We start from the raw sequence: 230,686 nt of genomic DNA, 5'->3' as shown, positions 1-230,686 counted from the left end.
TGGAAATTTATATTTTTTTGCATCGCCACAAACCAGCCATGCGATGAGCGAGGCCTTGGATAGGTTCCTGGCCACTTGCCGAATTTAGATAGCAAGGCTATTAAATAGGAATGCTACAAGATAAGGCTCTGCGCCTTCCTCCCAATTTTGGCTTGCACCTGTTCCGCGCCTCCCATCTTTGGCGGCGGGCAGCGAACAAGGTGCTGGCGGACAGCGGATTTTCCACCTCGGCCATCGCGCCGCTGATGCTGCTGGCCGAACTCGGCGACGGGTTGCGGCAGCGCGAACTGGCTGAGGAGATGGGAGTCGAAGGTCCGTCGCTCGTCCGTCTGCTCGATGGGCTGGAAGCGGCCGGATTGCTGGAGCGGCGCGAGGATGCCTGCGACCGACGGGCAAAGACTCTGCACATGACCGATGCCGGCCGGCACCTGTTGGTGCAGGTGAACGAGGCGCTGAACGATGTCCGCCAGCGGCTGATGGCAGAGGCGACGGAGGCCGACGTGGAGGCCTGTTATCGCGTGCTTTCCATCATCGAAGCCAACGCCAAGCGTGAACAGACCTGACCGCATCCGTGTTTCCCCGGTGGATGCGCCGCGACCGGCACCTGCCGCGCAGCATCTCCGGCATCGGTGCGGTGATTGAGGAATCAAGACCTTGACATTTCTTCCTTCCTTCCGGGCATTGGCCCGGATCGCCGTGACCCTGCTGATGACCGTGGCGGCGGTCGGCGGTGGGCTGTGGCTCTGGGATTATTACATGAACGAGCCCTGGACCCGTGACGGCCGTGTCCGCGCCGACATCGTCCAGGTTTCCTCCGATGTCGCCGGTCTGGTGACCGACGTGCGGGTGACCGACAACCAGCTGGTCCACAAGGGCGATGTGCTGTTCATCGTCGATCCCGGCCGGTACCGGCTGGCCGTTGAGCAGGCGCAGGCGAACCTCGACAGTGCCAAGGCCGAACTGGCCTATCGCACCGCCGAGGCGCGCCGGTACGAGCAGCTGGGCACCAACGTCGTCTCCACCGCCCAGAAGCAGGAGGTGGCGTCGGCGATGTCCAAGGCCGCCGCCACCGCCAAGCAGACCGAGGCGGCGCTCGACCTCGCCCGCTTCAACCTGGACCGGACGGAGGTCAAGGCGACGGTTGATGGCTATGTCACCAACCTTCAGTTGAAAACCGGCAACTATGTCGCCGCCGGGCAGGCGGTGGTGGCGCTGATCGACAGCCATTCCTTCTATGTCATGGGCTATTTCGAGGAAACCAAGCTTCCGCGCATCCGTGTCGGTGCTCCGGTGTCCGTCCGGATCATGGGGGCCGGTGCCGATCTGCGCGGCCGGGTCGACAGCATCACCCGTGCCATCGTCGACCGTGACCGGGCGGAGGGCACCGGGCTGGTCGCCAATGTCAACCCGACCTTCAACTGGGTGCGGCTGGCCCAACGCATCCCCGTGCGCATTGCACTGGACGATGTGCCGGATGGCCTGCAACTGGTCGCCGGCCGCACCGCGACGGTGTCGGTGATCGGCACCCTCGGCAACGCTCCCACCGGCTCGCCGAAGGTCGCCCAGCTGCCGGCCGGGCAGTGAGCGCGCCGCCATGCCCAAAGCGCCGTCTCTGGCCCCTTCCCTCGACGAGCTGGTTTTCTCGCTGAAGTCGTTCGCTGCCTCAATGCTGGCGCTCTACATCGCGTTCGGCATGGGGTTGCCGCGGCCCTTCTGGGCGATGCTGACCGCCTATGTGGTGTCGAGCCCCCTGTCGGGCACCGTACGGTCGAAGGCGGTGTACCGTGTCGCCGGAACCGTCGCCGGCAGCATCGCCGCCATCGTCCTGACGGTGGAACTGGTCAATGCGCCGGAGTTGCTGTCACTGGCGGTTGGCCTGTGGGTCGGCGGCTGCCTGTTCATTTCGCTGCTGGACCGCACGCCCCGCAGCTATGCCTTTATGTTGGCCGGCTACACCGCCGGCCTGATTGTCTTCCCAGGCGTCGCCAACCCGGAGACGATCTTCGACACCGGATTAGCCCGGGTGGAGGAGATCATCCTCGGCATTGTCTGCGCCACTGTCATCCACAGTGTGATCCTGCCGCGCGGTATGGGCCCGGTCCTGCTTGGAAAGCTCGACGCATCGCTGCGCGATGCCGAGCGCTGGACGCTGGATGCGCTGGAGCAGGTGACCACCGACACGCGCCTGCGCGACCGCCACAAGATGGCGACCGACCTGACCGAACTGCGGGTGATGACCACCCACCTGCCCTACGACACCTCCGACCTGCGCTGGATGACCCGGCCGATGCGGGCGTTGCAGGACCGCATGGTCTATCTGCTGCCGGTGCTGACCGCCGTCCATGACCGTCTGGGCGCCTTGCGCCGCCCGGACGGCGCGGTGCCGCCGGACGTGGCGCCTGTGGTGTCGGCCGTGCGGGACTGGATCGCCGCCGGCGCCAAGGCTGATCCGGCGGATGCCGCCCGGCTGATCGGCCGGCTCGACCGCCTGGAAGCGACTGAATCCGCGCAGGCGACGGAGGGCTGGGAAGCGGCGACGCGCTTCAGCTTCATCCGCCGCCTGCGGTCGCTGGTGGAAATCCACCGCGACTGCCGGGAGTTGCGGGCGCATATCGCCAGCGGTGACCACGCCCTGCCCGACCATCTCGACCCGCTGGCCCGCAAGCGCTCGCGCGGTGTCTTCCACCTCGATCATGGCATGGCCGCCTGGTCGGCGGCGGCGGCCCTGCTAGGCATCACCGTCATCTGCGCCTTCTGGATTCTGACCGGCTGGTCGTCCGGCTCGGCGGCGGCGATGATGGTGGCTGTCTTCACCTGCTTCTTCGCCTCCTTCGACGATCCGGTGCCGGGCATCCGGCTGTTCCTGGTCTATACGTTGGCCTCGCTGCCGCTGTCGGCCTTCTATCTGCTGGTGGTTCTACCGTCCTTCGACAGTTTTCCGATGCTGGTGCTGTGTCTGGCGCCGACGCTGGTGACGCTGGGCATCTTCGTCGCGCGGCCGGCGACGATGGGCAAGGCGATGGCGCTGATCTTCGGCGTCGGTGGTTCGCTCAGCCTGCTCGACACCGGCAATGGCGATTTTGCTTCCTTCCTGAACAGCAGCACCGGGCAGATCGTCGGCATCGTCACCGCCATGCTGGTCACCCGCATGTGCCGGTCGGTCGGTGCGGCCTGGAGCGCGCGGCGCATGCTGCACATCGGCTGGCGCGAAATCGCCGCCCTGGCGAGGACCCGCGGAGTACCGGCGAACGACGGTTTCGAAAGCCGCATGCTGGACCGCGTCGGGCTGCTGTCGGCCCGGCTGGCGCAGGCTGGCGGGTCGGTGGATGTCGACGCCATCGACGCGGTGCGGGACCTGCGGGTCGGGCTGAACATCGTGGAGCTTCAGCGGGCGCGGCCAGTGCTGGGCCGTGCCGGCGGGGCAGCGCTGGAGCGGCTTCTCCGCGGCGTCGCCGACCATTTCCGTGCCCTGTCGGCCAAGCGGCCGGATCCGGCGCCGGCCGGACTGCTGGACAGCATGGACAATCTTCTGTCGGCTATCGGCGCCGCCCCGCCCTGCCCCGAGCGCGACCGCGCCCTGGTGGCGCTGGCCTCGCTGCGGCGCAGCCTGTTCCCGGATGCGGCACTGGAGACGCAGCACCCGGTTCATCAGATAATTCATCCGAAAAGGGCACGCGCATGATCGGGGAAATCGATGTCTACGGCCTGTTCCTGCCGCCGCTGCTGATCCTGGCCGTGCTCGCCTGGGCGGTATCGGCTCTGCTGCGCCGGGGGCTGCGCGCCGTCGGTGCCTATGGCTGGGTCTGGCATGCGCCATTGTTCGACTTCGCGCTCTATGTGCTGGTGCTGAGCGGCCTTGCCGGCCTATGGTCCATCTGGTCCGCCTGATCTCTCCTTCCACCTGAAATCCCTCACACCACGGCGCCGCGCGGCATGATAGTCTGCCCGCCATGACCGCCCCGCTGTCTCAGCCATTTTCCATGCCCGGCATGACACCCGATGCCGATGCCGAGAGCGCCTGGATCGAGGTGATCCGGAAGATGGACGAGACCTATGCCAATCTCGTCACGCAGCAGGTGGAACTGGAGCGCAAGAATGCCGAGCTGGAGGAGGCGCAGGCCTTCATCGCCAGCGTTCTCGGTTCCATGACTGACGTTCTGATCGCCTGCGACCGCGATGGCCGGATCGAGCAGACCAACCGGGCGGCCGAACGGGCTCTGGGTTGGTCAGGCCGCGAGCTGGCCGGACGGTCGTTGCGCGATTTCCTCGATCCCGCCTTCCACCCGGCCTTCGCCCGGCTGTGCAGCGCCGCCCTCCAGCGCGAGGAGGTCAGCGACGTGGAGCTGTCCCTGCGCGGCCCCACCGGCCCTTTCCCGGTCGCGGTCAACAGCACGGTGCGCTACGACCAGCGCGGCCACGCCATCGGGCTGGTCCTGGTCGGCCGGCCGGTGGGAGAGCTTCGCCGTGCCTACCGCGACCTCGCTGCCGCCCATGAGGGATTGAAGCAGACCCAGCAGCAGTTGGTCCACTCTGAGAAGATGGCCTCGCTCGGCCGTCTGGTCGCCGGCGTCGCGCATGAGCTGAACAACCCGATCTCCTTCGTCTATGGCAATGCCCACGCCATGCGCCGATATGTCGACCGCATGACCACTTATCTGGACCGAGTGCATGAGGGGACCGCCGCGCCGGAACTGGCGGCCCTGCGCAAGGAACTGCGCATCGACCGCGCCCGCGCCGACGCAGCGGCGACGCTGGACGGCATGCTGGAGGGGACCGAGCGGGTGCGCGACATCGTGGCGGAACTTCGCCGCTTCTCGTCGGAACAGAAGCACGCCTCGGAACGCTTTGATTTGACGGCGCTTCTCCGCTCGGCCGTCACCTGGGTCGCCAAGGCGCAGATGCCGGACCTGACCGTGGTCTTCGACCTGCCGGACACGCTGGACATCGCCGGCCATCCCGGCCATCTGCATCAGGTCGCCATGAACCTCGTTCAGAACGCCATCGACGCCATGGCCGGCGCCACGGCCAAACGGCTGGAGCTGCATGGGAGGGAGCAGGATGGAAAGGTCTTCGTCACCATCCGCGACACCGGCCACGGCATTCCCGACGCGATCGTGGCCCGTGTCTTCGATCCCTTCTTCACCACCAAGCCGGTCGGCAAGGGCACGGGTCTCGGTCTGTCGATCAGCTACCAGCTGGTGCGCGACCATGGCGGTTCGCTGGTGGCGGCCAACCACCCCGAGGGCGGCGCACAATTCACCCTGACCCTGCCGGCCGCCGGACAGCGCGAAGGAGCCACACGATGAGAGCGCGCTCCCTGTCGGTGCTGTGGCTGCAATCAGGCGGCTGCGGCGGCTGCACCATGTCGCTGCTCTGCGCCGAATCCCCCGACCTGATGACGCTGCTGGAGACCGCCGGCATCCGCCTGCTCTGGCACCCCAGCCTGTCGGAGGAAACGGGAGCGGAGGCTGTGGAGCTGTTCGAGCGCATCCTGTCGGGAGCGGAACCGCTGGACGTGCTGTGCGTGGAAGGATCCCTGCTGCGCGGACCGAACGGCACCGGGCGCTTCCATGTGTTGGCGGGAACCGGACGGGCGACCATCGACTGGGCGCGCGATCTGGCCGCCGTCGCCGACACCGTTATGGCGGTCGGCACCTGTGCGGCCTTCGGCGGTATCACCGCAGGAGGCGAGAACATTGCCGACGCCTGTGGTCTTCAATTTGAAGGCACCCGGCGTGGCGGCGCCTTGGGCACGGAATTCCGTGCACGCGGCGGCCTGCCGGTCATCAATGTCGCCGGTTGCCCGACCCATCCCAATTGGGTAACCGAAACGTTGATGCTGCTGGCAGAGGATGCACTGTCCGCCGAAGACTTGGATGTCTACCAGCGTCCGCGTTTCTACGCCGACCATCTGGTCCACCATGGCTGTCCGCGCAACGAGTATTACGAGTACAAGGCCAGTGCGGAAAAGCCGTCGGATCTCGGCTGCCTGATGGAGCATATGGGGTGTCTCGGCACCCAGGCGCATGCGGACTGCAACACCCGCCTGTGGAACGGAGAGGGGTCCTGCACCCGCGGCGGCTATGCCTGCATCAACTGCACCGCTCCGGGATTCGAGGAGCCTGGACACCCGTTCCAGCAGACGCCGAAATTCGCCGGCATCCCCATCGGCCTGCCCACCGACATGCCGAAGGCGTGGTTCGTCGCCCTGGCCTCTCTCGCCAAGGCGGCGACGCCGGAGAGGGTGCGCCGCAATGCCGCCGCCGACCGCATCGTCGTCGCCCCCACCGTCCGCCCCAACCGGAAAGGCTGACCCGGTGAGCGAGGAGCCCAAACGCCGCCTGATCGTCGGCCCATTCAACCGCGTGGAAGGCGACCTTGAGGTCCGGCTTGAGATATCCGGCACAAGTGTCTCTGCTGCCTACGTAAACTCGCCGCTGTTCCGTGGGTTCGAGCGCATTCTGGAGGGCCGCGACCCAATGGACGCGCTGGTGGTGGCACCGCGCATCTGTGGCATATGCTCCGTCTCGCAGAGCCATGCGGCGGCGCTGGCTCTTGCCGGCGTCATGGGGCTGGAGGTGCCGCACAATGGGCTGCTTGCCAGCAACCTGATGGCGGCGACCGAGAATGTCGCCGACCATCTGACCCATTTCCATCTGTTCTTCATGCCCGACTTCGCCCGGCCCGCCTATGAAGGACGGCCCTGGTTCGAGCGGGCGGAGACAAGGTTCAAGGCGGCCCAGGGCAATGCCGTGTGCAGAGCCACTGAGACCAGGGCAGAGCTTTTCCATGTTCTGGGCATCCTGGGCGGCAAGTGGCCACACACGCTGACGCTCCAGCCCGGCGGCGTCACCCGGGCGGTGGATGTGCGCGACCGGGTGCGCCTGCTCGCCACAATCCGCAGCTTCCGCCGTTTCCTAGAAGAGAGCCTGTTCGGCGCGCCGCTGGAGCGGGTGCTGGCGCTCGCCGCGCTGGAGGATCTGGAGCGTTGGCGCGTTTCAGGTCCTACCGGCGACTTCCGCCTGTTCCTGGAGATCGCCGAGGATCTGGACCTCGCGCATCTCGGCCGCGCCTATGGCCGCTTCCTCAGCCACGGTGCCTATGCCGGCCTGGAGGGCGGACATCTCTACCGGCGCGGTGCATTCGCCGAAGGGCAGGACGCGCCTTTCGACCCGACACAGGTGGCGGAACATCACCGTTTCAGTCGCATGGCCGGGCAGGACCGCCCGCATCCGCCATTCGCCGGATCAACCGTACCGGATGGGATGGACGAGACGGGCTACAGCTGGTGCAAGGCGCCCCGGCTGGCCGGTCTGCCTTATGAGACCGGAGCCATTGCCCGGCAACTGGTGGACGGCCATCCGCTGATCCGGGCGCTGGTGGCCCGGGATGGCGGATCGGTGCACAGCCGTGTGGTGGCCCGCCTTTTGGAATTGGCCCGCACCACCGACGCAATGGAAGGCTGGCTGCGTGCCATCGACCCGGCCGCTCCCTGGTGCGTGGCGGCGGGGATGCCGGACAACGCCCAGGCGGTCGGATTGACGGAAGCGGCGCGGGGAGCGCTGGGACACTGGCTGCGGGTGGAGCGGGGACGGATCGCCGGTTACCAGATCATAGCCCCAACGACCTGGAATTTCTCACCACGCGATATCGACGGGGTGCCAGGCCCCGTGGAGCAGGCTCTGGTCGGCGCACCGGTTCGGGAGGGAGAGCGCACACCGCTGTCGGTGCAGCACATCGTGCGTTCTTTCGATCCATGTATGGTCTGCACTGTTCACTAAGCGAGATTTATCAATTACCTACAGAAAAAACGAGAAGTATTGTCTGAGAAAAATTCTCAGGACGCGATGAACGCTGCGTACGACATAACGCCGACAAACATCAGCAGGGAAACCATGCGTGCCATTTGAACCTCCGGTGGGCGGGGGATTGTTCCGCCCTGTTGGAGGAGATCTAATCCTGTGGAGGGTCGGGATAAACGCACGGATCCTGATTTCACCGTTCGATGCACGCGAACAATCGCTGTTGTGCCCCGAGCGGCAACCTTTCAGCCAAGCTGGCAACCAAGTTGCCACTTGCCACGTATGCTGCAATGTTGATGTCCACAATCGCTGCCACATCGAGCGATAGGTGCAGAAACTTACAGTCCAATCAATGACATGACCGAACCGCAGATCCTGGCATGGAGCTTGTATGAACAATGGTTCAGCGGCGGGACGCCGCAGCATGGGACAAAAAGCCGGGGCACGGGAATGGAGTTGGCGGAGAACCAAGGCGGTAATGAAGCGGCGCGAATCCTGGTGTTGGGCATTGGAAACATCCTGTGGGCCGACGAGGGCTTCGGCGTCCGCACGGTGGAACGTCTGGCCGCCGATTGGCGCTTTCCCGACACCGTCACCCTGATGGATGGCGGGACCCAAGGCCTGTATCTGCTGCCTCATCTGGAAAGCGCCGACGCGCTGATCGTCGTCGATGCCATCGACTATGGCCTGCCGCCCGGCACCCGCCGGGTCTTCCATGGTGACGACGTTCCAGCCTTCCTGGGCGCCAAGAAGATGAGCCTCCACCAGACGGGTTTTCAGGAAGTATTGGCGAGCGCCATGTTCATCGGCCGCTGCCCGCAAAAGCTGATCCTGGTCGGCGTCCAGCCTGAATGCCTGGAGGATTACGGCGGCGGCTTGACCGACACCGTTGCCGCCCAGGTCTCTCCGACCATCGAGGTCATCCTTACCCTTCTGCGCGACGAGTTCGGCATCGAGGGCACGCGACGTGATGCCGCCTCCGACATCGCCGCCCCTGCCATCGCCCGCGACGCTTATGAGGGCGGACGGCCGAGCGCCCAAGATGCATGTCGCATCGGCGATGCCCGCATTCTGGCGGTCTTGTCGGCCCCCGAGACTTGAGCGGAGCGCCCGACCATGTGCATTGGCATTCCCCTGCGCGTGACTGCGGTCGATGGCGTGGCCGGCCGGGCGGATGGCGGAACGGTCATCGATCTGTCGCTTGTCCCGGAGGCGGCACCCGGCGATTGGGTGCTCGGCTTCCTGGGAACTGCACGCCGTCTGCTGGCCCCGGACGAGGCCGCACAAATCCTCGACGCGCTGGCAGCGATGGCCGCGGCGCTGGATGGGGAACGGCTCGACGGCGCCTTCGCCGACTTGACCGGCCGCGAACCGACCCTTCCCCCCCACCTGGAGGCGGCCCGCGCCGCTGGCCTGACGGAGGCCTGACGCCACCATGACCGACCTCGCCCCCCAACCGACCAAGCCTCGGTTGTCCCTGCCGCCGCTGGTCGATCTGCTGACCGACAGTCATGGCTACCCGCGACTGGATCATGCCGACGACCGGCCGTGGCTGGACGATCCGGCGAAAAACTGGGTGGTCTTCCTGCCCGGCCATGGCAAGGGCAATGCGGAGACCGCCGACATCGCCGTCATCCTGCCGGAACTGGTTCGCGCGCTGCATCCGCGCCTGACCCCGGCGGTGGCCGGCGAGGCAGCGGAGCGGGCGATCCTGGCGCTGACCGGGATGATGAGCCTGCCGGCCCTGGTCTTCCTGCGCGGCGACCGGTTGCTGGGCAGCATCCCGCGCGTGCGCGACTGGGACGATTATCTGCAACGGATCGGCGAGATTTTGGAAGGCGGTGCGGCATGAGTTCCCTGTTCGGCATGACCCACCCGCCGGTCGGCTTCGGCCCCGGCAGCCAGCCCGATGCGAGCGAGGAAGGGCTGGAGTATCTGCCGATGCCCTCGGGCATGCGCGTTTACGAACCGCACCTGCCGGAGGTCGTGGACGCCGCCCGCGCCGCCGCCGCCCAGGCTGTGCTGACCCGTATCCACGAAGCACTGACCCGCTGGTCGGCCGGCGAGGAAATCCGCATTCCGGTCGACAGTCTCGACGCTCCCGTCCTGGCCCTGGTCGACGAGGCGCTGGGCGAAGGGGAGGTGGCGGTCAAGGTGGAACGGGCCGGCGATCGGCTGGAGATTCAGGAGGCATCTCTGGCTGGCGTCTGGCGCGTGCGGGCCTTCGGCGATGGCGGCACACGTGAAAGTCTGCTGGTCGGAGCCTTCCCCCGGGTGGCGCTGAACCGCGCCTTCACCGCCGCAGCAGCGGTCGTGACCGGCCCGGCGCCAGCGGGTTTGATGAACGGTCAGCCGATCCTGACGGAACTGCTGGACCGCAGCACCGCCTGGCGCCGCGGGGACGCATCCCACGCGGTTAATTTCAGCCTGCTGCCCCATACGCCCGAGGATCTGGCCTTCATCGAGCAGCGGTTGGGTGTAGGCGCCACCACCATCCTGTCGCGCGGCTATGGCAATTGCCGCGTCACCGCCACCGCGACGCCGAATGTCTGGTGGGTGCGCTACTACAATTCGGTCGACACGCTGATCCTCGATACGGTGGAGATCGTCGACGTGCCGGCGGTGGTTTGTGCCGCGGTGGAGGACATCGCCGACAGCGCCGAACGGCTGGCCGAGATCCTCGACGCCCTGGCAACCGATCTGGAGCGGGTGCGATGAGCGCCGCCTCCCGCTTCGAGGGCTCCTATCTCGGCGACGCCACGCGGATCGGTGCGGCAACGCGGATGGAGTGCAAGATCTGCTGGCATGTCTACGACCCGGCGGAAGGCTGCGAGCACTGGCAGGTGCCACCCGGCACCGGCTTTGCCGCCCTGCCCGGCCATTGGCGCTGCCCGGTTTGCGACGGTGCCCGCGACCAGTTCATGGCGCTGGATGGCGACTCGGCAGTTGCCGAAACGCCCGTCCCGCCCGCTGTCGTCGTGGCGCCGGTGACAGGCCCCACCCTGCCGACCGAGGCCATTGCACGACTGGAGGCGGCCTTTCGCGAAATCCACACCGCGCAAATGCGCGGCATGCCGATCGTGAACGACGCTCTGGCGGTGAAGGCGGTCGGCTTCCGCCGCCATGGCGAGCGGTGGCTTGGGGCCCTGGTGACGCCCTGGTTCCTGAACCTCGTCCTGCTGCCCGGCGAAGGCGACGAGTGGTCGGACCTCGTGCCGGGCACGAAGGAGCTGATCGAGTTTCCGTCCGGTTGGTACGAATTCGTCCATGCCAATCGCAAGGGGGTCGGCGCCTACAAGGCCTGCTCGCTGTTCTCCCCGATGTTCGAGTTCTCCTCGATGCTCCAGGCGACGGAAACCGCTTCGGCGGCTCTGGTCTCCCTGTTCGATCCCGCCATTCGCGAAGACGGCGCCCAGACCGCCGAGATCCGACGCCGGCGTGAGGAGGAACTGGCGCCTCCGCCCGATCCCGATCCGGTCCCGGCCGAGCCGCTACGCCCGTCGCGCCGCGCGTTGCTGGGCATGGGGACCGGAGACGCTGCGGATGCATGAGATGGCGCTATGCGAAAGCCTGCTTCAGGCGATGGAGGAGGCCGCGCGGGTCAATGGCTTCAACCGCGTCAGCAGGGTCCGGCTGGAGATCGGCCGTTTCGCCGGGGTGGAGGTGGAGGCGCTGCGTTTCGGCTTCGACGTGGTGACGCGCAGTTCGCTTGCCGATGGGGCGGAGTTGGTGGTGCTGGAGGTGCCGGGCCGTGGCTGGTGCTTCGACTGCAACGACACGGTGGATCTGGACGACCGGCTGTCACCCTGCCCACACTGTGGCGGCAGCCGGCTGCACCCGAACGGCGGCACCGAGATGACGATCAAGGATCTTGAGGTCGAGTGAGTGTTGTCGAATGAGTTTGGCCGCATGAGAAAGGACCCTGTGCGATGACCGACCCCGCCCGCCCCGGCATCCTGGTGGTGGACGACGAGCCGCGCTCCGTCGAGGTCATCGCCCGCCTGCTGGACGAGGAGTTCGAGGTATTCACCGCCCTTTCGGCGGAGGAGGCCCTGCGCCTGCTGGAAAGCGAATGGATCCAGGTCGTCTTCTCCGACCAGCGGATGCCGGAGGTCAGCGGCGTCGCGTTCCTGACCCAGGTGCGCCAACGCTGGCCCGACGTGGTGCGCATCGTCATAACCGGCTACATCGACCCCGAGGACATCATCGGCGCCATCAACACCGCCGGCATCCACCAGTTCATCACCAAGCCCTGGCATCCCGACCATCTGCTGCTGACCGCCCGCAACGCGGCGAAGCTGTACCAGTTGCAGCGAGAGCATGACCGGCTGACCAGCGAGCTGAAGCTGCTGCCGCCGCTGGCCGAAACCCGCTTGGCAACCAAGCGGGAGCGGGTGCGGCAGTCCTACCGCTTCGACGGGCTGGTGCGTGCCGAAGGCAGCCCGGTGGACGAGGTCTGCCGTCAGGCGGAGCGGGTCGCCGGCTTCAACGTCCCGGTTCTGGTGCTGGGCGAGACCGGCACTGGCAAGGAACTGCTGGCCCGCGCCATCCATTACGGCAGCCCGCGCTCCGACCAGCCCTTCTACTGCGAGAATTGCGGCGCCATCCCGGACGAGCTGCTGGAAAGCGAACTGTTCGGCCATAAGAAGGGCGCCTTCACCGGCGCCCACAGCAACCGCATCGGCCTGCTGGAGCAGGCCGACGGCGGCACGATCTTCCTCGACGAGATCGGCGACATCAGCCCGGCCTTCCAGGTGCGGCTGCTGCGTTTCCTGCAAGAGGGCGAAATCCGGCCGGTCGGATCGAACGAGACGCGGCGGGTCGATGTCCGCGTCGTCGCCGCCACCCACCGCGACCTGACCGCCGAGGTGAAGGCCGGCCGCTTCCGCGAGGATCTCTATTACCGACTCAGCACCATGACGCTGACCATGCCGCCCCTGCGCGACCGGCCGGACGACATCCCGGTGCTGGCCCGACACATCCTGGAGCGGCTGTCTGCCGCCCATGGCAAGCCCGTTGCCGGTTTCGCCCCGGACACGCTGACCTGCCTGGAGGCCTATGGCTGGCCCGGCAACGTGCGCGAAATGCAGAACGAGATCATGCGCATGCTGGTGCTGTGCGAGGGCGAAACGCTGGGTGCCGACCTGCTGTCCGACCATGTGCTGCGCGGCGCGGCGTTGAACACCCGCCCCGTCTCGCCGGAGGACGGACCGCTGCCACCGCTCGACCTGATCGGCCAGGGCGGGCCGCTGAAGTCGCGGATCGAGCGGGTGGAGGCAGGCATCCTGATGGAAACGCTGGTCCGCTGCCGCTGGAACAAGAGCAAGGCCGCCGACGAGCTGGGCCTGTCCCGCATGGGCCTGCGCGCCAAGCTGGAGCGCTACGGCATCGAGCGCGGGCCGGCACAGCGGCATTGAACACTTTTATCTCCCTCTCCCGCACGTAATCCCCTCTCCGCAGAGTGGAGAGGAAGAAATCACCGAACCACAAGAACCGCGAGGAGCCGTTCGATATGTCGAAACTCACCCGTCTTGCCGCCGTCTCCGCGGCCATCGCGCTTGCCGCCACCCCTGCCCTCGCCCACCCGGGCCATCTCGCCGGAGCCGGCTTCATCGACGGCGTCGCCCATCCGCTGGGCGGGCTCGACCACCTGATCGCCATGGTCACCGTCGGCGTCTATGGCGCCACCATCGGCGGACGCGCCGTACTGGCGGTGCCGGGAGCGTTCCTGGCCGCCATGCTGGCCGGCGGGCTGTTCGCGCTGACCGGCGTCGAACTGCCGCTGGTGGAACCGGCCATCTACGCCTCCACCGTCGTGCTGGCCCTGCTGTGCATCATGCCGATGTCGCGCAACGGCCTGATCGGCGTGCTGTTCGCCGGCGGCTTCGGCCTGTTCCATGGCTTCGCCCATGGGGCGGAGATGCCAGCCGACGCCGCGGCGCTGGGCTATGCCGCCGGCTTCCTCGCCAGCACCGCCGGGCTGCATGCCGTCGGCGTGGCGCTCGGTTACGCGATCCATCGCCTGATCGGCCGGCCGAAAGAGGATCGCCGGACCGCCTGACGGGACCGGCAACTCTCCTTACACCCCAGCCGTCCTTTCGGCCGGGGACTTGCCAGCCTCAGCGGCAATCAGGTTTCAGAATCGTTGCTTTGCCAAATGTTCGTACTACGGCACGGTTGTTGCCTATGACCCGCGGAGAAGCGCACCGGCCCCTCGCACGCCGGTGCCGCCCGACGGGAGAAAACAAACCGATGGCAACGCTGGAAACCTTCTACGAGGTGATGCGGCGGCAGGGGATCACACGCCGTTCGTTCCTGAAATACTGTTCGCTGACCGCCGCAGCCCTTGGGCTGGGGCCGGAGCTGGTCCCGCAGATCGTCCACGCCATGGAAACCAAGCCGCGCACCCCGGTGCTGTGGCTGCACGGGCTGGAATGCACCTGCTGTTCCGAATCCTTCATCCGCTCGGCGCACCCGCTGGTGAAGGACGTGGTGCTGTCGATGATCTCGCTGGACTATGACGACACGCTGATGGCGTCGGCCGGCCACCATGCCGAGGCGATCCTCGACGAGGTGATGGAGAAGTACAAGGGCAACTACATCCTGGCGGTGGAAGGCAATCCGCCGCTGAACCAGGAGGGCATGTCCTGCATCATCGGCGGCAAGCCCTTCACCGACCAGCTGCGCAAGGTCGCCAAGGACGCCAAGGCGATCATCTCCTGGGGCTCCTGCGCGTCCTTCGGCTGCGTCCAGGCGGCGCGTCCGAACCCGACCCGCGCCACCCCGGTGCATGAGGTCATCACCGACAAGCCGATCATCAAGGTTCCCGGCTGCCCGCCGATCGCCGAGGTGATGACCGGCGTCATCACCTACATGCTGACCTTCGACCGCATCCCGGAGCTGGACCGCCAGGGCCGGCCGAAGATGTTCTACAGCCAGCGCATCCACGACAAATGCTATCGCCGGCCGCATTTCGACGCCGGCCAGTTCGTCGAATCCTTCGACGACGAAGGCGCGCGCAAGGGCTACTGCCTCTACAAGGTCGGCTGCAAGGGGCCGACCACCTACAACGCCTGTTCCACCGTCCGCTGGAACGAGGGCACCAGCTTCCCCATCCAGTCCGGCCACGGCTGCATCGGCTGCTCGGAGGACGGCTTCTGGGACAAAGGGTCCTGGTATGCCCGCCAGTCCGACATCCTCCAGTTCGGGATCGAGGCCAACGCCGACCAGATCGGCACCACCGCCGCCATCGGCGTCGGCAGCATCATCGCCGCCCACGCGGCGGTTAGCGCCCTGAAGCGCGCGCAGCACAAGGGAGACGTCTGACCATGGGCATCGTCCAGACCCCGAACGGGTTCTCGCTCGACAATGGCGGCAAGCGCATCGTCGTCGATCCGGTCACCCGCATCGAAGGGCACATGCGCTGCGAGGTGAATGTCGACAGCAACAACGTCATCCGCAACGCGGTGTCGACCGGCACGATGTGGCGCGGCCTCGAAGTGATCCTGAAGGGCCGCGACCCGCGCGACGCCTGGGCCTTCGTCGAGCGCATCTGCGGCGTCTGCACCGGCTGCCATGCGCTGACCTCTGTCCGCGCGGTGGAGGATGCGCTGCAGATCCGCATCCCGAAGAACGCTCACCTGATCCGCGAGATCATGGCGAAGACGCTGCAGGTCCATGACCACATCGTCCATTTCTATCACCTGCACGCGCTGGACTGGGTCAATCCGGTCAACGCCCTGAAGGCCGATCCGCAGGCGACCTCCGCCCTCCAGCAGGCGGTGTCGCCGCGCCATGCCAAGTCCAGCCCCGGCTATTTCCGCGATGTCCAGACCCGCCTGAAGAAGTTCGTGGAGAGCGGCCAGCTCGGCATCTTCAAGAACGGCTATTGGAACAACCCGGCCTACAAGCTGTCGCCGGAAGCCGACCTGATGGCGGTGACCCATTACCTGGAGGCGCTCGACCTCCAGAAGGACATCGTCAAGATCCACACCATCCTCGGCGGCAAGAACCCGCACCCGAACTACATGGTCGGCGGCGTTCCCTGCGCCATCAACATGGAGGGAACCGGGGCGTCGGGCGCGCCGCTGAACATGGAGCGGCTGAACTTCATCCGCGCCCGCATCCAGGAAGCGACGGCCTTCGTCGAGAATGTCTATCTGCCTGACGTGCTCGCCATCGCGAGCTTCTACAAGGACTGGCTCTATGGCGGCGGGCTGTCGGCAACCAACGTCATGGATTACGGCGATTACGAGAAGGTGCCGTACGACCATTCGACCTGCCAGCTGCCGGGCGGCGTCATCCTGAACGGCAACTGGAACGAGGTCCATCCCATCGACCCGCGCGACCCGGCGCAGGTGCAGGAGTTCGTCGCCCACAGCTGGTATCACTACGAGGACGAGAGCAAGGGCCTGCACCCGTGGGACGGCGTGACCCAGGCCAAGTTCGAGCTGGGCGCCAACACCAAGGGTACCCGCACCGACATCAAGGAGCTGGACGAGGCCGCCAAATATTCCTGGATCAAGGCCCCGCGCTGGCGCGGCCATGCGGTGGAGGTCGGCCCCCTGCCCCGCTACATCCTGGCCTACGCCCAGGGCGTCGGTTACGTGAAAGACCAGATCACCGAATCCCTTGGCATCTTCAACAAGCTGGCTGGCACGAACTTCACGGCGCAGCAGGCGCTGCCCACCACCATCGGCCGCACGCTGGCCCGCGCGCTGGAATGCCAGTACTGCTGCACCATGATGATGGATGATTGGAACGCCCTGATCGCCAACATCAAGGCTGGCGACACCGCCACGGCAAACGTCGAGAAGTGGGACCCGAAGACCTGGCCGAAGGAGGCCAAGGGTGTGGGCACCGTCGCGGCGCCGCGCGGCGGGCTCGGCCACTGGATCAAGATCAAGGACGGCAAGATCGACAATTACCAGTGCGTCGTGCCGACGACCTGGAACGGCAGCCCGCGCGATCCCAAGGGCAACATAGGCGCCTTCGAGGCTTCGCTGCTGAACACGCCGATGGCCCGTCCGGACGAGCCGGTGGAGATCCTGCGCACCCTGCACAGCTTCGACCCGTGCCTCGCCTGCTCCACCCACGTCATGGCGCCCGACGGCGCCGAACTGGCCCGCGTCACCGTGCGCTGACCGGCAACCGAGGAGGATTACGTCATGGCTCCTCTCGACAACGCGAAGCCGGTCGCGACACCGGAGGAAGACGGGACGGCCGCTCCGGCGGCCGGCCGCTTCCTGAAAGCGATCTATGTGTACGAGGTGCCGGTTCGGGTCTGGCACTGGGTCAACGCGCTGGCGATCACGGTGCTGTCGGTCACCGGCTACCTGATCGCCAATCCGCTGCCGACAATGCCGGGCGAGGCCAGCGCCAATTTCCTGATGGGCTACATCCGCTTCGTCCATTTCGCGGCGGCCTACATCTTCGCTATCGGCTTCATCGGTCGGTTCTACTGGGCCTTCGCCGGCAACCACCATGCCCGGCAACTGTTCCGCTTCCCCTTCTGGAACGGCCATTGGTGGAAGGAACTGTTCACCGAAGCGCGCTGGTACCTGTTCCTGGAGCGCAAACCCAAGCTGTATGTCGGCCACAACCCGCTGGCACAGTTCGCCATGTTCTGGGTGATCGCGGTCGGCAGCGTCTTCATGATCATCACCGGCTTCGCGCTCTACAGCGAAGGGGCAGGACAGGACAGCTGGCAGGACAAGCTGTTCGGCTGGGTCATCCCGCTGTTCGGCCAGAGCATGGATGTCCACACCTGGCATCATATGGGCATGTGGGCGATCCTGCTGTTCGTGATCGTCCACATCTATGCCGCGGTGCGCGAAGACATCATGTCCCGCCAATCGATCATCTCCACCATGATCAGCGGCGTGCGCACCTTCAAGGATGCCGAAGCGCCGGCCGATGATATCTGACAAGAATTTTTAGCGCTGAAAATCTTATACTTTTTTGAACCTGGCACACTCTGGAGAACACGGACCATCGCTGCTCTCCAGGGTTATTTCTGTTTTAAAAATATGTTGCTTTTATACTAGGTTACTATTTGAATGAGGGAATAATATATGGATAAATCCCATTTTCTGAATTCAGTAACTCTGCTTCTCACGATCCTATTTCGTAATCATTATATTAGATTTCTCTTTTGGAAGATCTGATTTCAAAAAGATTGAATTCGTGCATTCAACAGGAAAATTGTTATTCATACATTCAATTTCCTCAATGAGGGAAATTTTAATAACAACTTATCGTATTAGAAGAGGAGTGGCGGGATGAGTATACTGAAAATGCTGTCCGCGACCGTAATGGTCGGTGTCGGCCTCACGCTTTGCGCCCTGAACCCAGCGAATGCACAACAACCGGCTGCATGCTCTGCAAACGCAGCCAACTCGACTACAAATGTTTATTCCTATCCCTATAACTCACAAGCCCCAGGGAATGTCATGACCTGTGGTCAAACTGTAAGTTATGGAGGTCAACAGAATAATCTATTCAACTACATGGGAATTCAGTACGCGACACAAGCCCGGTGGCAACCATCAACGATGAATCAGTTGCCACTTCAGGGTGGGGCTGTTTCTCAAGTTACTGCTGGAAATATCTGCCCACAAGGTGACTTTGGTTCAGGGCAGAGCGAAGACTGTCTGTTTCTCAATATCTGGACACCAAAAATCAATCCGACGAGCTCCGACAAACTTCTTCCCGTCATGGTCTTTATCCATGGTGGAGCGTTTGTCGTTGGAGCTGGATCCGATCCTCTTTATAATGGTGCAGCACTGGCTGCAACCGGCAATATGGTCGTTGTCACGCTCAACTACCGACTTGGCGCGCTCGGGTTCCTGACCAGCTGGGATCTTCTGGCAAACAAGCCTGTTATTGCCGGGAATTTTGGCATTCAGGATCAACAGAACGCCTTGAAGTGGGTACAGAAATACATCAGCAGCTTCGGCGGCGATCCGACCAATGTTACGCTGTCAGGCGAAAGCGCCGGCGCGATGTCAGCCGGTCTCCATACATTCTCGATTCCAAGCAGCACGGATTATTTCAACCAAACGATCATGGAGAGCAATCCCCTCGGAATCACCTATCTGAGCCCGGAGGGGGCCTATAATGACCATGGAAGCGTTTTCCTCGGCAACCTCTGCAATGTCTGGATGGATCGTGTCATTGCCGCTGGTGCCACAAATCCGCAGTGCCTTCTGGAACTGAAAGACCCGAGCAAATGGAAAGCGGATGGACCGTCCAACATAACGAGTGTCCAAACCGTTGACATCATGAATGCTCAAGGCAAGAACAATTCCAACTGCGGAATTACCAATCTTCCGGCATGCGCTGCGGCACTCTCCAAAATTAACCTGACCTGGAGCCCGGTCGTCGATGGAGCTACCATTCTCGGTCAACCGATCAGTGGCTATCAGAATGGCTCCAAGGACAAGACCATCCTGATGGGAACAAACAAGAATGAAGGGAACCTGTTCGTTGGAATCACCACGTCCAAAGTGCCGTTGCTTGGCGCTGCGTTGAGCGGCAGCGACGCGAACACAGTTTATGGATTGTTTCTCGATGCAATGTTTGGGCTGAACAACAAAATTTCCTCCAAGTCATCGTACAATCCATCGAACTACAGCGAAATCACAGGCCAGATCCCCAATTCAAACCCGCAAAAGAATTTTTCTATCAGCCCGCAAGAGCAAGCGCTCTCTCAAGTGGTGACTGACTATGTGTTCAACTGCCCGAACTACCAGTTGCTGAGCAACATTTCAAAATCAACCAAGTCGGCCTACACCTACCAATTCGTGCAGGCTCCTTTCTTCGATGCCTATGTTCCGAATGATAACTACTTCTGCATGCCGGCAGCCGGCGCCGTCTGCCATGGCAATGAGTTGCCCTATGTGTTCAATACCCTTAACGTCATGAAAGGAACGCCCAACACCGGCGACCCCGCCCTTGCAACGTTCATGAATTCAGTCTGGGCTGGATTCGTGAATTCCTCGATCCCGGCCAAGTTCTCTCCCTACAGCACAACGGCCAGCGCACCGGTCGTCCAACTCGCCAATACGAGTTCCTCGCCGGTGAATGCCGCAAATCTCAATGTTACCAACGTCGCCGCGGGCGCGAACTGCAGCCTCTTCTAGAAGGCGATCTTTTGATTCTGAATTGTCGGAATCAAAAGCCGCTCATGTGAAATCGCTCGATCGTTATATCGGTCATGCGGGGATCAGTGATCCCCGCATGACTTCATCGGCAAAGCTGGTTGGGAAAGACGTTCCGCAGCCACCCATGCCTGACCAAGGCTGAGCCCGCCATCGTTGGCAGGCGCCAGCCGCGGTAACAAAGGCTCTATGCCGACAGCGCAGAATCGGCCGACGAGTTCCTCCGCCAAGATCGCGTTCATCAGGCATCCGCCGGAAAGCACCACCCGGTCCAGGCCATGGGCACTCAACACCGGCAGCGTCCAGTCCACCAGTGCCGCCGCCAGCGTTCCGTGGAACAACTCCGCTCCCTCGCCCGGATCGGCAACGCTTAGCAGGCGCTCGAGCAGCGGCGTCAGGTCCAGTTCGCCCCCGTCAACGCCCCCGTCAACGCCCCTGGCAATCCGCCAGGCGCCCTCCGCCACGCGCGGCCTGCGGACCAGCGATTCGAGCATCATCGGCGCCTCACCCTCGAATCCCGCCACCGCACGGACGCCCAACAGGCCGCAGGCGGCGTCGAACCAGCGACCACAGGAACTGGTCTGCGGTGCGTTGATGCCGCGCTCGATCATCCGCCGCACACCTTCGGCCGGGCCATGGGCGGCGAAGCGGGACGCGATCTCATCGGCGCGTCCCATACGGATCAAGGCTGCGGCGGCCATCCGCCAGGGCTGCCGGGCGGCAACGTCGCCGCCGGGCTGGGCGAGCGGCGCAAGGCTGCCCAAGCGTTCGGACCGGCGACCGTCAACCAGCAGCATCTCCCCCCCCCAGGAACCGCCATCCTCACCCAGGCCAAAGCCATCGAGGGCGAGACCCAACGCCGGCCCCTCGATCCGGTGTTCGGCCATCACGGCGGCGACATGGGCATGATGGTGCTGGACGGCAATGGTGGGCAGCCCGGTGCCTTCGGCGAAGCGGGTGGACTGGAAATCCGGATGCCTGTCGTGGGCGACCGCCACCGGCTCCACCCCCAGGATATGCAGCAGATGGGCGACGGTCTCCTCCAGGAAGCCCAGTGTCGCCGCATTGTCGAGGTCGCCGATGTGTTGGGACAGAAAGGCCTCGTCGCCACGGGTGACGCAGATCGTGCTCTTCAGATGGCCGCCGACCGCCAGGATCGGCGGCACCGGACGGACCAGCCGGATCGGCTCCGGCACATGGCCGCGGCCACGGCGCAGGAAAGCCGGCGCGCCGGCCAGCTTGCGCACCACGCCGTCGTCGGCGCGGATGACGATATCGCGGTCATGGTCGACGATCAGGTCGGCGATGCCGTCGAGCCTCTCCCGCGCTTCCCCGTTGCCGATGGCCAGCGGCTCGCCGCCGGGGTTGGCGGAGGTCATCACCAGGGTCATATCCTGGGCCTCGCACAGCCAGCCGGTGCCGGAGGGCCGGCCGGCAGCCTCGTGGAACAGCAGGTAATGCAGCGGCGTGTAGGGCAGCATGACACCCAGCCACGCCAGTCCGGGGGCGATGTCCGGCGCCAGAGCGGGGGCATCCTCCCGCCGTCGCAGCAGGACGATGGGACGCGCCACCCCTTCCAGAAGCGCACGCTCGTCCGTGTCCATCCGGACATGGCGGGCGGCCGATTCCGCGTTGGCGACCATCAGGGCGAAGGGCTTGCCGTTGCGCTGCTTGACCCGCCGCAGCCGCTCCACCGTATCCGCACGCGTCGCATCGCAGGCCAGGTGGAAGCCGCCCAGCCCCTTGATGGCAACGATGCTGCCGGCGCGGAGTGCAGCCAGGATATCCTCCGGCGGGTGCGACAGGCGCGGGCCGCAGACCGGGCAGGCGGTCGGCTGCGCGTGAAAACGGCGGTCGGCGGGGTCCCCATACTCGACCGAGCACTCCGGGCAGAGCGGGAAGCCGGCCATTGCCGTCTGCGGCCGGTCATAGGGAAGCCGACGCGTGATGGTGTAGCGCGGGCCGCAATGAGTGCAGTTCAGGAAGGCGTAGCGATAGCGGCGATCGGCCGGGTCGAACAGTTCGGCAAGGCAGGCCGGACAGACTGCGGCGTCGGGTCCGATGCCGGTGGCGATGGCGCCCGACGCCTCGCTGTGACGGATCACGAAGCGATCCTCGCCGACGATCGGCACGATTGCGTCCCACTCGACACCATCAATGCGGGCCAGCGGCGGCGCCTCCACCGTCAGCGCGGCGCGGAAGGCGTCGGTGGCGGTGCCCTGCACCTCGATCAGCACGCCCTTGGGATCGTTCAGCACCCAGCCGGTCAGGCCGAAACGCCGGGCGAGCGCATGGACATGCGGGCGAAATCCCACACCCTGCACCCGTCCGCGCACCCGGATCCGCAGCCGTTCAAAGCTCTCTGACATGGTGTCCTTACGTTATCTTCGGCTGCGTCGCCCTATCCCCGTATCATACTGCTCTCTCGTGGAAGGGCGAGACCGAAGGCATTTCGCAACGATCCGCCAACCCGCCGGTTGACAGAAGGACATGCGGAACCGGAACGGAGACGCCGCCATGAGCACAAGCCAGCACGAAAAGACCGACAAGCCTACCGATGCCGACCTGAAGAACAACCCGCAGATCGGCGGATCGAAGGGCGCCCGTGCCGCCGGCATGACGCCGGACGAGCTGGATCTGGCCCAGGGCGAGACCACCTTCGAGGGCGACGTGGAAAACCAGACCAACGACAAGGGCGGGGTCGACAAGCCCTTCCGCGACGGGCCGCCGTTGCGGCCCCGGCAGGCCTGATCGGGCGGCAGCTTGGACCTGGCAGCTTGGGACAAGGGCGGCGCTCGAAATGGCGCCGCCCTTGTTCGTCGGCACTCCCGGATTTTCGGAAGACGATAGCCTTCTGAATGAGGTGGGCTTGGCGCAATCAGTCCGCAGTCTACCTGTTGGCTGAGGAAGCGGGATGGTCGCCGGCCCCTCTGGCTCCAAGACCGACGGCAGCATGCAGGAGGCAGGATGTCACTCGATCCGCGGCTGTTGGCGGTGGCCACCGCACTACCGCCCCACCGCTTCGAACAGGACGAGACGCTGACCGTCGCAAGAGCGGTGTTCGCCCATCGCCTGCGCGACTTCGACCGGCTGGCGCCGGTGTTCGGCAACACCGGCATCCGCACCCGCCACGCAGCCTGCCCGCTGTCCTGGTATCTGGCGCCCCATGGCTGGGCGGAACGCGCCGCCGTGTTCGAGCGGGTGGCTTTGGACTTGCTGGAAGAAGCGGCGGGCAAGGCGCTGGCCACCGCCGGTCTACGCCCCACCGATGTCGACGCCATCGTCTGCGCCACCACCACCGGCATCGCCACGCCGAGCCTGGAAGCATTGCTGCTGGACCGCATGGGGTTCCGGCCGGATACAGTGAGACTGCCGGTCTTTGGGCTGGGCTGTGCCGGCGGGACGCTGGGGCTGGCGCGGGCAGGCATGATGGCACGCGCCATGCCCGGCCGCACGGTGCTGTTCCTGGTGGTGGAACTGTGCACCCTGTCGCACCGGCCTGAGGAGGCCTCCCCCACCAATGTGGTGGCAAGCGCACTGTTCGCCGACGGTGCCGCCGCCGCCCTGCTTCGCGCGCCCGTGAAGGATGACGGCACCCTCGGCCCGCACATCGTCGACAGCGCAGAGCATACCTGGCCCGGGACCCGACGGATCATGGGCTGGCGGATCGAAGACGAAGGGTTCGGCGTCGTCTTCAGCCAGGACATTCCCCGCCTGATCCGCGAAAGGCTGGCACCGGTGGTGGACGGTTTCCTGACCAGCCGGGGCATGACGCGGGCCAACCTTGACGGCGTGATCTGCCACACCGGCGGCGCCAAGGTGCTGCAAGCACTGACGGAGGTGCTGGCGCCGGCCACCAGGGGCATGGACGAGTCCTGGGCGGTGCTGCGCGACTGCGGCAACATGTCCGCCGCCAGCGTGATGTTCGTGCTGGACCGCCGGATGCGGAGCGGCGCGACCGGACGGCATCTCATGCTGGCGCTCGGCCCCGGCTTCACCGCCGGCCTCACCGTACTGGACCTATGACCATGGAGGCATTCGGCTGGCCGCAGATGATCCTGGCCGCGGTGGCGGTTCAGCGTCTGCTGGAATTGGCGATCGCCCGCAGAAACACCGCCCGCCTGCTGGCCGCTGGCGGGCGGGAAGTGGGTGCCGGGCACTATCCGCTGTTCGTGGTGTTGCATATGGCATGGCTGCTCGCTCTGTTCGTAACGGTGCCGCCCGGTGCACCGGTGAACGGCTGGCTGCTGGCGCTGTTCCTGCTCCTCCAGGCTGGGAGGGTCTGGGTGATAGCGACACTCGGCCGCTTCTGGACAACGCGGATCATCACCCTGGATAGCGCGCCTCTGGTTCACCGCGGCCCATTCCGCTGGGTCCGGCATCCGAACTATCTGGTGGTGGCGGGGGAGCTTGCCGTACTGCCGCTGGTTTTCGGTGAGGTGTGGATCGCCGTCGCGGCTTCCTTGCTCAACATCCCGCTGACCCTGCACCGCATCCGGGTGGAAGAGCAGGCCTTGCGCGGGCGCGACGGAACCGGAAGCGGCGCCGGGGGTTGGACGGAATGGAGCAGCCGGCGCAGTCCACCGGCGGCCTGATGGCATTCCCTTGAAGCAGGACCCCCGCCATGCAACCGACCAACGGTGTTCCAAACTCTCCTGTCATCTGCATCACCGGCGCCTCCGCCGGGGTCGGACGCGCAACGGCGCTGGCCTTCGCCGCCTACCGCAAGGCTTCCATTGGCCTGATCGCCCGCTCGGCCGATACCCTGGAGGAGGTGAAGAAGGAGGTCGAACGGCTGGGCGGACGGGCGCTGGTTCTGCCGTTGGACGTCGCCGATCCCGACGCGCTAGAGGCAGCCGCAGGCCAAGTCGAGGACGCCTTTGGTCCCATGGATGTATGGATCAACGTGGCGATGGTCACCGTATTCGGACCCGTTCATGCCGTGACGCCGGACGAACTGAAGCGGGTGACCGACGTGACCTATCTCGGCTCCGCCTACGGCATCCAGACGGCGTTGCGGCGGATGCGGATGCGCGACCGCGGCACGATCCTTCAGGTGGGATCGGCTCTCGCCTACCGGTCGATCCCGCTGCAATCGGCCTATTGCGGGGCCAAACATGCCATCACCGGCTTCATCGACAGCCTGCACTCCGAACTGATCCACGACGACAGCCGCGTCAGGCTGACCACCGTTCATCTGCCGGCGGTCAACACGCCGCAATTCGATTGGGCGCGCAGCCATATGCCCCGCCGGGCCCGCCCAATGGGCACCATTTTCCAGCCGGAAGACATCGCCCACGCCATCCTGCACGCCGCCGAAAATCCCCGCCGCGAATATTGGCTGGGCGGATCGGCGATGCAGGCGATCCTCGGGACCCTCCTGGCGCCGGGTTTCGCCGACCGCTACCTCGCCAAAACAGCGGTCGAGGGCCAGATGACCGATGAACTCGAGATCCCCAACAGGCCCGACAACCTGTACCAACCCGTCAGCGGCCTGCACCGCACCCGCGGGCGCTTCGGGTTGCCGCACAACAGCCTGCGTCTGACGGCACCCAGCAGTGCCGCACGCGGCATCGCGATGGCCGCCGGCCTGCTCCTGGCTGGTGGGGTTGGCTTCATGGTGAGCCGGATGACACACCGGTGAATATCACAGTGTAGCAGTCAGGATTTCCCCTTGCAGGCCCTGTCAGGGCGACTACATAGAGTGCCATACGTCAACAACAGAAAGGAGGTGATCTCGTGTCTCATTGTCCGTCTCACTCGTCGTCGAGCGCCAAGGCCGGGGTCTCTTTCTTTGCGGAAGGGATTTTGGTCCGCTAAGGACTGCGCCGTGGTGTCGACGACACACGGATTGACAATGGAAGGGCTGCCGGCAATGGTAGCCCTTCTTTGTTTTTTTGAAATGAAAGCCCCCTCTCCCTCGCGGGAAAGGGGCCTTTCTTTAAGCCAGTTGCAGTCTCAGTGCTGCATTTCGCCCATCTGCTTGCGGCTGTCGCCGGTCTTGTCCTGGATAATGCTGTCGTCTGGCTTGCCTTCGACTTCCAGGATGCCGATCAAGCCCTTGGTGGCTCGGCTCAGCGCGTGATCGACCAGGGCGTATTTGCCGGGATAATCGACCTTGAATTCCACCATCGTGGCGCCGCCGGGTGCGACGGTAACGGTCTGGACCCCCTTGGTCGGCTCGGTCTCCAGTCCACCCAGATTGTAGACCTTATCGAAGATCTCGCCGATGACATGGAAGGAGGAGGTCAGGTTCGGACCACCGACGCCAAAGAACAGGCGAACGGTTTCGCCCACCTTGGCCTTCAGCGGCTTGTCCTTGGTCAGGGCGCCGACCGTACCGTTGAACACCAGATAGCTCGGACGCTCGTTGACGAGGCCGTCATAGTCATCCTCGGCATTCGCCTGGTTCTTCGCTTTGGTGGCGTAGATTTCCTGCTGCATCACGTAGAATTCATGATCGACCGGCGGCAGACCGGCTTCCGGCTCCACCACGATCAGGCCATACATGCCCTTTGAGATGTGATGGGCGACCATCGGCGTGGCGCAGTGATAAACGTAGACGCCGGGCGTCAGCGCCTTGAAGCTGAAGGCCTTGGTCTGACCCGGTTCAACCTGGGTGATCTGGCCGCCGCCGAGGAAGCCGGTCGCGGCATGGAAGTCGACGGAGTGGTTCATCGTCGATTCCGGCGCGTTTGAGATCGAAACATCCACCGTGTCGCCGACACGCACCCGCACCATCGGACCCGGAACCGTGTTGTTGAAGGTCCAGTAGGTGTAGGTGGTGCCGTCCTCCAGCTTGGATTCGACTTCCGTCGTCATCAGCGCGACCTTGTGGGTCTTGGGCGCCCGTTTGCCGGCCTTCTCGGGGGCCGGGACGGCGGCCGGATCCTGGACGACGCTGACCGTCGGCTGCTTGACCTTCGGATCGGCATAGAGCGTGTCAGCGGCAGAGGCGGCACCGATACCGGACAGGATCATCAAAGCGGCGGCGCTGACAGTGACGAGAGAGAGCTTGGTCTTCATGGCGTCGTCTCGGCTGAATGTTTCTTGTGAGGGAATATTCCTCCCTTGTCCGAGACCTCTTCTTGACCGTCGTCAAGTGGAACTTGTAAACGCTATTTTGTCGCAGCTCCTCTTTATTTCCTTACAAAACGTAATGACTTCCAAGATTACGATTTCGGACGAAATGCGACACAAATTTCTGCATCGGTTTCGATCCGGCCGGCACCGATCAGGTCCAGGCAATAGGGAACCGCGGGGAATACCGCCATCAGGCAATCGTGGATCGCGGACGGTTTTCCCGGCAGATTGATGATCAGGCTGCGGCCGCGGATCCCTGCGGTCTGGCGCGACAGGATGGCGGTCGGCACCACCCGCAGACTGACCGATCGCATCAGCTCGCCGAAGCCCGGCATCATCTTGTCACAGACCCGCTCTGTCGCTTCCGGCGTCACGTCGCGCGGTGCCGGACCGGTGCCACCGGTGGTCACCACCAGACCGCAGCCGGCGACGTCGCACAACTCGATAAGGGTATCGGCGATCAGGTCCAGCTCGTCGGGAATCACCCGCGCTTCCGCAACCCAGGGGGAGGCGACGATGCGGCACAGCTCATCCCGGATCGCCGGGCCGCCCTTGTCCTCGTAGACGCCGCGGCTGGCGCGGTCGGAGACGGTGACGATACCGATTTTTACAGGGCTGATCTTAACCGGTTCGCTCATTCGGAATGGTCCTCTTTTGCTCAGGCGGCACAGGCGACCTGCCGGTAGAGCGCCGGCAACGCCTTGGTCAGGTGGGAGACCTGCGGGAATATGGCATAGGCGCCACGGCCGAACAGATAGGGGATGTAGTCGCGGGCCTGCGCATCGACTGTTATGGCGAAGACCGCGAGCCCATCGCGCCGCGCCTCGCGGATCGCCTGCCGGGTGTCCTCGATGCCGTAGCGGCCTTCGTAATGGTCGACGTCGTTCGGCTTGCCGTCGGTCAGCAGAACCAGCAGCCGGTGGCGATTCGGCCGTTCGGCAAGCTCGGCGGTCACGTGGCGGATCGCCGCACCCATGCGGGTGTAATAGCCGGGTTTCAGCGCACCGATCCGGCGGGTCACGGCGGCGCCGAGCGGTTCTTCGAACCCCTTCAGCGTCTGCACCCGCACCCAGTCGCGCCGGCGCGAGGTGAAGGAATAGAGCGCATGGTCGTCGCCGCAGGCGGTCAGGCCGTGGGTCAGCGCCAGCAGCGCCTCCTTCTCCACATCCAGCACGCGGCGGCCCTCGATCCAGCCGTCGGTGGAGAGCGATCCGTCGACCAGCACCGCCACCGCCAGATCGCGGGCCGCACTGCGCACTTGCTGGTGCACGCGGTCGCTGCCGCAGCCGCCGGCCTGAAGATCGGCCCGGCTGCGCACCAGGGCGGCCAAATCCAGCTCGTCGCCATCGGGCTGTCCGGTGAATAGCATGCGGCGCGGACGCAAGGCCTCGAACTGGCGGCGGACCTGACGGATGCGGCGCTGGGCCGCGGCGTCGGGCTGCCAGGAGTCACCGTCGGCCGGTGCTGTTTCGGCGATCACCCGGCAATGGTTGGGAAGATGGGCCTGCCGGCCGTGATCCCATTCCGGATAGCTCAGGGTCGCCACCAGCGGCGTGTCGTCGACCACCGGCGCACCGAGATCGAGGTCGAGCTTCAGCGTGGTCGATGCCTTGCGCTGATGCGCGCCGACCGCGATCTCGTCCAGGTCGTCGGCGGCCTTGCGGGCATTCTCCGCGTCATCGTCATCGACGGCACGCGGGATGTTCAGCGCCTCGGCAAGGCTTAGCATCTTCTCGAAGCGGTTGAGGATCAGCGGGTCGTTGCGCTGGATCTGGTCGGTCTGCCGTCGGGTCGCCGCACGGCGGCGCTGATCGCCCTCGGCCGCCCGCCCTCCCTCGCCGGGGCTGTCAGCCGCGGCGGTGGCATCCCGACCGGCGCCGGGCGACACCAGCCCCCACAGCGGCACCGGCAGCAGCCGGGCATAACCGTAAGGGGCGGTGAAATCCGACAGCGGGATGGTGGGGGCCAGCATACGGGCGACCCCGCCCAGCGCACGGTCGGCGCCGAGCAGCGCCATGGCGGCGTGCTCGACATCGGCCTCCACCGGAGGCAAGCGACGGATGGGGCGGCTGGCGGCGACGGCGCGGGCCAGCTCCTCATGCATGCGGGTCAGGCCGGGCCAGCAGGTCAGCACCCGCGTCGTGGTCGCGGCGGCACTGCGGAGCGCCTGCACATCGGCCTGTAACGGGTCGGTGGGAACCTGCTCTGCCTCGGCATGGGCGAAGAAGGCGGCCAGCCATTCATAAAGCTTTTCGTTCAGGGCTGGATCGGGGAACAGGTCGATCGTGGTCGGCAGTTGCAGCACATTGCCGTCCAGCGCGGCCCGCTCCACCCGCTCCTCCCCCAACCCGATACGGCCGAGCAGCGACAGCCGGTGTCCCGAAACCGCAGCGGTTCCGGCGGCAAGCCGCACCCCGTGGTCACCACCCAGCGCCCGGAAGAACACCGCCAGCCGCGGGCGCATCGTCTCCAGCATCACCGCGGCTTCCGGATGGTGTGGATAGCTCGATCGTCCGCCGATCAGGCGGTGCCACAAACGACCGACGGTCTCTTCCGGCTCGAAGAACTCCAGCATGACGATAGCCCCCGCCCTTTTCCGATCAGCCCAACGTGACCTCGGCGATGCGCAACAGGGCGGCGCGGATGTCAGGATCGTCGGTTAGCGGTTCGATCAGAGCCGCGCGGATGGCGCGTTCCGGCTTCATGCCGGAGCGGATCAGCGTGGCGCAGTAGATCAGCAGGCGGGTCGACACGCCCTCCTCCAGATCCTGGCCCTTCAGGGCGCGGAGCGCGTTGGCGAGGCGGACCAGTGGGACGACGCGGTTCTCGGCCAGGCCGCTTTCGGTCGCGACGATGGGGATCTCGCGCTCGGGCGCCGGAAAATCGAACTCGACCGCCAGGAATCGCTGGCGGGTGCTGGGCTTCAGCGCCTTCAGCACATTCTGGTAACCGGGGTTGTAGGACACCACCAGCATGAAGCCCGGCGGCGCTTCCAGTGTCTCGCCGGTGCGGTCCAGCGGCAGGATGCGACGGTCGTCGGTCAGCGGGTGCAGCACGACGGTGACATCCTTCCGCGCCTCCACCACCTCGTCGAGATAGCAGATGGCCCCTTCGCGCACGGCGCGGGTCAGCGGCCCATCCGCCCAGACGGTGTCGCCACCCTTGAGCAGATAGCGGCCGGTCAGGTCGGCAGCGGTCAGGTCGTCGTGGCAGGACACGGTGTAGAGCGGCCGTCCGAGCTTCGCCGCCATATGGGCGACGAAGCGGGTCTTCCCGCAGCCGGTCGGCCCCTTCAGCAGAAGCGGCAGACGGTGGGTGTAGGCGTGCTCGAACAGCGCGCACTCGTCGCCCGTCGGCTGATAGAAGGGCAGATCGGTGCTGTTCGCGGCATCGACGGTCTCAGGCACGGCTGCGAGGGTGGCGCTGCGGATCATCGCGAAACTCCTGAAAAACAGACGGCCCCCGCCGCGGATACGGACGGGGGCCGGAGATTTGACGCTTACTCGGCTGCCTGGAGGCCGCTGGTGACGGCTGCCGGACGCTCTTCACGGGCCGGGCCGAACACGGCGTAGAGGTAGACGACGACGCCGATCCCGACGGCGACACCACCACCCAGACGCAGCCAGTAGAACATGGCGATCTGTTCCTGGACCTCCATGTAGCCCAGCCCCATCACGCGCTGCAGGTGGGTCTGCACGATGCCGGCGGCGGTCAGGGCGAAGGTCATGAAGGCCATGCCGCCGCTCATCATCCAGAAGCTCCAGATGTTGAGGGTCTGGTTGTACGGCGCCCGACCGCGCAGGTAGGGCATGGCGTAGGTGATGATGGCGAGGTTGATCATCGCATAGGCGCCGTAGAAGGCGAGATGCCCGTGCGCCGCCGTCACCTGGGTGCCGTGGGTATAGTAGTTGATCGGAGCCAGCGTGTGCAGGAAGCCCCACAGCCCGGCGCCGAAGAAGGCGAACACCGCGCAGCCCAGCGACCACAGCATCGCCGCCTTGTTCGGATGACGGCGGCCGCTCTTCCACACCATCATGAAGGCGAAGACGACCATGGTGAAGAAGGGCGCGACTTCCAGCGTGGAGAACAGCGAGCCGATCCACTGCCAGTAGCCGGGCGTGCCGATCCAGTAATAATGGTGGCCGGTGCCGAGGATGCCGCTGAACAGGGCGAGGCCGACCATGGCGTACAGCCACTTCTCCACCACTTCGCGATCGACGCCGGTCATCTTGATCATCAGGAAGGCGAGGATGGAGGCCAGGACCAGTTCCCACACGCCCTCGACCCACAGATGGACGACGTACCACCAGTACATCTTGTCCAGAGACAGGTTCGCCGGGTTGTAGAAGGAGAACAGGAAGAAGACCGCGATGCCCCACATACCCACCAGCAGGATGTTGGTGATGACCGTGCGGCGACCCTTCAGCACCGTCAGCGTGATGTTGTAGAGGAACATCAGCGCAACGACGACGATCGCGGCCTTGATCCACAGGGGCTGTTCCAGGAACTCGCGCCCTTCATGGATGCGGAAGACATAGCCGACGACCGCGGCCAGCGCGCCGAAGACGAACAGGCCGAGCTGGATCAGCGCCAGTTTGGGACTGTGCAGTTCCGTCTCCGCCTCCTCGGGCACCAGGTAATAGGCGGCGCCGAAGAAGCCGATCAGCAGCCAGACGATCAGGGCGTTGGTGTGGATCATCCGGATGATGTTGAAGGGCAGCAGCTCCGACAACGTGTTGGGCAGGACATAGACGGTGCCGGCCAGGAGACCCACCAGGATCTGCACACCGAACAGCCCCATGGCCGCCGCGAAGTAATAGAGGGCGACTTTTTGCGATTCGTACTTCATGACGGAAATCTCCTCAGCCCGACAGCTTGGGCGGCCAGTTCTGGGTGTTGATCCGGCTTGTCCATTCCAGGAACGCGGCAAGGTCTTCGACCTCGCTGTCGGTCAGATGGAACTGCGGCATCTGGCGCCGGCCTTCGATTCCGGACGGCTGTGCCGCCATCCAGCTCTTGAGCGCCATCACGGCGCCTTCGGGGTCTTTGTCGCCGCCATAGCGCAGCCAGACATTGCCCAGCTCGGGGCGAAATAGGCGCCCTCGCCCAGCAGCGTGTGGCAGTTGATGCAGGAGTTCTTCTCCCACACATGCTTGCCGCGCGCGACCGCCTCGGTCAGCGTCTTCTTATCGGTGCTGGTGTTGACGACGTAATTGTGGCTGAGCGCGGTCAACGCGACGAAGGTCGCGAAGAAGAACAGCGATCCGCCGTAGAAGATGTTTCGCGCGGCCGCCTTGGTGAAGCGTTCGGTCATCGCTCGGGATCCCTGGAAATCTCGATCTGTCGGTCGAGAGGGGGGTCGGTTTGGAAGGCGTTGGTTGTGCGAAGCCGGGAGCGGGAAGCCGGGCGTCGCAGCGTCATCCGCCACGGGTCGGGCGAATAATTGACCGTGGCGGAAGGGCATTCCTTGACCGAGGTCAAGCCGATCACCGGATCGCCGGCTTATCATTCGCATACGTGATGACAAGCTTTGGACATTTGAAAATGGCCGACGTTGAGATGACGGGCCTTGAGATGGCCGGTCCGGAAACCGCGGGTCCGATCGATCGGGGAGGCGGCCTTGCCGCCCTGCCCGGCAACCTGATGATGTGGATCCTGATCTTTAGCGAACTGGCGGTGTTCGGCGTCGCCTTCATCGGCTTCGCCATCGCCCGCGTGCTGGATCCGGTGACATTTGCCACGGGTCAGGCCCATCTGAACGGCACGGCGGGGGCGCTGAACACCATGGTGCTGGTGACCAGCGGTTATCTGGCCGCCCGTGGGGTGGCGGCCGGCCGGCGTGGCGCGATGGCGCCGGCACGTCGCGCGATGGTCACGGCGGCGGCGGTCGGCTCGGTTTTCCTGGCGGTGAAGGCTATGGAATACTCGGCGACGCTGGGCGCCGGCCTGACCATCGACACCGACGCCTTCTTCACCCTCTATTTCCTGCTGACCGGCTTCCACGCCCTGCATGTCGTGCTGGGCATCGTCATCCTGCTGCTGGTCAGCCGCTCCGGCCCGGAGACGATGGTCGAGAATCTGGAGACGGGCGCGGCCTTCTGGCACATGGTCGATCTGGTCTGGGTGATCCTCTACCCGCTCGTCTATCTGATCCGCTGAGGAGACCGGCCATGAGCGCTCTCAAGAAAATTGACCGGCTGACGCTGTCCTGGCTGATCCTGATGGGCCTGACCGCCGTCACTCTGCTGTTCGCCCGCCATGGCGATGCGGGCGGCAGCATCGGCATTGCCGGGGCGGCGCTGCTGCTGGCGCTGGCGGTGACGAAGGGGCGGGAAATCCTGCTGCATTACTTGGAATTGAACCATGCCGGTCCGGGCTGGCGGTTTCTGATGACCGGCTGGCTGGTATTGCTGTGCTGCGCGATCCTGCTGGTCACCGCCGCTGGTGCCCTGGGCTGGGCTGGACCGCACTAACCCATCATCGAGGATGAATTGGCCATGACCGAAGCCAAACTCGGCCTGATCCTGACCAGCATCGCCGTCATCACGGTGGCGGTGGCGCTTTACCGCCAGCGCGCCTTGGGGCGCAACGGGCTCGTGACTGTGGCTGCCGCCACATTGCTTGTATTATGCTCAATGTTTTTCACTCAATAGATGCTAATCTTATCAAAATCAGTAGCGAAATGTGCATAAATGTTACGCAGAACGATTTTTTATGCCGATTTCCTGGTTTCAAAATGATGATTTTGATTGATTTTTATAAGAGATTTACTCGCGTATAAAGATTTGTCTGAAATGTAATAAACTATGGAGTGTTTTTCATGGTCATAACACCCGTTATTTCCGTTGCGCTTCCCTCGACCGGTGTTCCTACACAGCCAAACCAGCTGCCGAATTTGGAGGTTTATACCACCCAAGGATTCAATTTGAAGAATGGCGGCTTCGCCAGCAACGTAGCATTCGTTCAGACATTCTCTAAAGACACAACAGTTCATTACACTATTGACGGAAAAACCGGAGTATATTACGTTCCAGATCAAATTTCATATGATCCTTCTCATAATGGGACTTACAAATCTGTTTCATCCTCCATCATACAATCACAGCAGGACTATAGCAATTATATATCAGATTCAGTTTCATTTGGAGCGTCTTATGATTTTGCATCCGTGCATGGTGGTGTTTCTACGGTTTTTTCACAAGGAATCTCTATCTCCAGTAGCCAGACTTATGGTTTGAATTTCGGCGGCTCCATCGTGTTCTCAATAGCACGCAATCTTCCGTCGAAACTTCCAGATAATTATCTGACTTCGGACTTTTCCACCGCCCTGAATGGCTTGACGCCATCCAGCAGCCAGAGCGACTTCGCAGCCTTTTTTGACACTTACGGCACTCATTATCTGAAATCGGGATGCTTCGGCGGCTCTTATGTCATGCTCAGTTCCATCGCCACCTCTTCCATCAGCTCGATGACGCAGTCGCAGGTGTCCGCGGATCTGACGGCGGGCTTCAATGCTGTGCTGGCCAGCGGTTCCCTGACGGTATCCGCCCTCGAAAAGTCTGGCAGCTCGGTCTCGTCCTTCTCCAGTTCCAGCAGCTTCAACTTCTTCACCATGGGCGGTCAGTCGTCCACCGATCTCGATGATTTCACCAGTTCCATCTCCTCCGATCCGGTTCTGCTTATGAACCCTTCGGTTTCGCCGCAGGCGGTGGTCAGCCCGATGACCGACCTGATGACGCCTGCCGCCTCTGAGGAGATGATCCAGGCCTATCAGCAGGCGCTGACCCTGTATCTGAACCCTGAAATGTCCGTCATCGGACCAATCTCCGCGGTCAATCCGTCAACGGTCATTTGCGCGGCTTCCGACGGCTTCCTGTCGGGCTGGACCTACGAGCAGAACAACGGTGACAATGCGCTGTTCACGCTTGTCACGGACAGCAACCTGAACCCGACGGCAGTTCGGGGCATGGGGTCGATGAACCAGAACAGCAGCAGTGGCATTATTGTACCTTCAGGCAATGCAATCGTTCCGGTGCGTAAAGGCGATTATTACAACGTCCTCCTCGATGCAGCAGCGGGTAGTCCAGTTTTCGACAGCTACTTCACCGCATTTAACTTTCCGCCGACAGTTTCCCTCGGCGCGTGGTCCACTCCAACGACCTACACCACCGCCAATACCTTGACGGGAACCGCCCAAACCGACCTGTTCGTATGCGTCACCATCCAGCAGCAGAATGATGGTGACCGTGGCTATGTCATCGGTTCCATCAACGGAACGGCCATCGCGGCCGCCTCCATGCACTCCTACACGGGCAACGACATCCACATTCCGCAATCCAGTTTCCTGTTGCCGGTACCGTCGGGCTCCTCCTACTCCATCGCCTACACGGTAACGGCGGACAATCCGCTCATGACCATCTATACGATCCCGCTACAGTCGGAAATTGGCAGCGTCCTTCAGGCGCCGGTGGCATTGTCTCCGAACGTCACCTATACCGCGCCGACCGACGGGTTCGTGGTGGCATCTTTGGACGCAACGACGAGCGGTTCACGCGGTACGCTGAGTGGGTTCGCTGGTCAGTTCCCCAATCTGCAAACGACCGTTATGGTTGGCAACACCTCGGTCCACCTCTATAGCAACATCGATTGCTACGTTCCCTACAATGCGATCACCTTCCCTGTGACCCGCGGTGCACAGTACAATTCTGCTTTCAACAATAGTGTCGACTCGACGACCTGTACCGTTTATTGGATTGGCCTGTCGGTCTGACCCGCAGGCACCCTGTCGGTGGGGCCCCCACCGACAGGGCTTTGAGCGATTGATGCGGTGGAACCGTCAACTTAAGGCAGGGGCCGCAACAAGACTGACACCAGTGCGGACTCCGGATCGGCCAGATCATCGATCACATCGAAGTGATGGCGCCCCTCGGCCAGCCGAAGCCCGGTCGCCGCCCCCAGCCCGAGCCAGATGTTGGCGAGCAGCTCGGTCTGACGGACAAATTCCGGCCGTTCGTCGGCACCAACCCAGCAGGTGACGCCGATGCCGGGTTGCGGGCGCAACAGGGCCGGGCTTTCGGCAACGGCTTCCGCTTCATCCAGACCCAGCTTCACGTTCATGCCGGTGTTCAGCAGAGGGCGCAGGTCGTGCAGGCCGCTGATCGAGACGACATGCTCCACCCGCGCCCGAACCTCCTCCGGCAATGGCGCGTCCGCGCAGACGAGTCGACTGACCAGATGACCGCCGGCGGAATGGCCGGTCAAGCGCAGCGGCCCTGCCTCCGCCTTCGCGATGGCGTTCACCGCCCGTGCCATCTGCAGGGTGATGCCGGCGATACGAGTGTCCGGGCACAGCGTGTAGCTGGGCATGGCGACCGCCCAGCCACGCGCGAGCGGCCCAGCGGCGAGATGCGACCAGCGCCCCTTGTCGAAGGCCATCCAATAGCCGCCATGGACGAACACCACGGTGCCCTTGGAACTCCCCTCCGGCCGGAACAGGTCGTAGCGTTCCCGCTCCCCCTCGCCATAGGGCAGGTCCAGTTCCGCCCGCCCGGCAGCGGCAAGCACCGCCCGGAAGGCGGCGGCCTGCTCCGCCCAACGGGCGGGATAGGCGTCGCCGCCGGGGATGTGGGCGCCATTGCTGTAGGCGTCGTCCCAATCCGTGATTTTGCGCAAGTCCGTCAAAGCACCGTCCTCACCCGCCAGAGTTCCGGGAAAAGCTCCACCGCCAGCATGTTGCGCAGGTAGGAAACGCCGCCGGTGCCGCCGGTGCCACGCTTGAAACCAATCACCCGCTCCACCGTCGTCACATGGTTGAAGCGCCAGCGGCGGAAGTAATCCTCGAAATCCACCAGCTTCTCGGCAAGCTCGTAGAGCGGCCAGTGCGTTTCAGGGGATTGGTAGATCACCCGCCACGCCTCGGTGACGCCGTCGTGGGGTTGATGGGTCTGCGAGACGTCGCGGTCCAGCACCTCCGCCGGAACGGGAATGCCGTTGCGGGCGAGCAGGCGCAACGCCTCGTCATACAGGCTGGGACGCAACAGTTCCTGTTCCAGCAGGGCATGGATTTCCGGACGGTGCGCGTGGGGCTTCAGCATCGCCGGGTTGCGGTTGCCCAGCAGGAACTCGATCTCGCGGTACTGGTAGGACTGGAAGCCGGAGGACTGGCCCAGATCGTCGCGGAACCGGGTATATTCGCTGGGCGTCATCGTGCGCAGCACGTCCCAAGCCGAGTTCAACTGCTCGAAGATGCGGGCGACGCGGGTGAGCATCTTGAAGGCGGGCGACAGCCGGTCGTCGCTGATCGCCTCGCGTGCGGCGCGGATCTCGTAGACGGCCAGACGCATCCACAGCTCCGATGTCTGGTGCTGGATGATGAACAGCATCTCGTCATGGGCGGTGGAGCGCGGGATCTGCGCCCCCAGGATACGGTCCAACTGCAGATAGTCGCCATAGGACATCCGTCCGTCGAAGGCCATCTGCGCGCCCTCGGTCGCCGGATCGTAGGGCTTCTTCATATCCTGGCCGCTCATGTGACGATCGCCTTCTTATGATATTCGGGCCGATCCCAGAGGCCGCCATCCATCACCTGTTTCAGGATGGCGACGGCACCGCGTACCTCCGCCTCGCCGATGTAGAGCGGGGTGAAGCCGAAGCGCAGGACGTCCGGCGCGCGGAAATCACCGATCACGCCACGGTCGATCAGCGCCTGCATGACGGCATAGCCCTGGGGATGGCGGAACGACACCTGGCTGCCGCGCCGGGCTCCATCGCGTGGGGATGCGAGTTCCAGCATCGGGCATTGCGCCTCGACCAATCCGATGAACAGGTCGCACAGCGCGATGGAGGTGCGGCGGACGTCGGCCATGTCGACCTCGTCCCATACGTCGAGCGCCGCCTCCAGTGCGGCCAGCGCGATCACCGGCGGGGTGCCGACGCGCATCCGCTCCACCCCGGCACCGGGGCGATAGGAGGGGTCGAAGGCGAAGGGCGCAGCATGCCCCATCCAGCCGGACAGGGCCGGCAGCGCCGTCTCCGCATGCCGCGGGGCGACATAGATGAAGGCCGGCGCCCCCGGCCCGCCATTCAGGTATTTGTAGGTGCAGCCGACCGCGAAATCGGCACCGGCGCCGGCCAGATCGACCGGCAGCGCCCCGGCGGAATGGGCGAGATCCCACACCGTCACCACACCGGCGGCATGGGCCTTGGCCGTCAGCGCCGCCATGTCGTGCAGGCGCCCGGTCCGGTAATCGACCTGGGTCAGCATCAGCACGGCGACATCCTCGCCGATGGCCGCCTCCACCTCGTCCGGCGCTACCACCTTCAGGACATGGCCGCGGCCCAGCGTCTCGATCAGCCCTTCGGCCATATAGAGGTCGGTGGGGAAATTGCCGCTGTCGGAAAGAATCACGCGGCGCCCCGGCCGCATCGCCAGGGCGGCGGCCAGCGCCTGATAGACCTTGATCGACAGGGTGTCGCCGACGACGACGCTGCCCGCCTCTGCGCCGATCAGCCGGGCGATGCGGTCGCCGAGTTTGCGCGGCTGCACCATCCAGCCGGCGCTGTTCCAGCCGCGGATCAACTGCCCGCCCCATTCGTCGGCCAGGGTGCGGGCAACCCGCTCCTCCACCCCGATGGGGAGCGGCCCCAGCGAATTGCCGTCAAGGTATATCACCCCGTCGGGAATGCGGAAGCGGAGTCGGGTCTTGTGAAAATCGGTCTTCTGAAAGTTGGTCTTGGGAGACTCTGTCATCGGTCTGCCTGCTCCTTCAGGCCGGATGGCGGCGGGACGTGAGGACACGGAGCCGCTGTTTGCCGATTGAAAAACATCCGGCAAACGAGAGGGGAAATGGTGGAAACCGAAGGCGTCGGAGACCGGCCGACGACCATTGGTTGGTACAACCACCTGACTTTCTGGAGTATCCGCGCGGTGGCGGGCTGTCCAGCAAAAAATGCACCCCGCCAATCAGGGTCCGGTTCAGGCGGATGCCGCCGCATCCACCGCGCCGATCAGGATGTTGCGCAGCAGCATGCCGCTTCCCGACAGGATCCGCCCGCCGCTGCCATAGAGCTGGACCGTGCGCTTGTACAGGTCGGGCTGGGCAAAGGGTATGATGACGAAGCCGTCGTCGCCCGCGCCCGCCCTGCTCTCGCCCAGGCTGCGGATGGCGATGTCGCTGGCGATGCCGACCGCCCGTTCGCCCCGCACGTAATCGCAGATGATCGCGAAGGAGTTGGAGGTGAAGGTGCTGGCCTGCATCGTCCGTTCATCCACCCGCAACAGGGCGACGACGCGGGCGATGGTGTTGTGGGTGGGCAGCGCCAGCTTCACGCCGCGAAGGTCGTCGATGGTGACGCTGGGCAGTGCCGCCAACGGGTGGTCGCGCCGGACGAAGACGCAGGTGTAGGTCGACCAGCTTTTCTCGATCCGCAAATCGGCTTCCGGCAAAAGCGTGAAGACCAGCCCCAGATCGACCTCACCCTGGCGAAGCTGTTTCACGATCGCGTCGGACGGAGCGACGGTCAGATCGACGGCGGCGTCGGGATGCTCGGCCTGGAAGGCTCGGACCGCGCGCGAGGCGATCAGGGCGACGCCGTCGGATACGGCGATCCGCACCGCCCCCTTGCGCAAGCCCACGCCCTCGCGCACCTCCACCGCCACCCGCTCGGCCTCAAGCGCGCTACGTCGGGCGTAGTCGGCCAGCAGTTCTCCCGACGCGGTCAGCACCATGCCACGCGGATGCCGGTCGAACAGCGGGGCGCCCAGATGGTCCTCCAGCTTGGCGATCTGGCGGCTGACGGCGGACACGGTGACATGCAGGCGCTGCGACGCTTCGCTGAGGGAACCGGTTCGGGCGACCTCCAGGAAATATCGCAAGGCGGTGCTGAGCATGGCGCGGTCCCCGGCTTTCCTGAAAGTCAAAGCGCGCTTGAGAATATTGAAATTGTCATCGAAACGGAAAGTCGCCGATGATCGCGACGTTCAGAAAACGCGCTGCGCCGAAGGTCGCAACGTCGCCCGAGACCGGCGGGCGGCGGCGGGACCGTGTTGGCGCGGCTCGATACTCCCCTTATTCGGAGATTGTCAATGGAGCGCATTGCGGCCGAAAGCCAGTCGGCCGGGACGGCCCGGATCGAGGATGACGGCCGCCGCGCCGTGGTGGCGGACGCAGCCGGTTCTCTCACGTCCGGCGGCTTCGTCGCCGACCTCGACCGCCGGCTCGCCCACCGGACCGACAGCACGGCAGGGGATGTCGCCGTTCTGAACGCCTATCTGGCGGACGAGATCGCCCCGACCCTGCACGCGATGGGCTTCACCACGGAGATCTGCCGGGCGGCGGCGGACGGGCGCAACCTGTTCCTGATTGCCGAGCGGCACGAGGATTCCGGACTGCCAACCGTGCTGATGTACGGCCATGGCGACGTGGTCGCCGGCATGGACGATCGCTGGTCCGACGGGCTGTCGCCCTGGCAGGCCACACTGCGCGGCGACCGGCTGTATGGCCGGGGCAGCGCCGACAACAAGGGCCAGCACAGCATCAATCTGGCTGCCTTAGCCGCAGTGCTGAAGGCCCGGCGGGGCCGCGTCGGCTTCAACCTGAAACTGCTGCTGGAGATGGGCGAGGAGATCGGCTCGCCGGAACTCCAGGCGATCTGCCGCAGCCGGCGCGACCGGCTCAAGGCCGACGTGATGATCAGCTCCGACGGACCGCGCATCGCCGCCGACCGGCCGACGCTGTTCCTCGGCGCCCGCGGCGGGCTGAACATCCGCCTGACACTGGACCTGCGGCCGGGTGGGCATCATTCCGGCAATTGGGGCGGCCTGCTGGTCAATCCGGCGACCCGCCTGTCCGCCGCCATCGCCTGTCTGGTCGACGGCCGGGGCCGCATTCTGGTCGACGGGCTGCGTCCGCCGCCGCTGTCCGACGCGGTGCGCCGGGCGCTGTCCGACATTCCGGTGGTGTCGGGTGCGGACGAGCCGGAGATCGACGCCGATTGGGGCGAACCCGGCCTGTCACCGGCCGAGCGCGTCTATGGCTGGAACGCGCTGGAGGTGCTGGCGATGTCGGCCGGCAACACCAGGCATCCGGTGAACGCCATCCCCGGCAAGGCGGAGGCGGTGCTGCAACTGCGCTTCGTCGTCGGCACCGACGCCGCCGGCGCCGGGGAGGCGGTGAAAGCCCATCTGGCGGCGAACGGCTTCGGTGATGTGCAGGTTTCCGCCGCCGTGATGTCGAACGCCACCCGCCTCGACCTCGACGACGACTGGGTGCGCTGGGCGGTCGGCTCGATGGAGCGGACCACGGGAAAGCCGGTGGCGCTTCTGCCCAATTTCGGCGGGTCGCTGCCCAACGAATTTTTCGTCGAGGATCTGGGCCTGCCCACCCTGTGGGTGCCCCATTCCTATCCCGGCTGCAACCAACACGCCCCCGACGAGCATCTGCTGATCCCGGTCGCCGACGAGGCTCTGCGGATCATGGCCGGCCTGTTCTGGGATTTAGGGGAACGGGCGGCGCGCTGACTTCGAGGACCACCAGCAGCAAGCGGCCGCGGTGACGAGCGAACCCGACAAAGGGATGGCCGGACCGCTGCCGCCCGAACTGACGACGACTTCTGGGAGACTTCACGAATGACGACAGGGACGGCAACCGGGACATCCGCCCAGGCGCTGGGCGCTGCGGGGGCGAAGGCTCCGGCGAAGGAATTCAACCTGACCCGCATGCTGATCGCAACCTCGATCGGCAATGCACTGGAATGGTATGACATCGCGGTCTACGGCTTCTTCGCCCTCTACATCACCAAGGCCTTCTTTCCCGCCGCCAACGAGACGGTCGGGCTGCTGCTGGCCTTCGGCACCTTCGCCATCTCCTACCTCGCCCGTCCGCTGGGGGCGCTGGTACTCGGCAACTACGCCGACCGGGTCGGGCGCAAGGCGGCGATGCTGGCCTGCATCCTGCTGATGGTGCTGGGCACCGCCATGATCACTTTCATGCCGGGCTATGCCAGCATCGGCATCCTTGCCCCCATCGGCATTCTGGTCGCCCGTCTGATCCAGGGCTTTTCCGCCGGCGGCGAGTTCGGCAGCGCCACCGCCTTCCTGGTGGAGCATGCCCCGACCGCCGTGGCTACATCGCCAGCTGGCAGTTCGCCAGCCAGGGGATCAGCAGCGCGTTGGCCGCGCTGTTCGGCGTGCTGCTGACCGCCTGGATGCCGGCCGACCAGTTGCAGGACTGGGGATGGCGCCTGCCCTTCGCCTTCGGCCTGCTGGTCGGCCCGGTCGGCCTCTATATCCGCCGCCACCTGGACGAGCCGGAACCCACCGAGGAGAACCACCCGCAGGACGGCGAGCGGGCGGCGGTGGCGACCGTCTTCGCCTCGCAGAAGCTCCGGCTGGTCGTCGCCATCGGCTGCCTGATCATCTCCACCGCGGTGAATTACCTCCTGGTCTACATGCCCACATATGCGGTCAAGCAGCTGGGCCTGACGCCCACCGTCGGCTATGCCAGCACCTTCGCCGGCGCCATCATCCTGACGGTGCTGACGCCCTATGTCGGCCACATGTCCGACCGGCTGGGCCGCACCCGCGCCATGCTGATCGCCACCGTGCTGATGTTCGCATCCTTCTTCCCCTGCTTCCTCCTGCTGAACGCCACCCCGACGGCGACGATCATCATCGCGGTGGTGATGTGGCTGGCGACGCTGAAGTCGGTCTATTTCGGCGCCCTGCCCGCCCTGATGTCGGACCTGTTCCCGCGCGCCACCCGCGCCACCGGCCTGTCCTTCAGCTACAATCTGGGCGTCACGCTGTTCGGCGGCCTCGGTCCCTTCGCGATGACCTGGCTGACCGACGCCACCGGCAGCAAGCTGTCGCCCAGCTATTACCTGATGGTGCTGGCGACGCTCAGCTTCGTCTCCCTGATCGCCGCCCGCCGCCGCTTCGGCATCAGCTGACGACCGCCCCCCATTGCGGCAGCCCGCCGGTGCCGACCCTTGCCTTCACGGCAATGCGCCGTTGAGAAGTTCGGCATTGTCGGCGAGGCCGTGACAGGGGAGGATCGCACCGGCCGGACCACCCGGCCGGGATTACTGTCCCCATCGCCACCCCCAAGGACCGGACGAACCGCCATGTTCAACGCGCTTTCCCGCCAGCCCGACGACGCCCTGCTCGCCCTGATCGGGCTGTACAGGCAGGATCCGCGGCCGGGCAAGGTCGATCTCGGCGTCGGGGTCTACCGGGACGAAGAGGGGCGCACCCCGGTCTTCCGCGCGGTCAAGGCGGCGGAACGCCTGCTGCTCGACGGGCAGGACAGCAAGGCCTATCTGGGGCTGGAAGGCGATGCCGGCTATCTGGAGCGGTTGTGGTCGCTGGTCGGCGGTGCGGCCGGAACCAAGGTCACGGCGGCCGGCGTGCAGACCCCCGGCGGCTCGGGCGCCCTGCGTTTGGCCGCCGACCTCGTGCTGCGCGGCGGCTCGAAGCGGGTGCTGGTCGGCCAGCCGACCTGGCCCAACCATGTCGGCATCTTCGCCGCCGCCGGGCTGGAGGTTGTGACCCATCCCTTCTTCGACACCGCCGGCCAAACCGTGCTGTTCGACCGCATGATCGCAGCCTTCGACGCGGCACAACCCGGTGACGTCGCCCTGCTGCACGCCAGTTGCCACAACCCGACCGGCGCGCCGCTGTCGCTCGCCCAGTGGAAGGAGTTGGCGGCGGTGCTGGAGACGCGCGGCGTGCTGCCGCTGGTCGACCTCGCCTATCAGGGTTTCGGGCGTGGGCTGGACGAGGATGCGGAGGGGCTGCGCCACCTGATCGGCGCAGTGCCGGAAACGCTGGTCGCCGTGTCGTCGTCCAAGTCCTTCGGCCTCTATCGCGAGCGCACCGGCGCCATCTTCGCTATCGCCGCCGCACCGGCCTCCGCCGAGCTTGCCAAGTCCAACCTGATGGGGCTGGCCCGCACCAGCTATTCGATGCCGCCCGACCATGGCGCCGCCGTGGTCCGCACCATCCTGGGTGACGCCGCCCTGACCGCCGACTGGACGGCGGAACTGGACGGCATGCGCGCCCGCATCACCGGCATCCGCCGCAAGCTGGCCGCTGGGCTGGCCGGCGCCTTTCCCGCCCTGACGGCGGTGGCGGAGCAGGAGGGCATGTTCTCCCTGCTGCCGCTGACCGAGGCGGAGGTGCTGCGTCTGCGCGCCGAGCATGCCATCTACATGCCGACCTCCGGCCGCATCAACATCGCCGGCCTGAAGACGGCCGAGGTGGATGATGTGGTGGCGAAGTTCGCCGCGCTTCGCTGAACCCTTTGGTTCGAGCAGGGGACAGACGACGATGGCAGCGACCCTCCAGGCTCCGCCCGCCGCGGTGGAGCGTCACCAGTTGTATGAAGACGCGCTCGCCATGCTCATGGGCACGCTGTTCATCGCGCTGGGCATGCTGATCTATTCCAAGACGATGCTGCTGACCGGCAGCACCGCCGGGCTGGCGCTGCTGCTGAGCTACGTCACCAAGGTTCAGTTCGGCCTCATCTTCTTCGCGATCAACCTGCCCTTCTATTGGCTGGCCTGGAAGCGGCTGGGCTGGAAGTTCACGGCGCGAACCTTCATCGCGGTGGCACTGGTGACGCTGTTCTCACGCATGACCGACCAGTGGGTGGGCTTCACCCACCTGGACCCGGTCTATGCGACGGTGGTGGGTAGCGGCCTGTGCGGCACCGGCCTCCTGATGCTGTTCCGCCACCGCACCGGGCTTGGCGGCGTCAACATCCTGGCGATCTACCTTCAGGAGCGGTACGGCATCCGTGCCGGCTATTTCCAGCTGGGGGTCGATCTCGCCATCCTGGCCGGCGCCTTCTTCATTCTGGCGCCGGACCGGCTGCTGCTGTCCGTGCTGGGAGCGGCCATCGTCAATCTGACGCTGGCGATCAACCACAAGCCGGGCCGCTATCTCGGCATGAGTTAAGGCGAAGCGGCCGCGGGCGTTGCGTCACCGCCCGCAGCAGGCCTTGTGTTTTTTTCCCGAACCGCAGGGGCAGGGATCGTTGCGGCCGACCTTCACCACGCGGCGTGGCGGGTCCTTGGGGTTCAGGACGCTGTCGACATAGAGCCAGCGGTCGTCCAACCGCCGGAAGCGCGACCGCTCGTGCAGCGGCCAGTCCTCGCCGTCGCGCTGGAAGGTCAGGAAGAACTCGACCATCCCCTCGTCACCGTTCTCCTCCGCCTTCATCACGATCAGCGGCCCCCATTCGCATTCCTGCGCCACCCGCTCCACATCGGCGCGGCTGAAGGTGGCGCGAGTTTCCGGCACGCAGCTCCGCTCGATATGATCGACGTCATGGCGGACGAAGGCGGTGTAGCGCGACCGCATCAGCGCTTCCGGTGACGGGGCGGGTTGCCCCGCCAGGATCGGGCCGCAGCACTGGTCGAAATCGCGGCCGGAACCGCAGGGGCAGGCGGACATGACGAAACGCTTCCTTCCTTGGACTCGGACCTTGGCATCGGGGCTTAGGCACCGGCTATCGCCAGCGGCAAAGTGCCCGTCAGAACTTAACGCCGTCTCAACGTTTGGCACAGGATCCTGCGACGCAGTCCGGCTCCGGCGTACCGCGCCGGGGTCGACGCTTGGCATGGGCATCCTTCAGATTGGCTGGCCTTGCAAGGGAAAATCGGTGCAGGAAAAATCGGCGAGAGGACCGGCGATGAACGGACAAGTCGGCAAGACGATGGCGGCAAGGGCCGAGCGGCGGCGTCTCAGCCTGCTCTTCAGGACATCGTCCGACCGCCATTCCGATGTGGCGACGATGCGGCTGCCCACCGCCGGTACGGTTCTGCGGCGTCTGGTGGGCGCCGCCCTGTTCCTGGCGCTGGCTGTCGGCGGCATCGCCTTCCTCGTCGAGGTCGAGATCGCCGACGGCCGGGTGATGGAGCTGGCGCGGGAGGAATCGGCCGCCTTTCTGGCGGAAGCACGCTCCTCGCTCTCCGCCGGTGCCGCCGACATCGATCTGGAGGCGTCGCTGCGGGGCTTCATGTCCAGCCGCGGCGAAATGCGCCCGAACCATGGCGATGGACGCTTCATCGTCGCCGAGCTTTACGCCCCGGATCAGCGGAAAACCGCGGAGTATGTCGCACCGGGCGCCGAATGGGCGGAAAAGCGGTTGTCCTCCAGCCGGCATGGCTTTCCCGGCAACGATGACGCCATCTACGACCGCTTCACGCTGGATGGGCACATCTTCATCCAGACGATGGAGCCGTTGCTCGATTCCGATGGCCGGCTGCTCGGCTATTTCGAGAGCGTCTTCCAGCTTTCGTCCCGCCGGTCAAACGAGATTCTGCGCGACACGGTCACCGTCGTCGGCGTCTCCTCCCTGTCGGTGTTGGGAACCTCGCTGATCCTGCTGCCGATCTTCGGAGCCTACAACCGGGGCATCCTGCGTCTGTCACGCGGCCTGCTCGACGCCAACATCGGCATGCTGACCGCACTGGGCAGCGCCATCGCCAAGCGCGACAGCGACACCAACGCCCACAATTATCGGGTGACGGTCCTGGCCATCCGTCTGGCCGAAGCGCTGGGGCTTGAAGATGCCGCGATCCGGCAATTGGTGAAGGGCGCCTTCCTGCATGATGTCGGGAAGATTGCCATTCCCGACAGCATCCTGCTGAAGCCCGGCAAGCTCGACGCCGAAGAATTCGCGGTGATGAAGACCCACGTCGTCCACGGACTGGACATCGTCGGCTCGTCCGACTGGCTGACCGACGCGGCCGACGTGGTCGGCGGCCATCACGAGAAGTTCGACGGGTCCGGCTATCCGCGCGGGCTGAAGGGCGACGCGATCCCGATCGCCGCCCGCATCTTCGCCGTCGCCGATGTCTTCGACGCGCTCACCTCCCGCCGCCCCTACAAGGAGCCGATGTCCTTCGCAGCCACCATGGAGATCCTGGCCGAGGGGGCGGGCAAGCACTTCGACCCGGTGGTGCTCGCCCGCTTCACCGGCATCGCCGCCGGTCTGCATGACCGGCTGACCAGACTTGGCGACGACGGCGTGCGCGACGAGCTTCGCGGACTGGTGATGCGCTATTTCAAGCTTGCGTGAACAGGATCACGCGGCAACGCCGCGCAGGAACAGGTCCACCGCCTTGTCGACGAAGGCGTGGCGTTCCTTTTCGCTTGGCGCGGGGCAGAGGCCGAGAACCAGCTGGCAATAGGCACCGCCCTGCATGGCGGACAGGAACTGCCGGGCGACGAAGGCCGGATCATCGGTGGCGATCACCCCACGCTCGTTCAGCCGGGTGAACAGGGCGACGAAATTGGCAATCCCCTGTTCAGGTCCCGCCTGGAAATAGAGCTGGGCGGCGAGCGGCATCCGGGTCGCCTCCCCGACCACCGCCTGATGGACGCGGATCGCCGCATCCGACCACAGCAGGTCGGTGAATCGGCGGCCGACCTGGACCAGGACATCACGCAACGGCATCCCGTCGAACATCTCCGGCGCAAAGTGCATGCCGCGCCGCTCACACTCGGCGGAGATCACCGCGGTGTACAGCTCCTCCTTGGACGGAAAGCGGGTATAGAGCGTCGTCTTGGACACCCGGGCCTGCTGTGCGACCTGATCCATCGATGCGGCGGCATAGCCGAGTTCCAGAAACACCTCCCGCGCTGCGGCGACGATCTGTTCCGCCTTCGCATCAGGGGACACGGATGGCTGAGACGCTTTTTGCTCCGATGACTGCACTGAACTGTACCGTTCACTCTTGACGTTGGCCGGGTGCCGGAGTAGGACGGTAACAGTACGATACAGTCCAGTCCAGTGGGGAGACGTGGTATGGCCCAACTCCGCGAAAGACGGTTTGCGTCCTCCGCAATGGCATCCAACATCATGGCGGCAGCCGCCATGCTGACGGTGGCGGGCCTGCTTGCCGGCTGCAACGAAACACACTCCGCCTCCACCCCCGCGGAAGGTGAGGTGCGGCCGGTCCGCGTCGCCACCGTCACGCTGGAACCGCTGGTCGACAGCGTCCGCTACCCGGCGGTGATCCGCCCGCGGGTGGAGGCCGATGTCGGCTTCCGCGTCGGCGGCAAGGTGACAGCGCGACTGGTGGAGGTCGGCAGCCGTGTCGAGCCCGGCATGCCGCTGGCCCGCCTCGATCCCACCGATCTTCAGTTGCAGATCCGGGCCTCCCGGGCACAGCTCGCCTCCGCCCAAGCCGACGCTTCCAACGCTCGCAGCGATTTCCAGCGCTACGCCAGCCTGCGTCAAGGCGAATGGACCACCCGCCAGGAATACGACCGCCGCAAGACGACGCTGGACAAGGCCGAGTCCAAGGTGCGCGAGGTGGAGGCGCAACTGCGCGTCCTCGACAACTCCGCCCAATATGCCACGCTGGTGGCGGATGAGGCCGGAATCGTCACCGCCACGCTGATCGAGCCGGGCCAAGTGGTCGCGGCCGGCCAGACCGCCCTGCGCATCGCCCGGCTGGGCAGCCTGGAGGCGGTGGCCAACATCCCCGAACAGAGCGTCGCCGCCCTGCCCCGCCAGACGCTGGCGGTGGAGCTGTGGTCCCATCCGGGCCGGAGCATCGCCGGCAGCCTGCGCGAGCTTTCGCCCAGCGCCGACGCCAACACCCGAACCTTCCAGGCGAAGATCACGCTGACCGATCCACCGCCCACCGTGCAACTCGGGATGACCGCCACCGTGGTCGCCGCTGCCGACCATGGCACGCCGGTCGCCCGCCTGCCCCTCAGTGCGCTGGCGCAACGGGAGCAGAAGCCGGCGGTGTGGGTGCTGTCCGCGCCGGACGACCGGCTGGAGCTGCGGCCCGTCACCGTCGCCGCCTATGCCGGGGACCTCGCCCTGATCGGCGGCGGGCTGGCGAACGGCGAGCGCGTCGTCACCGCCGGCGTCCACAAGCTCGACGCCGGCCAGAAGGTTCGCGTCTGGACGGAGCCGGCGCGATGAACCACTCACGCATGAACCTGTCGGCCTGGGCGCTGGCCCACCGGACGCTGGTGCTGTTCATGATGCTCGCCAGCGTTCTGGCGGGGGCGTTGGCTTATAAGAATTTGGGCCGGGCGGAGGATCCGTCCTTCACCTTCAAGGTGATGGTGGTGCGCACCCAATGGCCGGGCGCCACCGCGCGCGAGGTCGAACAGTTCGTCACCGACCGCATCGAGAAGAAGCTGGAGGAGGTGCCTTACTACGACGTCTCCCGCAGCTATTCCAAGCCCGGCGAGTCGGTGATCTTCGTCCAGCTTAAGGACTACACCCCGCCGAAAATGGTGCCGGACCTGTGGTATCAGGTGCGCAAGAAGATCGGCGACATCGGATACACCCTGCCGGACGGCGTGGTCGGCCCCTTTTTCAATGACGAGTTCGGCGACGTCTATTCCGGCATCTATGCCTTCATGGGCGAGGATTTCACCCCCGCCCAGTTGAAGAAGGTGGCCGAACAGGCGCGTGCCCGCCTGCTGAAATTGCCCGGTGTCGAGAAGATCGACCTGATCGCCCCGCAGGAGGAGCGAGTCTATGTCGAAATCTCCAGCCAACGGCTGGCCAGCTTCGGCCTGCCGGTGGATTCGGTGATCCAGGCGCTCCAGCGCGAGAATGCCATCGCCGCGTCCGGCGACGTCGATACCGGGTCGCAGCGGGTCTATGTCCGCCTCGACCTGGGCCTCGACACCGCTGCGGCGGTGCGCGCCATCCCGGTGGAGAGCGGCGGCCGGCTGCTGACCGTCGGCGACGTCGCGGAGGTCAAGCGCGGCTATGTCGAACCGCGCCGCTTTACCCTGCGCTACAAGGGCCGCGACGCCATCGGCCTGGGCGTCGTCATGGCGAAGGGTGGCAACGTCCTGAAGCTGGGCGAGCAACTCGACGCCGCGATGGAGAAGGTCCGCGCCGAACTGCCGGTCGGGCTGGAGGTGGCGCAGGTGGCCGACCAGCCGAAGGTGGTCGAACATTCGGTCGGCGAATTCATGGAATCGCTGGCCGAGGCGCTGGGCATCGTCATCCTGGTCAGCCTCGTCAGCCTGGGCTGGCGTACCGGCATCGTCGTGGCGCTGGCGGTTCCGCTGGTGCTGGCGATGACCCTGGTGGCGATGCAAATCCTGCACATCGACTTGCAGCGCATCTCGCTGGGCGCCCTCATCATCGCGCTCGGCCTGCTGGTGGACGACGCCATCATCGCGGTGGAGATGATGGTGGTGAAGATGGAACAGGGCTGGGACCGGCTGAAAGCGGGAGCCTTCGCCTATACCTCCACCGCCTTTCCGATGCTGAGCGGCACCATCGTCACCGCCGCCGGCTTCGTGCCGGTCGGTTTCGCGGCGTCGGCGGCCGGCGAATACACCAATTCGATCTTCTGGGTGGTGGCGTTGTCGCTGCTGCTGTCCTGGGTCGTGGCGGTGATCTTCACCCCCTATCTCGGCTGGCTGCTGCTGCCCAAGCCCAAGCATGTGGTGCCGGACGGACATGAACTGGACATCTACGACACCCGCACCTACCGCGTCCTACGCGGCATGATCGAGGCCTGCGTGCGGGCGCGCTGGGTCACCATTGGCGTCACGGTTGCTGCCTTCGCCGCCGCACTGGTCGGGTTCGGCCATGTCCAGCAGCAGTTCTTCCCATCGGCCAGCAGGCCGGAGCTGCTGATCGACATCCGGCTCGCCGAAGGCTCCTCATTCGAGGCGACGGCCGCCGAGGTGAAGCGGATGGAAGCCGTTCTGGCCAAGGACCCGGACGTCGATTACTGGGTCGCCTACACCGGCGGCGGATCGCCACGTTTCTACCTGCCGCTGGACCAGCAGTTGGAGACCGCCAACTTCGCCCAGTTCATGGTGATGACCAAGGGGCTGGAAGAGCGCGAGCATTTCATGCAACGGCTGGAGCCGACGCTGGAAGCCGACTTCCCTGCTGCCCGCGTCCGCATCAGCCGGCTGGAGAACGGCCCGCCGGTCGGCTATCCGGTGCAGTTCCGCGTCACAGGCGAGGACCCTGCGACCATCCGCAAGATCGCCTATCAGGTGCGCGACACCATGCGCGCCCACCCCAACACCGCCAATGTCCATCTCGACTGGGACGAGCTGTCGAAACGCGTCCGGCTGGAGGTGGACACCGCCAAGGCCCGTGCGCTCGGCGTGTCGAAGCAGGATCTGTCCAACGCCCTGCAACTGCTGCTGAACGGCATGTCCGTCACCCAGTACCGCGAGGGCACGGAGTTGATCGGCGTCCTGCTGCGCACCACGCCGGAAGAGCGGATGGACCTGTCGCGTTTGGGTGAGCTGAACGTCCGCACCAGCCGCGGCACGACCGTGCCGCTGAGCCAGGTCGCCGCCGTGCGCTATGAACTGGAGGAGCCGGTGCTGTGGCGCCGGGCACGCGAGACGACGATGACAGTCAAGGGCGACGTGACCGGCGGCTTGCAGGCGCCGGTGGTCAGCACCCAGCTAAACGCGCAGTTCAACACCCTGCGCGCCACCCTGCCCGACGGCTATGCCATCACCATGGGCGGCGCCATCGAGGAGAGCGCCAAGGGTCAGGACTCGATCAACGCCATGATGCCGGTGATGCTGCTGATCATGGTCACCACGCTGATGCTGCAATTGCAGAGCTTCTCGCGCGTGTTCATGGTCCTGCTGACCGCACCCTTGGGGCTGATCGGCGTCACCGCCTCGCTTCTGCTGTTCAACCTGCCCTTCGGTTTCGTCGCCATGCTGGGCGTCATCGCGCTGGCGGGCATCATCATGCGCAACTCGGTCATCCTGGTCGATCAGATCGAGCAGGACATCCGCAGCGGCCGGTCGCGCTGGGACAGCATCGTCGAGGCGACGGTCCGTCGTGCCCGCCCCATCGCGCTGACCGCCGCCGCTGCGATCCTTGCCATGATCCCGCTGACGCAAAGCGTCTTCTGGGGCCCGATGGCAGTCGCCATCATGGGTGGCCTGGCGGGGGCGACCGTGCTGACGATCTTCTTCCTGCCGGCGCTCTACGCCGCGTGGTTCCGTGTTCCCCGGCCTGAAAAAGAGGAGGTCGAGGACGATGGAATGAACGGCGCGCTGCCGAAACCGGCGCTGGGGGATTGATGACCTGCTCTCTCGCTCGAGCTTGACCACGGTCAAGGGGCGCACGCACGACCCGTGACAGGGTGACGCCACAATCGATCTCCCGATTGCATCATCACTGCTGATGATCCTCTTTCGTACTGTGCCTTTGCGCCCGGCGGCCTCAGCCCCCGGGCGCATTTTTTTGGCCTCAGTCGGCCCGCCGGCCCGCCGTCGCCAGAGTCATCCGGCCAAAGCCCGAACCTTCCCGCAGAAGGCGTCGGCCGCCCACCTCGATCCGGCGATAGGCCGGGCCCGCCATCAGCAGGCAGGCCGTCACCATCGCCACCAGCAGGGCCAGCGACCAGCCGCCCGGCAGAGCCTTGCGGTCGTAGATGCCGAGCCCCAGACCGAGCAGCCGCGTGGTGGCATATTCGACGAAGCCGTGGATCAGGTAGAGCGAATAGGACACGTCGCCCAGCCACACCAAAGGCCGGACATTCAACACATCCGCCGCCTGGCCACGGTTGGCGACCGCCGCCAGGATCAGCAGGGCGAACAGCGCAACGGCCAGCATGTCCGGCCCGCCGCTATGCAGAAGCAGCAGGATCGCCAGCACGACCGCGGCCATCGTCAGGTCACTGGACAGCACCGACGCGGCAAGCCCGCTGCGATAGGCGCTGTAGAGCAGCGTCCCCAGCAGGAATTCCGGCAGGCAGCGCAGCAGGGTCTGCGGGCCATCCCACTGATTCAGATTGTCCTGCGTCGCCCAGGCCAGCGCACAGAGCGTCGCAAGCGCGCCGACCGCCAGCAGGGACTGCGTCCGCCCGCTCGACCGCCAGACCCACGGCAACGCGAAGGGGAAGACCAGATAAGCCATGAATTCCAGGCTGATCGACCAGGCCGGATAGTTCCAGCTCAGCATGCTGGCATACAGGCCCTGGAGCATGAACAGGTTGGCGACCAGCGCCCACACTGACTCAGCACCCTTCAGCGGAATCGCGGGGAAGCTGCCGGTGGCGGCATATTCTACCGCACGGACGGCCAGCGCCGTCGCCACGAACAGCAGCAGGACCGCCAGATGCAGCGGATAAAGCCGGGCGATGCGCGCCCGCAGGAAAGCCCAGTATTTGTCGCCGACCGAGTCCGTGAAGGTGCCGTGATAGACGTGCGTCAGCACGAAGCCGCTGAGCATGAAGAACAGATCGACGGCCAGATAGCCCTTCTGCACCAGATACGTGTAACTGTCTGGGTGCAAATTAGGGAAGTACTGGAAGCTGTAATGGTACAGCACCACCCACAAGGCCGCGATGCCGCGCAACGGGGTCAGGGAGTGGAGGTGGCGGGGATTGGTCTGCGTGGTCATGGCGCAGGCTCCGACCACTCAGACCGCTGTCACCCACCCTGGTGATGGCAACCGGCCGCGCGCAGCCATCGGCCGCCCCGCCCTGAAGCCCGCACCCGTGTTCCAGCCAAGCCCCATCGAAACCACGTCACCCTCCAGCCGTTGCGCCGCGCGACACCCGTCCGGCTGCGGACGGAAAGGCGGCTCCATCGCGGGTTAACGGAGGAGGTGACGATTGGTTTCGCCACGAGGCTGTTACAGAATGGGGACCATCAAAGGAAGAAGACCAGCGTGGTCAGCCCGAGCAACGGCACGAGGATGCCGCAGGACCAAGCCATATAGCCGAAGAAGCTGGGCATGGTGACGCCGCGTTCCTCCGCGATCGCCTTGACCATGAAGTTGGGGGCATTGCCGATATAGCTGTTGGCCCCCATGAACACCGCACCTGCGGAGATCGCGGTCAGCGTCAGTGACAGATCGGTCATCAGCACCTTCGCGTCGCCGCCGGCGGTGTTGAAGAAGATCAGATAGGTCGGCGCGTTGTCGAGGAAGCTGGACAGGATGCCGGCCGCCCAGAAATAGGCGGCGGGGTTCGGCTTCCCGCCCTCGTTCACCGCGGAGATGATGGCGCCCAGCGCGCCGTCGGTGCCGGCCCGCAGGATGGCGATGGCCGGGATGATGGTCAGGAAGATGGCGGCGAACAGCTTCGCCACCTCCAGGATCGGACCCCAGCTGAAACCGTTCAGGCGGCGGCTCTGTTTGCTGGTCAGCGCCAGCGACAGGCCAGTGATGCCCAGCAGCAGCAGGTTCGAGACGATGGTCTCCAGCGGCACCGTCACATGGTACAGCGTGACGCCGGTGCCGGGATGCCAGACGCCGCTCAGCAGCACCGCGCCGACGATGGCGATCAGCAGCAGCAGGTTGACGCTGCCCTCGATCCGGATCGGCTCGCGTTCATGCACGCCCTCGATCAGCGGATGCTTGCCGGGATCGCGGGTGTGCAGGACGAGGTCCAGCACGAAATAGATCACCAGCAGCAGGCTGGACAGGAAGGCCATCGGCGCCAGCAGATGGACGGTCGGCCAGAAGAAATCGACGCCCTTCAGGAAACCCAGGAACAGTGGCGGGTCGCCCAACGGGGTCAGCGATCCGCCGACATTCGACACCAGGAAGATGAAGAAGACGACCGTGTGGACCTTGTGGCGCCGGTGCTCGTTCGCCCGCAGCAACGGGCGGATCAGCAGCATCGAGGCGCCGGTGGTGCCCATCAGGCTGGCCAGCACCGTGCCCAATGCCAGCCCGACCGTGTTGGCCAGCGGCGTCCCCACCAGCGACCCGACCAGCCGCACGCCGCCTGCCACCGTGAACAGCGCGGTCAGCAGCACGATGAAGGGAATATATTCAAGAAGAACCGTGTGCAGCAGTTCATAGGTCGCGAGATCGACACCGAAGGTGGCGGCGAAGGGGACCAGAAAGGCCAAGGCCCAGGCTGCCGAGATCTTGCCGAAATGGTGATGCCAGACCATCGGCGCCAGCAACGGGAACAGAGCGATCGACAGCAGGATCCCCGCGAAGGGCACCACCCACGCGGCGCCCAGCAGCCGCCCGTCCAGATGCGGCACGCCACCATGGGCCACCTCCGCCGCCACCTCCGCCGCTTGTACCCCTTGCGTTCCCAGCAGCACACCGCCGAAGGCGAGCACCGCCCAAAGAACAGTCGGGAGGATGGACGAGCGGCGATGGTGGGCGAGGAATGTGATCATCGGTCCGGAATGTAGGCTGACGAAAGGAACGGGAGTATGCGGACTGACGCAGCGTAAGCCAAGCCGGAAGGGGCATCGGCGACACGAACTTTCGTAGGCGGGGGTAGGCGGCGAGCTAAGGACAAGCCCGCAACACCACAGCCCGGTCGGTCATGCCCGTCCAACCGGACAGTGGCCGACACTCTGCCCCAACACACAGCCGGTGTTCACCGGTGAAGCCGGACGCCGCCAGCGTTACCTTGTCCTGCGGCGGCAGGACCGGCCTCCAGGCCAGCCACCCATCGGCGCTCAGCCGGGCATCGGGGCCGGGCTCCATTCCCGCACCGGTGCCACGGATGCCCGCCTCCACCAGACGCAGCTGGCCCGCATCGACCGTCCAACTCTCCCGCCACTCCGTTTTCTCGATGGAGTGGGTCCAGGACAGGGTGAACTCCTCCCCGGGCAGCGACGCCAGCAGCGCGCCGCCGAGGGCGAACAGGCAGAGACCGCCCACCTCAGGCCGCAGCGGCGGTCGGCACGCTCCGGCGCCGGTGCTGCCACAGCACAAAGAGGACGGTCATGACGAAGGCGGCCTCGTCGGTCAGGGGCAGCGCGACGATGAACAGGAAGGAGGCCGCCGCGGCATAGAGCCGGGCGACCAGCGACAGCGGCGTCCAGAAGAAGCCGATGGTCGCCGCCCCCCACAGGGCGATGGCGACGCAGGCCTTTATGAACACATAGGCCACCGCCAGCCAGCTCCCGGATTGCAGCACCAGCGCCGGGTCGTAGACCGCCATGAAGGGCACGACATAGCCCGCCATCGCCACCCGCGTCGCGATCCAGCCGATCTCCATGTGGTCAGCCTTGCAGATCGACGAGGCCGCCAGCGCCGCCAGGGCGACCGGCGGGGTCAGGTCGGCCATTATGCCGAAATAGAAGACGAACATGTGGCTGACGATCAGCGGCACGCCCATGGTCAGCAGGGCCGGGGCGGCGATCGAGGCGGTGATGATGTAGTTGGCCGTCGTCGGCAGGCCGGTGCCCAGCACGATGCAGGCGATCATGGTCAGCACCAGCGCCGCCAGCAGATTGCCGCCCGACCAGTCGACGATGGTGGAGGCGAAGCTCGACGCCAGCCCGGTCAGCGTCATCATGCCGATCAGCACGCCGACCAGAGCGCAGGCGACGCCGACACCGACCGCGTTCTTGGCGCCGTCGGCAATGCTGTTGACCACCAGCGCCAGCGTCTGCCGCCCGCCCTTGAACAGCAGGCAGGGGATGATCAGCAGGGTGACCATGGTGAAGGCGAGATGCTCGGTCCGGAACCCCAGCTTCCACAGGCCCGCCGCGACCAGCCCGACCGCGACCCAGAAGCCGACGCGCAGCGCCATCGGCCCGATGGTGCCGACGATGGTGGTACCAAGGATCAGGGCCGCGGTCGCCGCGATGCCGATGACGCCGGCGAACAGCGGCGTGAAGCCGGAGAACAGCAGGTAGATCAGAGCCGCCAGCGGCAGGATCAGGTACCAGCCCTCCACCACCGCGCGGAGCGCGCTCGGGCACTGGTCCCTGGGCAGGCCGACGAGGTTCCGCATGCCCGCTTCGAGATGGACCATCCAGAAGGCGCTGCCGAAATAGAGGATCGCCGGGATTGCGGCGGCGATGGCGACCTCGCTGTAGGGCACGCCGATGGTCTCCGCCATGATGAAGGCGGCTGCCCCCATCACCGGCGGCATCAACTGCCCGCCCATGCTGGCGGTGGCCTCGACCGCGCCGGCGAAGGCCGGCCGATAACCGAAGCGCATCATCAACGGGATGGTGAACTGCCCGGTGGTCAGCACGTTGGCGACACCCGACCCGTTGATGGTGCCCATCAGGCCGGACGAGATCACCGCCACCTTGGCCGGCCCGCCCTTGGCATGGCCGACGAGGCCGAGCGACACGTCGTTGAACAGCTTGATCATGCCGGCGCGCTCAAGGAAGGCACCGAACAGGATGAACAGGAAGATATAGCTGGCCGACACGAAGGTCGGCGTGCCGTAAAGCCCCTCCGTAGACAGGTACAGATTGTCGATCACCTGATCGAGATCGTAGCCGCGGTGGGCAAGCCCGAAGGGCAGATGGCGGCCGAACAGGGCATAGGGGATGAAGACGCCGCACATGATCGGCAGCGCCAGCCCCATGATGCGCCGCGCCGCCTCGAACACCAGCGCCACGGCGACGGTGCCGACGATGAGGTCGGTGGTGTTGGGATCGCCGGCCCGCTGGATCAGCTCAACCTCGAACACGTAATGGTAGAGGCCGACGCCGAAGGCGGTCAGGCCCAGCAGCCAGTCGTACCAGGGAACCCGCCTGCGCTCCGCCGTCTGGCGGAAGCCGAACAGGGTGAAGGTCATCAGCAGCAGGAAGCCGACATGGACCGCCCGCACCACCATGGTGGAGACCGGGTTGAAGGCGGCGGTCCAGATCTGGAAGGCGGAGAAGGCGACGGCGATGGCGAAGACCGCCCGCCCGTCGAACCCCTCAAATGCGGCGACCGTCGCCGGATTTTCCCGGTCGATCGCCTGACGGATCTCGGAGTCCGCCTGATTTTTCTGTGCGCTCACCACGGATTCTCCGCCCGTCCGTTTCTTACATCAGGCCCTTTTCCTTGAAGTACTTGATGGCGCCCGGATGCAGCGGCACCGGCGACTGGGTGGCGGTCTGGTCCAGCTTGATCTGCTTGGCGGCGACATGGGCCGCGGCCAGCGCGTCGAGATTCTCGAACAGCGTCTTCGTCATCGCATAGGCGGCGTCGTCCGACACGCCGGAATGGCTGACCAGCAGGTTGCGGACGGCGGCGGTCGGAACGGCCTCGGTCTGGCCGGGATAGGTGCCGGCGGGGATCGTTTCGGTGATATAGGCGGGATCGCCCACCTTCTGCACCACCTCGGCCGGAATGCTGACGACGGTTATCTCCTGCGACGAGGACAGATCCTTGATCGCCGCCACGCCAAGGCCGGCGGAGATCAGCGTCGCGTCAAGCTGGCGGTTTTTGATCAGGTCGACCGATTCGCCGAAGGGCAGATACTCGGTCTTGGCGAAATCCTTGTAGGTCAGGCCGGCGGCGCCGAAGATCGCCCGCGCGTTCAGCTCTGTCCCCGACTTCGGCGCGCCGACCGACACCCGCTTGCCCTTCAGGTCGGCCAGCGTCTTGATCCCCGAGTCCTTGGCGGCGACGACCTGGATGTAGTTGGGGTAGATGGCGGCGATGGTGCGCAGCTTGTCCAGCTTCTGCTTGAAGCCGACCTCCTCGTTGCCCTTCCAGGCGTCGCTCAACGAATCGCCCAGCGTAAATCCGATTTCGCCCCGGCCGGCTTGGAGAAGATTCAGATTCTCCACTGACGCCTTGGTCGCCTGCGCCGTCACCTTCGCCCCCGGCAGCGCCTTGCCGTACACGTTCGACAGCGCCACCCCCAGCGGGTAATAGACGCCGCTGGTGCCGCCGGTCAGGACGGTTATGAAGGTCTCGGCCTTGGCCGGGAGTGCGGCAAGGCCAAGGCCGATGCCAAGGCCCGCGGCCGTGCACAGGGCCAGGACGCGACGCGTCACGGATGGGCGATTCATAGTGGCTCTCCCCATTCTCATTGCTGCACCCGGATCGTTGCCGGGCGGATTTATTTGTAGGCCCACAGAGCGTAGGCAGCCCCAACCCACTGTAACGCGCCACAAAATTGCGCGCCAGTACGTACAATCCGACATAACGATGGTTGCGATGTCATTCTTTCGGCCAAACCATGCACAGGCTTCTTGACCTCGACGGGGAGACACCCCCTATCCTTGTGGCGCAAGATCGCCGACCGAAGCGGACACCACCATGCCCCCGGCCAACGGCGCGTCAACCGACAGTGATCAGTCCCAACTGCACGCCATACGACTGCAAGCCAGACTTCAGCCAGCGGGAGGAAAACCGATGTCCTGTACCGTTTCGATGACCGTCAACGGCAAGACGGTCTCGCGCGAGGTGGAGGAGCGTACGCTGCTCGTCACCTTCCTGCGCGAGCATCTGGGCCTGACGGGCACCCATGTCGGCTGCGACACCAGCCAATGCGGCGCCTGCGTCGTCCATGTCGACGGCCGGTCGGTGAAGTCCTGCACCACGCTGGCTGTCCAGGCCAACGGGGCGGCGGTGACCACGATCGAAGGGCTGGCGGCGGCCGACGGCACGCTGCACCCGATGCAGGCCGCCTTCCGCGAACATCACGGCCTGCAATGCGGCTTCTGCACGCCGGGCATGGTTATGAGCGCGGTCGATCTGGTCCGCGAGACCCCGAACCCGACCGAGGCCGAAATCCGCGAGGGGCTGGAAGGCAACATCTGCCGCTGCACCGGCTATCACAACATCGTCCGGGCGGTGAAGGCGGGAGCCGAGGCGATGGCGGGGACGCAGGCAACGCCGGTGGCCGCCGAATAAGGGCGAAACGCCCAGAACAGAAAAGATTGCAGATAAGGCATTTCCGCATCTTCAGCGTTCCTGTGGGAGGAAACACGAGATGGCGAACCCCAATGGCATCGGCGCCTCGGTGCGCCGGCGCGAAGACCAGCGTTTTCTGACCGGCCGTGGCAACTACACCGACGATTTCAAGCGCCCGAACATGACCCATGCGGTCCATGTGCGCTCCCCCTACGCCCATGCCCGCATCCTGGGCATCGACTTCGCCGACGCATTGGCGATGCCGGGCGTCGTCGCGGTGCTGACCGGCGCCGACATGGAGGCCGACAAGGTCGGCAGCCTGCCCTGCGGCTGGCAGATCCACTCCAAGGACGGATCGCCGATGAAGGAGCCGCCTCACTATCCACTGGCGCGCGACCGCGTGCGCTATGTCGGCGACGCGGTGGCGGTGGTGATCGCCGAAACCCGCGAGCAGGCGCGCGACGCCGCCGAGATGGTGGTGGTCGATTACGAGGAACTGCCGGCGGTGGGCTCCTCGACCCGCGCGATTGCCGGCGGGGCCCCGCTGGTCCATGACGATGCGCCGGACAATGTCTGCTATGACTGGCATCTGGGCGACAAGGCGGCGGTGGACGCGGCCTTCGCCACTGCCGCCCATGTCGCCAAGATCGATCTGGTCAACCAGCGTCTGGTCCCGAACGCGATGGAACCGCGGGCGGCGATGGGCGAATACGACCAGTCCAGCGGCGAATACACGCTGACCACCACCAGCCAGAACCCACATGTCACCCGCCTGCTGATGGGCGCCTTCGTGCTGGGCATTCCCGAACACAAGCTGCGGGTGGTGGCGCCCGATGTCGGCGGCGGTTTCGGATCGAAGATCTTCCATTACGGGGAGGAGGCGGTCGTCACCTGGGCGGCGCGCAAAGTCGGTCGGCCGGTGAAATGGACTGCCGACCGCTCGGAGAGCTTCCTGACCGACGCCCATGGCCGCGACCATGTCAGCCATGCCGAGCTGGCGATGGACGCGGACGGCAACTTCCTGGCGCTGCGCGTCTCGACACTGGCCAATCTCGGCGCCTATCTGTCGACCTTCGCGCCATCGATCCCGACCTATCTCTACGCCACCCTGCTGGCCGGCCAGTACAAGACTCCGGCGATCTATGCCGAGGTGAAAGCGGTCTTCACCAACACCGCCCCCGTCGACGCCTATCGCGGCGCCGGTCGGCCCGAGGCCTGCTATCTGATCGAACGGATCGTCGATGTGGCTGCCGGCGTGATGGGCATGGACAAGACCGAGATCCGCCGCCGCAACTTCGTGCCGAAAGAGGCGATGCCCTACCAGACGCCGGTGGCGCTGCAATACGACACCGGCGACTTCGCCAAGAATCTCGACATCGCCCTGCCGCTGGTCGACTATCCCGGCTTCCAGCAGCGCCGGGCCGAATCGAAGGCGCGCGGCAAGCTGCGCGGCATCGGATTCGCGACCTACATCGAGGCATGCGGCATCGCCCCCAGCAATGTCGCCGGTGCGCTCGGCGCTCGCGCGGGACTTTATGAATGCGCGGAAGTCCGTTTCCATCCAACGGGTTCGGTGACGGTCTTCACCGGGGCTCACAGCCACGGCCAGGGCCATGAGACCACCTTCGCCCAGATCGTGGCCGACCGCTTCGGCATCCCGATCGAAAATGTCGAGATCGTCCACGGCGACACCAACAAGATCCCCTTCGGCATGGGCACCTACGGCTCGCGCTCGCTCGCGGTCGGCGGTTCGGCCCTGGTGAAGGCGATGGATAAAGTGGAGCGCAAGGCGAAGAAGATCGCCGCCCACATGCTGGAGGCCGCCGAGACCGACATTGAAGTGAAGGACGGACGTTTCACCGTCGCCGGCACCGACAAGAGCCTGGGCATCGGCGACATCGCCCTGCAAGCCTATGTCCCGCACAACTTCCCGCTCGACGAGCTGGAGCCGGGGCTGGACGAGCAGGCCTTCTACGATCCGAAGAACTTCACCTATCCCAACGGCTGCCATGTCTGCGAGGTGGAGATCGACCCCGACACCGGTGTCACCACGATCGTCAGCTTCGCCGCGGTGGACGATTTCGGCAACGTCATCAACCCGCTGATCGTCGAGGGGCAGGTGCATGGCGGCCTCGTCCAGGGCATCGGGCAGGCGCTGTACGAGAACTGTGTCTATGACGAGGAGTCGGGGCAGCTCGTCACCGGCTCCTACATGGACTATTGCATGCCGCGGGCGGACGATGTCCCATCCTTCACCGTGCGCTATCACGAGGACCAGCCCTGCACCCACAACCCGCTGGGCGTGAAGGGCTGCGGCGAGGCCGGAACCATCGGCGCCGCCGCAGCCGTGATGAACGCGGTGGTCGATGCGCTGTCCGACTATGGCGTCACCCACATGGACATGCCGGCGACGCCGGAGAAGGTCTGGCGGACGATCCGCGACGCTGCTCCCGCCATGGCAGCGGAATAAGACGGCCGAAGAAGAAGGAGGCTAGAGAATGTACGCGTTCACGTACCAACGGCCGACATCGCTTGCCGACGCGGCAACCGCCATCCAGGCGGAAGACGCCAAGCTGCTGGGCGGCGGCCAGACCCTGCTGCCGACGCTGAAGCAGCGGCTCGCCCGGCCGACCGACCTGATCGACCTCGGCGCCATTCCGGAGCTGAAGGGCATCCGCGAGGCTGATGGCGGGCTGGAGATCGGCGCCTTCACCCGCCATGCGGAGGTCGCGCATTCCGACCTCGTCAAACGGGTGATCCCGGCGCTGGCCGGCCTTGCCGAGGGCATCGGCGACCGGCAGGTCCGCAACATGGGCACGATGGGCGGTTCCATCGCCAACGCCGACCCGTCGGCCGACTATCCGTCGGCGGTGGTGGCGCTGAAATCGGTGGTAACCACCGACCGCCGGACCATCGCCGGGGACGATTTCTTCACCGGCATGTTCGAAACCGCGCTGGAGCTTGGCGAGATCGTCAAGTCGGTGCGCTTCTCCCGTCCCGATAAGGCGGCCTACGCCAAGTTCCGCAACCCGGCCAGCCGCTACGCCATCGTCGGCGTCTTCGTCGCCAAGTTCGGCGCCGAAGTGCGGGTGGCGGTGACCGGTGCCGCCGGCTCGGTCTTCCGCGCCGAGGCGTTCGAGACCGCGCTCGCCGCCGACTTCCGGGCGGACGCCCTGAACGGCCTGTCGGTAGAGGCCGACGGCCTGAACGCCGACATCCACGCCAGCGCCGACTACCGCGCCCACCTCGTCACCGTGATGGCCAAGCGCGCGGTGGAAGCGGCGGGTTGATTGGTCAGAAAGATCCCCTCTCCCCCCTGGGGAGAGGGTTAGGGTGAGGGGGGATGCATTGTGTGGTTCTCCCTGGCAATGCACAGTCCCTCACCCGGCGCCTTCGGCGCCACCCTCTCCCCGAGGGAGAGGGTCAGCACCCCTCACCCGGTCGGCTTCGCCGCCCGACCTCTCCCCAGGGGGGAGAGGCGGATTTGCCGGTTGGCTCCTAAAGGCTCTCGATGACCTCGTCCCTCCCAGCCTCCGTCGACGACACGCTGGCGCTTCTCACCCGCGGCTCCTACGTCGCGGACCGCTCGCTGGCGACATCACTGTTCCTGGCGTTGAAGCTGAAGCGCCCGCTGTTCCTGGAAGGCGAGGCCGGCGTCGGCAAGACGGAGATCGCCAAGGTCCTGTCGGCAACACTCGGCCGCAAGCTGTTGCGGCTGCAATGCTATGAGGGTTTGGACGCCTCGTCCGCCGTCTATGAGTGGAACTACGCCCGCCAGATGATGGAAATCCGGCTGGCCGAGGCGTCGGGCGGGCAGGATCGCGAGTCTCTGGCCTCCGACCTGTTCTCCGAACGCTTCCTGGTCAAGCGCCCGCTGCTCCAGGCACTGGAACCGGACCTGGCCGGCCCGCCGGTGCTGCTGATCGACGAGCTGGACCGTACCGACGAGCCGTTCGAGGCCTATCTGCTGGAAATCCTGTCCGACTATCAGGTCTCGATCCCCGAATTCGGCACCGTCCATGCGCCGGAGCCGCCCATCGTCATCCTCACCTCCAACCGCACGCGCGAGATTCACGACGCATTGAAAAGGCGCTGCTTCTACCATTGGGTCGATTACCCCAGCGCCGCGCGGGAACGCGAGATCGTCACGGTCAAGGCGCCACAGGCCGATGCCCGGCTGGCGGCCCAGGTGGTGGGATTCGTCCAGACCCTGCGCGGCATGGATCTCTACAAGGCCCCGGGCGTGGCTGAAACACTCGACTGGGCCCAGGCCCTGGTGGAGTTGAACCAGCTGGAACTGGCCCCCTCCGTCATCAACGACACGTTGGGCACGCTGCTGAAGTACCAGGACGACATCGCCCGCATCCAGGGCAGCGAGGCGGCGCGCATCCTGACCCAGGTCAAGACCGAGCTGGCCGCCACCACCGCGCGGTGAGGCCGCGATGACGGACGACGCGCCGGCCGGGCGCCTCACCCTCAACCTGATGCATTTCGCCCGCGCGCTGCGTGCCGCCGGCCTGCCGGTCGGGCCGGGCAAGGTCTTGCAGGCGGTGGAGGCGGTGGAGGCGGTCGGGCTGTCCAACCGCACCGACTTCTATTGGGCGCTCCATGCCATCTTCGTGAACCGCCACGACCAGAGCGAGCTGTTCGATCAGGCCTTCCACGTCTTCTGGCGCAATCCCGACATCCTGAAGAAGATGATGTCGCTGATGCTGCCTAAGGTGCGGACGGAGGCGCCGCCCGACCAGCCGGAAATGGCACAGCGCCTTGCCGAAGCCCTGCACGGCAGCGGCGCCGAACGGGAGGAGCCGGAAAAGACCGAGATCGAGGTCGACGCCTCCTTCACCGTGTCCGCCGCCGAACGGCTTCAGGACAAGGATTTCGAGAAGATGACGGGGGAGGAGATGGCGCAGGCCAAGCGCCTGCTGGCCCGTCTCGCCCTGCCGCTGGCGGAGGTGACCACGCGGCGCCATCGGCCCGACCCGGCGGGTCCGCGCGTCGATCCGCAGGCCACCCTGCGCCGGATGCTGCGCAGCGGCGGCGATTTGTCCGACCTCGCCCGCAAGTGCCGCCGTACCCGGCCGCCGCCGCTGGTGGTGCTGTGCGACATCTCCGGCTCGATGACCCGCTATTCGCGGATGCTGCTGCATTTCATGCATGCGGTGACCAACGACCGTGACCGTGTCCACAGCTTCGTCTTCGGCACGCGGCTGACCAACATCACGCGGCACCTGCGGCAAAAGGACGTCGATGTGGCGCTGGACGCCGTGTCGGGGGCGGTCGCCGACTGGTCTGGGGGTACAAGGATCGGTACCGCACTCCACGCATTCAACCGGACCTGGGCGCGCCGGGTGCTGGGCCAGGGGGCCGTGGTGCTGCTCATTACCGACGGGCTTGACAGGGATGCAGGGGAAGGGCTTGCGGCAGAGGCCGAACGGTTGCACAAAAGCTGCAGGCGGCTCGTCTGGCTGAATCCTTTGTTGCGCTGGGAAGGCTTCGCGCCGAAATCCTCGGGCATCCGGGCGCTGCTGCCGCATGTGGACGATTTTCTTGCGGCCCACAGCCTGAACAGCCTCGCGGATCTGGCCGATGCCCTGTCGGCCGATGGTCCGCGTCGTAGCCCGGGCTTGCGTCGCTGGTTGAAGGAGGCGGCGGGATGAACGACACCCTGATGGCGGACAACATCGTGGAGCAGGCGGCCGCATGGCGGTCCGCCGGCCGCAGGGTGGCCCTGGCGACCGTTGTGGCGACCTGGGGCTCGTCGCCGCGGCCGGTCGGTAGCCAGATGGCGGTCGATGACCGTGGCTCCATGGCCGGCTCCGTGTCCGGCGGCTGCATCGAAGGCGCCGTGGCGCATGAGGCCACCAAGACGATGGAGGACGGCGAACCGCGCCTGCTGTCCTTCGGCATCACCAATGAAATGGCCTGGGAAGTCGGGCTGGCCTGTGGCGGACAGGTGCAGGTCTATGTCGAGGCCGTGGAATGAAACGCGAAATTCTCGATCGGCTGCTTGCGGCGAAGGCCGCCGCGATCCCGGCCGCCCTGGTGACCGATCTGAACAGCGGTCTCCAGACACTTGTTTTCGAAGACGCCGTCCATGGCGGTTTCGGGCTTGAGCAGGATTTGCTGGACGAGGTCCGCCGGCGCATCCGCCAGGACCGTTCCGGCCTGCTGGTCGACCCACAGGACGAGGACGGCTTCCGCCTGTTCGTGCATGTCCACAACCCGGCGATGCGGCTGCTGATCGTCGGCGCCGTGCACATCGCCCAGGCGCTGGCCCCGGTCGCGGCGCTCACCGGCTACGACGTGACGGTGATCGACCCGCGCGGCGCCTTCGCCACCGAGGCGCGCTTCCCCGGCGTGAAGCTGAACCACCTCTGGCCCGACGAGGCGCTGGCTGAACTGAAGCCCGATGTCCGCACCGCCGTGGTCACGCTGACCCACGATCCGAAGCTGGACGACCCGGCGCTGATCGCCGCCCTGCGCTCCCCCGCCTTCTATGTCGGCGCGCTGGGCAGCAAGCGCACCCACGCACTGCGCCTGGACCGCCTGCGCGACGAAGGGCTGAGCGAGGTCGAGGTGAAGCGCATCCGCGGCCCGGTCGGCCTGTCGATCGGTGCCGTCACCCCGGCGGAGATCGCGATTGCGATCATGGGCCAGATCACCTGCGTACGGCGGGGCGAGAACCATCCCTGCTGAGGGTTGAGGATCAGGATGGGGGAGCCAGCCAGTCGATCTCCCCCACCCCACACCTTCCGCCCATTGCCCGGCTCCGGCCCGGTTGCCATATCCGTGGGCATACACCGTCCGTGCCCATCCGGAGCCCCCATGTTCTTCGGCCCGCTTCCCCTGTCCGATGCCGAGGGCGCAATCCTCGCTCATTCCCTGCGCCTGGGTTCAATCGCCTTCAAGAAGGGCCGCCGGCTGTCGGCCGATGACATCAAAGCCCTGCGCGATGCAGGCATCGCCGAAGTGATCGCCGCCAAGCTGTCTGACAGTGACATCGCCGAGGACGCCGCCGCCACCCGCATCGCCGCCGCCGTGGCAGGTCGGGCCGTCCAGGTGGCCGCCGCCTTCACCGGGCGCGTCAACCTGTTCGCCGAAGCCCATGGCCTGCTGCGCCTCGCGCCCTCCCGCATCGACGCCATCAACGAGATCGACGAGAGCGTCACCATCGCCACCCTGCCCGACTTCGCTCCGATCGAACCCGGTCAGATGCTGGCCACGGTTAAGATCATCCCCTTCGCCGCCCCCGCCGCCGCGGTGGAGCAGGCGGAGCGGATCGCCACCGACGGACCACCGCCGCTGGCCGTCCTGCCCTATCGTCCGCTGTCGGTGGCACTGATCCAGACAAGCCTTCCCGGAGTGAAGGACAGCGTAATCGACAAGACCGTCGCCGTGACGCGGGAGCGGGTCAAGGCGCTCGGCGGAACCCTCATCCACGAGTCGCGCTGCGCCCATGCCGTGGCGGCACTTGCGGCAGAGATCGCCGGGGTGCCGTCAGCCGACCTGCTGCTGATCGCCGGCGCGTCGGCCATCACCGACCGCCGCGACGTGCTGCCCGCCGCAATCGAGCGGGCCGGCGGGGTGGTGGAGCATTTCGGCATGCCGGTCGATCCTGGCAACCTGCTGCTGCTGGCGAGGCGTAACGGCAAGCCAGTGCTGGGGCTGCCGGGCTGTGCGCGTTCACCCAAGCTGAACGGCTTCGACTGGGTGTTGCAGCGCATCGCCGCCGGGATTCCGCCAAGTCGGGCCGAGGTGATGCGGATGGGTGTCGGCGGGCTGCTGGCCGAAATCCCGACCCGCCCGCTTCCACGCGCCGGTGTAGCGACGGAAGCGCCACGGGCGCCGCGTGTCACCGCCCTGGTGCTGGCCGCCGGCCGGTCCAGTCGCATGGGCTCGACCAACAAGCTGCTGGCGGAGGTCAACGGCACGCCACTGGTCGCTCGCGCGGTCGATGCCGCGCTCGCCTCGCAAGCCGCCAATGTCATCGTCGTCACCGGCCATCAGGGGGAAAGCGTGGCCCGGGCTCTGGCCAACCGCCCGGTGACCTTCGTCCACAACCCCGCCTTCGCCGACGGGCTCAGCAGTTCGCTGCGCGCCGGACTGGCGGCAGTGCCGAGCGAGTCGGATGCGGTGGTGGTGTGCCTGGGCGACATGCCGCGGGTGGCGTCCGCGGTGATCGACCGGCTGATCGCCGCCTACAGCCCGCTGGAAGGCCGCGCCATCTGCATCCCGACCACCCATGGCAAGCAGGGCAATCCGGTGCTGTGGGACCGCGCCTTCTTCACCGAGATGGCGGCGCTGAGCGGCGACGCTGGTGCCAAGCGGCTGATCGGCCAGCATGCCGACCGGCTGTGCGAGGTGCCGGTGGACGACGCCGGCATCCTCTACGACGTCGACACCCCCGACCTGCTGGCCCGCTTCACCGAAACTGTCAGCGCGCCAGATCCAGCCAGCGCCGGGTCATCGCGCGGGTGAAGCGCTCCGCCACCGGCAGGTGGGTGGCGATCGAATCCTCCAGACCGTGCAGCATCCCGGCATTGCTCTGCCGTGCCTCCTCCCGGATGCGCGACGCCCAGCCGCGCAGGATGTCGCCGGTGGCCTCGGGGTGGAACTGGAAGGCGTAGGTGGCGCGGCCGAGACGGAATGCCTGACGGTCGCAGGCTTCGCTATAGGCCAGCGGCACGGCGCCTTCGGGAAATTCGAAAGTGTCGTAATGCCATTGGGCGAGGGTCAGCTCCGGACCGAAGCCGCTCAGCAACGGGTCATCCTGCGCACCGCCGGTCAGGCTGACGCGATGGATGCCCAGTTCCGGCGTGGTGTGGCGGTAGACCCTGGCGCCATAGGCGCGGGCCGCCAGCTGCGCGCCCAGGCAGATGCCCATCACCGGCCGGTCGGCGTCGGTGAAGTCGCGGATCGTCTCCATCACCCGCCCGAAATGCGGCCCCTTCTCGTCGTCCCAGGCGTCCTGCGGACCGCCCAGCACCACCAGACCGGCAAAGCCGTCCTTGTCGGGGATCGCCTCCCCCTCGTTGGCGGCGATGGTGTGGAGGGTGGCGCCATTTTCAGTCAGCGCATCGCCCACCAGACCGATGGGAGCGGTACGGCTGTTCTGAACGACCAGAATGCGCATGGGTCTGCTCGGCTCGCGTCGTTGGCACGGTTGTCATCAAGTTGTGAGACCGTTGCGGGCAGAGTTCAAGGCACAGGCTTTGCCGACCGCATGCCCCGCTATGCAAAGCCGCTATGCGCGGCGGCGGAAAGCTGGTCTAGACTGTAGGCCGTTTCCTGCCGGAGGTCCCTTCCGCATGCTGTCCCGCCGCCAACTCATTGCCGCACCGTTGTTCGCCGCCATCGTCGGCTTGGCTTTTCCCGCCTGGGCACAGACCGGCACGCTGACCTTCCTGCACGTCAACGACGTGTACGAGATCACGCCGGTGAAGGGACAGGGCGGGTTCGGGCCACTGATGACCCTGCTGAAGCGGGAACGCGCCGCCGCCCCCGATGCGATCACCACGGTCGGCGGCGATTTCCTGTCGCCGTCGCTGCTGTCCGGCACGACGCGGGGCGAACAGATGATCACGCTGTTCAACGCCATCGGCGTCGATGCGGTGACCTTCGGCAATCATGAATTCGACTTTGGCCCCGACCTGCTGAAGCAGCGCATGGCCGAATCGAAGTTTCCCTGGATCGGCACCAATGTACGGTCGGCTGACGGCTCCGCCTTCGCCAACACGGTGCCGAGTTGGACCAGGACGATCGACGGCATCACCGTCGGCTTCCTCGGCCTGATCACCCCCGACACCGCACGCCTGTCGAGCGCCGGGCCGAGCCTCAGCTTCCCACCCGTGCTGGAGACTGCTGCTGCAGCGGTGAAGGAGTTGCGGGCGAAGGGGGCGTCGGTCGTTGTGGCGCTGACCCACCTGACCATCGAGGACGACCGCGAACTGGCGTCCAAGGTCAAGGGCATCGACCTGATTCTGGGCGGCCACGACCATGACCCGATCAGCTTCTACGAGGGTTCCACCCTGATCCTGAAGGCCGGGCACGACGCGCAGTATCTCGGCGTCGTAAAGCTGGCGGTCGAGACGAAAGATGCGGGCAAGGGCCTGACCACAACCACCGTCCCGACCGAATGGCGTTTCGTCACCACCGCCGGCGTGCCCGCCGACCCGGAGGTCGAAATGGTGGTTGAAGGTTACACCAAGCGCCTGGACGGCGATCTTGCCGCGGTGATCGGCACCACGACGACCGAACTCGACAGCCGCAAGGACGTGGTGCGCAGCCGCGAGGCCAGCATGGGCAACCTGATCGCCGATGCCCTGCGCGAAACGCTGAAGGCCGACGTCGCAATCACCAACGGCGGCGGCATCCGCGCCGATGCGCTGCATCCCTCCGGCTCCACCCTGACCCGCAGGGACATCTTCGCCGAACTGCCCTTCGGCAATGTCGGCGTGCTGGTGGAAATGTCAGGACAGGATCTGATCTCCACCCTCGAACATGGCGTCAGCAAGGTGGAGGAGAAGGCCGGCCGCTTCCCGCAGGTCTCGGGCCTGACCATGACCTACGACCCGAAGGCGCCGGCAGGACGGCGGGTAACCTCGATCCTGGTCAGCGGCAAGCCGGTCGACCCGCAGGCGACCTACCGCGTCGCCACCAACGATTACATGCTGAAGGGCGGCGACGGCTATGCCGCCTTCCCGCGTTCCAAAGTCATCGTCGATGCATCGGGAGCGGTGTTGCTGGCGACCATCGTGATGAACTACGTCGAGGCCAAGAAAACGGTGGCCCCGGCGGTGGGCGGCAGGATCGTGGCAAAATAACGCAGCGGCCGGGACATTATCGTGCCCTGGACCGTCACTCCGTTGCGCGGGGCGGGCTTTTCCCTTTAGGGTAGCCTGTCCGCCCTACATCCGCGCCGAAGGCCGCCGCATGTCCGACACCCTGACCGCCCGTTCCAACGACTTCGCCCAGACCTTCAACACCGCCCATGGCGAAGCCGGGCTGGGCCGGGTGTCGATCGCCCACATCCTGCAACGCATCCAGACCGACCCGAATTTCCTGTTCAGCGAGGACTTCCGCCAGGGTGCCGGGCAATGCCCGTTCCATGCCGGCAAGACCGAGGGCGCAGCAGCGGGCGCGGCACCGATCCCCCAGGACGATGCCGACAAGGTGGCAGTCAACAGCCTGCTCGCCCTGCTGTTCAACCGGCTGCGCGACCACATCGCCGGCAATCTGCCCTTCGATGCGGACGGAAGGCCGATGCTGCCGATCCGACCGCGCTCGCCGCACGGGTTGGACCCGGCGGATCGTGACGCCATGGCGGCAGCGGCGCCCGACGTCTTCTGCTCCGTCCTGCGCGACGCGACCTGCCATCTGCTGGATGGGTTGATCACCGGATGGGCCGTCGATTTGGTGAAGGAGGAGGAATATTTCCGCTCCCAGGGTTCCGGGGCCATCTCGCTGGAGGCGGCGGCAACCTTCGTCCTGCGCACGGTGCTGGAGCATTCGCCGCTGTACCAGCGGGCCGGCTATGACATGCTGTCGATCACCAAGACCGGCAGCCACACCGCCATCCACATCTGCTGGGCGATGGTGGAGGCCGCACCGCTGCTGGTACCGGGACGGGACGCCGCCTTCTATGACGACCTTGTCCACCGCAGCCTGAAACAGATCGTGCCGCTGTCGATGGCCAGCCTGGGCATGCTGGTCCATTACATGGAGGAAAGCGGGATAGAGCCGCCCGACGGGCTGGCCGTGCACCGCCTGCCCAAGGACCAGACGGCTTTCGTTCTGGACGCCAACGGGCTGATCCGGCTGAACGCCGATCCCATCGTCACCTTCGCCAAGCCGGGGGAGCGCTATTACACCGGCTGCCCTGCCTTCTACACCACCAACCTGATCAAGCTGTATCTCGACATCGTCGCCGGGCTGGCACTCGACTATTCCGTCTACGACCGCCTGCAGGAGGGCTGAGCCCGATGGCCCGCACCAACGACTTCGCCCTGACCTATGCCGGTGCGCATGAGAAGGCCGGGATGACCCGGATCAACCTCGCGCCCATCCTCCATCGCATCGCCGAGGAGCCGGACTATCTCCTCAGCGAGGAGTTGCTGTCGCTGGCCGGCCACTGCCCAGCCCATGCCGACACCCGCAAGGAGGATTACGAGAAGGTCGCGATCAACACCCTGCTGGGATTCCTCTATGTCGATCTGCGGGAGCACATCATCGCCCGCATGCCGCTGGACGAGGCCGGGCATCTGCTGCTGTCGACCCCGCCGGAGTCGCCACACGGGTTGGACTTCAACGATCCCGACGGACTGGCCGCCGCCGATCCCGACCGCATGGTCGGCTTCCTGCGCGATTCCGTCTGCCATCTGCTGGACGCCATCATCAAGGATTGGGCGATCAAGGTAATGGTGGAGGAGGATCGCTGCCGGACGGAGGGGACGATCACCGACATGGCCGCCGCCGGCTATGTGCTGGGCCGCGAGTTGCAGAAGTCGGTGCTGCATGGCCCGTCCGGCTACGACATGCTGTCGATCACAAAGACCGGCAGTCACACCGCGCTGCATGTCTGCTGGAATCTGGTGGAAGCGGCGCCGCTTCTGCGGCCGGGGCTGGAGGCCGCGGCCTATGACGACCTCGCCCGCCGCAGCCTGAAGCAGGTTCTGCCGCTGGCGATGGGCAGCCTGGGCATGCTGTGCCAGTTCATGGCGGCGGGAAAGATCGAGGCCGACGACCATCAGGCCATCCACCCGCTGCGCAGCGACCAGTCGGCCTTCCTCTATGATCCGGACAAGGATCTGATCGTCCTCAACACCGACCTGATCGAACCGACCGCGATGGCGGGAGAACACCATTATACCGGCTGCCCGGCCTTCTACGCCAACGGCCTGATCAACCTTTACATGGAAATCGTGCTGACGCTGGCCGCCCAGTACGGCATGTATGTGCGGCTGCAGGACAGGGTGGCCTGAGCCGTTTGGCGTAATGGGGTTCTTGACGGATCGCCGACCATGCCTATGTTGGCGTTCCGTCAGAGTCGGAAGGTTTGAGTTGGCGAAGAAAAGCACCCTGCGGGCGGTCACCACCACCGCGCTGGCCGATGCGATCAAGCGCAACCGCAGCCGCATGGCAACGCCGTGGCAGCGGGCACTCGGCCATATTGAAAGCGTGTTCATCGACCACGCCTGTTTCCGGCTTATCTACTCCAACACCTACCGCATCTCCCCCAATATGTACCGGGCTAGCCAGCCCTCGCCGTCGCACATCGCGGCGGCGGCGCGCAATGGGGTGAAGACGATCCTGAACCTGCGCGGCTCCCGCGACTGCGCCTCCTACATCCTGGAGGGGGAGGCCTGCCGCGCCCAGGGGCTGGAACTGGTCGATTTCCCTGTGAACTCCCGCGACATGCCGAAGAAGGAAACCCTTCTGAAGGCGCGCGAGCTGTTCAAGACCATGACTTATCCGGCGCTGATGCACTGCAAGTCGGGAGCGGACCGCGCGGGCTTCATGTCGACGCTGTATCTGTTCGCGCATGAAGGCCAGCCGCTCGACCAGGCGATGAAGCAGCTGTCCTGGAAGTATGGCCACTTCAAGCAGGCGAAGACAGGCATTCTCGATTATTTCTTCGAGCTGTACGCCGCCTACAACCAGAAACGCCCGATCGCCTTCTGGGATTGGGTCGAGCGTGTCTATGACCCGGTCGAGGCCAAGGCGAGCTTCCGATCGCGCGAATGGGCGGACGCCGTGGTCGACCGGGTGCTGGGCCGCGAATAACGACGCGACCCGCTTCCGTCAGCGGGCGACATACCAGTCGGCGCGATGGTTGAAGGCGACGAAGGCGTTCAGCACAGCCGCTCCCAGGATCGACGCCAGCAGCGCCGGCCAGTCCAGCACGAAGGCGGCGGCCGAGAACACCGCCAGATCGAACAGCGACTGCAACCAGCCCGCCCGAAAGCCGGTCTTCTCTTGCAGGTAATAGGCGAGGATGCCGACACCGCCTCCGCTCGCACCGTGACGGAACAGCCCGATCACCCCGATCCCGACACAAAAGCCGGCAAGCACTGCCGCGACAAAGGGGTTGATGACGCTGAAGCTCATCATCGACGGCAGCAGGCCGGACAGCACGGCGATGCCGGTCACCGCGATCAGCGATTTGACCGTAAAGCCGACGCCGATGCGAGCCAGCGCAAGAAAATAGAAGGGTAGATTGACCAGGAAGAACAGCGTTCCAAAATCGACTCCTGTCGCGTAAGAAATCACAAAGGCCAGCCCTGCAGCCTGCCCGGTGACCAGCCCGGCGGCATGAAGAATGGCAATTCCGAACGAGGTCATGACGACGCCAAACAACTGCCCTTGCAAATTATCAAAGACACTATGCGCAGCGCGTGGGCGCTCATAAGTCGTCGATGCAGGGGATGACGAAATAGTCGAGGCGGAATTGTTCGTCATGCCAGCTACCCCTCGGTGTCGCCTGTGTGTTTACACGCGACGACCAATATAGGTCATTTCTGCTGACCTATCCATACTTCGCTTCGTCGAAGAGGTGAGCTATGCGTTTTGCAGGGGCATGGGTGAGGAGGCGGTCCTTTGGTGCCAACCGCCATCCCCTTACCCAATCCTTTCCCACAGACCGGAGGCGACAAAGGAGTTCACAGAACAATCGACGGATGGGAAATCACGCCGCCAAAGTCCGCGCCAGCGTGTCGCCATCGACGTTGCGGCCGGACAGCACCGCCACCGTCCGCCCGGTCCGCCCCAGCCGCCCCCCAAGCACCGCGGCGACTCCTGCCGCCCCAGCCCCTTCCGCCACCACGCCAAAGGAGCGGTGAAGCGCCCTCATCGCGGCGGCGATCTCGCCCTCCTCCACCTCGACCACGCGGTCTACCAGGGTGTCAACAATCGCCTGCGGCAGTTTACCCAGCGCATGGACGTTGATCCCATCGGCCAGCGTCGGGCCACCCCGCCGGGCCAGCCGCACGCCGATCACCCTCACCCAGGGCTTCTGCGCCTTCACAGCGGCTGCCACCCCGGCCAGCAGGCCGCCGCCGCCGACCGGCACCACCACCGTGTCGACATCCGGGCGGTCGGCCAGGATCTCCAGCCCAACGGTGCCCTGACCGGCGATCACATCGGGATCGTCATAGGGGTGGAGGAAGGTCAGCCGCCGCTCCGCCGCCAGTTCCAGAGCCTTGCCCTTCGCTTCGCCGACGGTAGCACCGTGAAGCATCACCTCGGCACCCAATTCCGCGGTGCGCTCCACCTTGCAACGGGGGGCCGTCTTCGGCATCACGATGGTGGCCTTCACCCCCAGCCGGGCGGCATGCAGCGCCACCCCCTGGGCATGGTTGCCGGCCGACATCGCCACCACGCCGCCGGCCCGCTCCGGCGCCGTCAGCCGCAGCAGACGGTTCAACGCCCCACGCTCCTTGAAGGCGCCGGTGGCCTGGAACACCTCCGCCTTCAGCCACAATTCGCTTCCCAGCGTCGGCGCATGCAGCAGCGGCGTGCGGACGATCTGGCCGGACAGCCGCCGGGCGGCATCGGTCACCGCCGTCAGCGGCAGCCATGCCGGCAGACGGTGTTCAAGATCGGGGCTGTGGACGGAGGCGCATACGGAAAGAGTGCGCGCGGAATCGGCATGCGCGGTGAACATCGCGAAAATCCTCGGCGAACGAATTCTTTGGGTAGGACGGGCGTACCCCGGACCGCCTCAGCGGACCGGGTGAATAATTCGCGCCGAGCCACACATTCGCTCGCCGAAGCCGACGTCAACAGACGACGCCGCAGCAGCGGTCGGAGAATTGGACTTGCCATGAACCGGATTGAGGGTCCCGGAAACCACATGGTGCAGCAACACGCCACACACTCCACACGACCATTGAACACGAAAACGGCAACTCTCCGACGCTTCAGAGCGCCGGGCCGGTAATTCGCATTCGCATGGTGTCGGTGGTCTTCATAATGTTGTGCTTACCCGTTGCCGAGGCGGCGGTCAAGCCGTCATCGTTCAAAATGTCGCAGGCCGGTACGGTTCCTCACGTCACCTCGACCCGGTTCCGCCCGAGCGCCTTTGCCCGGTAGAGCGCCTGATCGGCCCGCCCGAGCACGCTTTCCACCGTATCGCCCAGCGGTCGCACCTCGGTCAGGCCGAAGCTTCCGGTCAACTGGAAGCACCGGCCGTCAGGCAGTTCGATCGCCAGCGCGGCCAAGCCGCTGCGCAGCCGCTCGGCGATCGTCACACCGTCGGCGCGCGAGCTGTCCGGCAGGAGAATGGCGAATTCCTCACCGCCAATCCGACCGATCTGGTCGGTGGCGCGCATATGGCTGCGGATTTCCTCGACCACCCTGCGAATCGCAACGTCGCCGGCGCCGTGCCCCATCTCGTCATTGATGCGCTTGAAATGATCGATGTCGAGCATGACGAGGCAGCCTGTACCGCCGGTCTGGCGGCTGTCCGCGACAGCCTCCTGCCCGGTCAGCAGCCGTTCCAGCAGGTCGAGGATATGGCGGCGGTTGTGAGCGCCGCTCAGCGGATCGGTGGTGGCGAGACGGTGCAGTTCACGCTCCATCCGCCGGCGCTCGGTGATGTCTGTAGCGATACCGATCACCCCGGCGGCGGCACCTTCAGGCGAGGACAGCGGGCGCTTCACCACCAGCAATTCACGCGGATCCCCGTCCGGTCCCGAAACACTGGTCTCGAAGGAAATGGCGTCAGTTCCCGCCGGCATCGGATCCGAATCATCCTGGGTCCGCGCGGACCACTCGATCCTATCGGCGGCGTTCGGAAACAGCTCCCGGAAGGCGCGGTTGCACAGGGCATAGCGACCGGCGAAGTCCCGGTACCAGACCGGGCTCGGCATAAGCTCCACCAGATTCTCGATGAAGCGTCGCTGCTCGTCGGCGAGCGCGGTCTGCCGCTCCAGTTCCGCGGTGCGTTCGGCGACGCGGCGTTCGAGCGACTGGTTCAGCGTCTCGATGGTGACCAGATCGCACCAGCCGCGCACGGCGCTGACCAGACTGGTGAACAGTTTCTGGGCGGTCAGCTCCGCCTTGCTTTTGTAGTCGTTGATGTCATAGGCAACGATGGCGTCACGCTCCGGCGCCTGCCCCGGCTGGCCGGTGCGCAGGATGATGCGAATGTGCCGATTGCCCAGATCGCGCCGGATGTGATGGACCAGACGCAAGCCCGCATCCTGGGTCTCCATCACGACATCGAGCAGCACCACGGGCAGGTCGGTCCGCCCAGCCAGGATCGTCCGCGCCTCCGCCGCGGAATAGGCGCTGACGATAGCAAAGCGGCGGCCTTGGAATTCGAAATCGTTCAGCAGCACGCGCGTCATCGCGTGGACCTGCTCGTCATCGTCGACAACCAGAACCGGCCAGGGAATGGCGGCCGCCGACGTCCGGTCCGGCACCGGTCCGGCCTCGTCATCCTGGAACATCAGATCGTCGGGCGACATGTCACCTGCCGGGATTTGCCCAGTTGAAGGTTGCATAAGCCTGTACTCACCGGGCCTCGATGTCGACACCTGAAAAATCCTGATTGAAAATGTTGTTCGTGTAGTTCTTCACCTCGCTACGGTGGGCGACGACGATGATGGAGTGCGCAATCGGGAACCAGGGGGTTTCCCGATGGAAGATCCGCTGGGCCTCCCGGTAATGGGCGGTCCGGCGGGCGACATCGCTGGTCACCTTGGCCTTGGTGATCTGCTCCTCGAAATCGGGATTGCACCATCTCGCGATGTTGGCACCACCGGGGCGGACCGCGCCACAGTTCAGCAGGAAATAGAGAAAATTATCCGGATCGCCATTGTCGCCGGTCCAGCCATAGAGGACCATGTCCTGATCGCCCTGCGTCACCTGGCGGCGATAATTGCCCCAGCTTTCGGTCTTCAGGGTGAGTTTGATCCCGACGCGTTCCAGATTCTCGCGGATCATCTCGGCGGCGCGCTTGCCGCTGGGCAGGTAGGGGCGCGTCACCGGCGTGTACCACAGGTCAAGGCTGAAGCCTTCGGGATAGCCTGCCTCGACCAGCAGGCGGCGGGCTTCGGCCGGGTCGAACGGATAATCCTCGATGCTGTCGTCGTAGGACCACATCCCGGGCGGTATCGGATTCTTGGCCGGCAGTCCGCCATTCTGATAGACAGCGTCGACCAGGGTGCGCTTGTCGATCGCCAGTGTGATCGCCCGCCTCACCCGCACATCGTCCAGCGGCGGCTTGCGGGTGTTGAACGCCATATAGGCAACGTTGCGCCCGTCCTGCTGCTCCAGCACCAGATTCGGGTCTTTCTCGATGTTCCCCAGTTCGGCCGGGTTGGGGAAGATCATCACATGGCATTCGCCCGACCGCAGCTTGTTCAGGCGCACCGCGATGTTCGGCGTGATCGAGTAGATCAGGTTGTCCAGCGGTTGGCGCCCCCGCCAATAGCCATCGAAAGCCTTGTAACGGATTGCCGCGTCCTTCTGGTAGGACACGAGCCGGAACGGCCCCGTTCCGATCGGCATCTCGTCGATCAAATTCTTCCGGCCGGCCTTCATAAGGACATCGGCATATTCGGCGGATTGGATCGACAGGAACGGCATCGCCAGATCGGCCAGGAAGGGGGCCTCCGGGTGATCCAGAGTGATGCGGACGGTGTGGTCGTCGAGCTTCACCACCGACTTCAACAGGGTTGGCAGCCCCATATCCCTGAAGTAGTCATAAGTCGCCGCCCCGACATTATGATAGGGGTGGTCGGGATTCCATTGACGCTCGAAGGTAAACAGAACGTCATCGGCATTGAGCGGTCTGCTCGGGGTGAACAGATCGTTGGAATGGAAGTTCACATTCCGACGCAGATGGAAATCATAGACGAGACCATCGGCCGAGATCGTGTAGGATTCCGCCAGGCCGCTGTTCATGATCTGCCCATCCGGCCCCATTTCGACCAGATTGTTGAACAGCGGAGTGACCGCATTCACGGTGGTGCCGGATGTAGAGATCTGCGCGTTGAAGCTCTGCGGATTTCCCTCGGTGCAGTAGACGAGGGATTTCTCCGCCAACGCCGTGCCGGACATCGCGGCAAGCCCGACAAGAACGATCGCCCCCTTTGCAAGAGTCCCCGTCAACGTCTTCAGCGGCAAAGGCATTCACTGCTCCAGCGGCGATGGCACTGCGGCGACCAATGTCATGTTATCAGTGGCAAATCGTCGTGGAAAGCGAATGGTGAACCGCACGCCATCATCAGGACGGCTGTCCACCGTGATCTTTCCACCAAGACGGTTAACCACGAGATTATAAACAATATGAAGGCCGAGTCCGGTGCTGCCAGCACCGCGCCGGGTCGTAAAGAATGGATCGAACACCCGCCCGAGATCAGCGGGTCCGATCCCACGGCCATCGTCGCTGTAGACCAGCGTCACCATGTCGGCAGCGTCCTCGGTGGCGGAAATCAGCAGCTGCCCCCGCTGTCCTTCCCGATAGGCATGGGTGATGGAGTTCATCACCAGATTGGTGAGAATCTGCGCGAGAACACCGGGATAGCCGTCGATTTCAACAGCTTCCGGGCATTCGACCCGCAGAGTGTGCCCTGCCCGCCGCCAGGACGGGCTGAGGCTCGTCGCCAGATCCTCCAGATAGGGCTTCAGCAGGAAAAGCCGCTCCTCGCCGCTGGTCTGGTCGGCGGCGACCTGCTTGAAGCTCTGCACCAGTTCACAGGCCTGCTGCAGGTTCAGCACCAGCAGCCGGGCGATTTCATCCGCCGTATCCTGGAACTCGGCGAAGTCGCTGCGGCGCAGGTTGCCCCCGCTCGCCTGCCGGGCCAAGTCGGTCAAGCGGTCCTGCAAATGGGTGGCGCCCATCAGGGCATTGCCCAATGGCGTGTTGATCTCATGCGCCACGCCGGCAACCAGACCACCCAGCGAAGCCATCTTCTCCGCCTGGATCAGGTCGGCCTGGGTGCGCCGCAAGTCTTCGAGGGCACGGTCGGCACGGTCCTTCGCCTGTCGGGCCGCCTGTTCGCGCAGGCCGATCTCGCGGATGAAGAAGGCGGCGGCACGCGCCATCGCCCCGAACTCATCCTGGCGCCGCGTGCCGTCGATGGGTCCGGCCAATGGGTCCTCCGCCAGACTGGTCATCTGCCGTTGCAGGCGCAGCACCGGCCGGCTGATCGACCGCGCCACCACCGCCGCGGCGCCGCCGGCCAGCAGCAGGCCGATGGTCGCACCGACGAGCAGAATGCGGGTCAGCAGCTCGCCGATGCGCGCGGCTTCCTCCCGGAAGGTCTCGTCCAGTTGCCGGGCGGTCTCGACCAGGGCGCCGGCGTCGCGATCCATGGCGATCAGCAGCTGGTTCAGCCTGCGCAGCCCGTCGGACGTGCGGCGCAGGCTGTCACGCCAGTTGCGGATGGCCGACAGCACTTCATCCTGCAACAGCGGCGACATGGGGAGGCTGCGCACCGTCTCAAGCAGAGTGCCGGCATCGGCCACGATGCGGTCGGCCTCCTCAGCGTCGCGCACCGCCACCGCGTCGGCGGCCCTCCGGCCCAGACGCAGTGCCACGACGGCGACGTTCTGTGTCTCCTGCTCGGTGTCGTTGGCCTGGATGGCGTAGGCGATCAGCTGCACCACCTCGTCCTGGATCGCCGTGTATCCGGTGGCCTTCACCATCAGGATGCGGGCGGTCAGCGCCTCGATCGCCGAAGCCGCCTGCGCGCCGGCACGCTGCGCCGCTTCGAGCGCCCGCTGAGCCGCGGCGGCGCGTGCCTGGACTTGGTAAAGCGCCTCCAGCGGCGGTTGCAGGGACGGGAGCAGCGAGGACAGGAAGGTGACGTCCGGCTGGCGATCCAGCGTTCCGGTCAGCACCAGCGCCCGCACCACCGGCAGCGTATGGACGACATGTTCCGCCAGCATCCGCTCGCCCAGGGCGCCGGGGGAGGTCCGGCCTTGGGGTTCTTCGGCTCCCGGCCCCGCGGCAGCCTGCACAGCCTCTTCGAATCGGCTCAGCGCCGCATCGCGTTCGGCCTGGGCGGTACGCAGTTCCCCGACGGCGACCTGCAGATCAGCGACCGTGGCCGCATAGCGGGCGGCGGCCTGCTTCGCCGGATAACGGTCGACCAGCGGATCGGTCCGCCCCAGCGCCGCCTGCAACCGGTCAGCGGTTGCCGTCAGCCTGTCGATGGCGATGCGGAAATCGGCCTGGGTCAGAGGGCGACCATTGCCGAACAGGCCCATTCCGAATCCAAGCGCGGCGACATGCTGGGCCTCCGCACGCTGCAAATCCAGCATCGCCTCGCGGAGTTCGTGGGCGCCGTCGACCACGTCGCGGCTGTCGCGCAGCCGCTGGTCCGCCTCGGTCAGCGATCCCAGCGAGTCGACGTTGGCGGCATGCTGGCGTTCGCGGGCGCGATCGGTCAGCGCCATCAGGGTGGCGGAGTGGAGCCCCATGTCGGCCACGGCGGCATCGTTGGCGGCCGTCACCTGGATGAAGCTGCGCATCTGGTCGACATAGCGCGCCAGCACGACAGTCGCCCGCTCCACTTCCGCCCGGTGGGTGTCGGCGGATCCGGCCTTGTCCAGCTGACGCAGCTCGGCCGCCGCCGAGTCCGACATCTTCTCGAACCGTTCAGCGCGGCTGGCCCGGTCGGCCGGCGCCACCTGAAGATAATCGATGCGGGCAGCGGTCGCCGCCAGCACGTCGCGATAGACCGAACCGGCGAGCACCGCCGATTCGTACACCCGCTCGCTGCGGCCCAGCAGCAGCCCGCCCGCCACCGCGATCACCGCCGCGACCACGACCGGTACGCCCCCGACAACAGCGATGCGCGAGCGAATCCTCATGCGCGTTCCGCCACGCCGTCACATGCGCCGGCGGCCCGGAAAGAGTGCCGGGTGACGGGCAGGCATTGGGAAGAGGTTGAAGGGCGATCCGCCACGAACGCTCCGCACTCAGAACCTCATCGGCCTTAGCAGAGCAATGAACGGCGGCAAAGGGATAAAGCTTCCGGAAAAAAGGGGATAGGTCGGATGGGGCGAATGGTCGCCCCAAACGATCCCTTCTGTCGACATTTCACGACTTTGCCGCGATTCCGAGCTTGGCTTGCACGGCGGGTAGCCCATCCTTGCCATCAATGGTGGTGACCCCCGACAGCCAGCCTTTCAGCACGTCCGGGTTCTTCTTCAGCCAGGCCTTGGCGGCCGCATCCGGCTTCTTGTTGCCGTTCATGATGTCGTCCATCACGGCATTTTCCATCGCCAGCGTGAAGGACAGGTTGGACAGCAGCTTGCCCACGTTGGGGCATTCGGCGGCATAGCCCTTGCGGACATTGGTGGCGACGGTGGCGCCGCCCAGGTTGGGGCCGAACCAGTCGTCGCCGCCTTCCAGATAGGTCAGCTCGAAGCTCTTGTTCATCGGGTGCGGTTCCCAACCCAGGAAGACCACCCAGCCCTTGTTGCGGGTCGCCCGCTTGACCTCGGCCAGCATGCCGGCCTCGCTGGATTCCACCAGCTTGAAGTCCTTGAGGCCGAAGGCGTCGGCCTTCAGCATCTTGTCGATGATCAGGTTGCCGTCGTTGCCGGCCTCGATGCCGTAGATCTTGCCGCCCAGCTTGTCCTTGAACTTGGCGATGTCGGCGAAGGTCTTCAGCCCGGCGTCGGCGGCGTATTTCGGCACGGCGAGCGTGTATTTGGCGCCCTCCAGATTGACACGCGTCACCTCGACGGAGCCGTCCTCCAGCACCGGCTTGATGAAGGGCTCCATCGTCGGCATCCAGTTGCCGAGGAAGACATCCAGCGACTTGGTCTTCAGGCCGGTGTAGACCAGGGGCACCGACGACATCGTGGTGGTCGGCTTGTAGCCGAGCGCGTCCAGCGTGACGGAGGCGAGCGCCGTCGTCGCCGCGATGTCGGTCCAGCCGACATCGCCGAAGCGCACCGTCTTGCAGGCGGCCGGCTCGGCGGCCAGCGCCCCGCCGGCACCTAGCGCCAGGACCACGGCGATGCCCGCGCCGGCAATCCCATTGGCCAGAGCCTTCCATCCGTTCATATCCTCAACTCCTCTTTCTTGTCGTTCCAGTTGGTCGTTCGGGTCCGCGTTGTGGCGGATTACCGTTTTCATCATCGACGGGGCGGCGAAAATGGCGCATTTGTTGCGAAGCAAGCCAAGGTTCCGGTTGGAAGCGCCTTGGCGGAAAAGGACAGGAGACCGCCCGCCCCATGCCCAAAGTCGGAATGGAACCGATCCGCCGCCGCCAGTTGATCGACGCCACCATCACCTCGATGGGCGAGCACGGGCTGGTCGACACCACGGTCCAGACGATCAGCCGCGGGGCCGGTGTCTCGCCGGGCATCATCCACCACTATTTCGGCGGCAAGGACGAACTGCTGGCCGCGACTATGCGCAGCATGCTGCAACAACTGCGCGACGACGCGACCCAGCGACTGGCGACCGCCGACTCGCCGCGTGCCCGGCTGGAGGCAATCGTCGACTGCAACTTCGCTCCTGGCCAGTTCGAGCCGCGGGTGGTCGCCGCCTGGCTGGGCTTCTGGGCCCAGGCACCGCACAATCCGGCGCTGTCGCGGCTGCAACGGATCAATGCCCGCCGGCTGCACTCCAATCTGCTGCATGCCCTGCGCCCGCTGCTGCCGCCGGAGCGGGCGGAACGGGTGGCAGTCGGGTTGGCGGCGATGATCGACGGGCTGTGGCTGCGCTTCGCCCTGACCGGCGCCATCGACGGCAGCGCCGCCCGGGCCGTGGCGCTGGGCTATCTCGATTCCGAACTGAACGCCTGACCTCACCGCCGCCACCAGCGCCGCTTTGCCGTTCCAGCGGTGCGGCGGCCATTCCTCTGGCCCACCCCCCGGCCTATGCCCCGTCCCATGCCCCGGCCGAAGCTCTGGGTGATGCGGTCGAGAACGACGGCCAGCAGGACGACGGCCAGCCCGCTCTGCACGCCGAGTCCGATGTCCAGCCGCTGGATACCCTGCAGCACCACGTTGCCGAGCCCCCCGGCGCCGATCATCGAAGCGACGACAATCATCGACAGCGCCATCATCATGGTCTGGTTCACCCCGGCCATGATCGACGGCAGGGCGTTGGGAAGCTGAATCTTGAACAGCAACTGGTGGTCGCGGCAGCCGAAGGCACGACCGGCCTCCACCAGTTCGGCAGGCACCTGCCGGATGCCCAGCGCCGTCAGGCGTACCGCCGGCGGCATGGCGAAGACCACGGTGGCGATGATGCCCGGAACCCGGCCCAGCCCGAAGAACAGCACCGCCGGGATCAGATAGACGAAGGCCGGCATCGTCTGCATCAGGTCGAGCAGCGTCTTGCCCACCCCATCGGCGATCTTGCTGCGTGCCATCCAGATGCCGAGCGGCACCCCGCCGATCAGGCTGAGCACGGTGGAGGCAAGGACGAGACCGAGGGTGGAGACCGTCGGCTCCCACAGCCCCATCACATAGATCCCGCCCAGCGACAGCAGGGTGAACAGCGCGAAGCCGCGCCCGACCCGCCACAGCGCGACCGCCGACAGCAGCAGCGCCAGCAGCCAGGGCGGCACCCCCAGCAGCAGCCCGTCCAGCGCCTCGCCAAGCCCATCGACCGTCGCGGCGATCAGGGTCAGCGCCGGCTGCCCATGATCGAGGATGGTCGTCACCAGCCATTCGGACCCGCGGGCGATGCCGCCGCCGATGGTCTCGTTCAGCCACTCGATGTCAAGCGGGCCGATGTCGAGCAGCGTGATGTCAGCCATGCCGCACCTCGCGCCCGGCGCTCTTGCCACGGTCGAGGGCCGCCAGCAGCACCGCACGGGAAATCACGCCGAGAAAGCGGCCGTCGGCGTCCACCACCGGCAGCGGACAGGGAGCCGCGGCGACCCGGCCGAGAAGCGCATGGATCGGCGTGTCGGCCGCCACCGGCTCCAGCCCGAACAGAGCCGAGGTGCCATCGCCGGCCAGAACACCGCGGAAATGGCCCGCCGCATCGGTGCGGTAACGATAGCGTCCCGGTTCGCCCGGATCTCCCTCATCCGGTGGCCGGGCGAGATCACGGGCGCGCAGCACGCGCGAAGCATCGACGCCGCGGAAGAAGGCACGGACGTAGTCGTCGGCCGGCGCCCGCAGGATTTCCGCCGGGGTGCCGATCTGGGCAATGCGGCCGTCCTCCATCACCGCGATGCGGTCTGCGATCCGCATAGCCTCCTCCGCGTCGTGGGAGATGAAGACGATGGTGCGGGCATCCTCGCGCTGGAGCCGGAGAAGCTCGTCCTGCATGTCGCTGCGGATCAGCGGGTCGAGTGCGGAAAATGCCTCGTCCATCAGCATGATCGTCGGATTCTTGGCCAGCGCGCGGGCCAGCCCGACGCGCTGCTGCATGCCACCCGACAACTCGTCCGGGAAGCGGTCGGCATAGTCCGACAACCCGACCCGCTCCAGCGCCGCCAGCGCCGCCTTGCGCCGGTCCGCCCGCTTCACCCCGGCGACCTCCAGCCCGAAGGCGGCATTCTCCAGCGCGGTGCGGTTCGGCAGCAGGGCAAAGGACTGGAAGACCATGCTCATGTCCCGCCTCAGCACCTCGACAAGGTCGCCGTACGGCAGAGCGGTCAGGTCGCGGCCATCCAGCCGGATTTCACCCTCCGACGGTTCGATCAGGCGGTTCAGCAACCGGATGATGGTCGATTTGCCCGATCCAGACAGACCCATGATGACGAAGATCTCACCGGCCCGGATGTCGAAGCTGGCCTCGGCCACGCCGACATTGACGTTCAGCCGTTGCAGCACCTCCGCCTTGGTGGCCCCGCGGCGCAGCATCTCAAGCGCCGGACGGGGGTCGTCGGCGAAGACCTTGCGCAGGCCACGCACCGCCAGACGCACCTGTCCAGTCGCCGTCGAAGACGAAGCGGTGGGCGTGGGCAGGATCATCGTCATGGGCAAGGCTTCCGGAACGCAACAGACCAGGGTGAAGGCAATCGGGCCGTAGATTGCCCCGAGACGAGGGGCGCGGTCGATAGCTGCGTTCAGGAAACCTGCATTTTGATGGTGCCATCGCGCAATTGGTCGCGCCCGAATGCGGATTTTATTTTGATTGATCGTTCAATGAAAAACCTGAAGCTGGATTTCACTTCAGTCTCCCGCCCCGCGACGGCGAGAACTTATTCCCCCTTGCACTCCGCTCGAAGACCATGTCGGACGCGGCGCCGGGCTGCTCCGGCACCGCATCGGCCACCATCATGACGAGTTGGGTCAGCGGCCGGTGAAATTCGGCCTGCGCTTGGCGATGAAAGCGCCGACGCCCTCGATGAAATCGCTGGTGGTGGCGGTGGCGAGAAAGCGGTCGCGCTCGGCGTCCAACTGCTCGTCCAGCGTCCGTTCGAAGGACTGCCGCATCAGATGGCGGATGCCGGCATAGGCGGCGGTCGGTCCGCTGGCGAGCCGCTCTGCCAGTTTCGCCGTCTCCTCCGCCAGGCATGCCGCCGGCACCACCCGGTTGACCAGACCGATCCGCAGGGCCTCCGCCGCGTCGACCACGTCCGACAGCATCGCCAGTTCCATGGCGCGGCGAAGACCGACCAGCCGAGGCAGGTGGAAGCTGCCCGACCCGTCCGGCGTGGCGCCGATGCGGGCATAGGCCATGGTGAATTTGGCATCGTCGGCGGCGATGCAGAGGTCGGCGGCGCTGGCGAGGCTCATCCCCGCCCCCGCCACCGGTCCGTGGACGGACGCGAGAACCGGCACGTCCAGCCGATCGAGAACACGCAACGCCCCATGCAGATGGACGATGATGGCGCCGGCCACGGCCGGGGCAGCGCCGGGATCGTCGTTGAAACGGCCGACATCGCCGCCGGCCATGAAGCCGCGGCCATTGCCGGCGATCACCAGCACCCGTGTCGGCCCTTTTCCGCCTTCTTCGGCCACGCTACGGCAGGCCTCCAGAAAAGCTGCGGCGGTCGCCTCGTCCAGCGCGTTCAGCACACCGGGGCGGTTCAGCCGGATCCAGGATACGGCCCCCTCGCGGACGAGCAGGACCGGTGAGGCGGTGTCGGACATCATGGCATCTCCCAGAACTTTCCCCGTCAGACGGTATGTTGCCGATCGGCATGGGCTGTCAATGGTTCGGTTGACCTAATGGTCAACCACATCCCTGGAGCCACCTGCGGTGACGGACCAAATCCATGGCTTGGCTGTTGGAACCGGGGATAGGACTTAGGTTCCTGCCTGCGAACGGACATTTGGGAGAACCGCCATGCATCGTCGGATCCAGACCAGCTCGCCGGCCCAGAAGCGCTGACGGAAGGCGGAGGACGGCATGCCACCGGTTGTTCGTTCGGTCGCCTCGCTTCTGCTGGGTGTCGCCTGTCTGATGCTGGCGAATGGCGCCCTGTCGACGCTGATCGGGCTTCGGCTGTCGGCGACCGCCTCCGGCGCCACGGCGGTCGGGATGATCACCGCGGCCTTTTATGCCGGACTGACCCTGGGGTCGCTCTATGCGCATCGGATCATCACCCGCGTCGGCCATATCCGGGCCTTCGCCGCCTTCGCCTCGGTCGTGTCGGTCGCGGCGCTGTCGCACGCACTGTTCGTGGATGCACCGCTCTGGGCCATGCTGCGCCTGATCCAGGGATTCTGCATGGCCGGGCTCTACATGTGCATCGAAAGCTGGCTGAACGGCACCGCCACCAACGAAAGCCGCGGGCAGCTTCTGTCGGCCTATATGGTGACGTTGTACGGCGCGTCGGGCGTCGGGCAGCAACTGCTGCGACTGGATGACGAGGCCGGCTTGCGGCTGTTCATGATCGTGTCGATCCTGCTGACGCTGGCCCTGGTTCCGGTGGCGCTGACGCGGACCATTCCGCCGCAACTGCCGAACGTCTCGTCCTTCGGCATCCGGCGGCTTTACCAAAGCTCACCGCTGGGGGTGGCTGGAGTGTTCATCAGCGGGGCGATCACCGGGTCGATCTACGGGCTTGCCCCGGTGTTCGGTGCCGCATCCAGCTTTGGGATATCGGGGACGGCACTGTTCATGTCGGTGCTGATCCTGGGCGGCATGGCGCTGCAATGGCCGCTCGGCCGGCTGTCGGACCGCTTCGACCGGCGCAGTGTCATCATCGCCCTGTCGGCCGCCCTGTCGTTGACCAGTCTGGTCATGATCGCCGCCGCCGGGCAGGATCGATCGTCGGCGCTGTTTCTGGTGGCACCTCTGTTCGGCGGGCTGGCCTTCACGCTCTATCCGGTCTGCCTCGCCCACACAAACGATTACGTCCGACGGGACGACATGGTATCGGCCAGCGGTGGCCTGATCCTGGCCAATTCGGTCGGCGCCATCATCGGCCCGCCGGTGGCGTCTGCGCTGATGACCATGACCGGACCGGCCGGCCTGTTCAGCTTCGTGGCGGGTGGCGCGCTGTCCGCCACCGTCTACGGCCTGTGGCGAACCCGGATGCGCCCGCCGTTGCCTGCCGAGGCGCAGGCCGCCTTCCGCCCCCTGCCGCAGACCACCCCCACCGTCTCTCCCCTCGATCCGATGAGTGCCCTGAAGGCACGCTGAGGTGCGCCAATCGCACACGAACGATTTTCGCAATGTTCCGTCAAGGAGTTCAGGGTAAGCTGCCGCACGGTGGAATGCTGATTGGTGGTTGCATGCCGTTTTCGCGCGAGCCCCTGGTTCCGGGGCCGTCGGACCAGGACCGACCAGAGAGCCCGGACGCCGGCCGGCTCGGGGCCTTGGTCGATGCCGTGGCGCAGCATCGCGACCGCACGGCATTCGCCGCGCTGTTCCGCCATTTCGCTCCGAAAATCCTGCAATATTGCCAGAAGCTCGGCGCCGACCGTAGCACGGCTGAGGAACTGGTCCAGGACGTGATGCTGACGGTCTGGCTGAAGGCCGGCAGCTTCGATCCGGCCCAGTCCGCCGTCGGCACCTGGGTGTTCACCATCGCCCGCAACCGGCGCATCGACCGGCTGCGCAAGGAAACGCGCCCGGCCCCCGATCCTGACGATCCGGCGATGATCCCGGCCTCCCGCGCCACTCCGGAGGAGTCGGCCCAACTGGTCCAAAGCAGCCGCCAGCTTCAGGATGCGATCGGCAGCCTCGCGGCAAACCAATCCGAAGTGCTGCGTCGTTCGTATTTCCTGGAACAGACCCACGAGGAGATTGCCCAGGACACTGCGGTGCCTTTGGGAACGGTGAAGACCCGGCTGCGGCTGGCGCTTCAGCATTTGAAAAGCAGCATGAGGGACAAGGCGTGACGTTGCCGCTCCACCATCCGGACGACCAGCTTCTGATCGGCTATGCCAGCGGGCAGGAGCGGGCAGGCAAGTCTCTGCTGGTGGCGACCCACCTCGCCTATTGTCCGGATTGCCGCCAGCGCGTCGCCTCCTATGAGGCGCTATGCGGGGAGTGGTTCGGGGACCTGCCCTGCGCCGACCATGGAGCGTTGGAGGCTCTGCTTGACGGCATGGACAGCCTGCTGGCCGCCGGTCCCCCGCCGGCGGGAAGCGACGTCCTCAAGCAGCCCAATGCCGGATCGATCTGCGGACGGCTGGTGCCGGAACCTCTGCGCGGCTGGCTGCCGGAGGCGATCGACACCCCGACCGATGACGGGAACTGGCGGGAGATTGCAAAAGGCGTCTGGCTGTCGGGGTGGGAGCGCACCCTGTCCGGTACGACGATCCGCCTGCTGCGCATGGCCTCGGGCGCCCCGGTCCCGGCACACCGCCACACCGCCGACGAATTGCTGCTGGTTCTCCAGGGCGCCTTCCATGACGAATATGGCCGCTACGCGGTGGGCGACGTGGCCCAGTATGTCGCCGGCACCGACCACCATGCTTTCGGCGCAAGCGAGGAAGATTGCATCTGCCTCTTCCTGCTGGACGGTGACCTGATCTTCCTCGGCGAGGACGGCGAACCACTTTAGCCGACGAGATCCTGATACTCAGGGTGGCGCTTGATGTAGGACTCGATGAAGCTGCACAGCGGCAACACCTTGAGTTCCCTGGCCCGGATGTCGTCCAGGGTTCCCTTCGCCAGTTCCGACGCCACTCCCTGACCGGTCAGGGCGCCCGGCACCTCGGTGTGGGTGAGGGCGATCTTGCCGTCCCGCATATCGTAGGTCACCAGCGCGGTCGAGCCGGCAACGGTCAGTTCGTACCGGCCAAGTTCCTCGTTGTTCCGCACCTTGTCGTGCAAGCTCATGATGTCTTTCGCCTTCGGTGATTGCAGAGACGTCAGCCGACCATCAGGGATTCCGCCCCGTCGATCCAGACCGGCGTGCCGGTTATGTGTTTGGCCCGGTCCGACGCCAGGAACAGCGCAAGCTCCGCCACGTCGAAGCTGTCGCCGGACTTGCCGCCGGTCAGGGGCACCTTACCCTGCGGATACTCGATCGGGACCTTCACCGATTCAATATTCCGCATCCTGGTGTTGTCCGGAATATCCGTCTCGATGATGCCGGGGCAGATGGCGTTGACGCGGATACGGCTGGGCGCCAGTTCCAGCGCCAGCATCTTGACCATCGCGAGCTGGGCCGCCTTGGTGCAGGAATAGGCGGTGGCGCCGGTGTTGCTGAACACCCGGGTGCCGTTGATCGAGGCCGTAACGATCACCGAGCCGCCGCCCGCCTTCTTCAGGTGCGGAACCGCGTGGTGCAGCGTCAGATAGGTGCCGCGCAGGTTGGTGTTGATGGTACGGTCCCACTCATCCGGCGTCAGATCGTCGATCGGCGCCCAGACGCCGTTGATGCCCGCATTGGCGAAGACGATGTCGAGTCGCCCGAACTCTCCCACCAATCGCCCCACAGCGTGATGCATCGCCGCTTCGTCGCCAACATCCGCGGTCAGCGCCAGCGCCTTCCCGCCGGCGGCCTTGATCTCGTCGGCGGTCTTGGCAATCTCGTCGGCGGTGTGGCTGAGCACGCCGACACTTGCGCCGGCCTGGGCGAAGCGCACCGCCGACGCCTTGCCGATCCCAGATCCCGCACCGGTGACCAGCGCCACCTTCCCCGTCAAATCCATAACTGAGCTCCGACCACTGACCTTCGACGCGAGTGCCAACCTTCGCCTGCACCGATCAGTTCCCTGAATCGGGCAAATCGTCTTTAATTCCGCTTAATGGAACTATATTCCGAAAACTTGATTCGTTGGGATGGTCTGCTAGACTGACGGTCCATGGGCCACCGTCTGCAATCGGATGAGCCCGGATTCTTGGCTTTCCGGAGAGTGCCGATGCCGTCGCCGGCCCAGACTGAAGCGGTTCCGTCCAATCCTGTCCAGTATGCACGCCAGGGGTGCATCGGCGTCATCACCGTCGATTATCCGCCGGTGAATGCGGTCGGCCATGGCGTGCGCGGCGGACTGGTTACGGCGCTCGATGCCGGACTGGCCGATGACGGGGCTGAGGTGCTGCTGATCGTCTGCGCCGGCCGCACCTTCATGGCCGGGGCCGACATCCGGGAATTCGGCAAGCCCTCCGCCCCGCCGACCCTACCGGAGGTGGTGGCGCGCCTTGACGCCGCGACCAAGCCGGTGGTCGCCGCCATCCACGGCACCGCATTGGGCGGCGGTCTGGAGGTGGCGCTGGCCTGTCATGTCCGCGTCGCGTTGAAATCGGCCAAGCTCGGCCTGCCGGAGGTGAAGCTTGGCCTGCTGCCGGGTGCCGGAGGTACGCAACGGCTGCCGCGTCTGATCGGTGCCGCCACGGCGCTGGACATGATCCTGTCGGGCGATCCGGTCGGTGCGGAAGAGGCGCTGGCGCTCGGCCTCGTCGATGCGGTGGACGAAGGCACCTCTCCATTGGAAGCCGGGTTGCGCGCCGCGGAGCATCTGCTGGCCCACGGCAGCCGTCCGCAGCCGGTCAGCGCCCGCACCGATCGCATCGCAGAAACCGATCCCGCCCTCTTCACGGCGAAGCGGGCGGAACTTGCCAAGCGCCAGCCGCGCCTGTTCTCCCCCCACCGCATCGTCGACGCTGTCGAGACCGCCGTTACCCTTCCCTTCGCCGAAGGCACGGCGCGCGAGCGGGAACTGTTCCTGGCCTGCATGGCCTCGCCCCAGCGTGCCGGCCTGATCCACGCCTTCTTCGCCGAGCGCGAGGTGGCCAAGGTTCCCGGCCTGCCGGCCGGCACGCCGATGCGCGACATCCGCAAGGTGGGCGTGATCGGCGCCGGCACCATGGGCGGCGGCATCGCCATGTGCTTCGCCAATGCCGGCATTCCGGTCGTGCTGGTCGACAGCGCGCCGGAGGGGATGGACCGCGGCATCGCCGCCATCCGGCGCAATTACGAGGCCACCGCCCGCAAGGGGCGGCTGACCGCGGCACAGGTGGAGGAGCGGATGGCGCTGATCCATCCGACCCTGTCCTACAGCGAACTGACCGACGCCGATCTGGTGGTGGAGGCGGCCTTCGAGAGCATGGAGGTCAAGCGGACCATCTTCCGGATGCTGGATGAGACCTGCAAGCCAGGCGCGATTCTCGCCACCAACACTTCAACGCTGGATGTCAACGCCATAGCCGCGGCGACCGGCCGGCCGCAGGACGTGCTGGGCATGCATTTCTTCAGCCCGGCCAACGTCATGCGCCTGCTGGAGGTGGTGCGCGGCGCCAAGACGTCCGACACGGTGCTGGCGACGGTGATGGGACTGGCGCGCAGGATCGGCAAGGTCGGCGTGGCGGTCGGTGTCTGCTACGGCTTCGTCGGCAACCGCATCCTGCACCAGCGCGGCCGGGAATCGATGGCCCTGGTCGAGGAGGGCGCCAGCCCGGAGCAGGTCGACCGCGTGCTAACCGGGTTCGGCTTCCCGCTCGGCCATTTCTCGATGACCGACCTTGCCGGCATCGACGTCGGCTGGCGCATCCGCGAGGAGCGGCGCAAGGCCGGCGATCCGGAGGCGCAGGCGCCCAACTGGCTCGACACCCTCGCGGAGCGCGGCCGCTATGGCCAGAAGACCTCCGCCGGCATCTACCGCTACGAACCCGGCAGCCGCACCCCGATCCCCGATCCTGAGGTGGCGGCGGTGATCGAGGACGACCGCCGCCGCCGCGGCATCACGCCGCGCCCGGTCAGCGACGAGGAGGTCCGCGAGCGCTGCCTCTACGTCATGGTCAACGAAGCGGCCAAGATCCTGGAGGAGGGTATTGCCGCCCGGCCGGTGGACATCGACGCCATCTGGCTGCACGGCTATGGCTTCCCGTCCTGGCGCGGCGGCCTGCTGTTCTGGGCCAACCAGGAGGGTTTGGGGAAAATCGCCGACGCGGTTCAGCGTTACCATCGCGACATCGGCGGCCCGCAATGGCGCCCGTCGGCTTTGCTTCTGCAATGCGCGGCGGAGGGGCGGCCGATCGGATGCTGAATCCGGAATGCGGATTACAGAATGGAAACTAGTTTCCGTTACTGATTGTTAGGAATCTTCCCTATACTCTGTGGACAGGGATGCTCCTTCATCCTCCGCCCGCTTCCCGGTCGGCGGGATCGACGGAGCCGACCTGCACGAGGAACCCGGGCTTCACCGAAGGGGAAGAGCATGAAGGACATCGCCGTCGCAGCCACCGACTGGGGTCTCCACGCCGTCGCCTGCAGCGGCCTTCGTGACACTCCTCCTTCCGCTTGGCTCGGGACGTTGCGCAACGCGCTGTCCGGTGCCGGCAGCGGCCTGTTCCTGGATCTGCGGGAGGTCGGCAATTCCCCCCTGCCGCCGTCCCATCTGGGAGCCCTGGCATCGGTCGTCGCCAAGGCCGGCTTCAGTGCCGTTCTGGTGTCGGACCTCCGGCTCGGTCATGCGTTGTGCGATGCGGTTCGTCGCGACGATGCCAACGGGGAAACGGCGTCCGGCCTGCGTGTCCTGTCCGCAGACGGACGCGACCGGGTCGCGATCGCCGCCGCCTACCAATGGCTGCTGAACGGACGGGAGCCCGCGGGCGCCATTCTGGTGTCCGACCGCCGCCCGTCGGTTGTCATCTTCCCCACGAGCCCGGCGCAGAGGCGGCCGACCTCCCCCGGTTCCGCCGACCTGCGCCACGCCTCATGATCGCCGTGCCGTAATCGCTTTCTTTCCGCAGTCGTCGTCGTCTCAACTGCCTATTCGCCCCGGCCGGACCCCGTCCAGCCGGGGCTTTTTATGTCCATCCGAATTTTTCCGAAAAATCTGCGCCAGCTTTCGCCGGCCGTTCCGTGAGTAACCACAGAACGAACGGGGCGGCGCCAGCCCGCCGCTCCTCCCGAAAAGCCATCGGCCTGAGCCGCCGCGAAATCCCAGCCGGATTCCGCGAACGGGCCGCGATTGGGTGGAGAAGGCGATGCTGGTCGATTCTGTCACGTCCACGGCGTCAACGACCTCGACGAAATCCACATCTTCGTCGAGCACGTCGTCGACCACGTCTACGAGCGATACCTACCAAACCTTCCTGACCTTGCTGACGAAGCAGTTGGAGAACCAGGATCCGACCAATCCGGTGGACACCACCAGCTTCACCACCCAGCTCGTCCAGATGTCGGCGCTGGAACAGCAAATGGCGACCAACGACAAGCTCGACACGCTGAACAGCTCGGTGACGGACCTCGCCAGTACGGTCACATCTTCGCTCGGCACCACCAGCAGCGCCGTCAGTTACTACGGCAAGACGGTCGAAGCCGAAGGCTCCACCACGCCGTTGCAGGACGGCGAGGCGACCTGGGAGTACGACCTCGATTCCGCGGCGTCCTCGGTCAAGCTGACCATCACCGATTCCAGCGGGAATACCGTCTACAGCGACGTCAGTTCCTCCACCGCCGCCGGCACGCACGAGGTGACCTGGGACGGCGTCGGCACCGACGGCAAGAGCTACAGCAGCGGCACCTACACCCTGACGGTGACCGCGCTCGACTCCAGCGGCAACGCCATCGACACCACCACCCGCTTCAAGGGCACCGTGACCGCGGTCGACAGTTCCAGCGGCACATCGGTGCTGAATGTCGGCGGTGTCAGCCTGTCGGCGAGCGACGTGCTGTCGGTGTCCTGACCCCCTCCCCGGATTCTTCAAAGACAGGTGCCGCCATGAGCCTCACCAGCGCAATGTACAGCGCCACGTCCGGGCTGACCGCCCAGAGCAAGGCGCTCGCCAGCATCTCCAGCAACATCGCGAATTCCAGTACCACCGGCTTCAAGGGCACGCAGACCGACTTCACCTCCTACATCAACAAGACCACCACGGTGGACGAGCAGGTGGGCGGCGTCATCGCGTCGAACACCCGCAACGTCAGCGCCCAGGGCGAGATCCAGTCCTCCACGACCACCACCAACATGGCGGTGAACGGCGAAGGATTCTTCGTGGTGTCGAACAAGACGGCGGACGGCGGCACCTACTTCACCCGCAACGGCTCCTTCTCCGCCGACTCCAACGGCTACCTGACCAACTCCGAGGGCTATTACCTCTATGGCTGGGCGGTGGGCAGCGACGGAAACATCACGGCCAGCAACAAGACCTCCACCGACAGTCTGGAGGCGATCAATCTGACCAGCATCAAGGGCACGCCGAAGGCGACGTCGACCGAGGACATCGAGGCGAACCTGCCCTCCGACGCCGCGACGGGCGACAGCTTCACCACCGACATCGAGCTGTTCGACGCCCTGGGCAACAGCCATTCGGTGACGATGACGTGGGAGAAGACCGCCGACAACACCTGGTCGCTCAACGCCTCGAACCCGACCAGTTCGGCCGACAGCACGACGACCACCGGCACGATCTCCGGCTTCCCGATCTCGATCACCTTCAACAGCGACGGATCGCTGGCCAGCGCCACCCAGACCGACAGCAGCGGCACCACCACCAGCGTTGATCCGTCCGCCATCAGCATCTCGGTCGCCGGCTGGACCACCGGCGCCTCCGACAGCACGATCTCGCTGAATCTCGGCAGCGCCAACAGCACCACCGGGCTGACGCAATACGCGTCCGGCGAAAGCACCGCCGCCATCGGCGACTGGACGGCGACCGGCAACGGCTATGAGCCCGGCACCCTGACCGGCACCACCATCGACAGCAATGGCGTCGTGCGCGCCAAGTTCGACAATGGCGAGACGCGGGCGATCTACCAGATCCCGATCGCGACCTTCGCCAATGCCGACGGGCTGGAAAGCGAGAGTGGCACCACCTTCACCCAGACTTACGAGTCCGGCAGCTACCAGCTGCGCACGGCCGGCGACGGCAAGGCCGGCGAGATCGAGGCAAGCTCGCTGGAAAGCTCGACCGTGGAGCTGACCGACGAGTTCAGCCGCATGATCGTCGCCCAGCAGGCCTATTCCGCCGCATCCAAGGTGATGACGACGGCGCAGGACATGATCGATACGCTGATCTCGATGAAGCGGTGACCCAATGACCACCGCGATGACCGCCGAGCCAAACGAGGGGTTCGCCCGCGCCGAAGCCCTGCTGCTGGAACACCGGCGGCTTATGGTGCAGGCACGGGTCCTGCTGGCGAGGACCGCGAGCCGGACGGAACGGCTGGCGATGGCCGACGAGTTGATCTCGCTGATCGACGGGCTGGACATGGAGAAGCGCGCGCTGGGGGTGAGGATCCACCGCGGACGCGCCGCCAATGTCGCGGTCAGCGCCTATGGCCGGGCGATGGCGACGCGGCGGTGATCTGCCGGATGGGACGGCGGCAAACAAAGCCGGCGCCACCGCAAAAAAAACCGCCAGCTTTCCCGCGAACCGCCGTGGAACCAGACATCCAACCCCCGGAGCCAAATCCATGGCGCTCAAGCAAACCCTGCTCAAGCCGGCCCCGCCGAAGCCCGTCCTGACCAAGGCGGAGCCCGCCACCCAGATGGCACAGCCGGCCTCCGCCAGCATCTTCCTCCGCGTCGATGCGGTGGACGTGCTGGAGACCTTCGTCGCCGAGCTGGACCGCGCCGCCGCCCGCGCCGAGGCCGCGGTGCGCGAGGGGCGGCCGCGTGACGCGCTGCTGGCGGCGGGCGACATGCAGACTTTGCTGCGGACCTGGAAGGACCGGCTGGCCGATGCGCTGGCGCAGACACGCAGCAAGCGCGTCGCCCCCGCCGTGCGCGGCGCCGCCAAGGCCGCCGCCGATCAGGTGCTGCCGACGCTGGCCGCCCGCATGCGGGAGATCGAGACGCAGATCAGGGTCCATCGGGCCCGCCAGAACGCCATCGGCGCCGCGCTGCGCGCCGCGTCGACCGCCCCGGCCGGCGTCTATGGCGTGGCCTATGGCCCGGGCGCCCGCTATGGCGCGCGGGTGGCGATGCGAACCACCGGCCATGCCGTCGGCTTGACGGTCTGACAGCCTGACTGCCGGCAGCAGAGGGAGGAAACTGCCATGTCGCTTCGCGTCGCCAGTTCGATCGCCTCGTCGGCGCTGCGCACGTCCGAGGTCGGGATCGCCGTCGCCTCCTCCAACGTCGCGAACGCCGACACCGAGGGCTACACCCGCAAGACGGCGTCCAACGTCACCCGCAGCACCGGCGTCAATGTCGCCAGCGTCGACATCACCGCCGCCACCAGCAACGTGGATCGCTATCTGCTGAAGACGCTGGTCTCGGCCCAGTCGGACCTCGGCTACGCCGACACCCGCAACAGCTATCTCGACCAGATGCAGTCGGCCTTCGGCAGCGTCAGCGACGACGATACCAGCGGCACCGACATCGGGTCGATGATCGACGCGCTGGCCGACACGCTCGGCACGCTCGCCACCTCTCCCGAAAGCGAGAGCGCCAAGGCCGCCACCGTGCAGGATCTGTCTGACTTGGCGGAGACCCTGCGCACCACGTCCTCCTCCGTGCAGTCGCTGCGCGCCCAGGCCGACGACGAGATCGCCACCACCGTCGACAGCATCAACGAATCGCTGAACACCATCGACTCCCTGAACGACCAGATCGTGAAGGGCAAGGCGCTGGGCCAGAACGTCACCGACCTGGAAGACCAGCGCAACACCGCGCTGAAAAGCCTCGCGACGAACATCGACGTCACCTATCAGGTCGACGACAGCGGGCTGATGCGCGTCTCCACCGCATCGGGCAAGGCGCTGGTCGATACCAAGGTTCACGAGCTGTCCTACACGCCGGCCGCCTCGGTCAGCGCCAGCACGGTCTACAGCGCCAGCGGCAGCAGCGGCTTCAACGGCATCATGCTGAACGGGGTCGACATCACCGGCTCGTCGCTCGGCGGAACGCTGGGCGCGCTGGTGCAGCTGCGCGATACCGACCTGCCGGCGCAGCAGGCCGGCCTCGACGAACTGGCGACCACCCTGATGGACACGCTGAACAGCATCCAGAACCAGGGTACCTCCTACCCGGCCCCGCAAAGCCTGACCGGCACCGAGACCGTCTCGGCGACCGATGCGCTGAAGGTGACCAGCGGCACGCTGCGCGTCGCCGTCACCGACAGCTCCGGCACGGCGGCGGAAGTGCTCGACATCGACCTGTCGACCAAATCGACCCTTCAGGACGTCGTCGACGCCATCAACACGATGAGCAACGCCACGGCCTCGATCTCCTCGGATGGCAAGCTGGTGATCTCCGCCAACAGCGCCAGCAACGGCATCGCGCTGGGCGGGGACGCCAATGACGGAACCACGGGTTCCTTCTCCGACGCCTACGGGATGAACGACCTGCTGACCGGCACCGGGGCGTCCGACATAAAGGTGGCGACCCGGATCACCGACGACAGCAGCCTGCTCGCCACCGGCGCCCTGTCCTCCACCAGCGGGCTGACCGCCGGCGACACGGTGCTGACCAGCGGCGAGGGCTCGGTGGCGAAGGCGCTGTCGGCCGCCTTTTCCGACAGCCAGAGCTTTGACGCCGCCGGGTCCTTGAGTGCCCGCAAGACGACCTTCTCCGGCTATGCCGGCGCGGTGATCCAGGGTGCCGCGACGCTCGCCGACAAGGCATCCACCGCCTACGACAGCCAGAACACCTACACCAGCAGCCTCGAATCAACCTTCTCGTCCCAGAGCGGCGTGAATGTCGACGAGGAGACCGCCGCGATCTCCACCCTGCAATCCGCCTACGAGGCCGCAGCCGCGGTCATGAAGACGTTGCAGGAGATGTTCAGCACGGCGCTCGACATGGTCCAGTAGAGGAGACCGCGATGGAACGGGTCGCGACCTACAACCATCAGAACACGCTCGTCCAGTACATGATGAAGGCCGAGGCCAAGGTGGCCGCGGAACAGATCCGCTCGTCGTCCGGACTGAACTCCACCGACTACAAGGGCATCGCGTCGGACAGCGGCCGGCTGGTCAATCTGGAAAGCCATTACCGCCGGCTGGAACAGTACATCGACGAGGGGGAGGTCGTGAACGGCCGCATCCAGTCGATGTACGACGCCGTCGGCAGCATGTCCGATCTGACCTCCCGGCTCAGCGCACTCATCACTGGCCTGCAGGGCGACAACGCGGCCGGCGTCGAAGGCGTCGTGGCCGAAGCCGCCCAGTTGATGCAGGAATTCGGCGGGCTGCTGAACACGCAGCAGGACGGCCGCTATCTCTTCGCCGGCGGACGCACCGACCAGCCGGCGGTCGACCTCGACAGCTACACCACCGCGACCTATCCGTCGAGTTCCGACACCAGCTATTACCAGGGCGATTCCACCATCGCCCATTTCCAGGCGTCGGACGATTTCGTCGTGTCCTACGGCACCACCGCCGACCAGCCGGCTTACGAGAAGGCTCTGCGCGCCTTCAGCCTGATCGCCAACATGTCGACCGATCCGGTCGACGACGATCTGCTGGCCGAAGCGACGCAACTCGCCTCCGACGCTACTGACGGACTGTCGATCGTGCAGGCCAAGCTGGGTGCCTCCAGCTCGTCGCTGGAGAACACCATCGACCGCCATGTGGACGAGCAGCTGGTTCTGCAAACCCAGGTGGACGACATCCGCAGCGTCGATCTGGCGGAATCGACCACCAAGCTGTCCCAGCTCCAGGCCTCCCTGGAGGCCACCATGAGCCTGATGAAGATCCTCGAAGAGAACAACCTGTCCAAATACCTGTGACCGGAGGGGCGCAAAAAAGCGCTAACCCGATCGAAAAACTGCGCCAGCTTTCGCCCCATCCCCCGTGAGTCCCAGTGAGGGTCGCCGAAACGGCCCGGTTCGATCAGGAGACCACATCATGCCCGTCATCTCGACCAACACGGCTTCCAATTCGGCCCTTCGTTACCTGAACATCAACTCGACCAACCAGTCGGACTCGGTCTCGAAGATCGCCAGCGGTTCGCGCATCACCAAGGCGTCGGACGACGCCGCCGGCCTCGCCGTCGGCACCTCGCTGCAGTCCGACATCACGGTGCTGAACCAGGCGGCCACCAACGCCTCGCACGGATCGTCGATCCTGCAGACTGCCGACGGCGGCATGTCAAGCATTTCCGACATCGTGCAGCGCATGCGGTCGCTCGCCACGCAGTCGCTGTCCGGATCGGTCACCGACAACGAGCGCTCCTACCTCGATGCCGAGTTCCAGCAGTTGCAGGACGAAATCGACGGCATCGCCTCCGGCACCCGCTTCAACGACGAATCGCTGCTGGATGGCTCGACCAACTGGTCGACCGGGGTCAATTTCCGCGTCGGCACCACGTCGAACGACAACATCACCGTGACCATCGCCGGCGTCACCTCGACGGGGCTTGGCATCAACACGCTGGATGTCGGCACCTCGGCCACCGCCGCCGCCGCGCTGACCGCGCTCGACACCGCGGTGACCACCCTGTCGGACGCCCGCGCCGACGTCGGCGCGCTGATCTCGCGCTTTGAATTCCGCAGCGACATGATCGACACCACCATCGAGAACACCGAGGCCGCCCAGTCCGCCATCATGGACGTCGACGTGGCCGAGGAGCAATCGAAGCTCTCGTCCGAAAAGGTCCTGACCCAGGCCGCCATCGCTGTGCTCTCCCAAGCGAACTCGATGCCGGAGAATCTACTCTCCCTTCTCCGCTGACGGTTCGCAAGGCCGCCGGGCAAGGGTGCCGCGTCCCACACAGCCTCACACACTCGTGGGGCGCGCGTCTCCCGGCGGCCGTTTCCTTCCTTCGTCAGCGCCGCGTAAACCCGCATCGCCGTGCCATCCGCCGCCCAGTCCGCGGCCGGAACCGGGAGAGCCTTGCCATGACCACCGTCAGCTCCACCTCCACCAGCACAGCAGCGAGCACCGGCTATTCGGCGCTGTCCTCCAGCAGTTCGGGAACCGGCATCGACTATTCCGCGCTGATCGAGGCGAAGGTCAACGCAAGGCTCAGCAAGGCCGACCGCATCGATACCAAGATCACCGCGAACGAAGCCAAGATCACCGCCTACACCGACCTTCAGGACAAGCTCCAGGCGGTCAACGACGCCCTCGACGGTCTGCGCAACCGCAGCACCTCGACCGGCGGGTCGTCCAACCTTTTCAGCCAGCGGACCGCCTATGTCGGCGACGACGACGTGTTCAGCGCCACGGTGGATGATGATACGGAGGTCGGCACCTATTCGGTGGTGGTTCAACAGCTGGCGACAAAGCACAAGATCGCTGCCGACAGCACCAGCAGCAAGACCGACGCGCTGGGCTACTCTGGCAGCTTCACGCTCCAGGCGGCCGACGGCAGCGCCGTCACCATCTCGATGGAAAGCGACGACAGCCTGACCGACCTGCGTGACGCGATCAACGCCAACAAATCGACCAGCGGCGTCACCGCCAGCATCGTGCAGGTCAGCGACAGCAGCTATCAGCTGATCCTGACCTCCAACAATACGGGCGAGGCGATTTCGCTGACCGATGGCGGCGACGGCGTCCTGTCCTCGCTTGGCCTGACCGACAGCGACGGCGCGATCAAGAACGAGATGGTCGCCGTGCAGGACGCGATCATCGAGGTGGATGGCGTCACCATCACCCGCAGTTCCAACACCATCGACGACGCCATCGAAGGCGTGACGCTGAACCTCTACAGCGCCAGCCCGGACACGGCGGTTTCGATGGAGGTGTCGACCGACCTGTCCTCGATCAAATCGGCGATCACCAGCTTCGTCGACGCCTACAACGAATACCGCGACTTCGTGGTGACGCAACAGGCCACGACCAGCGACGGCACCGCATCCAGCGACGCGACTCTGTTTTCGGACAGCCTGCTGCGGCAGATCGTGCGGTCGGTCAACAGCGCTCTCAACACCTCGATCACCACCGATGACGGCACCGTGCTGTCGATGGCATCGCTGGGCATCACCTTCAACAGTTCCAACGAACTGGAAGTTGATGAGGACACGCTGAACAGCATCCTCAGCACCGACATCGACTCGGTCAAGCAACTGCTTGGCCTGAACATGACCTCGTCGTCCAGCCAGATGTCATTGTTGCGCTACACCAGCAGCGCCTCGGCCCTGTCCTTCAGCCTGGACATCGTGCGCGGCGATGACGGGACGCTGACCTCGGCCTCAGTCGATGGCGACAGCAGCCTGTTCACGGTCAGCGGCAACCGCATCATCGGCGCCAGCGGCACGGCCTATGAAGGCATCGTACTGGTCTATACCGGCAACAGCGGCAGCGTGGACATCGATTTCTCGCAGGGGCTGGCCGACAAGCTGTTCGGCGTCATCGACGATGCGTCGGCGGATTACGACAGCGACCTCGCCACCGCGATCGACGACCTGGAGACGCGGGATACCGAGCTGGAGAGCAAATCCAGCGACATCAAGACCAAGGCAGAGACCTACCGCACCACCCTGACCGCCTATTACGCCAGGCTGGAGGCCGCGGCGGAATCGGCGGCCCTGCTGCTGAAGCAGCTGACCTACACCGACAGCAGCAGCAGCGACAGCTGATACCGGTCACGGCCCATCCCACGGCCCATCCCACGGCCCATCCAATGATGAGGATACGGCGCCATGCGCAATTCCGCCTATTCGAAAGCCCTGAATGCCTACGCCGTCGCCAACAGCGCGGTGCCGCCGCTGATGGCGGTGGTGCGGCTGTACGAGCGGGCGATGACCCATCTGTATGCCGCCCGCGATGCCGCCGCGGAACACCGGTTCGAAGCGCACCACAATGCAATCCGAAATGCGATCATGGTGTTCGCGGGCCTTGATTCCATTCTGGTTTTCGACAAAAATGAGGATGTCGCCCTGACGCTTCGCCGGTTCTACCACCGGCTGATCGCGCAGGCCGGCGCCGCCGCAAGCCGGAGGGATCCGGTGGCGGCCTGTGACTCGCTCATCCGCCAGACGTCCTTCATGCTGAAGACCTGGCAGGCCATCGCCGCAGAACGCAGCGGGCCGTCCACTGTCGTCGGTGCCACGGCCAAAGGGCCGCATGCATCCGTCGTCGGGAGAACGATGGATCATGCAAATGGCGGACTCTCGGGCGGACTCTCGGCTTGATCTTCCGCGGGAAGATTCCTGCGTCGGACGCTCCATGTCCGGGGATCTGATCCGGGGGCGTGCCTCCGGCGTCATCACTCCGGCGGACGAGGACAGCGACGAGACGCTGATGGCGCAAATCCGCTCCGGCAGCCAGACGGCCTACCGGCGGCTGGTCCATCGCCATCTGAAACGCACCTACGCGCTGGCCCGCCGCCTGACCGGCAACGAGGCGGAGGCCGAGGATGTCGTGCAGGACGCCTTCCTCCAGGTCTGGCAGCGGCGCACCCAGTGGAGCGACGACGGCGGCGCCCGCTTCACCACGTGGCTCTATCGCGTGGTGCTGAACCGCTGCATCGACCACAAGCGCCGGCCGGTCGGCCAGGATCTGGAAGCGGTGGACGAGCCGTCGGACAATGCGCCCGACGCGGTCAGCACCATCCATCGCCGGCAGGTCGCCGCGCGTCTGTCCGATGCCCAGACCAAGCTGACGCCGCAGCAGCGCGCCGCGGTGACGCTGTTTTATTACGAAAATTTAAGCAATTCCGACATCGCCAGCGTTATGCAAATCAGCGTCGGTGCGGTAGAGTCCCTATTGAAGCGTGCGCGCCAGCAGCTCAGACTATTGTTGCGCGCAAGTGCGCAGGCGGCCAGGGATTCATTCGATGACGGATGAGGAGTTTCGCGATCGGCTCGATCGCTACGGAGGCGACCTCGCCCTCTGGCCATCCGATGTGGCCAGGGATGCGCGGCGCCTTCTTCTGCGCTCGGTCAAGGCGCAGGCAATGCTGGACGAGATGGTGTCGATGGAGTTGGCGCTTTGCCAGCCGGAAGACCGTCCAGCGCCTGATCTTGCCGACCGCATCTTCGCCGCGGCTTTCCGCCTGCCGCCGTCCGATCGCGGCTTTGACGAAGATGGTGATCAGCCACCCCGGCTGATGTGAACGCAGCTGACGCAACGGTTTCCCCGCCGCGTCAGCGCCGCGCCACCCGCAGCAGCTCTACGGCAATGCGCTCCAGCGCTTGCTCCAGACCCTGGCCGACCAGCGGCTGGAAGAGGCGCATCGACGGGTACCAGGGCCGGCCGGCGGTGCCGAGCTGCGTCCAATCCCGGTGGCCGAAGCGCCAGACCGGCACGCCCAGCGCGCCAGCCAGTTCCGCCACCGAATTAGCCGGCGCGATGACGAGGTCGAGGGCGGAGACCAGCGCCGCTGTCTCCTCGAAATCGTCGCGCAGGTCCAGCCCGGTCCAGCCATAGATTGGCTGTCCGAATTGCCGTTCCGCCGCCAGGATTTCGCGCTGGCACTCGTCATATTGCAAATTAACGAAGGTGACGCCGGGCACGGCGAAGACAGGACCCCAGGCGTCCAGCGGCAGATAGGCGTTGCGGCGGTCGGCGGTCATCAGTTGGCTGCGCCAGCTGATGCCGACGCGCAGGTCGTCGCCGGCACTGTCCAGCCGTTCCCGCCAGTCGGCGATGCGGCTGCCGTCGGCGAACAGCCAGCAGGACCGCGTCGGAAAGGCCGACAGCCGTTCCCGCAACAGACGCGGAACCGACCCGGCCGGAATGTGAAAGTCGCAATCGACCGTCTCGGCGTCCATCAGACCGCAGGACGGCTGTTCGGCACGCACGGTCGCCTTGGGGAAGGAACGGGCGAACAGCGACACCAGCCGGCGCTCGCATTCGATCACCACCTGCCCGGCCATCTTGATCAGGTCCGGATAGCATGAGGCGAACAGGAACTCGTCTCCCACCCCCTGCTCGCGCCAGATGAACAGGCGTTTGCCGTCCAGCGGCTCGCCCTTCCATTCGGGAATTGTGAAACGCCGTTCCGGACGGACCCGCCCGGCCTTGAAACGGAAGGCATAGTCGGCCCAGCCGGCGGTCAGCGCCCCGCGCTCCAACGACAGCAAGCCGCGATTGAAACGGGCCAGCGCATGGCTCGGCGCGGCGGCGACGGCACGCTCGAACCAGCGGCCGGCATTGGTGCGGCCCTGCCGCTGCTCCGCCAGCCCCAAAGAGCAGAGCGGGTCGGCCAGGGACGGCGCCAGCGCCAGCGCTCTACGGCAGGCGACATCGGCCTCGACGGGGTTCTGGGCGCCGTTCAGCGCATAGGCCAGCACGGCATGCAACGGCGCATGACCGGGCATCAGGCGGATGGCGCGGCGCACCTGCACGATCGCTGGCGCGAAGGCCTCGCGGTCGGACAGGTCGCCACCGAGATTGCCCAGCGCATCGGCGAAGGCCGGGTTCAGCGCCAGCGCGCGTTTCCAGCAGGCCTCCGCCTCCTCACGCCGTGCCTGGGCCTTGCAGGCATTGCCGAGATTGTTCCAGGCCTCAGCCTGACGCGGGTCGCGGGCGATGGCACGGCGCTGCCAGCGCTCCGCGAGGCCATAGTCCCCAAGCGCGGATTCCGCCAACCCGAGATTGACGAGCGCCGGCACATGGCCGGGGTCGAGCGCCAACGCGCTGCGAAACCGCTCGCGCGCCTCCGCATGACGGCCGAGGGCATGCAGCAGCAGGCCCAGGTTGTTGCGGGTTTCGGCATGACCGGGCTGACGGCGCAGGGCCTCGATATAAGCGCCTTCCGCCTCGGCCAGTCGGCCAGCCCCCTGGAGCGCGGCCCCCAGATTGGCCCAGACCGATGCGTTGTCTGCGCCCAGCCCGATGGCCTCGCGATAGACGATGGCAGCCTCGGCCACCGCGCCCCAGCGGCGCAGCGCATTGGCCAGCGCGATGCGGGTTCCACCATCCTGTGGCCGCAGCTTGACCGCCAGCCGGTAGCAGCCGATCGCCGCAGCAGCCTGCCGCAGTTCCTCCAGCGCATGCCCCATGCCGAGCCGCGGTTCGGCAGCCCCCGGCACCAGACGCGCCGCGGCCCGGTAGCAGCGCAGCGCCACCACCGGGCGCGCCTGCCGGCCGGCGATGGAGCCCAGGAGACACAGCACGTCGGCATCGTCGGGATTGATCGCAAGAGCACGGCGGGCGCTGGCAAGCGCCACGGTCACCTGCCCCTCCTCCATCAAAGCCTGCCCCAGCGCCAGATGATAGGAGCCGACCAGCGCGTTGGACCTTGCGGCGGTGTCGAACAGCCGGGTCGCGTCGGTCCGCCGCCCGCTTTCATAGGCGATATGGCCCAGCAGGTGGGCGGCATCGCCATGCGTCGGGTCGATCCGCAGGATCTCGCGATAGAACCGCTCCGCCCGCTCCGTCTGTCCGGCATTGTGATGCTGGACCGCAAGACGCAGAAGTCCTTCGGTACGCCGTGTCGCGTTCCCGTCCATGGTCGTGGCCGTTCCGTCAAATGAACTGGTCGGCGGCATCCGGGGGCATCCGGAACCGCGTCTGTTCCTTGTTACGGCGCCGTCATGGAACTCCTGCGCGTGCCTGCCACTTTTCCGCTGCCACCCCAGCTTTCAGGAAGTCAGACAGGACTCAGGCGAACGAGGTGTGGGAAGAGACCCAAAGAACCCGCGCATCATCATCGCCGGCCGAGACACAGGCATGCCCCATCGTGCTGTCGAAGTAGCAGGAATCGCCCCTGGACAGGGTGAAGGGGGTATAGAAATCGGTGTGGACCGTCACCTCGCCTTCCAGCACATAGATGAACTCCTCGCCGTCATGCCGGGGAAGCTCGTTGAATTCCTGAGTGCTGCGCGCCTTGATCGTCGCCACAAGCGGGACGAAGCGCTTGTTCGGCAGGTCTGCGTTCACCGCTTCGTACCGATATTGGTCGGTCTCATACACCACGCCGCTGCCGGCCTTGGTGATGCTGCGGCGCCCAAGCGGTGTCGGCTTCGGAACCTGTCCGAACAATTCCCCCACCTCCACACCCAGGCCGGACGCCAGGGCGGCGATCTTTTCGTAAGTGGGCGAGAGTTGCCCGTTCTCGATCTTCGACAGGGTCGATACCGAAACGCCGGACCGCTCGCTCAACTGCTGAAGGGTGAGCCGCGCCGCTGTCCGAAGGCGTTTCATCGTCGACGCAAGCATGCTCTTTCCCCGATTTGAAACCGCCTGAACCAGCCGGCCGACACATTATGGCCGAGGATTTTCTTATACGAAAATTTTGTAGCGTATAATCCAATCCAGCGATAGCGTGATGCGAACCACGCCCCTTGGGAAGGAGAGCATCGCCTTGACCACAGCCGCCCTGTCCATGCTGTCTCCTGCGCAAACCGCCGAACTGCTGCCCTTCGCCCCGCTGTGCGACGCCGTCGCCGACGCGGCCCGTGATTACGCCACCGGGCGCATCCACAGCCCGGAACGGCAGGTCCTGCCGCTTGCGCAGAAGGGCGTCCTGCTGTCCATGCCGGCGACCGCCACGGACATCGGCATTCACAAGCTGGTCAATGTCTGCCCGGCCAACGGGGCTCTCGGACTGCCGACCATCCATGGCGTGGTCGCGGCCTATGATGGTGCCACAGGTGCGCCTCTGGTGATCCTGGACGGGCCGACGGTCACTGGCCGACGCACCGCCGCGGTGTCGATGCTGGCGATCCGCAAGCTCGCCCGCCGCCCGCCGCAGCGGGTCGCCCTGATCGGCACCGGCACGCAGGCCGCCTATCATGTCGAGGCGTTGGCGGTGCTCCATCCCGGGATCCGGGTCGACGTGCATGGCCGGTCCGATGCGTCCGCCCAGTCCTTCTGCCGCAACTCCGCTATCGTCGGCATCGACCTGCGTCCGGCGTCCGGGGCAGTCGATCCGGCGGCGGACGTGGTGATCACCCTGACCACCAGCCTCGTACCCGTCTATGACGAGGCGCCGCGGTCCGACCGTCTGCTGATCGGCGTCGGCGCCTTCAAGCCGGAGATGGCCGAATATGGCCCCGCCTCCATCCATGGCAGCGACGTCTTCATCGACGATCCGGCCGGAGCGCGGCATGAGGCCGGTGACCTGATCCAGGCCGGCTTCGACTGGGCGACCGGGCGGTCGCTGGCCGACGCGCTTGACGGCAACGGCATGACCGACCGGCCCCGCCTGTTCAAGAGCGTCGGCTGCGCGGCCTGGGACCTCGCCGCGGCCCGGTGCGCGCTGACAAGTCGCACTCCGGCGTGAGACGCTGGTTCTATTTCTCGCCGATGAAGGCGCAGTGGGGAAAGGTCTGGAAGTCGTAGCGGTGGATGCGCAGGTCCGGTCGATGGCGGCCGAACCAGTCCAGCACGGCCAGATGGGCGGTCTGGTCGAGCATCCATCGCGGGCGCCCATCCAGCAGGAAGTGGCCGATATAGGCTGCCAGCGTCTCAAGATAATGGCCGGCGAGCGGCGTGTCGTTGTAATAGACGAAGCAGACGGTGATCTCGCGGAACGGTCCACGCCGGCGCCGGTCATGCAGGACGCCAAGATCGAAGCCGGCCATGTCACCGGCCAGCATCCGCAGGTCGCTGCGGGTGGTGGCGTCCAGATCGACCAGGATCAGCGGCCGTACGAGATGCCGGTGCCATTGCTGGACGCGGATGAACCGCGCGCAGGCGTAATAGGTGACGCGCTGCGGCTGGGACCATCCGGTCATGTCCGGCTGCTCGGCCGACAGGCCGATCGACAGCGGATAGAGCCGCCGCCATTCCCCCAGCATGCCCAGAAGCGACGGCGTCGGCGCCACCACATTCAGCACGATGGACGCCCCCGGACTTGACTGGCAGATGGAGCGGAGAAGGTCCGGCGCGAAACGGCGGACATACTGCTCGTCGCCGCTCACCATGATGACGGGATCGCTTCCCTCCGGCAGATCCGCCAGGATGGTCATCTCCGGCAGCCTGGCGATGACGCTGTCCAGCGACGGCAGCGTCTCGAAGAACGCATCGTCGGCCCGCAGCATCGACCAGGACCCGAGTTCGCCGGCGCCGTCCAGCTCCGTATCGGTGAAGCGGGAGGCGAATCTCATCTGCAGCTTCGACGCGAGAGTCAGGCGCCCGCGGCGATAGACCAGATAGCCCACCAGCGATGCCGCCAGGGCATCCTTGGGATCGCTGCGCAGGCGCCGCCAAGCCGCCCGCGCCGCCCATGAAAGCCGCCGATCATCAAGCGCGCCCAGCTGGAACAGGTCGAGCGCCAGCGCAAGCCACAGGCGCAGACTGCCCGGCTCGTCGAGATGGATCGTCTGGACCCGACGCAGATGATCGAACGCCTTCACCGCCAGATCGAGGTCGAGCGTCATGGCCTTTCCCGGCGTCCAGTCCAGCAGGCCGCTGCGGTACTGAAGCAGCCGGGCGAGGGCGTCGTGCCCGCGCACCGACTGCGGATCGAGCGCCACGGCGCGGCGGGCGGCGTCCTCCAGCCGGCCTGCTTCCTTCCGGCGCAGGACCTCCAGATTGTTCCGCGCCTGCTTGTGGTCGGGTACCGTCGCCAGGATGCGCTGGTACCAGATGGCCGCCTCCAACGGCGATCCGGCACCGGCCGGCGGCGGGGCGGCCAGGAGGTTGGCAAGATTGTAGGCCCCCGCCCCATGCGACGGCGCCAGCGCCAGCGCCCGCCGGCAGGCCCGTTCGGCCTCATCCAGCCGGCCGGCGCCGCGCAGCAGGCTGGCATAATTGGCCCACTGGTCCGGACTGTCCGTCTGTGCCTCCACCACCCGGCGGAAATGGCCGGCGGCCTCGGCCGGGCGTCGGGTTTGCATCAGCAGAAGGCTCAGCATCTGCAGCGCCTGGAGATGTCCGCGAGCGTCGGCGGGAGTGTCCGCAAGATAGGCGCGGTATCCCTCCTCCGCCTGCGGCAGGTCACCCTGTTGATGACTGCGGATGATCTGAGCGAGATCCATACCCATCGTCAAACCGTTGTCTCCGCCGTCAATTGCGCGAAGCCTGACACGGCCCGCACCCTCCGGTCCATCATCCAGCGGCACCAAACGGCAATCCGCCGCGCCGGACCTGCCGTATTCCCCCCTCTCACTTGCGCGGGCGCAGGAAGAACAGCATGGCAAGGCCGGACAGCAGGATCGACAGCATCACCCACCAGAAGGCATGAGGCGAGACATGGTCCTCGATGCCGCCGACACCCGGTACGCCCACGACATTCATGCCGAAGATGCCTGAGATCAGCGTCATCGGTGCGAAGATGACGGTCACCACCGCCAGCACATGCAGGCTGTGGTTCTGTTGGTCGGCGACGCGAGCCAGAAGCTCGTCCTGAAGAACCTTGGCGCGGTCCTGCAATGCCTCGATGTCGTAGAGCACTCCGGCGAATTTCTCGACCGAATGGCCGAGGCGGGCGCGGTCGTCGTCGTCGATCCAGGGCACCCCGCTGGTCGCGAGCCGTGCCAGGGCCGCCCGCTGCGGCGAGACATGGCGGCGCAGCCTGACGATCAGCTGACGCAGCTGGCCCAGCCTCTGCCGGGCGAGCTGGTAGCGCTCGGCCAGCACGGTATCCTCCACCTTGTCCAGGTCGGCTTCGGCACGCGTCACCACCTCGCCCAGCGTGTCGGCCAGCATATCGATCAACTCCGCCATCAGGGCGGCGGTGCTGCCGTAGCAGCCCTGGTCGTGCAGGGACTTGCGCAACCGGTCGATAGCCTTCAGCGGATGGCGCCGGCAGCTGACGATGCGGCGTTCGTCCATGAACAGGCGCAGGGTGCCGATGTCCGCCGGCTCGAACTTGAAATCGTAATGCATATCGCTCAACACGGCGAGGAAACCGTCGTCGAACGGCTCCAGCCGCGTCCGATCGTCGTTGGCGTCCAGCAGGATCTCGCGCGCAAACTCGTCGAGCCCGCTCTTGCGGTCCAGCCAGTCGCGCGCCCGGGCGGAAGCGAGGTTGAAATGCAGCCACAATACACCGCCGGTGCGCTGTTCCGCCGCGTCGATCTCCTCGAAGAACACCGGTGTCGGCGGCGCGTCGGGAGTTAGGAAATAGCCGCAGATCAGGTCGGTTCCGGTGTCGAGCTTGATTGGGCCTGCCATACCCGGCGAACCTTCCGTTGCCTGTTCTCCGGCGGGATGCCGGCCAGCGGCCAGGATACGCCGGCGGATGTACGGTGCAACCTCGTCCTCGGGATTCTGGGCAATTGCAACAAGACCGTCTTCAAACCGTCATCACCCTGTCGCGCGTTTTGCGGCATCAACGCGCGGGCGACAACCAATCGAACGCCGATAGTCTTACAGGGGCAGACCGTGAGGACCGAGACCGCCGCCGGCGCCCACGACATGGACGCCCATGATTTTGCCCGCCGCATCTCCGACCCTGTCGGCCAAAGCCGTTTTGATTCTCAGCATCCGGTCATCCGCCAATCGACCGAGGCGGACGTGCCGGCGATGCTGGAGATTTACGGCTACCACATCCAGCGCGGCCTCGGCCCCTTCGACATCGAGCCGCTGCACCCGGAAGAGCTGAAGCGCCGCCGCAAGGCGATGCTGAAGCGCCGGCTGCCGCATCTCGTCGCCGATCTCGACGGCGCCATTGCCGGCTACGCCTATGCGGCACCGTTCCGCAAGCGCCCGGCCTACCGCTACACGGTCGAACACTCGATCTACGTCCACAAGGATTTCCAGGGCCGCGGGATCGGCCGCCGGTTGCTGTTTGAACTGGTCGATGCCTGCACCGCCGCCGGCTGCCGGCAGATGGTCGCCGTGGTCGACAGCGCCAACACCCCGTCGCTGCGCCTGCACGAGTCCTGCGGCTTCAATCAGGCCGGCGTACTGCGCTCGGTCGGCTTCAAGTTCGGGCGCTGGACCGACAGCGTCTTCCTCCAGCGCGCGCTCGGCCCCGCCGACGACGAACTTCCCGACGACCATCGCGGCGGCATCGTTCTCGCCGGCGACTGACTGTTTTCCATCCCCCCGGAGCTCCCCCATGGATTTCTTTCGACGCTTCTCCTTCCTCGTCTGCGCACCGGCTTTCGACGCCGACGAGCTGGAGGGCGTGCGCGTGCAGCAGATCGTCGCCGAGGTCGAACGGATCGGCTTCGAGGTGGTGCGGACGCGCCGGGTGGAGGATGCCGAACTGGCGATCCGCACCGACGCCGCCATCGGCTGCATGATCGTCGATTGGGGCAAGCGCGGGCTGGAGGGCAAGCCGGCCTCGCTTATCGCGCTGGCGCGCAAGCGCGGGCTGGAGATGCCGATCATCCTGCTGGTACGCCGCCAGCGGCTGGAGAACATCCCGGTCGACGTGCTGAACCAGGTCGACGGCTACGTTTTCCTGGCCGAGGAAACGCCCGAGTTCATCGCCAAGAACCTCGTCTCCCGCCTCAAACAGTATGCCGAGACGCTGAAGACGCCCTTCTTCGGCGAGCTGGTCGATTATGCCGAGGAAGGCAACCAGCTGTGGACCTGCCCCGGCCACAATGGCGGCATCTTCTACAGCCGCAGCCCGATCGGCCGCATCTTCGTCGAGCATCTGGGCGAGGCGGTGTTCCGCGACGACATCGACAATTCGGTGCTGGAGATGGGCGACCTGCTGGTCCATGAGGGGCCGGCCCTGAAGGCCCAGAAGGAGGCGGCGAAGATCTTCGGCGCCGAGCGCACCTATTTCGTGCTGAACGGCACCTCGGCCTCCAACAAGATCGTGCTGTCGGCGCTGGTGGCGGAGGACGACCTCGTCCTGTTCGACCGCAACAACCACAAGGCTGCCCATCACGGCAGCCTGTTCCTTGGCGGCGGCATCCCTATCTTTCTGGAAACCGACCGCAACCCATATGGCCTGATCGGCCCGATCGACCATGAGGCGCTGGACGAGGAGCGCATCCGCGAGAAAATCCGCAACAACCCGCTGGTCAGGGATCCGAACGCCTGGAAGCGCGAGCGGCCCTTCCGTGCCGCGGTGATCCAGCAATGCAGCTACGACGGCACCATCTACAGCGCCGAGACCATCCTGGCCAAGATCGGCCATCTCTGCGACTATATCCTGTTCGACGAGGCTTGGGCCGGCTTCCTGAAGTTCCACCCGCTGTTCAAGGGCCGCTTCGCCATGGGGCTGGACGGCCTGCATGACGGCCATCCCGGCATCATCGCCACCCAATCGACCCACAAGCAACTCGCCAGCTTCTCCCAGGCCTCGCAGATCCACGTGAAGGACAGCCACATCAAGGGCCAGCGCCGCCGGGTCGAGCATCGCCGCTTCAACGAGACCTTCCTGCTGCACGCCTCGACCTCACCCTTCTACCCGCTGTTCGCCTCGCTCGACGTTGGCGCGCAAATGATGAAGGGCAAGTCCGGAGAGGTGCTGTGGGATGACACCATCCGGCTGGGCATTGAGCTGCGCAAGAAGCTGCGCGCCATCCGCCGCGAATTCGAGGAGCGCGAAAGCGACCCGGCGCGCCGCTGGTTCTTCGACCCCTTCGTGCCCGACCGGGTCGAGGTCGGCGGCACCACGATGGCGTGGGAGGACGTGCCGACCGACGCGCTGGCCTCCGACGTGCGGCATTGGGAATTCGCGCCGGGTGCCGACTGGCACGGCTTCCGCCATGTGGCGTCAGGCTATGCGATGACCGACCCCAACAAGCTGACCCTGCTCACCCCCGGCTTCGACCGCCACACCGGGGCCTATGAGGACCACGGCATCCCGGCGCCGGTGGTGGCGCAGTATCTGCGCGAGAACCGCATCGTTCCCGAAAAGAACGATCTGAACTCGATCCTCTTCCTGCTGACGCCTGGCGTGGAATCGAGCAAGGCCGGTACGCTGCTCAGCGCACTGGTGGCGTTCAAGCGGCTGCACGACGACAATGCGCTGCTGGAGGACGTGATCCCGGAATTCGTCGCCCGCCGCCCGGCCCGCTACACCGGCCGCCGGCTGCGCGACCTGTGCGCGGAGATGCACGCCTATTACCGGGAGCGCGGCACCAACGACCTGCAACGCCGCATGTTCCGGCCGGACCATCTGCCGACCATGGTGATGCCGCCGCGCGAAGCGACGCGGCATCTGGTGCGCAACGACGTGGACTATCTGCCGATCGACCGCATCGCCGGGCGGATCGCCACCACTCTGTGGGTCGTCTATCCGCCGGGTATCGCCACCATCGTCCCCGGCGAACGGCTGGACGAACGGGCCCGACCGATGATCGAGTATCTCCAGGTCTTCCAGGAAGGCGCCAACCGTTTCCCCGGCTTCGACAACGAGATCCAGGGCCTCTATCGCGAGACGGAGCCCGACGGATCGGTGCGCTTCTACACCTACGTCGTGCGGGAACCGGGTACGGACTGAACCGCGCCACAGTCCGCCTCAATGGGGCCGGCCGCCTGACATGGCGGCCGGCTGCTTTGCCTATGCAGTTTGCTTCAAAGCGGAGGATCCGCATCTGGTTGGATAATGACTCCAGCAACGCAACAAAATGGCTTGCGCGGCAAACAATCGGCTGTTGATATATTAGCTGGGACGGCCAGCTGAGAAACGGCATGCCTCCCAGGCGCCCCGAACAACCGGGGTGCCCAACAATCGGGAGGAACGCCAATGTTGACCCGCACTCGTCGCGCGGCGTTGGGGCTCGCCGTGCTGATGTCCTTGCCGTTCGCCGGTCTGTTCGCCGATCCATCGACGGCCCAGGCCCAGACCAAGCTGAAATGGGCGCATGTCTACGAGACGTCGGAGCCCTTCCACACACAGTCGGTCTGGGCGGCGCAGGAGATCGCGAAACGGACCGGCGGCCGGTATCAGATCGACGTGTTCCCCGCCTCGCAGCTCGGCAAGGAGGCGGACATCAACCAGGGCCTGACACTCGGCACCGTCGACATGATCATCTCGGGCTCCAGCTTCGCGGCGCGCAGCTATCCGCCGATCGGCGTCACCTACTATCCCTACATTTTCCGCGATCCGCAGCATCTGCTGGCCTATGCGAAGAGCGACGTCTTCAAAAATCTCGCCAAGGGGTACGAGGAGAAGACCGGCAACCACATCGTCGCCCTGACCTATTACGGCATGCGCCACACCACCTCCAACAAGCCGATCCAGACCTGCACGGACATGAAGGGGTTGAAAATCCGCGTGCCCGATGCGCCGGCCTATCTGGCGATGCCCAAGGCCTGCGGCGCCAACCCGACGCCGATCGCCTTCGCCGAGGTCTATCTCGCCCTGCAAAACGGCACGGTGGATGCCCAGGAGAACCCGCTGACCACAATCGAAGCCAAGAAGTTCTTCGAGGTTCAGAAGCAGATCGTCCTTACCGGCCACATCATTGACAGCCTGAACACCATCATTTCCAAGAGCCTGTGGGCCAAGCTGTCACCGGAGGACCGCCAGATTTTCACCGAGGTGACGCAGGAGGCGGCGGCCCGCTCCACAACGGAGATCCAGGCGAAAGAGAAGGAGTTGGTCGAGTTCTTCCGGCTGAAGGGCCTGACCGTCACCGAGGTCGACAAGGCGGTCTTCAAGGATGCGGTGATGAAGGCGGTGACACCTGAAAGTGCCGGCTACCGCAAGTCGGATTGGGAGGCGATCCAGGCGCTTCAGTGACCGCGCCTCCTGCCATCCCACACCCCAGAGGGGCCCCATGACGAGCTACGCAAAGCAGCCGGTTCCGCATGGGGCCGGCCTCCAACAGTCGCCCGCCGAAGAGCACCACAGTCAAATCACGCCGGAGGAGCTCGCCCATTCCTTCGTCGACAATTCTCCCCCAGCGGACCTGTCCCACTACGCCATCGAGGACTGGGCCACCGTCGCCCTGTTCTGGCTGATGGCGGGAGCGGTCTTCCTGCAATTCTTCACCCGCTACGTAATGAACGACTCGCTGAACTGGACGGAGGAGATCGCCTCCTATTGTCTGGTGGCGCTGGTTTTCGTCGGGTCGGCGATGTGCGTGCGGCTGTCGCGCCATATCCAGGTGGACATCCTCTACCGCTTCCTGCCGGACGGGCCGGCGCGGTTGCTTTCCACCCTGGTGGACGTGATCCGCACCGCCTTCTTCATCTATCTGGTCCAACTGATGTGGCGGCTGATCGAGGTGGTCGGCGACGAGCCTATGGTCACCATCCAGCTGTCCAAAGGCATCCTCTACTATGCAGTGCTCGCCGGCTGCGTCCTGATGGCGGTGCGGTCACTTCAGGTGACGATCGTGAACTGGCGCCGCGGCTATTCGGTGCTGGAGAAGCCGGAAGCCTTCGACGGAACGGGAGTGTAAGCGGATGTGGATCCTGATCGGTTCCTTCCTCGGCCTGATGCTCCTGGGATTGCCGGTGGCGGTCGCCATGGCGGCGGCTTCCCTGGTCTACATCCTGGTCAGTGGCTCGGTGCCCGACCTTGTGCTCGCCCAGCGGATGATTGCGGGCGCCGAGAGTTTCCCGCTGCTGGCCGTTCCCTTCTTCATCCTCGCCGGCAATCTGATGAACATCGCCGGGGTGACGGGCCGCATCTACAACTTCGCCATCGCGCTGGTCGGCTGGATGCGCGGCGGCCTGGGGCAGGTGAACATCATCGGATCGGTGATCTTCTCGGGCATGTCCGGCACCGCCATCGCCGATGCCGCCGGTCTCGGCACCATCGAGATCAAGGCGATGAAGGACCATGGCTATTCGACGGAATTCTCGGTCGGCGTGACGGCGGCCTCCGCCACGCTGGGACCGATCATTCCACCGTCGCTGCCCTTCGTGATCTACGGGATGATGGCGAACGTCTCGATCGGTGCGCTGTTCCTGGCGGGCGTCATCCCCGGCGTGCTGATGACGGTCTTCATGATGGCCACCGTCGCCGTCCATGCCCGGCGCAACCAGTGGGGCGCCGACATGGTCTTCGACTGGCGCCGGCTGGGCGCCGCGTCGGTCGAGATCGTCGTGGTGCTGTGCTTCCCACTGGCGGTGTGGTTGATGACGCTGGCAGGCGTCTCGGTCAACTGGGCGATCGCCATTGCCCTCCTGGTGCTGCTGGCGGCGGACTGGCACTTCGACTTCTCCGCCGTCATGGCGCTGATGACCCCGGTGATCCTGATCGGCGGCATGACGCTGGGCTGGTTCACCCCGACCGAGGCGGCGGTCGCGGCGGTGCTGTGGTCGCTGTTCCTCGGGCTTGTCCGCTACCGCTCGATGACGCTGCGGTCGCTGGCCAAGGCGACACTCGACACCGTGGAGACCACGGCCTCGGTGCTGTTCATCGTCACCGCGGCATCGATCTTCGCCTGGCTGCTGACCGCCAGCCAGGCGGCGCAGATCATGTCGGACACCATCCTCGGCTTCACCGACAACAAATGGGTCTTCCTGCTGCTGGCGAATTTGCTGATCCTGTTCGTCGGCTGCTTCATCGACACCATCGCCGCGATCACCATCCTGGTGCCGATCCTGCTGCCGATCGTCCTGAAGCTGGGGATAGATCCGCTGCATTTCGGTCTGGTCATGGTGTTGAACCTGATGATCGGGCTTCTGCACCCACCGTTGGGCATGGTGCTGTTCGTGCTGGCGCGCGTGGCGAAGCTGTCGGTGGAGCGAACCACCATGGCGATCCTGCCCTGGCTGGTTCCCCTCTTCGCCGCCCTGATCGCCATCACCTATGTGCCGGAGATCACGCTCTGGCTGCCGAGGGCGATGGGGCTCGGCAGATAGAAGGGCTTCCCCCGACGCTGCCGAACGAACCGGCGGCGTTGCACCACAGGGGTAAGGGTTTGCGGGTTTCGTTCAAAAAACCCGCGCCCATTCGTCGACACGGCCGCAACGGCTTCCGGCACCCTACCTGGACTTTTCCGCCCACGACGCATTCGGTGGGCCAGGCAGGCGAAGGGAAAATGGGTGGCCATGGCGGCAGTTTGTCGGCAGACAGCGACAGTGGCGGCAGCCGCTTCACCTCCATTCTGCCCGTCGCAGCGGACGGAATGGTCACCTCAGCCTGACCCGGACGGGACCGGACCGCCCCGGCATTCGCTTGCCGGGCTGGACCGACGGTCGCATGGGATCCGACAGGTTTCTGTCAGGAGCGCCGGCTTAGCATGCTTGCGAAAGCGACGCCATCGCTCGCGAAGGAGGTTGGATCATGGCAAGTTCTGATTTGATGCTCGGTACTGTGGATCTCTTCGAAAGGGCCGTAGAAGTCTGGGGAACACCGGAACGCGCCCGGGAATGGCTGCAATGCCAGGAAAAGGAACTCGACGCCAAGCCGGCTGAACTGGCCAGAACCGCCGAAGGATTTGTCCAGGTCCTGCATTGCCTGCGCCGGATCGAGTGTGACGAGCGCGTTTGACCCTCGGGCACCGATGGTTTCGATATGGTCGCTTCGCCAGCCATCGGTGTGATCGCTTCGCCGACCATGGTCGGACCGGTAACGGCTGATGACAGGCTGACGACAGCACTCCGCGCTATATTGGCGTTGTTGTCAGCAGTGGGCGATGGAAGCCGGTTGCCTTCGCATCGCCCATAGAGCGCCGCCTGTGCGGCCGGAGGCGAGCGGTCATGCGTATCCTGGTGGTGGAAGATACCGAAGATCTCGCCGACGCAATCATCCAGCGGATGCGGAAACATGGCTACGCCATCGACTGGGCCGCCGACGGCTATCAGGCGGAGGAACTGCTGGCGACCGAGCGTTACCAACTGATCATTCTCGACCTGATGCTGCCCGGACCGGATGGCCAGACGCTGCTGCGCCGATTGCGGCGGAAGGGCGACGACACGCCGGTGCTGGTGGTCACGGCCCGCTCCCGCGTCGACACCAAGGTGGACGCGCTCGATCTCGGCGCTGACGATTACGTCGTCAAGCCATTCGATTTTCGCGAACTGGAGGCACGCTGCCGTGCCTTGCTGCGCCGCCATCACGGAATCGCGACCTCCGAGCAGGTCTTCGGCAATCTCAGCTTCGACACCTCCACCAAGAAGGTCGTCATTGCCGGCCAACCGGTGGATCTGAGTGCACGCGAATTCCGCCTTCTGGAGCTTTTCCTGTCGAGCCTGAACAAGGTGATGGCCAAGGACACGCTGATCGACCGGCTCTGCAGTCTGGACCAGCCGGTCGCGCCGAATGCCATCGAGCTTTATGTCTCCCGACTGCGCAGGAAGCTGGAAGGGGCGTCCGTCGTGATCCGCACGGTGCATGGGCAGGGCTACGTCGCGGAACAGAAAGATGGCGACTGACCGGCCCACGCCCGACGGAACGACCGCCGGCTCCCTGCAAAGGCGGCTGATGGTCCGGCTGGTCATCGTGCTTGCGCTGGTGGCCGCCGGGCTGTTCCTGCTGATCCGCATGGACGCCAAGCGCGCCGCCGATGGCGCCTTCGACCAGCTGCTGCTGGCTTCGGCACTCTCGATCGTCGACGCGGTGCGGGTCGAGGACAATGCTCTGCTTGTCGACCTGCCCTATTCATCGCTCAGCATTCTCGCTATGGCGCAGCGTGACCGCGCCTTCTACAAGGTGCTGGATGCGGAGGGGAACGTCATCATCGGATACGGTGACCTGCCGGGGCCGCCCAGACGCGATGACAACGCCGACTTCTTCGACGCCGTCTATCACGACGAGCCGGTGCGTATCGTGGCACTCGGCCACCTCATCGTGCAGGCCCGCCGGGCCAACTGGGTGACCATCGTCGTCGCCCAGACCCGGGAGGAACGTGACCGGCTGGCCCGCGGCTTCTTCATCAACTCGTTTCTGCCGATGATGCTGATGATGCTGGTCAGCATCGGACTGGTGTGGTTCGGCGTCCGTCAGGCGCTGGCGCCTCTGGGCTTCCTGGAACGGCTGATCCGGGCGCGGCGGCCAAGCGACTTCAGCCCTATCGAGGTGCCGGCGCCGGCGGAGGTCCGCCAACTGCTGGGCGCCATCAATACCCTGATGGCCCGCCTGCACGGCAATCTGGAATCGACCAAGACCTTTCTCGCCGATATGGCGCATCAGATCCGCACGCCGCTCGCGGCACTGCGCTCCCAATCGGAACTGGCGTCGGAAGAGAACGACCCGGAGCGGCTGCACCGCATCGTCGCCCGCATCCATCGCAACGCCGTCGAGGCGAGCGAACTGACCACCCAGCTGCTCAGCCACGCCATGGTCGTCCATCGCAGCGAGGCCCTGCATCCCGAATTCGTCGATCTGACCCTGCTGGTACGGCGGGTGGTCCAGCGCGCCGCCGCCATTGCCGAGGACACGACGCTGCGCATCGAGCAGGATGGAACCGACCATGTCGGCGTCTGCGGCGACTCCGTCATCCTGCGCGAAGCACTGGTGAACCTCGTCGACAATGCGATCAAATATGGCGGCGGTGCCGGCGCCGTGGAGGTCCGGCTGTGCGCCGCCACCGCGGAACATGGGCCGCTGGTGGAGGTTGCCGACCGCGGCCCCGGTGTCCCGGACGCCGAGAAGCCGACGGTGCTCAGCCGCTTCGGCCGGGGCAGTTCGGCGGCCGGAACGGTCGGCAGCGGCCTTGGCCTCGCCATCGTCGCCGCCGTCGCCGACGGACACGGCGCGGCCTTCTCCCTGCTCGACCGTCCCGGCGGCGGCCTGATCGCCCGCATCGCCTTCCCGCGCGACCATCAGTGTGAAACCTGCCAATTGCCTCCATCGGACGACGGGTCGGAGAACCGGCACCGGGCCGCACCGGAACGGCTCTGGCTGCCGCTGGCCCTCCTCGCACTGTCGACGATCCTGCTCTGGCCGGGGGAGAGTGCGGCCAAACGCATCAGCTATCCCGCGCAGGGTACGCAGGCAGCCGTCCTCGCCATCGCCTCGACCACCGATCAGGCGGCGATGGAGGGGCTGATCCTCGATTTCCAGGCCCACCACCCCGGCATCCGTGTCGAATACGACGAGGTGACCTCGGTTGAGCTGTATGACAGCGTCGTCCACCCGAAAGACCGGTTGCCCGACCTCATCATCAGCTCTTCGGCCGACCTCCAGGTCAAGCTGGTCAATGACGGCTACACGCAGCGGCATCTCTCGGAGGCGACGGCGGATCTGCCGCGCTGGGCGAATTGGCGCGACGAGGCCTTCAGCTTCGCCCAGGAACCTGCGGTTATCGTCTACAACCGCGATCTTGTGCCACCATCCGACGTGCCGCGCACGCGCGACGATCTGATCCACCTGATCCGCGACAGGGAAGCCGTCTATGACGGCCGCGTCGCCACCTATGACATCGTCCAGAGCGGCATCGGCTATCTGCTCGCCTCCCAGGATTCGGTGCTGAACAGCCAGTTCTGGCAACTGGTCGACGCCCTGGCCGACCGGCACGTCCACCAGTTCTGCTGCACCGGGGAGATGCTCGACGCCATCGCCCGCGGCGACCAGCTGATCGGCTACAATCTGCTGGGATCCTACGCGCGGGCGCGGCAACTCGCCGGTGCCCCCATCGGGATCGTGCTGCCCAGCGACTATACGCTGGTCACCGCCCGGGTGGCCTCCATTCCGAGGGGAGCCGCCGCCGCCGGACTGGCCGGGCTGTTCATCGACTATCTGCTGTCGCAGGAGGGGCAGACGCAGATTGCCCGAAGCACCCCCTTCTATGCGATCTCGCCGGCGGTCGACGGCCCCTTCTCGGTGGCGCATCTGCTGGCGGAACTCAATGGTCCGCTTCAGCACACCACCTTGGGACCCGGCCTGCTCGTTTTCCTCGACGAGACCAAGCGCGCCCGCTTCCTGCGCCAGTGGCAAATGATTACCAACCGCTACTGACAGGCTTCCGACAGTTATCGCTCCTATAAAGCCAAGACTTCGTCACCAGTCGCGAAGAAGGCGATGAAAGCCTTCCGTGCCGGGCAGACCGCGTCTTCATCATGTGGTCGCCGACGGTCATTCCGCGATACGACCATCAGTGAGGAAACCCATGTCTGGCGATCTCAAGGAACGTGCGCTCGATTATCATCGGTGCGGCAAACCGGGCAAGCTAGCGATCGTGCCGACCAAGCCGATGATGACCCAGCGCGATCTGGCGCTGGCCTATTCCCCCGGCGTGGCCTTCGCCTGCCACGACATCGTCGCCGATCCGGCCCGCGCGGCCGAGGTGACCGCGCGCGGCAATCTGGTGGCGGTGATCTCCAATGGCACCGCCGTGCTCGGCCTCGGCGACATCGGACCGCTGGCCTCCAAGCCGGTGATGGAGGGCAAGGCGGTCCTGTTCAAGAAGTTCGCCGACATCGACGTCTTCGACATCGAGGTGGATGAAAAGGACGTCGACGCACTGGTCGAGACCATCGCCCGGCTGGAGCCGACCTTCGGCGCCATCAACCTGGAGGATATCGGGGCGCCGGCCTGCTTCGAGGTCGAACGGCGCCTGCGGGAGCGGATGAAGATCCCGGTCTTCCACGACGACCAGCACGGCACCGCCATCGTCGTCGCGGCGGCGGTCCACAACGGGCTGAGGGTGGTCGGCAAGCGGATCGAGGATCTGCGCGTGGTGTCCACCGGCGGCGGCGCGGCGGGCATCGCCTGCCTCGACCTGCTGGTCGGCATGGGACTGAAGCGCAGCAACATCGTCCTGGTCGACCGCGACGGCGTCGTCTACCGCGGCCGCAATGTCGGCATGAACCTGCACAAGGACCGCTACGCCACCGACAGCGCCGTCCGCAGCCTGGCGGAGGCGACGGTCGGCGCCGACCTGTTCCTCGGCCTGTCGGGACCGGGCGTCCTGAGCGGGGAGATGGTCAAGACGATGGCGCGGAAGCCGCTGATCCTGGCGCTGGCCAACCCCGATCCCGAGATCACGCCGGAGGAGGCGCGCGCCGCCCGCCCCGATGCGATCATCGCCACCGGCCGGTCCGACTACCCCAATCAGGTCAACAACGTCCTCTGCTTCCCCTTCATCTTCCGGGGTGCGCTCGACGTCGGGGCCACGACGATCAACGAGGCGATGAAGATCGCCTGCGTCCGCGCCATCGCCGACATGGCGCGGGTCGAGGCGTCCGACGTTGTCGCCGCCGCCTACACCGGCGAGCGCCTGCGCTTCGGCCCCGACTATATCCTGCCCAAGCCCTTCGATCCCCGCCTGATCGTCGAAGTGGCGTCCGCCGTGGCCAAGGCAGCGATGGACAGCGGCGTGGCCACCCGCCCGCTGGCCGACCTGCGCGCCTACCGGGAACGGCTCGGCCAATATGTCTTCCGCTCCGGCCTCGTCATGAAGCCGGTGTTCCACAAGGCCGCCCAGGCGCCGAAGCGCGTGGTCTATGCGGAGGGCGAGGACGACCGGGTGCTGCGCGCCGCCCAGGTGGCGGTGGACGAGGCCATCGCCCGACCGATCCTGCTCGGCCGGCCAGAAGTGGTGGCCCGGCGGATCGAGGCGCTCGGCCTCCGGCTCGTGCCCGGCCGCGACGTCGAGGTGATCGAGCCGGTGCGCGATCCACATTGCGCCGAATATGCCGACGTCTACCGGCAGATCATGGGACGGCGCGGCGTGTCGCCTGCCTTCGCCGCCACGGTGGCGCGGACGGACAGCACGGCCTTCGCCAGCCTGATGGTCCGACAGGGGGCTGCCGATGCGATGGTCTGCGGCACCGCCGGTCTCTATGCCGAGCATCACCGCCGCATCCGCGACGTGCTCGGCCGCCGCGGCGACTCGCCGGTGTCGGCGGCGATGAACCTGCTGATCCTCGCCAAGGGCACCTATTTCCTGTGCGACACCCATGTCAACCCGGACCCGAGCGCGGCGGAGATCGCCGAGATCGCCATCCTGGCGGCGGAGAAGGTGCGGCATTTCGGCATCGAGCCGAAGGTGGCGCTGCTGTCGCACTCCAATTTCGGAAGCTCCGACTCCCCCTCCGCGGTCAAGATGCGCACCGCCTGCGCCCTGCTGAACCAGCGCGCGCCGGAGCTTGAGGCCGACGGCGAAATGCATGCCGAAGCCGCCCTGTCCCAGGCGGTGCGCGAGGCGATGCTGCCCAACAGCCGGCTGCGCGGAGAGGCGAACCTTCTGGTCATGCCGACGCTGGACGCCGCCAACATCGCCTTCGAGATGCTGAAGGTGCTGGGCGAAGGCTTGTCGGTCGGCCCGATCCTGCTGGGCGTCAGCGCGCCGGCGCACATCGTCACCCCGGCCGTCACCACCCGCGGCCTGGTCAACATCACCGCGCTGGCCGTGGTGGACGCCCAGATCGACGGAACCCCCGTCCCGCTGCGGCAGGCGGCGGAATAGCCGGCGGAGCGTGGAGACGGCTGGGTCGGGCCCGTCGTCTCCGTGCCGTCCATCCGGCGACACCGTCGAAAGACGCAGGGCTGCCACCACCCGGCATGCGGCGCGAAGGCGCTGATCCTGACAGCGCTTTGACAGAAGTCCGCCCCTACACTCCTCAAGAACGCGGCGCCCGCGCGTGGCCAAGCCCCCGGCCTTCCCACACCCCGCCAGCGCCTCTCATCGGAAGCTCCAAAGGGGAGCATGGATCCGTGACCGACGAATTCGATTTCTATGCCGTCGACCCGGCCGTTCATCCCAAGGAACGGCAGGAGATCCGGTCCCTTCTGGGGCGCTGCGCCCTCGATTACGAGGAGCAGATCCAGATCTTCGTGGTCTGCCGCAGCGCCGGGCGGCTGGTGGCCTGCGCCGGGCTGGAAAGCAACATCGTCAAATGCTGTGCGATCGAGCCCGAACTGCGCGGCGGCTCGCTCAGCCTGACGCTGCTCAGCGAGGTGGTCCATCTCGCCTATGAACGCGGCCATTCGCACCTGTTCCTCTACACCCGGCCGGAGAACGTGTCCTTCTTCCAGGGCTGCGGCTTCTACCCGCTGGCCGAGGTGCCGGACTACGTCACGCTGATGGAGAACACGCCGGTCGGCATCCGCTCATACTGCGACCGGCTGCGCGCCTTGCGCCGGCCGGGGGCGACGATCGGCGGCGTCGTCATCAATGCCAACCCCTTCACGCTGGGCCACCGCTATCTCGTCTCGCTCGCGGCCGAGCGCTGCGACTGGCTCCACCTGTTCGTGGTCAGCGAGGACGCCTCCTTCGTGTCCTACCGCGACCGCTACGCGCTGGTGGAGGCGGGCGTCCGGGGCATTCCCCGGCTGACCCTGCATCACGGCTCCCAGTACATGGTCTCGCGCGCCACCTTTCCGAACTACTTCTTCAAGGAGAAAGGTGTGGTCGGCGACTGCTGCACCGCCATCGACCTGCTGCTGTTCCGCAACTTCATCGCGCCGGCGCTGGGCATCACCCATCGCTTCGTCGGCACCGAGCCCTTCTGCGGAACCACGCGCAAATACAATGCCGACATGAAGTATTGGCTGCAGACGGCGCGGTCCGCAGCACCGGCCGTCACCGTCATCGAGGAGACGCGCACCCAGTCGGACGGCACGCCGATTTCGGCGTCCGAAGTGCGCCGCCTGCTGCGCAACCATGATTTCGAGCGCATCCGCGCTCTGGTGCCCGCCGCGACCTATGACCTGCTGCGGGACAAATACGTGCCCAAAATCCTGCCGTTCGCCCCCGACCCGATCGGGTCCGGCGTCGCGCCCGACGCGCTCGCGTGCCGGGCGCTGGCGGTCGGCGTCTGAACCGGTCCGGCGGCCGGGCCACCGGACCATTTGGCCGGACCATCTGGAGTGAGACCGATGAAGATCGTGAAAGAGGCCCTGGCGGGGACGCTCGAATCGAGCGACCTGCTGGTGAAGGTATCGCCCGCATCGGGCGCCGAGTTGGAAATCGTCATCAGCAGCGAGGTGATGCAGCAGTTCGGCGCCCAGATCGACCATGTCGTGCGGGACACGCTGAACAGGCTGGAGGTCACCGCCGGCCTGATCGTGGTGGAGGACAAGGGGGCGCTCGACTGCGCCATCCGCGCCCGCGTCCAGACCGCGGTGATGCGCGGGGCCGAGGTCCAACAGATCAACTGGAGCGCCCTGTCATGAAACTGCGCCGCAGCATGCTGTTCCTGCCCGGTGCCAACGCCGCCATGCTGAGCACGGCGTTCGTCTACAAGCCGGACTCGATCATGTTCGACCTGGAGGACGCCGTGTCGCTGCGCGAGAAGGACTCCGCGCGCCTCCTGGTCTTCCAGGCGCTCCAGCTCCCGGTCTACCGCGAGATCGAGACGGTGGTGCGCATCAACCCCCTCAACACCCCCTTCGGCCACGCCGATCTGGAGGCCGCGGTGCGCGGCGGCGTCGATGTGGTACGCCTGCCCAAGACCGACTGCGCCGAGGACGTCGAGCTGCTGGAACGCGAGGTCGAGCGGATCGAGCGCGCCTGCGGCCGCGAGGTCGGCTCGACCAAGCTGATGGCGGCCATCGAAAGCGCCAGCGGGGTCATCAACGCGGTGAGCATCGCCAAGGCGTCGCCCCGCCTGATCGGCATCGCGCTGGCCGGCTTCGACTATGTCATGGATATGCAGACCGAGCGCGGCGACGGCACCGAGCTGTTCTATGCCCGCTGCGCCGTGCTGCACGCCGCCCGCGCCGCCGGGATCGACGCCTTCGACGTGGTGTGGTCCGACCTCAACGACGAGGCCGGCTTCCTGAAGGAGGTCGACCTGATCCGCCGGCTGGGCTTCAACGGTAAGTCGCTGATCAACCCGCGCCAGATCGAGTTGCTGCACAACGCCTATGCCCCGACCGAGGAAGAGGTCGAATACGCCGGGCGCGTCGTCGCCGCGGCGCTGGAAGGCGAACGCAAGGGCCTGGGCGTCGTTTCGCTCAACGGAAAAATGATCGACGGACCCGTCATCGACCACGCGCGCCGTGTGCTGCAGCGGGCCGAAGCCTCGGGCACCCGCAAATAGAGTGGAGATTCCTGTCGTGAACGACCTCATCGAAAACGGGCCAGCCGCCCAGCCTCTGGCCGACCAGCCCCTGCTGGATCGCCAGGGCCGCCCTTTGCCGCTGTTCAGTGGCTTCGCGCAACAGACGCCCTACCTGAAGGATCCGGTGGCCAAGCGGTCGCGCAAGATCTGCGAGACGCTGGAGGAGGCGATCCGCCGCTCCGGCCTCAAGGACGGCATGACCATCTCCTTCCACCATGCGTTCCGGGAAGGCGATAAAACGATCAATACCGTGGTCGACCTGCTGGCACGCATGGGCTTCAAGGATCTGACCCTGGCACCGTCGTCGCTGCTGAACTGCAACGCGCCGCTGATCGAGCACATCCGCAACGGCGTCATCAGCCGCATCTACACCTCGGGCATGCGCGGCAAGCTGGCCGAGGCGATCAGCCGCGGGCTGATGAAGCACCCGATCAACATCCATTCCCACGGCGGGCGGGTGAAGCTGATCCAGGACGGCGAGCTGACGATCGACGTCGCCTTCCTCGGCGTGTCGACGTCCGACGGCTTCGGCAACGCCAACGGCATCAGCGGCCGCTCGCGCTGCGGCGCGCTCGGCTATGCCAAGGTGGATGCCGAGAATGCCGGCACGGTGATCCTGCTGACCGAGGAGATCGTGCCCTTCCCCAACGCCCCGGCCAGCATCTCGCAGGATCAGGTCGATTTCGTCGTCAAGGTCGACCAGATCGGCGATCCGTCGAAGATCAGCGTCGGCGCGGCGCGCATCACCAGCAACCCGCGCGAACTGCTGATCGCCCGCCTCGCCGCCGAGGTGATGGTCCATTCCGGCTATTTCGTGCAGGGCTTCTCGCTGCAAACCGGATCGGGCGCATCGTCGACGGCGGCGACCCGCTTCCTCGAAGACCACATGCGCAAGGCGGGTATCACCGCCAGCTTCGCGCTGGGCGGCATCACCGGCGGCATCGTCGACCTGCACCGGAAGGGGCTGATCGAGCGGATCGTCGACACCCAGAGCTTCGATGGCGACGCCGCGGAATCGCTGCGAAGCTCTCCCGGCCACATCGAGGTGTCGACCAACGAATACGCCAACCCCGGCTCCAAGGGCACCTATTGCGACCAGCTCGATCTGGTGATCCTCAGCGCGCTGGAGATCGATCTCGACTACAACGTCAACGTCATCACCGGGTCCGACGGCGTGATGCGGGGGGCGTCGGGCGGGCATTCCGACGTGGCGGCCGCCGCCAACCTGTCGATCGTTGTCGCGCCACTGATCCGCAGCCGCATCCCCACGGTGGTGCGCCGCGTCACCACGGTGGTGACGCCGGGCGAATGCGTCGGCGTGCTGGTCACCGACCACGGTATCGCCGTCAACCCCAACCGCCCGGAAATCGCCGAGCGCCTGAAGGCGGCCGGCCTGCCGCTAATGACGATCGAAGAGCTTCAGCAGCGGGCGGAATCGATCACCAGCGAGCCGCGGCCGATCGAGTTCCTCGACCGGGTGGTGGGCATCATCCGCTACCGCGACGGCAGCGTGATCGACGTCGTGCGTCAGGTGAAGGACTGACGGCGATGACGGTGACGAGCAGGGGGGCGAACAGGACGGCGAACGGGGTTCCGCCCCTTCCCACCGGTGCTCCGGTGGCGCTCGGCGACATGCTGGAGGCGCGGGACCAGCGGGTAGAGCGGCAGCGCGCCGCGCTCGACCGCTTCGGCATCCCGGTCCTGTCGGTCACTCTGGTCATGCCGGGACCGGTCAAGGACACGCCACTGTCACGCTTCGTCCTGGAAACAGCACTCTCCGAGCTGGACGCGCTGTTCCATACCAAGGGCTGGGCCGTTCCGTTCCACCAGCCGCACTGGGCCGCGACCGGGGCGGAAGCGCTCCATGCCGTCGCCGCCGACGCCCGCGCACTGAAGCAGGCGGTGGCAGCCTTGGAGGACGCGCATCCGCTTGGCCGGTTGTGGGACATAGACGTCATCGACCCGCAGGACGGCATCCTGTCGCGCGGGTCTCTGGGTGTGGCGCCGCGGCGCTGTCTGGTCTGTGGCGAGCCGGCGCACGCCTGTGCGCGGTCGCGCCGCCACCCGCTGGACGAGGTGCTGGCGGTGATCGAGGAGAAGGTGCATGCATTCCGCGCTCGCTGACGCCGCATTTCCCGAAGCCGCCGCGGCAGGTCCGCTCCCCTGGCCGTTCGGGTGGAACAGGACCGTCGACACCCCCCCTCTGCTGGGTGACAGGCTCGCCCGTCTGGCGCACCAGTCGCTGCTGCGCGAGGTCATGCTGACCCCCAAACCGGGTCTGGTGGACCGGCGCAACAGCGGCTCGCACCGCGACATGGATCTGTCGACCTTCCGCGCCAGCGCCCGGGCGATCGCTCCCTGGTTCGCCAGGCTCTTCATGATCGGCCTTGCCGACTGCGACCTGCCGGCCGGTCTGTTCCTGCCACGCATCCGTCCCGATGGGCTGGCCTGCGAGCGAGCGATGCTACAGGCCACCGGCGGGGTCAACACCCACAAGGGCAGCATCTTCGCCTTCGGGCTGCTGTGCGCTGCCGCCGGGCGGCTTGCCGGGCGGGGTGCTTCCGTCGGTCCCGGCCCCCTGTGCGCCGAGGTCGCCGCGATCTGCGCCGGTGTGGTCGATGAATTGCGGCGGGGTGGCGAGGCGACCACGGCGGGCGAGCATCTGTTCCGACGCTACGGCCTGACCGGCGCACGCGGCGAAGCGGCCTCTGGCTTCGCCACCGTGCGGGCATACGCCCTGCCGATGTTCGAGCGGCTGCGAACCGCCGGCGCCGGCGCCGACATCGCGCTGCATGGCGCCCTGTTGGAGTTGCTGGCTTTCAACCCCGACACCAATGTGGTGGCGCGTGGCGGGCTTGGGGGGCTTGCCTTCCTTCAGGGGGAGGCGATGCGCCTGCGTCGTGCCGGCGGCGTCGGGGCGCCGGGATTCCTGCGGCGCATGGCGGCGCTCGACGATGCGGTGATCCGCCGCAACCTCAGCCCCGGCGGCAGCGCCGACCTGCTGGCGGTCACCTGGTTCCTGTCCCACCTGACCGGGGCATGCGGCCCGATGGCCGACGGACGGATGGCCTGAGGCGCCTGCCGAACGGCAGACGTCGGACGGCAAAAAGACTGCGGTGAGCCATGGGATCAGAACACATGCACGAGGTTGAGGCGGCCCTGTCGGAGGCGTCGGCGCGCTACAGCTTCGTGCTGGTGCCCGGACTCTATGACAGCGGCCCTGAGCACTGGCAGACCCATTGGCAGGCCCGCCATTGCTTTTGGCAGCGCATCGCGCAGCGCGACTGGAACGTCCCCGACATCGAACGCTGGATCGGAGCGATCCGCCGCCTTCTCGGCACAAGGTCGCGGCCGGCCATCCTGGTCGGGCACAGCTTCGGTGCGCTCGCCTCCTGCTGCCTAGCCGCCGACCGCAGCCACGCCATCGCCGGTCTGATGATCGTCGCCCCGGCGGAACCATCCCGTTTCGAGGCGGAGGACCGCGTGCCCGACGCGCCGCTGGGCGTTCCCGCCGTGGTCGTGGCCAGCCACAATGATCCGGTCATGCGCTTCCCGCGTGCGGTTCACTGGGCGGATTCCTGGCGGGCGGAACTGGTCGATCTCGGCGAGGCCGGACACATCAACGCCGAGGCCGGATTCGGCCCCTGGCCTTATGGACTGCGGATTCTGCGGGCGCTGGTGGCACGCGTCGACGCCGGCGCCGGCTGACGGGAATTTGATTTTTCAACCACGATGCGCTGACAGGCTTCTGACAGTTCCGATCGATAAATATCAGTCAAGGCCAACGGTGGTGAGCGCATCAGACCCGTGACAGGCCCGCTCCGCAGAAGAGGGTCTGAAACGACAAGCAAAGGACACTGGAACGGCCCGGCCGGCGAACATCATGGCTTGAAAAGCCGCTGTCTGGACGGGTCCTATTTTTTACCGGGTTTTCGCAGCGCTACGAAGAACAGCCGGTTCCTGCACCGGCTCTTTCCGGTCCGCTGCCGATCGCGCCCACCCACCCCACCCACAACAGCGCCGGGCGCGCCGGAACGGGTCATCTGCCCCGCCGGCGCGACCTTGAGCGCAGTCAACCGCAAAGTCTGGAGGATCCCATGCCCAGTGAAGTCTCTATGACCTCCGTTCCGCTCGATGCACCGCTCGGCGCGTCGGCGTCCGGCAACCGCACCGATTGGCGCGCACTGTGGTGGAAGCTGCTCGACATCCGCATCGGGATCATCCCCATTCCGGTCTTCGTCGTCCTGCTCGCGGTGTTCGCCGGTTCTGTCGCGACCGGATCGCTGACGCATGAGATCAACATGATGATCGCCGTGCTGGCGGTCTGCGGCTTCACCTGCGGCGAGTTGGGCAAGCGGCTTCCCGTGTTCCGCCACATCGGCGCGGCGGCGATCTTCGCCACCTTCATCCCGTCGGCCTTGGCCTATTACCATGTGCTTCCGGCGCAGATGCTGAAGTCGGTGGTGGAATTCACCAAGTTCACGAACTTCCTTTACCTGTTCATCGCCTGCATCATCGTCGGCAGCGTGCTGAGCATGAACCGCGATGCGTTGGTGAAGGGCTTCTTCAAGATTTTCGTCCCGCTGGCGAGCGGCGCCATCGCGGCGGGCTGCGTCGGCACGCTGGTCGGCACCCTGCTCGGCCTCGACGCCAAGCACACCTTCTTCTACATCGTCGCACCGATCATGTCGGGCGGTGTGGGCGAAGGCGCCATCCCGCTGTCGATGGGCTATGCCGAGATCCTGAACGGCAATCAGGGCGAGATTTTCGCCCAGGTGCTGCCGATGGTCATGCTGGGCAGCCTGATGGCGATCCTGATGTCCGGCCTGCTGAACTTCATCGGCAAGCGCATGCCGCACCTGACCGGCAACGGCCAGCTCCAGCCCGGCAACGCCGGCCAGTTCGCCGAGACGAAAAAGCACAGCGGCCCGATCGATGCCAACACCGTCGCCGCGGCCGGCCTGTTCGCTGTCACCCTCTACCTGATGGGCGTCATGGCACAGAAGCTGGTTGGCCTGCCGGCCCCGGTGGCGATGCTGTTCATCGCGGTGCTGATCAAGGTTCTGCAACTGGCATCGCCCTCGCTCGAAGCCGGTGCCGGTGTCGTCTACAAGTTCTTCCAGGTCGCCGTCACCTATCCGCTGCTGTTCGCCATGGGCGTGGCCGTGACGCCGTGGGACAAGCTGGTGTCGGCCTTCAACGTCCAGAATCTGATCATCATCTTCTGCACGGTGGCTACCCACATGACGGTCGGCTTCTTCGTCGGCCGGATGGTCAAGATGTATCCGATCGAAACCGCCATCATCAATTCCTGCAATTGCGGCCAGGGCGGCACGGGCGATGTGGCCATCCTCACCGCGGCCAACCGGATGCAGCTGATGCCTTTTGCCCAAGTGGCAACCCGCATCGGCGGCGCGATCACCGTCACCCTGTCGCTGATCGCGATGGCCAAGCTCATCTGAACCAGAAACTTCTGCAAGACGCCTTTCCGCTTCCCAGCGGAAAGGCGTTTCGTGTTTCAGGGCTTGAGGCAGTTTGCCAACGAGACTGCCATTGCCACCTTTTGCCTGTCCGTTCCATCATATTTTCTCTATATACAAGAATTTTAATAAACTATAAAATTTTTAAGAGCATTCCGTGAGAATTCTTATTGCGCATTGGGGTCGGGAAAATTTTTCTCTCTCTTAAAGAAAGGGCAAGATTGTGCCGTATCTTAACAATGATGGATACGTTGAATATTTCGATTACTGGACGCGCTGCCCTCGCTGCGCCCTGACCGGACCAATAAACCCCGATTGTCCGAAATGCTCCGGCACCGGGCGGGACTATCGAATCTTTTCCGAGAAGGAGGAATTTGAAGGAACGAACGTGATGGACTGCGCCTCGCTCGTCGAGGCCGTCGTCGCGTTTCTGTACCAGCGCAAACACGACGGGGGCATTGCCGAATGGTACCGACTGGCTTTGAACAACGGGTATGAGCCTTCGGACGCCGCCGCCGAGCAGATGCGGCCGGAAAGCACGCTGCACGCCTGGTTCAGATTTGTATTCGTCGATGTTCTTGACCGGGGGATGGTCGGCGTCGATGCGCTGGACGGTCACGAAGAGCTCAAGCCGCTGTCCGGGTCGCCGGAAGAGGCGATCGCGGCAATGAAGTACAACACCGCGCTCGCTCCCAAAGCGAAAGGAGCGCGCGTGTGTCTGCGCCGGGTTTATCTGCCGCCGGACTCGGAGGACACCGATCCGCAGGATCACGTTCTCGACAACGAGTTCGAGCCGTCCGCAGTCATCGGGGAGGTGGAATGGCGGGACCGTATCCTGGTGAGGCTACGGATCACCGATCCCGGCCCGGCAGCAGTTTCCTACGGAGGATTGGACCCAGCTTCTGGGGCGCCCCTCAAAGTTGGCGATATGATCACCGACTATCATTTCCGTTGGCTTGATTGCGCCGCCCTTGAGACGATTCCGGCGGTGCAGAAACCGACGGAGCCGGGCTGGACCGGAAGGATCGCTCCTCCCGACATCCTGGACGACGATGCGGCACTCGACCGGCTGTTCGCGCGCATCGAACAGTTGACCGCCCGTCACGGCGTTGCCGACGGGAAGGGCTATCCAATCTGCGAGAATTGCTTCCACCATGTGGAGACCGAACAATTCAGCCCGGTGTTCGGTTGCGCACAGCATAAGATCGCCGTCCTGGCGTCGCAAACCTGCGATCATTTCAGAACCAGCCCCGGAGGAGTTCCCATCGGCGCCCATCGGGTGCATTTTCCAGATGTGGCGGCCATGCTTGACCAAATCGACGGGACGCGCAGGAGTGACCTTGCCATGCTGGGTAAGCGTTTCAAAACCAGCGCCGGAGATTCGGCGAGCGAGGAGCGTTATTGGGACCTGGCGGAAAAGGAACTCGAACTCGACGAGTTGGCGGATGCAGTGCTCCAGCGTTTGGCGCCCGGCACGGTTTCGTCACGGTTGCTGGACATGCAGCCAGAGCAGGTGTCGCACATCTACAGCAGATTTTTCCGCGAAGGGACCGCATTGAGCAGCCGCATCGAACATGGTGATGAGGGCGGGGTGGAGCCCTATGACGATGAGGAAATGGACATATTGGAGCAGCCGTGGATGCTGGGCTTCATGACATTCTCACGATGTGGACGCCATGCGGCCTCTGCGGCGTTTTCGGCGCTTTTCCATGATAAAATTCTGGCGGATGCCCCTGAAAATTCAGACAAGCACCTCCTGGGCACGGCCGTCGCCCTGATGACATTGGAAGCTTTCACGGACCGGGAGATCGGCCGGGATGAAGCCCGCACCGCTCGGGATTTGGGGCGTCATTGTCTTGCCCGCGCCGAACGGAACATCGCCGGCGGGAAGGTTGATGCTGCCCATCTTGCCGAGCAGATTGCCGGCGTCCGCTCGTTGGTGGCGGAAATCGAACGGACTTTCCGATTTTAAAGTCTTGCTTTCCGTGTGATCGGCTCGCGCAAAATCGGACTTGACTTGAAGTGCGAGTCCGATCGCCGAACATAAGGTTATGACTTCTTACGGATGAGTGGATCGCGCTTCGATCATTGCCGATCCTGCGCGATCCACTCGAAAATCCGCGGTTCATCCGTCTTTCCCGATGATGTTGATGCGAAGCAACCGGCCGCCGTCCTCCAGAACGACCGCCCGGTCCCCATCGACGAAGGCGCAATTCGTCGTGGAATGATCGATGTCCAACCGGGCCAGGGCTGTGGCGGAAACGAGATCCCAGAGACGCACGGATTTGTCCTCGTGCACGGTGATCGCACGCTTTCCATCGCTTGAAACCGCCAATGCCGTCACCGCGCTGTCGGCGGAACCGAGGCGCTGGAGAACCGACGGCCCCTGCGTCGTCCACAGCACCAGGCAGCTCTTGGTTCCGGTCGACAGGATCCGTTTGCCGTCCGGCAGCAGAACGGCGTTCAGGAAAGGACCGCTGTCGACATCCAGAGAGGTCATGGTGCCGGAACGGGTATCATACAGCTCCGCCGGCTCAGCCTGCCGCAACTGTATCAGATGACCGGCGTCACCGTCGATCAGGGTGAACGGGCCGTCGGGATGGAACACGGACACCTCGCGGTTCTGAACGACCCGGTGCAGGGCCTTTCCCGAAAGGGCATCGACGATCACGAAACACCCGGGCTCCTCTCCACAAATTCCGAACAATCCGTCGCGGGACAGAATTGGAGCCACGCTACCGCCCTTGCGGGGAATCGAATGCTGCTTCACCTGCCTCCTTTCGACCAGATCGAACACATAGATTCCCCGTTTGGACGTCCGCACCAGATACCGGCCATCCGGCGTCGCCGCTGTTTGTATGGTTTCCGCCGATGCAGCCGGAACGTCGAGGGCCAGCACATTCCGCCCGCTTTCCAGGTCGATGACGGTCAAGGTCGTATCGGGAGCAAATCCTCTTCCCTCCACACTGCGCCAACGGACGGCGAAGCGGCCATCGGGGGTCACCATCAACTGTCCAAGACCCTCCCTGGTGACCTCCTCGTCAAGGGCATTCTGATCGCAACGCCACACATGCAGTTGGCCGTCACGGCGCAACGTCACGATGCGCCGGCCGTCACCCGTAATGGCAACCCTTGTGACATCGGAAAAATTGCCGGCGACATCACAGAGTTTCCGGCCGGTCTCGACATCCCAGAACCGCATCGGCCCGTCACTTTCGACGGACACCACCCGCCGCTCGTCCGGCAACAGGTATGCGCCGATCATGTCACCGCGGGGTGCGATCAGTTTTCTCACCTGGTCGCGGCTTTCACGATCCCACACCACGATGGCGCCTTCGTCACCGCTCGAAATGATCAGACGGGCGTCACGGGTGAATAGGACGGATTTGACGTCGTCCTGATGGCCCGCGAACAGTGCGTGATGCGTCTCACGCTTGGGATGGCTCGGGTAGATATTCTCGGAGCTCCTGGCGTAGAAGTTTCCTTTCAGAACACCGGCAGCCTGCCCCGATGCGCTGTCCCACAGCATCGGAGCTTCGGTGCAACCGAATCCACTTGCCCACGAGATAACCCACCGGCCGTCGTGGCTTATGGCGAACCCATATATTCTGTCTTTCGCCGGCCCCATGCACTGGACGGGGCTTCGGGCATGCAGGTCATAGACACAGACATGGTTCAGCGGGCTGGAATGGACCAGGAAACGGCCGTCCCCGGACACGGCGGCCGGCCCCTCGCCGCTCAGCTGGTCGATCACCTCCCCGCGGTCAAGGTCGAGAATATCCAGCCGCATATCGTCCCGCGCGACCACCAGCCTGCCGCCATCGGGGGTCGCGGCGATGGGATGCCAACGTCTGCCGTCCGGAGACTGCGCGATTTTCAGCACACGGTCGCCGCTGTCCAAATTCCAGGCGCCGATCGCGCCATCTTCGTCGACCGAGACCACCAGCGGCCCGGTTCCCAGTGGCAAGAGCGGTTGTGCGTAGCGCGATTTTCCCAACGCGATGATGTTCACCAGACTGTTGCCGGGCGAGGCCAAGATCGTCTGGTCCGGCCGAAGTTCGACGCCCCGAGGCGCGGACGCCGGCCCGAAGATACGCCGGCAAAGCGGCGAAGCAGGGTCGATGCGCCCCAACAGTTGCCCCGAAAGCTGCGCGGGATCGCGTTCCAGGACATAGGCCGACAAGCGCAAGGCACCACCCACCACCGCCGCCTCGTCATCGGGCGGCAGTCGCGCGAAATCATCGACAAGGTCACGAACGCCGCCGGCCCGTACCTTCGCATCGAGGAAACGGTGGTCGAGCAGGCAGTCCCGCAGATCATCGATGCGCCCGGCCTGCTCCAGAAGATAAGGTCTTTCCCACAGCTGCCGGCGGTCGATACCGCGATCGTCCCCGCCCGGCATCAGAAGCCGACTGGCGAAATAATCGGCGAGGGCCGATGCGAAGCCTCGACGTTCCGCCGCCGAGAAGCGGTCGGTCATGCGCGCCTCGATGGCGCGGTGGAAGATGGTGAGGACGACGGTACCGTCGGCCAGCCGTTCGGTCAGCAGCGGCCGCAGATCATGATACAGGCGGGACCACAGGATCGGCGGCAGGCCACCGGACTGCCGGGCGTCGGACCAATGCCTAGCCACCGAAGCGATCAGATCGGTTTCGCAGGACAGAACCTCCTGCATCTCGTCATAGCTGAGGCCGGAGCGCGACGCCGCGAGAAATCCGAACGCCCGCTGAGCAAGCTCCGGAATATGGCTCCTGCCAGCATCGGACAGCCTGTCGAACAGCGCGTCGATGATACCGTTCAGCGTAGACGGCGGTGGCGGCGGAGTCTCATCGCTGCTCCATTCGCACACCAGTTCCAGCAGCAATCGGAGGTAAAGCGGCAGCCCGACCTTGGAAAAGGCGCGCAGCGCCAGTTCCCTCTGCCCGGTTTGCAAGGTCCGTCCAGCCTCGGCAAGCCAGAGGTCCAGAATGCGGCCGGCCTCGTCCACCGACAGATAGGGCATCTTGAGAATTCGCCCGGCGCGCCTGCCGACATGGGCCGGCATCCGGTCCATGACCGCCGACACGATCATCCCGACATTGTCAGGCAATGTCGCCGGTATCCAATTATACTGGTGATTGGGCGAAGACTTGAGCAGCTGGTCCAGCGCATCCACCATGACGACAAGTGGCGGCCCGGACCATTGTCGTATTTCCCTCAGGAACGCCTCGGCCGCCTCTTCGTCATCGGCAAAAGCGCCCGGAGCCGGGCGTCCTCCCATCCGGGCAATCTCGCCGCAGAGATCGGCAAGCAGCAGCAGCGGCGTCACCGATTCCGACGTGGCGCCGACCGCACGATAGACGATACGGGCATCGGGCAGACGGCGGCGGATCGCCTCGCAGGCCGCCGCCATCACCGTGGTCTTGCCGATACCCGAAGGTCCCGCGACGACCAGCGGGCCATCGGCGTCGGACATCACGCCCGGTCTGATGTGTCCCGCGATGTCGGCGATGATTTCAAGGCGGTCCGTCACCATCCCGCGTTGCCTCAGGCGGAACCCTTCGTGAAGCGACGCTTCATCCAGCCGGGCATGGTCCTCCGTCGAGAGCTGATCATCGATGCCGCGACACAGCCGCTGTTCAACCGCAGTGGCGAAAGCGCCAAGATAGTCCGACCCGCCGCCCAGTTCGGCCAGAGCGGGTGCGAAATGGATGATCGCCTCTTTCGGCAGTCGTCGTTCCAGATCGGCCCGAAGACGGCGGCGGCGTGCATCGGCATCAACGTCGAGCGCGCCGGTCATGTCGACGTCCAGGAAATCGCGGCCACCGGCACTTGCATCCGAGAGGTCCCGGAACACACCTGTGATCGACGAGCGATGGGTCGCACCGCTCCCCAGCGCCTTGCGGATCTCCGTCTCGGTGACCGAAGCACCGAAACCGGCGGAGTCGGGGATGCCTGCGTTGATGGCGGCGGATTCCAACTGGGCGACCAGCCGTCGCTCCGCCTCCTCCCACGATCCGTCATCCGCTGTCGGCGGCCGCAGCCGCCATACCGGCGGGACGGCGTTGCGGTCCTGGCGATACCAGACCCGCAGCGCTTCGCGCGCCTCTGGCTGGGAGGCCAGCACTTCGTGATCCGCGTCGGAGATGACGACGGGTGCCGGGCGCCAGCCGTAGCGATCACCCAGCATGAAAAGGAAATGGCAGCGGGGCGACAGCGTCGCGCAGCGTTCGATTTCCTTCAGGCAGAGATCCAGAGTGCGATGGGCCCGCGCCGCTGCCGGCGGAATGCCCCACCGCAGGTCCACCAGTTCAAATGCCACGCCATGGCGCGCATACCGCTCCCGGACCGCTGGCAGGACACGGCTTTGCAACACCTCGCGTTCACTCTGGAAGTCACGGAACGTCGAGGACAGAAACACCCGGACCGGTGTGCCGCGTCGTTGTTGAATCATCGCCCCCTCCATTTCCGTAAACACGCGTTTCGCCGTCAGTCTTCCTGGGGGAGCACCGCGATTGCATTGTTCAAACTGTCGAGATCGGATACTTCGGCTATCAGTTGGAGCGTTTCCCGGAAAGTCTTGAGCTGCCAGCCGACGGTTCCAGGCTGCATCTGCGCCTGCCGGATCAGGGCGATGCCTTCGGCCTCCCGGTTCGTCAGAAGGCAGATTTCCGCCAGATCAAAGAAGCTCCATGGCGAATCATAGCCGCTTTCGACCTGCGGACGCAGGACGGCCTCGGCGTGTTCGATCGAGGTCTGGAAAGGCGCAAGATCAAGCCTGCCGTCACGCCGGGCACGGCAGGCGATCATGTTCAGCAGCGGATAGGGATGTCCGCGCGACAGGTCGGTGGCCAGTTCATACTGCCCAGCGGCACCCGCGTAGTCGCCGCGGCGCTTGAGAATGCCGCCCAGCGATGCGGCGGCGTCGAAATCATGGGGCGCCTTGGCGAGCGCGGCCCGCAACGAAGCCTCGCCATCCGGACCGACCTTCGTTTTCCCGTGGATCTTGTTCTCGGCGATGCCCTTTTCCCGCAAGGCCTCGGGATAATTCGGCAGCATCCGAAGCACTTGATCGAAGGAATCGCGGGCATTTTCCCATTCGCCGAGATCCCGATACAGCAGGCCGAGCTTCATATGGGTCAGCACGTTCGACGGATCCGCCGCCGCCGCGGCGATCAGGCGGCGTTCGGCATTGGGAAGGTCCCGGGCACGCAGAGCCTCTTCTGCCAGACGCAAGGACTCCTCGGCGAGGCCGCCTGCCCTCTGCTGTTGCAGGACCTGCCAGATCGGGCTGTCCAACGGGCTGTGGACAAGCGATTCCGTCACGACACGCGTGATCAATTCGCGGGATTTCTGCGCTTCTTCCTGCGGATTGTAGGCGTAGGGAAAGGCCCGGGTCTGTTGAACATCGAAAGGAATGGGTTGCCCGACTTGCCGGAACAACGCCGTCCCGGTCGAGCGAGCTCGATGACGCATCCCCAGTTCATAGAAAACATTGGCATTCAGCCCTGTGAGATCCGCGACGACGAAGCGGGAGTATTCGATATCGATGAACATGTCGTGCGAGATGACGCCAGTCAGAAAGGTCTGGTCGGCGCGTTTCGGGATAAGTTTTCCACCTTCGGGAAGCGTGACAGCAGAAATTGCCGGCTCAAAAATATTTTTATAAATATGATCGAAGTCGACTTCCGGCCCCCTCAATCCGATGAACCGCGCCAATATGGAAGATTCTCCAACAACCCTCTTCCCAAATGGCATTATTACAAAGCAGGATTTTTTTACATCAAACATCTTGAACGCCCCGATGGTTATGCTTAAAAATGGCAAAACAAATTTTGCATCCTCATTGATTCCTAGGCAGAAACTCGATTCTTGATTATGGTCGCTCAACAAAGCAACCTTTCATTAATGTTTTTCGCCAATTGTATTTCTTTAGGATCGCCGGTGGCGTTTATCGTCCGATTGGTTTATATTAATTATAGGAAAATCAATCCATAAGAGCAATACATCTTGCCCCGCAAGTGGCACTTTCTCCCAAATCCCTATTCTGAAAGGCTATTTCGAGAGCGAAGTGCTGGAGCATCAGAGGGATCATGGTGATGCGAACAAAAGCGACGGAGGAGGGCCGGAGACCTGGACGGCATCGACCAGATCGCTCCACCCGGGCAGAAACAGGAGGGAAAGGCAGCGGCGATTTGATCGCTACCGCCGGCGCGACCGATCCTACCGGCGAGCCCTCCGAACCGCCGAAGTCCAGGCGGGCAATGGCAGCGCCTTCCGGCCGGTGGAACCCGGATCATTCGCTTGGCGCCGAAACCCACCACTTGGTTTATGTCAAGCGCCGGGTGGCGCACGGGCCGATGAGCGCGGATGTTGAACGCTGGGCCTTGGACGCGCTCAACCGCCCCGTGGCCCATCTGTTCGGGCACGCTTTCCTCGCCGACCGGCTCGAAGCCCCGGGGCGCCATATGCTCTGGTTCGTCGGAGGTCTCCGGGACAGCCGAACGATTCTGCCGCTCGGCCTCGACGCGCGCCTGACCGTGCGGCATGTGATACGGTCAACGGATCACCTCGAAGATGGCTATCTGTCCGCCTGCGTCCAACGTCGCCGTCTGAAAGATCAAAACGTCGCGGTCTTCGCAGCCGTCGCCGACCCGGCATGCTCCGAGTATTTCGGCTTCAACAACTTGGAGCCAATTCTCGCCCCCGCACTGCTGCCGGCCAAAGGTCTGGACCTGACGCCAGCGGCGTTGACCGCGGCGCTTGGCATGAGGCTGCAGTCGCCTCGCCGCCTTCCTGACGGTTCGGACCTTCTGTCACGCCTGATCGATCACGCCGCGATGCTCTCACGCCGGCAACAGATCTTCATCAGCTATCGCTGGCGCGAAGCGACGCCGTTCGTCGCCCGACTCGCGCGACGGCTGGATGGTGCCGGCTACACATGCTGGTGGGATCGCTGGAGCATGAGCCGGGCGGTGGCGGAAGGTCAGGCCGCTTCCCCGCCACCCGCGCTTCGGGGCGTGCTGGAACACGCGATCGCGCGGTGCGCGGGGGTATCGCGGTTCGCACCCACGGATATGACCACAGCGACTGGACCGGTCTTGAGCACGACTGCATGCTCGACGCGCATCGGTCGCGGTCAATGGCCGTCGTCGATCTGCCGTTGGCTGCGGATGGCGTGCTGCCAATGCCAGTCGCCCAATGCCGCGATCTGGCCGCCGCCGATGCACTGATAGAACGGACGGTGGACGAAGTGCGGACTCGTCTGGCCGCCTGATGGATTCGACTGTCATTCGATGGGATGCCGGGGGCGACGCGGCCGATGCCGTCCAACGTCGGGCCGGCAAGGTTGCGCTCATGCCGCCGGCCCGACGTGGGTAAGGCGCTCAGGCGGGCCGTCACTGGCCGGAAAATGGACCTCTCCCATTTCACGAGTCATCCACCCATGTGACACTGCGATGCGGCCCGCCGAGCCGCCCCCAGGTAGAGGATACAATGACGGATTTCACGAATGTTCCGGTCGCGTCGGTCGTTGCACTGGCTGGACGGCGCATCGATCCGACGGGGGCGCCGCAGCCGCGCTTCCCGCTGGAGCAGGCCGAAGAAGTCGGCAGACGCATCGCCGAGGCTTTCCGCCGGGTTGGCGCGGTTGCCCTCGTCTCGTCGGCGGCCTGCGGCGCCGACCTTGTCGCTCTGGAACAAGCGGAACGACTGGGCCTGCGCCGCCGGATCGTGCTGCCCTTCGCACCGGACAGGTTCAGAAACACCTCGGTGATCGACCGTCCGGGTCCGTGGGGAACGGTGTTCGACCGTCAGGTTGCCGCAGCGATGGCTGCCGATGACCTCGTCGTGCTCCGACAAGGCGGCGGCGACGACGCATACGCCGCAGCCAATGAAGTCATCCTGCGGGAAGCGCAGGCGCTGGCCGCCCCGGTGGGCGGGTCGCAGCGGCGACAGTTCGCGATGCTCGTCTGGGAAGGCAGCCCGCGCCCAGGAAACGACGCCACCGCCCAATTCGGAACGCTCGCAAGGATGGCAGGCTTCTCGCTGGAGTCCATTCCGACCTTATGACCGATCGCACCGGCGCGCTTCATCGCCAACGGCGAGGCGGTGCCATTTCTTGCCCAACCCTGGGCCGCGCTGGTTGGGTTCCGGTCTGGAGCACCGCGTCCAGTTCACGCCTGCGCCGCGCCGTCGAAGACATGCGCGTCCTCGGCCACCCAGTCGATGCGCGCCCGTCCGCCCACCGCCAGCCCTTCGGCTCCGGTTCGGCCGAAGGGAACGCGGATCGCCATGCTCTGCTTCCAGTCGGTCTCTACCGAGAAATGGGTGTTGTCGCCGAGGAAGGTGATGTCGCGGATGGTCACCGCCATGCCGGCATCGCCGCCATCGCCCGTACAGGCGCGGATGCGGACGCGCTCGGGCCGCAGCATCAGGGTGCCGGCGGCACCGGCCTTCACGCTGCCGTGGGAGCGGACACCGCCGACGATGGCGCCGTCGGGCAGGACGATCTGGGCGTGATGACCGTCGACCCGGTCGATCCGGCAGGACAGGAAGTCGGAATTGCCGACGAAGCCGGCGACGAACTGGGTGGCCGGGTTCTGATACAGTTCGGTGCTGGTGCCGATCTGGTCGATCCGCCCCTGGCTGAACACGGCGATCCGGTCGGACAGGCGCAGCGATTCCTCCTGGTCATGGGTGACGTAGAGGATGGTCACGCCGGTTTCCTGATGGATGCGCTTGATCTCGAACTGGATTTCCTCGCGCAGCTTCTTGTCCAGCGCCGACAGCGGCTCGTCCATCAGCAGCACCGGCGGATTGTAGACCAGCGCGCGGGCCAGCGCGACACGCTGCTGCTGGCCGCCGGACAGCTGGTTGGGCAGACGGTCCTGGACCTTTTCCAGCCGCGCCAGCCGGATCATCTCGGCAACCTTCGCCTGGATGTCGGCCGACGCCATCCGGCGGACCCGCAGCGGAAAGGCCACATTCTCCGCCACCGTCAGGTGCGGAAACAGGGTGTAGCGCTGGAAGACCATGCCAATGTTGCGCTTGTGCGAGGGTACGGACAGGATCGACTTCCCCTGAAGAAGAACATCGCCCTCGGTCGGGTCGAGGAAGCCGGCGATGACGTAGAGCGTCGTGCTCTTGCCGGACCCGGACGGCCCCAGGAAGGTGATGAACTCGCCGCGCCCGATCGTCAGGTTCACGTCCTGGACCGCGACCGTGCCGCCATAGGACTTCTTGATGTTGCGGATGTCGAGGAAGGGCATCATTTCGTTCTCCCACGGAACCAGGCGGCGACCACCATAAGCGCCAGCGTGAACAGAAGAAGCAGGGTGGAGGCCGCCGCGACCACCGGGGTCAGATCCTGGCGCAACGTTCCCCAGATATGGACGGGCAGCGTCTGCAAGGTCGGGCTGGCCATGAAGATGGCAATCACCACCTCATCCCACGACGTGAGGAAGGCGAAGACGGCGGCGCCGAACAGGCCCTCGCGGATCGCCGGGATGGTGATGCGCAGCTTGGCCTCCCACGGATTGGCCCCGCACAGGATGGCGGCATCCTCGATGGCCTTGTCGAACCGCTCAAGCGCGTTGCAGATCGAGGTGATCGCCAGCGGCAGCGCAATGACCGTGTGGGCCAGGACGAAGCCGACCAGGGTGCCGCCGAGACCGATGCGCAGGAAGAAGGCGTAGAGCGCCACCGCCACCACAATCACCGGCATGATCATCGGCATCAGGAACATCGCCCGCACCGCCTCGCGCCCCGGAAAGCTGCCGCGCACCAGCCCGAAGCTGGCCAGCAGGCCGAGGCCGACCGACAGGATCGTCACCAGAACCGCGCATTGCAGGCTGGTCAGGGTGGAGTCGATCCAGCGCGGATCGGCGAACAGATCCTCGTACCAGCGCAGCGTCCAGGACGGCGGCGGGAAGACCAGCCATTGCGAGGAGCCGAAGGACAGCGCGACCGTGAACAGGATCGGCAGCAGCAGGAAGGCGGCGACGAACAGGCCGATGCCGACCAGCACCCATTTCAGCCCGCCCAACCGGTGGAAATCCAGCAACATGTCACGCCCTCCCCGCTTGCGCGCGCCGGAACAGCCGCAGTTGCAGCGCGTAGAGCGCCAGGGTCAGGACCAGAAGCGCGAAGGCCGCCGCTCCGCCCATGCCCCAGTTCAGCAGCGACTGGATCAGCTGGGCGATCAGTTCAGCCGCCATCATGTTCGAGGTGCCGCCGAGCAGCGACGGCGTGACGAAATAGCCGAGCGACATCACGAAGGTCATCAGCCCGCCCGCCGCGATGCCCGGCAGCGACAGCGGCAGCAGCACGCGGCGGAAGGCGTCCAGCCGCCCGGCCCCGCACAACGCCGCCGCACGCAGCAGATCCGGCTCGATCCCGCGCATCGTCGTCACCAGCGGCAGGATGATGAAGGGCAGCATAATGTAGGTCATGCCGATGGTGACACCGACCAGATTGTTCACCAGCGTCAGCGGCTCGTCGATGATGCCCAGCCCGATCAGCGTCTTGTTGATGACACCGGTCCGCTGCAACAGCACCATCCAGGCATAGGTTCGGGCCAGCAGGTTGGTCCACATCGACAGGATGATGATCCCGAACAGCAGGTCGGCCCAGCGCCGGGGCAGAATCACCAGAAGCCAGGCGATGGGATAGCCGATCACGACCGTGATCGCCGTCACCACCGCCGACACCAGGAAGGTGTTGAGGAAGACGCGGCCATAGGTTGCCGATTCCACCAGCTCGGCGTAATTCTGCAACCCGAGCGTCGGCTCCGTGACGCTGCGCAGCAGCAGGAGCAGAACCGGCAGGACGAACACGAGCGACAGCAGGACGAGCGCCGGCAGGACATAGGAGAAGCCGCCGCCGCTGCGTCGTCGGCGCTGGGGAGGGCCGCCGCCACGTTCCACGATGGACACTGAGGTCATACCGAATTCCTCGTCTGGCCGAACACGCACCCTGACCGGCCGCATCCGGCCGGCTTGCATCGGGCGGGGGAACCGGAAAGCCGGACATGCCGGCCTCCAGCCCCACGCCACATTTCCCACGGTTGGCGCAACGCGTTACTTGCCTTGCCAGTCGTACCAGCGCTTGGCGATCTCATCGCGGTGTTCCGCCCAATAGGCCATGTCCAGGTTGATCTGGCCCTGGGTGTGTTCGTCGGGCAGGGTCGCCCGCACATCGGGCTTCAGCAACTCCTTCGACCCGGTGTTGGTCGGGGCGTAGCCGGTCAGCAGGGCGAAGTCGGCCTGGGCCTGGGCGCTGGTGGCGAAGGCGATGAACTTCATCGCCGCTTCCTTGTCGACCGTCCCCTTGGGCACGACCAGCGCGTCCGCCGCCGTCAGGTTCTGGTCCCAGGAAATCCCGACATCGACGCCGGAGCGCCGGATGGCGTCGATACGGCCGTTCCAGAACATGCCGATCGGCGCCTCGCCCGAGGCCAGCAGCTGCTGCGACTGCGCCCCGCCCGACCACCAGATGATCTGCGGCTTGATGGTGTCGAGCTTCTTGAAGGCGCGGTCGAGATCGAGCGGATAGAGCTTGTCGGGCGCCACGCCGTCGGCCAGCAGCGCCAGTTCCAGCACTCCCGGCGCCGACCATTTGTACAGGGTGCGCTTGCCGGGGAAGCTGCTCAGGTCGAACAGGTCGCTCCAGCTCTTGGGCGTCTTCTTCCTGAACTGGTCACGGTTGTAGCCGAGCGCGAAGGAGTAATAGAAGCTGCCGACCGAATAGGGGGTGACGAACCGCGGGTCGAGCTTGCTCTTGTCGATGATGGAGAAATCCAGCGGCTCCAGCAGCCCGTCCTTGCCCGCCTTGACGGCGAAGTCGTTCTCGACATCGACCACGGTCCAGGCCGGCTTGCCGCTCTCGACCATCGCCTTCAGCTTGCCGTAGTCGGTCGGGCCGTCCTGCAACACGTTGATGCCGGACTGCTTGGCGAATGGCTTGGCCCAGGCTTCCTTCTGGGCGTCCTGGGTGGTGCCGCCCCAGCTGGTGAACACCATGTCCTTGGCGAGCAGCGGTGTGGACCACAGAATGGCGGCGCCGAACAGAGCGCCCACGGACAAAAGCTTGCTCATCTCTTTTCCTCCCTGTTTTCGATGATCGGCACCGGTGTTTCCGGCCGCTCGACCGGACTTTCGGACGCTAGCGGGTCAGCGCGGCGGCGAGAACGGCGCCGCCTTCAGTATCTTGTTCTCCATCTCCTCGATCAGCGCCTGGATCTTGGGCAGGAAGGTCTGCCAGGTCGGATCAGCCGCTAGGGCGGCGCGCCGGGCCTCGCGATCGTTGAGGTCGGCATAGGCCCAGATGTGCACGATCTCGTTGAGCCGGCCGATTTCCGAGAAGAAATAGCCGACCAGCGTGCCAAGATGGCCCCGCTGGATCACGATTCCCTCGTCCTCGACCAGTTTCAGATAGGCCGGAACCGTCCCCGTCTTAAGCCGGTAGGTCCGCATCTCGTAGATCATCGCCGCTCTCCTCAGCGCATCACGAAGGGATCGGCGATCGGCTCGTCGGAGGTGCGGATCCACACCGACTTGGTGCGGGTGTAATCCAGCACCGCCTCCAGACCGCCCTCCCGCCCCAGGCCGCTCAGGCCATAGCCGCCGAACGGCACGATCGGCGACACGGCGCGGTAGGTGTTGACCCAGACCACGCCGGCCCGGATGCGCCGGATCATCCGGTGGGCGCGGGTCAGGTTGTTGGTGAAGACGCCGGACGCCAGACCGAACTCGCTGTCGTTGGCCTTGGCCACCGCGTCCTCCTCCCCATCGAAGGGAATGACGCTGAGGACCGGGCCGAACAGCTCCTCCCGCACGCAGGCGACGCTCTGGTCGGCGCAGGCCAGGATGGTCGGCTCATAGTAGAAGCCATCGCCCAGGACGCCATCCGGCCCCCCGTCTAATCCCTCGGGCCGCCGCCCGCCGGTGACCAACCGGGCTCCGGCCTCCAGACTGCGGGCCACCACGTCCTCGATATGCGCGATCTGCCGCGCGGTCGCCAGCGGCCCCATCTCGGTGGCACGGTCCTGTGGATCGCCGATGCGGATCGCCTTGGCCTTGCGCGTCAGCACGTCGAGCAGACGGGTATGAACCGTGCGCTCCACCAGCAGGCGCGAGCCGGCGACGCAGCTCTGCCCGGAAGCGGCGAAGACGCCTGCCACCACGGCATTCGCCGCACTCTCCAGATTGGCGTCGTCGAAGACGACGACCGGCGATTTGCCGCCCAGTTCCAGCGTGGTGTAGGCGAGATTCGCCGCCGTGTTGCGTACCACATGGCGCGCGGTGGCCGGCCCGCCGGTGAAGGCGACGCGCGAGACCAGCGGATGGCTGGTCAGCGTCCGGCCGCATTCGTCGCCGAAACCGGTGACGATGTTGACCACGCCCTTCGGAAAGCCGGCCTGCTCCACCAGCCGGGCGAATTCAAGCAGGGGCGCCGGGCCATCCTCGGACGCCTTCAGCACCACCGTGCAACCGGCGGCCAGCGCCGGCCCCAGCTTCACGGCGGAGAGGAACAGCTGCGAATTCCACGGCACCACGGCGGCGACGACGCCGATCGGCTCGCGGCGCAGGAAGGCTTCCATGTCGGCCTTGTCGACCGGCAGATACGCCCCCTCCACCTTGTCGGCCAGCCCGCCGTAATAGCGGTAATACTGGGCGACGTAGCCGATCTGCGCGCTGGTCTCCCGGATGATCTTGCCGGTATCGCGGGTCTCCAGCTCGGCGAGACGGCCGCTGTGTTCGGCCACCAGATCGCCCAGCCGGTTGAGAAGCGTACCACGCGCCGACGCGGTCAGACCGGCCCAGGCCGGATCGGTCAGGGCGCGGTGGGCGGCGCGGACCGCGCGGTCGACCTCCGCCGCCGTCGCCGCCGGCATCACGGCCCAAGCGGATCCCGTAGACGGATCGATGCTGTCGAAGGTCGCCTCGCCCGGTTCGAACACGCCGTCGATGTAGGCTTGGAAACGCGGCAGCGGCATGGTCTTTCCCCTAGAAGTTGCCTTACGCGAAAGCAGGCATCACGTTGCGGATGAAGAGCTCCAGGGATTTCTTCTTGCGCTCATGGCTGATGCCGGAGTCGATCCACATGCTGTATTGATCATAGCCCAGCGCCTTGTAGCCGGACAGGCGCGCGATCACTTCATTGGGCTGGCCGATGACCAGCTTCTCCCGCATGTTCTGCGGCGAGTACATCGGCATCTCCGCCTTTTCCTCGGCGGTCAGCGGTTCGATGAAGCCCTGGCGGATCGGCCGCTGGTTCTTGAACCAGGCACCGAAGGCGCAATAGAAGTCGCTCAGATCGCGCGACAGCCGCTCGGTCTCCTCGGCGGAGTCGGCGACGAAGGTGTGCTGCAACAGCATGATCTGCGGGCGCGGGATCTCCGGATGCGCCGCACAGGCGGTGTTGAAGCGCTCCATCAGGCTGGCGACCTCGCCATCGCCCGACGCCAGCGGCGTGACCTGCACGTTGCAGCCGTTGGACACCGCGAAATCATGCGAATTGGGGTCGCGCGCGGCGATCCACAGCGGCGGATAGCTCTGCACCGGTCCGGGCGCCGAGGTGGTCGATGGGAAGGACCAGAATTCGCCCTCATGGGCGTAATCGCCTTCCCAGAGCTTGCGGACGGTCGGCACCAGTTCGCGCAGGCGCTGGCCGGCGCCCCAGGCGTCCAGGCCCGGCATCAGCCGCTCATATTCAAAGGAGTAGGCGCCACGCGCGATGCCGACATCCAGCCGGCCGCCGGTGGCGATGTCGGCCAGTGCCGCCTCGCCGGCCAGCTTGATCGGATGCCAGAACGGCGCGATCACCGTGCCGGTCCCCAGCCGGATCCGGCTGGTCCTGGCGCCGAGATAGGCGATGTTGATGAAGGGGTTGGGCGCGATGGTGAACTGCATCCCGTGATGCTCGCCGATCCAGGCGGTCTCGAATCCCCCCTCCTCGGCGATCTGGACCAGCTCCGTCAGCTCGTCGAAGAGCTGGCTGTATGACTTGGCGGTGTCGTTCCGCTCCATATGGAGGAAGAGAGAGAATTTCATATCGGCTCTCGCTGTTCGGATGGTGTTTGGCGCGTTCTTCGGTCTCGGTCAGACGGCGCGCGACAGGGGTTGGACGGTTCCCGACACCTCGTCCCCGACATAGACGCCGAACTCGTCCTCGCGCCGTTCGGCGACATAGCGTTGCAGCATGCTGCGCACCGCGTCGCTGGGCAGCGTCGCCCAGGGGATCCCGTCGAAGGCAACCAGTCGCGCCCCCTGCCCCATCGACGGCCCGTCCAGCAGCTTGCCGCGGTAATAGATCGATACCCGGCGGTCATTGTCCTCGTCGAAGACGGCGAACAGGAAACTGAGATCGGCGGCGGCGCCCAGCCCCGCCAGCCGATGCAGCAGCCCGTCGGAACGGCCCGGCTTGCCCAGCGTCTCGGCGGTCGGCAGGGCGAAACCGCCATTGGCGGTCTCGACCAGCAGGATTTCACCGTCCCGTTCCAGGATCGCGCCCACCAGCGTCTGCCGGCCACGCGCCTCCATCGCCTTCTGCTCAAGGCCGAAGGTGACATAGGCGCCCCGGCAATAGCCAAGCGGGTTCACGGGGGCATGGCCGCAGCCGCGCACACGGCCGATCAGGATCACATGGTCGCCGGCATCCACCGTCTGGTGCATCGAGCAGTCGAGCCAGGCGGAGGTTCCGGCGAAGACCGGGTTCCCGGCCGGGCCGGGCCGCCAATCCACCGTCGCGAACCGGTCCTCGACCTTGGACGCGAAGGTCCGCGACACGTCGCGCTGGTCTTCCGCCAGGATATTGACGGCGTATCCGGCCGCGGCCTCGAACACGGGCCGGGTCGCGGCGGTCTTGGCGAGGCAGACCAGCACCAGCGGCGGGTCCAGCGACACGGAGGTGAAGGAGTTCGCAGTGAAACCACGCGGCTGGCCCTCACCGTCGATGGTGGTGACGACCGTCACGCCGGTGGCGAAGGCGCCGAGCACATTGCGCAGTTCGCGAACGTCGATGCTGTCCATGGGCAGGCTGTCCTCCTCTGGCGTGTTGGGCGCCTCAATGCGTGTCGGGCTTTTCGCTTGGTCAGACCGCGGCGGCGTCGAGGAAATCGCGCAGCACGGCGTTGACCCGATCCGGCGACACCAGCGCCATCATGTGACGTTCGTCGGACAGCGAGAGCGCGTGTCCGTTCGGCGTTTCCATCGCCATGCGTCGCGACATGGCAGGGGATGAATTCAGGTCGAGATCGCCCGTCAGATAGAGGACGGGCATGGTCAGTGTGGCGAGCCGCCCGACATGGGCACGATCGCCCGATGCGAAGATGCGGTAGGCGCGGGCGTAGCCGACCGGATCGGCGTTCTCCAGCCAATCCCGCACCATTTCGACCTTCGGAACCAGATCGGGAGCCGGCGCATCGCCGAACCAGCGGCCGAGCGCCCGATCGGCGGCGCTGTGCGGACCGACCCGGTCGATCTCGGCGGCGCGGGCGAGCACGGCGGTTCGCTGTTCGTCGGTGCGGTCATAGACGGCGTTCAGCGCGACCAGCCGGCGGACCCGTTCGGGATGGGCGACGGCGAAGCCTAGCGCGACCAGCGCGCCCATAGAATGGCCGACGATGTCGGCTGCATCGATGCCAAGATCGTCGAGCAGCCGGGCCAACTGGGCGACGAAAGCATCCAGCCCGCCGTCGACCGCCTCCAGGCCGCTGGCGCCATGGCCCAGCATATCATAGACGATGACCCGGCGGGTGCCGGCGAAGGCGGCGATCTGAGGCTCCCACACCTCCTTGCACAGGCCGACTCCGTGGATGAAGACCAGGGGTGCACCCCGCCCTTCCCCCTGCCCATCCCCCTGCCAAACGTCGCGGTAGGCGGTCACTCCGGCCATCGGGGAGTTCGCCGCCATGGGGGCCGCCGTCGCGACGGTCCCCCTCTCCCGACCCGGGTCAGGCATTGGTGCCGCCGAGATCCTTGAGGTCCTGATAGCGGTCACCGATCCGGTGATGCGGACGGCCGCCGATCGATGCGCCGAGCGCCACCACCACCTCGTCGGGGGCCGGAGCGTCGAGGATCGAGAACTGAATGGTCAGGTAGTGCGAGCGCATCCCCTCGTCATACTTGTGCATCAGCGGAATGACGACCGGGCAGTTGGCGCCGCCCCGCGTGTTGGTGAAGCTGAGATAGCTCTTCGCCCCGACGGCGTTACGGTAGTGGTTGCCGAACCGTAGGGTGTGGATCAGGGCCGAGGCGTGCTCCAGTTCGCCCGACGTGCCGACGACCGCCGCCTTGCCATAGCCTTCCACCGCCTCGCCGCCGCCGGCCGCCTTCAGAATCTGTGCCGTCAGGAGCTCGCCCAGCACCGGGGCGATCGCATGGATTTCCGGCTTCAGATCTTCAACGTACCCGCGACCGGCCCATGGGTTCTTCAGAACGGCCGCCGCCGCGATCAGCGTGAAGGGCTTCTCGGCTTTGCGCCCGCCTTCGATCAGCGTGTCTTCCACATAAAGGACGGTCTTTCGAAGCTCCAAAACCATGTCGGTCTCCATGAAAGCCTGAGCGTCAGGCATAGATCCTCGTCATCTCGTATTATGGTATACCATCATACGGCGGTGCGGATCAAGCTGGATTTGCGAATCATCAGGGAGCCGAAGCTTCTGCCGTTCGGACTGCTCTTCCGAAGGGTTCCGAACCACGAAAGGTGCAGGGAAAGAGCGGCCGGCCTGACCCGACAACCCTTGCATTTCCATAATATGGTATTATGGTATACCGAAATGCGATCACGGCCTGAACCGCTTCGGCCATCTTTGAATGAAGGGTGGATTCCGTGTTATGCAGCGTGGTTGGACAGACGAGAGAACAACCCAATGAGCGATGGATCGCCGTCCCTTAAAGTTGACCGCGAAATCCGGACGCTACGCACCCTTGCCCTTGAAAAGCTGCGGGACGCCATTGTCAGCATGCAGTTCAAGCCGGGCGACCGTCTGGTCGAGCGTGCGCTGGTCGAGCAGTTGGGCGTCAGCAGGACCGTCGTCCGTGAGGTTCTGCGGCATCTCGAAACGGAGGGGCTGGTCGAGAATATTCCGCATCAGGGTCCGATGGTCGCCCGCCTGACGGATTCGACCGCACGGCAAATCTACGAACTGCGTTCGATCCTGGAAGGGTCGGCGGCGCGGGCCTGCGCCGAGAGCGCATCGGACCAGGACTTCGCAAGCCTCGACGCAGCCTTGCAGGACATCCGACGAGGCTATGAGCAGCACGACATCAAACAGGTCCTGGACGCCACCACGCGCTTTTACGAGATCATGTTCCTCAGCGGCGGGAAAGACGTCGCCTGGGACATCGTCCAGACGCTGAACGCGCGCATAACCTACCTGCGGGCGATGACGATCAGTTCAACCGGCCGCAACAAGAACGGCCCGACGGAGTTGGAACGTATTCTCGCCGCCCTGCGTGCACGCGATGCCGACCAAGCGGAGGCGACCTGTCTGGCGCATGTCAAGGAAGCCGGAGCGATCGCGCTTCAGGTGCTGCGCCAGGAAATCCCGATGGACAAGGCCATGACTTTCCCATCCTGAAAACCCGCCGCCAGCGACGTGTATCCCCGCCAAAAGGCCGGTCCTTACAAGGAGCGCGATGATCTGGACACGAGTGAACCTGCATCCGCCGTTACGCACAAGGAACGGAGCCTGATTGCCTCCAGCGCATGTTTCCTTGCCCAATTCACCTCGGCGTTTCCATCCTGGCGCTTCCACGACATTGTCCCAAAACCATCCCGAATGCAAAATTATCGACAATAGGAAGCCTGCCGAGCGTTTGCTCGGCAGGCTTTTCTGATTTGGGTGCGGGGGCAGGATTTGGCCTTTACAAAACGCATCGTAAGGCTTCGTCGCGGCATCTTGATCTGCACCCGTTCAAACGGCCATGGAGAGGCGGCAGAACTGAGTGGTCATGACGCAAGGCCCATATTCCCTGATATGTCCCTCAAGCGGCTTCGCCATGTGTGGACGGCTCCACTGAGCTGGTTTATTCGACGGCGTCAGCTTGCCACCGATCCCAGAAGGTTGAAGGGCCGTCCACCACATCACCTCAGAGTGCCCAAGAACCACCAATCCGGGGCGGGATCATGCGCGTATCCGCTCCAGCAGCACTGAGGTTTTGGTTTCGAGATCCGCACTGTCGTCCTTCAGGCGGACGATGCACTCCTGAAGCCTGCTGACGTCCTCATCGGTAGACCGGACCATCGCGCCAATGTTCGCGGCAGCCTTGAAGACGTGCCTGCTTGACTCAGCAGCCCGGTCCAGATTTGCCGAGATCCCCCGTACGACGGCCGATTGTTCCTCCACAGCCGTGGCGATCGAGGCCGCCGCCAGTCGAGCGCCGTCGACCATGTCAACGACGGACCGGACGGCGGTGCCCGTTCTCCGCGTCTGATCGTTGATTGTCGCAATCACCTGGGCGATGCGGTCCGTCGTGAAGGCGGTCTGGCCGGCCAATGCCTTGACCTCCGACGCCACGACGGCAAATCCACGTCCCGCAGCCCCGGACCGCGATGCTTCGATGGCGGCGTTCAGCGCCAGAACATTCGTCTGGGTCGCAACAGCCCGAATGGCGTTCACCGCGCTGCTGATTTCCCCGAGATTCTCCATCAGGATGTCCGTCGCCGCGCCGGCCGAGCGCGCAGCCCCCAGCACGTCGTCGACAGCAGAATCGACGAGCCCGGCCTTCCCGCCAATGTCCCGAATGGTCTCCGACAATGCCTGGACCATCCGCGCACACTCGTCGGCGCCCTCGTGGGCTTCGCGGGAGACGGCCTCCACACCCGCGGCTTCGGTGACCGTGCTTTCGGTGCGACGATGCAAAGCCCCGGCGAAATCCGACAAAGTGTCCACCGCACCACCCAACGAACCGATCATGCGCAGGGTGGTGGCCTCCAGCCCGTCGGCCAGCGAACGGGTCTGCTGCGTAACGTCCAGCTTCAGCCGATCGCCGTAGCGACGGACGATCGCGCCGCGGTCGATCGTGGAGTAGATGTTCAGAACCTGCACCAGCAGGGTCTGTTTCTCGGTCCGACGGCGGAAAAGCTCCATCCCGAAGGCGCCAATGGCGTTCAGGGCACCGGTGTAGGCGTCCGTGGTGTAGAGGAAAGGGTCGAGTTCCAGACGCCGCAACGCCGCCAATATGCCGTCATGACTGTCGTCCAGCCACGAATTCAACACATCCCCCGACCACATGCGGATGAAGGAAGTCCGCTGGCAGTCCCGGATCCGGTCGGCGGCGGCGGGAAACTCCCCCATCGCCGCCGACGGGACGGCCGGCGCCAGTCCCCTGACCATCTGATCGACGATGCGGTCGACCTGCCCTCCGAAAGGTTTACCGAACTCCCGCAAAAGCGCCCGGTGGCGATCGGTTAGTCCCAAGGCTTTCGCCCGTGCCTCCAGGCGGTGGTCCGTGTGTCTTTCAGGGTGTTCCATGGTCTCGCTCGATCGGGATCACGTCACGGGGACGAGGCGCCTCTCCGGTCCATCGACCGGCGCCCGTCAGCCGTGAATCCGTGCCGGAAGGCCGTTCACCTGCCGCAGCAGATCATCCGCGGTCGCGGCCACGCCGTAGACGTAATGGTCCGGACGTATGATCGCGGCGACACAGCCGTGCCGGCGGAACCAACCCACCACCACACCGTCCGCCTCCTGCAGGGCATCCTGCGGCGGACCGGAATCCCGGTCGGCCAGAATGCCGACGACACGCGGCGCAAGGCGCTCGATCGCGGCTGCCGGAAGTTTCGGAGGCGGCAAGATCTGGGCATCGAACACGATCCGCCAGCCGCTGCCGCAAAGATCGTCCATCCGGACCGGCTCAGGACCAGCGACGATCCATGGCTGCGGAAAAAGCGTCCCGTTCGCTGGGTGGGCATCCGGCGATATCAGCCCGCCTTCCAGCGCCGGCTGGATGTTCTGCCGCGGCTCGCTGCGGATCGTGCCGCCGCTGGCGGCGATCAGGTGGGCATCCCGTTCGCGGGCCTTCGCAACGTCGCGTTCACAGATGAGGGCGCCGATCTCCTTGAGCCGTCCGGTCAGACGCCGGACGTGATGGCTGCGTTCGATGCCATAACTGTCGAGCAGCCGGTCGTCGGCCTGCCCGGCCAGGACGGCGCGCAGCTTCCAGGCCAGATTGGCGACGTCCCGCACTCCCTGGCACATGCCCTGCCCGAGAAAGGGCGGCTGCTGGTGCGCCGCATCGCCGGCCACGAAGACCCGCCCGCGCCGCCAGTCCCGCGCCACGAGCGCATGGAACCGGTAGCTGGCCTGTCTCCAGAGCTGGCCGTCCTCGGGCGTCAGCCAGCGTGACAGCAGCTCCCAGGTCGCCGTCTCGGTCGCCATCTCCCTGGGATCCTCGCCGGGCAGAAGCGAGATTTCCCAACGCCGATGATTCTTCGGGCCGATCACGTAGGTGCAGGGCCGTTGCGGTTCGCAATACTGGACGCTGACGGGCGGCAGCTTCGCCAGCCCCTGCTCGTTGACCAGCACGTCGACGACCAGCCACGGTTCGTCGAAGATCAGATCCTCCAGGTCGATCCCGACAAGCCGGCGCGCCGTGCTGGAGGCACCGTCGCAGGCGATCACATAGCGTGCCCGCACCCGGTGGGCGGTGCCGTCGTCACCGGTCAGGTCCAGCGTCACCGGCTCTTCGGGCCGATCGCCATCCTGATGGAGATCGGTCAGTTCGCAGCCGAGAGCGACCTCCACCGTCTTCCGGTTCCGCGCCGCCTCGCGCAGGATCGCCTCCACCGGCGGCTGGGTGAACACCAGCGACGGGGGATGGGCCAGGGGATAGGGCGGATCGACCATTGTGAAGCGTTTGATGAGATCGCCGTCGACGCCGTAATATTCCGACGGCGTGAAGGGGGCCGCCCAGGCCGACACCGCGTCGGCGACCCCGATCTGCTGGAACACGCGCATGATCTCGTGGTCCAGCGCGATCGCCCGCGGCTTGTCGTAGACCTCGCGCTGGCGGTCGCAGACGAAGACCGTCAGACCATACTGGCCCAGCAGGTTGGCCGCCACCGCTCCGGAGGGGCCGAAGCCGACGATGGCGACGTCGTAAACCGCGCTTGCATGACCTCCACTCATCGGGCCGGCTCCTGTTCGTCACGGATGGTGGTGGCCAGCAGCCCGATACCGTCGATCTCGACCTCGACGCGGTCGCCGTCGCGCATCCAGACCGGCGGGTTCCGCGCAAAGCCGACGCCGGCCGGCGTGCCCATGACGATCACGTCGCCGGGTTCGAGCGTCAGGCATTCGGTCAAAATCGCGATGGTTTCCGCCACACCCCAGATCATCGATGCGGTGTTGGCGTCCTGCATCACCTCACCGTTCAGCCGGCACTGGATCCGCAGGCCGGCCGCGCCCGGCGGCAGTTCGTCGGCGGTGACGAGATGTGGGCCGAAGGCGCCGGTTCCGTCGAAATTCTTGCCGATCGTCCATTGCGGGGTCCGCTTCTGGTAATCGCGCACCGAGATGTCGTTGAAACAGGCGTAGCCGAACACAAGCTCCAGCGCCCGGTCCACCGGGACATGGCGGCCGGACTTGCCGATGACCACCGCGAGTTCGGCTTCGTAATCGAGCTTTTCCGACACCCGCGGACGGATTCCCGGCTCGTCGGCGGCGATCAGCGATGTGGCGCCACGCAGGAAGAACCAGGGATAGTCGGGCTTCTCCCGGCCGCCCTCCTTGGCATGATCGAAATAATTGAGGCCGAGACAGACGATCTTGCCGGGACGGGGGACCACCGGCGCGAGTTTCAGGCCCGAGGCCGCGATGCGGCGAGCGTCCGACGCCAGCGCGGCCTCTCCCGCCGCCACAAGATCGGCCCCGGAGGCCAGCGCTTTGGTCAGATCGGCGGGGATGTCCGGCCGCAAGGCGTTCAAGTCGATCACGGCGTCGCCGTCGAGAACGCCAATCCGAGTGGTCGTGGCGGATCGGAAGGAAACGAATTTCATGGTGAGAGGTTCTCTGTCGGAGTTGGGAGAAGACGTGGCGGCGGCCGGTCAGAAGGCGGCGGGCGGCATGAAACGGATCGCCTGCTGGGCCTCCTTGATCGCCGGCGTCGGCGGCTGGCCGATGCCCCATTGGTCGATCCGTCCCGGCGGCCAGGTCCAATCCTCCGGCCCGCCGGTGGGGTAGCTGTCGTCGACCTGGAGCACCTCGGCCGTGTATTCGATGACCACACCGAACGGGCCGACGAAGTAATTGAAGGCGTTGTTGCCCGGCCCGTGACGGCCCGGCCCCCATCCGACCGGATAGCCGGCGTCCTTCATGCGCCCTCCTCCCCTCATCACGGAATCAAGGTCGGGCATCAGAAAGGCGATGTGGTTCAGGCTGTCGCGGTCCGAATCGCCGAAGGCAACGCAATGGTGGTCGCTGTCGCAGCGCAGAAAGGCCATCATCCGCGTGCGGTCGGACAGCGTGAAGCCGAGGGCGCGCTCGAAAAAGTCCTGGGACCGCGAAACGTCGTGGCTGTTGAGCACCACATGGGCAAGACGGACCGGACGATCGGGAACAGCGGTCCCATCAGCGGCATGCTCCGTGTCACCATGGACGAAGCGGAAGATGCGCCCGTCCTGGTCGGCGATGGTCAGGGCCATGCCGCCTCCCGGTTCGGTGACCGGCGCCGCCGGTTGAAGGACGCGCCCACCGGCCCCGACCGTCCGGTCGGCCAGCACAGGCAGGACGTCGGCGCTGCGTGCCCGGAAGGTGACGTTGCGGATTTCCGCCCGGTCTCCCAGGTGCAGGGCCAGGAGATGATGGGCCGGGCCGCTGCCGCGCAGATAGACCGCACCGTCCCGCCGGTCCGCCACGGCGAGGTTCCACACCTCGGTATAGAACCCCGCCGCAAGGTCGGGATCGGGCACGTTCAGCGCCACGCTGCGCAGCGCGGCGACGAAAGGTGATGTCATGGGAATGTCCTTTGAGCGAGACCCAGAAAGCGCTCGGCATTGCGATGACGCAGCAGCGCCAGCGTGTCCGCGTCGAAGCCGGCGTCGTCCAGACTGGCCAACGGGGTGGAATCCTGGAAATTGAAGGGATGGTCGGTCCCGACCATCAGTTGCGACGCGCCGAACAGTCCGGTCAGATGGCGGAGAGTCGCCGCATCGAAGACAAGGGTGTCGAAGAACAGCTTGCGGGCCTGTTCCGCGGGGGATGTGTGAAGGCTGTCACGCAGGGCCGGAAACACCTGCCGCGCCCTCTCCAGCCGGGGCAGCAGCGATGCGAGCGTCCCGCCGCCATGGCTGAAGGCGATGCGCAGAGCGGGGTGCCGGTCGAGCAATCCGGCGGTCAGCACCGACGCCGCGGCAAGGCCGACATCGCTGGGATAGGCCAGCACCTGCTGCAACGCTGCGGGTCCGACCAGCCGGTCCATCCCGGTCGGACGGACGGCATGGACGAACACCGCCGCACCCAGGGCCTCGCAGGCCTCGAAGAAGGGATCGAACCGCGGGTCGCCGATTGGAACGCCGTTCACGTTGCTGCCGATCTCCACCCCGACGAAGCCCAGCCGGGCCACCGCATGCTCCAGCTCCGCGATGGCAAGGTCGATGTCCTGCAACGGAACCGCGCCCAGTCCGATCAGGACGCCGTCGGCGCGTGACACCATGTCGGCGATCTGCTCGTTGATGTACCGCAGCAGTTGATGGGCATCCCGCGGGTCCAGCCAGTAGGACAGCAGTTCCGGCATCGGCGAGACAGCCTGCAGGGTGACGCCCATCTGCTTGAGGTCGGCGATCCGCTTGCCGACATCCCAACAGCGGTCCGACACGGTGCGGTAAATCCCGCCGTCGATCATCACATGACGGTGGCAGGCGTGCGCGGCGGCCATCGACGGCCAGTGCGCCGGCACCCGGCTGCCCAGATAGGCAGGAAAATGCTCCGGCACGACATGGGCGTGGACGTCGATGCCGCCGCCGGCGTGGCATGAACAGGGTGCGGCCAGCTCAGCCATGGCACAGTCCGGCGGCTTCGATGCCATGGATGCAGATTTCCTCGTCCTCGTCACCGGTGCCGCCGCTGGCGCCGGCCGCCCCGAGAATGCGTCCGTCGGGATGCTTGATCAGAACCGCGCCGGTCTGCGGCAGGAAGCGGCCCTGCGCCGTGGCGGCCAGGGAGACGAAGAAGTTCGGGTTGTCCGCCGCGCGCTGCCCAAGAAGGCGGCTCGACGCCCCCATGCCCACCGACGCCCAGGCTTTGCCGATGGCGATGTCGACACGGAACATGCTGGCGCCATCCTCCCTTTGGATCGCTTTGACATGTCCGGCCTCATCCAGCACCGCCACCGCCATCGCCCGGTAGCCCAGACGCCGCGACTGGGCGAGCGCTTCCGCGATGATCCGGTTGGCAAGATCGAGTGTCAGGCTGGTTGGCAGCGAGTCCGTCATCGGTTTCTCCCATGGAAAATGCTGTTGTCGGGGTTTTGGGTCCCTTAGAAGGTCCACCCGCCGCGCAGGGCCAGGCTCGTGCCTTGCGTGTGGCTTTCGGCACCGAAATCCTGGAGCAGGGTTCCCTGAAGCGTGAACGGGAAGCCGCGGCGCATGAAGTTGACGCTGAGACCGGCGGAATAGACGCGCGACCGGACGGTGGAGGTCAGGCTGGCCGCACTGTCATCCTGGATCTGCTGATAGAGCACCCCGACCGGACCGACAGTGAGATCACCGAAATGCTGGCCCAGTGCCGCCTCGATCTTCAGTTCCGTGCCAGTGTGGTAATGGGTGGTCGGGTTGGTGGTGTTGAAATCAACCCGGACCATCGACGAGGCCTCGAAGCCCGACGGCGAGATGTAGGTCACCGCCGCATGCGGGCCGAAGGTCCAGTAGTTGTTCCCCGGATTGAACAGCGTATGGCTGGAATAGGAGCCGACGGGAGGCTGGATCGCAACGCCGGTGTTCACGAACACATCGTCGAAATGCCATTGCAGCAGGAACGGCTCGATCGTTGTGTCGGCGAAGCCGGTCTTGGCGTCATGCAGCCCCATCGTGCCCCGGGGCGTGTGAACGTCGAAGCCGCCGTTGAAGGTCATGATCGGCTGGGCGATCAGGAACCCCCATTTCGCCCCCAGGATCTCGATGTCCGTCATCCGGATGTAGGAGGGGGTGGTGACGTTCACGAACTGGCCGAAATTGTTGTCGACCTTGTGCCCGGACTGATTGTAGAGGGCGGAATTGTAGGCGAAGACCGAACGCAGTCCGAAGGTTCCCCCCGGCGTCGACGGCGGCAGCATGCCGGAACCGAAGAATAGAATGCCGGTGGGGCTGGACCATTGATAATTCTCGGTCGCCCAGGCCGATCCGGCGGACAACATCGTCAGGCTGACAAGAGCAGCCTTCAACCATTTCCGCATTTGGCATTTCAGCATCGGGGGGTCTCCTTCCCTTGAAATCGATCATCGGCCGTCGTTGAGTGCGGCCATTCTTCTTGGTGGTGCGGCGTGGCGGGGGTGGCGCCCCGCGACGGGTCAGACGAAGCTGACCAGCATGCGTTCAGCCGGGGGGCGCGGGACCGTGAAGCGGATCGGCTTCCAGTCGGCCGCCGCCGGACGTTCCAGACAGCCCCCCAGCCAGGCTTCCATGTGCGGGTAGTCGCCGATCCCGATGCCCGCCAGCGGCACCAGGGACATCAGGGCGGCGATGTTGAGGTCGGCCACAGTGAACCTGTCGCCCAGCACATAGGCCCGCTGGGCGAGATGGGATTCCAGCACACGGAAGGGACGGTCGAGCCGGGCGATCATCTGCTGGAACTCCACCGGATCGCGGTCCGGTTCGGGGAACAGGAAGCGGTTGCAGGCCGCCAGCAGCAGCGGCTTTTCCACCTCGGTCACCGCCCAGAAGCTCCACTGGGTCGCCTGCCCCTCCTCCCACAGATCGGCCGGGGCCAGCCCTCCGCCGAATTTGCGGGCCAGATAGAGGTTGATCGCCAGGGATTCGAAGATCGCCCGTCCGTCATCGACCAGCACCGGCACCCGTCCGTTGGGATTGATCCGCAGGAACTCCGGGCTGCGGGTACCGCCATGCAGGAAATCGGTCGGTTCATGATGGAAGGGAATGTCCAGTTCCTTCAGCATCCACATCACGCGGTGGGCGCGCGACGCGGGCGCTCCATAGAGGGTCAGCATCAGATCGTTTCCTTGTTTTCTTATGGGTTTTCTTATGGGTTTTTGCAGACGTTTCCGGGGGGAACGGGGCGAAGCCGGGCGATCAGCGCAAGGCAGGCGCCGCCCAGCGCGCCCAGCACGCACCCCGCCAGGGCCAGGCTGTCGTATCCGAAGCCGTTGGCGAGGGTGCCGCCCAGGATCGGACCGATGGCGGCCCCGACCATCAGCATGGCCGGCGTCGATGCCGCGGTCCGGCCGCTCGGGTCCAGGGTCGCGATCAGGGCGAAGATGAAGATGTGGCCGAAGATGACCAGCCACACGAAGGCGATGGCGCAGACGGCATAAGGCAGGAAATCGGGCATCAGCACCGCCGCCGCGCCGCAGGCCGCATGCAGCGGCACGGCGCAGACCGAGACCGCCAGATGCGACAGGCGCCGTTCGAGCATCGCCGCCACCAGCGGCGCCGTCAGGTTGACGAAGCCGCTGACCAGCAGAACGAGGCCGATCCGGTCCCCGCCGAAGCCATGGGCGACACCGATGCGCTCGATGAAGCCGAAGATCATGGCCTGGGTGGTGGCCAGACAGGCGACACCCAGGAACACCAGCATCCGGACGGACAGCGGCGCGACCGGCGCCGTGCTTCCGCTGGTCATGCCATCCTCCCCGCTTGTGGCAGGGGCGGCGCCATGGCTGGGAAAGGCCAGGGCCGCAGCGATCGCGGCCACCGTCTGCAATCCGCCAAGGACCAGGAACAGCGCCCTCACTCCCTGGGTTTCCAGGGCTGCCGGCACCGTGGCGAAGAACAGGATGGCGAACACGGCCGTGCCCAGGTTGCCCAGCCCGAAGAACCGATGGGGGTTCAGGCTGCGGGCCATCGCGCCGTGGGTCATCGACAGCCCCCATCCGGCCCCGATCCCGGCGGCGAGATGCAGGGCGGCCATGGCGGCCAACCCGTCGACGGCCATCAGGCCGAAGAAGGATGCAGCCCCCAGCAGGAAGCCCACGGTCGCCGTCAGCCGGTTGTTTATGGTGCCGAGGCGACGTGATACCGTCAGGCTTCCGCCGAAAACGCCCAGGATGTAGGCGGTTACCAGCATGCCGGCCTGCTGGGCATCAAGATTTCGGCTCTGCATCAGCGAACCGACCCAGAGCGGCAGCGCCACCAGGTCGACCATGCCGCCGACATTGCAGATGATCAGCGCCAGGCTGCCGCTCAATGGATAACCCAAGGCGCCTGCCGATTTCCCGGCTTTGTCGGGGCCTGCTTTGTCGGGGAGGTGCGGCAATGTCGCGGCTTCCGATGTGTGCATGTGCGTGAATCTCCCCTCTCGCGCCCTTCGGAACGACGGGGCGACGGAAATAGGCCTCGCCGGTTCGGCAGCGGCCGATTGGCGGAAAGGCCGATTGGCGGTGTGGTCGAGCAAGGTTGGTTTGGCTGGAAATCGTGAAGAAGCGCATTGCCTGCGCCGGGGACGCGAAGCGTTGCTCTCCGTCTATCCGAACGGTGGCCGTCCGAAAGGTTGGCCATCCGATGGCTGGCCGCCGGATCGGGGCCGCCATCGGCGGTCGCCGTCTGGCTGACGGAACCAGACGCACACCCACCTTTTCACCGACGCTTGGAGGTGGCAGGCTCCATGGCTGTTGGGCCATTGTGGAGTCGAGGTGGCGGGCGTCCGGCGCTCCGCATCATGCTTCGGTTACGAATGGTTCGTGCTAGAAACACTGCACGATCTGGAAAATAGAGTCAACATTCTAAAAATGACGATCCGCAAATTGCCATCCGCCCCCTCCCCGGACACCCCGCCGCCCCCTCCCGCCCAGCGCCGTCCGAAGCAGGACCGCAGCAGGCGGTCACTGGAAAGGATGCTCCAGGCGGCGGAGGGGATCATTGCCTCGCAAGGAGTCGATGCCCTGACCGTGGCCGCGCTTCTGCACGATTCCCAGGTTTCCAACGGCACCTTCTATGCCCGGTTTTCAGGGAAGGAAGCTCTGGTCCACGCCGTCCTGGACCGCGCGCTCGGCCGGATGGAACAGACGATGGACATCGAATGCGCCCGGCTGGAGCGGGCGGATATCTCCCTGTCCCAGGCGATCGGCACCGTCACGGCCACGCTGGGACGCCAGTTCCGCGAAAGCGCCGGTCTGTTCGCATCGCTCATGCATCTCAGCCCGAACGACGTCGCCATCCAGGAGCGGGCGCTCCAGACCCACCGGCGCATCGAAACGATGATCCAGCGTGCCATCGAGCCGCGGCTGCCGCCGGCGAACCGGCCGCGGGCGGGCCGCATGATCGCCATGGCCCATCACGTCCTGTTCGCCGTGCTGTCGGAACGCATCACCGCCCGCCAGGAGGCGCTCAGCAAGCATCATGAGAGCTGGGACGACATGCAGGACGAGCTGGCGACCCTGCTGACCCGCTATCTCGCGGACACCGGCGGCGCGAAGACCGACGACGGGGAAGCCACCCTGGCCGAAGGCTGGCCGCCAGGCGCCGGCGCCGCTCCGGACGCGCCGCGATCCTGGATGCCCGCCGACCGGAACCGGGACGGGGAGGAGGATGGTGACGCAGAGGACGGCGGCACCGGCCGCAGGCTGAGCGCCTATTCCCAGCGCAAGCTCGACCAGATCCTGGCGGCGGCCCGGACGCTGTTCACCCGCCACGGCTATGGCACCACCAGCATGGTGCAGGTGGCGGCGGAGGCGAAGGTCGGCAAGGCGACGGTCTATTCCCATTTCGCCACCAAGGCGGATCTGTTCGCCGCCGTGGTCGCCGCCGAATCACGCAGCCGCCTCACCGAACTGGTGCCCCGTCCCGGCGACGGCGTACCGGAGACCCTGCGCCGCTTCGCCCGTCAGGCCTTCGAGCTTCTGCTGAATCCCGGCACCACGTCGAAGCTGAGGATGATCGCCGCCGAAGCCGAACGCTTTCCGGAGCTGGGGGAAATCTTCTATGCCGCCGGCCCGGCCCAACTGCAAGCGGCCCTGAGCGGATTCCTGGCCGATGCGATGGAGCGCGGCCTCCTGCGCCGCGAGGTGCCCCAGCTGGCCGCCGGCCAGTTCCTCGCTCTGATCTGCGGCGAGCTGCGCGTCCGCGAACTGGTGGGCACAGCGTCGGCGATCCCGCCCGCCGGCCGCGACCGGGTGCTGACCTCCGGTGTGGATGCCTTCCTTCGCGCCTACCGCCCCGACGAGGGGAGAAATCAGAACTGAACAGTATGGTTCAGTTTTTTGTTGACGCACCCAGCAAACCGCGCAATCCTCCCCTCCACGATCGGTCCGCGACGTTCCACCTGCGCAACAGCCCAATGTTCTTACGACGGTGGCGCGCGGATCCGACACGATCTTCCGAAAATCGGGGAGGACCCCATGACCAATGCCCACGCGGCCGAAGGCGGCCTGCGCTTTCCGGATTCTCTTGTTTTCCGCGGCTATGCGGCACCCGTCCGCATTGAAGGGGATGTGTACGACCTCGAGGTGATCGGCCGCATTCCCGAAGGGTTGAACGGCGCCTATGTGCGGGCCAGTGCCGACCACGCCTATCCGCCGCTGCATGGCAAGGACATCTTTCTGAACGGCGACGGCATGATCCACATGGTGCGCCTTGAGAACGGCCATGCCGATCTGAAGACGCGCTATGTGCAGACCGAAAAACTGAAGCGCGAGCGGGCTGCGCGCCGGGCATTGTTCGGCCATTACCGGAACCCGTTCACCGATGATCCGAGCGTGGCCGGTGTGGATTCCAACACCGCCAACACCTCTGTCCTCTGGCATGGCGGCCGGCTCTACGCCCTGAAGGAAGCAGCACTGCCGACACGGCTCGACCCCCGCACGCTGGAAACGCTGGGGCCGTGGAATTTCAACGGCAAGCTGACGGGCCGGACCTTCACCGCCCACCCGAAGATCGACCCAAAGACCGGCGAACTGATCGCCTTCTCCTACAACGCCTCGGGACAGGCGTCGAAGGAGATCGACCTGCACTGGATTTCTCCCGACGGCGAGCTTGTCCGGCAGGAAACCTTTGAAGCGCCTTATCCGTCGATGGTGCACGACTGTCTGGTTTCGCCGAACTACATCGCCTTCACCATCTGTCCGATGCTGTGCGACTGGGAGCGGGTGAAGCGCGGCGAACCCTATTTCATCTGGGATCCGAGCCTGCCGGTGATGGTTGCCGTCATCCCGCGCAAGGAAGGCGTGAAAGGCATCCGCTGGTTCCGCAGCCCGGTCGTCGGCATGGAAACCCACACCATCAACGCCTGGGAGGATGGCAGCGTCCTGCATCTGGACCATTTCGTCACCCGGTCGGGCTGGCTGTCGCAGTTCCCCCATGCCAGCGATCCCGATGCCCATGAACTGCCGCCCTTCGCCGAACGCTGGAGCGTGGATCTGGCATCGTCGGACGATGGCGTGTCCATCGAACGGCTGAACGAACAGGTCGGCGAAATGCCGGTCATCGATCCCCGCTATCTCGGGCAGAAGACGCGGCGCTTCTTCTTCGGAACGGCCAATCCGGCGCTCGGCCCCATGCTGGACTGGGGACCGAAGGGCCCTCCCTTCACCTGCCTGTGCCGGGCCGATCTGGAGACCGGCGAACTCGACTATTACTATGCGGGTCCGGACTCCTCGCCCGAGGAACCGCTGTTCGTACCCAAGAGCCCGGACGCGCCGGAGAACGACGGCTGGCTGATCTGCGTCGTCGGCCGGCGGGCGGAGAACCGCACCGATGTGGTGATCCTGGACGCCTGCGATCTGGCCGCCGGCCCGGTTGCGACCATTCGTCTGCCCTGCCGCATCCACGAGGGCTTCCACGGCACCTGGCTGCCGCCGCAGGCGGTCGGCGCCTGACGCCGCCCCGGCCGGCTCTGCCCTGAACCGGCCTTGGCAGTCCAACCTTCCTGATTGCGGCCCTTGGCGGCCTCCCTCGCGGTCGCGGCGGGGGCCGCCGGTCCTTTGACCGCGTCATGCCCAGGACTATGTCCATGACCCTCATTCCACTCATCATCGACGGACGCGAGTGCCCGGCTGCCGACGGCAGCAGCTTCGAGCGCCGGGATCCCGTTACCGGAGAGGTCGCCAGCCGTGCGGCGGCGGCCAAGCCTGCCGACGTCCGGACCGCGGTCGCGGCAGCGGAGGCGGCGTTCCGATCCTGGTCGGAAACCGGCCCCGGCGAACGGCGGCGGCTCCTGCTGCGCGCGGCCGACCTGCTGGAAGCGCGGGAGGAGGAATTCGCCGCCGCGATGCTGACGGAGACCGGAGCCACCCGCATGTGGGCCGGTTTCAACGTCCATCTGGCGGCCGGCGTGCTGCGGGAAGCGGCGGCGCTGACCACCCAGATCACCGGGGACGTCATTCCCTCCGACAAGCCGGGCATCCTGTCCCTTGCGGTTCGGCGGGCGGCGGGCGTCGTGCTGGGGATCGCGCCGTGGAACGCTCCGGTCATCCTCGCCGTGCGCGCCATCGCCACGCCGCTGGCCTGCGGCAACACTGTCATTCTCCGTTCCTCCGAACTTTGTCCCGCCACCCACCATCTGGTCGGCCACATCCTCAACGAGGCCGGTTTTCCGCCGGGCGTGGTGACGGTCCTGTCGAACGCCCCGGCCGACGCGCCCGCCGTGGTCGAGGCGCTGATCGCTCATCCGGCCGTGCGACGGGTGAACTTCACCGGATCGACGGGGGTCGGCCGGATCATCGCCAGGCTGGCGGCCGAGCATCTGAAACCCGCGCTGCTTGAATTGGGCGGCAAGGCCCCGCTGATCGTGCTGGACGACGCGGACCTGGATCAGGCGGTCGACGCCGCCATTTTCGGCGCCTTCATGAACCAGGGCCAGATCTGCATGTCCACCGACCGCTTCATCGTGGACGAGGCGGTGGCGGACGGCTTCGTGGCGAAACTCGCGGAACGGGCCGGCGGGCTGTCGGCAGGCGATCCGCGCGGACCGGTTCTGCTCGGCTCCCTCATCGATCCGGCCGCCGCCGACCGGATGGAGACGCTGATCACCGATGCCGTCGGCAAGGGCGCACAACTCGCCGTCGGCGGCCGACGCAGCGGCAGCGTCGTCACCCCGACCATTCTCGATCATGTCCGACCGGGCATGCTGGTCTATGGCGAGGAATCCTTCGGGCCGGTGAAGCCGGTGATCCGCGCCAAGGATACCGAGGATGCCATCCGCATCGCCAACGACACCCCCTACGGTCTTTCCGCTGCGGTGTTCAGCCGGAACACCCAGCGCGCCATGGCCGTGGCCCAGCGTCTCGACACCGGCATCTGCCATATCAACGGACCGACCGTGGCGGACGAGCCGCAAATGCCGTTCGGCGGCGTCAAAGCCAGCGGATACGGCCGTTTCGGTGGAAAGGCCGCGATAGACGCCTTCACCGAGCTGCGCTGGATCACCATCGAAGGTCCGCAGCCCTACCCGTTCTGAATGCCGCGGACAGCCTGACTGATTTCATTGGAGCACCGGAGCATGGCCTTTCTTCGCAACATCTGGTACGTCGCGGCATGGGATCACGAGGTTGCGGACGGCAAGCCTCTGGCCCGGACGCTGCTGAACGAACCCGTCGTGATGTTCCGCAGCTCTCAGGGCGTCCATGCGCTGATGGATCGCTGCCCCCATCGCTTCGCCCCGCTGCATCTGGGCAAACAGGTGGGGAATGCGCTGCAATGCCCCTATCACGGCCTGGAATTCGACGGGTCCGGGGCCTGCACCCGCAATCCGCATGGGGACGGCAGCATCCCCAAGGCCGCAAAGGTCAAATCCTACCCGCTGGTGGAACAGGACAGCATCCTGTGGATCTGGATGGGTGATCCCGAGAAGGCTGATCCGTCCCTGATCCCCCGCTTTGAAAGCCTCGATCCGGAAAGCTGGTACATCGGCAAGGACTATCTGCGGGCGCGGGCGCATTACCAGCTCGAAGTCGACAACATCATGGACTTGAGCCACATCGACTATCTGCACGCCTCGACCTTGGGGAATGGCAACGGCAAGAATGCCGAAACGACGGTGGTCCAGGACGGCAACACCGTTCATTCCCTGCGCCTGAACCGCAACGAAAGGCTGTCGCCCGAACTGGAACGGCGCAACGGCCTGCCGCCGGGAACGCTGGTCGACCGCTGGCTCGATGTGCGATGGGATCCGCCGGGTGTCATGGAACTGGTGGTCGGAAACGCACCGACGGGGTCCGACGATCCGCGGAAGGCCCCCGGCCAGATCCGATATTTCCAGCATCTCTTCAGCCCCGAAACGGAGCATACGGCCCATTACTGGTTCGCCACGAGCCGCAGGAAGGATCTGGGCGCCGAGGGGGAGCGGATCGTCGCCGAGATGATCGTGTTCCTGCGTCAGCCGTTTGAAACCGAGGATCTGCCGATGCTGGAAGCTCAGCAACGCGCGATGGGAGCGGCCGATTTCTGGGAGTTGCGGCCAATTCTGCTGCCCACCGATGCGCCGGGTGTCCGGGCCCGGCGTGTTCTCGACGCGCTGATCAGAGCCGAGCAGAACTCGCTGTCGTCATGATCCCGCTGTGCCCGTCCGCCTTGTGTATGGAACCAGGAGCGAAGAAGAACGCGTCATGACCTTGAACATGCTGGTTGGGAGATTCCGTCGGGAAACGGACGATATCGTTTCCATCGAACTGGTCGATGCCGACGGTCACCCGCTTCCGGCCTTCAGTGCCGGATCCCACATCGACGTCCACATCGGCAACGGTCTGGTCCGACAATATTCGCTGTGCAACTCGCCGGCGGAAACCAACCGTTACGTCATCGGCGTCCTGAAGGATCCGAAGTCGCGCGGCGGGTCGGTCGCCCTTCACGACATGCTGGCCGAGGGCCTGCGGCTGCGGATCGGCGAACCGCGCAACCTGTTCCCGCTCGACGAGACGGCCGACCGCAGCCTGCTGTTCGCCGGTGGCATCGGCATCACACCGATGCTGGCCATGGCCGAACGGCTGAGGATGTTGGGGCGTCCGTTCGAACTGCATTACTGGGGCCGCAGCCTGTCCAGAATGGCGTTCCTCAACCACATCGCGGCATCGGACTTCAAGGACGATGTACGGATCCATTGCGATGATGCGCCGGAAGACCAAAGGGTGGTGCCGGACGACGTCCTTCCCGACCCGGAACCGGGAAGCCATGTTTATGTCTGTGGTCCGCAGGGTTTCATCGACCGCGTCCTCGAGCGCGCGCGCATGCGCGGTTGGCCGGAGTCGCGGCTGCACAAGGAATATTTCGGTTCGGCCGTCAGCGATCCTGCTGATGACGGCGCCTTCACCATACGGATCGCACACACCGGCGCCATCGTCCCGGTAAAGCCCGGTCAGAGCGTCGTCGCTGCGTTGGCGGAGCACGGGATCGAGCTTCCCGTCTCCTGTGAACAGGGGGTCTGCGGCACCTGCCTGACGAGGATTGTCGACGGCATTCCCGATCATCGGGATTCCTATCTCACCGACGACGAACGCGAGGCCAACACCCTGTTCCTGCCTTGCTGCTCCCGTGCAAAATCCGAATGTCTCGTCATCGACATCCGGTGAACCGCCCCAAATTTGCCGGAAATGGTGGTCGGGCCGCTTCCGGCAACTGGTGATCGGAGCCTGAAGCGGCCTCTGTTTCCCGGACAGGCGGATCAGTTTGGGTCGTCCAGGAAGAGGAACGGACCCGATGACAGGGAAACGGAAGCGGCATTCGGCAGAGTTCAAGGCGAAGATGGCGTTGGAAGCGATCCGCGGCGAGCTAACGGCTTCGATGGACGGGCACGGCCGGTGGATGGACAACGGCCTGATCGAACGGCTGTGGCGATCGATTACTACAACGCCAAACGCTCGCACTCCGCACTCGTCGGCAGAACCCCGGCAGAAGCCCACCGGGGCACACGGAACCAGATCAGATTGGCGGCGTGACACGAATCCGAATCAATCTTACTCCAGCCGCTAAACTGCCCGGGAAACGGGGACCACTTCAGCGCCTTGACTGCAAATCGGGTTGTGCGCCAACGTCTGCCCCTATGACTCCCCGACCCATTCAGCCGCTCTCGGCGACGCATGTCAGCGTCTGCGTGCCAAGTCCGGTGATCGTTCCCTCCACCACGTCACCCGGCTGAAGGAATCGCTGATGGTGCGTGCCATTGCCTGCCGGTGACCCGGTGCAGAGGATGTCGCCCGGCAGCAACCGCACCCGGGACGAGACATACTCGATCTGCCGCGCCACATCGAAGATCATGTCGGCGGTGCTGTCGTCCTGCATGACCTGCCCATTGAGCGTGAGCGTGATCCGCAGAGCCTGCGGGTCGGGAACGAAGCGCGCTGGCACGATCCACGGTCCGGTGGGAAGGAATGTCTCCGCGCATTTCGATGACAACCAATCGGTGCCGATCGCCTTGAGGTCCGGCCGGTAGACGCGGTCGCGAACCGTGATGTCGTTCGTCACCACATACCCCGCGACGACCGAAAGAGCCTCGGTTCGCGGGACATTGCGCGCGGGACGGCCGATGACGACGCCCAGTTCCAATTCCCAGTCGGGCTCCGCCGCCCCCTTTGGCAGAATGATACGGTCATAGGGACCGGTCACCGCCGACGGCAGCTTGACGAACGCGTAGGGAGTGCCGGTTCGCGCCCGCTCGTCCATCATGCTCAGCGCCCGCGCCAAGCGCTCTTCGGACGTCAGACCTTCGGCGGCGGGATCGGGCTGTTTCGCGCTGAGTTCCGCCACATGCCTGCGGTAATTCGCACCGCTGCAAAAGATCTGGCGCGGCCGGAGCGGCGCTTCGAGCCGGACGTCGGCGAGATCGATCGCTCCGGCTGTCGGCGGCGCCGCCATGATCGCCGACAACGTCCCATCCACCTCATCCCATGCCTCGAAGATGGCGAGGGTGTTGCCAAATCCGGCAAGGCCGGGAAGGCTGGCGATGTCCCATACCCGATCATCCTGAATCACGCAGGCGAAGCTGCGCCCGCGGTATGTAGCCGTGCCGATGGCGTGGTGTTGTGACACGATTGATCTCCGCTCTGAACTCTATGAAGCCGTGGTCTGTCCCGCCTGCGGCGATGCCGCTGAACGGATCCCGTTCAGGCTTGTTTCACCGCATGAAAGCTCACCACTCGCCACGCCCCGTTTTCCAACGCCCAGACCTGCGTGACGAAGCTGTTGACCCCGATTTTCTCATCGGTGTCGCGCCGCCCAACCAGATTGGTCATGGGGCCGGTGACGATCGCAACGGTCTCGGCCGGAACACGGACCAGCAGATCGCCCCGCCGCACGTCGTAGAACCGCAGGAAGCGGCCGGCGTGCTCAAGCAGCTGGTCCTTTCCATGCACGATCCCGGTGGTGTGGACATGCACCAGATCATCCGCCATCAATTCGTCGAGCGTGGCGATGTCGTCCGCAACGAGCGCCGCACAACGGCGCGCCTCCTGCTTCAGAACCGCCGCTTCAATCACGCGCCGCGCCTGTTCGCTCACTGCCATTCGCTGCCCTTTCAGCGCCCGCCTTTGGACGGCGGACCGCCATCGTTCGTTCGTGTCTTGGAAGAAAGCCGCCTGCCGCCGCGGAAAGCCGCAACGGTCGACAGCTTCAGCGATGCCCCTTATGGTCCTTGCGCGCCGGCGTGACGCCGTCGACATAGCTCACGTCCCACGGCGCCTCATCGAAAATCCAGGGCTGCAGGTTGTGCATGAAGGTCATGGTGCCGAACGCTGCATCCCAACTGCGCGGAACCCAGCTGTCGTCAAGCATGTCACTGTCGCAGCCATATTCTGCCTCGCCGCCGGCAGGACATGGAAGATAGAGGAAGATGGCGCTGGCGATGCGATGACGCCCGAGGCCCCAGGTCGATTTCTGCCAGCCCCGGCGCTCCATGACGTTGGCGCCGACCATCACCTCGTCGATGTCCTCGACGCCGAAGTTGGCATGATTGAAGCGTATCATCCCGTCCAGGCCGGGAAACGGCAGGTCGGATTTCAGCCAATAGATCGAGTGGTGATCCTTCGTGCCGGGAGCCCGGGCGAAGATCCCGAATCCCCGCTGGATGTCGGACAGACGGAACTGCAGCACGTCGTGATACCACTGCCAGCTGGCCTGAGGATCCGGCACTTGGTAAACGACGTGCTGGATCGTCTTCGGACTGGCTTTCAGCTTCCACTTGCGCAGTTGGTTGAGGCGATGGATCGATCCCAGGCTGTTCACCGGATCGGGGGCGCCAAACACCGTTCGCTTCGGGTAGACACGGATCCCGGCCGGAATCCCATCGCAGTCAAGGAAATGCGCCGTGCCATCGCCATCGATCGAAACCTCGGTCACGGCGCGCAGACGGGCGACGATCCGGTCATGGTGCTTCTGATCGGGAACACCCCAGATCACTTTCTGGACACCATAGCCGACAAGCCGCTGCCCCTCGGTCACCGCATCCGCCAACGGCCGGATGACGACGCTCGACCCCTCCTCCAGTTCGAACAGGGCGGCCTTGCCGTCGGCGCTCACCAGAGGCAGGCCGAAATCGGTGAAATAGCGGGTGCAGAGTGGTACGTCTTCCACCCCGTAGATGATCGTCTCGATCCCATTGATGCCGGACAATTCGCCTCTCCCCAAATTCTGCCAATCGCTTCAATAGTCCGCGGACAAGGCACGGCTGGCCGCGCCCATCAACTCGCCGAGCCGGGTGGCTGGTCCGCGTGCCAGCTGGTGGGCTCCGATGGCCAGGCTGCTCTCCACCACAATCCGGCAGCGCTCGTAGCGGCGACCGGTGAAGGCCGCGAGTGCGGCCGGGACATCGCTCCCGGAGCGTTCCAGCTCCTCGCCCAGCACCATCGCGTCCTCCACCGCCGATCCGGCGCCGGAGGCGAGGTGCGGCGTGGTGGCGTGGGCGGCGTCGCCGATCAGCACCACGCGCCCGCTGTGCCAGGGGGGCGGCTGAAGCGCGGCCTCCAACGGGCGATAGACGATCGAACTGGACATGCTCACGCTGTCGCGGATGGCGGCGACGGCACCGCCGAAATCGGCCAGCAGCTTGCGGACCATGGCTGGCTGTTCGGTCGGCTCGACCCATCGGCGGTCGGGATCCGGGCTGAGGATGAACAGGTAGACCTCGTCCCTCGACACCGCGTTGATGCCGACAAGATTCTCGTGCCCGACATAGAACTGCGTGCGGGTGAACCCCTCCGGCCGCTTGGCCACGATGCGCCAGCTGCCCTGCCCGTTCGGCGTCGGCGTCACTGCGTTGGCGAACAGCATGGACCGGGTCTTGGAGTAAATCCCGTCCGCCGCCACCGCCAGATCGAAGGACTGCGTCATCCCGTCGGTGAAGGTCACGTCAACCCGGTCGGGCTGGTTGACGATCCGATCCGCACCGACCCCCAGCACGACATCCACGCCCAGCCGGAGGACTTCGCTGGACATGATCTTGTGAAGCGCCGGCCTCATGATCCCGCCCGCCGCCGGCAGCCCCGGCTCCAGTTCGGGATCGTCGAACCGATGGATCGGCGCACCGCTGTAATGAAAGAGTTCGTGCCCGATCACGCAGGCGCCCTGCTCCATGATCCTGTCGAACAGGCCAAGCCGGCGGAAGGCGCGGAATGTGGGGGCCGTGACGGTGATGCCGGCGCCGTAGACCCGCCAGTGGGGGTCGATGTCGATCAATTTGACGGTATGGCCAAGCTGGCGGAGACGAATGGCCGTCGCCATCCCGCCAACACCGCCCCCGATGATGAGTACCGAGCTCAATGACGTTTCTCCCGTTGAATTTTTTACGAAGCGTCAGGCGCTCCGGTCCGTTTGCAGCCCCAGCAGCCTGGCGGCATTGAGCCCGAGGATGCGGTCACGGACCTCCGGCTCCAGGCCGGCATGGAAGGCCAGCGGGTCAGGCTCGGCCATGTCGAAGGGATAGTCCGTACCCAGGCACAGCCGCTCCGGTCCATGCACGCGCAGCAGCGCGTCGAGTTGGCTGCGGTCGAACACCAGGGTGTCCAGCCAGACCTGCCGGAGATAATGCGAAGGCTCGTGCGCGATGTGGGTCCGGCATTCCGGCCGCACCCGCCAGGCGTGATCCATCCGTCCCCAATAGCTAGGGAGGTATCCGCCGCCATGGGCCACGCAAAGCCTCAGCCCTGGATGGCTGTCGAGCACGCCGCCGAAAATCAGGTGGGAGAGCGCGATGGTCGCTTCGAGCGGATTCCCGATTATGTTGTTGAGGTAGTATTCCGTCAGCCTCTCGCCATGCGTGAAGCCAAGCGGATGCAGGAACACGAGAATGCCCAGCTCCTCGGCCGCCGCGAAGAAGGGACGGAATTCCGCATCGGCGAGTTCCCGTCCGTTCACGTTTGAATTGATCTCCACCCCGCGAAAGCCGAGCTCCGTCACGCAACGGCGCATTTCGGCAATCGCCATCTCCGTGTTCTGCAAAGGCACATTGCCGAGCGCCACAAACCGGTCCGGATGCGATGACACGGCCTCTGCCAAGCCATCATTGACCATCCGGCTGAGTTCGCGGCCCAGCTCCGGCGGCGTGAAATAGAAGTACTGGCCCGGCGAGGGGCTGATCGCCTGGACATCGATGCCCAGGCGATCCATGTCGGCCAGCCGCTCCTCCGTGCCATGCAGCCGGGAGGCGATGGCGGCGAACATGCTGCCGTTCACCGCCTGCGACGCGGAAGACGTGAACGGCATCGCCGCCGGGGCGTCGGGAAGAACCTCCCGCAGACGCGCGTCAGCCCGCCGGACGGCGAGATGGCAATGAATGTCGACGACCAGCGACTGGCCGTTCCGACGCACGATCGGGTGGTCGTTCTCGTGGGCACAGCGGTCACAGCGGTGAAAGCTGCCTGTCATGGCCATCCCCGGCGATCTGGTTGCGGTCCGCTGAGGCTAGCCGCCGCCCGCCGAAGCATGAACGCGTTTCTTCGGATAGAACCTATCGGTGAGACTGATTGCTTTTTCCCGGATCAATTGGTCAACTCGAACGGTTCGCGGCCATCGCAGGGGAAAGACGTGCGTTTCGACGGGCTGGACCTCAATCTCCTTGTTGTGTTCGACGCCCTGATCGAGGAAAGCTCGGTTTCCGGAGCCGCAAGGCGACTGAACATGAGTCAGTCGGCCATGAGCGGTTCGCTGGCACGTCTTCGTCAGTTCTTCGGCGACGACCTGCTGGTGCAGGTGGGCAACAAAATGATGCCCACCGAAACCGGCCTCGAACTGGCCGGCCGGGTGCGCGAGGTCCTGACCCTGGTCCGCGCGACGATCACCACGCCGATCGGGTTCGACCCCGCGACGGTGGAACGGCAGTTCCGCATCGTGGCTTCGGACTATGTGTACGACGTGATGCTGGCCGAAATTCTGCGGAACGTGAGGAAGGTCGCGCCGAGGCTGACATTCGATCTCGCCACGCCGACGGCCCACCATGCGGAATGCTTCCAGCGTGGTGAAGTCGATCTGTTCATCACGATCGACGACTATCTGTTCGACGATCACCCGGCCCGCTTCCTGTTCGAGGACCAGCTTGCGGTAATCGCATGGAACGGGGCACCGGCACGCGACGGCACTCTGACGATGCAGGAGTTTCTCGAACGCCCCTGTGTGGACATCTGCTTCGGCCCTGGGCGCGCGCCCGCCTTCGTCCAGCGACTGATCGGCGGCACCGACCTCAAGGTGAACGTCGAAGTCAGGGTCGACAACTTCAACTCGGTGGTCGCCTCGGTCGTCGAAACCGATCGCATCGCGCTGCTCAATCGTCTCCATGCTTTCCATTTCGGCCGGCTGTACCCGCTTGCCGTCTACCCGCTGCCGATGCCTGCACCGCGCATCCGTGAGAATGTCCAATGGCATTCGAAGCGCCGGAGCGACGCAGGGGTGCAGTGGCTCAAGGACAGGATTGTCGAGGGTGTGCACCGGCATACGGCAGCCGCCCCGTGAGCCTCTTCCGCAACGGCGGAAAGCCGGCGGAGTCGGCTGCCTTCCCGGCCATCCGCCACGGGTTTCCCTTCTGCGACGGAGGGGCGGTCCGCTATATCGGCTCAGTGTCCGACATAGCGTGCGGCGGCACGCCGTAGCGGCGCTTGAAGGCGTCGCGAAAAAGCCGCATCGGACGCATAGGCGAGATCGAAAACCAGCCGGGTCAGGTTGGGCCGCGGCTGCAGGATGCTCTCCGCGGCCAGATGCATCCGTCATTGCGACAGATATTCGATCGGCGAGACTTCGACGAGCTCGACGAAGCGCGTGGCGAAGATCGTTCGCGACAGTCCGGCTGAGCGTCACCTCGCAGGGCACCAGCATGAACGCCCGCAACCTGCTGTCATGGGAATGGGTCACGCCCCAGGGCGACATCATGTGCGGCGGCACCGCCGGTTCCGGTTGTGGTTGGTTCGCCAACGATGGACCCGGCCCCGGCGTGCGCGGCGTGATTCGCGGCTTCTGCGTGGCGGCCGGCAGACTGGGGGGCTTCACCAGGATCGGCTACAACGCTACATCCGTCAGGTGAAGAACCGGCTCGATCCCGGCAATGCGTCGCGGTCCAACGAATATGTCCTTCCCGTCGTGCCGAAGCCGGGGCGACCGCGCTGCCGATGCTGAAGCCGGTGATCCTGTCCCGCCCGGTGCTCGGGCTGATGTCCCGCGTGGTCGGCCCAAGGGCATGTGACCGCGGGGGCGCGGAGCGGTGGTTTATCCGTCCAGGTGATAGGACCCATCGGCAGGAAAGATTTCACGCCCACCAAACAGCTTTGTAGGCTGATGGTATGACGGTCGCACAACAAGACGGCCGCAGGACTCGAAGATCGGCGTTTCCGCCGCTTGCCAACAACAATTGAGTTCGACCGCCATGGCCGCCGCTGCCGGCCATGCGCGGGACCGCGTCCTTGGGAGGGTGCAAGATGTCCGATGCCGTGGTGCGGGTGGTGCCGTCGCGCGCCGCCACCGCGCAATCCGTATCCTTGATTCTGCCGGTCATCCTGCCGGTTATGGCGGCGGTTCTCGTCGCTCCGGTCATTCCCGACATCAGCCGGGCCTTCGCCGCCGTTCCGAACGCCGGGCTGCTGGTCCCGGTCGCCATCACCATTCCGGCACTGATGCTGGCCCTGTTCTCGCCGCTCGCCGGATGGCTGGCCGACCGGTTCGGGCGCAAGCGCCTGCTGGTCGCCGCCCTGCTGGCCTATGCGGTGTGCGGCGTGGCGCCGATCTGGCTCGACCATCTGCCGGCGATCATCCTGAGCCGGGCGTTGCTGGGGATTTGCGAAGCGGCGGTGATGACCTGTTCGACCGCGCTGATCTGCGATCACAACCAGGGGCGCGAGCGCGCCCACTGGCTGGCGATGCAGTCGATGATGGCTTCCCTGTCCTCGATCCCGCTGATCGTGATCGGCGGGCTGTTGGGCGAACAGAACTGGCGGACACCTTTCGCCATCTATGGTCTGGCGGCCCTCATCGTCCCGGCGATCCTGCTGCTGGTGGAAGAAGCACCCAGGGAGGCCGGCAACCCGGCCGGGAGCATCGCCGTTTTCCCACGGCGACGCTTCGCCATCATTGGTCTGCTCGCCCTGGCCGCGAGCCTGCTGTTCTACATCATGCCGATCCAGATCGGCTTTCTCCTGGCGATGCAGGGCATCACCTCGCCCCAGAAGATCGGATTGGCGACTGCCACCGGCAGCCTCGCCATTCTCGCCGGCTCAATGATTTTTCGCCGGCTTCCGCGCAAGGGGACGATGCCGGCTGCCGCCACCTTTGCCTGCATGGGGGCGGGACTGCTGACGATGGTTCTGGCCCGGGATTTCGCGGGAGTGGTCGCCGGTGCGGTCCTGCATGGGTTCGGCTGGGGCATCGCTCTGCCGCTGCTGCTGACAATGGCGATGGCCGGGCTACCCTTCGATCTGCGCGGACGCGGCACCGGTGTCTTCATGGGCGCGGTGTTCATCGGCCAGTTTCTCAGCCCGCTCGGCGTGGCCGCCATCGACGGTGTCCTCGGCGGTCTGGTACCTGCCATTAAGGTCTTCGCCATCCTGTCTCTCCTGCTGGCCGTCGCGGCTGCCGTGAGCCTGCGCGAGACGCAAACAGACGATTGAGCGGCCACCGGTCATTGCATCCCTCTGCGGGACCTTTCCTACGGACGACGCACCGGTTCCGGTGTGCGGTGTCGAACGGGAGACCCGTGCCGGCTCCCGGCCCCCAAACCGTCCGCCAGGACGGGAGGGGAAAAGAAAATCCGAAGATAACGAATAGAAGATACAGGAAGGAAGCGATGACATATTTTCCCGGTTCACAGATCGCCCGTCAGATCACAGCCGTTGCCGTCGCGGCATTGTCCGGGGTTCTGGCCTTGTCGGCCGCATCCGCCTGGGCGACCGAAGGCGGAACCTCGTCCTACCTGGGGGGCTCCTCGCAGTTCTACGGCGCGGGCTTCCCGCCGATCCCCGGCACCTACATGCTGTCGCAGTCCAACTATTACAGCGCAAATCGCCTCAATGACGGCAACGGCAACAGGATCCCCATCGATTTCTCGATCAGGACCTATTCGGAAACCATCCGTATCCTGCATATCACCGACCTCAAGCTCGCGGGCGCGGATGTCGTAACCCAGCTGGTGGTGCCGCTGGTTCACGGCAACCTCAGCGTCATGGGCCACGGAGACACCCAGACCTCGGTCGCCGATATGACCGGCACCCTTGCGCTGACCTGGCATTTCGGCCCCCACAGCGTGGTGACCGGCCTGGATTTCACCGGCCCCACCGGTCGCTACAAGAAAGAGAACGCGCTCAACATCGGCACCAACCACTGGTCACTCCAGCCGACGCTCGGCTACAAATACTTCGATCCGGAAGGATTCGAACTCTCCGTCGTGCCCCGGCTGGTTTTCAACACCAAGAACACGGCAACCGATTACACCTCCGGCAACGAGCTGTATGTCGACTACGCGGTCGGCTGGAATTTCGGTCCGACAAAGGTCGGTCTGGTCGGTTACGCCTATCAGCAGTTCACCGACGACAAAGGGCAGGGCGTCGGCTCCGACGGCAATCGGGGCAAGGCCTTCGCCATCGGCCCGTCGCTGACCTACAGTTTCACCCCCGCACTGCATGTCAGCGGGTCCTGGCAGCGCGAACTGGTGGCCGAACATCGGACCCAGGGCAATGCTCTGTGGGTGAATTTCGGCTTGAAGCTATGACCGTTTCAACGAGGACGCGGTTTATGACTTCGCCGCATGAGGGAGCCGGCGAAAGCCCGCTGTTCCGCCTGGACGGTCACGTGATGGCCCGTCACCGGCGCCAACCGCGGCATCGGGCTGGCGGTGGCGGCGCAGGCGGCACTCGCCCCGAGCGGCGGTCGTGCTGTCCAGCAAGGATGCGCGGCCTGTGAAGCTGCGGCAACCGGACAGCGCGGCCGGGGCCTGACCGCTCTGGCCATCGCCTGCGACGTGAGCTGGTGGCTGTCGAACACCATGGACGGCAAATTCTGTATTGAGGCCGTGGAGGAAGCGACGACACACCACGGCCGGCCGGACATCCTCAACACCGATCAGGGCAACCAGTTTACCTGCCTGTGCTTTACCGGCCTCTCGACCGCGGCCGGCATTCGGGTGTCGCTGGACGGGCACGGCCGGTGGATGGACAACGCCTTCATCGAACGGCTTTGGCGATCGATGAAGTACGAGTGCGTCTATCGAGACCGGCAGCGAGGCCAGAGCCGGGATCGGCCGCTGGATCGAATACTGCGACGCCGATCGCCCCCACTCGGCACTCGGCGGCGGAACCCCGGCAAAGGCCCACGAGGGCACATCGAACCGGATCAGATCAGAGGCATGACAGGAACCAGACGCAAGCTCATTTCAGCCCCCGATCTGTCCGGGAAATGGGGACCAGCTCAGCCGCCCTGGAAAAAACCGCCGCCAAGCACCCTGTTACAGACCGTTACGCAAAGGCCGGCGGCAGACATCGGCGGGTTACAGTCAAGCCATAGCATTCCCGGCACAGACCCCAAAGTCGCCAGTTTCAAAAGGAATGCTCTCAAATGATTGGCCAGTCGCATGATTGTGCCAGACCGCTGCCCCTGGAGGAAAGCGGTCTGTTTTCCGTTCATCCAGGACGGTTGCCGGTGCTTGGCGTCGGCGCATTGCTTCTGCTTCTTTCCGCCTGCCAGGAAACCGCCCATCAGGCCGGCGGTTCAGCCCAGGGTGCCCCGTCGGCACCGCCGCCGGGAGTGACCACGGTGGTCCTGCACCCCCATCCGGTTCCGGTGGTGACAGAGTTGCCCGGCCGGGTCACCGCCTTCCAGACCGCCGAGGTGCGGCCGCAGGTCGGCGGCGTGATCCGCGACCGGCTGTTCACCGAAGGGCAGCCGGTGACGGCTGGACAGCCGCTCTACCAGATCGATCCGGCCAGCTATCAGGCGGCGCTCAACAGCGCCATCGCCGCCCAGCAGAAGTCGGAGGCAGCGACCGCGTCGGCGCAGCTGACCGTCAACCGCTACCAGCCGCTGGCAAAGGAAAAGGCGGTCAGCCAGCAGGATCTGGACACCGCGGTCGCCACGCTGCGCCAGGGACAGGCCGATGTCGCCGCGGCGAAGGCGAATGTCGAAACCGCGCGCATCAATCTGGAATACACCAAGGTGCGCTCGCCCATCTCCGGCCGCACCGGCCGCTCGTCGGTCACCCCCGGCGCGCTGGTCACCGCCGGCCAGACCACCTCGATGGTCACCGTGACGCAGCTCGATCCCATCTATGTCGACGTGACCCAGCCAAGCTCCGCCCTGCTCGGCCTGCGGCGCGATCTGGCGGCGGGCCGCATCCAGGGTGCCGCCGGTCAGGCCGAGGTCCGGCTGGTGCTGGAGGATGGGCGCGAGTACGACCAGCCCGGCACTCTGCAATTCTCCGAGGTGACCGTCGACCAGACCACCAGCTCGGTCACCCTGCGCGCTGTCTTCCCCAACCCGGACGGGCTGCTGATGCCCGGCATGTATGTGCGGGAAAAGCTGCGGCAAGCCATCGACCCCAAGGCCTTCCTGGTCCCGCAGCAGGCGGTCGCCCGGGATTCCCGTGGGCAGGCCATCGTCCAGGTGATCAGGGCCGACGGCAGCGCGGAGGCGCGGCCGGTGACGGCCGACCGCACCCAGGGCAGCAAATGGGTGGTCACCGACGGCCTGTCCGACGGCGACCGCGTGGTGGTCGAGGGGCTCCAGAAGATTCGCCCCGGCATGAAGCTGGCAGCGACCGACCTTACCGAGGAGCAGTTCGACCAGCGTGCGGTGGCGGCGCTGCCCTCCTCCACCCAGCCGGCCCGTTAGGAGACCGCCCATGGCCCGTTTCTTCATCGACCGGCCGGTCTTCGCCTGGGTGCTGGCCATCGTCATCATGCTAGCCGGCCTTCTCGCCCTGCGGACGCTGCCGGTAGCGCAATACCCGTCGGTGGCGCCGCCCGCCATCTCGGTCTCCGCCAGCTATCCCGGCGCGTCGGCCGAGACCGTGCAGAACACCGTCGTCCAGCCGATCGAGCAGCAGCTGAGCGGCCTCGACAACCTGCTCTACTTCTCGTCGGAATCGAACAAGGACGGCAGCATCACCGTTACCCTGTATTTCGCCCAGGGCACCAACCCCGACACCGCCCAGGTGCAGGTCCAGAACAAGGTGACGCTGGCCGAATCCCGCCTGCCGGAAACGGTGCGCAACCAGGGCATCCGCGTCGCCAAGGCGACCAAGAATTTCCTGATGGTCGTTGGGTTCTATTCGACCGACGGCAGCCTGTCGTCGAACGACCTGTCCGATTTCGTCGCCTCCTCCATCCAGGATCCGCTGAGCCGCACCGCCGGCGTCGGCGATTATCAGCTGTTCGGCGCCCAGTATGCGATGCGCATCTGGCTCGATCCCGACAAGCTCAACAAATACGCCCTGATGCCGTCCGACGTGCAGAGCGCCATCACGGCCCAGAACGTCCAGATCGCCTCGGGCGAACTCGGCGCCCTGCCGTCCCGGCCGGGGCAGCAGCTGAACGCCACCGTCATCGGCCCGTCCTATCTGCAAACGCCGGGGCAGTTCGGCAAGATCCTGCTGAAGGTGCAGTCCGACGGCTCCCAGGTTCTGTTGCGCGACGTCGCGACGATCGAGCTGGGCGGCGAAAACTATACGATGAACACCCGCTACAACGGCATGCCGGCGGCGGGCATCGCGGTCAAGCTGGCCAGCGGCGCCAACGCGCTGAACACCGCCACCGCGGTGCGCCAGACCATCGAATCGCTGCGCCCGTCCTTCCCGACCGGCGTCGAGGTGACCTATCCCTACGACACCACGCCCTTCGTCCAGCTGTCGATCGAAGAGGTGGTGAAGACGCTGGTCGAAGCCATCGTGCTGGTCTTCCTGGTGATGCTGCTGTTCCTGCAGAACATCCGGGCGACGCTGATCCCGACCATCGCGGTTCCCGTCGTGCTGCTCGGCACCTTCGCCGTGCTGGCGGCCTTCGGCTATTCCATCAACACGCTGACCATGTTCGGCATGGTCCTGGCCATCGGCCTGCTGGTCGACGACGCCATCGTCGTCGTCGAGAATGTCGAGCGCGTGATGGAGGAGGAGCATCTGTCGCCGCTGGAGGCGACGCGCAAGTCGATGGACCAGATCACCGGCGCGCTGGTCGGCGTCGCCATGGTGCTGGCCGCCGTCTTCCTGCCGATGGCCTTCTTCGGCGGTTCGACCGGCGTGATCTACCGCCAGTTCTCCATCACCATCGCCACCTCGATGCTGCTGTCGGTCGGCGTCGCCATCGTCTTCACCCCGGCGCTCTGCGCCACGCTGCTGAAGCAGCCCGACCATACCAAGACCTCGCGCGGCTTCTCCGGCTGGTTCAACCGCAACTTCGACCGCGGCAACCGGGCCTATGTGCGCGGGCTGGGCGGCGTGCTGAAGCGGCCCCTGCGCTTCCTGCTGGTCTATGGCCTGATCGTCGCCGGGTTGGCGGTGGTGTTCCTGCGCATCCCGACCTCCTTCCTGCCGGACGAGGATCAGGGCGTGATGTTCATCCAGGTCACAACCCCACCCGGCGCCACGCTGGAGCGGACCGAACAGGCGCTGGGCCAGGTGCGCGACTATCTTCTCAAGGACGAAGGCGCCCTGGTGCGGTCGGTCTTCACCGTGTCGGGCTTCAACTTCAGCGGCCGCGGCCAGAATTCTGGCATCGCCTTCGTCAGCCTGAAGGACTGGTCCGTCCGTCCGGGCGCGGCGAGCAAGGTCCAATCCCTGGCGGGCCGGGTCATGGGGCGCTTCGCCGGCTACAAGGACGCCATGATCTTCGGCTTCGCCCCGCCCGCCATCAGCGAGCTGGGCAACGCCACCGGCTTCGATTTCGAACTCCTAGCGCGCAGCGGCGTGACGCACGAGGAACTGATTGCCGCGCGCAACCAGCTGCTGGGAATGGCGGCGCAGAGCCCGCTGCTGATGGCCGTCCGCCCCAACGGGCTGAATGACGAGGCGCAATACCGTCTGGTCATCGACTGGCCGCATGCCAAGGCCCTGGGGCTGTCGGTGGGCGACGTGACCAGCACCATCTCGTCGGCCTGGGGACAGAGCTACGTCAACGACTTCCTCGATCGCGGCCGCATCAAGCGCGTCTACATGCAGGGCAACGCCGACTCCCGCTCCGATCCGGGCGACCTGGCGCGCTGGTTCATCCGCAACTCCAGCGGCTCGATGATCCCGCTGTCGGCCTTCGCCCATGCCGAATGGACCTATGGCGCGCCCAAGCTGGAACGCTACAACGGCAGCGCGTCGATGGAGATCCTGGGTCAGGCCGCCCCCGGCCAGAGCAGCGGTACCGCCATGGCGGAAATGGCACGGCTCGCCTCGCAGCTGCCGCCCGGCATCGGCTTCGACTGGACCGGCACCTCGTACGAGGAACGGCAATCGGGCGCGCAGGCCCCGGCGCTCTATGCGCTGTCGCTGCTGGTCGTGTTCCTCTGCCTGGCGGCGCTGTACGAGAGCTGGTCGATCCCGGCGGCGGTGCTGCTGGTGGTGCCGCTCGGCGTCTTCGGCGCGGTGATGGCAACCTGGGGCCGCGGCTTGTCGAACGACGTCTATTTCCAGGTCGGCCTGTTGACCACCATCGGCCTGTCGGCCAAGAACGCCATTCTGATCGTCGAGTTCGCCAAGGAAAGCTTCGACCGGGGCCAGACGCTGGTGGAGGCGGCCATCGGCGCCGCGGGCCAGCGGCTGCGGCCGATCCTGATGACCTCGCTGGCCTTCACGCTGGGCGTGGTGCCCCTCGCCATCGCCAGCGGGGCCGGCTCGGGCGGGCAGAACGCCATCGGCACGGCGGTGGTCGGCGGCACGGTGGCCGCCACGCTGCTGGCCCTGATCTTCGTTCCGATCTTCTTCGTCGTCGTGCTGAAGCTGTTCCGCGTGAAGCCGTCCCGGCTGGCGCAGTCCGCCGAAGCGGCGGCATCCCCTTCAATAGGCCCCGACGCGCTGGCCGACGGCCATCGTTGAGCAGCGGTGACAAGACCATGACCCACAGATTGATTCCCTTCGCCGCCCCTCTCGCCGCTCCCATCGCCGCCGCGCTGCTGCTGGCCGGCTGTTCGCTGGTGCCCGACTTCGCCCTGCCCGACCCGCCGGTTCCGGCCGCCTGGCCGGACGGGCCGGCCTACCGGACCCCGCCCGCCACATCCGTATCCGCCACGGCGCCCGCGGGCGCCGATCCGGCGCGCTCCGCCGACGCCATCGGCTGGCGCGAGGTGATGCGCGATCCCAAGCTGCAAAAGCTGATCGAGACCGCGCTGGCGAACAACCGCGACCTGCGTGTCGCCATGCTCAACGTCCAGTCGGCGGAGGCCGATTACCGCGCCCAGCGCGGCGACCTGTTCCCGACGATCTCCGGCAGCGGGTCCGCCAGTTGGTCGCGCGTGCCGGCCGCGACGACATCCGCCGGCTCGGCGCTGGGCAAGACGGCGGGGGTGGAATCGCGCTCCTACAGCGCCGGGATCGGCTTCACCTCTTACGAACTGGATCTGTTCGGCCGCGTGCGCGCGCTGACCGAACAGGCGTTCGAGCAGTATCTCGGCTATGACGAGACGCGGCGCAGCACCCAGATCTCGCTGGTGGCGCAGGTGGCGACCGGCTATCTGACCCTGCTCGCCGACCGTTCGCTGCTGGAGCTGACCCGGCAGACGCTGGACAGTCAGAACGCCTCCTATCAGCTGACGCGCAAGAGCTTCGATGCGGGCAACGCCACCGAACTGACCCTGCGGCAGGCGCAGACCTCGGTGGACAGCGCGCGGGCCAATCTCGCGCTCTACACCCGGCAGGTGGCGCAGGACGAGAATGCGCTGGCCCTGCTGCTGGGCCAGCCCCTGCCGCCGGAGATCGCCTCCGGCGCATCGCTGGATGCCCAGCCGGTGCTGACCGACCTGCCGGCGGGCCTTCCCTCCAGCGTCCTGCTGCGCCGCCCGGACGTGATGGCGGCCGAGCACAATCTGCGGGCGGCCAACGCTGACATCGGGGCGGCCCGCGCCGCCTTCTTCCCGTCGCTGACGCTGACCGCCAAGGCCGGCACCGCCTCCTCCGGCATCCAGTCGCTGTTCGGCGCCGGCTCCTCCAACTGGAGCTTCGCCCCGTCGCTCAGCATCCCGATCTTCTCGGCCGGCGTGAACGAGGCGAACCTCGACCTTGCCAAGGCCAGGAAGGACATCCAGGTGGCGACCTACGAGAAGACGGTGCAGACCGCCTTCCGCGAGGTGGCAGACTCGCTGGCCGCCCGCAGCACCTATGACGACCAGATCGCGGCGCAGCAGTCCCTCGTCGATGCCTACGCCCGTTCCTACCAGCTGTCGGAGATGCGGTTCCGCAGCGGCGCCGACAATTACCTGACGACCCTGGATGCGCAGCGCTCGCTCTATTCGGCACAACAGACGCTGATCTCGCTGAAGGCCGCGAGGCTGGAGAATCTCGTCACCCTCTACAAGGTCCTGGGCGGAGGCTGGCAGTAGGGCTTCCGGCACCGTCACCTCGTTGGCACCGACCATGCTGGCTGGCGCCGTTCGCCACGGATAGCCAGAGACCGGTGCCTCAGGCGGTTAGCGGCGCACCGGCACCCTCAACCCAGGCAGTGGAGGCTTGGGCGCGGGCTGCGCGACTGTCGGAGACGGGACGGTTGGTGTGGCGGAGGTGAAAGAGGTTGGCGATCGGGTCATAGATAGACAGAAAGCGCTGTACCTGTCGGTGCGATTTGACGCGCCTCATCTGCCGCTCGCGTCGTCGGGTTGGCTGATGCGGTTTTCGGCTAGGTTGTTGATGCCCTTGTGTGAGGGTGCTCCACCCCCCGCATGATGGTCAGCTTGACCGATCGCCTGCACCGGTTGATGGTCGAGTTGGAGGCGAAGGTCGGGTCGTTGGAAGCAGCACTGGCCTCCCCTCCCCCGCCACCGGCACCCCTGCCCGACAATTTGGCGGCCCTCTATCGGGAGCGGATCGCCGAGCTGGCGGCGACACTGGAGAACCCGGACCACTGGCTGGATCGAAGCGCATGACCGGCTGCGCCTGCTGATCGAGCGGGTGACGGTCGTTTCAGCACTCCCGATGCCCGCGACGACGCGCTCGAGTTGGAGGGCGACTTGTGGTGGCGTTGCTCAGCCTCGGACTGAGCCCAAATGCAGCGAAGGCCGGCGCTGCGGGAGCGGCCGGCCTTTGCGATCAGGTCCGTTCGGTAATGGTGGTTGCGGGGGCGCGAAGCCACCGAGAATTGACTCTGCCGCCGGTAGATGTTTAATGCCGTCAGTCGAGCGATGCATCGCCTATAAATTTTGAAGACGACCGCTGAGCTGTCCCCGATATTCAGGTCAGCTCAGTCGATTATGCTGCGCCCGTACGGCCGCCAAGTCCTCCGAAGCCCGGACGCGAAGCCTTCCAGCGACGTTCCGGCGGGCGGCAGCCAGCCAGTCATCGAGGGACCGGCGCTCAGCGTGTCCAGGGACGTCCTGCGCCGGCTCGTAGGCTACAAGTCGCACATCAACATCGACAGCCGGGTGTGGGCGGACAGCGCCTACCGTTCAGAAGCCAACAAAGCGGCTATCGCGGAGGCGGGACGCCGCAGCACGGTGCATTTCCGAAAAGCCGAAGGGGCGGCCGACACCGGGGCTGCACCATCGGCCTCGCTCGCGCAATGGTGGAGTTCTGGATCGCCAACCTCGCGTACAATTTCCGACGTCTGATCTGGCTTGAGAAGCGAACTACGCACGTATATCACCGATAGCGCCGCATATTTCCGCCATTTTTTGGGCTAAATCGGGATTTCAGTCTCCAAAGAACGCTTCTTTTCCACGAGCGCGGGTCTTTCGCTGCCCTCAACGCGCGTGCAGAGGTGGTTTATCGAGGTGTTCAGTTGGCAGGGTTCCAGATCTGGACGGATGAGGTGGAACCCTGAGTTGCTTGACCAGCCTTGGCAGAGGATCCGGGTAGAGGATCATCAAGCGGTTCCCGACTCCACGGACCGGTCCGTCAGGGCGTGTCGTATGGCAGTCAGCAAAGGCTCCGGGCTCAGTGGCTTGTGCAGCAACAGGAAGCCGCTGGCGCTCGCCTCCCGGATGCGCGCGGGCGAGGTGTCTCCGGTCAGAAGGATTCCGGGCAGCCGGGCGGCGAAATGCCGCTCCAGCCGGCGGATTGCCGCCGATCCGGTTTCTGTGCCCTTCAGCCGGAAATCGGCGATGACCAAATCCGGTACCCCGTTCCCCAACCGCTCCACCGCCGTGTCGCCATCGGATGCAGCCACCACATCGTAGCCCAATTCATGGAGGAAGGCGGCGACCCCGTCGAGAACGGTCGGATCGTCGTCGATCACCACCACCCGCTCGCCGTTGCCGCCGTCGGATACGGCTATCTCCTCGTCCTTCGGAAGGGAATCGTCCGGACTGGCCAACGGAACCAGGATTTCGAACACCGATCCCCGCCCTGGCGCCGATTTGACCCGTATCGGGTGATGGAGCAGCGCGGCGAGGCGATCCACGATGGAGAGTCCCAGCCCCAGCCCCTGCCGCCGGTCACGCTCCGGATTGTCGACCTGATGGAACTCCTCGAAGATCGACGCCAACTGGTTCGGCGGAATGCCGCGTCCGGTGTCCCAAACCTGGATGCGCAGGTTCGGCCCGGCACGGCGGCAACCCACCAGGATACGACCCTGGTCGGTGTATTTGATCGCGTTGGCAATGAAGTTCCGCAGGATGCGCTCCAGCAGCTTGGGATCGCTCCGCACCGACAGGCTGGTCCGAACGCTGTGCAATGTCAGTTCGGCAGCCTCGGCCAACGGCGATAACTCGGCGCACAGCGAATCGATCACCGTCTGGACCGGACATGACCGGAGCGTCACATGGATGATGCCGGCGTCGAGGCGCGACACATCCAGGATGTCGTCGAGCATGGCGGTCATGGCGCCCAGTGCGTTGCCCATGCTGACCAGCAGCTTTGCCGCCGCCTCGCCCTGCGGTTGCATCGCCACCAGATGATGGAACATCAGCAGGGCCTGGACCGGTTGACGCAGGTCGTGGCTGGCAGCGGCAAGAAATCGGGTTTTGCTGGCGCTTGCCAGTTCGGCGGCAGCCTTGGCGGCGGCGAGGGCTTCTCGCACGCGCACCTGCTCTGTGACGTCTTCCATCGCCAACAGGATCAGCCCTCCCGCCTGATTGAGCCGGCGGGCGTTCAGCAGCAGGGTGCGGCGTCCCTCGGCGCCTTGGTCGCCGACACCCTGACCGATGGTCAGTTCCAGCGCATCGATGACCGTGCCATCGGGTACGATCCGTTCCAGTGCCCGGCGCAGTTCGGGATCGGCCAGCAGACCGCCGGCCGTCTCGGCCAGTTGAATGCCGAGCACGCCGTCCGGCGTGGTGGCGAAGGATTGGTGAAAGGCCGCACTCGCGCCGACCACCCGCAGCATCTCGTCCAGCACCAGCAGCGGTTCGCGGACCGTGTCGACGATGGCCTGGGCGAAATCGCGCTCAGCCCGCGCCGTGCGCAGCACCCCCGCCCGTTCGATGACCAGCCCCAGCACGCTGGCGATGGCCTGGACGAATTCCAGGTCGGCATCGTTGAACCGTCCGGCCTTGCGGCTCAGAACCGCGAGAATGGATGGTCCGCGTGCGGCGGCGCCGAAGGGAACCGACAGACCGCTGACGAAGTTGCTGCCCGACAGCGCCATGGAGGAGCGGACACGTTGATCGGTGGCGAAATCCTCGACGATCGACGGCTGCCGGGACCGGAACACCCGTCCGACCAGTGTCGACATGTCGCTGGGGATCTGGACGGCAGGCTCCTGTGGAACGGAGAGGCCGGCACTGCCGAGCAGGACCAGATCGTCAGCGTCCCCGGTGCGCCGGCCCGATGGATCCTCGCTGGGACCGAGGATGGCGACGCCGTCCGCACCCAGCCCTTCGGCAATCAGACGGGCCGCTTCCGTCAGTGTCTCCGAGCCCTCCGCTCCGATGAGGTCCTTGCGCCCGAGATCGGCGATCAGCTTGTACTGGCGGGCCTGCAGAGCCATGGCCAGGCTGGTGCGCTTCAGCGGCGTCACGTCGCTGAAGGTGATCACGACCCCCTCCCCCCGGCCTTGCTGCGTCCGGTAGGGCTGGATGCGGCGAAGGAAGGTCGCATCGTCGTCCGTCGACACTTCGCGTTCCGACGGCATCAGGGATGACAGCACCGACCGGATGTCGGGGAGCAGGCAAGGATCGGAGAAATGTCGGGCGATGTCGGTGATCAGGCGGCCGGCGTCCTGCGGCAGCAGAGCGAACAGCCGGGTCGCCGACGGCGTGAAACGCTTGATCCGCAGGTCTGACGACAGGAAGACCGTGGCGATGTCGGTGCTGCTCAGCAGATTGCCCAGATCGTTGGTGGTCGCCTCCAGCTCGTCGACCTTTTCATGCAGCTGGGAGTTCAGCGTGCTGAGTTCCTCGTTGAGGGATTGCAGCTCTTCCTTGGATGTCTCCAGTTCCTCCGTGGTCGACTGGGACTCCTCCCCGATCGACAGGATCTCCTCGTTGGCGACCCGCAGCGCCTCGCTGGTGGCGCTGAGTTCTTCGATGGTGTCGTTCAACTCCTCACGGGTCATGCGCAGTTCGTTTTCGAGCTGTTCGACTCCGTCAATTTCCATCGGCAGCGGCGCGGTCTCGGCGACCGGCGTGCTTGGTACAGCGTGGTCCGCCGTGAATGTCACCAGAAGCAAGTCGCTGCCGGTCCGTGGGAAACGCACCGGGATGACCAGAACGGTCACCGGCACCACAACACCGTGACGCTTGTGCCGAATTCCGGAGATTTGAACCCGGCCATGCACGGCGAGCGCCTGTGCGACGGCGCGGCGGAGTTGCAGGCGCAATTCCCCGCGTGCCATCGCCGTCAGATCCCAGGGCGGTTCTCCCGTCGGCAGGTCGAGGAAATCGCCGGTCGGACCGAAGAGATACTGGATGCGATGCAGCCCGTCGATCAGAACTGCCGCCGGCGCGTATTCAAGCAGCAGGGCCTGTCGGATGATGTCCGCCGGGCTGGTGCCGCGCAAAGGGGTTGGCAGTGCCGGTACCGGGACCGCAGACCGTCCGCCCGTCAGCGGGACCGCCATCGCACTGCTGCGCGTCGTACCGATCTTCCGGTAGAGGCGCCATTTTTTTGAAAGAGGTGCGAACAGGTCGGAGAGCGTGTCAAGGTTCTCCGCTGTCCCGAGGAACAGGCCGCCATTATCCAACAAGGCGAAATGGAACAGGGCGAAGATGGCCTTCTGCACGTCCGGCTCGATATAGATCAGCATGTTGCGGCAACTGATCAGGTCGAGCTTGGAAAAAGGCGGATCGCTGAGCAGATCGTGCTGGGAGAAGGAAACCACATCGCGCAATGGCTTGGCGACCTTGTAGCCGTCCTCGGCCTTGGTGAAGAAGCGGGCGAGCCGTTCGACCGACACGTCGACCGTGATGGTTTCGGGATACAGACCGGTGCGGGCGACGGTCAGCGCCCGATTGTCCACGTCGGTTGCGAAGACCCGGAAGCCGGGGGATACGCCGCACCGTGTGCAGGCCTCCATCAACAGGATTGCGATGGAGTAAGCCTCTTCCCCCGTGGCGCAGGCTGGGACCCAGACGCGGATCGGCTTGCCCGCCGGCTGGTTCCGCACCAGCGGGACGATGTATTCTCCGGCCAGGATGTCGAACGCCGGACCATCGCGGAAAAAGCGCGTCACGCTGATCAGGATGTCGCGGGACAGCAGTTCGATTTCGGCCGGGTGGGTGCCCAGAAAGGCCCGGTATTCCGTCATATCGGCGATATGGTGGATCCCCATCCGCCGCTCGATGCGGCGGGTCAGCGACCGCGGCTTGTAAGCCTTGTGATCGCGCTTGGTGTGTGCACTCAGCAGATCGAGGATGCCGTCCAGTGCGCCGTCCGGCGCATCAGTCTTCTGAACCGTTGCCGGCCCGATATAGGGTTGGTGAACGAAATCGACGATGGCGCCAGGCATGCGCTCCGGCGGCAGGATATAGTCGGCCATGCCGGTGGCGATGGCGCTGCCCGGCATGTCGTCGAAGTCGGCGGTCGTCGGATCCTGTACGACCACAAGTCCACCGCATTCCTTGATCGAACGCAGTCCATTGGTGCCGTCGGCGCCGGTACCGGACAGCACGACGCAGATCGCCTTCTCCTGCTGGTCGGTCGCCAGTGTGCGGAAGAAGATGTCGATGGGCAGGGTCGCGTCGACAGACTGCTGCGATTCTCGGATGCGCAGTTGGCCGGCCTCCATGGTCGGCAACCGACCCGCCGGAGCGATATAGATGTGATCGGCCTCCAGCGGAATCCCGTCATGAGCCGTATGGACCGACAGCACCGTCACATTTTTCAACAGGTCGGCAAGCAATCGTTCATTGTTCGGAATCCGGTGCTGAATCACCACAAAGGTCAAGCCGCTGTCAGCCGGTATCGCTCTGAGCAGGGCCGTGATGGCTTTGAGGCCACCTGCCGAGGCACCGATACCGACGATCGCCAAAGGGCCGGGCCGTATGCGCTGCTGTTCATCCTGATCCATACGGGGAATGTCCTGACAATGACGATCCGTGCCTTCATCCGCCGACATCATGATCGCCTCCTCCCAATACGATGATCCCAGCCAGCGAAACTTTTAGCCAAGCCTCGCCCCGCCGGGTTTCATGGAAGGAGAGCATGGAGTTAACGTACAGATACTAAACAATTAGAGCACTGATGAATTTATGCATGATCTCAAATAGACAAGAAATTAAAACAATTGCACCAACAAATCCGCGGTAGTTTCAGGCCCATCGAACAATAACCATAAAGCTAGTGCGCAAGTTGCAATATGTCAATCAATAATTAATATAACTTCAATATTTTTGATCGGCGTTGAATTATGCAAAAGATATATGTGTTATCCTGCACAGAAACGCTACTCGGAACGGGAAAAATATTGACTGCGCATCGACGCAATCCAACGAATATGCGGCTCAGCCTCACCTTCTATAACAACAGGTTGGCAGAACCTGTGCCTGGACCAACGGGATAACCGGCTGATCTGTCCGGTTGCGGTCAACCGCTTCGCAATGGGCTGGAGGACGTCAAGTCCCTTGCGGTGAGTGTCACGTCGCCGGCCTCACGCGTCCGTCGATGGCCGGCAAGGCACCCATCCCATCATGCCGTCGGAGAAAGCCAGGTCACTCTGCATCCGCAAAGCCGTTGTTGCGACCCCAGAGGGCGGCCTGCGTGCGGTTCGAGACGTCGATCTTGCGCAGCAAACTCTTGAGGTGGATCTTGACGGTCGCCTCGGTGATCCGGAGATGGTTGGCGATCGTCTTGTTGGAGCTGCCACTCTGCAGGCAGCGCAGGACCTGCGCCTCGCGCTTGGAAACACTTTTGTGCGGTACCGCCAGATCGGCGGCGCCGTTCAGGCGACTGCCGATCAGCAGTGCGGCCAAGGCGCTGGGGAAGACCGTTTCGCCAATCATGACAAGCCGCAACGACTGCGCCAGCGCCTCCATGGACATGTCCTTCATCAAGAACCCGTCCGCACCGGCCTGGATGGCCTTCGTCATGATTTCCGCGTCCAGCGTGCTGGTAAGCACCACCACATGCGTGTCCGGACAGGCCACCTTCAGTGCCCGGACAAGATCCGTGAAGTCGCCGATGCCGACGGGATCGATCAAAATGACCTGTGATGCGTCGCCCTCCTGGACGATCTGGAGCGCCGCCTTGAGAGACGAGGTCTCTTTGGCGATGTGAAAGCCCTGCTCCAAGAACATGGCTTTCAACCCATGGCGAAACAGATTGTTCGCGTCTATCATGGATATGGAAACAAGAGACATCACCAGAGACTCCGGCTTTCGAAAATAATCTGGCAGTCTTGCGCTCAAAATATTGGAATTGCGACCCACTATTTAGAGATTTTTTATTTTCTAATAAGGGGAAATTCTGAAATTCGTGCCTGAACAAACAAGGAAAATCCTGGCCGGCCCGGTCACGCCCGGCCAGCAACCGCAGAATCCGGAATCATGGCTTGCAGATCTGTTGAAAGAATGGACGGGATCGGTGCACGTGCGCGTTCGCGCCGCGGCAGTTGTGCAATCCGATGCAATTCCTCCACCCAGGGCGACGGGTAGCTGTCCACGCCGAATATCCAGACGGCGCCGGTCCGGCCATCCGCCATACGCAACAGCACGCGGGCATCGTGGCCGTCCTTGCCAGCGTGGTTGGCAGCCTGTACAGCGGCGATCAGGGCACCCACCTGTCCGTTGGGGAAGGGGCCGTAGCGTTCCCCCTCAAGCCCGACGAACCACCCGTCTGTACGGCACGACACGGTATAATGGGCTGATAGGCTCATGAGATCATCCGTTCCTTGATGGCGGCCGCACCACCCGCGGCACAGGCTCTGGTAAGGCGGGTCAGCGTGGCACCCTGCGGCAGGCTGACGTGGCTCGGTGGTGTAAAGGCGGGGGGAAACTGGTCCGGCGATGCGCCATAGACAGTTGGATGCCAGCGGCGCTCGGCATTCATCCAGCGCAGCTGTTCACGCAACGCATCGGCGCCACGGGGGCATCGCCCCTCGATGGAATGGAGAAGGGGGGTCATGGACGTTCCTCCGATACGGATGTCGGCGTCAGGATGGCAGCCATGGCCGGAATTATCGGATATGGAGGCTCCATAACCGCCTGTGCCGCTCCGTCATTGCCGGCACCGCACCAGCGGACATGGCAGGGTTCCCCTGCCGCCGATTGCGCCAGCACGACGCTGGCGAAGCCGAGACGTTCCGCTGCTTGCGCTTCCCGAATGGCTTTGGTGAGCGCATCGATCTGGTCGGCGCAGGGCGGATAGACAAAGCCGTCCGCACGGACGATCCATCCGGCGTGGGTTTTAAGAATGAAGAAGGCCAGCCTTGTCCGGGAATTCATAAAGTGTCTCCGATGTGGACCGGTTTGTCGGCAATGGCGGCAGCCATGCCATCCGGATCGAGTCACGCCAGGAAACACCTCGGATTTGCGATCCTCGGCAAAATTGAGCAGGCGTGGGGTGGCTTTGGAATAATTAAAGTGGGGTTCGCAAAGATTTCTACAATGGGATATCCCCGAAATGCATAAGTGGAAATTCGACATTCCGAAATCGCTTTTGCGTTTCTATTGAGAGAAATCCATCGATAAACGACAATTGAATCTGTGAGTTATTTCGAAGGATCCTCAATCGCTCCACCGTAGGTTATATCCGCTGCGGCGGGAGGCGGCCGAACGGCCGCCCCGTCTGTTGTGCACGCTTCAGATCAGCGCTTGTTGCCGGGCTTGTTTCCGGCAGGCTCCACCTTGACATCGCTGCGTCGGGCGACGGTTCCCACGGTCTTTTCCTGTTCGGAAGCGGTCTTGGACAACACGACCTCGCCGACCACGCGGGCCTCCTTGGTGATTTCCGGCGTTTCGGAGGTCGCCGTCAGCTCGACGGTCTTCTCGCCGAACGCAGCCTTCTCCTCGTCGGGGCGGAGAGGCCGATCGACCTTGCGATGTTCCACGCCCACCGCCTCGTCGCGCAGCGTTACGGTCTCCTGAATTGGGGTTTCCGTGATCTCCGACACGGCTTTCAATCCGCCTTTGGCGACCCGGCGCTTGCCGATCTCGACCTCCTCCTTCACCGACTGGAGAATTTCCTGCTCGACGCTGCCGCCATTGCCCGCCTTCTGGGCCGGCTTCCGCACCGCAGGGGGCTCGGGCAGGTCAACGGACCCGTTTTCATCGAGGATGGCTTCCGCCGCGTCGGCATCCTGGTCGGCGATGTCGGCCGCAACCAGGGTGTGGCCCTGGCGGATGGCTGCACCGTACTGCTCGGCCAGTTCCTTGTCGAAACCGTGTCCCAGCAGGCCCTGGGCGGCCTTGTCGGCGCTATCGGCGCCGCCGAAGGTCTCGATGTCCGCTTCCTGGCAGCCCGCCGCGACCAAGGCCTGGAAGGCCTTCTTGGCGGAACCGCTTTCCTTGTAAAGTCCAACGATGATCGTGCTCATGATAGTCTCCAGTAGGATTTAAAGTATTTCAATTTCTTGAGGTAAGTCAGGCCGCTCAGGTCACGGGGGTGTCCAAAGACGGATCCTGTTCGATGACGACCTCCTGACGGCGCAGCATGACGGTGTCGGTCATCTTGCGGCTCGCGGTGCGGCGGGTGATCCGGACCTCCTCCACCAGCTTCAGGCGAATCTCCACCGTCGCCACCTCTTCGATCACCGAGATGACGGTGGTGTCGCCGTCCTGGCGGTCGGGGATCGGGCCATCGACGAACCGTCCGATGGGAACCCGCTCGACCTCCAGTGTTTCCATCGACAGGTCGGCTTCGACCGCCTGTTCCCGCTCATGGCTGAAGGTGCTGGCGCGGACGGTCCCGGTGACCTGTCGGCGTTTGCGGACGCCCACCTGCTCTTCGACGGTGAGAAGCGTCTGCGTCTCCTTTTCCGAACTGGTCAACGGAGATCCTCCCGAAATACTGTCATGCGGCTTTGAAGAGCGCCGGCGGCCTCAGGCGCCAGGCTGGGGCGGGCTGTGCGCGGTGTCCTGCGACAGCCGGGACGCGGCCTGGACGACGCGGACATTGACCTCGAAGAAGGCCAGCCATCCGCCGAGCAGGTAGCGTTGTCCCGCCGTCATGATGTCCTGCGGGCCGCGGGCCTGAAGCATGCTGCTCAACAGCTCGTTCTGGCGTTCCGCGGCTTGGCCCATGAAGGTGACCGCTTCTGAAATGGCCGTTCCATAGCCTGCCATCAGGGCACCGCCGAGTGCCGTGGCCCGACCGCCACCCTCGTCGAGACCGTCTTTGAGAGCACGGTCAAATCTCTGGCCGGCGGTCCGGACGGATTCCGGAAAGCCCTGGTTGCCTGAAGCGCCGGGCAGCCTCGGCGGCCAGGGCCTCGGCTGCTGACCAAGCTCGCGGGCAGGTTTCACCATGTGCTCCTCGCTGGCGCTGCGGATGCCGGCGCCCTTCGGCGCGTCGTTACCCGCCGCGGCTTCGTCGCTGGCACTGCGAATGGTCGGGCGAATGGTGGATGTGGGATGAGTGCCGTCGTCCATGACGTCTCCATAACTGTTTGGGGTGCGAGAGCTGAAAGGGAGCGCTGTGCTCTACCTCGATGACTTAATCCTATATTATGTCGCACCGCAAAATATCAATGGCTTTGAAAATATAATCTGAAATTAAGAACTATAAATTGCCGAATATAAAGGAGATGTTCTTTTGGTATTCGCAAAGCTATATTTTTCATACGCAAGAAGTTCGGGAGTTTTTTGCCATGGATCAATCAATATATTTTGCCAATTGGCGCCAAATTGGCGAATGGACTCCGCCACTTCTTCGCCTGGGAAGGCTGCGTTCAGCGGCTATATCCTTTTCAAATAATGGATCGGACGAAGGAGCGCTGCATGCCCGATAATCCCCGCGACCAACAGGATGCAGAGAGAATGGTCAGGATGGAGGCCGCGCGCGGTGGCCCCTTCGTGGTGGCCGCGGAATCGACCCTGATGCCCATGCTGATCGCCGATCCCACCCTGCCGGATATCCCGATCGTCTTCGCCAATGCCGCATTCACCAGGCTCAGCGGCTATGCGCGCGAAGAGATTCTGGGCAAGAACTATCATCTGCTGTCAGGCTCCGGCACCGACCCGGAGGTGGCGCACGCCATTGGCCTTGCCCTACGCGCCGGCGAGGCCATCGTGCGCCAGGTCCGGCTCTATCGGAGGGACGGAAAGCCGCTATGGGTGCTCCAGCATGTCGCACCCGTTTTCGAAGAAGACCGTATCCGCCACCATTTCGTGTCCTTTGTCGACATCACCGAGCGCAAGGCGGCGGAAGACGGATTGCGCCAACTCAACGAAGAACTCGATCACCGTGTCGCGGTGCGTACCGGGCGGCTGGATGAACTCAATCGCCAACTTGCCGCCGAAGTTGAGCGCCGCACCGAGGTGGAGCGTGTGCTGCGCAACACCCTTGCCGACAAGGACCTGCTGCTGCGCGACAAGGACAACCTGATGAAGGAGGTGAACCACCGCGTCAAAAACACCCTCCAGATGGCCTCGTCCTTCCTGCGCATCCAGTTGGACCTCACACATGGCCGGGAGCCGGCCGTGCAGGAGGCGCTGCACAGCGCCGTGGAAAGGCTGGACCGCATGGCCGAGATCCACGAGACGCTCTACCGGACGCAGGGGCTGCAGGAGATCGAATTCGGGGGATATCTGCGGATGCTGTGCCGCGACCTGCTGATGTCCTTCGAGCCTGCACAGAGTTTGCGGGTGGTGCTGGATGTCGACGCCGACGAGGTGTTCCTGAAACCGGATCGGGCCATCCCGCTGGCCCTCATCGCCAACGAGGCGATGATCAATGCGCTGAAATACGCTTTCCCGGACGGGCGATCCGGCCGCATCGCCGTCTCGTTCCGGGAAATCTCGTACGAAGTCCTGCGCATGAGCATCAGTGACGATGGCATCGGCATGGCCGATGAACGACGCACGGGCTCGCTCGGCCTCACCTTGATGGAGTTGCTGGCCGAGCAGGTCAAAGGCGGTCTGACCGTCGGGTCCGGCGCCGGCACGACCGTTACGGTGTCGATCCCGGCATGACAGGCAGGTGTCGCCCCACCGAAACGGCCGGAGCGATGCGGTCATGACCTCGGCCTTGCCTCCGCATATCCCGACATCCGAGGTTTTGCGTGGCCTGCTCGCAGAAGCTCCGGCCGAGGGCGTTACATTCGGCTGGCTGCTGGACAGGCTGCACAAGCGCTCCTTCGGCGTCGTCCTGCTGTTGCTGGCACTGATCGGGCTGACTCCGGGAACATCGCCGGTCGTCGGGCTGCTGCTGACCATTCCCGCGTTCCAGATGATCCTCGCGCGGGAAACGCCGGCCTTTCCCAGGACGATCATGTCGCGGCGTTTCTCGACACAGCGCCTGGTCCGCATGGTCGATCGTACCGTGCCGGTGTTGAGGCGCATGGAGACGGTCATACGCCCACGCTGGAAAATGCCGTTCGAGACGACGACGCGCGTGGTCGGATTGGTCGTCCTCGTGCTGGCAGGCGTCTTCTTCGTTCCCATTCCGCTGAGCAATGTCGTCCCGGCGGTGACGATCATGCTGATCGCCTTGGCCTATCTGGAAGAGGACGGGGTGTTGCTGGCAGTGTCGTTGGCGATGGCCGCCGCCGTTCTCATCGCCACGGCGATCACCGTCTGGCAGTCGGTCGAGGCGGTCCGGTCCATGTTTTTTTGAGCCGTGGCTCACATCGGTCAGGGCCGCGTATGGCAGGTCTTTGCCGCGTGCTTTGGCATGCAAGTCGTTGCTCCATCGCAGCAAATGGTGAGAAGGCAGCCCAAGGGACGCTCAAGAATCATCTAGGTAGAGGATCCTGTCCAGCGGACGCTGGCGGCAGTCCGAATCAAATAAGCATCAATGTAATTATTCGACCACCCCCATTGTAATAAAATTTGGCGGCACCATATTTTGAAGCAAATATCCGGAAGGAGATCGCCATGTCGCTCACGCACGGGACGTTGTCGGAGTGGATGGTTTCAGAGCGTGCCGCCTGGGCTTTGTCCGCGCCGAAATGGAAGAACATGGCTTATCTGACACTTGGCGTCTCAGTCGGCTTTCTTGCCGGGCTGCTGTTCTCCAGTTCGGGCGGATAGACAGCTGCTTTCAAGGAAATCCGCCGGACATGAATGGGAGCACCCTTCGATGACCACCGCATTCACCCGCACCACCAGCAGGACCGTAACGTTCGCCCATCCTTTTGCCTTGAGCGGCGTCGACGGGGTGCAACCGGCGGGAAGCTACATCGTGGAGACCGACGAGGAGTTGATCGACTCGCTCTCCTTCCCTGTGTATCGGCGCAGCGCGACCTGGCTCCGTCTTCCGCATTCCAATCGCGGAATGGCCATGGAGCAGACGGTGCTCATCGACCCCGATGAACTGGACCGGCTCCTGGAACCGGCGGGAAACGGAACTCTCCTGCCCGGATGAACATTGTTGCGAGGACCGGGCGGAGCAATGCTCCGTCTATCGCGGAAAGCCGTTCCGCACCGAACTTTACCGCAGAGGAGGTGTCATCATGCAAACCGTACAACTGAAACATCGTTCGTCGTCAGTCCATTTCCTGAACGGGAAAATGTTCATTGAAACCGCGTCCGTGCCACCGGTGACCGCAAGGATCGGCGATGAGCGTCTACTCCAGCGGGAGCGTAGCACTCTGCTTCGCAACTGGGACGATGACGGTGGTGCCCAACCAAAGGAAGGTGCTAGAGAGTGAGTTGACCGTCCGCGTCAGAATTTGGCATCGACTGTGAGGAAGAACGCCACCAGGGACGGCCGGCCATCGTCCCGAGGGGGTTGCTCCAGTTGAACTGTAGAAAAGCTCATCGCCGACAAGAGCGCCATCCCCGGCATCCTCAAACGACATCGATCCGGATCGTCAGGATCTGTGGAAGGGCAGCAGCATGAGCGACAAGGCATCCTTCCCAATCGTCGGGATCGGCGCATCCGCTGGCGGGGTGGAGGCCTTGGAGGGGCTGTTCGGCGCCGTTCCTGCCGACAGCGGCATGGCCTTCGTGGTCGTGACGCATCTGTCACCGGAACACGAAAGCCTGCTGGCCGACATCATCGGCCGATGCACGCCCACGCCGGCGCATCAGGCCTGCGACGGGGATTTGGTCGAGCCAAACCGCATCTACACCCTGCAGCCAGGAACCCTGCTGACCATCGACAGCGGCCGGCTGCATGTCCGGCCGGACAGCGCCTCCCGCCGCGAGCGCAACCCCATCGACCTCTTCCTCAGCTCGCTCGCCAGCGACTGCGGTGAAAGAGCGGTGGGCATCATCCTGTCGGGCGGCGGCAGCGACGGCACCCTGGGCGTCAAGGCGATCAAGGAACGGGGCGGCTTCACCATCGCCCAGGGGCATGACGGAATTCCCCGCCATGACGGCATGCCGAACAGCGCCATCGCCACCGGCGTCGTCGACCTTGTCGCGCCGGTCGAAACGATGGCGGCGACGCTGGTGGACTACGCGCGAACCGCCACGTCGCTGGGCGATCTGACGGGTGAGAAGGATGTTCAAGAGGATGCGCGGCTGGAATCGGCACGCAGAAGCATCACCACCATTCTGCGCAATCAGATCGGGCACGATTTCCAGGGCTACAAGCACAACACTTTCCTGCGCCGTGTCCAACGCAGGATGCAGGCCCTGCGGCTGACGGACATCGACAGCTATGTCGAACACCTGCGTGAGGACCGTACCGAAGCCGCGGCACTGTTTCGCGATCTGCTGATCGGTGTCACCACCTTCTTCCGCGACGGCGAGACCTTCCGGGCGCTGGAGGAACTCGTCATCCCGCATCTGTTCGCCGGGAAAAGCGTCGGCGATGCGGTGCGCGTCTGGGTGCCGGGCTGCGCCACCGGCGAGGAGGTGTACTCCATCGCCATGCTGCTGTCCGAATATGCAGAAACCCTCCACAGCGTGCCGAAGATCCAGGTCTTCGCCACCGACATCGACGAGCATGCCCTGGAAGTGGCACGCACCGGGCGCTATCCCGCCAATCTGGTGCGGGATGTGCGGGCGGACCGGCTCAAACGCCATTTCACTGAGGACGGCACCAGCTATCTCGTTCGCAAGGAGGTGCGCGACCTGTGCATCTTTTCGTCGCACAGCGTCGTCCGTGACCCGCCATTTTCACGCATCGACCTGATTTCGTGCCGCAATCTGCTCATTTACCTGGGGATGGGACTTCAGGATCAGGTGATCCCAATGTTCCACTATGCATTGCGCCCCAGCGGCTATCTTTTCCTCGGCGTGGCCGAGACCATCGGGCAACATCAGACGCTGTTCGTGCCCATAGACAAAAAACATCGCCTGTTCCGCCGGCAGGATGCGGTTTCCGTGACCATTCCCTTCGCCATGGCGGAGCATGGCGGCCGCACGCCTCGCGGATCGGCCGAGACCCCCCGCTCGATCCAGTCCAACGCCGCCAATCTGCGTGGGCATGTGGAGGCGCGCGTGCTGGAGCGTTTCGCTCCGGCCCATGTCGTCGTCAACCAGAACAGTGAGGTGGTCTATTATTCCGCCAACACCGGCAAGTACCTTCAGGCGCCGCCCGGCGCCCCGAACCGCCAGCTTCTGGCGATGGCCCGCAAGGGACTTCGGCTCGATCTTCGCGGCGCCCTGCACGAGGCGATGCAGACCCACAAGCCGGTAACCCGCAAGCACCTGGCGGTGGAGGTGGACGATCGTGTCCAAATGCTCGATCTGACGATCGAGCCGTTCGACCGCGACGGGGAACCCTTCTTCCTGGTCCTGTTTTCCGATGTCGGAGATCCAAGTCCTGCGGAGGAAATCTACGGCAAGGAGCGTCACTGGGGCCAGGATCCCGGTGCGGTGGAGCAGCTGGAACGTGAACTTCGCGATACCAAGGAGCGTCTCCAGAGCACGATCGAAGAGTATGAAACCTCATTGGAGGAACTGAAGTCCGCCAACGAGGAACTCATCTCGGTCAACGAGGAACTGCAATCGACCAATGAGGAGCTGGAAACAGCCAAAGAGGAAACGCAATCCGTCAATGAGGAGCTTCACGCTGTCAACATAGAACTCAACAGCAAGGTCGAGGAGCTGGATCAGTCCAACAGCGATCTCCAGAATCTGTTCAACAGCACCCAGATCGGGATCATCTTCCTGGACCGATCCCTGCTGATCCGGAGTTTCACGCCGGCGATCACGCAGATTTTCAATCTGATCGCGACCGACCGCGGTCGTCCGCTGACCGATATCGTCAGCCATCTCGATCAGGTCGATCTGGATTCGGATCTGAGACATGCGCTTACCGACCCGGCGACCGTGGAAAAGGCGGTTCGGTCAAGGGACGGGACCAGACACTACATGATGCGCATCCTGCCTTACCGGAAAGCCCGCAACGATTTGGAAGGCCTGTTGTTGACCTTTGTGGACGTGACGTCGCTCAAGGAGGCCGAGGAGCAGCAGCGCCAGCTCATCGGTGAACTCGACCACCGCGTCAAGAACATGCTGGCCGTTGTCACCGCCTTGGCCCAGCAGACGCTGAAGGCAATTGCCGAAGCACCGGAATGCACGGCGTTTCTCGGGCGCCTGCAGGCGGTCGCCAGCACCTACGATCTGCTGACCCGTGATCGTTGGGGGAACATTCCCCTCAGCGACGTCGTGCTCAATGAAGTGAAGCCTTATGCCACCAGCGAAGGACGCTTTGCCGTTGATGGGCCTGCTGTTCAACTCCGGCCCAAGGCCGCGTTGGCGCTCGGCATGGTGATCCACGAGTTGGTGACCAACGCGCTGAAATACGGCGCATTGTCCGTGGCGGAAGGGCGGGTCGTCGTGACCTGGGAATTCGGGCAAAGGGATGCCGATGCGGCGCTGCTTGTACATTGGCGCGAGACGGACGGCCCCCCGGTGTCGCCTCCCACCCATCATGGCTTCGGCTCCAAGCTGATCACCCAGCAAATCCGCTACGAACTGCGCGGCGATGTCATGGTGGATTACGATTCGACCGGCCTCCAGGCGACGTTCACCGTACCGGTCGCCCAGACGAGGAGCGACGACGAAGGCCTCGCCTCCCTTGAGAATGCCTGATGACCGGAAAGCATCTGGAAGGCTGCCGGATCATGATCGTCGAAGACGAATTGCTGATCGCCATGGCGTTGGAGGAAATCCCGCTGGATGCGGGAGCCGCCATCGTCGGCATGGCCGGCTGCGTGGCGGATGCCCTGGCGCTGATCGAACGGGAAGATTTCGATGCCGCCATCCTGGTGTCCGGCTCGACGATGAGCGGGTGACTGCCGTTTGTCCTCCACTCTGTTCCAGTTAATTCATCGCCTCGTACAGTGCCTGGACGACACTGGATGAAAGCGATGGCTTACGAAGCAGGGGGCGATGACGATGGCTGCTTGGGAGATGTTCCGGACCATATCCGGAGTGGAAAACGAATGGGATGCCTCGTTTGTCCAAAGCGTCGGCAACGTCAACGACCGGTTCTTCATCCAATCGGGCATCCAGAAGCGCAACATCGAAGGGTTCGGCTTCAATCAACGCAAGAGCATCCACGGTCGAAGCGGCAAGCCGAACCACACTGGCGCCTGCCTCCTGGACCGCCGCCTCTAGAACGACGGTGACGAGGAACTCGTCCTCAACAATGAGGACACGACGGTCGTTCAGCAACTTTTTGGACATACGCCGCTCCCTTTGATCAGATTCTCCGTAGAGCATAAGCTTTTGGCCATCGATTTACAGTTGGACAAAAGCAATGGCTATGCCCGCTGATGGGGAGTCCATTTCAACATCATGGCCGGCCTCGGGAGGCCAGTCTCCCGCAGGGTCGCCTGAACGCCAACTTCTCAGGATGGAGTCCGCCGACGCCCCGAGTTCCGCATTACTGTCGTGGAGCGATGTAGTGGAAGAACACCCGCTTGATGATCTCCACGAGGACCAGATAGGTGACGACGGCGGCCACCAGGAACAGATAGAAGGAGGCTGGAGGTACCACGAAGCCGAAGAAGGATGCCAGCGGCGTCAGCGGCAGCAGCGCGCCGACGGCGGCAGCTCCCAGCGACAACCCGGCCAGAATTGCGTTGGGTCGGCTGAGCCAGGGGCTGCGGCGGGTGCGGATCACGAAGATGACCAGCACCTGGGTGGCAAGGCTCTCTACGAACCATCCGGTCTGGAACAGCGCCTCATCGGCGTTGAACAGGTGAAGCAAGGCGTAGAAGGTCAGGAAATCGAACAGGGAGCTGACTGGGCCCAGCACCAGCATGAAGCGCTGGATCAGCCGCAGATCCCACTGCGCCGGCAGGGCCAACGCCTCCGCCTCCACGTTGTCGAGCGGAACGCCGGCCTCCGACGCATCGTAGAGCAGGTTGTTGAGCAGCACCTGGGTCGGCAGCATCGGCAGGAAGGGCAGGAACAGCGACGCACCCGCCATGCTGAACATGTTGCCGAAATTCGAACTGCTTCCCATCAGGATGTATTTGGTGACGTTCTGCACCGTCCGGCGCCCCTCCATCACCGCCTCGTGCACCACCGACAGATCGTGGTCGAGCAGGATCAGGCCGGCTGCCTCCTTTGCAACGTCGGCGGCGCTGTCGACCGAGATGCCGACGTCGGCGGCATGGAGGGCGGAGGCGTCGTTGATCCCGTCGCCCAGGAAACCCACCACCCGGCCGGAGCGCTTGTACGCCAAAAGCACACGTTCCTTCTGAGCCGGCGTCACCCGGCAGAACACGTTGACCTTGGGGAGGCGGGCCCGCAACGCCTCTTCGCTCATCGCCCGCAGATCGTCGCCGGTGATCAGGCCGACGACGGGGAGACCGAGTTCGGCGCAGACGTGACGCGTCACCCGCTCGTTGTCGCCGGTCAGAAGGCGCACGGCCACCCCGGCCCCGGTCAGATCGCTGATCGCCGCCATGGCGCTCGCCTTGGGGGGATCGAGGAAAACCGCATAGCCGGCGAAGGCCAGTTCGCTTTCATCTCCCAGCGCGGCTGAGGTATGATCCCGTCCCATCGCCTTGGAGGCGATTGCCAGCACCCGGAACCCATCCTCTCCCAGTTTCTGGAACAGGGCATCCAGTTCTGCCCGCGCCGCCGGGTCGAGCGGCCTCTCGACGCCCCCTTCGCCTTCGTAATGGGTGGACTGCCGCAGAACGTCTTCCGGCGCCCCCTTGACCACCAGCAGCCGCTCGGTGCCATCGCTAACGAGAACCGAGACGCGCCGCCGCTCAAAATCGAAGGGCACCTCGTCGATCTTCTGCCAGCCGGTCACGTCGAGGGTGCGGAAGGCGATGATGGCCTCGTCCAGCGGGCTCTTGATGCCGCTTTCAAAATGGCTGTTCAGGTAGGCCAGCCGAAAGACGCGCTCGCTCTCCGCACCACGGAAATCCAGGTGCCTGACCATCCGGATCGTCGCCTCCGTCAGCGTCCCGGTCTTGTCGGTGCACAGCACGTCCATGGCGCCGATGTTGTGCATGGCCGCCAGCCGTTTGACGATGACACGGCGCTCCGCCAGCCGCATCGCACCGCGCGCCAGCGTGACGGTGACGATCATCGGCAGCAGTTCCGGCGTCAGCCCGACCGCCAGGGCCAGGGCGAACATCAGGGACTCCAGCCAGGGACGGTGGAACAGCACATTCACCGCCAGCACGAACAACACCAGGAAGATCGTCAGGCGCAGTATGAGGAAACCGAACTGGCGGATGCCCAGTTCGAAGGCGGTGGGAGGGGAAGGCGCCTGCAGGGTGCCGCTCAACTGACCGAACGCTGTCGCGTCGCCGGTCCGGCAGACCAGGGCGGTGGCGCTGCCGCTGATGACCGAGGTCCCCATGAATATGGTGTCGAGCGCCTTCTCCGCATCTTCGGCCGGGATCGCGACGGCATCGATGCGCTTTTCCGCCGGGTAGGGCTCCCCGGTCAACATGGCCTGGTTGACAAACAGGTCGCGCGCTTCGAGGAGGCGGCAGTCGGCCGGAACCAGATCGCCGGCGGCCAGACGGACCACGTCGCCTGGAACCAGTTGATCCACCGGCTCCGATACCTCCACACCGTCCCGGCGCACCTGCACATGCACGGCGACGGTGCGGCGCAGCGCCTCCACGGCGTTTTCGGCCCGCATCTCCTGGACGAAGTCCAGGGTGACGCTGAGCACGACCATGACGATCACGATGACGAAGCTGGTGATGTTCCCGGTGGCTGCCGACAGGCCGCTGGCGAACAGCAGGATCAGCACCAGGGGATTGAGGAAGCGTGTCAGGAATTGCAGCCAGAGTGGCCGGCGGCGGCGCGCCAGCGGCTGGTTCAGACCGTATCTGCGCCGGCGGGTCTCCGCCTCGGTTCGTCCCAGCCCGGCGGGCGTCGCATCCAGGTTTTCGAGCACGACGGAGATCGGTTGTTTCCAGATCCCGTCAGCGATGGCGCCTTGGTCCAAAGCTCGTGTCCTCGGCAGTTGCATCAGTGTAGGCGCCGGCCGAGGAAAGAGAAACGACGCGAACGATATCCCGCAATTTCACGGTTACGGCTCAGCGCCAGACGGCCGGATTCGAAAACGGCGACCATGGCAGGGCACTGTGGCGGTCGGATGGCACGGCGGCCGGGACGGAACTGGTCAAGGATTTCTTCCCCGGCAGCTTCGCCCCCCGGTTCCCCTGCCGATCCTGCCCACGCATCTGACGGCGGTCGGCGACCGGCTGTTCCTGACCGCCTGGGACGGGACCGGCGGCTATGGCCAGCTTTGGATCAGTGACGGGACGGACGAGGGCACGGTCAAGCTGGATGGCAGCATTTGCGAGGACCCAAGGGCCGGGCGCTTGGAGGTCCTGACCGCAGTGGGAGACAGGCTGTTCTATAACCACTACGAGGATTTGTGGATCAGCGACGGAACACCGGAAGGCGCAATGCTGGTGAAGAATTATCCGCCGGTCGGCCTCTCCCTGCCCAAACAGTATATAGCCTTCGACGACCGAGTCTCACAACGGATCAATTAAGTTCACCCCCGGCTCGGCTGAGAGTGCCGGGGTTCTTCCCATCTTGTCACCGGTTACCGGCAAGTCGGTTATTGCTGACTTCGATGGCGGCCGTCTCACCTCCGCCGACCAGCTTCCCCTACCGGGGAAGTTTCGCGATGCTGGCCGCTCGTACCGTCAAGCCGCTGCCTTAAACGGCGCGTTAAGCGCTGGCGCGACCTGCCCCCGACCAACCCATCCCCGCAACCAAAAGCGTATCGCTGAAAGGATGGTGGACGTCCGCCATAGCGCTTCGGTTGATCGTTCACAATATTAACCGGAGCCGGGAAATCGGGAGGATCCTGCGTTGTGCAAAAAGGCAATGCTCAGGTCCGCGGTGATAGCCATCGGGTGCTTGGCGCTTGTCCGGCTGCCGGGGACGGCTTCGGCAGCCGACTTGCAAGGTGTCTGGCTGACCGCAGACAAGGATGCAGTCCTTAGGATCACCCGCTGTGCCAATCGATTCTGCGGTCGGATTATCTGGCTGCGGAACGCCACGGATCGGAGCAGCTCGCCTCGCCTGGATCAGAAGAACCCGGATCCAGCCAAACAAGCGCAGCGCATCTGCGGCCTCGTCGTCATAACCGGCCTGACCCCCGCCGGCCCCAACCGCTGGGACGGGTCCATTTACAATCCTCAGGATGGCAAGACCTACAGTGGCAGTGTCTCCGTCCTGTCGGATGAGTCATTGAGAGTTCGTGCCTATATAGGATTACCGATCTTCGGGCGGAGCGAGATCTGGACGCGGGTGGACAGTTCATCGGCAAACGAGATCGAGTACCAATGCCGAAGTCACGGGTGAGGCCCCATACGCCATCCCGAAAAGTCGGCACCGGTTTCCAATACCTTCTTCGAGGAGAGGGCTTATGACTCAGGATGACACGGGTGCGACATTGCCACCGCACAACGAAGTCGCCATCGACGATGGTGGACAAGCGCTTTTGCGCGAACGGCTTCGCCCCTACCAGACACCAAGCCTCGTCCGCAGCCTCGTCCAACTGGCAACGTCGGTCCTGCCCTTTATCGGGTGTTGGGCGCTCATGGTCCTCAGCCTCAACATCAGCTACGCCGTCACGCTGCTACTTGCCGTTCCGGCCGCCGGCTTCCTGGTTCGCATTTTCATCATCCAACACGATTGCGGGCACGGGGCCTTCTTCCGGTCACGGCGGGCCAACGATGCCATCGGCACACTGTGCAGTGTCATGACCTTGACTCCCTATGCCAACTGGCGGCGCCAGCATGCTGGTCATCATGCCAACTGGAACAATCTCGACCGGCGGAACAGTGGATACGACATCTACTCATCCTGTCTGACGCTGGACGAATACAACGCGCTCGGCCGTCGCGAGCGTCTTTTCCATCGCCTGCTCCGCCATTCGGTGGTGGCGCTGATCCTGCTGCCGCCGCTGGTCTTCCTCGTACTGTACCGCTTCCCCTTCGACACGCCGTCCGATTGGCGGCAGGAGCAGCTGTCCGTCCATAAGACCAACCTGATGATCGCCGCTCTCCTGCTGGCACTCGCGGCCTGGCTCGGCTTCGGCACGGTGCTGCTAGTGCAACTGCCCATTACGATCCTCGCCGCCATAGCCGGCGTCTGGCTGTTCTCGGTCCAACACCGGTTCGAGCACACGCTGTGGGTTCGGCAGGAGCAATGGGAGCCACAGCTCGCGGCCTTACGGGGAAGTTCCTACCTGCGTCTTCCCGCCATACTCCAATGGTTCACCGGCAACATCGGTTTCCACCACATCCACCATTTGAATCCCCGCATTCCCAACTATCATCTGCCGCAATGCCACCGGCATATTCAGGCACTCCAGGAAGCGCCAGCTCTCACCCTGGGAGGGGCGTTGGCTGGAGGCTGTCTCTGGCTGTGGGACGAAGCGCTCGGAAAGCTCGTCCCGTTCCCTTGACTATATTTCCCCGGCCGTCGCCCTTCGGCGCCATTCCCGATCCTAAACCTTCTGTTGAGGAACGGCCTATCTGCTGCAATCTACAGTTTGCCACCTCCGCTTCCCATGACGATCCCGCAGCGACAGGACCAGCGTATGCCTCCCGCCATCGAGCGGCAGATGGACCGCTTCGCCGGTCCGGTCGAAACGGGAGCCGTCGAGGACCGCGTTCGATGCGTCGCGATCACCGTGCGAAGCCGCCTCCACACGGATGTGGTAGTGGGTCGACTCCACGGTTACCGTGGCTTCGAAGCCTGTCCAGGGAGCCGGAAGACACGGATCGACGACCAGGAATGCGCCCTCGCGGCGGATGCCGAGGATGCCCTCTGTGCCGGCACGGTACATCCACCCCGCCGCACCCGTATACCAGCTCCAACCGCCGCGCCCTTCATGTGGCGCCACCGAATAGACATCGGCGGCAACAACGTAGGGTTCGACCTTGTAGCGCTCGGCCTCGGCCGGCGTGCGGGCGTGGTTGATCGGATTGAGCAAGTCGAACAGGGCGGCCGCCCTGCTGCCGTCACCCAGCTTGGCGAACGCCAGTATCGCCCACATGGCGGCATGGCTATATTGCCCGCCATTCTCGCGCAGACCCGGCGGATAGCCGCGGATGTAGCCGGGATCGGACGTCGTCCCATCAAACGGCGGCGTGAACAGCAGCGCCAGGCCGTCGTCGGGTCGGATCAGCAGTCTTTCCAGCGACGCCATCGCCGTCGCGGCGCGCTCGGGATCGGCGGCACCCGAGAGCACAGCCCAGGATTGGGCGATGGAGTCGATGCGGCACTCCTCACACGCGGCGGATCCAAGCCATGTGCCGTCGTCGAATGTCGCCCGGCGGTACCACGCGCCATCCCAAGCCTCGCGCTCCAGCGACTGGCGCAACGCCTCGGCATGGTCACGCCAGCGGCGGGCACGGTCGGCGTCGCGACTATCCGCCAGCGGCGCGAACAGCGCGATGGCGTGGAGCTGCAGCCAGCCAAGCCAGACGCTTTCGCCCTTGCCGTCCTGACCGACGCGGTTCATGCCGTCGTTCCAGTCGCCGGTGCCGATGAGCGGCAGCCCGTGCTCGCCGGTCAGGACGAGGCTTTGGTCGAGGCCGCGGGCGCAGTGCTCGAACAGCGAGGCGCACTCGTCGGCAGTCGCCGGCTGGAAGAAGGCGTCGTGCTCGCCGGGGCGCAAGGGCGGACCGTCGAGGAACGGCACGCTCTCCTCCAGGATCGTGGCGTCACCCGAACTGGCGATGTAGGTGGCGGTGGCGAAGGCGAGCCACACGCGATCGTCCGAGATCCGCGTTCGTACCCCTTGCCCGGACTGGGGCAGCCACCAGTGCTGGACGTCGCCTTCGACGAACTGCCGGCCGGCGGCGCGCAGCAGATGGCGCCGCGCCTCATTCGGCATGGCGAAGCTCAGCGCCATGCCGTCCTGCAGCTGGTCCCGGAAGCCGTAGGCGCCGCTCGCCTGATAGAAGGCCGAACGCGCCCAAATGCGGCAGGCCAGCGTCTGGTAGAGCAACCAACCGTTCAGCATAATGTCCATCGCCCGGTCCGGCGTCTTGACCTGAACGGCGCCGAGCACGGAAGTCCAGTGATCGGCGACCGCTTCGAGAGCGGCGTCGAGATCGGCGTCGCGGTAGCGCGCAATAAGCTCGCGGGCCGCCTCCGCCGAGGCGCATTGTCCGAGGAACCAGACGATTTCGACCGTCTCGCCGGCCTTCAACTCGACGACGCCCTGCAAGGCCGTGCAGGGATCGAGACCAGCGCCGGTCGCCCCGGACAGCGGTGACCGCCCGACGAGCGCCGCTGGCGCCGAGGGGCCGCCGTTGCGGCCGAGGAACTCGGTGCGGTCGGCCGTCCACGCCGTCTGCCGGCCGTCGAGATCGGCGAAGGCGACGCGTTCGCCGAAGGTTGGGCTCCAGCGGTTGCGGGCCAGCATGGCTCCAGTGGCCGCGTCGATCTCCGTTGCGATGAACGGAGCCGAAGCGCCACGTGCCGTGCCGAGCACCCACTCCGCATAGGCGGTGACGGACAGCGTGCGCGGACCGGGCGAATGGTTGCGCAGGGTCAGGCGGGAAATCTTGATCGGATCGGCCAGCGGCACAAATTGCAGAAGCTCAAGCGCGATGCCGTGCGCCCGATGTTCGAAGCGGCTGTACCCGCGACCATGGCGGGCGGTATAGGTCCCACCGTTGCGGATCGGCTGCACGGTGGCGCTCCACAGGTCACCGCTCACCTCATCGCGGAGATAGATCGCTTCCCCGGCCGGATTGCCGACCGGATCGTTGGACCACGGCGTGAGCTGGTTCTCCCGGCTGTTCCCTGCCCAGGTGAAACCGCCGCCCTCCGCCGCCACCTGGAAGCCGAAATCGGGGTTGGCGATCACGTTGATCCAGGGAGCGGGCGTCATGCGGCCGGCGTCGAGGACGACCACATACTCTTGCCCGTCCTTGTCGAAGCCGCCCAGACCGTTGAAAAATTCGAGGGATCCCGGCACCGGCACCTGGTCCGACATGGGCTGGGCCGCGGGTTGGAGCGATACGGGGGTGTCGATGGGTGCCGATGGGAACGATTGCCGCTGCAGGCGGGCGATCTGTTCGGCGATGGAGCCGCGCCGGGCAATCAGCACGACACGGGCGACCGAATGGAGCAGGGCGCGTGCATCGGCACGCATCAAGTCGGCACGCAACGCGTAGACCGAGCCTTGCGCCGGTTCCTCGCCGAACCGTGGCCGCGACTGGCTGCTGCGCACCGCAGTCTCGATGGCAACCTGAAGATCCTGAACATAGGATGAAGCGCGCTCGTTGACGATCACCAGATCGACGGCCAGACGCTTCATGCGCCAGTATTCGTGGGCACGCAGCAACTGGCGGACCTGGGCGATGTCCTCGACGTCGTCGATGCGCAGCATGACGATGGGCAGATCCCCAGAAATCGCGTGGGGCCACAGGCCCGACTGGGCTCCCGCGCCACCGGCGATGGTGGCGGAGGAAGCCCGGAAGCGGGCATCGGCGTACAGGATCGGCGCCGCCAAGCGCTGGAAGTCGGCGGCCTCGTCTGCCCCGATGGCCAAGTGGCGAAGCTGGACCTGGGCCTGCGTCCATGCCAAGGTTTTCGCCCGGTCGAAGGCATTCCGGTCGGCATGCTGATCGACAAGGTCAAGAAGCGCTGCCTGAGACGACGCGACCAAGGTCCAGAAGGCAACCCGCGCGACCCCTCCGGGCGGGATCGTCACGCGCTGCCTGATCGCGAAAATCGGGTCGAGAACCGTCCCGAGGCTGTTCGACAGCGGCTGGCCGTCGGTGATCGCGGCGGTCGTCCCGACGGTGTGGCCACGCCCGATGAAACGGGCCCGGTCGGTCTCGTATTCTAGATCGGCCGCGATCCCGCCGTCGACGACGGCGAAGTGGGCGGCCCAGACCGGCGGCTCGCGTGGCGAGCGCGGGCGGCGGGTGGCGACCAGCGCGCCGAACTCGCCGTGAAACTCGGTCTGCACGAACATCTTGGCGAAAGCCGGATGGGCGGCGTCGGCGGCCGGCGTGGTCAGGACCAACTCGGCATAGGACGTCACTTCGATCACGCGCGGTCGCCGCCCGCCATTGGTCAGCGAGACGCGGCGGACTTCCCCGTCGGCCTCGCCGGAGACCAGAACGTCCATGGTGGTGGTCAAGGTCCCGTCATGGCGGATGAATTCGACGTGATCCTCGGCGAACACCACCTCGGCATGGTCCGCCGCACGCCCGACTGGCTGCGCGCCGGCGGACCACAGCTCGCCGGTCTGCGTGTCGCGCAGAAAAATGAAGGTCCCCCAGTCGTCCCTGGTGGCATCCTCGCGCCAACGGGTCACGGCGATGTCACGCCACAGGCTGTAGCCCGCCCCCGCCGCGGTCAGCATCACCGTGTAGCGCCCGTTGGAGAGCAGGTGGGTGACCGGGGCTGCGGTGGAGGGCGGCGCGGTAAGGCGGCGCACCGTCGGCGATGCGATGGCGACGCCCATTGCGGAGGTCTTCACCTCCTCGGCCCGAGGATGCCCGACGACGACGTCGCGCGGCATGCGTTCCTGGAGCAGCAGTTCGCTGGCCATGATCATGGGTTCGCGGTGGAAACGGTCGCGCATCCGGCCGTCCTGCAGGGCGTTGGCGATGGCGACGATGGTCATGCCCTGGTGATGGGCCATGACGTTGCGCACAATGGCCATCTCCGCGCCTTCGGGAAGCCTGGAGCGGGTGAAGTCGAGGGCGTCGTAGAAGCCATAGCATCCGCATGCGCCCATCGCGGCGAGGCGGTCGTAGTTCAGCCGTGCGCCGTGCGGATCCACCATTGCGGCCAGCCCGGTGGCGTAGGGCGCGATGACGAGATTCTCGGAGAGGCCGCGCTTGAGGCCGAGGCCGGGAACACCGAAGTTCGAGTACTGGTACGTGAACTCCAGGTCGCGGGCGCTATAGGCGGATTCCGAGATGCCCCATGGCACCCCCAGCGTTCTGCCGTAGGCTTGCTGACGCTCCACCACCAGACGGCTTGTCTGCTCCAGAAGGCTGCCGACCGGCGCGCGCATCACCAGCGCCGGCATCAGATATTCGAACATGGAGCCGGACCAGGAGATCAGCGCAGAGCCGTTGCCGACCGGTGTCGCCGCACGGCCGAGGCGGAACCAGTGCCGCGTCGCGACGTCGCCCTTGGCGATGGCGAACAGGCTGGCGAGCCGGGCTTCCGAGGCGAGCAGGTCATAGCAGCTCGGATCCAGGCTGTTGTCGGGAAGAGCGTAGCCGATCGACAGCAGTTTGCGTTCGGGATCGAGAAGGAAGGAGAAATCCATCGCGAGCGCCATGGCGCGTGCCGTATCGGCGAGGGCACGCAACCGGCCCCTCAGCATGTCCGGCGTCCCGGTGATGGGGAACCGGTCACGGCCATGCTCGATCACTGCGGTCCGCAATGCCACTATCCAGAACATCAGATCCACCGGACCGTCACCACCGGCCGACGGCCCACCCGCCGGGATGATGTCACGGGCCACCTCAACAGCCTTGTCGGACAGCCACTTCAGCGACGGCAACTGGACCTCGATGGATTGCCCTTCGTTCAGTTGTGCGGCGATTTCGTCAAGAACGGCGCCAAGCCGGCGTATTTGCGCACCGCCCGCTGTGGGCAGGGCGTCTGCGGCCTCTCGCGCCAGGACGAGGGTATCCATCATGCCAAGCCGGGCGCCCGCCGCCGGAGCACAGTCCATCCATTCCTCGCAGGCGTTCGCGAGCGCGATCAGATGACCGGCAAGGTTCCCGCTGTCGACCGACGAGACATAGGCCGGTTCCAACACCCTCAGATCCTGTGTTCCATACCAGTTGTAGAAATGCCCCCTGAACCGGGAGAGCTTCCGCATGGAATCGAACGTCGCCTCCAGCCGCTCGATGGTTTCCGTCGTTCCTGACCAGCCGAAGTCGCGGGCGGCGACGGTGGAGAGCAGGTAGAGACCGATGTTGGTCGGCGATGTCCGGTGGGCGACCACCGGCTTCGGGTCCTCCTGGAAATTGTCCGGCGGCAGCATGTTCTCGGCCGGTGTGACGAACGTCTCGAAAAAGCGCCAGGTGCGCCGGGCGGTAAGGCGCAGGGCGGGGGCATCCGGATCGGAGAACGCCGCCCGCCGAAGTATGGCCGGCAACCGGCTGGTCCACGCGGCGAGCGCGGGGGCTGTCAGCCACAGCAGGGCGAAAGGCAGGGCCAGCGGCCAGGAAGATGGCGTCACGGCAACGGTACCGGCCGCCACGACGAGCCCAAGCGCGGTACCACCGGCCATGTCGCGATAGAAGCCGCCGAGTTCCAGCCGCGGCCGGCCGCCTGTCTGCGCCGCCGTCGTCCATTCGAGAAGGTGGCGGTGCGTGACGAACAGCCGGGTCAATGTCCTTGCGATGGCATCGCCCATCCGCCACGCCTGGTCGGCCAGGAAGGCAACCGACATCACGGTCCGCATCGCCGCCATCCGCAGATCCTGCATGAGCGAGCCGACGTGGTTGCCGAGGCGGGTACCCGGCCGGCCCGGCAGCACCGAGGACACCGCCGGCAGGAAAGCCGGAACCGCGCTGACGGCGAGCACGAGCAGGACTCCCACCAAGGCGGACGGCAGAGGCAGCAGCCAGCTCACGGCCAGCGTCGCCAGGGTGAACGGCGCCAGCAGCGAGCGGCGCAGGTTATCCAGCATCTTCCAGCGACCGACCGGCGGAGCCGCCTGGGGACCTGTCCTATGGCCGAGGATCCAGGGGAGCAGTTGCCAGTCGCCACGAGTCCAGCGGTGCTGACGCTTGGCAGCGACGTTGTAGCGAGAGGGGAACTCCTCGACGAGTTCGATGTCGGAAGCGAGACCGGCGCGGGCGAAAACACCTTCGAACAGGTCGTGGCTGAGCAGGGCATTGTGCGGAACCCGGCCGTCCAGCGCCGCTTCGAAAGCGTCGACGTCGTAGATGCCCTTCCCGGTGAAGGATCCCTCGCCGAAAAGATCCTGGTAAACGTCGGAGACGGCCGACGCATAGGGGTCGATGCCGCCGGGGCCGGAGACGATCCGCTGATAGAGCGATCCCTCGCCGCCGAGCGACAGCGACGGCGTGATACGGGGCTGAAGAATGGCATAGCCGTTGATGACGCGCCGCCCGGCCGCGTCGAACGTCGGCCGGTTCAGCGGGTGGCCCATCTTGCCGACCAGCCGGAGTGCGGCGTCCCGCGGCAGTCGCGTGTCGGCGTCAAGCGTGATGACATAGCGCACGTCGGCCGGCACCTGCGGCGCGCGACCGGCAACGGGCATGAAGCTGGTGTCGGTGGCGCCGCGCAACAGCCGGTTGAGTTCGTGCAGCTTGCCGCGCTTGCGCTCCCAGCCCATCCACTTGCCCTCGCCGTCATTGTAGAGCCGGCGGCGATGCAGCAGCAAAAAACGGTCTCCGCCGTCAGGACCGGGGCCATGGCGCAGATTCAGCCGCTCGATGGCCGCGGCGGCCACCGCCAGGAGAGCGTCGTCGTCAGCCACCACCTCCCGGTCGGCGTCGAGACCATCCGACAACAGGGCGAAGACAAGCTCGCCGCTGGCCCCGGCGAGGTGGTGAACCTCCAGCCGCTCGATCTGCTCCAGGAGGTCGACCTCACCGGTCAGCAGTGTCGGAACGGCGACGAGCGTGCGCCGTGACGGGGGTACGCCGTCCGCCAGTTCGAGCCCCGGCAGGGTGATCGCTCCGAACAGCGCGGTGACCACGCGGTTGACCAGCGCCGTCGCCACTTCGGAAGCCGGCAGGACGCCGGCAAGGGCGAACAGGACGAGCCAGCCGTCCATACCGGGAAGCCAAGCCGCCCACACCGCGAGACCCAGCAACAGCGCCGTCACGAACAGGATCGCGCCGACATAGCCGCCGATTCCCAAACGAACGCTGAAACGGCTGATCCGCAGTCGGGCCGGTGGCCGAAAGCCGATGCGCCGCTCAAGTGCGCCACGCCCTTCCGCGATCAGATGGTAGCCGGGGTCGCCGACACGCGCGGCGTCCGCACCGTTGGTTGCTTCCGCCGCTGCTGTACGTGATGCTGACAGCGCCAGACCGGCGATGGCGAGTTCCGGGAATGACGAACCGCGGGCCAATTCCTCAATGGCGCTCCGGTAGAGGTTGCGCGTGGGGAAATCCATGGCGGCGAAGCCGCTCGCCGCGCGCAGTTGCTCGTCGACGAGGCTCACGCTCTCGAACAGGTCCGCCCAGTCGATGTCGGAGATCAGCCGCATGCTGGTGATGACATTGCGCACGGTGACGTTGGAGGCCCCCAACCTCTGCTGGGCGTGCTGGACCACACCGTCGACCGTTGCGCCTTGACGGTTGAGCCGCTCCTCCAGCCAGCCGAGGGCCGGCGTCGTTCGCGGATCCTGGTCCCGCAATCGCTTCGCCAGTTCCGCGGCGAACACGTCGGACAAGGAACCGGAGGAGCGCGTGGCCATGTCCGCTTCGAGGACGGAACGGCTGTCCCCCGACGCGAGAAGCCGGTCGGCCAGCGCGTCGGCGTCTGCCCGTGCAGCGCGTCCGGCGGTGATCTGATCGGCAAGTCGGCGCAGGTTCTCGATGAGGACGATACGAAGCGTAATCGCGACCGCCCACAGCTCGCCGATGGTCAGCGGCTGGACCCGCTGATAGGCGGTGATGAAACGACGCAGGATGGCGGGATCGAGGTGGCTGTCAGTGTGGGCAACGAAGGCCCAGGCCAGTCCAAACACCCGAGGATACCCGGCGAACGGACCGTCTGCGAGCTTTGGCAATTGACGGTAATAACCCGGCGGCAAGTCGACGTGGATTTCCCGAATCTGCTCTTCGACAACATGGTAATTGTCGAGCAGCCATTCCGCGGCGGGATCCACGCTGCGACCGCGCTCCAATTCCGCCGCACTCGCCCGATAGGCGGCGAGCAGCACCGTGGCGTTGTCGGCGAGGCGGGTGTGCAGGGACAGGACGGCAAGCGGCTTGCGTGTCACCGGCTGCGCGGCGGCGAGACTCTCCGCATGCCGCTCGAGCCGGTCCAAACCGAAGAGTTCCTCGCGCACCGGTGCCTGATCGCTCCAGAGGGACGGTGGCAGACGATGCCCGAAAGCATGGCGGAGGATCGCATTCATCAGTGCCTTTCCGGCCAGCATCAGCGTGCGACCGCGATCAAGAGAGATGCGTGCCAAACAGTGGTGTGATCGTCGCTGTAGGCATCGAGTGCGGCCGCCGCACCATTTTATTCGGGCTATCTTTGTTAGCGCGGGGGCCGAAGGCAGAAATTCTGTGAGTGTCACGGCGGGGGATGCCGTCAACTCATTCTTTTGATGAGGGCTGCGGACTATCCGATCGTCGCGCATGGGAGCGCCGATCAACAGCTCTATGAAGTTCGGGTTGGTGCGTAGGTCACTGTGAGGGAATGACATTGGGCCGTCCCGCCCTTGAAGATGCGAGCTCCAGGTCGGTCTTTCATGCTAAAATCCTTTGGGTGCAGCGGCATGTGTGCAATGCATCGTTAAAAGGGCTTCCGACCGAGGCCCTTGAACGCGACGAACCCTATAACTTACACAACAGGGCCGTGTATCAGGACGAAAAGCAAGACTGTCAGCACGACGGCGACCGGAATCACCACCGGTGGCACGAAATATGCTTTCACGGCATTCCATAAGGATAAAGAGCCGATGTCTGTCGGGGGAAGGTGCATTGTCATGCTCCAAATGTTCGGCGGATCGAACCAAGGATGCCGCGATGGCTTCCTCCTTGTTGCGCCGCGCTTCAACGTTTGCGATGTCGCCTATCGAGGAAATGGTGATGAAGCGGGGTCGATATTGTGGCGATTCCGACATATGGACCCTTGCGCCGCAAAACCATGTACAATGGATTCCAAGAATAGTCCGCTCGATCACCGTGTGAGCGGTCTCTGCCCATCTTTTGACATTGCAGTTGCGATGGATCGGCCTCCTGCCTGTTGAGCAGACTTTCGGAGGTGGCCATGTCCAGTTTTTGCGGTCGAGAACCTGCTGGGGCTATGGTCAGATGAACTGCGTGGAACCAAGGCCCGGCTCCGGCCACTACTCTTGCAGTCCGGCACGGCGGCATCAGCCGGCGCGTTCCTGGACGGGCTGCTCGGGCCGGAGCGGCGCAAGACCGGGTGGATGCGCGCCGAAGCTGCATTTGATACATGACCCTGGCGTCAGCAGGCGATGCTCGGCCGCACCTCCTGGGATGCCGACGCGCTGCGCGACGTGGTCCTCGACTATGCGCTCGATGCCTTTGCCGAACCCGATGCCACTCTCGTCATCGACGAAACCGACTTCCTCAAGCAGGGTAGAGCCTCCTGCGGCGTCGGGCGCCAGTACACTGGCTCAGCGGGAAAGATCACCAACTGCCAGATCGGCGTCTTCGCCATCTAAATTTCGTCCAAGGGCTACGCCTTCATCGACCGGCGGCTCTACCTGCGCAAGGATTGGACAGGTAACCCAGAAGACCGCCTCGCCAAGCCCCACGTGCCCGAGGACATGCGCTTCGCCACCAAGCCGGCCATAGCTGCCGCGATGGTACGCCGGGCAATCGACGCGGGGGGGCCTTTCGCTTGGGTGGCAGCCGACAGCGTCATGGCGTCAGTGAACTGGAGATGGTGTTGTGCCGTGCCGGCAAAGACTACGGGCTTGGCGTGACCGGCAGTCACGGTTTCATACCGCCGTGCCTAAGCATTGACACATGGGAGCCACGGGTAACTTGTGAGGGAGCGCAGTCGCTCCGGTGTGGCGGTGAGGGCGTTCCAGGCGTCACAGCAGGCCTGGACGACGGCGTCGTAGTCGTCCAGGAGTCGGTGGGACAGAAAGCGCTCGCGCAGGTACAGCCAGACGCGCTCGACCGGGTTCAGTTCGGGGCTATAGGGCGGCAGCGGCACCAGCGTGATGTTGCCCGGCACGACGAGCGCCCGCGATCCATGCCAGCCGGCCTGGTCGAGCACGAGCACCGCCTGGACGTCCGGTTCCAGGCTGCGGGAGAAGCCGCCCAGGAACAGGCTCATGGCGGTGGTGGAGACGGTCGGCATGACCAGCGCGAAGTCGGCGCCGCTGGCCGGGCAGGCAGCGGCGTAGAGGTAGGCCGAGGTGAAGCGCTTGTCGCACAGCCCGGCCGGACGCTGCCCGCGCTCCCACCAGCGGTGCGCGGTGCGGCCCTTCTGGCCGACGCGCGCTTCGTCCTGGAACCAGAGTTGGAGGCGACGCTCCGGATGCGCAGCGGCCGCGGCCTTCAGCGCTTCGCGCAGCCCCTTTTTTGGAAGGCGGCCTGGGCCTTGGCGTTGGACTGCGGATGGCGGGGCCGCGTCTTCTGCTTCGACAGGTTCAGCCGACGCACGATGCGCGACAGACTGGCCGGATGCAGCGTCTTGGCGAAGCGTTCGGCGATCACCTCGCACAGGATCGGCAGGGTCCATTCCACGCAGCCGTGCCGTCTCGGATCGGGGCCGGCCAGGATGATGGCCTTGAGCGTCGCCTGTTCGCCCTCGCTCAGCCATTCCGGCCGGCCGGGCAGTGGACGATCATAGAGCCCGGCGACGCCTTCGGCGTTGTAACGCACCACCGCATCGCGCAGGGCTTGGCGGTCCATGCCGGCCAACCGCGCCGCTTCCGCCCGGCTCACCCCGTCGAGCGCATGGGCGATGGCGAACATCCGGGCCGCCACCCGCCCTTTGTGCTCCCGCCGCGCCAAGGCACGCAATTCGCTCGCGCTCAAGTCTTCCCGGATCGGCAACGCCGCTGGCATTCGCTCCCCCCCATCGCGATGGGGTATCGAATCACGGATTGCCGGCCTTGGGAATCCCTCTCAGTGAGTCAGCGGCTCCGCTCACCGGTATCAATTCCTGGAGCCCGACATTGTCGGTGTCTGGCACCGCCGAGAAGGTCGCCAGGGAGCTGCCGGCGGAGAGCTGGATTCGCTTGTCGGCGGGCAACGGCACCAAGGGGCTGCGGCTTTATGACTGGCCCTACCTGGAATTGGCCGATTTCGATCCTGAGATAGTTGTAGTGCCGACCAGTTTTGGCCTCTTGACGCGCGATCTGCTGTTAATGCGACGCCCCTTTGATGAAAAACTGTCATTCTTCACAACCTAGTGCCGGCACGGTACGCCGGTGGACACATTAGTCCGAGTCGAGGGACAACGCTGGTTGATCGAGGACGCCTTAGAGACGGCGAAGACCGGGCTGGAGTTGGATCACAACGAGACGCGGAGTTGGCACGGCTGGCACCGACACGTTTCACTGGTCATGCTCGCCTTCGCCCTGCTGGTCGTGGTCCGACACAAGGCCGATACCCTTGCAACGCCCCCAAAAACGATGAGGAAAGTTCCTCGCTCATGGTCCATTGGTCGATGCAGGAGATCCGTCGTGTTGCCGACCGCCTGACCCAACGGCGGATCGAGCCCGCCGACGTCATCGCATGGTCAACTGCGAGGCGATGCCATCAAGCACTCGCCTGCCAAGCTCACCGTAAAAAAGCGCAACTGTAATGCCCAAAGCCTGCTCAACAGGCGGGAGGTCAATCCATCGCAACTGTAATGTTAAGACCGAGGTTTAGCCGCAACGAGCACGGCACGTTCATGCGCGCTGACGCAGCGGTCCGCCGCCGAAACGGCCTCGGCCATAGCTTGCTCCTCCGTGGCCGCGATCCCGCTTTCCCGCGGGACGCGATCCGGATCCAGCGGCACCACGACGGACCAGATCCAGCCGCAACCCTCGTGGTAATCCATCTCAACCACTTCTGCTTCGACGCCATGGATGGTGGCGCGTCGGCAGCGAAGGCCATCAAGCGCATCCAGCCTGTACCGGCGCCACGAAATCTTCTGCATACGTCTTCTCCACAGCGAATCGTTTACGGGTTTAAGGCGTGATGGCAAATGGCATAGTTGGTGAGGAAGGATAATAACGAAGCCAAGGCACGTCAACCGCAGCACGCCCCTATTATCTCTCGTAAATCATAGTGGACCGGCGGAGAATTTTCAAAGGATTTTGATCCGTTGCAGCACATATATTATATAGCGGTCAAAATTATATTTACCGTTCTGTTGAACGGATGAGATTTATTATTTGCTTGTTTTGTCCGTTGCCGTGGAAACCGTCATGTGTGAACACCGCTGGACCCAAGGAAAAATGAGGTTTGAGCGATACCGTCAAGTTCGGGCTGGCCGGGGCATAAGGGGAAATGGGTGATAGGCCGATCAGGCGGCGTGCTGTGACACGGCATCGGTGACCTTGATGCCGTCACGGAATGTGACGCCGCGGATGCCGGAACTGGCGCAGCGGGCGCCGCAGGGTCTCGTCGACCGACTCCGTCTGTTCGACGAGGAAATCGACCGGCTGGAGGCGGGTATCTGGAGTGGGATCGCGCCAGAGACGTGAGCCGCCGCTTGGCGACGATACCCAGCATTGGGCCGATCACCGCCAGCCTGATCGCCGCGGTAGTGTCGGATGGGGCGTTGTTCCGATCGGGCCAGCAGTTCGCCGCTTGGCTCTGGCTGACGCCGAAGGCGCACAGCAGCTGCGGCAAGGACCGTCAGGTCGACATCGGCAAGCAGGGCGAAGGCTACCTCCGTCGCCTGCTGGTCGCCGGCGCCACGGCGATTGCGGCTGGCGCGCCAAGACCACGCGGCCTGCTGCTGGGCGGCGAAGCTACTGGAGCGCAAGCCAGCCAAACTCGCCGCCATAGCGCTGACCAACAAGACCGCCGGCATCGGATGGAGGTGCTAGGGCGCGGTGGGAGCTGCCATGGCAGCGTTTGTCCGGCAAATCGGAGATCATACGGAAATGCCGGACAAAGCCTTTGCGATCAACGTCTTCTTGGAAAATTATCTCTGGTGTTTTGCCCTCAATTGGTCATCCAGGGAGCGCATGCGGTCGCCGTGACGCGTCAAGCCCAACTCAGGGCCGTCGAATTGGCGAAACAGAACGCTCCCCGCCACTTGGATCGCAACCGGCCAGCCACCAATCTTGCAAGCCCCGTCGGACGCAAGGACCGTCTCCGACGCTGCGGCGAGGATCGGCAAGGTTGGCAGACTGTGACCTCAAAATTTCTCGCACGATCAAAGGCTTGCGGATTGACCATGGATCGGCAGGCACATCGGCAGAATTCCGGACGCTGTTGTGGGAATCAGCAACAAGGCCAAGGGGTTAGCGGATTGGACGATCGGCAGATGTTGAACGGAGAGGCGGGACAACTCAGCTGGACACTCCGGTCCCGCCGGGATGACAGCCCTTCCGTCCAGTTCTGTATGCAGCCGCGTTCGGGACCAGCAACGTGCCCTGCCGAAAAGAAAGCGCCGTGCCCGATGGGTCGAGGCAGGGAGGCCGTATCAGGACGGAGCGCGGTGGGTTCCTTCAGAGGGATGCACCAGGACGCTCCGGCGTCCCCACCTACTGCGCAGCACCCTTGCTCACGAGATGCACACGGATGACGGGCCGATCGAACCCGCGCAGCAGAAGCAAACCGGCATCAAGGGCTGCGTCGAGGTCTTCCACAACGTCGAAGATGTCCTGCACGGTCAGGGAAAGCCGGTAGTCCATCGCCTCCGCTGCCTGGACGATCATGTCCAGCGTCCGACGGTCGGCGGCGCCACGCTGCCCGCAGGCCCAGCGCTGCAGGGTTTCCTGAAGCCAGTCCACGAACTTCATCGTTGCCGCGCTCTTTTCCGCCGGAAGCACACGGATGATCGCGTCGTCTTCGATGCACGCGGCCAGGGCTGCGCCGCTCCGAACTGGGGTGGTCATCATCACGGGTCGTCCTGAGTTGCGACCGCCCGGAGTGGCGGCCCGCAGGGCAAGCCGCCACTCCGGGTGGACGCAACGCCGACGCGCTCCGACCGCAGCCTGTCATCTCACATACTCGTCAAGGATCCGGGGCTTGGACGGCTGGAGAGGCTGCAGGGCGACGCCACGCTGCCGCGCAACCCTTGCGATGACCGAATAGGCGTGCCGGTGTTCGTTCCGGCGCCCCTCCTCGCCCGCCTCACGCGCTGCCCGTTCGGTCACCAGCGCGGCCTCCAGGAAGTCGTCCTTGCTCATCGCGCTGAGCCGCGCCTCCAAGGCCTTGACGGCCTCGGTCGCGGCGCTGGTCAACCGGACGGCGCCCGCCACTGCGTCCGATGGCCGCGGCTTCTCCCCTGTCATGACCTCCAGCGACTCCTGGGTTGTCGCGGGTGGCTTCACGCCGCCCATGATGGGCGCCGCTTCCGCGTCGGGCTTCACCTTGTCGGTGCGGCCAGTCCGTTGGCCTTCCTCCTGCCGCGGGCTCCTGTTTGGCGCCTCACCGCGCGCTGGAGCATCATCGCGCCGGCTGGCGAGCGCAGAGGAAAGATCGCCCGGCTCCTTGCCATGACTGATGGCATCCATCAGCCGACGCCACGCCGCCTTCGCCGGTTCGACCAGCCCGGCCTGCCGGGCAAGGAGCATCACCAATCGCCGGCCGTGGCGAACCAGAGCCTCGTAGGCGCGTTTCCATCCCTGCGCTTCCAGTTCCGCCTGCTCCCGGCTGGCGCGCTCCCGCACAAGCTCCGCATCCCGGCCTTCGATCGCCGTCGTGAGGATCGCCAGAGCCGCCGGAACCCGCTCGGCAGCGGCGCCGCGGAGGTGCACACCAAGCGCCCTCACCGGCGCGTCCAACAGGGTGGCCACCTCATCCAGTGCCTGGTCACGGTTCGCCTGCGCAATCGCCCGCAGCCGGGCGCCGGGTTCACTGGGCAGGCCCTCCGGCGTCAGACCCGCTGCCCGCGCCGCCTCCGCCACGGCGTCGGCCTGTTGGCTGGCTGCCTGCGACCGCTTGCGCAGCTCAAGCGCCAACTGTTCGTCGGCAGCGTCGATGTCGACCGCCTGCCGCACGAGGCGGAGTGCCTGTTCGGCACGGTGACGCGCTTGCCGATCTTCGTCGGCCTGCCGGGCAGCCGCCGCTCCCGTGACGGTCGCAGACTCGGCGCTGCGCTTCGCCTCGGTCAGTTGCTGCCGCAGTGCCGTCCTTTCCGCGCGCAGGGCTCCACAGTCCGCATCCGTTGCCCGACGCTTCTGCTGCTCCTGCGCCAGGGCGGCCTTCGTACGTGCCAAATCCTTGGTGAGTTCCTCGGCGCGGGTGTCCGCCGACGCACGCGCCTGCTGCTCGCGCATCAGCATGCCGCGCGATCTCTCGTACGCGATCGCCATGGCGCCGCGGGCGACGGTGACGATGCCATCGGCCAGAGAGGCCGCGGCATCCGGCTGCGCCTGCCCGGTCGCCGCCGCGATGGTCGCGACACTCTGCGTGGCAGCGTCAAGTTCCTCCCGTAGCCGCGCCGCGTCCGCCGCCGGCTCCGGCACCGTCGTCATCCTGTCGCTTGCATCAGGAACGGCGATCCCGATGGTGCCCGGTTCGGGCGTACGCGCTTTCCGTTCCGTGTCGCGGGTCTCCAGGTAGTCGAGCACCATCGCATGTATCCCGCTCCACAAGCGGCGGTCATGCCAGTCAACGACAACACCGGGAGGAGCTTCGACCTTCACCATCCCACCCGTTTCCCGGCTGAAGCGGACCCCTTGCCCTTCCAGCTCTTCGATCCGGACAACGGCCCGAGCCAGACGCACCGACTTTTCGTCTGGCGTTGCACGTCTGGACTTTTCGAGCTCCGCCACGATGGCATTGAATTCATGAGGCATGACGTCCACTCCTCCAAAATTCAGAGCGCGCCCCTCGACGACCGGGTGATAGGCCGGACCGAGCGGCACTTGGCAAAGCGGCTCAGGGATTGGACCGGCGGCGCCGAGGTCCTGCTGTTGACGGTGGCGATGCCACTTCGACCGCTGAGATACGCGATGGGTCGCCCCGGTTTCGGCCAAGGCTTCGTTGCACAGCCGCTCCCACAGCTTGCGGCTTCCGATCAGAAGGGCCTTCCGCGACAGGTCGCGGTCCTTCGGGCCCAGGGCGCCGTCGACGAGCGGGCGCGTCGTTGCCAGAACATGCGCGTGCGGCTGGTAGACGACGAGGTGCCCGTCGGGCAACTCCAGGGCGTGGGGGCCGTCCACTGGTGGAGTGCTGGGGACACGGGCCACTGGGATCACCGGCCACGCGGGATCGACCGTGTTCGCCAACCTCTCGGCGGCGGCCGGCACCCTGGGGTCCAGGGGGCGCCCGTACAGATGGATCGCAATGTCGGCGATCAGGTTGCGTGATCCGAGGTGCTCATCAACGAAGCGCTCCACCGACCGGATCGACGTCGCGATGGGGACCTCACGGCTGAGCGACAGCGTGTATTGCAGCGCCAGCGTCGCGTCACGGCGCCGTTCGCTGAGTTCCACCCGGGTCCACAAGGTCTGCCGGTCGGCGCACCAAGCGGGCGCGCCCGCGGGCACGCGGATGTCGGTGTGGTGAACGCCCGACTTGCCCGTGAAGTCCGCAACCGCCGACACAGGATCCTGCCCCTTCGCCGCCCACGCCTCCCGCAGGTCGGCGCCGATGGTCAGACCGACCCCAGCTTGGTAAGCGGCCGCTGCGATGACGGTGCGGAACCGTTCACCGGATTGATAAGCCGCTGACGCTCCGGCTTTCGCGCCGGCGCCACGGGAGAGCATGCCCTGTTCGATGCGAAAGTATCCCAGGTCCGCCACGGCATCGGCGCCTCCACGCCGTCGTCGATCCGGCAACCGGCCCTGGCCGGCCCCGGAGGCGTTGCGGCCCGCCGCAACGCCTAACTGCACACTTCATCGCTCGAGGCTGCCCGTGGCGAGGGCCGGAGGTCCGACGCCCGGGTAGCCTGGCTCGGAAGGAAGCCTATGGAGGGTTCCGCCCCGCCGCATCGGGCGCCGGGCAATTTTCTGCACCGCCTGGGTGAAATGGCGGACCTGAGCGGCCCGCAGGCGGAGGGGTGGGATCGACGTGGTTGGCGACGGTAACACCGGTATCAGGTGTCGCTACCCGGTAGCGCTACCGCGGTATCACCTCACCATCGGCCGGCTTGGACCGGAACCGTCAAGATTCCGTCGCCGCAGCCCTTTCCTGGCATCGCAACTCATCCAGATACTCAGCCGGCCGACAGCACGGCCGCCCAAACCGTAGTCCCCGCAGAGGTTCTGGATGTCCTGCTCCCAGCCCACCCATCCCCTGATCACGCACGAGTCCGTCTCGGAAGCGGTCAGCAAGATCGTGTCGAAGGACCACGCCTATCCGTCATACCGCCGCATCCGCGCCGAAATTGGCGGGGGTTCCCTGCGCGACGTATCGCGCTTCATCCATGACATCAGGAAGACCGCCCCTCACCTCTTCGTCATTCAGAAGGGCGCGGTCAGCGCGTCGCGCGATGCGTTCGCGGGAGGGCCGGTCGACGTCAAGTCCTGCGCCGCGGCCGACCAGATGCGGTGCGACATCGACGGCGCCTTGACGGCCTTCATCGCGTCGATCGACGCCATGCGGCAGGAGGAGAGGCTCCTCGCCGCGGAGCAGCACACCACCGCGCTGGCAGCCCTGCAGAGCGAAAGCGCGGCTTGCCGGAGCGAACTGCACACCCTGACGGCCGAGATCGCTGAACAGGAGCAGGGCTATGAGGATCTGGCGCAGGAACACGACCGGATCATGGAAGACCGCAACCAGCTGGCGGTGACGGTCGCCGAGCAGGGCGCGGCGCTGACCCGGATGTCCGCGGAGATCAAGGATTGGCAGCGGCAGGCGGCGGACGCGCAAGCCGCTGTGGAGACCGTGAACCGCCTTCTGTCGGAAGAAAAGGCTGCCCTCCTTCGCTCCTCGCTGCAGCTCGACCAGCTGCGTTCTGAACTGACCGACAAGCATCAGGTGGAGCAGGCGCTGGACGAAGCACGCCGCGAGAACGCCCGCCTGCGGGGGCGGCTGGAGGTTCTGGAGCCGTTGGCGGCGACGCTCGCGGCATCCGCCCATCGTGAAGCCGGTGGCAAGGTGAAGCCCGGCAAGCAGGGCTCGTTGGGGCTGCCGGCCATGGCCGCGCCGCCCGGTTCCTGACCGCACCGATGACCGGGTTGGCGTCGACGACGCCGATCTGCCGCTGTGTTTCCGCTCCTGCCGCCGTCGGACCATATCGTCATGGCCGCTCCCACCATGGACTTTCCACCCGTGCCCCACTCCACCGACTCCACCGCCGCGACGACGACGCCCGCTGTCCAGCCGCCCCAGCAGGAGCCGCGGACCGTTCCGCTCGAGAAGCTGCTCGGATTGGCCCGCATTCTGGCGCGCCATGAGATGCGCCGACGGCCGTCCCAGGCCGGCTTCATGACGTTCGCTGCCGGCCTCGCCCTTGTTCTTCTCGCCGCCCTGATCGCGTTCTCCCTGAAGGCCTTGCGATGACCGTCCTCCAGCACCCCCGGCTCCGCGCCGTGATCTACGCGCGCTACTCGACCGACAAGCAGCGCCAGGAATCGATCGCCGACCAGATCGAGCTGTGCCGGCGTTACGCCGTCCAGCAGGGCTGGGACGTGGTGGATACCTACACGGACGCCGCGATCAGCGGCGCCTCCCGGCACCGCCCGGGCTTTCTGAAACTGGTGGATGACGCCGGGCGCCGCCGCTTCGATGTCGTGGTGTCGGAGGGCATCGACCGTCTGGGCCGACGGTTGGCGGACACCTCCGATCTCTATGACCGCCTCAACTTCCACAATATCAAGCTGTACACGCCGCACCTCGGCGAGATCACCACGCTCCACATTGCCATCATGGGCATGATGGCGCAGGTACAGCTCAAGGAGACCGGTCAGAAGACCCGACGCAGCCATCTCGGCCTCGCCAAGGAGGGACGTATTCCCGGCGGCAAAGCCTATGGATACGACGTCGTGGACGGCGACAAGGACGGTGGCGGTTACCGCCGGATCAATGCGGACGAAGCCGCCGTTGTCCGCCGCATCTTCACGCTGTACGCCGACGGCATGAGCCCCCGCGCCATCGCCCGCCTGTTGAACGACGAGAATGTTCCAGGTCCCAGGAGGAGAAAATGGGTCGATACCACGATCCGCGGACAGGTCGCCCGCGGGACCGGTATCCTCAACAACGCCAATTATGCCGGCGTCCTAGAATGGGGACGTTGCGAGTTCGTCAAGGATCCGGGCACCGGCAAGCGCGTCGCCCGCATCAACCCTCAGGAAAAGCGGGAGATTGTCGAAGTCCCCGAGCTGCGCATCATCGACGACGTTCTATGGAACCGCGTCAAGGCGCGACAGGAGGCGGTTGCCACCGAGATCGGTCGGGATGAGCAGGGCAACGCTCTGAACCGCGTGCATCGGCGGCGCTTCCTTCTGTCCGGCGTGCTGGTGTGCGGCGTCTGCGGCGGCCGCTACACCATCATGGGCAAGGACCGCTACGGTTGCGCCGGCCACCGGAATTCGGGCACCTGCCCGAACGACCGCACCATCAGCCGGCAAGCGATCGAGGGCCGTGTTCTTGCCGGGCTGAAGGAACGCCTGCTCGGCGCCGACGTGGTCGCCGCCTTTATTGAGGAAATGGTCGTGGCGCAACGGCGTGATCAGGCCGAGGCCCGGAACGGGCGCGGCGACCGGGAGCGCGCCCTCGCGGGCATCGACCGGAAGATCGCGTCGATCCTGGAGGCGGTGGAGAACGGGATGTACAGCCCGGCTCTGAAGGAGCGGCTGTCCGCGCTGGAGGCCGAGCGCGCCACGCTCGCCGCCGAGATCGACGCCCTGGGGACGGAGGCGCCGGAGATGCTGCTACCGGCCAACCTGCCGGAGCTGTACCGGCGGAAGATCGCGGAGCTCGAGTCCGTGCTCGGCGACGGCGACGAGGGGATGGCCGCGATGGAGATGATCCGGTCCATGGTCGACCGCGTCGTGCTGTCGCCCTGCCCCTGGGGCGCCGGGCTGGAGGCGCAGCTTCATGGCGACCTGCTGGCGATCCTGGAGGCGTGCGCCGAGGCGGACCCGAAACGCCGACAGCCCGCCTCGTTGGAGGCGGGCTGTCAACTGTCGGTGGTTGCGGGGGCAGGATTTGAACCTGCGGCCTTCAGGTTATGAGCCTGACGAGCTACCGGGCTGCTCCACCCCGCGGATGTTCGAGTGTGGGGTAACGGACTGTGAAGATGCAAGGATGAGCTTTGTGTTGAGCGTCTCTTGAGGCTGAGTGACCTGGCGGCGACCTACTCTCCCACGTCTTAAGACGCAGTACCATTGGCGCGGAGGCTTTTCACGGCCGAGTTCGGGATGGGATCGGGTGTTTGACACCTCGCCATGACCACCAGGTCACCCAGGCTCAAGACCGACGCTGTTTTTCCGAAGCTTGTAGCTTGTTCAGTGCAAGTGAGGGAGGAGTATCGAACTGCGGCGCGTGCTGTCAAGCTGCTGTTTTGTGAGCAGGCTTGCTGCTGCGCATGGCGCGGTTTGTGGGGTCGAGATCAAGCCGATCGAGCGATTAGTAAGGCTTAGCTTCAGGCGTTGCCGCCCGTCCACATGCCTCCTATCGACGTGATGGTCTGTCACGGCTCTCAAGGGAGCTCTGGTTTAGAGGTGGGTTTCCCGCTTAGATGCTTTCAGCGGTTATCCCGTCCATACTTAGCTACCCGGCCATGCCACTGGCGTGACAACCGGTGCACCAGAGGTATGTCCATCCCGGTCCTCTCGTACTAGGGACAGATCCTCGCAAAACTCCGACACCCACGGCAGATAGGGACCGAACTGTCTCACGACGTTCTAAACCCAGCTCACGTACCACTTTAATCGGCGAACAGCCGAACCCTTGGGACCTGCTCCAGCCCCAGGATGTGATGAGCCGACATCGAGGTGCCAAACGACTCCGTCGATATGGACTCTTGGGAGTCATCAGCCTGTTATCCCCGGCGTACCTTTTATCCGTTGAGCGATGGCCCGTCCACGTGGAGCCACCGGATCACTATGGCCGACTTTCGTCTCTGCTCGACTTGTCAGTCTTGCAGTCAGGCGGGCTTATGCCATTGCACTCGACGAGCGATTTCCGACCGCTCTGAGCCCACCATCGCGCGCCTCCGTTACACTTTGGGAGGCGACCGCCCCAGTCAAACTACCCGCCATGCAGGGTCCCGGACCCGGATAACGGGCCACGGTTAGATGCCAGAGACTTCAAGGGTGGTATTTCAAGGTTGGCTCCACCCGGGCTGGCGCCCAGGCTTCCAAGCCTCCCACCTATCCTACACATGAAGTCCCTAGCACCACTGCAAAGCTGTAGTAAAGGTGCACGGGGTCTTTCCGTCTGACCGCGGGAA

General features: G+C 65.3%; 186 protein-coding genes, 1 tRNA gene, 2 rRNA genes and 6 pseudogenes (1 of these 195 cut by a window edge). 116 read left to right on the top strand and 79 right to left on the bottom strand.

Annotated elements, in window-relative coordinates; genetic code table 11:
- Positions 1 to 200 precede the first annotated feature (200 nt).
- The 19 genes from E6C72_RS21055 (at position 201) to E6C72_RS20965 (ending at position 19,945) form a co-directional block, all read left to right on the top strand.
- Positions 201 to 563: a MarR family winged helix-turn-helix transcriptional regulator gene (locus tag E6C72_RS21055; RefSeq protein WP_247875540.1), complete on the top strand. Its 363-nt coding sequence runs from the start codon at positions 201 to 203 to the stop codon at positions 561 to 563.
- A gap of 91 nt (positions 564 to 654) precedes the next feature.
- Positions 655 to 1,584 (top strand): HlyD family secretion protein, encoded by a 930-nt coding sequence (locus tag E6C72_RS21050; RefSeq protein WP_247875542.1) that lies wholly within the window; start codon positions 655 to 657, stop codon positions 1,582 to 1,584.
- A gap of 10 nt (positions 1,585 to 1,594) precedes the next feature.
- Positions 1,595 to 3,682, top strand: a complete 2,088-nt coding sequence (locus E6C72_RS21045) for an FUSC family protein (RefSeq protein WP_109084737.1) — start codon at positions 1,595 to 1,597, stop codon at positions 3,680 to 3,682.
- Positions 3,679 to 3,888, top strand: coding sequence for a DUF1656 domain-containing protein (locus E6C72_RS21040; RefSeq protein ID WP_109084738.1), 210 nt, complete (start codon positions 3,679 to 3,681; stop codon positions 3,886 to 3,888). The genes E6C72_RS21045 and E6C72_RS21040 overlap by 4 nt, the downstream gene beginning before the upstream one ends.
- A 62-nt stretch (positions 3,889 to 3,950) precedes the next feature.
- Complete coding sequence (locus tag E6C72_RS21035) at positions 3,951 to 5,306, top strand: sensor histidine kinase (RefSeq protein WP_109084739.1); 1,356 nt, start codon at positions 3,951 to 3,953, stop codon at positions 5,304 to 5,306.
- Entirely contained in the window at positions 5,303 to 6,313 is a 1,011-nt protein-coding gene (locus tag E6C72_RS21030; RefSeq protein ID WP_109084740.1) for a HupU protein, read from the top strand. Before E6C72_RS21035 ends, E6C72_RS21030 begins: the two co-directional genes overlap by 4 nt.
- Positions 6,314 to 6,317: 4 nt before the next feature.
- Positions 6,318 to 7,781, top strand: coding sequence for a nickel-dependent hydrogenase large subunit (locus E6C72_RS21025; protein ID WP_109084741.1), 1,464 nt, complete (start codon positions 6,318 to 6,320; stop codon positions 7,779 to 7,781).
- A 378-nt stretch (positions 7,782 to 8,159) separates the two neighbouring features.
- Positions 8,160 to 8,903: a HyaD/HybD family hydrogenase maturation endopeptidase gene (locus tag E6C72_RS21020; protein ID WP_247882155.1), complete on the top strand. Its 744-nt coding sequence runs from the start codon at positions 8,160 to 8,162 to the stop codon at positions 8,901 to 8,903.
- Positions 8,904 to 8,918: 15 nt separating this feature from the next.
- Positions 8,919 to 9,230 (top strand): HypC/HybG/HupF family hydrogenase formation chaperone, encoded by a 312-nt coding sequence (locus E6C72_RS21015; RefSeq protein ID WP_109084743.1) that lies wholly within the window; start codon positions 8,919 to 8,921, stop codon positions 9,228 to 9,230.
- Between the two features lie 7 nt (positions 9,231 to 9,237).
- The gene (locus tag E6C72_RS21010; protein ID WP_109084744.1) at positions 9,238 to 9,654 is read left to right on the top strand and encodes a hydrogenase; all 417 of its coding nucleotides are present in this window, start codon (positions 9,238 to 9,240) and stop codon (positions 9,652 to 9,654) included.
- Positions 9,651 to 10,520: a hydrogenase expression/formation protein gene (locus tag E6C72_RS21005; protein ID WP_109084745.1), complete on the top strand. Its 870-nt coding sequence runs from the start codon at positions 9,651 to 9,653 to the stop codon at positions 10,518 to 10,520. Before E6C72_RS21010 ends, E6C72_RS21005 begins: the two co-directional genes overlap by 4 nt.
- Positions 10,517 to 11,353, top strand: a complete 837-nt coding sequence (gene hybE, locus E6C72_RS21000) for a [NiFe]-hydrogenase assembly chaperone HybE (protein ID WP_109084746.1) — start codon at positions 10,517 to 10,519, stop codon at positions 11,351 to 11,353. The genes E6C72_RS21005 and hybE overlap by 4 nt, the downstream gene beginning before the upstream one ends.
- A gap of 1 nt (position 11,354) precedes the next feature.
- Positions 11,355 to 11,687, top strand: a complete 333-nt coding sequence (hypA, locus tag E6C72_RS20995) for a hydrogenase maturation nickel metallochaperone HypA (RefSeq protein ID WP_348981134.1) — start codon at positions 11,355 to 11,357, stop codon at positions 11,685 to 11,687.
- Between the two features lie 44 nt (positions 11,688 to 11,731).
- Positions 11,732 to 13,219, top strand: coding sequence for a sigma-54 dependent transcriptional regulator (locus E6C72_RS20990; protein WP_109084748.1), 1,488 nt, complete (start codon positions 11,732 to 11,734; stop codon positions 13,217 to 13,219).
- A gap of 95 nt (positions 13,220 to 13,314) precedes the next feature.
- A complete protein-coding gene (locus tag E6C72_RS20985; protein WP_109084749.1) occupies positions 13,315 to 13,863 on the top strand; it encodes a HupE/UreJ family protein in 549 nt (182 codons plus the stop codon).
- Positions 13,864 to 14,054: 191 nt separating this feature from the next.
- Positions 14,055 to 15,128, top strand: coding sequence for a hydrogenase small subunit (locus E6C72_RS20980; protein WP_169055253.1), 1,074 nt, complete (start codon positions 14,055 to 14,057; stop codon positions 15,126 to 15,128).
- 2 nt (positions 15,129 to 15,130) lie between these two features.
- Positions 15,131 to 16,945 carry a nickel-dependent hydrogenase large subunit gene (locus E6C72_RS20975; protein WP_109084750.1) on the top strand — a complete coding sequence of 605 codons (1,815 nt, stop codon included), beginning with the start codon at positions 15,131 to 15,133 and terminating at the stop codon, positions 16,943 to 16,945.
- Between the two features lie 24 nt (positions 16,946 to 16,969).
- Complete coding sequence (gene cybH / locus E6C72_RS20970; RefSeq protein WP_109084751.1) at positions 16,970 to 17,728, top strand: Ni/Fe-hydrogenase, b-type cytochrome subunit; 759 nt, start codon at positions 16,970 to 16,972, stop codon at positions 17,726 to 17,728.
- Positions 17,729 to 18,082: 354 nt separating this feature from the next.
- Positions 18,083 to 19,945, top strand: a complete 1,863-nt coding sequence (locus E6C72_RS20965) for a carboxylesterase family protein (RefSeq protein ID WP_136700821.1) — start codon at positions 18,083 to 18,085, stop codon at positions 19,943 to 19,945.
- An 83-nt stretch (positions 19,946 to 20,028) separates the two neighbouring features.
- Here E6C72_RS20965 and hypF read toward each other — a convergent pair whose 3' ends face one another.
- Complete coding sequence (gene hypF / locus E6C72_RS20960; RefSeq protein ID WP_109084752.1) at positions 20,029 to 22,332, bottom strand: carbamoyltransferase HypF; 2,304 nt, start codon at positions 22,330 to 22,332, stop codon at positions 20,029 to 20,031.
- A gap of 148 nt (positions 22,333 to 22,480) precedes the next feature.
- Between hypF and E6C72_RS20955 the strand changes: the two genes are divergently transcribed.
- The 4 genes from E6C72_RS20955 to E6C72_RS20940 all read left to right on the top strand — a co-directional run bounded on the left by E6C72_RS20955 (position 22,481) and on the right by E6C72_RS20940 (position 25,607).
- Positions 22,481 to 22,714 carry a hypothetical protein gene (locus tag E6C72_RS20955; RefSeq protein ID WP_109084753.1) on the top strand — a complete coding sequence of 78 codons (234 nt, stop codon included), beginning with the start codon at positions 22,481 to 22,483 and terminating at the stop codon, positions 22,712 to 22,714.
- 216 nt (positions 22,715 to 22,930) lie between these two features.
- Positions 22,931 to 23,989 (top strand): type III polyketide synthase, encoded by a 1,059-nt coding sequence (locus E6C72_RS20950; RefSeq protein ID WP_109084754.1) that lies wholly within the window; start codon positions 22,931 to 22,933, stop codon positions 23,987 to 23,989.
- 2 nt (positions 23,990 to 23,991) lie between these two features.
- Complete coding sequence (locus tag E6C72_RS20945; protein ID WP_109084755.1) at positions 23,992 to 24,558, top strand: isoprenylcysteine carboxyl methyltransferase family protein; 567 nt, start codon at positions 23,992 to 23,994, stop codon at positions 24,556 to 24,558.
- 29 nt (positions 24,559 to 24,587) lie between these two features.
- Complete coding sequence (locus E6C72_RS20940; RefSeq protein WP_109084756.1) at positions 24,588 to 25,607, top strand: SDR family oxidoreductase; 1,020 nt, start codon at positions 24,588 to 24,590, stop codon at positions 25,605 to 25,607.
- A gap of 314 nt (positions 25,608 to 25,921) precedes the next feature.
- Here E6C72_RS20940 and nirK read toward each other — a convergent pair whose 3' ends face one another.
- The 6 genes and pseudogenes from nirK to E6C72_RS20910 form a co-directional block, all read right to left on the bottom strand.
- Positions 25,922 to 26,989, bottom strand: a complete 1,068-nt coding sequence (gene nirK, locus E6C72_RS20935; RefSeq protein ID WP_109084757.1) for a copper-containing nitrite reductase — start codon at positions 26,987 to 26,989, stop codon at positions 25,922 to 25,924.
- A gap of 146 nt (positions 26,990 to 27,135) precedes the next feature.
- Entirely contained in the window at positions 27,136 to 27,684 is a 549-nt protein-coding gene (gene mog, locus E6C72_RS20930) for a molybdopterin adenylyltransferase (RefSeq protein WP_109084758.1), read from the bottom strand.
- A gap of 20 nt (positions 27,685 to 27,704) precedes the next feature.
- Entirely contained in the window at positions 27,705 to 29,621 is a 1,917-nt protein-coding gene (locus E6C72_RS20925; RefSeq protein WP_109084759.1) for a nitric oxide reductase activation protein NorD, read from the bottom strand.
- A gap of 25 nt (positions 29,622 to 29,646) precedes the next feature.
- Positions 29,647 to 30,480 (bottom strand): CbbQ/NirQ/NorQ/GpvN family protein, encoded by an 834-nt coding sequence (locus E6C72_RS20920; protein ID WP_109084760.1) that lies wholly within the window; start codon positions 30,478 to 30,480, stop codon positions 29,647 to 29,649.
- Between the two features lie 65 nt (positions 30,481 to 30,545).
- Positions 30,546 to 31,895, bottom strand: a complete 1,350-nt coding sequence (locus E6C72_RS20915) for a cbb3-type cytochrome c oxidase subunit I (protein WP_109084761.1) — start codon at positions 31,893 to 31,895, stop codon at positions 30,546 to 30,548.
- Between the two features lie 13 nt (positions 31,896 to 31,908).
- Positions 31,909 to 32,360 (bottom strand): annotated as a pseudogene (locus E6C72_RS20910) (cytochrome c).
- Positions 32,361 to 32,590: 230 nt separating this feature from the next.
- Between E6C72_RS20910 and E6C72_RS20905 the strand changes: the two are divergent.
- The 4 genes from E6C72_RS20905 (at position 32,591) to E6C72_RS20895 (ending at position 35,816) form a co-directional block, all read left to right on the top strand.
- On the top strand, positions 32,591 to 33,205 hold the full coding sequence (locus tag E6C72_RS20905; protein ID WP_109084763.1) for a cytochrome c oxidase subunit 3 family protein: 615 nt from the start codon (positions 32,591 to 32,593) through the stop codon (positions 33,203 to 33,205).
- An 11-nt stretch (positions 33,206 to 33,216) separates the two neighbouring features.
- Entirely contained in the window at positions 33,217 to 33,519 is a 303-nt protein-coding gene (locus E6C72_RS20900; RefSeq protein WP_247875545.1) for a cytochrome C oxidase subunit IV family protein, read from the top strand.
- A gap of 24 nt (positions 33,520 to 33,543) precedes the next feature.
- Complete coding sequence (locus tag E6C72_RS31840; RefSeq protein WP_169055252.1) at positions 33,544 to 33,699, top strand: hypothetical protein; 156 nt, start codon at positions 33,544 to 33,546, stop codon at positions 33,697 to 33,699.
- 167 nt (positions 33,700 to 33,866) lie between these two features.
- Positions 33,867 to 35,816, top strand: a complete 1,950-nt coding sequence (locus E6C72_RS20895; RefSeq protein ID WP_109084764.1) for an MAC/perforin domain-containing protein — start codon at positions 33,867 to 33,869, stop codon at positions 35,814 to 35,816.
- Positions 35,817 to 35,887: 71 nt separating this feature from the next.
- Here the strand turns inward: E6C72_RS20895 and E6C72_RS20890 are convergent, their stop codons facing one another.
- The 4 genes from E6C72_RS20890 to E6C72_RS20875 form a co-directional block, all read right to left on the bottom strand.
- Positions 35,888 to 36,718: an alpha/beta hydrolase gene (locus E6C72_RS20890; RefSeq protein ID WP_348981135.1), complete on the bottom strand. Its 831-nt coding sequence runs from the start codon at positions 36,716 to 36,718 to the stop codon at positions 35,888 to 35,890.
- A gap of 5 nt (positions 36,719 to 36,723) precedes the next feature.
- Positions 36,724 to 37,575 carry a tryptophan 2,3-dioxygenase gene (gene kynA, locus E6C72_RS20885; RefSeq protein ID WP_199228706.1) on the bottom strand — a complete coding sequence of 284 codons (852 nt, stop codon included), beginning with the start codon at positions 37,573 to 37,575 and terminating at the stop codon, positions 36,724 to 36,726.
- Positions 37,572 to 38,795 (bottom strand): kynureninase, encoded by a 1,224-nt coding sequence (gene kynU, locus E6C72_RS20880; protein WP_109084766.1) that lies wholly within the window; start codon positions 38,793 to 38,795, stop codon positions 37,572 to 37,574. Before kynU ends, kynA begins: the two co-directional genes overlap by 4 nt.
- Positions 38,796 to 39,020: 225 nt before the next feature.
- On the bottom strand, positions 39,021 to 39,935 hold the full coding sequence (locus E6C72_RS20875; RefSeq protein ID WP_109084767.1) for a LysR family transcriptional regulator: 915 nt from the start codon (positions 39,933 to 39,935) through the stop codon (positions 39,021 to 39,023).
- A 195-nt stretch (positions 39,936 to 40,130) separates the two neighbouring features.
- On the opposite strand from E6C72_RS20875, the gene E6C72_RS20870 reads away from it, so the two are divergent.
- The 5 genes from E6C72_RS20870 to E6C72_RS20855 all read left to right on the top strand — a co-directional run bounded on the left by E6C72_RS20870 (position 40,131) and on the right by E6C72_RS20855 (position 45,002).
- Positions 40,131 to 41,564, top strand: a complete 1,434-nt coding sequence (locus E6C72_RS20870; RefSeq protein ID WP_109084768.1) for a M20 family metallopeptidase — start codon at positions 40,131 to 40,133, stop codon at positions 41,562 to 41,564.
- 108 nt (positions 41,565 to 41,672) lie between these two features.
- Positions 41,673 to 42,242: an MFS transporter gene (locus tag E6C72_RS32350; RefSeq protein ID WP_247882154.1), complete on the top strand. Its 570-nt coding sequence runs from the start codon at positions 41,673 to 41,675 to the stop codon at positions 42,240 to 42,242.
- The gene (locus E6C72_RS20865; protein WP_247882153.1) at positions 42,215 to 42,994 is read left to right on the top strand and encodes an MFS transporter; all 780 of its coding nucleotides are present in this window, start codon (positions 42,215 to 42,217) and stop codon (positions 42,992 to 42,994) included. The genes E6C72_RS32350 and E6C72_RS20865 overlap by 28 nt, the downstream gene beginning before the upstream one ends.
- 174 nt (positions 42,995 to 43,168) lie before the next feature.
- On the top strand, positions 43,169 to 44,341 hold the full coding sequence (locus E6C72_RS20860; RefSeq protein ID WP_109084770.1) for an amino acid aminotransferase: 1,173 nt from the start codon (positions 43,169 to 43,171) through the stop codon (positions 44,339 to 44,341).
- A 31-nt stretch (positions 44,342 to 44,372) separates the two neighbouring features.
- Positions 44,373 to 45,002 carry a YitT family protein gene (locus E6C72_RS20855; RefSeq protein WP_109084771.1) on the top strand — a complete coding sequence of 210 codons (630 nt, stop codon included), beginning with the start codon at positions 44,373 to 44,375 and terminating at the stop codon, positions 45,000 to 45,002.
- A gap of 24 nt (positions 45,003 to 45,026) precedes the next feature.
- On the opposite strand, the gene E6C72_RS20850 is transcribed toward E6C72_RS20855, so the two are convergent.
- Positions 45,027 to 45,500 (bottom strand): YchJ family protein, encoded by a 474-nt coding sequence (locus tag E6C72_RS20850; protein ID WP_109084772.1) that lies wholly within the window; start codon positions 45,498 to 45,500, stop codon positions 45,027 to 45,029.
- 238 nt (positions 45,501 to 45,738) lie between these two features.
- Between E6C72_RS20850 and E6C72_RS20845 the strand changes: the two genes are divergently transcribed.
- Complete coding sequence (locus E6C72_RS20845; RefSeq protein ID WP_247875546.1) at positions 45,739 to 47,130, top strand: HD-GYP domain-containing protein; 1,392 nt, start codon at positions 45,739 to 45,741, stop codon at positions 47,128 to 47,130.
- Between the two features lie 6 nt (positions 47,131 to 47,136).
- Here E6C72_RS20845 and E6C72_RS20840 read toward each other — a convergent pair whose 3' ends face one another.
- Positions 47,137 to 47,733: a TetR/AcrR family transcriptional regulator gene (locus E6C72_RS20840; RefSeq protein ID WP_247875548.1), complete on the bottom strand. Its 597-nt coding sequence runs from the start codon at positions 47,731 to 47,733 to the stop codon at positions 47,137 to 47,139.
- 165 nt (positions 47,734 to 47,898) lie between these two features.
- Here E6C72_RS20840 and E6C72_RS20835 point away from each other — a divergent pair, with 165 nt between their 5' ends.
- Positions 47,899 to 48,993 carry an efflux RND transporter periplasmic adaptor subunit gene (locus E6C72_RS20835; RefSeq protein WP_247875549.1) on the top strand — a complete coding sequence of 365 codons (1,095 nt, stop codon included), beginning with the start codon at positions 47,899 to 47,901 and terminating at the stop codon, positions 48,991 to 48,993.
- Positions 48,990 to 52,112: an efflux RND transporter permease subunit gene (locus E6C72_RS20830; protein ID WP_109084775.1), complete on the top strand. Its 3,123-nt coding sequence runs from the start codon at positions 48,990 to 48,992 to the stop codon at positions 52,110 to 52,112. Before E6C72_RS20835 ends, E6C72_RS20830 begins: the two co-directional genes overlap by 4 nt.
- Before the next feature lie 169 nt (positions 52,113 to 52,281).
- Here E6C72_RS20830 and E6C72_RS20825 read toward each other — a convergent pair whose 3' ends face one another.
- The 5 genes from E6C72_RS20825 to E6C72_RS20805 all read right to left on the bottom strand — a co-directional run bounded on the left by E6C72_RS20825 (position 52,282) and on the right by E6C72_RS20805 (position 58,748).
- Positions 52,282 to 53,436 carry an acyltransferase gene (locus E6C72_RS20825; RefSeq protein ID WP_109084776.1) on the bottom strand — a complete coding sequence of 385 codons (1,155 nt, stop codon included), beginning with the start codon at positions 53,434 to 53,436 and terminating at the stop codon, positions 52,282 to 52,284.
- Between the two features lie 251 nt (positions 53,437 to 53,687).
- The gene (locus tag E6C72_RS20820; protein ID WP_109084777.1) at positions 53,688 to 55,178 is read right to left on the bottom strand and encodes a sodium:proton antiporter; all 1,491 of its coding nucleotides are present in this window, start codon (positions 55,176 to 55,178) and stop codon (positions 53,688 to 53,690) included.
- 115 nt (positions 55,179 to 55,293) lie between these two features.
- Positions 55,294 to 55,671, bottom strand: a complete 378-nt coding sequence (locus tag E6C72_RS20815) for a DUF1850 domain-containing protein (RefSeq protein ID WP_109084778.1) — start codon at positions 55,669 to 55,671, stop codon at positions 55,294 to 55,296.
- Between the two features lies 1 nt (position 55,672).
- A complete protein-coding gene (locus E6C72_RS20810; RefSeq protein ID WP_109084779.1) occupies positions 55,673 to 57,763 on the bottom strand; it encodes a TRAP transporter permease in 2,091 nt (696 codons plus the stop codon).
- A 25-nt stretch (positions 57,764 to 57,788) separates the two neighbouring features.
- Positions 57,789 to 58,748: a TAXI family TRAP transporter solute-binding subunit gene (locus tag E6C72_RS20805; RefSeq protein ID WP_109084819.1), complete on the bottom strand. Its 960-nt coding sequence runs from the start codon at positions 58,746 to 58,748 to the stop codon at positions 57,789 to 57,791.
- Positions 58,749 to 59,109: 361 nt separating this feature from the next.
- Between E6C72_RS20805 and E6C72_RS20800 the strand changes: the two genes are divergently transcribed.
- From E6C72_RS20800 to E6C72_RS20765, 8 genes are all read left to right on the top strand, one after another.
- Entirely contained in the window at positions 59,110 to 59,610 is a 501-nt protein-coding gene (locus E6C72_RS20800) for a (2Fe-2S)-binding protein (protein ID WP_109084780.1), read from the top strand.
- A gap of 79 nt (positions 59,611 to 59,689) precedes the next feature.
- A complete protein-coding gene (locus tag E6C72_RS20795; RefSeq protein ID WP_109084781.1) occupies positions 59,690 to 62,080 on the top strand; it encodes a xanthine dehydrogenase family protein molybdopterin-binding subunit in 2,391 nt (796 codons plus the stop codon).
- 28 nt (positions 62,081 to 62,108) lie between these two features.
- Positions 62,109 to 62,900 (top strand): xanthine dehydrogenase family protein subunit M, encoded by a 792-nt coding sequence (locus E6C72_RS20790; protein ID WP_109084782.1) that lies wholly within the window; start codon positions 62,109 to 62,111, stop codon positions 62,898 to 62,900.
- 221 nt (positions 62,901 to 63,121) lie between these two features.
- Positions 63,122 to 64,045 (top strand): MoxR family ATPase, encoded by a 924-nt coding sequence (locus E6C72_RS20785; protein WP_109084783.1) that lies wholly within the window; start codon positions 63,122 to 63,124, stop codon positions 64,043 to 64,045.
- Positions 64,046 to 64,052: 7 nt separating this feature from the next.
- A complete protein-coding gene (locus E6C72_RS20780) occupies positions 64,053 to 65,270 on the top strand; it encodes a VWA domain-containing protein (protein WP_109084784.1) in 1,218 nt (405 codons plus the stop codon).
- Positions 65,267 to 65,596 (top strand): XdhC family protein, encoded by a 330-nt coding sequence (locus E6C72_RS20775; RefSeq protein ID WP_199228708.1) that lies wholly within the window; start codon positions 65,267 to 65,269, stop codon positions 65,594 to 65,596. Before E6C72_RS20780 ends, E6C72_RS20775 begins: the two co-directional genes overlap by 4 nt.
- Entirely contained in the window at positions 65,593 to 66,309 is a 717-nt protein-coding gene (locus E6C72_RS20770) for an XdhC family protein (protein ID WP_109084785.1), read from the top strand. The genes E6C72_RS20775 and E6C72_RS20770 overlap by 4 nt, the downstream gene beginning before the upstream one ends.
- Before the next feature lie 129 nt (positions 66,310 to 66,438).
- The gene (locus E6C72_RS20765) at positions 66,439 to 68,091 is read left to right on the top strand and encodes an NTP transferase domain-containing protein (protein ID WP_109084786.1); all 1,653 of its coding nucleotides are present in this window, start codon (positions 66,439 to 66,441) and stop codon (positions 68,089 to 68,091) included.
- On the opposite strand, the gene E6C72_RS20760 is transcribed toward E6C72_RS20765, so the two are convergent.
- Positions 68,048 to 68,746 carry a type 1 glutamine amidotransferase gene (locus E6C72_RS20760; RefSeq protein ID WP_109084787.1) on the bottom strand — a complete coding sequence of 233 codons (699 nt, stop codon included), beginning with the start codon at positions 68,744 to 68,746 and terminating at the stop codon, positions 68,048 to 68,050. The genes E6C72_RS20765 and E6C72_RS20760 overlap by 44 nt on opposite strands.
- 175 nt (positions 68,747 to 68,921) lie before the next feature.
- Here E6C72_RS20760 and E6C72_RS20755 point away from each other — a divergent pair, with 175 nt between their 5' ends.
- The 4 genes from E6C72_RS20755 (at position 68,922) to E6C72_RS20740 (ending at position 73,395) form a co-directional block, all read left to right on the top strand.
- Positions 68,922 to 70,436: a bifunctional UDP-sugar hydrolase/5'-nucleotidase gene (locus tag E6C72_RS20755; protein ID WP_109084788.1), complete on the top strand. Its 1,515-nt coding sequence runs from the start codon at positions 68,922 to 68,924 to the stop codon at positions 70,434 to 70,436.
- 109 nt (positions 70,437 to 70,545) lie between these two features.
- Positions 70,546 to 71,589: a hypothetical protein gene (locus E6C72_RS20750; protein ID WP_109084789.1), complete on the top strand. Its 1,044-nt coding sequence runs from the start codon at positions 70,546 to 70,548 to the stop codon at positions 71,587 to 71,589.
- A gap of 5 nt (positions 71,590 to 71,594) precedes the next feature.
- Positions 71,595 to 72,593, top strand: a complete 999-nt coding sequence (locus tag E6C72_RS20745) for a hypothetical protein (RefSeq protein WP_109084790.1) — start codon at positions 71,595 to 71,597, stop codon at positions 72,591 to 72,593.
- 79 nt (positions 72,594 to 72,672) lie between these two features.
- The gene (locus tag E6C72_RS20740; protein ID WP_109084791.1) at positions 72,673 to 73,395 is read left to right on the top strand and encodes a beta-lactamase hydrolase domain-containing protein; all 723 of its coding nucleotides are present in this window, start codon (positions 72,673 to 72,675) and stop codon (positions 73,393 to 73,395) included.
- An 18-nt stretch (positions 73,396 to 73,413) separates the two neighbouring features.
- Here the strand turns inward: E6C72_RS20740 and E6C72_RS20735 are convergent, their stop codons facing one another.
- The 6 genes from E6C72_RS20735 to E6C72_RS20710 form a co-directional block, all read right to left on the bottom strand.
- A complete protein-coding gene (locus E6C72_RS20735; protein WP_109084792.1) occupies positions 73,414 to 74,070 on the bottom strand; it encodes a YitT family protein in 657 nt (218 codons plus the stop codon).
- Between the two features lie 226 nt (positions 74,071 to 74,296).
- Positions 74,297 to 75,274, bottom strand: coding sequence for a pyridoxal-phosphate dependent enzyme (locus E6C72_RS20730; RefSeq protein ID WP_109084793.1), 978 nt, complete (start codon positions 75,272 to 75,274; stop codon positions 74,297 to 74,299).
- A gap of 382 nt (positions 75,275 to 75,656) precedes the next feature.
- On the bottom strand, positions 75,657 to 77,081 hold the full coding sequence (locus tag E6C72_RS20725; protein WP_109084794.1) for a GGDEF domain-containing response regulator: 1,425 nt from the start codon (positions 77,079 to 77,081) through the stop codon (positions 75,657 to 75,659).
- A gap of 46 nt (positions 77,082 to 77,127) precedes the next feature.
- Positions 77,128 to 78,750 (bottom strand): ABC transporter substrate-binding protein, encoded by a 1,623-nt coding sequence (locus E6C72_RS20720; RefSeq protein WP_109084795.1) that lies wholly within the window; start codon positions 78,748 to 78,750, stop codon positions 77,128 to 77,130.
- Positions 78,751 to 81,438 (bottom strand): ATP-binding protein, encoded by a 2,688-nt coding sequence (locus E6C72_RS20715; RefSeq protein ID WP_109084796.1) that lies wholly within the window; start codon positions 81,436 to 81,438, stop codon positions 78,751 to 78,753. It abuts the gene before it with no gap.
- A 229-nt stretch (positions 81,439 to 81,667) separates the two neighbouring features.
- Positions 81,668 to 82,642 carry a choline ABC transporter substrate-binding protein gene (locus tag E6C72_RS20710; protein ID WP_109084797.1) on the bottom strand — a complete coding sequence of 325 codons (975 nt, stop codon included), beginning with the start codon at positions 82,640 to 82,642 and terminating at the stop codon, positions 81,668 to 81,670.
- A 170-nt stretch (positions 82,643 to 82,812) separates the two neighbouring features.
- On the opposite strand from E6C72_RS20710, the gene betI reads away from it, so the two are divergent.
- Positions 82,813 to 83,388 (top strand): transcriptional regulator BetI, encoded by a 576-nt coding sequence (gene betI / locus E6C72_RS20705; protein WP_109084798.1) that lies wholly within the window; start codon positions 82,813 to 82,815, stop codon positions 83,386 to 83,388.
- 2 nt (positions 83,389 to 83,390) lie between these two features.
- On the opposite strand, the gene E6C72_RS20700 is transcribed toward betI, so the two are convergent.
- The 3 genes from E6C72_RS20700 to E6C72_RS20690 all read right to left on the bottom strand — a co-directional run bounded on the left by E6C72_RS20700 (position 83,391) and on the right by E6C72_RS20690 (position 86,646).
- Positions 83,391 to 84,350, bottom strand: coding sequence for a proline/glycine betaine ABC transporter permease (locus E6C72_RS20700; protein ID WP_109084799.1), 960 nt, complete (start codon positions 84,348 to 84,350; stop codon positions 83,391 to 83,393).
- Positions 84,343 to 85,524, bottom strand: coding sequence for a glycine betaine/L-proline ABC transporter ATP-binding protein (locus tag E6C72_RS20695; protein WP_247875551.1), 1,182 nt, complete (start codon positions 85,522 to 85,524; stop codon positions 84,343 to 84,345). The genes E6C72_RS20700 and E6C72_RS20695 overlap by 8 nt, the downstream gene beginning before the upstream one ends.
- Before the next feature lie 315 nt (positions 85,525 to 85,839).
- Positions 85,840 to 86,646, bottom strand: coding sequence for an enoyl-CoA hydratase/isomerase family protein (locus E6C72_RS20690; protein WP_247875553.1), 807 nt, complete (start codon positions 86,644 to 86,646; stop codon positions 85,840 to 85,842).
- A gap of 256 nt (positions 86,647 to 86,902) precedes the next feature.
- Here E6C72_RS20690 and E6C72_RS20685 point away from each other — a divergent pair, with 256 nt between their 5' ends.
- The 3 genes from E6C72_RS20685 (at position 86,903) to E6C72_RS20675 (ending at position 89,510) form a co-directional block, all read left to right on the top strand.
- Positions 86,903 to 88,141: an MFS transporter gene (locus tag E6C72_RS20685; RefSeq protein ID WP_136700820.1), complete on the top strand. Its 1,239-nt coding sequence runs from the start codon at positions 86,903 to 86,905 to the stop codon at positions 88,139 to 88,141.
- A gap of 176 nt (positions 88,142 to 88,317) precedes the next feature.
- A complete protein-coding gene (locus tag E6C72_RS20680; RefSeq protein ID WP_247875840.1) occupies positions 88,318 to 88,842 on the top strand; it encodes a sigma-70 family RNA polymerase sigma factor in 525 nt (174 codons plus the stop codon).
- Entirely contained in the window at positions 88,839 to 89,510 is a 672-nt protein-coding gene (locus E6C72_RS20675) for a cupin domain-containing protein (protein WP_109087037.1), read from the top strand. The genes E6C72_RS20680 and E6C72_RS20675 overlap by 4 nt, the downstream gene beginning before the upstream one ends.
- On the opposite strand, the gene E6C72_RS20670 is transcribed toward E6C72_RS20675, so the two are convergent.
- Together E6C72_RS20670 and E6C72_RS20665 are read right to left on the bottom strand one after the other, a co-directional pair.
- A complete protein-coding gene (locus E6C72_RS20670) occupies positions 89,507 to 89,788 on the bottom strand; it encodes a GNAT family N-acetyltransferase (RefSeq protein WP_109087036.1) in 282 nt (93 codons plus the stop codon). The genes E6C72_RS20675 and E6C72_RS20670 overlap by 4 nt on opposite strands.
- A 32-nt stretch (positions 89,789 to 89,820) precedes the next feature.
- A complete protein-coding gene (locus tag E6C72_RS20665) occupies positions 89,821 to 90,606 on the bottom strand; it encodes an SDR family NAD(P)-dependent oxidoreductase (RefSeq protein WP_109087035.1) in 786 nt (261 codons plus the stop codon).
- Between the two features lie 210 nt (positions 90,607 to 90,816).
- On the opposite strand from E6C72_RS20665, the gene E6C72_RS20660 reads away from it, so the two are divergent.
- Positions 90,817 to 92,940 (top strand): 3-hydroxyacyl-CoA dehydrogenase NAD-binding domain-containing protein, encoded by a 2,124-nt coding sequence (locus tag E6C72_RS20660; protein WP_109087034.1) that lies wholly within the window; start codon positions 90,817 to 90,819, stop codon positions 92,938 to 92,940.
- A 171-nt stretch (positions 92,941 to 93,111) separates the two neighbouring features.
- A complete protein-coding gene (locus E6C72_RS20655; protein ID WP_109087033.1) occupies positions 93,112 to 93,615 on the top strand; it encodes a hypothetical protein in 504 nt (167 codons plus the stop codon).
- 42 nt (positions 93,616 to 93,657) lie between these two features.
- Here the strand turns inward: E6C72_RS20655 and E6C72_RS20650 are convergent, their stop codons facing one another.
- Positions 93,658 to 93,963: a hypothetical protein gene (locus tag E6C72_RS20650; protein ID WP_199228811.1), complete on the bottom strand. Its 306-nt coding sequence runs from the start codon at positions 93,961 to 93,963 to the stop codon at positions 93,658 to 93,660.
- On the opposite strand from E6C72_RS20650, the gene E6C72_RS20645 reads away from it, so the two are divergent.
- The 11 genes from E6C72_RS20645 to E6C72_RS20595 all read left to right on the top strand — a co-directional run bounded on the left by E6C72_RS20645 (position 93,884) and on the right by E6C72_RS20595 (position 103,848).
- Positions 93,884 to 94,585, top strand: coding sequence for a flagellar hook assembly protein FlgD (locus tag E6C72_RS20645; protein WP_247875839.1), 702 nt, complete (start codon positions 93,884 to 93,886; stop codon positions 94,583 to 94,585). The two genes, E6C72_RS20650 and E6C72_RS20645, sit on opposite strands and share 80 nt — an antisense overlap.
- A 35-nt stretch (positions 94,586 to 94,620) precedes the next feature.
- On the top strand, positions 94,621 to 95,931 hold the full coding sequence (gene flgE, locus E6C72_RS20640) for a flagellar hook protein FlgE (RefSeq protein WP_109087031.1): 1,311 nt from the start codon (positions 94,621 to 94,623) through the stop codon (positions 95,929 to 95,931).
- A gap of 16 nt (positions 95,932 to 95,947) precedes the next feature.
- A complete protein-coding gene (locus E6C72_RS20635) occupies positions 95,948 to 96,205 on the top strand; it encodes a hypothetical protein (protein WP_109087044.1) in 258 nt (85 codons plus the stop codon).
- Positions 96,206 to 96,314: 109 nt separating this feature from the next.
- Entirely contained in the window at positions 96,315 to 96,863 is a 549-nt protein-coding gene (locus E6C72_RS20630) for a hypothetical protein (protein ID WP_109087030.1), read from the top strand.
- A gap of 36 nt (positions 96,864 to 96,899) precedes the next feature.
- The gene (flgK, locus tag E6C72_RS20625) at positions 96,900 to 98,657 is read left to right on the top strand and encodes a flagellar hook-associated protein FlgK (RefSeq protein ID WP_109087029.1); all 1,758 of its coding nucleotides are present in this window, start codon (positions 96,900 to 96,902) and stop codon (positions 98,655 to 98,657) included.
- A gap of 11 nt (positions 98,658 to 98,668) precedes the next feature.
- The gene (locus E6C72_RS20620) at positions 98,669 to 99,574 is read left to right on the top strand and encodes a flagellin (RefSeq protein WP_109087028.1); all 906 of its coding nucleotides are present in this window, start codon (positions 98,669 to 98,671) and stop codon (positions 99,572 to 99,574) included.
- A 118-nt stretch (positions 99,575 to 99,692) separates the two neighbouring features.
- A complete protein-coding gene (locus E6C72_RS20615; protein WP_109087027.1) occupies positions 99,693 to 100,517 on the top strand; it encodes a flagellin in 825 nt (274 codons plus the stop codon).
- Between the two features lie 167 nt (positions 100,518 to 100,684).
- Positions 100,685 to 102,370, top strand: a complete 1,686-nt coding sequence (fliD, locus tag E6C72_RS20610; protein WP_109087026.1) for a flagellar filament capping protein FliD — start codon at positions 100,685 to 100,687, stop codon at positions 102,368 to 102,370.
- A 63-nt stretch (positions 102,371 to 102,433) separates the two neighbouring features.
- On the top strand, positions 102,434 to 102,925 hold the full coding sequence (fliS, locus tag E6C72_RS20605; RefSeq protein WP_109087025.1) for a flagellar export chaperone FliS: 492 nt from the start codon (positions 102,434 to 102,436) through the stop codon (positions 102,923 to 102,925).
- 34 nt (positions 102,926 to 102,959) lie between these two features.
- Positions 102,960 to 103,580 (top strand): RNA polymerase sigma factor, encoded by a 621-nt coding sequence (locus tag E6C72_RS20600; protein WP_247875838.1) that lies wholly within the window; start codon positions 102,960 to 102,962, stop codon positions 103,578 to 103,580.
- Complete coding sequence (locus tag E6C72_RS20595; protein WP_109087023.1) at positions 103,570 to 103,848, top strand: hypothetical protein; 279 nt, start codon at positions 103,570 to 103,572, stop codon at positions 103,846 to 103,848. The genes E6C72_RS20600 and E6C72_RS20595 overlap by 11 nt, the downstream gene beginning before the upstream one ends.
- Before the next feature lie 31 nt (positions 103,849 to 103,879).
- On the opposite strand, the gene E6C72_RS20590 is transcribed toward E6C72_RS20595, so the two are convergent.
- Together E6C72_RS20590 and E6C72_RS20585 are read right to left on the bottom strand one after the other, a co-directional pair.
- Positions 103,880 to 106,189, bottom strand: coding sequence for a tetratricopeptide repeat protein (locus E6C72_RS20590; protein ID WP_109087022.1), 2,310 nt, complete (start codon positions 106,187 to 106,189; stop codon positions 103,880 to 103,882).
- Between the two features lie 151 nt (positions 106,190 to 106,340).
- The gene (locus E6C72_RS20585; RefSeq protein WP_109087021.1) at positions 106,341 to 106,898 is read right to left on the bottom strand and encodes a helix-turn-helix domain-containing protein; all 558 of its coding nucleotides are present in this window, start codon (positions 106,896 to 106,898) and stop codon (positions 106,341 to 106,343) included.
- A 145-nt stretch (positions 106,899 to 107,043) separates the two neighbouring features.
- Here E6C72_RS20585 and lhpI point away from each other — a divergent pair, with 145 nt between their 5' ends.
- A complete protein-coding gene (gene lhpI / locus E6C72_RS20580; protein ID WP_247875837.1) occupies positions 107,044 to 107,964 on the top strand; it encodes a bifunctional Delta(1)-pyrroline-2-carboxylate/Delta(1)-piperideine-2-carboxylate reductase in 921 nt (306 codons plus the stop codon).
- A gap of 10 nt (positions 107,965 to 107,974) precedes the next feature.
- Here the strand turns inward: lhpI and E6C72_RS20575 are convergent, their stop codons facing one another.
- Both E6C72_RS20575 and E6C72_RS20570 read right to left on the bottom strand, forming a co-directional pair.
- A complete protein-coding gene (locus E6C72_RS20575; protein WP_109087020.1) occupies positions 107,975 to 109,669 on the bottom strand; it encodes a tetratricopeptide repeat protein in 1,695 nt (564 codons plus the stop codon).
- A gap of 121 nt (positions 109,670 to 109,790) precedes the next feature.
- Positions 109,791 to 110,801 (bottom strand): CorA family divalent cation transporter, encoded by a 1,011-nt coding sequence (locus E6C72_RS20570; RefSeq protein WP_109087019.1) that lies wholly within the window; start codon positions 110,799 to 110,801, stop codon positions 109,791 to 109,793.
- Between the two features lie 210 nt (positions 110,802 to 111,011).
- Between E6C72_RS20570 and E6C72_RS20565 the strand changes: the two genes are divergently transcribed.
- From E6C72_RS20565 to E6C72_RS20480, 18 genes are all read left to right on the top strand, one after another.
- The gene (locus E6C72_RS20565; RefSeq protein ID WP_282183297.1) at positions 111,012 to 111,662 is read left to right on the top strand and encodes a GNAT family N-acetyltransferase; all 651 of its coding nucleotides are present in this window, start codon (positions 111,012 to 111,014) and stop codon (positions 111,660 to 111,662) included.
- Between the two features lie 28 nt (positions 111,663 to 111,690).
- Positions 111,691 to 114,039, top strand: a complete 2,349-nt coding sequence (locus tag E6C72_RS20560) for an Orn/Lys/Arg decarboxylase N-terminal domain-containing protein (RefSeq protein WP_109087017.1) — start codon at positions 111,691 to 111,693, stop codon at positions 114,037 to 114,039.
- Positions 114,040 to 114,285: 246 nt separating this feature from the next.
- Positions 114,286 to 115,284, top strand: a complete 999-nt coding sequence (locus tag E6C72_RS20555; protein WP_109087016.1) for a sialic acid TRAP transporter substrate-binding protein SiaP — start codon at positions 114,286 to 114,288, stop codon at positions 115,282 to 115,284.
- Positions 115,285 to 115,321: 37 nt separating this feature from the next.
- Positions 115,322 to 115,948 (top strand): TRAP transporter small permease, encoded by a 627-nt coding sequence (locus E6C72_RS20550; RefSeq protein ID WP_109087015.1) that lies wholly within the window; start codon positions 115,322 to 115,324, stop codon positions 115,946 to 115,948.
- A gap of 4 nt (positions 115,949 to 115,952) precedes the next feature.
- Positions 115,953 to 117,359, top strand: a complete 1,407-nt coding sequence (locus tag E6C72_RS20545) for a TRAP transporter large permease (RefSeq protein ID WP_109087014.1) — start codon at positions 115,953 to 115,955, stop codon at positions 117,357 to 117,359.
- Between the two features lie 424 nt (positions 117,360 to 117,783).
- Positions 117,784 to 117,990: an MbcA/ParS/Xre antitoxin family protein gene (locus E6C72_RS20540; RefSeq protein WP_109087013.1), complete on the top strand. Its 207-nt coding sequence runs from the start codon at positions 117,784 to 117,786 to the stop codon at positions 117,988 to 117,990.
- 209 nt (positions 117,991 to 118,199) lie between these two features.
- Positions 118,200 to 118,874: a response regulator transcription factor gene (locus E6C72_RS20535; RefSeq protein WP_109087012.1), complete on the top strand. Its 675-nt coding sequence runs from the start codon at positions 118,200 to 118,202 to the stop codon at positions 118,872 to 118,874.
- Positions 118,864 to 121,398, top strand: a complete 2,535-nt coding sequence (locus E6C72_RS20530) for an extracellular solute-binding protein (protein WP_109087011.1) — start codon at positions 118,864 to 118,866, stop codon at positions 121,396 to 121,398. The genes E6C72_RS20535 and E6C72_RS20530 overlap by 11 nt, the downstream gene beginning before the upstream one ends.
- Positions 121,399 to 121,549: 151 nt before the next feature.
- Entirely contained in the window at positions 121,550 to 123,850 is a 2,301-nt protein-coding gene (locus E6C72_RS20525; protein WP_109087010.1) for an NADP-dependent malic enzyme, read from the top strand.
- A gap of 248 nt (positions 123,851 to 124,098) precedes the next feature.
- The gene (gene citC, locus E6C72_RS20520) at positions 124,099 to 125,205 is read left to right on the top strand and encodes a [citrate (pro-3S)-lyase] ligase (RefSeq protein ID WP_109087009.1); all 1,107 of its coding nucleotides are present in this window, start codon (positions 124,099 to 124,101) and stop codon (positions 125,203 to 125,205) included.
- Between the two features lie 57 nt (positions 125,206 to 125,262).
- Positions 125,263 to 125,559 carry a citrate lyase acyl carrier protein gene (citD, locus tag E6C72_RS20515; RefSeq protein ID WP_109087008.1) on the top strand — a complete coding sequence of 99 codons (297 nt, stop codon included), beginning with the start codon at positions 125,263 to 125,265 and terminating at the stop codon, positions 125,557 to 125,559.
- Positions 125,556 to 126,428: a citrate (pro-3S)-lyase subunit beta gene (citE, locus tag E6C72_RS20510; RefSeq protein WP_109087007.1), complete on the top strand. Its 873-nt coding sequence runs from the start codon at positions 125,556 to 125,558 to the stop codon at positions 126,426 to 126,428. The genes citD and citE overlap by 4 nt, the downstream gene beginning before the upstream one ends.
- Before the next feature lie 16 nt (positions 126,429 to 126,444).
- Positions 126,445 to 127,992, top strand: a complete 1,548-nt coding sequence (gene citF, locus E6C72_RS20505; RefSeq protein WP_247875836.1) for a citrate lyase subunit alpha — start codon at positions 126,445 to 126,447, stop codon at positions 127,990 to 127,992.
- Positions 127,993 to 127,997: 5 nt separating this feature from the next.
- Entirely contained in the window at positions 127,998 to 128,573 is a 576-nt protein-coding gene (citX, locus tag E6C72_RS20500) for a citrate lyase holo-[acyl-carrier protein] synthase (protein ID WP_169055251.1), read from the top strand.
- Positions 128,554 to 129,522 (top strand): triphosphoribosyl-dephospho-CoA synthase CitG, encoded by a 969-nt coding sequence (citG, locus tag E6C72_RS20495; protein ID WP_109087006.1) that lies wholly within the window; start codon positions 128,554 to 128,556, stop codon positions 129,520 to 129,522. The genes citX and citG overlap by 20 nt, the downstream gene beginning before the upstream one ends.
- A gap of 65 nt (positions 129,523 to 129,587) precedes the next feature.
- Positions 129,588 to 130,157, top strand: a complete 570-nt coding sequence (locus E6C72_RS20490; RefSeq protein ID WP_247875835.1) for an alpha/beta hydrolase — start codon at positions 129,588 to 129,590, stop codon at positions 130,155 to 130,157.
- Between the two features lie 389 nt (positions 130,158 to 130,546).
- Positions 130,547 to 131,911 carry a 2-hydroxycarboxylate transporter family protein gene (locus E6C72_RS20485; RefSeq protein ID WP_109087004.1) on the top strand — a complete coding sequence of 455 codons (1,365 nt, stop codon included), beginning with the start codon at positions 130,547 to 130,549 and terminating at the stop codon, positions 131,909 to 131,911.
- A 241-nt stretch (positions 131,912 to 132,152) separates the two neighbouring features.
- A complete protein-coding gene (locus tag E6C72_RS20480) occupies positions 132,153 to 133,901 on the top strand; it encodes a hypothetical protein (RefSeq protein WP_136700819.1) in 1,749 nt (582 codons plus the stop codon).
- Between the two features lie 153 nt (positions 133,902 to 134,054).
- Here the strand turns inward: E6C72_RS20480 and E6C72_RS20475 are convergent, their stop codons facing one another.
- Positions 134,055 to 138,362: a DUF4062 domain-containing protein gene (locus E6C72_RS20475; protein WP_158280194.1), complete on the bottom strand. Its 4,308-nt coding sequence runs from the start codon at positions 138,360 to 138,362 to the stop codon at positions 134,055 to 134,057.
- Positions 138,363 to 138,397: 35 nt separating this feature from the next.
- The gene (locus E6C72_RS20470; RefSeq protein WP_136700817.1) at positions 138,398 to 139,798 is read right to left on the bottom strand and encodes a tetratricopeptide repeat protein; all 1,401 of its coding nucleotides are present in this window, start codon (positions 139,796 to 139,798) and stop codon (positions 138,398 to 138,400) included.
- A gap of 305 nt (positions 139,799 to 140,103) precedes the next feature.
- Here E6C72_RS20470 and E6C72_RS20465 point away from each other — a divergent pair, with 305 nt between their 5' ends.
- Both E6C72_RS20465 and E6C72_RS20460 read left to right on the top strand, forming a co-directional pair.
- The gene (locus E6C72_RS20465; protein WP_136700816.1) at positions 140,104 to 141,141 is read left to right on the top strand and encodes a toll/interleukin-1 receptor domain-containing protein; all 1,038 of its coding nucleotides are present in this window, start codon (positions 140,104 to 140,106) and stop codon (positions 141,139 to 141,141) included.
- A 262-nt stretch (positions 141,142 to 141,403) separates the two neighbouring features.
- Positions 141,404 to 141,979 carry a hypothetical protein gene (locus tag E6C72_RS20460; protein ID WP_109086999.1) on the top strand — a complete coding sequence of 192 codons (576 nt, stop codon included), beginning with the start codon at positions 141,404 to 141,406 and terminating at the stop codon, positions 141,977 to 141,979.
- Between the two features lie 104 nt (positions 141,980 to 142,083).
- Here E6C72_RS20460 and E6C72_RS20455 read toward each other — a convergent pair whose 3' ends face one another.
- From E6C72_RS20455 to E6C72_RS20410, 10 genes are all read right to left on the bottom strand, one after another.
- Positions 142,084 to 143,181, bottom strand: a complete 1,098-nt coding sequence (locus E6C72_RS20455; RefSeq protein ID WP_199228807.1) for an ABC transporter ATP-binding protein — start codon at positions 143,179 to 143,181, stop codon at positions 142,084 to 142,086.
- Complete coding sequence (locus E6C72_RS20450; RefSeq protein WP_109086998.1) at positions 143,178 to 143,975, bottom strand: ABC transporter permease; 798 nt, start codon at positions 143,973 to 143,975, stop codon at positions 143,178 to 143,180. Before E6C72_RS20450 ends, E6C72_RS20455 begins: the two co-directional genes overlap by 4 nt.
- A gap of 1 nt (position 143,976) precedes the next feature.
- Positions 143,977 to 144,852, bottom strand: coding sequence for an ABC transporter permease (locus E6C72_RS20445; RefSeq protein ID WP_109086997.1), 876 nt, complete (start codon positions 144,850 to 144,852; stop codon positions 143,977 to 143,979).
- Positions 144,853 to 144,987: 135 nt separating this feature from the next.
- Positions 144,988 to 146,004, bottom strand: coding sequence for an ABC transporter substrate-binding protein (locus tag E6C72_RS20440; protein ID WP_109086996.1), 1,017 nt, complete (start codon positions 146,002 to 146,004; stop codon positions 144,988 to 144,990).
- Between the two features lie 75 nt (positions 146,005 to 146,079).
- Positions 146,080 to 146,394 (bottom strand): NIPSNAP family protein, encoded by a 315-nt coding sequence (locus E6C72_RS20435; RefSeq protein WP_109086995.1) that lies wholly within the window; start codon positions 146,392 to 146,394, stop codon positions 146,080 to 146,082.
- A gap of 11 nt (positions 146,395 to 146,405) precedes the next feature.
- Positions 146,406 to 147,905, bottom strand: coding sequence for an aldehyde dehydrogenase (locus tag E6C72_RS20430; protein WP_109086994.1), 1,500 nt, complete (start codon positions 147,903 to 147,905; stop codon positions 146,406 to 146,408).
- A gap of 22 nt (positions 147,906 to 147,927) precedes the next feature.
- On the bottom strand, positions 147,928 to 148,962 hold the full coding sequence (locus E6C72_RS20425) for an LLM class flavin-dependent oxidoreductase (protein ID WP_109086993.1): 1,035 nt from the start codon (positions 148,960 to 148,962) through the stop codon (positions 147,928 to 147,930).
- Between the two features lie 48 nt (positions 148,963 to 149,010).
- Positions 149,011 to 149,940, bottom strand: coding sequence for a flavin reductase (locus E6C72_RS20420; protein WP_109086992.1), 930 nt, complete (start codon positions 149,938 to 149,940; stop codon positions 149,011 to 149,013).
- Positions 149,941 to 150,001: 61 nt separating this feature from the next.
- The gene (locus E6C72_RS20415; protein WP_247875834.1) at positions 150,002 to 150,823 is read right to left on the bottom strand and encodes an alpha/beta fold hydrolase; all 822 of its coding nucleotides are present in this window, start codon (positions 150,821 to 150,823) and stop codon (positions 150,002 to 150,004) included.
- Positions 150,824 to 150,863: 40 nt separating this feature from the next.
- A complete protein-coding gene (locus E6C72_RS20410) occupies positions 150,864 to 151,451 on the bottom strand; it encodes an amino acid synthesis family protein (RefSeq protein ID WP_109087039.1) in 588 nt (195 codons plus the stop codon).
- Positions 151,452 to 151,781: 330 nt separating this feature from the next.
- Here E6C72_RS20410 and E6C72_RS20405 point away from each other — a divergent pair, with 330 nt between their 5' ends.
- Positions 151,782 to 152,492: a GntR family transcriptional regulator gene (locus E6C72_RS20405; protein ID WP_169055250.1), complete on the top strand. Its 711-nt coding sequence runs from the start codon at positions 151,782 to 151,784 to the stop codon at positions 152,490 to 152,492.
- Positions 152,493 to 153,038: 546 nt separating this feature from the next.
- On the opposite strand, the gene E6C72_RS20400 is transcribed toward E6C72_RS20405, so the two are convergent.
- The 9 genes from E6C72_RS20400 to E6C72_RS20360 all read right to left on the bottom strand — a co-directional run bounded on the left by E6C72_RS20400 (position 153,039) and on the right by E6C72_RS20360 (position 162,272).
- Positions 153,039 to 154,388, bottom strand: coding sequence for a methyl-accepting chemotaxis protein (locus E6C72_RS20400; protein ID WP_109086990.1), 1,350 nt, complete (start codon positions 154,386 to 154,388; stop codon positions 153,039 to 153,041).
- Positions 154,389 to 154,454: 66 nt separating this feature from the next.
- Positions 154,455 to 156,044 carry a bifunctional 3-(3-hydroxy-phenyl)propionate/3-hydroxycinnamic acid hydroxylase gene (locus E6C72_RS20395; RefSeq protein WP_109086989.1) on the bottom strand — a complete coding sequence of 530 codons (1,590 nt, stop codon included), beginning with the start codon at positions 156,042 to 156,044 and terminating at the stop codon, positions 154,455 to 154,457.
- The gene (locus tag E6C72_RS20390) at positions 156,041 to 156,913 is read right to left on the bottom strand and encodes a fumarylacetoacetate hydrolase family protein (RefSeq protein WP_136700815.1); all 873 of its coding nucleotides are present in this window, start codon (positions 156,911 to 156,913) and stop codon (positions 156,041 to 156,043) included. The genes E6C72_RS20395 and E6C72_RS20390 overlap by 4 nt, the downstream gene beginning before the upstream one ends.
- A 48-nt stretch (positions 156,914 to 156,961) precedes the next feature.
- Entirely contained in the window at positions 156,962 to 157,870 is a 909-nt protein-coding gene (locus E6C72_RS20385) for a VOC family protein (protein WP_109865007.1), read from the bottom strand.
- Entirely contained in the window at positions 157,867 to 158,940 is a 1,074-nt protein-coding gene (locus tag E6C72_RS20380) for an amidohydrolase family protein (RefSeq protein ID WP_199228975.1), read from the bottom strand. The genes E6C72_RS20385 and E6C72_RS20380 overlap by 4 nt, the downstream gene beginning before the upstream one ends.
- Positions 158,906 to 159,346 (bottom strand): heme-binding protein, encoded by a 441-nt coding sequence (locus tag E6C72_RS20375; protein ID WP_109865005.1) that lies wholly within the window; start codon positions 159,344 to 159,346, stop codon positions 158,906 to 158,908. Before E6C72_RS20375 ends, E6C72_RS20380 begins: the two co-directional genes overlap by 35 nt.
- Positions 159,347 to 159,390: 44 nt before the next feature.
- The gene (locus E6C72_RS20370) at positions 159,391 to 160,320 is read right to left on the bottom strand and encodes a transporter (protein ID WP_109865004.1); all 930 of its coding nucleotides are present in this window, start codon (positions 160,318 to 160,320) and stop codon (positions 159,391 to 159,393) included.
- Positions 160,321 to 160,419: 99 nt separating this feature from the next.
- A complete protein-coding gene (locus E6C72_RS20365) occupies positions 160,420 to 161,076 on the bottom strand; it encodes a glutathione S-transferase family protein (RefSeq protein ID WP_109865003.1) in 657 nt (218 codons plus the stop codon).
- Positions 161,077 to 161,108: 32 nt separating this feature from the next.
- On the bottom strand, positions 161,109 to 162,272 hold the full coding sequence (locus tag E6C72_RS20360) for an MFS transporter (protein ID WP_109865002.1): 1,164 nt from the start codon (positions 162,270 to 162,272) through the stop codon (positions 161,109 to 161,111).
- A 541-nt stretch (positions 162,273 to 162,813) separates the two neighbouring features.
- Here E6C72_RS20360 and E6C72_RS20355 point away from each other — a divergent pair.
- From E6C72_RS20355 to E6C72_RS20330, 6 genes and pseudogenes are all read left to right on the top strand, one after another.
- Entirely contained in the window at positions 162,814 to 164,265 is a 1,452-nt protein-coding gene (locus E6C72_RS20355) for a TetR/AcrR family transcriptional regulator (protein ID WP_109865001.1), read from the top strand.
- 156 nt (positions 164,266 to 164,421) lie between these two features.
- Positions 164,422 to 165,897 (top strand): carotenoid oxygenase family protein, encoded by a 1,476-nt coding sequence (locus E6C72_RS20350; RefSeq protein ID WP_109865000.1) that lies wholly within the window; start codon positions 164,422 to 164,424, stop codon positions 165,895 to 165,897.
- A gap of 134 nt (positions 165,898 to 166,031) precedes the next feature.
- Positions 166,032 to 167,477, top strand: coding sequence for an aldehyde dehydrogenase (locus E6C72_RS20345; protein WP_109864999.1), 1,446 nt, complete (start codon positions 166,032 to 166,034; stop codon positions 167,475 to 167,477).
- Between the two features lie 42 nt (positions 167,478 to 167,519).
- Positions 167,520 to 168,569 carry an aromatic ring-hydroxylating dioxygenase subunit alpha gene (locus tag E6C72_RS20340; protein WP_109864998.1) on the top strand — a complete coding sequence of 350 codons (1,050 nt, stop codon included), beginning with the start codon at positions 167,520 to 167,522 and terminating at the stop codon, positions 168,567 to 168,569.
- A 55-nt stretch (positions 168,570 to 168,624) separates the two neighbouring features.
- Positions 168,625 to 169,584, top strand: coding sequence for a PDR/VanB family oxidoreductase (locus E6C72_RS20335; protein ID WP_109864997.1), 960 nt, complete (start codon positions 168,625 to 168,627; stop codon positions 169,582 to 169,584).
- A gap of 196 nt (positions 169,585 to 169,780) precedes the next feature.
- Positions 169,781 to 169,950, top strand: a pseudogene (locus E6C72_RS20330) (IS3 family transposase); the annotation flags it as partial.
- 121 nt (positions 169,951 to 170,071) lie between these two features.
- Here the strand turns inward: E6C72_RS20330 and E6C72_RS20325 are convergent.
- From E6C72_RS20325 to E6C72_RS20305, 5 genes are all read right to left on the bottom strand, one after another.
- The gene (locus E6C72_RS20325; protein WP_199228973.1) at positions 170,072 to 171,040 is read right to left on the bottom strand and encodes a fumarylacetoacetate hydrolase family protein; all 969 of its coding nucleotides are present in this window, start codon (positions 171,038 to 171,040) and stop codon (positions 170,072 to 170,074) included.
- A gap of 74 nt (positions 171,041 to 171,114) precedes the next feature.
- Positions 171,115 to 171,513, bottom strand: coding sequence for a nuclear transport factor 2 family protein (locus E6C72_RS20320; protein WP_158280244.1), 399 nt, complete (start codon positions 171,511 to 171,513; stop codon positions 171,115 to 171,117).
- A gap of 106 nt (positions 171,514 to 171,619) precedes the next feature.
- A complete protein-coding gene (locus E6C72_RS20315) occupies positions 171,620 to 172,618 on the bottom strand; it encodes a VOC family protein (RefSeq protein ID WP_158280243.1) in 999 nt (332 codons plus the stop codon).
- Positions 172,619 to 172,648: 30 nt separating this feature from the next.
- A complete protein-coding gene (locus E6C72_RS20310; protein WP_109864994.1) occupies positions 172,649 to 173,725 on the bottom strand; it encodes an FAD-dependent monooxygenase in 1,077 nt (358 codons plus the stop codon).
- Positions 173,726 to 173,797: 72 nt separating this feature from the next.
- On the bottom strand, positions 173,798 to 174,868 hold the full coding sequence (locus E6C72_RS20305) for an amidohydrolase family protein (protein WP_109865008.1): 1,071 nt from the start codon (positions 174,866 to 174,868) through the stop codon (positions 173,798 to 173,800).
- A gap of 159 nt (positions 174,869 to 175,027) precedes the next feature.
- Here E6C72_RS20305 and E6C72_RS20300 point away from each other — a divergent pair, with 159 nt between their 5' ends.
- The 9 genes and pseudogenes from E6C72_RS20300 to E6C72_RS31835 all read left to right on the top strand — a co-directional run bounded on the left by E6C72_RS20300 (position 175,028) and on the right by E6C72_RS31835 (position 186,523).
- Positions 175,028 to 175,948: a LysR family transcriptional regulator gene (locus E6C72_RS20300; RefSeq protein ID WP_158280241.1), complete on the top strand. Its 921-nt coding sequence runs from the start codon at positions 175,028 to 175,030 to the stop codon at positions 175,946 to 175,948.
- A 358-nt stretch (positions 175,949 to 176,306) separates the two neighbouring features.
- Positions 176,307 to 176,513 (top strand): hypothetical protein, encoded by a 207-nt coding sequence (locus tag E6C72_RS20295; RefSeq protein ID WP_109864992.1) that lies wholly within the window; start codon positions 176,307 to 176,309, stop codon positions 176,511 to 176,513.
- 391 nt (positions 176,514 to 176,904) lie between these two features.
- Complete coding sequence (locus E6C72_RS20290; RefSeq protein ID WP_169055249.1) at positions 176,905 to 178,089, top strand: MFS transporter; 1,185 nt, start codon at positions 176,905 to 176,907, stop codon at positions 178,087 to 178,089.
- A gap of 176 nt (positions 178,090 to 178,265) precedes the next feature.
- Positions 178,266 to 179,186 carry a transporter gene (locus E6C72_RS20285; RefSeq protein WP_109443527.1) on the top strand — a complete coding sequence of 307 codons (921 nt, stop codon included), beginning with the start codon at positions 178,266 to 178,268 and terminating at the stop codon, positions 179,184 to 179,186.
- Between the two features lie 249 nt (positions 179,187 to 179,435).
- Positions 179,436 to 179,823, top strand: a pseudogene (locus E6C72_RS20280) (transposase); the annotation flags it as partial.
- A gap of 289 nt (positions 179,824 to 180,112) precedes the next feature.
- Complete coding sequence (locus tag E6C72_RS20275; RefSeq protein WP_247875998.1) at positions 180,113 to 181,300, top strand: efflux RND transporter periplasmic adaptor subunit; 1,188 nt, start codon at positions 180,113 to 180,115, stop codon at positions 181,298 to 181,300.
- A gap of 10 nt (positions 181,301 to 181,310) precedes the next feature.
- A complete protein-coding gene (locus tag E6C72_RS20270; RefSeq protein WP_109443529.1) occupies positions 181,311 to 184,484 on the top strand; it encodes an efflux RND transporter permease subunit in 3,174 nt (1,057 codons plus the stop codon).
- A gap of 17 nt (positions 184,485 to 184,501) precedes the next feature.
- On the top strand, positions 184,502 to 185,983 hold the full coding sequence (locus E6C72_RS20265) for an efflux transporter outer membrane subunit (RefSeq protein ID WP_109443542.1): 1,482 nt from the start codon (positions 184,502 to 184,504) through the stop codon (positions 185,981 to 185,983).
- A 348-nt stretch (positions 185,984 to 186,331) separates the two neighbouring features.
- Entirely contained in the window at positions 186,332 to 186,523 is a 192-nt protein-coding gene (locus E6C72_RS31835; protein WP_158280222.1) for a hypothetical protein, read from the top strand.
- 935 nt (positions 186,524 to 187,458) lie between these two features.
- Here E6C72_RS31835 and E6C72_RS20255 read toward each other — a convergent pair.
- The 8 genes from E6C72_RS20255 to E6C72_RS20220 form a co-directional block, all read right to left on the bottom strand.
- Positions 187,459 to 192,042 (bottom strand): chemotaxis protein CheB, encoded by a 4,584-nt coding sequence (locus E6C72_RS20255; RefSeq protein ID WP_247882152.1) that lies wholly within the window; start codon positions 192,040 to 192,042, stop codon positions 187,459 to 187,461.
- Between the two features lie 640 nt (positions 192,043 to 192,682).
- Positions 192,683 to 193,330: a response regulator transcription factor gene (locus E6C72_RS20250; RefSeq protein ID WP_247875999.1), complete on the bottom strand. Its 648-nt coding sequence runs from the start codon at positions 193,328 to 193,330 to the stop codon at positions 192,683 to 192,685.
- 152 nt (positions 193,331 to 193,482) lie between these two features.
- On the bottom strand, positions 193,483 to 193,845 hold the full coding sequence (locus E6C72_RS20245) for a hypothetical protein (RefSeq protein WP_109443532.1): 363 nt from the start codon (positions 193,843 to 193,845) through the stop codon (positions 193,483 to 193,485).
- Entirely contained in the window at positions 193,842 to 194,093 is a 252-nt protein-coding gene (locus E6C72_RS20240) for a hypothetical protein (protein ID WP_109443533.1), read from the bottom strand. The genes E6C72_RS20245 and E6C72_RS20240 overlap by 4 nt, the downstream gene beginning before the upstream one ends.
- The gene (locus E6C72_RS31830) at positions 194,090 to 194,413 is read right to left on the bottom strand and encodes a hypothetical protein (protein ID WP_169055248.1); all 324 of its coding nucleotides are present in this window, start codon (positions 194,411 to 194,413) and stop codon (positions 194,090 to 194,092) included. Before E6C72_RS31830 ends, E6C72_RS20240 begins: the two co-directional genes overlap by 4 nt.
- Positions 194,414 to 194,775: 362 nt before the next feature.
- Positions 194,776 to 195,504, bottom strand: a complete 729-nt coding sequence (locus tag E6C72_RS20230) for a YsnF/AvaK domain-containing protein (protein ID WP_109443535.1) — start codon at positions 195,502 to 195,504, stop codon at positions 194,776 to 194,778.
- A 55-nt stretch (positions 195,505 to 195,559) separates the two neighbouring features.
- Positions 195,560 to 195,958, bottom strand: a complete 399-nt coding sequence (locus E6C72_RS20225) for a YsnF/AvaK domain-containing protein (RefSeq protein ID WP_109443536.1) — start codon at positions 195,956 to 195,958, stop codon at positions 195,560 to 195,562.
- A 51-nt stretch (positions 195,959 to 196,009) separates the two neighbouring features.
- Complete coding sequence (locus tag E6C72_RS20220) at positions 196,010 to 196,558, bottom strand: hypothetical protein (protein WP_109443537.1); 549 nt, start codon at positions 196,556 to 196,558, stop codon at positions 196,010 to 196,012.
- 348 nt (positions 196,559 to 196,906) lie between these two features.
- On the opposite strand from E6C72_RS20220, the gene E6C72_RS20215 reads away from it, so the two are divergent.
- From E6C72_RS20215 to E6C72_RS20195, 6 genes are all read left to right on the top strand, one after another.
- A complete protein-coding gene (locus tag E6C72_RS20215) occupies positions 196,907 to 198,100 on the top strand; it encodes a sensor histidine kinase (protein ID WP_247871411.1) in 1,194 nt (397 codons plus the stop codon).
- Between the two features lie 43 nt (positions 198,101 to 198,143).
- Positions 198,144 to 198,743 carry an exopolysaccharide biosynthesis protein gene (locus E6C72_RS20210; protein WP_247876000.1) on the top strand — a complete coding sequence of 200 codons (600 nt, stop codon included), beginning with the start codon at positions 198,144 to 198,146 and terminating at the stop codon, positions 198,741 to 198,743.
- A gap of 260 nt (positions 198,744 to 199,003) precedes the next feature.
- Entirely contained in the window at positions 199,004 to 199,159 is a 156-nt protein-coding gene (locus E6C72_RS31825) for a hypothetical protein (RefSeq protein WP_158279295.1), read from the top strand.
- A gap of 49 nt (positions 199,160 to 199,208) precedes the next feature.
- Positions 199,209 to 199,493 carry a hypothetical protein gene (locus tag E6C72_RS20205; RefSeq protein ID WP_109049766.1) on the top strand — a complete coding sequence of 95 codons (285 nt, stop codon included), beginning with the start codon at positions 199,209 to 199,211 and terminating at the stop codon, positions 199,491 to 199,493.
- Between the two features lie 473 nt (positions 199,494 to 199,966).
- Positions 199,967 to 203,119, top strand: a complete 3,153-nt coding sequence (locus E6C72_RS20200) for a chemotaxis protein CheB (RefSeq protein ID WP_109156581.1) — start codon at positions 199,967 to 199,969, stop codon at positions 203,117 to 203,119.
- Positions 203,119 to 203,322 (top strand): response regulator, encoded by a 204-nt coding sequence (locus E6C72_RS20195; RefSeq protein WP_109156582.1) that lies wholly within the window; start codon positions 203,119 to 203,121, stop codon positions 203,320 to 203,322. Before E6C72_RS20200 ends, E6C72_RS20195 begins: the two co-directional genes overlap by 1 nt.
- 28 nt (positions 203,323 to 203,350) lie before the next feature.
- Here the strand turns inward: E6C72_RS20195 and E6C72_RS20190 are convergent, their stop codons facing one another.
- Both E6C72_RS20190 and mgtA read right to left on the bottom strand, forming a co-directional pair.
- Positions 203,351 to 203,716, bottom strand: coding sequence for a response regulator (locus tag E6C72_RS20190; protein ID WP_109156583.1), 366 nt, complete (start codon positions 203,714 to 203,716; stop codon positions 203,351 to 203,353).
- A gap of 199 nt (positions 203,717 to 203,915) precedes the next feature.
- On the bottom strand, positions 203,916 to 206,408 hold the full coding sequence (mgtA, locus tag E6C72_RS20185; RefSeq protein ID WP_247871413.1) for a magnesium-translocating P-type ATPase: 2,493 nt from the start codon (positions 206,406 to 206,408) through the stop codon (positions 203,916 to 203,918).
- A gap of 190 nt (positions 206,409 to 206,598) precedes the next feature.
- Between mgtA and E6C72_RS20180 the strand changes: the two genes are divergently transcribed.
- From E6C72_RS20180 to E6C72_RS20170, 3 genes are all read left to right on the top strand, one after another.
- On the top strand, positions 206,599 to 207,015 hold the full coding sequence (locus E6C72_RS20180; protein ID WP_169055246.1) for a hypothetical protein: 417 nt from the start codon (positions 206,599 to 206,601) through the stop codon (positions 207,013 to 207,015).
- Between the two features lie 340 nt (positions 207,016 to 207,355).
- On the top strand, positions 207,356 to 207,835 hold the full coding sequence (locus E6C72_RS32735; RefSeq protein WP_109156584.1) for a DUF2147 domain-containing protein: 480 nt from the start codon (positions 207,356 to 207,358) through the stop codon (positions 207,833 to 207,835).
- A 64-nt stretch (positions 207,836 to 207,899) separates the two neighbouring features.
- Positions 207,900 to 208,943 carry a fatty acid desaturase gene (locus E6C72_RS20170; RefSeq protein ID WP_109156585.1) on the top strand — a complete coding sequence of 348 codons (1,044 nt, stop codon included), beginning with the start codon at positions 207,900 to 207,902 and terminating at the stop codon, positions 208,941 to 208,943.
- Positions 208,944 to 209,009: 66 nt separating this feature from the next.
- On the opposite strand, the gene E6C72_RS20165 is transcribed toward E6C72_RS20170, so the two are convergent.
- Complete coding sequence (locus tag E6C72_RS20165) at positions 209,010 to 217,598, bottom strand: GH36-type glycosyl hydrolase domain-containing protein (RefSeq protein ID WP_109443543.1); 8,589 nt, start codon at positions 217,596 to 217,598, stop codon at positions 209,010 to 209,012.
- An 885-nt stretch (positions 217,599 to 218,483) separates the two neighbouring features.
- On the opposite strand from E6C72_RS20165, the pseudogene E6C72_RS32340 reads away from it, so the two are divergent.
- Positions 218,484 to 219,160, top strand: a pseudogene (locus E6C72_RS32340) (IS701 family transposase); the annotation flags it as partial.
- Positions 219,161 to 219,172: 12 nt separating this feature from the next.
- Here the strand turns inward: E6C72_RS32340 and E6C72_RS20150 are convergent.
- Positions 219,173 to 220,239, bottom strand: a protein-coding gene (locus tag E6C72_RS20150; protein WP_109443539.1) for an IS630 family transposase whose coding sequence is annotated in 2 segments (ribosomal slippage) — positions 219,173 to 219,751 and positions 219,754 to 220,239 — 1,065 coding nt in all. Because the reading frame shifts where the segments join, the coding sequence is not laid out codon by codon here.
- 92 nt (positions 220,240 to 220,331) lie between these two features.
- On the opposite strand from E6C72_RS20150, the pseudogene E6C72_RS32335 reads away from it, so the two are divergent.
- Positions 220,332 to 220,877 (top strand): annotated as a pseudogene (locus E6C72_RS32335) (IS701 family transposase); the annotation flags it as partial.
- 155 nt (positions 220,878 to 221,032) lie between these two features.
- Here E6C72_RS32335 and E6C72_RS20140 read toward each other — a convergent pair.
- Positions 221,033 to 221,320: a hypothetical protein gene (locus E6C72_RS20140; RefSeq protein WP_042444273.1), complete on the bottom strand. Its 288-nt coding sequence runs from the start codon at positions 221,318 to 221,320 to the stop codon at positions 221,033 to 221,035.
- 430 nt (positions 221,321 to 221,750) lie between these two features.
- Here E6C72_RS20140 and E6C72_RS20135 point away from each other — a divergent pair.
- Positions 221,751 to 222,232: pseudogene (locus E6C72_RS20135) on the top strand (transposase); the annotation flags it as partial.
- 649 nt (positions 222,233 to 222,881) lie between these two features.
- Here E6C72_RS20135 and E6C72_RS20130 read toward each other — a convergent pair.
- Both E6C72_RS20130 and E6C72_RS20125 read right to left on the bottom strand, forming a co-directional pair.
- On the bottom strand, positions 222,882 to 223,238 hold the full coding sequence (locus E6C72_RS20130) for a hypothetical protein (protein WP_042444280.1): 357 nt from the start codon (positions 223,236 to 223,238) through the stop codon (positions 222,882 to 222,884).
- Positions 223,239 to 223,337: 99 nt separating this feature from the next.
- Positions 223,338 to 226,091 carry a MobA/MobL family protein gene (locus tag E6C72_RS20125; protein ID WP_109443541.1) on the bottom strand — a complete coding sequence of 918 codons (2,754 nt, stop codon included), beginning with the start codon at positions 226,089 to 226,091 and terminating at the stop codon, positions 223,338 to 223,340.
- A 535-nt stretch (positions 226,092 to 226,626) separates the two neighbouring features.
- Here E6C72_RS20125 and E6C72_RS20120 point away from each other — a divergent pair.
- The 3 genes from E6C72_RS20120 (at position 226,627) to E6C72_RS20110 (ending at position 229,466) form a co-directional block, all read left to right on the top strand.
- Positions 226,627 to 227,451 (top strand): hypothetical protein, encoded by an 825-nt coding sequence (locus E6C72_RS20120; protein WP_247882151.1) that lies wholly within the window; start codon positions 226,627 to 226,629, stop codon positions 227,449 to 227,451.
- Positions 227,452 to 227,532: 81 nt separating this feature from the next.
- Positions 227,533 to 227,793 carry a hypothetical protein gene (locus E6C72_RS20115; protein ID WP_109156595.1) on the top strand — a complete coding sequence of 87 codons (261 nt, stop codon included), beginning with the start codon at positions 227,533 to 227,535 and terminating at the stop codon, positions 227,791 to 227,793.
- Positions 227,790 to 229,466, top strand: a complete 1,677-nt coding sequence (locus E6C72_RS20110; RefSeq protein ID WP_109443544.1) for a recombinase family protein — start codon at positions 227,790 to 227,792, stop codon at positions 229,464 to 229,466. The genes E6C72_RS20115 and E6C72_RS20110 overlap by 4 nt, the downstream gene beginning before the upstream one ends.
- Here the strand turns inward: E6C72_RS20110 and E6C72_RS20105 are convergent.
- From E6C72_RS20105 to E6C72_RS20095, 3 genes are all read right to left on the bottom strand, one after another.
- Positions 229,423 to 229,499: transfer RNA gene (locus E6C72_RS20105), tRNA-Met, on the bottom strand. The genes E6C72_RS20110 and E6C72_RS20105 overlap by 44 nt on opposite strands.
- Positions 229,500 to 229,575: 76 nt before the next feature.
- Positions 229,576 to 229,691: ribosomal RNA gene (gene rrf, locus E6C72_RS20100) — 5S ribosomal RNA — on the bottom strand.
- A gap of 148 nt (positions 229,692 to 229,839) precedes the next feature.
- Positions 229,840 to 230,686, bottom strand: a 23S ribosomal RNA gene (locus E6C72_RS20095); it runs 1,900 nt beyond the window's last position.

This window comes from Azospirillum sp. TSH100, from assembly GCF_004923295.1.
Classification (GTDB): Bacteria; Pseudomonadota; Alphaproteobacteria; order Azospirillales; family Azospirillaceae; genus Azospirillum.
The sequence above is the reverse complement of the archived record's forward strand: the minus strand, read 5'-3'. Positions and strand labels throughout refer to the sequence as shown.

Coding starts and splice junctions, on each gene's coding strand:
- E6C72_RS20985 (WP_109084749.1), top strand. CDS start 13,315: ATGTCGAAACTCACCCGTCTTGCCGCCGTCTCCGCGGCCATCGCGCTT.
- E6C72_RS20130 (WP_042444280.1), bottom strand. CDS start 223,238: ATGATGACCACCCCAGTTCGGAGCGGCGCAGCCCTGGCCGCGTGCATC.
- E6C72_RS20375 (WP_109865005.1), bottom strand. CDS start 159,346: ATGACGGACTCGCTGCCAACCAGCCTGACACTCGATCTTGCCAACCGG.
- E6C72_RS20920 (WP_109084760.1), bottom strand. CDS start 30,480: ATGATCCGCAGCGCCACCCTCGCAGCCGTGCCTGAGACCGTCGATGCC.
- E6C72_RS20620 (WP_109087028.1), top strand. CDS start 98,669: ATGGAACGGGTCGCGACCTACAACCATCAGAACACGCTCGTCCAGTAC.
- E6C72_RS20720 (WP_109084795.1), bottom strand. CDS start 78,750: ATGCCTTTGCCGCTGAAGACGTTGACGGGGACTCTTGCAAAGGGGGCG.
- E6C72_RS20715 (WP_109084796.1), bottom strand. CDS start 81,438: ATGAGGATTCGCTCGCGCATCGCTGTTGTCGGGGGCGTACCGGTCGTG.
- E6C72_RS20915 (WP_109084761.1), bottom strand. CDS start 31,895: ATGAAGTACGAATCGCAAAAAGTCGCCCTCTATTACTTCGCGGCGGCC.
- E6C72_RS20655 (WP_109087033.1), top strand. CDS start 93,112: ATGAAGGACATCGCCGTCGCAGCCACCGACTGGGGTCTCCACGCCGTC.
- E6C72_RS20615 (WP_109087027.1), top strand. CDS start 99,693: ATGCCCGTCATCTCGACCAACACGGCTTCCAATTCGGCCCTTCGTTAC.
- E6C72_RS20295 (WP_109864992.1), top strand. CDS start 176,307: ATGAACGCCCGCAACCTGCTGTCATGGGAATGGGTCACGCCCCAGGGC.
- mog (WP_109084758.1), bottom strand. CDS start 27,684: ATGAGCGAACCGGTTAAGATCAGCCCTGTAAAAATCGGTATCGTCACC.
- E6C72_RS20425 (WP_109086993.1), bottom strand. CDS start 148,962: ATGAAATTCTCTCTCTTCCTCCATATGGAGCGGAACGACACCGCCAAG.
- E6C72_RS20395 (WP_109086989.1), bottom strand. CDS start 156,044: ATGAGTGGAGGTCATGCAAGCGCGGTTTACGACGTCGCCATCGTCGGC.
- E6C72_RS20445 (WP_109086997.1), bottom strand. CDS start 144,852: ATGACCTCAGTGTCCATCGTGGAACGTGGCGGCGGCCCTCCCCAGCGC.
- E6C72_RS31840 (WP_169055252.1), top strand. CDS start 33,544: ATGACCGAAGCCAAACTCGGCCTGATCCTGACCAGCATCGCCGTCATC.
- E6C72_RS32735 (WP_109156584.1), top strand. CDS start 207,356: ATGCTCAGGTCCGCGGTGATAGCCATCGGGTGCTTGGCGCTTGTCCGG.
- E6C72_RS20440 (WP_109086996.1), bottom strand. CDS start 146,004: ATGAGCAAGCTTTTGTCCGTGGGCGCTCTGTTCGGCGCCGCCATTCTG.
- E6C72_RS20460 (WP_109086999.1), top strand. CDS start 141,404: ATGACGGATTTCACGAATGTTCCGGTCGCGTCGGTCGTTGCACTGGCT.
- E6C72_RS20215 (WP_247871411.1), top strand. CDS start 196,907: ATGCCCGATAATCCCCGCGACCAACAGGATGCAGAGAGAATGGTCAGG.
- E6C72_RS20350 (WP_109865000.1), top strand. CDS start 164,422: ATGACCAATGCCCACGCGGCCGAAGGCGGCCTGCGCTTTCCGGATTCT.
- E6C72_RS20630 (WP_109087030.1), top strand. CDS start 96,315: ATGGCGCTCAAGCAAACCCTGCTCAAGCCGGCCCCGCCGAAGCCCGTC.
- E6C72_RS20600 (WP_247875838.1), top strand. CDS start 102,960: ATGTCCGGGGATCTGATCCGGGGGCGTGCCTCCGGCGTCATCACTCCG.
- E6C72_RS20850 (WP_109084772.1), bottom strand. CDS start 45,500: ATGTCCGCCTGCCCCTGCGGTTCCGGCCGCGATTTCGACCAGTGCTGC.
- E6C72_RS20450 (WP_109086998.1), bottom strand. CDS start 143,975: ATGTTGCTGGATTTCCACCGGTTGGGCGGGCTGAAATGGGTGCTGGTC.
- E6C72_RS20545 (WP_109087014.1), top strand. CDS start 115,953: ATGTGGATCCTGATCGGTTCCTTCCTCGGCCTGATGCTCCTGGGATTG.
- E6C72_RS20205 (WP_109049766.1), top strand. CDS start 199,209: ATGACCACCGCATTCACCCGCACCACCAGCAGGACCGTAACGTTCGCC.
- E6C72_RS20245 (WP_109443532.1), bottom strand. CDS start 193,845: ATGAGCCTATCAGCCCATTATACCGTGTCGTGCCGTACAGACGGGTGG.
- E6C72_RS20405 (WP_169055250.1), top strand. CDS start 151,782: ATGAGCGATGGATCGCCGTCCCTTAAAGTTGACCGCGAAATCCGGACG.
- flgE (WP_109087031.1), top strand. CDS start 94,621: ATGAGCCTCACCAGCGCAATGTACAGCGCCACGTCCGGGCTGACCGCC.
- E6C72_RS20965 (WP_136700821.1), top strand. CDS start 18,083: ATGAGTATACTGAAAATGCTGTCCGCGACCGTAATGGTCGGTGTCGGC.
- E6C72_RS20555 (WP_109087016.1), top strand. CDS start 114,286: ATGTTGACCCGCACTCGTCGCGCGGCGTTGGGGCTCGCCGTGCTGATG.
- E6C72_RS20860 (WP_109084770.1), top strand. CDS start 43,169: ATGTTCAACGCGCTTTCCCGCCAGCCCGACGACGCCCTGCTCGCCCTG.
- E6C72_RS20690 (WP_247875553.1), bottom strand. CDS start 86,646: ATGATGTCCGACACCGCCTCACCGGTCCTGCTCGTCCGCGAGGGGGCC.
- E6C72_RS20140 (WP_042444273.1), bottom strand. CDS start 221,320: ATGCAGAAGATTTCGTGGCGCCGGTACAGGCTGGATGCGCTTGATGGC.
- E6C72_RS21040 (WP_109084738.1), top strand. CDS start 3,679: ATGATCGGGGAAATCGATGTCTACGGCCTGTTCCTGCCGCCGCTGCTG.
- E6C72_RS20540 (WP_109087013.1), top strand. CDS start 117,784: ATGGCAAGTTCTGATTTGATGCTCGGTACTGTGGATCTCTTCGAAAGG.
- E6C72_RS20585 (WP_109087021.1), bottom strand. CDS start 106,898: ATGCTTGCGTCGACGATGAAACGCCTTCGGACAGCGGCGCGGCTCACC.
- E6C72_RS20230 (WP_109443535.1), bottom strand. CDS start 195,504: ATGAGCACGATCATCGTTGGACTTTACAAGGAAAGCGGTTCCGCCAAG.
- E6C72_RS20255 (WP_247882152.1), bottom strand. CDS start 192,042: ATGGATCAGGATGAACAGCAGCGCATACGGCCCGGCCCTTTGGCGATC.
- E6C72_RS20430 (WP_109086994.1), bottom strand. CDS start 147,905: ATGCCGCTGCCGCGTTTCCAAGCCTACATCGACGGCGTGTTCGAACCG.
- E6C72_RS20575 (WP_109087020.1), bottom strand. CDS start 109,669: ATGGGTATGGATCTCGCTCAGATCATCCGCAGTCATCAACAGGGTGAC.
- E6C72_RS21020 (WP_247882155.1), top strand. CDS start 8,160: ATGACCGAACCGCAGATCCTGGCATGGAGCTTGTATGAACAATGGTTC.
- E6C72_RS20725 (WP_109084794.1), bottom strand. CDS start 77,081: ATGTCGCCCGACGATCTGATGTTCCAGGATGACGAGGCCGGACCGGTG.
- hypF (WP_109084752.1), bottom strand. CDS start 22,332: ATGTCAGAGAGCTTTGAACGGCTGCGGATCCGGGTGCGCGGACGGGTG.
- E6C72_RS20320 (WP_158280244.1), bottom strand. CDS start 171,513: ATGGCAGTGAGCGAACAGGCGCGGCGCGTGATTGAAGCGGCGGTTCTG.
- E6C72_RS31830 (WP_169055248.1), bottom strand. CDS start 194,413: ATGAATTCCCGGACAAGGCTGGCCTTCTTCATTCTTAAAACCCACGCC.
- E6C72_RS20825 (WP_109084776.1), bottom strand. CDS start 53,436: ATGACCACGCAGACCAATCCCCGCCACCTCCACTCCCTGACCCCGTTG.
- E6C72_RS20785 (WP_109084783.1), top strand. CDS start 63,122: ATGACCTCGTCCCTCCCAGCCTCCGTCGACGACACGCTGGCGCTTCTC.
- E6C72_RS21015 (WP_109084743.1), top strand. CDS start 8,919: ATGTGCATTGGCATTCCCCTGCGCGTGACTGCGGTCGATGGCGTGGCC.
- E6C72_RS20925 (WP_109084759.1), bottom strand. CDS start 29,621: ATGCTGGAGTTCTTCGAGCCGGAAGAGACCGTCGGTCGTTTGTGGCAC.
- E6C72_RS20550 (WP_109087015.1), top strand. CDS start 115,322: ATGACGAGCTACGCAAAGCAGCCGGTTCCGCATGGGGCCGGCCTCCAA.
- E6C72_RS21045 (WP_109084737.1), top strand. CDS start 1,595: ATGCCCAAAGCGCCGTCTCTGGCCCCTTCCCTCGACGAGCTGGTTTTC.
- E6C72_RS20900 (WP_247875545.1), top strand. CDS start 33,217: ATGAGCGCTCTCAAGAAAATTGACCGGCTGACGCTGTCCTGGCTGATC.
- E6C72_RS20800 (WP_109084780.1), top strand. CDS start 59,110: ATGTCCTGTACCGTTTCGATGACCGTCAACGGCAAGACGGTCTCGCGC.
- betI (WP_109084798.1), top strand. CDS start 82,813: ATGCCCAAAGTCGGAATGGAACCGATCCGCCGCCGCCAGTTGATCGAC.
- E6C72_RS20370 (WP_109865004.1), bottom strand. CDS start 160,320: ATGCTGAAATGCCAAATGCGGAAATGGTTGAAGGCTGCTCTTGTCAGC.
- E6C72_RS20845 (WP_247875546.1), top strand. CDS start 45,739: ATGAACGGACAAGTCGGCAAGACGATGGCGGCAAGGGCCGAGCGGCGG.
- E6C72_RS20780 (WP_109084784.1), top strand. CDS start 64,053: ATGACGGACGACGCGCCGGCCGGGCGCCTCACCCTCAACCTGATGCAT.
- kynU (WP_109084766.1), bottom strand. CDS start 38,795: ATGACAGAGTCTCCCAAGACCAACTTTCAGAAGACCGATTTTCACAAG.
- E6C72_RS20110 (WP_109443544.1), top strand. CDS start 227,790: ATGACCGTCCTCCAGCACCCCCGGCTCCGCGCCGTGATCTACGCGCGC.
- citE (WP_109087007.1), top strand. CDS start 125,556: ATGAAACTGCGCCGCAGCATGCTGTTCCTGCCCGGTGCCAACGCCGCC.
- E6C72_RS20790 (WP_109084782.1), top strand. CDS start 62,109: ATGTACGCGTTCACGTACCAACGGCCGACATCGCTTGCCGACGCGGCA.
- E6C72_RS20200 (WP_109156581.1), top strand. CDS start 199,967: ATGAGCGACAAGGCATCCTTCCCAATCGTCGGGATCGGCGCATCCGCT.
- E6C72_RS20765 (WP_109084786.1), top strand. CDS start 66,439: ATGTTCTTCGGCCCGCTTCCCCTGTCCGATGCCGAGGGCGCAATCCTC.
- E6C72_RS20750 (WP_109084789.1), top strand. CDS start 70,546: ATGTCCGACACCCTGACCGCCCGTTCCAACGACTTCGCCCAGACCTTC.
- E6C72_RS20525 (WP_109087010.1), top strand. CDS start 121,550: ATGTCTGGCGATCTCAAGGAACGTGCGCTCGATTATCATCGGTGCGGC.
- E6C72_RS20570 (WP_109087019.1), bottom strand. CDS start 110,801: ATGGCAGGCCCAATCAAGCTCGACACCGGAACCGACCTGATCTGCGGC.
- E6C72_RS20950 (WP_109084754.1), top strand. CDS start 22,931: ATGTCACTCGATCCGCGGCTGTTGGCGGTGGCCACCGCACTACCGCCC.
- E6C72_RS20285 (WP_109443527.1), top strand. CDS start 178,266: ATGACATATTTTCCCGGTTCACAGATCGCCCGTCAGATCACAGCCGTT.
- cybH (WP_109084751.1), top strand. CDS start 16,970: ATGGCTCCTCTCGACAACGCGAAGCCGGTCGCGACACCGGAGGAAGAC.
- citG (WP_109087006.1), top strand. CDS start 128,554: ATGCATTCCGCGCTCGCTGACGCCGCATTTCCCGAAGCCGCCGCGGCA.
- E6C72_RS20770 (WP_109084785.1), top strand. CDS start 65,593: ATGAAACGCGAAATTCTCGATCGGCTGCTTGCGGCGAAGGCCGCCGCG.
- E6C72_RS20435 (WP_109086995.1), bottom strand. CDS start 146,394: ATGATCTACGAGATGCGGACCTACCGGCTTAAGACGGGGACGGTTCCG.
- E6C72_RS20835 (WP_247875549.1), top strand. CDS start 47,899: ATGGCATCCAACATCATGGCGGCAGCCGCCATGCTGACGGTGGCGGGC.
- E6C72_RS20755 (WP_109084788.1), top strand. CDS start 68,922: ATGCTGTCCCGCCGCCAACTCATTGCCGCACCGTTGTTCGCCGCCATC.
- hybE (WP_109084746.1), top strand. CDS start 10,517: ATGAGCGCCGCCTCCCGCTTCGAGGGCTCCTATCTCGGCGACGCCACG.
- E6C72_RS20730 (WP_109084793.1), bottom strand. CDS start 75,274: ATGTTCACCGCGCATGCCGATTCCGCGCGCACTCTTTCCGTATGCGCC.
- E6C72_RS20560 (WP_109087017.1), top strand. CDS start 111,691: ATGGATTTCTTTCGACGCTTCTCCTTCCTCGTCTGCGCACCGGCTTTC.
- E6C72_RS21010 (WP_109084744.1), top strand. CDS start 9,238: ATGACCGACCTCGCCCCCCAACCGACCAAGCCTCGGTTGTCCCTGCCG.
- E6C72_RS21035 (WP_109084739.1), top strand. CDS start 3,951: ATGACCGCCCCGCTGTCTCAGCCATTTTCCATGCCCGGCATGACACCC.
- E6C72_RS20645 (WP_247875839.1), top strand. CDS start 93,884: ATGCTGGTCGATTCTGTCACGTCCACGGCGTCAACGACCTCGACGAAA.
- E6C72_RS20310 (WP_109864994.1), bottom strand. CDS start 173,725: ATGGCGACGGCCATTCGTCTCCGCCAGCTTGGCCATACCGTCAAATTG.
- E6C72_RS20220 (WP_109443537.1), bottom strand. CDS start 196,558: ATGGACGACGGCACTCATCCCACATCCACCATTCGCCCGACCATTCGC.
- E6C72_RS20940 (WP_109084756.1), top strand. CDS start 24,588: ATGCAACCGACCAACGGTGTTCCAAACTCTCCTGTCATCTGCATCACC.
- flgK (WP_109087029.1), top strand. CDS start 96,900: ATGTCGCTTCGCGTCGCCAGTTCGATCGCCTCGTCGGCGCTGCGCACG.
- E6C72_RS20190 (WP_109156583.1), bottom strand. CDS start 203,716: ATGTCCAAAAAGTTGCTGAACGACCGTCGTGTCCTCATTGTTGAGGAC.
- E6C72_RS20535 (WP_109087012.1), top strand. CDS start 118,200: ATGCGTATCCTGGTGGTGGAAGATACCGAAGATCTCGCCGACGCAATC.
- E6C72_RS20955 (WP_109084753.1), top strand. CDS start 22,481: ATGAGCACAAGCCAGCACGAAAAGACCGACAAGCCTACCGATGCCGAC.
- citX (WP_169055251.1), top strand. CDS start 127,998: ATGACGGTGACGAGCAGGGGGGCGAACAGGACGGCGAACGGGGTTCCG.
- E6C72_RS20590 (WP_109087022.1), bottom strand. CDS start 106,189: ATGGACGGGAACGCGACACGGCGTACCGAAGGACTTCTGCGTCTTGCG.
- E6C72_RS20240 (WP_109443533.1), bottom strand. CDS start 194,093: ATGACCCCCCTTCTCCATTCCATCGAGGGGCGATGCCCCCGTGGCGCC.
- E6C72_RS31825 (WP_158279295.1), top strand. CDS start 199,004: ATGTCGCTCACGCACGGGACGTTGTCGGAGTGGATGGTTTCAGAGCGT.
- E6C72_RS20265 (WP_109443542.1), top strand. CDS start 184,502: ATGACCCACAGATTGATTCCCTTCGCCGCCCCTCTCGCCGCTCCCATC.
- E6C72_RS20875 (WP_109084767.1), bottom strand. CDS start 39,935: ATGCTCAGCACCGCCTTGCGATATTTCCTGGAGGTCGCCCGAACCGGT.
- E6C72_RS20745 (WP_109084790.1), top strand. CDS start 71,595: ATGGCCCGCACCAACGACTTCGCCCTGACCTATGCCGGTGCGCATGAG.
- E6C72_RS32350 (WP_247882154.1), top strand. CDS start 41,673: ATGACGACAGGGACGGCAACCGGGACATCCGCCCAGGCGCTGGGCGCT.
- E6C72_RS20660 (WP_109087034.1), top strand. CDS start 90,817: ATGCCGTCGCCGGCCCAGACTGAAGCGGTTCCGTCCAATCCTGTCCAG.
- hypA (WP_348981134.1), top strand. CDS start 11,355: ATGGCGCTATGCGAAAGCCTGCTTCAGGCGATGGAGGAGGCCGCGCGG.
- E6C72_RS20670 (WP_109087036.1), bottom strand. CDS start 89,788: ATGAGCTTGCACGACAAGGTGCGGAACAACGAGGAACTTGGCCGGTAC.
- E6C72_RS20695 (WP_247875551.1), bottom strand. CDS start 85,524: ATGACGATGATCCTGCCCACGCCCACCGCTTCGTCTTCGACGGCGACT.
- E6C72_RS20400 (WP_109086990.1), bottom strand. CDS start 154,388: ATGGAACACCCTGAAAGACACACGGACCACCGCCTGGAGGCACGGGCG.
- E6C72_RS20990 (WP_109084748.1), top strand. CDS start 11,732: ATGACCGACCCCGCCCGCCCCGGCATCCTGGTGGTGGACGACGAGCCG.
- E6C72_RS20735 (WP_109084792.1), bottom strand. CDS start 74,070: ATGACGAACAATTCCGCCTCGACTATTTCGTCATCCCCTGCATCGACG.
- E6C72_RS20250 (WP_247875999.1), bottom strand. CDS start 193,330: ATGTCTCTTGTTTCCATATCCATGATAGACGCGAACAATCTGTTTCGC.
- E6C72_RS20760 (WP_109084787.1), bottom strand. CDS start 68,746: ATGCGCATTCTGGTCGTTCAGAACAGCCGTACCGCTCCCATCGGTCTG.
- E6C72_RS20895 (WP_109084764.1), top strand. CDS start 33,867: ATGGTCATAACACCCGTTATTTCCGTTGCGCTTCCCTCGACCGGTGTT.
- E6C72_RS20165 (WP_109443543.1), bottom strand. CDS start 217,598: ATGAATGCGATCCTCCGCCATGCTTTCGGGCATCGTCTGCCACCGTCC.
- E6C72_RS20345 (WP_109864999.1), top strand. CDS start 166,032: ATGACCCTCATTCCACTCATCATCGACGGACGCGAGTGCCCGGCTGCC.
- fliS (WP_109087025.1), top strand. CDS start 102,434: ATGCGCAATTCCGCCTATTCGAAAGCCCTGAATGCCTACGCCGTCGCC.
- E6C72_RS20365 (WP_109865003.1), bottom strand. CDS start 161,076: ATGCTGACCCTCTATGGAGCGCCCGCGTCGCGCGCCCACCGCGTGATG.
- E6C72_RS20380 (WP_199228975.1), bottom strand. CDS start 158,940: ATGGCATCGAAGCCGCCGGACTGTGCCATGGCTGAGCTGGCCGCACCC.
- E6C72_RS20195 (WP_109156582.1), top strand. CDS start 203,119: ATGACCGGAAAGCATCTGGAAGGCTGCCGGATCATGATCGTCGAAGAC.
- E6C72_RS20485 (WP_109087004.1), top strand. CDS start 130,547: ATGCCCAGTGAAGTCTCTATGACCTCCGTTCCGCTCGATGCACCGCTC.
- E6C72_RS21005 (WP_109084745.1), top strand. CDS start 9,651: ATGAGTTCCCTGTTCGGCATGACCCACCCGCCGGTCGGCTTCGGCCCC.
- E6C72_RS20455 (WP_199228807.1), bottom strand. CDS start 143,181: ATGATGCCCTTCCTCGACATCCGCAACATCAAGAAGTCCTATGGCGGC.
- kynA (WP_199228706.1), bottom strand. CDS start 37,575: ATGAGCGGCCAGGATATGAAGAAGCCCTACGATCCGGCGACCGAGGGC.
- E6C72_RS20795 (WP_109084781.1), top strand. CDS start 59,690: ATGGCGAACCCCAATGGCATCGGCGCCTCGGTGCGCCGGCGCGAAGAC.
- E6C72_RS20420 (WP_109086992.1), bottom strand. CDS start 149,940: ATGGACAGCATCGACGTTCGCGAACTGCGCAATGTGCTCGGCGCCTTC.
- E6C72_RS20115 (WP_109156595.1), top strand. CDS start 227,533: ATGGCCGCTCCCACCATGGACTTTCCACCCGTGCCCCACTCCACCGAC.
- E6C72_RS20385 (WP_109865007.1), bottom strand. CDS start 157,870: ATGACATCACCTTTCGTCGCCGCGCTGCGCAGCGTGGCGCTGAACGTG.
- E6C72_RS20665 (WP_109087035.1), bottom strand. CDS start 90,606: ATGGATTTGACGGGGAAGGTGGCGCTGGTCACCGGTGCGGGATCTGGG.
- E6C72_RS20490 (WP_247875835.1), top strand. CDS start 129,588: ATGCACGAGGTTGAGGCGGCCCTGTCGGAGGCGTCGGCGCGCTACAGC.
- E6C72_RS20905 (WP_109084763.1), top strand. CDS start 32,591: ATGGCCGACGTTGAGATGACGGGCCTTGAGATGGCCGGTCCGGAAACC.
- E6C72_RS20820 (WP_109084777.1), bottom strand. CDS start 55,178: ATGATCACATTCCTCGCCCACCATCGCCGCTCGTCCATCCTCCCGACT.
- E6C72_RS20530 (WP_109087011.1), top strand. CDS start 118,864: ATGGCGACTGACCGGCCCACGCCCGACGGAACGACCGCCGGCTCCCTG.
- nirK (WP_109084757.1), bottom strand. CDS start 26,989: ATGAAGACCAAGCTCTCTCTCGTCACTGTCAGCGCCGCCGCTTTGATG.
- E6C72_RS20410 (WP_109087039.1), bottom strand. CDS start 151,451: ATGGTTTTGGAGCTTCGAAAGACCGTCCTTTATGTGGAAGACACGCTG.
- E6C72_RS20355 (WP_109865001.1), top strand. CDS start 162,814: ATGACGATCCGCAAATTGCCATCCGCCCCCTCCCCGGACACCCCGCCG.
- E6C72_RS20475 (WP_158280194.1), bottom strand. CDS start 138,362: ATGATTCAACAACGACGCGGCACACCGGTCCGGGTGTTTCTGTCCTCG.
- E6C72_RS20270 (WP_109443529.1), top strand. CDS start 181,311: ATGGCCCGTTTCTTCATCGACCGGCCGGTCTTCGCCTGGGTGCTGGCC.
- E6C72_RS20340 (WP_109864998.1), top strand. CDS start 167,520: ATGGCCTTTCTTCGCAACATCTGGTACGTCGCGGCATGGGATCACGAG.
- E6C72_RS20305 (WP_109865008.1), bottom strand. CDS start 174,868: ATGACAGGCAGCTTTCACCGCTGTGACCGCTGTGCCCACGAGAACGAC.
- E6C72_RS20945 (WP_109084755.1), top strand. CDS start 23,992: ATGGAGGCATTCGGCTGGCCGCAGATGATCCTGGCCGCGGTGGCGGTT.
- E6C72_RS20335 (WP_109864997.1), top strand. CDS start 168,625: ATGACCTTGAACATGCTGGTTGGGAGATTCCGTCGGGAAACGGACGAT.
- E6C72_RS20635 (WP_109087044.1), top strand. CDS start 95,948: ATGACCGCCGAGCCAAACGAGGGGTTCGCCCGCGCCGAAGCCCTGCTG.
- E6C72_RS20775 (WP_199228708.1), top strand. CDS start 65,267: ATGAACGACACCCTGATGGCGGACAACATCGTGGAGCAGGCGGCCGCA.
- citD (WP_109087008.1), top strand. CDS start 125,263: ATGAAGATCGTGAAAGAGGCCCTGGCGGGGACGCTCGAATCGAGCGAC.
- E6C72_RS20390 (WP_136700815.1), bottom strand. CDS start 156,913: ATGAAATTCGTTTCCTTCCGATCCGCCACGACCACTCGGATTGGCGTT.
- E6C72_RS20170 (WP_109156585.1), top strand. CDS start 207,900: ATGACTCAGGATGACACGGGTGCGACATTGCCACCGCACAACGAAGTC.
- E6C72_RS20855 (WP_109084771.1), top strand. CDS start 44,373: ATGGCAGCGACCCTCCAGGCTCCGCCCGCCGCGGTGGAGCGTCACCAG.
- E6C72_RS20710 (WP_109084797.1), bottom strand. CDS start 82,642: ATGAACGGATGGAAGGCTCTGGCCAATGGGATTGCCGGCGCGGGCATC.
- E6C72_RS21030 (WP_109084740.1), top strand. CDS start 5,303: ATGAGAGCGCGCTCCCTGTCGGTGCTGTGGCTGCAATCAGGCGGCTGC.
- E6C72_RS20830 (WP_109084775.1), top strand. CDS start 48,990: ATGAACCACTCACGCATGAACCTGTCGGCCTGGGCGCTGGCCCACCGG.
- E6C72_RS20700 (WP_109084799.1), bottom strand. CDS start 84,350: ATGGCTGACATCACGCTGCTCGACATCGGCCCGCTTGACATCGAGTGG.
- E6C72_RS20210 (WP_247876000.1), top strand. CDS start 198,144: ATGACCTCGGCCTTGCCTCCGCATATCCCGACATCCGAGGTTTTGCGT.
- E6C72_RS20290 (WP_169055249.1), top strand. CDS start 176,905: ATGTCCGATGCCGTGGTGCGGGTGGTGCCGTCGCGCGCCGCCACCGCG.
- E6C72_RS20975 (WP_109084750.1), top strand. CDS start 15,131: ATGGGCATCGTCCAGACCCCGAACGGGTTCTCGCTCGACAATGGCGGC.
- E6C72_RS20685 (WP_136700820.1), top strand. CDS start 86,903: ATGCCACCGGTTGTTCGTTCGGTCGCCTCGCTTCTGCTGGGTGTCGCC.
- E6C72_RS20870 (WP_109084768.1), top strand. CDS start 40,131: ATGGAGCGCATTGCGGCCGAAAGCCAGTCGGCCGGGACGGCCCGGATC.
- E6C72_RS20595 (WP_109087023.1), top strand. CDS start 103,570: ATGACGGATGAGGAGTTTCGCGATCGGCTCGATCGCTACGGAGGCGAC.
- fliD (WP_109087026.1), top strand. CDS start 100,685: ATGACCACCGTCAGCTCCACCTCCACCAGCACAGCAGCGAGCACCGGC.
- E6C72_RS20980 (WP_169055253.1), top strand. CDS start 14,055: ATGGCAACGCTGGAAACCTTCTACGAGGTGATGCGGCGGCAGGGGATC.
- E6C72_RS20415 (WP_247875834.1), bottom strand. CDS start 150,823: ATGGCGGCGAACTCCCCGATGGCCGGAGTGACCGCCTACCGCGACGTT.